Raw genomic sequence first — 230,686 nt, 5'->3', positions numbered from 1 at the left:
GAGCGTCTGGCTGCGTAGAGGACGGATGGCTTAGTTATGCCTCCTCGCAAAAAACGAGATACTGTAACCGGTTTTACCAGCCACTAGCCAGCACATCGGCTACGTGCATGGTTTTAATGGGCTTCTGCTGGCGCCGAATGTAGGCATCGAGGTGCATCAGGCAGCTGGTATCGGTGCTGATGAGGTACTCGGCGCCGGTGGCCAGGGCGTGCTCCACCTTCTGCTCGGCCATGGCCACGGAAATAGCTTCAAACTTGACGGCAAACGTGCCCCCGAAACCGCAGCAGGTTTCGGTTTCGGCCATTTCAATGCGCTCCAGGCCCTGCACAGCGTCCAGCAGCTGGCGCGGCGCCTCCCGGATGCCGCATTCGCGCAGGGCCGAGCAGGAATCGTGGTAGGTGTATTTGCCGGGCAGCACGGCCCCGGGGATTTCCGTGATGCCGAGCACATCTACCAGAAACTCCGTCATTTCAAATATGCGCCGCTGCAAGCCGAAATAGCGGGCCTGGTCGGGGGTGCCTTCGAACAGCTCGGCGTAGGCGTTGCGTACCATGCCCACGCAGGAGGCGGAGGGGCTCACGATATAGCGCTCAGTAGCATCTGCGGAGGGCGGAAAATCATTGAGAAACTTGCGGGCCACGGTGCAGCTTTCGGCTTTGTAGCCCGCGTTGTAGGCCGGCTGGCCGCAGCAAGTCTGGTTGGCATTATAGTGCACCTCACACCCCACGGCTTCCAGCACCTTCACCATATTCATGGCGGTTTGGGGGAAGATCTGGTCCACAAAGCACGGAATAAACAGGTCGACGGCAGTAGGCATAGTGGCGAAGTTGAAGGGGCAGAAACAGGGTACCAAGATACTCATCCGGCAAGGAAGGCCGGCACTCGCCTCCGGCCGCAAATTTATAATCGTCTGACTATCTCCTGAATTCCCGCTTACCGCATCGGGCAAATAATTTTCAGGGCTTAACATATGCTCGGCTCCGGCGTAAAATCAGCTATTGGCTTCGGGCCATTATTTAATCCACCTGGATACTTCCCCATGGCTACAAAATCCAAAGCGCCCCCCGCGCCGCACACGTTGGCCGCCTCCCGCTCCTGCCCTGCTCCGAAGGGCAAGCTGCTGCTCATTGGCGGGCATGAAAGCAAGGGAGATGAGAAATCAGAGGAGGAGAAAGAAGAAGCCGAAAACCGAAACTTCACTTCCATGGCGGTGCTGCAGCGGCTGGTGGATGAAACCGGCTCCCGCGGGCCAATTGTGGTAATTCCTACTGCTTCAAGCGAGCCTAAAAGTTCGGCGCAGGCCTACGTAAGAGCCTTTGGCCGTCTGGATGCGCCCAAAGTGGAAATTCTGGACGTACGAAGCCGCGAGGAAGCTAATAATCCTAAAATTATTGCGGTGCTGGAAAATGCCGGTTCCGTCCTCTTTACCGGCGGAGACCAGCTCCGCCTTACGGCGCTGCTCGGCGGCACGGCTTTGCAGAAGTGTCTGAAAAAGCGCTACGCCCACGATGGCCTGTTAGTAGCTGGCACCAGCGCCGGCGCTACGGCCATGTCGACGCCCATGATTTACCAGGGCCGCGACGATGCCGGCATGTTGAAAGGCGAAATACACATCACCACCGGGCTAGAGCTGCTGCACGATGTAGCCGTAGATACTCATTTTGTGGCCCGGGGCCGCATTGTGCGTATGGCCCAGATTCTGGCTACCAACCCCGCCTGCGTTGGGCTGGGCATTGAAGAAGATACTGCCGTGCTGGTCACCAATGGCCGCGACCTGGAAATTGTGGGCAGTGGTCTGGTAATGATCCTGGATGCCAAGGACTGCTCGTCCACCAACATTCATGAAATAGCCCCTAACACACCCTTTACGCTGCGGGGCCTGCGCCTGCACATGCTCAGTGGCGGCGAGCAGTTTACGCTACCCATTGAGCCGCGCATGTACGCATAAAGGCCGCGCCACTTTCTATTAGCTAATTCATAAGCCCTGAGCAGCAAAAATAGCTAATCAATAGCTTTTACATGACTGCCATTTATCAGGAACAATCTGTTAATTATTTGATTTATAGTAGTAGTAGCTTAGATGATTTATAGGGATTAACAACAGCTTTATACATTAGGCATCTAAATTACATATCGATTGAAAAATTGGACAGAAATTTAGTAAACGGAATCTGTAATGAAGAACAATCCCTATAACCAATTTTTTGCCTACCTATAGAAATTAGTTTATTTACAGTGTTTCTATGAAGTGTTTTCATGTAATACACATCCCCATTTTTTAAATACACTTCAGCCCCCCAAGTACACACCTCTTGTTCAAAATTTGTTATTGGATATTTTTTCTCAAATATTATCTTATTTATATCTCCTAAGTCACTATTACCCTGTGGATGATCAATAAAAATATCATCTCCACTAACAAACATCACAGAATGCTTTTTAGGAAAAAATAAACTTATAACACTAATAAATAAAAACACTGTCATATTGACCAAAAACAATGCAGCTATTATCATTCGATAAACATCGCGCAGATTAAATAAACAAAATAACCAAAATAATATAAATGCCGATGAAAAGAAAATATTTATCCATTTATAAAAAAATTTTGGCGATAAAAGATACAGATTAACGCGGATCATATATTATTTTTTTTATTGAAAGCCATGTATAAATAAGCTTGGCCACTTTTCATACTAAACTATTAAGTGTAGATAGACAAAACTGGGAACACTCTACTAATGCCCGCCAAATATTTCCTGATTAATGGACTGGGCTTCCTGCAAGGCATCCATGTGCAGGCGCAAATCCTCGCCGTGTGCGGCGGCAAAGCCAATCAGCTGTTCGGTGGGCATATTGCCGGTCAGCTTGTCGGTGGCCATGGGGCAGCCCCCGTAGCCGCCCAGGGCCCCATCGAAGCGGCGGCAGCCGGCGTGGTAGGCCGCGTGCACTTTCTCCTGCCAGGTATCCGGGGTGGTGTGCAGATGGGCGCCAAATTCAATGTGCGGAAATGCCGCCGTCAGCTCCTGGAAAGGCGGGGCAATGGTGGCGGGCACTGAGGCCCCAATGGTATCAGATAGTGCCACAATGCCCACCTTCAGCGCATCCAGCTTCTGGGTGAACTCGCCCAGCACCGCCGGGCTCCAGGGGTCACCGTAGGGGTTGCCAAAACCCATACTCAGGTACACTACCTGCTCCTGGCCGGTGCGGGCGCATACTTCCTGAATGGCGGCCACCTCAGCCAGCGCCTGCTGAATACTTTTGTTGGTGTTGCGCTGCTGAAAAGTTTCCGAAACCGAGAGCGGAAAGCCGATATAACGAATCTGGGGGTGATGGGCAGCAGCCTCAGCCCCGCGCAGGTTAGCCACAATAGCCAGCAGCCGCGTGCCCGACTGGCTTAGATCCAACCCGTCCAGCACCTCTGCGGTATCGGCCAGCTGCGGAATGGCCTTGGGCGAGACAAACGAGCCGAAATCCAGGGTATCAAAGCCCACGCGCAGCAAGGCGTTGAGGTATTCGGTTTTGCGGGCGGTAGGAATAAACTCTGACCAGCCCTGCATAGCGTCACGGGGGCATTCAACAAGCTTCATCGGGTGCAGATAAATAGGGTGGAAAGCAAAGGTAGAAAAGCCCGCCAAAGGCCCGGTAGCTTCCGGTCCGGAAAACCGAACCTATGATGACCGGCCGGGGTTTTTCTAGTTGCCATTATACGCGAATATCTTGCTACCAACCTTTCTCCGCCGAATTACCTACGTTTTGCTGGCTGCGCTGCTCACCACTTCCTGTGGCAAGCAGCAAACCCTACAGGGCATTTTTAATCAGCCCACCTCCCCACATCAGGCATATGCCCGCCGCCTGCACCAAGCCGGCTTAGACCGAACTGCCCTGGGCCGCGACTGGTTGGCCGCCGCCGACCAGGCCCTGCGCGATTCGCTGGTAGTAACGCTGCCTTTTGAAGAAACCGGCTATTTCCAGGCCGGGCGCGCCACGGCTGCCTCCTACCGCTACGCCGTACGGGCCGGCGAAACCGTGCGCGTGAGCCTGGCGCTGGCCCCCGGCACGCAGGCGCATGTTTTCCTCGATGCCTTTGAGTTGAGTCCAGACCGTACCGAGCCTAGGCTGCTGGCCTCCGCCGATACCGCTTCGCTGGCCTTTAGCTATGTGGCCGAGGACGACCGGCAGCACTTGCTGCGCGTGCAGCCCGAATTGCTCCGCACCGGCCGATATACCCTGCGCATTCAACGGGCGCCTTCCCTGAGCTTCCCGGTGCAGGGTAAAACCGACGCGGCCGTGGGCTCTTTCTGGGGCGCCGACCGGGACCAGGGCGCCCGTCGCCACGAAGGCGTTGATATTTTTGCCCCCCGCGGCACCCCGGCCCTTGCGGCCGCGCCTGGCTACATTACCCGCGTCACCGAAACCCCCATCGGTGGCAAGGTAGTGTGGCTGGCTGATGCCGAGCACGGCCAGCATTTGTACTATGCCCACCTGGACCAGCAGTTGGTGCAAATAGGTCAGAAAGTAATCATCGGCGATACGCTGGGCCTGATTGGCAACACCGGCAATGCCCGGACCACAGTGCCGCATCTGCACTTTGGCATTTACCGCGCGGGCCGGGGCGCCGTGGACCCTTTCCCCTACCTGCGCCGGCCCGATGCCGCCCCGGCTGCCCCCCGAAGCGTCCCCAACCGGCCGGGCCAGTGGGTGCGCGTGCGGGAGAAATCCGTAGCCCTGCGCCGCAGCCCATCCAACAAAGCCCAGGCGCTAACTAAAATCCCCCGGAACACGGCCCTTTTTGTGCTGGGCGCGCAGGCCGAATGGTATCGGGTGGAGTATCCGGGCGGAGGCGTGGGCTACCTGCCGGTGCAAGCCACCACGGCCACGCTGGAGCCTCTGCGCCGCGAAATGCTGCCCGCCGTAGCCGACCTCCTGGCCTACCCCTTTCAGGGCGCCCCCCGCTTGATTCCCTGCCCGCGCGTAGTACGGTTGCCGTGCTGGGCGAGTATGGCTTATATCGGCTGGTGCGTAGCCAAAAAGGGCAACTGGGCTGGCTGCTTTCAACCCCTGATAAATCGAATACTTAACCCTTTACTTCTGGTTAAATGCCATAGGGGCCATATTGCGCTTGTATGAACGAGAAAAAGCGGATTATATCTTTTTCCTCACCCGGCTACCAAAACAAAAGCTCCTGCCAGAAAGGCGGGAGCTTTTGTTTTTAAGGCTTATGGGAGGAGTAAGATTATTCGGCTACAATCACCGCTTTGTTCAGCTTGCGAGCGTAGGAAATACGCCGCTCACGGCCGCCGGACGTTATGTAATCGAAGCCAACGGATTTATTGTCATCCCGCACGGCCTGCCAGGCTTCCTGGTCGGCTACGGGCGCGGTCGTCATGGAGCGCGGAATGGCGGGTGAAGTGAAATGGTCGTCGCGGAAGAAATTGTTCATTCCCTTCAGAATACCAATTTCCTTGTCGCGCACGGTGGCAGCCTGGGGGTCTTCCAGCTCCCGCTCATCCAGCAGGGCCAGGGCAGGAATCACTTCATTCCGAAGCGTATCGCCTTTGCTGCTGGTGATTATAAAGCGGGCCTGGCTGTTGAGGATTTTGGTGCCTTGCAGCAAGAGTACAAAATTGTCCTTGGTTTTGTTATCAGAGAAATGGTGCGTGGTGCGCACACTATTCAGAATGCTCTTGGAGGTCAGGCGGGCACGTTGGCCTTCGGGCGTAGGCGTAAACACCCGGTCGGGGTTTTTGGACGATGCTGATTCGCGCTCCGTTGTGATACAGGAGGACTGCACAAGCAAAGCAGCAAAGACAACAGGGAGAAATAGTTTTTTCATTTTAGAGCGAAAACAACGTCGGGCAAGGTGGAAATACCTGCGCGGGCAAGCCACCTATAAGGGGCACCGGAAACACAAGTAGGCAGAGAAACTCCGCTGAGCGGCTTTTACGGGCTTCTACGCGGGAATGGGCCGGAAGTTAAGCAACCTGCCAACTAAAGCAAACCAACCTCCAGGCCGGCACTATATCGGGGCAGATCAGGCCAGGCATCTGCTTCCCTGCCCATATACAGCGAGGAAAAGCGCCGGCGCACCACTAAAGCATAGCGCGAGGACCCCACACGGGCGCTAAGGCCATACTGCCAGCGCTGGGCGTAGCTCAACCCGTGCTCAGTTACTTTTAGCACTTTGACAGGACCAGCGGCGGGCTCATCCCGGAACGCGTGCGTAGTAGCAAATGCCCAGCCGCCCCAGCCGCCCACATCCAGATACCGCCCTATCACGTTGCCGCGGTGCCCCACATTCAGGCGCACAAACCCGCCCAGCTGTACCTGCTGCCAAGAGAGGCTTTCCCGCTCATGCCGAAGGCTATTGGGCACTACTTTCGCATCGGTCTGGCGCAGGTTGGCGTGCAGGCGTACCGTCTGCAAGTCGGCCCCTACTGCCAGTTGCTGCGAGAAGCGCCATTTCTGCCGCCAGCCCAGGATAATTTCTCCGGTGCTGCCATACTTAATGGGCGCCCCCGCCTGGCTGCTGCCCACCAATGGGCTATAGCCAGCGTAAAAGTGCTGAAAATAGGCGCGGTTGGGGCCAGTACGCTGCACAGCCGTATCTGCACTAACGTCGGTAAAAGCCAGCACCCGCTGAGCCCGGGCACTGATTGCACCACCCGCTACCAATAGCGCTGCCAGGATAAAGCCACGTCCTTTCATCGGGAAACAGTATAGTCCTGGGTGTAGCCTTTGTAGGAAGCCCGCACCATGTCGCCAGGCTGCAGCGTATTCAGGGCCCAGCTGGCTACGTGGCGCTGCGTTACTTCGCGCACCTCGTACTGGCGCAGTACGCCGCGCTTATCCGCCACCTGCAGGTATACATAGCTTGGTGCGGCCAGCGGCAGGTTTGCTTTGGTATTGAGGGCCAGCGCCGGCAATGCAGGCAGCGGGCGGTTAGGCTCCTCGGCCAGCAAAGGGAGCGTTTGGGCCGGCTGCGCGCTGGCTTCGGGGCGAAGGATTAGCTGCAGAAGTCCGTTTTCCTGTCGCACAAAATCGAAGGTGGCCCCGGTGGCTGGGGCAGACGGCTGCAGAAAGTAGGCGGCCTGCGGGCTGCCGTAGCCCTGGGCATAATCAAAATAAGGGTACAGTGTGGCCGACTTCTGGATTTGCTGAAAGAGCTCCATGGCCGTGAGGCCGCGCTGCTGCTGCCAGATGCAGGCGGCAAAGCCGGCCACCAGCGGGCTGGAAAAAGAAGTGCCCTCGTTGCGCTCAAAGCCACCCGCCGGGCGGGCCGTAATAGCAATACCAAAGGCGGCCACGTTGGGCTTGAGGCTCCGTTGGGCCGTGGGGCCACGAGAAGTAAAATCAACAGGAAGCCAGGTTCCGGGGTCGAGGCCGCCAACGGTCAGCACAGAGTCGTTGTCGGCGGGTGTGCCTATCACGCCCCAAGTCTGGTTGTCGCCATCGTTGCCGGCGGAGCACACCACCAGCATACCCTTGCGCACGGCCAGGGCTGCCGCGCGGGCCACCAGGCTGGTGCGTCCATCCATCTGTTCCCGGAAATAACGCCTTTCGGTATAGCCCAGGGAGGAATTGATGATGTCGGCGCCCTGCTTATCGGCCCATTCTACGGCGGCCAGCCAGGCTTCTTCCTCACTATACCGCTCACTGTGCTCCCGCTCGGTGCGAGCCAGTAGAAACTCTGCGGCCGGAGCCAGCCCGAGCGAAGTGCTGTCGTTCAGCTGGCCGGCCAGGCAGGAAAGCACTTCCGTGCCGTGGTCGCCATAGGCATACACTTGCGGTTTCTGCCGGATAAAGTCCCAGGTATCGGTTATCTGATGGCCAGCCAGCAGCTTCTGAAAGGCTGGGTGCGTTTCCACACCCCGAAAACCCACGTCGAAAATGGCGATGCGCAGGCCCTGGCCGGTTAAGCGGGCCTGGCGCAAAGCGGGGCCACCCAGGGCGCTGGTTTGCCGGCGGGCCAGTTGCAGGTCTTCGTCGCTGAGCGGCTCGGCGGCGGTGGCCGCTGTCCGGCGGGCGGGCAGCAGATCAGGCGTAGCATACGCCCGGGCCACTACTTCCCGTACGGCGGCCATGCGGCGCACCTGCGCTATCTGGGCCGGCGTGGCCCAGCAGGCCACGGCATTGAACCACCGACTGATGTAGGTGACGGAATCAACGGTGTGGCGCAGCGCCTGCACATAGTCGGGGCGCACGGGAAAATCGGTGCTGTCGGCGGCGGGCAGGTGCTGGCGTTGGCGGCGGAGCTGGGCGGGAACTGTGAAGTACTGCGCCGGGTCCAGCTGCATAGCCCGCTTATCGCGCAGAAAAACCCAATAAGGTGCTGTTGAGGGTACTTTGAGAGACTGTGCGACTGAAGACCAGGGCAATAAGTATACACTCAGCAGCACTACTGCCCACCCTGAGGCCATTCTCTTACGCATACCCGGTATTCTCATCATAAACCACTGCCCCAGCAAAGCGGGTTGAAGGTACGCGGATGGCCGCTATTTCCGCAAATTTTACGGCAGAAGCCGCTGGTGGCGGCACAGCATCCGGGGCGTGGCGCAACTGTTGGTTGCTTCAATTCGTTTCTTAGGCACGCATACTTTTTCACTTACCTAATTCCTATGTCCTACCGCCTCCCCCACACCGTGCTTGCCTCTTTGCTGGGCGCCAGCCTGTTAATTGGCACCTCTTCCTGCGTATCAACCAAAAAGTATAAAGCCCTGCAACAGCAGAACTCTGACCTGCAGGCTTCGAAAACGGCCCTGGAGCAGGACAAAGCGCGCACCGAAGAAGAGCTGCGCAATAATTTGAGCAACAAGAACCAGCAGGTAAATCAGCTGAATGAAAACCTGAGCGGTGCCCAGCAGGCCAACTCGGCCCTTTCCGCCGACCTGCGCACCAAGGAAGCGCGCATTGCCGAAATGCAGCGCATTCTGGATCAGAAAGATCAGGCCGTGAAAGCCCTGCGCCAGAAAGTAGCCGATGCCCTTTTAGGCTTTAATGCCAATGATTTGCAGGTAAACCTCAAAAACGGCAAAGTATACGTTTCCCTCTCCGAGCAGCTGCTTTTCAAATCGGGCTCAACCAAAGTAGACCCTAAAGGTCAGGAAGCCCTCAAAAAGCTGGCCGCCGCCCTGAAAGGCAATCAGGACGTAAACGTGCTGGTGGAAGGCCATACCGATAATGTGCCCATAGCCCGCGGCACGGCTGGCATGAAGGACAACTGGGACCTGAGCGTGCTGCGCGCCACGGAAATCACCCGCATTCTGACGCAATCCGGCCTCAACTCAACGCAGGTGACGCCCTCCGGCCGCTCGCAGTACGTGCCCGTAGCCGCCAACGACAGCCCCACCAACAAAGCCCTGAACCGGCGCACGGAAATTATTCTGACTCCTAAGCTGGACGAGCTTTTCCAGATTCTGGAGCAGAATTAAATCACTCTACTTCTGACCTGCAGCACAAAAAAAGCCCGGTATGTACCGGGCTTTTTTTGTGCTGCTAAGATACTGCTTCCGCCGCGAAGGGGAACGTGTTAATGGGTTGCCAGTGCTGCCCATCGTGCCGAAAGAGCGTCATGTTCTGGACCGGGAAAGCGGCCTGGTAGTGGCGCTGGGCAAACTGCTCCCGGAGATGGGGCACCAGCTTGGCCGGCAGGTCGCGGGTGGCCAGTGTCATGTGGGGCGTGAACGGGCGCGGATTGGCGGTGGCTTTGGGCAGCCAGGCGGCGCACTGCATTTCCAGGGTTTGGTGCAAAACCGGCCACTGCGGGTGGGGCAGCACCCGCACAAACAGCGTGCGGTGACCAAACCAGGCAAAATCCTGCACCTCGGCAGCAAAAGCGGGCAGCTGTTGCGCTATGCTTTGCAGGCAGCTTATCAGGCCTTCTTCTTTCTCCGGGGGCTGATGCCACGGCGGCAGAAGGGTGATGTGCGGGGGCAGGCGCACGGCATTGCGGCTGCCGGTTTGCGCGTGCACTTCCTGTTTCATGGCCCAAACAGCGCTATATACCGGCTCCGGGGCCAGCACTGCAACTAAGTACATCATAGAAAAAGAGAAAGGCGGAATGGAGCATACGTAAAGTATGGGCTCCATTCCGCCTTTCTCCCCGGAAAAATTACAATCCGTATTTGCTGAGCAGGTAAACCAGCGCGGCCATGCTGGCGTTGCCCAGTTCCAGCTCCCGGCGGTTTACCTTATCAAAGGTATCGGCGGCGGTATGGTGAATATCGAAATAGCGCTGGGAGTCACAGTCGTAGCCGATGAGCACCTGGGCCTGGTCTTTTAGCGGGCCAATGTCGGTGCCGCCGTGGCCGGCAGTAATCTCGCCGCTACCGTAGGGCCGGAACATGGGCTGCCACTGCTGCAGGCGCTGCACCATAGCCGGCGAGCCTTCTACGGAAAAGCCGCGCGGTGTGAACCCGCCCCCATCCGACTCCATAGCCGCCAGGTGCTTTTCGCCGGCTGCCTTGGCCAGCTCAGCATATTTGGTGCCGCCACGGTTGCCGTTTTCCTCGTTCATAAACAGCACCGCCCGAATAGTACGCTCGGGGCGCTGGCCGGTGGCTTTCAGCAGGCGCAGCACTTCCATGCTCTGTACACAGCCGGTACCATCATCGTGAGCACCCTGGCCCAGGTCCCAGGAGTCGAGGTGGCCGCCTACGGCAATGATTTCATTGGGGTATTTAGAGCCTTTGATTTCGCCTACCACGTTGTAGGATTTCACCTCGGGCAGCTGGCGGCAGTTCATTTCCAGCTCAAAGGTGAGCGAGGGATTTTCCTTGAGCATGGCGCTGAGCTGGTCGGCGCCGTTGGTGCTGAGGGCGGCAGCGGGCACTTTGGTCACCTTGTCGTCGTAGCTCATGGTGCCGGTGTGGGGGAAGTCGTCGTGGGCCAGGGAGAGGCTGCGCACCAGCGCCCCTACCGCGCCGCGCTTAGCGGCCTCAATGGCGCCTTTGCGGCGCTGGTCGCCGGCCTCACCATAAGCATGGCCGGTTTCAATGTAGGTAGGATTCATGGGGCGGTTGTAGAACACCAGCTTGCCGCGCACTTTGTCGTCGGGCAGGGCGGCCAGCTCCTCCCAGGTGCGTACTTCCACTACCTGGGCTTTCAGCTTGCCATTGGTACCCACGGAGCCGCCGAGGGCGCATACGTTGAAATCGATGCTTTTGCCTTTGGCGGGTTTGGCTTTGGCCTTTTCCTTAGCGCCTCGCTCCCAGTGCGGCACCATTACTTCCTGCAGATACACGCGGTCCAGGCCCATCTTCTCCATTACCTCTTTGCCCCACTGCACGGCCTTTTCAGCCTGCGGCGAGCCGCTTAACCGGCCGCCAATGGTGCCGGTGAGCGTGCGGAGGTTTTCGTAGCTCTGCCCCCGTAGCAGGGCTTCATCGTAGAGGCGGCGAATGGTAACGGAATCGGTTTTGGAACTAGCTGACTGGGCGGCGGCGGGCAACGTAGCGGCAGCCGCCAACAAACCTGCCAGAACGCCCCGGCACGTGGAAAAACGCATATTCAGGAGAAAGATATGGTGGTAAAACAAATGCGGCCAACCCAAAAATGAGTTGGCCGGCTAAAGTACAAGAAAATGACAGCCGGGCTGCACCAGCACGGCGCAAACGGCTACCGGATAGCTCCAAACCGCCGTGCTATGGCTGAAGGACGGTCTTTTTCCTGTTGAGGCACCTGCACCTCCAGCAAATAGTCATATTGCAAATCACCAACAGCCGGAACGGGCCGCTCCGCGCCCAGCGCTTCTACCGTTTCCAGCATGGTGTTGGAATGACCAACAACCAGTACCGTGCGGCCCGCAAAGTCTTTGCGGATGCGCGCGGCCAAGGCGGACAGCTTCTTGGCATCATATACTTCCGGGGTAAGGTTGCGGGCCGCTGCTAAGGGGGCAGCGGTGGCCCGGGTGCGGGTGGTATTGGTGGTAAAAATGGCTGCCACGTTGCGGTTCAGCAGGGAATCGCGCAGGGCCAGGGCGCGTTGCTCTCCTTGCGGGGTTAGGGGCGGATCAGCTAGCCCGGGAGTAAGGTCTTTTTCTGCGTGCCGCACAATGTATACTGTTGTGGGTGCCAGCTTGGAAGTACAGGCGCTGGTCAGCAAAACGACCAACATTAGAAAAGAGCGAAAAAATGCTTGCATATGCAGAGGGAAAGAAAGTGCCGGCGGAAAGTTAGACCGAAACTGCGGAATCTAGCGGCGGCTCATTACATCAAAACGTGAAAAAGCCTCTTCGTAAGTGCTGCTAAAACTCGTTTGCTTTCTCTAAGAAACAAACATGCTCTGCAACGCTTACGAAGAGGCTTTTTTACAATCGATTATCTGACTGCTTATTCTCTACGCGTGGCGCTTGGCCAGTGTAGCATGATCAGGCGTTAAGTCCCAGCTGGCATTCATTTCCGTGAGGCCATGCAGGGCCGTCAGATCATACTGGCAGGCTACTACGGAAATGTAGTTGTTAGCCAGGGCCCACTCATCGGTGTCCTCGCCCTGGTCCAGATTCACGAAGGAGCCAATCAGCCAGTAATAGGGGCGCTTGTAGGGGTCGTGGCGTAGGTCGAATTTTTCCTGCCACTTGGCGCGGGCCTGGCGGCAAAGCCGGATGCCGGCCAGCGCCTCTTCCGACTTTTTGGGAATGTTTACGTTGAGGGCCGTGCCTACCGGAATACCGTTTTTGAGGGCCTGGCGGGCAATGTGCTCAATCCAAGGCTCGGCGTGGGTAAAGTCGGCATCGTGGCCGTAGTCGCAGAGGGAAAAGCCAATAGCTGGCAGCCCTTCAATGGCCGCCTCAATAGCCGCCGACATAGTACCGGAATACAGCACGTTCACGGAGGAGTTGGAGCCATGGTTGATGCCGGATACCACCAAATCGGCTTGGCGGTCCTTCAATACGTGGTGCTTGGCCAGCTTCACGCAGTCGGCGGGGGTGCCGCTGCACTCGTAGGCTTCCACGCCTTCATCTTCGAAAATGGTGCTGGCATCCAGGCGCAGCGGGTTGCCAATGGTAATGGCGTGGCCCATGCCCGACTGGGGCGAATCAGGAGCAACAACAACTACCTCCCCAATGCGGCGCATTACCCGCACCAGGGTGGCAATGCCGGGAGCCGTAATGCCGTCGTCGTTGGATATCAGAATCAGCGGTTTGCGGGTATGTGCAGTCATAGGAGCAGCAAATCAGGATAAAACAGACCGTAAATGTAGGGAGTTACGGGCAGGCTTGGGCGCCGGGAGCACGCTAACAACTTGCGGGAAGGTGCGTATGTTGCGGCGTGCAAAATACTCTTCCCCGTCTGCTTGGCGGCCTGGTGCTGGCCGGCCTGCTGCCCGCCTGCGAAGGCCCATCTACCCCGACCACCACGCCTGCTTCGGCGCCGCCGGCTGCTTCTGCTCCCACTCCGGTAGCCCCGCCACCTACGCCCCTGGCCGTGCCGGATACGGTAGACCAGCGCTACTATGTATTTGATAAAGGCACCGTAGGGCGTAACTTCATAAGGCTGAACATGACGGAAGCGGCCCTGCTGGACCGGGTGCCGAAGACCTGGCTAAAGAAAACCTCCCGCGAGCTGGAAGGTATTGAGTACCCGGTGTATGAGCTGCGCAACCCAGCCTACCCGGAGGCCGCGCCCACTATTCTGGAGCTGGTTGGTGATGAGGAGGAAGGCTACCGGATATGGCGCATTCAGCTGCACGATGCCCGCTACCGCGCCGCGCAGGGCGGCGTGGGCGTGGGCTCTACGTATGGGCAGGCGCGCCAGGCTTACGGCATTCAGTTTGTGGAGCGCGGCGACATGGGCCTGGTGGCCGTATCAGAAGCCGCCCAGATTTCCTGGCTCCTGGATGCCAGTACCCTGCCCAACCCCAACGCTCCGGTACGGCGCCCCACTGATGTACCCGATGCCACTAAAATTAAAGGGGTATTACTTTTCCGGTAGTGCGTTGGGCCTGGGCGTTGCATTCCGCTATAATTCCTGTACTTTGGCAACCTCACAAGCCCTTTTCTCTTAACCATTACGCCACTTCTTTGGCCATTGCTGCTATGAAAGCCTTGCAGAACTTTTACCGTTTTCACGACTTCGGCCTGTTGCTGCTACGCGTAGGGATTGGGGTGATGTTTACGGTGCATGGGTATCCCAAACTCATTGGCGGCCCCGAAACCTGGGAACAAGTGGGGGGCGCTATGGGCTTGGTGGGCATTCATTTTGCCCCCGCCTTCTGGGGCTTTCTGGCCGCGGTGGCCGAGGCGGTGGGCGGGCAGCTGCTGGCGCTGGGCTTGTTTTTTCGGGTGGCCTGCGTGTTTTTGCTGGGCACCATGATTATGGCAGTCATTACCCACTTAGGGCAGGGCCAGGGCTTTAATGATTACTCCCACGCGCTGGAAGCGGCTTTCCTGTTTGCCGGCTTGCTCTTCGTGGGCCCAGGCCGGTATAGTGTGGATCAGGTGCTGTTCCCCCCGCCCCGCCTGCGCTACTAATTTTTTTCCTGAAGCATTTTACCGGACTCCCTCCGGCGCTTCCTGCTCCGGAGCGGGAAGCGCCGGAGTTTCCATTTCAGAACCACTCTCCTGCCCCGGCTTTTTCATGTTTCTGCTGCTTACCATCACCGCCCTGCTGGGCACCGCAACCGCTGCCCCGGCGCCCGATTGGCGTACGCCCTTCGAGAAAGGCAACGGCAACACCACCACCACTTACCAGGAGTGCATCGATTATTATAAACGCTTGGATGCTGCCTACCCGGAAATTACCATGCGTGAAGCCGGTACTACTGATGTGGGCCGCCCGCTGCACGAGGTAGTAATTTCCCTGGATGGCGACGCCAACCCCACATCCGTGCACCAGAAAAACCGGCGGGTCATTCTTATCCAAAACGGCATTCACCCCGGCGAGCCGGAAGGAATTGATGCCTCCATGATGCTGGCGCGCGACTACGTGCAGAAAAAGGAGCTGCGCCGCCAGCTGGAAAATGTTACGCTGGTCATTATTCCGGTTTATAATGTGGATGGCATGCTGAACCGCGGCCCTTCTTCCCGCGCCAACCAGAACGGGCCGCAGGAGTATGGCTTTCGCGGCAACGCCCGCAACCTCGACCTGAACCGGGACTACATCAAGCAGGACTCGCGCAATGCCCGCTCCTTTGCCCAACTGTACCAGCGCTGGCTCCCCGATGTATTTGTAGATACGCACACCTCTAACGGTGCCGACTACCAGTACACCATGACGCTCATTGCCACCCAAAAAGACAAGCTGCACCCGGCCCTGAGCGCCTACATGGAAAAACAGCTTCTGCCGGCCCTTTACGGGGATATGAACAAGCGCAAGTGGCCCCTCACACCCTACGTAGACTTTGAAGGCCGTACGCCCGACGCCCGCGGGCTGGTGGGTTTTCTGGAAACGCCCCGCTATTCTACCGGTTACACCACCTTGTTCAACACCATTGGGTTTGTGACGGAAACGCACATGTGGAAGGCCTTTGCGCCCCGCGTGCGCGTCACTTATGATTTCCTGGATGTGCTGGTGCGCACCGTGCACCGCGACGCCGCCACCATTCAGCAGGCCCGCCAGGCTGCTGCCCAGCAAACCGCCGCGCAAACCATCTTCCCGCTGGCCTGGAAGCTGGATACCACCCAGGCCACCACGTTTGAGTTCCGGGGCTACGAAGGTAAAACCAAAACCAGCCAGGTCAGCAACCTGCCCCGCCTCTATTATGACCGCAAAGCCCCGTACAAGCGCCCTATTCCCTACTACAACACCTTCCGGCCTACTGTAACGGTAACCCGCCCGCAGGCTTATGTAATTCCGCAAGCCTGGGGCGAAGTGCTGGACCGCCTGCGCCTGAGCCAGGTGCGCCTGCAGCGTCTCACGCGCGACACCACCCTGACGGGCGAAGTGTATTCCATTGCGGACTACAAAACGGCGCCGCGCCCCTACGAAGGCCATTATATCCACTCCCAGGTGCAGGTAAAAGCGCAGCAGCAGGCCCTGGCCTTCCACGCCGGCGACTATGTAGCCTGGCTCGATCAGCCCGCTGCCCGCTATCTGGTTGAAACGTTGGAGCCGCATGCCACCGATTCGTTTTTTGCCTGGGGCTTCTTCGACAGCATCCTGCAGCAGAAAGAGTATTTCTCTGACTATGTTTTTGAAGACCTGGCCGCGGAAATGCTGGCCAAAAACCCCGCTCTCAAAGCGCAGCTGGAAGCCAAGCGCCAGACTGACCCGGCTTTCGCCAAAAGCGCAGCCGTCCAGCTGGACTTTATCTACCGGCAGTCGCCCTACTACGAGCCCTCGCACCTGCGCTACCCCATAATGCGCTGGCAGGGCACTGCGTTAAAGGGCATACTGAAGGAGGAATAAAACGTCCTGCTGCAATTGTCCGTCATGCAGAGACAGCCGCCGAAGCATCTCGCGTGCTGACTCAGTTGGACAAAGTCCGTCATAAAAACCGTGTCATAAAAGAACGGGTCATGCTGAGCGGAGTCGAAGCATCTCGCTAGTGTGGTATACCTTGGCATCGAAGCGGGCAAGATGCTTGGACTCCGCTCAGCAGCACGGTATTTCTATTACCTATTTCTATTTCCAGCTCTCATCCTAAAGAATGGCTGTTCTCGAGTTAAATAACCTATCAAAACACTACGGCCGCACGCAGGCGCTCCGCGGGCTCACGCTGGCCGTGGAGGCGGGCAGCGTGTATGGCTTGCTGGGCCCCAATGGCAGCGGCAAAACCACCACGCTGGGGCTGGCCCTGGGTGTGCTGAACGCCACCGGCGGTACCGTAAGCTGGTTTGGGCAGCCTATTTCCTCCGTCAGCAAGCGGCGCGTGGGTGCCATGCTGGAAACGCCCAACTTCTTTCCTTACCTCACGGCCCGCCAAAACCTGCAGGTAGTAGCCGCCGTGAAGCAGGCCGATGCCCAGGCCATAGACCATGCGCTGGAAACTGTAGGCCTGCTGGCCCGGCAGCATGATGCCTTTTCTACCTATTCCCTGGGCATGAAACAGCGCCTGGCGCTGGCCGCCACCCTGCTCAACCGCCCCGAGGTCCTGGTGCTCGACGAACCCACCAATGGCCTGGACCCGCAGGGTATTGCGGAGGTACGCACCCTGATTCAGCGACTGGCGGCCGAGGGCAAAACCATCATCATCGCCAGTCACCTGCTGGATGAGATTGAGAAAGTCTGCACCCACGTGGCCGTGCTGCACCGGGGCGAGCTGCGGGCCGCCGGCCGCGTACAGGATATTCTGGCCACCGCCGACCGGGTACTGCTGCGGGCGGCGCCCTCTGCCGCGGGTGCGCTGCCGCAGGCCCTAGCACAGATACCGTGGGTCTCTGACGTACAGGCGGAGCCCGATGGCCGCCTGAGCGCCCAGCTGGCCGATGGCTACGACACAGCGGCGCTCAACCAGGCGCTATTTGCGCAGGGCGTGGTGCTGGCTGGCCTGGAAATGCGCCCGCGCAGTCTGGAAACTCAGTTCCTGGCCCTCACCCAGGCCTCTTAACTTACGCTCTATCCCAAGCCTACCGCCGTGCTGTTTCGCGCCGAACTCCGTAAAATACTTCCCTACCGTACCGTCTGGCTTATCCTGCTGCTGTTTGCTTTGCTGCTAACGGGCTTTGTAGCTATGAGCGGCGGCACCGTTATCAATGGCAAGCCCATTGGCAACTCCCTGTATGCCTTTCCCGAACTTTGGAGCCGCCTGAGCTACGTGGCCAGCTACTTCAACCTGCTGCTGGGCATCCTGCTCATCATTCTGATAACCGATGAGTTTCAGTTCCGCACGTTTCGGCAGCAGGTAATTGACGGGCTTTCGCGGGCCGAGCTGGTGCAGGCCAAGCTGGGCGTGGCGGGCGTGCTGGTGCTTTATGCCTCCCTGGTGGTAGTGAGCGTGGGGCTTTATTTCGGCTTAACCCGGGGGCCACAGCCTGCACCGGGCGCTATTACCGCCGACGTGGGAGCCGTGGGCCTGTACGCCGTGCAGGCGCTGGGGTACCTAAGCCTGGCGGCGCTGCTGGCGTTTCTGGTGCGCAAAAGCGGGCCCGCTATTATCTCTTTTCTGGTGTATATGTGGATAGCCGAACCGCTGGTTCGCTGGCAGCTGCCCGATGCGCTGGACCGCTACTTCCCGGCTAAGCTGCTGGGCAGCCTCACGCCCACGCCCGGGCAGGAACTCCTGAATACCGTAACCGGGCCCACCGGCGCACTTACTCCCACGCAGGCTTTGCCCTTTGCCCTGGCTTACATTGCCCTGTTCTGGGGCCTGAGCTACCTGTTGCTGCGTACCCGGGATTTATAATTAATCCCGGCTATGGAGTAGCCGGGGCCGGCTGCAGGGAGTTGGCGTAGTTCACGATATACGCTAGCTGCTGCAGGTTATTGAAGTTGAGCTTGTGCTGCTTGGTATACTGCTCAATCTGGCGGCTGTAGGCCCGGTAGAAGTTCAGAAGGTCTTTCCTGGGGCTGCGCAGGGGCACGATTTCGCCCTGCGCGGTGCCCAGATACAGCAGGTCTTTCACATCAGTATAGTAGCCGTAGCGCGTGCCCGGCGAGCCATACATGCCCCGGTAAGCCCCGCGGTTGTAGGGGTCGTTTATGGCACGCTCTACCAGCTGCTGGCGGCGCAGCAGGTGCGTGGGGCCTGCACTCAGCTGCTCAAAAAAGCCCGGCGACTTAAAGTCAGAATAGTCCTGGTCGTGGTTCCAGCGGTAGGTACGGAACACGCGCACCCGCGTGGTATCGCGCCGGGCCTGCCGCACCATTACCGGCTGGTTATACAGCATGGGCGGCCCCCCAAAGAAGTACCCGTTGCGCGCATCCAGAAAATCATCGTAGCGGTAGTCGGGCAGGTTATTGCCCACTTCCCCTTTCACGGCAAAGGCCTTCACGGCCACCGGCGACAACGTGCTGACGGACTGATTGGGCATCGTAATGCGAATCACATCCTCGCTGCGGTGCAGGATTAAAGGGCCGCGCAGGGTGTCGCCGTTCGTCAGCAACACAGTGGCTCCCGCAAACTGCTGCACAAAGCTGTTCTGGGCCTGGGCAGCCTGACCTAAAAGCATCAACCCAGTCCATACTATCCCAAAAATGCCTGCTCGCTTACTTGTCATAGTCTGAAAATATAAGAATTTTCAGAGTCAGTTACAAGCGGAACACAAGCCCGGGGCCAGGCAAAATTGAAGGGGTATTTACGGGAGTTAATCAGCCTCAGCTGTTATCAGAGAGTTGGCATAGTTTACCAGCAAGGTAAGGTCCCAGGTGTTGTTGAAATCCAGCTTATTTTGCCTGGCATACTGCTCAATCTGCCGGCTTTTAGCATGATAAAAGCTCAGCAGATTTTTTCTGGGGTTAGGCAACGGCACTACCTGGCCTTTTGGGGTGCCCAGGTACAGCATGTCTTTCACTGGTCTGTACGTGCGGGTTACCTGATTGTAGGTACCGGCATTACTATACTCCCGAACTTCGCGCTTCCCCAACTCCTGCCGAAGCAACAGATAGACAGGCCCATGGCTTAGCTGCTCAAAAAATACCGGTGACGTAAAATTGGAATTCGCCTGGCGGGGGTTCCAGCGGTAGGTGCGGAACACCTTTAAGTGCAGCGTATCCAAACGGGTAAGCCACAGCGGCAGGGCCCGTTTGTGGTTTTCCTGGCTAGTGTAGGAATACCCCCTACTCAGGGAGTATCCGATTTGCCGCATGGATAAATCAGTTGGATGGGGCTGGATTTCGTGGTAGGGTTGGTTTTCAGTGAGGTTATTATTTACCTCACCTTGCACTGTGAAATATTCTACCGCCACCGGAGTAAAGGTGCGCACCGTCTGATTGGGCATCGTGAGGCGGATTATATCCTCGTTGTGGTGCAAAACCAATGGCCCCCGCAGAGTGTCGCCGGTAGCCAGCACAACCGTGGCAGCCGCAAACTCCTGCACATAACTGGGCTGCGCCTGCACTTTTGCTATACTAATAGTTGATAGCAGCCCAACTAACAGAAACCTTCTATCCAATTGCCTTAAAATAATCATAGTCCTGAAATATAGGAACTGGGTTCCCGGTATCAAAGGCCTCTTACCAATCACACCCAAACACTGGCTATTCCGGCGCACCGCCCGCCGCCCAGCGCAGGGTGGCCTGGGTCTGGGCATATTTGGCTTGCAGCTCGGCTAGCTTTATGCGCGCCAGCACCAGGCTGGCTTCCCGGGAGTTGAGCAGAAACACGGAGCTTTCCCCGTTTTCAAAACGTATCTGCTCGCCCTCGCGCAGGCGGCTGGCATTGCGCACCACCTGCTCCTGCAGAGCCAGCTGCTCGCGCAGGGCTTCCCAGTCGTTGGCGGCGGTTTGCACCCCGGTCTGGACGTCGCGGGTGTTCTGCTGCAGGTCCAGCTGGGTTTCCTGCAGCTTGAGACGGTTCAGCTGGATTTTGGCCCGCTCCTGGCGCAGCAGCAGCGGATACGCGAAGCTGAGGCCCAGCTTGTAGTTGTTCTCGAGGTAGGTCCCGCTCAGGCTGGCGGGCTTTTCCGGGCTGAACGGCTGCCCGGCCTGCAGCAGGTTATAGTCTACGGAGAGCTTGGGCAGCAGCTTGTTGCTGAGCATGCGGCGCTCTACGCCCAGCTGCACCAGCTTGGCCTGGCTTTTCTGCAGCTCCGGATGCACCTGCCCGGCTACCTGGGCCAGGGCCCGCACAGAATCGGGCGAGAGGGGCCGCCACTCCGCGGGGCCGGGTAGCGGCTGGGGCCGGGCCGAGGTGGGTAGCTCCCGGGGTTGCTGCTGCTCGTCCCAGAGGTAGTTGCTCAGCAGCAGCGTGGCGTTGCGGAACTGCACCCGCGCCTGGCTGAGCGTAGCCTGCCGGTTTTGCAGCTCCGTGAGGGCTTCTACGGAGTCAATGGCGGCCAGGTCGCCGAGCAGCACGCGCTGCCGCACGGCCCGCAGGCGAATAAGGGCCAAGTCGGTATTTTGGGACAGCAGCTGCAGGCGCTGGTAGTTCAGGCTCCAGTCCCAGTAGTCTTTGGTGGCCTGCAGCAGCAGCTTGTTGAGGGCACTGCGCCGTTCGGCCTCGGCCAGGCCCTGCAGCGCCTGGGCCTGCCGCACGGCGGCCCGCCGCTCATCCATGAGCAAGCCCTGCCCCAGCGGCACCGAAATACCGACGTAGCTCAGGCCCGCCGGCGAGGTGCTGTTTTCCGGGTTGATGTAGGGGCCCACGCCCCGGTCGAAGCCCGCTTTCACATCCAGGCCATACCACACCGGAACGCGCAGCTGGGCATCCCAGTCATGAAAATATTCTTTGCCTTTGAAGGTTTTGCCGTAGTATTTGCTGCTGGCGGTGGGGTCAAACTGGCCGCGGGCAAAGCGCACCTCCTGCAGGGCCCGATCCGGCAGCAGCCCGGCTTTGCGGGCCACGGGGTGGCGCAGGGCCACGTAGGTCAGCATATCGGTCAGGCTGAAAACCTGCGCTGAGTCGGCGGTGCGGGAAACAGCGGCGCCGGGCGTCAGGGTCGGGGTCAAACTGCCAACTCCCTGGGCAGAGCCCGGCCGCGAGGTCAGCATACTGCCCAGCAGCAAGGCATACGTCAGCTGTTTCATTTGCCTTCCTCCTCTCCCCCGCTGTCGGCCGCTTTATCCGCCTTGGCCACCTTACCACTACCACTCTTGCCCTTGGCTGCCGGACTGCCCACAAAATTGGGCGGGAAGCCATTCAGCTGCCGCCATAGCTCGTACCAAATCGGCACATCATCCAGCAGGGCCCAGCCATATACGCCGGAGCCCACGCGCAGGGGTTCGGGCCAGGGCTCCAGCGCCGGGTCGGGAGTAACCAGGATGCGGTACTCCCCCTGCGAGCCGATGTTATCAATGACGGCCACGCGGCCCCCAAACGTGCCAAAGCTGGAGCCCGGCCAGCCGGTGAACACCAGGGCCGGCCAGCCATCAAACTGCAGCCGCACTTTGCGCCCCACCGTGAGCAGGGGAATATCCATGGGCTTCACGTAGAGTTCGGCGGCCAGGGCCGGAGATTTAGGCATCACCGTCACAATCGGCTCGCCTTCCTTCACCATCTCCCCCAGGCCCTCCTTTAGCGCCCGCACTACGTAGCCATCCTGCGGGGCCTGAATGTAGTAGTAGCCGGCCCGGATGCTAAGGTTGGCCAGCTCGTTGCGCAGCTTGGCAATCTGGCCTTCACTATCAAACTGATAGGCCACAGCCGAGCGGCGGTCCGATTCGGACTTAGCCAGCTTGTCCTGGTATTCAGCCTGCAGCGAGGACAGCTCCAGCTGGGCATTCTGCAGCTCCTGCTGGCTGGCGCCCACCTTATTCTCGGCCGACTGCTGTTTGGCCGTGCTTTCCTGGAATTTCAGGCAGCGCTGCTCCAGCTCCGTCAGGCTTTTTAAGCCTTGTTGGTAGAGAGCTTCCTGGCGCGTGAGCTGCTGGCGGGCAATTTCCAGGTCATTGTTGGCGGCACGCAGGTCAGCTTGGTCCGAGTTCAGCTTCAGGCGCGTCTGGCTTACTTTGTTGCGGGCTTTGTCCAGGCTGATGCTCAGGCCGCTCCGCAGGGCCTGCTGCTGGGAGCCCAGCGCTACGGTTTTGCCCCGGTTTTCTTCCAAAGCCGCAATTTTGGCCTGCAGCTGCTCGCGGGTGCGCTGCAGCAGCTGGGGGTCGAAATATTTCTCCTTGATTTCGGTAATTTCAACCAGCGTATCGCCTTTTTTTACCAGCTGGCCTTCCCGCACGTGCCAGCGGGCAATACGCCCGGCAATGGTGCTGGGCACGGTTTGCGGCCGGTCCTGGGGGCGCAGGGTGGTCAGCTGGCCGTAGGAGCGGATGTTCTGGGTCCAGGGCAGAAACCCGGCCAGCAGCACCAATACGCCCAGGGCGCCTACCCAACGGGCCAGCGTGCGCCCCATGGTGGGCGTTTGCACCCGGGCAAATGAGCGGAAGCGCGCTACTGCCGGGTTGGTTTCATCCAGAGGATTTTCAGCAAAAGGCATCGGGATAAGTCTAAACTAGGGTGGTACTTGCTCTCCGGAAGCTGGTGGGCCGGTCGTTAAGCCAGCAAGGTTTGAAACTCTGGCCGTTTCGCCATTTCCGCGAAGGGTCCATCAGCCAACAGGGAGCCCTCGCGCATAAAAGCCAGGCGCGGGCACAGGGCCAGCTCGCGCAGCTCGTTGGAGGCCAGCACGGCGGTCCAGCAATGCTCCGGGGCCAGCACCCGCGTCAGGATGCGCAGCCGCTCCACGGGCTCCACGCCGGGCAGAAAACCATCGAGCAGCAGCAGGCGGGGGCGGCGCACCAGCGCCCGGGCCAGCAGCAGCTTCTGGCGAAAGCTATCAGCCAGGGGGCTGCCAATGCCCAGGGGTGCCTGCAGGCCGCCCAGCCGGCTGTACACCTGCTCGCGCAGGCCTACCAGCTCCAGGCTCCAGGCTACATCCTCAGGGGAAATACCCGCCTGACCCAGGGTTATATTCTCGAGCACCGTGCCCTCAAACAGGTTTTGGTGCGAAATATTATCCCCAATGTGCAGGCCCATGGTAGCTGCCGACAGGTCCTGCATAGCCAGCCCATCACACGCCACCACGCCGGAAAAATCCAGGAGCTGCCCGGCCAGTACCCGCAGTAAGGTGCTTTTTCCGCTGCCATCGTGGCCGGCCAGGCCCAGATGCTCGCCGGCGTGCAACGTAAGCGTTACCTCCTGCAGGGTTGCTTTGCGGCTACCCGGGTAGTGGTAGCTCAGGTCCTGGAGTTCCAGCTGCAGCCCACAGCGCCCGGTTGGCAGCGGCATTTCTGCGCCGGCCCGCGGCGGCACCACCGGCAGGTCCAGCACCTGGCCAATTTTATCAATGGAGGTTAGGGCATCATACACTACATCCAGCTTGATCAATACCTTCTCCACCGCCGAGATGATGAGGATTATCACGATTTCGGCGGCCACAAACTGCCCAATGTTCAGCTGCTTGCTAATCAGCAGCCAGCAACCAATGATCAGCAGAGCCGCCGTGATAAGCGTTTTAAAAGCCACAAACCCGAAGTATTGCGTGAGCAGCACCCGGAAATGCTGCTGCCGGGCCGTGAGGTAGCTGCCTACCAGCTCATCGGTGCGGTTGTAAGCCAGCTCCTCCCGGGGCGGGTACCGAAAGGTTTGCGCCGTCCGGGCAATATCTTCCAGCCAGGCCACCACTTTATACTTGTATTTTGATTCCTGCAGGCTCGTGCTGAGTCCTTTGGGGCTGGTGAGGCGCAGGAGCAGCCCCAGCACCAGAACCAGCAGCACGCCAAAGGCAATAAAAATGGGGTGATAAAACGCCAGCAGAATCAGCCCAAACAGAATTTGCAGGGCGGCCGCGGAAAACTCCACCAGCACCGTAGCCAGGCCCTTTTGCAGGGTAGGCGTATCCAGCAGGCGGTTCATCAGCTCGGGCAGGTACTGGCCGTTCAGGGCCTCCGTGCGCACCCGGGGCAGGCGCACGGCAAAGTCGAAGCTTACCCGCGCAAACAGGCGCTGCTGGATAAACTCCACCAGATATAGCTGCATAACCTGCAGCGCCCCCACCAGAAAAGTGCCCACCACAATAAAGCTGATGAGCACCACCAAGGAGGTACTGACATCGCCACTACTCACAAACCCGATAACGGACTGTACCCCCAGCGGCAGGGTGAGGCTGATGAGGCCGGCCAGCGCGGCATAGATATACAGGTAGGTGATGTCCCGGCGTTCTGCGGCCAGCAACCGGAACATGCGTTGGCCGGGCGTCAGGCTCGCTTCAGTTTGATCTGCCATGGTCTCAAAAAACTAAGTGTGGGGAAGCTTCCTCTCTGGCCTGAGGCGGTGGCGCCGGTTGTATAACAACCTTAGGTGAAGCTTGTGCGGGTTGCTTATTTAAGTACGCCAAAAACCAGGGATTCCAGAAACGCATATATTTCGGTTTCCGCTGCCTGCTGCGGATTGGCATCAGTGAGGGAAGGCAGGTGCCAGGCAAAGAACAGCTGCTTGCGGGCCGCTTCCAGCAGCGTGCTTACCAGGGCATGCGGATACGCATAGGCCGGGTTAATCTCTCTTACCACCAGCGTAATGTCCGCTACCAGCTGTTTGTATTCGCGGAACAGGCCCACCTTGTTGTCTTCATCCACGCCATGCGTGAGGTAGGCTTTGGAGGCTTCGTTGATAACCAGGCGGTAGAGTGCGGCTTCATCCAGCTGGGTGGTGGAGGGGTCGTCGTGATGGGCCCGGGTCAGAATGCCCAGGATAAGCCGCATGCGCTCCGGCGCACTGGCCACGTTGTGGGTATGAAACCGAATCTGGAAGCGCAGCCAGGCCCAGTACCACGACATCAGATAAACCAACAGCCGGTGCTTATTCTCAAAGTAGCGGTACAGGGAAGCTTCCGTGGAATCCATCCGCGCGGCCAGCTTTTTGAAGGTAAACTGCTCAAAGCCAATTTCATCAATCAGCAGAATACTTTCCGCTATCAGGCGGCGGCCCAGGTCTGTGTCCTGCGGGTCGCGCAGGTACAGGTTCTTATTTAGTTCGATGCGCAGGGCAGTGCTCATGGTGGGGCAGCTAAGGGCGGATTGCATTTTCCGGGGCCTTCCTACTCAGCAGCCTGATAGAAAGCCTACAGCTGCAAATATAAACGGCTATTGTGTTTAATAGTAATACTATTAAAAAATTTAATCTTACTTCTAATCCTGATAGGCGGCTTTTCTAAAGCAAACAACCCTATCGGGCGGCACACTCCAGAGAGAAGCAGGCCGCCCGATAGGGCTGAAATGCAGGCTATTGGCACCGAGACCGAAAGGCGCAGCAGAGTAGTTAGTCTAACTGCCCGCCTAACCGGACTAGGCCGGCCGCAGCTTGCTTAAAATAGTATGACCCAGCTTATCCCGCTTGGTAGTGAGGTAGCGCTCCTCTGTGTCCTGAGCTATCTGCTGCTGCGCATTGGGATTTGTGAAATAAAAGTATAGCTGAAGGCTGATCAGACGTCTTATTCAGTGGGTTTTTGCGCGCCACTGACAGCCAATGAGTTAGCATAATTCACCAGATACGCCAACTCGTGGGGTTTGGAAAACCCTAGGTTGTAGCGACGGGCAAACTCTTGTATTTGCGGAATGTAATTTTGAAAAGCGGCGTAAAACTCCTTTTCTGGCTCCCGCAGATACCGCAGGCTGCCATCGGAATACGATAGATAAAACCCGTCTTTCTTTGCTATTTGTTTGTATGTACTGCCTGTACTGCCGGGGGCGCCCGCTACATGCTGCGTTTTCAGGAACAGTGCCTGACGGCTGAGCAGTACTACCGGGCCGGCGCTCAGTTGCTCAAAGTAACCTAGCCCTCGGAAGTTGCTGTGATCCTCAGCCCGAGACCAACGATAGGTTTGGAATACCCGGCTCACCTGCGGCGGCATCTCCCACAATTTTTGCGGCTTCGGTTCCGTCGGGAAGCCGGCTTTACCCGGGTAGTAGCCTTGCCTCATCGGCTCGAAATCGTAACGTTTCTTCGTGTCGAAGTCGACAGGCTGCTCCTGCCGCACAGTGAAATGGGTGACATGCACTGAGGGCAATACTTTCTGGCCTTGCTGATTCAGCACTAGCATGTCTTCGCTCCAGTAAAGCGTAACGGGGCCCTTCAAAGTTTCTCCGTTAGTAAGAGCTACTTCGGCCCAGCCAAACTCCTTGGCGAATTTTTGGGCATTATACTTTTCGGTGAATTGCGCCTGGGCTGCCACGTTGGCCCCCAGCAAAGAGCCTAATAGTAGAGTGGTAAAATAGTGGAAGTTCATTAGATAAGAATAATGGAAAGGAGCTATAAAGCTACGGTGAATAAGCCGCTTATGCTGCCTATTCACCGTAGTAAGTATTAAGATAGCGCCTCGCGCTACTTAGTTGCCGTGGGTGTTTACGCGGCTGCTTTATGCCGGCCGCAGCTTACTGAGAATGGTGTGGCCCAGCTTGTCCCGCTTGGTGGTCAGGTACCGCTCGTTGTGCTCGTTTGGAATAATTTCGATGGGCACGGTATCCACTATTTCCAGGCCGTAGCCGATGAGGCCGGTGCGCTTGCGGGGGTTGTTGGTGAGCAGGTGCATTTTGCTGATGCCCAGGTCGCGCAGAATTTGGGCACCCACGCCGTAGTCGCGCTCATCCATGCCAAAGCCCAGCTCAATGTTGGCTTCCACGGTGTCGCGGCCCTGCTCCTGCAGCTTGTAAGCTTTCAGCTTGTTGAGCAGGCCAATACCGCGGCCCTCCTGATTCATATACACCAAAACGCCTTTACCGGCCTTTTCAATCTGCTGCATGGCATGGTGCAGCTGGGGGCCGCAGTCGCAGCGGCAGGAGCCGAAAATGTCGCCGGTAACGCAGCTGGAGTGCACGCGCACCAGCACCGGCTCGCCGGGGGTCAGGTCGCCTTTCACCAGGGCCAGGTGCTGGGCACCGTTGGAGCGCTGGGTGTAGGCATACAGGTCAAAATCGCCCCACTCGGTAGGCAGCTGCACAGAAATTTCGCGGGTAATGAGGCTTTCTTTCTCCAGGCGATACTTGATGAGGTCCTGTACCGAAATCAGCTTCAGGTCCCAGCGCTTGGCTACTTCCCGAAGTTCCGGCAGGCGGGCCATTTCGCCGTCTTCCTTCAGAATTTCCACCAACACGCCGGCGGGCTCAAACCCGGCCAGCCGGGCCAGGTCTACGGCCGCCTCGGTGTGACCGGCGCGGCGTAGCACGCCTTCCTTGCGGGCTTTGAGGGGGAAGATGTGGCCGGGTTTACCCAGCTCCTCGGGCTTGGTATCGGGGTCGATGAGGGCCAGGATGGTTTTGCTGCGGTCGGAAGCAGAAATACCGGTGGTTACGCCGTTCTTCAGCAGGTCAATAGAAACCGTGAAGGGCGTGGCGTGCAGGGCCGTGTTGCGGCCCACCATCAGCTCCAGGCCCAACTGCTCGCAGCGGTCTTCCAGCAACGGGGCACACACCAGGCCGCGGCCATGGGTGGCCATGAAATTCACAATTTCAGGGGTGGCGCAGCGGGCGGCGCAGATAAAGTCGCCTTCGTTTTCGCGGTCCTCATCATCTACTACAATAACCACTTTACCGGCGCGGATGTCGGCAATGGCATCTTCAATCGAATCAAGCATACTGGCTGGGTTGGGCGGGAAAAAGAAAGGCACGCCCGGCATGTAAACCGCAACGGCGGCGCGAAGTTACGCCTCTGGCCGCAGCCTACCCAAGGTGACGGCATTTTCGGTGTTATGAGGGCAGCCCGACGGCTATTCGGCGGCCAGCTCCGTGGCCCGCTGCCGGGCCGCCTGGATGCCGGCTATCAGGGTTTCGGTGAGGTTTCCCTGGGCAAAGCGGCGCAGGGCAGCCTCGGTGGTGCCGCCTTTGGAGGCCACATCCGCAATGAGCTCATCCAGGTTTTTCTCTGAGTTATTGAGCAAATGATAGGACCCCAACATGGTCTGCTTTACCAGCAGGGCTGCCACCGACTCCGAAAAGCCCATTTGCCGGCCCGCTTCAATCATGCCTTTCACCAGGAAATAAAAGTAAGCCGGGCCGCTGCCACTCAGGGCCGTCACGGCATCCAGCAGGCTTTCATCTTCCAGAAAAATAGCGCGCCCGGTAGCGTTCAGAAGGTTTTCTATCTGATGCAGGCGCAGCCGCTCCACCTCCGGCGCCGCCGAGAAACCCGTGATGCCCATGCCCAGCAACGCCGGCGTGTTGGGCATGGCGCGCAGCACTTGGCCATGGCCCAGCTCCCGCTGCAGGCGGGCAATGGGGATACCCGCCATGATGGAGAGCACCACCTGTTCCGGCCGCAATACAGCGGCCAGGTCTCCGGCCATGCGGCCAAAATCCTGGGGCTTGATGGCAATCAGAACTACGTTGCAGGTGCTTACCTGCGCATCGAGCAGGCCGGTGGGCAAGCTGGGATGGGCCTGCCGCAGCCGCTGGCAGTGCTCGGCATGGCGACCAATCAGGAGCAGGTCCTGTGGCTCTACCAGGTTATAATGCAGAAAGGACTTGGCGAAGGCCAGCCCCATATTGCCGCACCCCACAATAGCAATCCGCAGCTGTTTCATAATGGTTTGATGTTGTTGGTATTAAGTGGCTGATTCCGGTTCTCCCATCGTACTGAGTTTACCCCAGCATTGAGAAGAATCGACCAGAAAACAGCCAGGAACAGCCAGCCGAAAATCTTACTTAGCCGCCTGCTGAAAGCGTTGGGTGGGCTGCCAGACGGTGGTTTTAATACCGCGCAGGTAGCGCCAGAGGCCCAGCAGCAACGCCGCATTCATGCTGTAAAAGTGCGTAATGAAGCGCAGCAGCCGGTTATGGATACCCGCCTGCCGCAGCAGCCAGTCGAGGGGCAGTAGTAGCAGCAGCCCCTGCTGGCCCAGCAGCGTAAGCCCGTAAAACCAGCCGGCTCCTTCTGCCACCAGCACGGTATTGGCCAGCAGCAGCAGCAGCAGGAAAAAAGGGGTAAACCAGCGAAGCACTTTGTGCGACCAGAACGCATACGCCCGCCCCGACCACATCGGCCAGAGCAGCCCGCGGAACACGCGCAGGTTCTGGAAGTTGCCGGCCGAGATGCGCGCCTTGCGCCGGAATTCCTCCGGCAGCCGGTCTGATACGTCCTCGTAGCATACTGCCTGCAGTTCATTAATAGCCTGATAGCCCGCCTGCAGCACCGCCAGGGAAATGTAGAAGTCGTCGACGAGGAAGTGGGCCGGGGCCGGTTGGTAGGCAGCGCGGCGCACGGCAAAGCAGCCCCCAAAGGCTCCTATCATAGTTCCCCACACCACGCCCTCCTGGTACTTAATCAGGTTTTCCCGCTCCAGGTACGCTTTTTCCTGGCCGGAAATGCCTTCCTGGCGGTGCTCCGGGTTCAGGATGTTACCGCCCACCAAACCAATAGCCGGGTTGCAGAAATGCTTCACCAGGTGGTAAAGCGTATCGGGCGCAAAAAATACGTTGGCATCCGTGAGAACCAGAACCGGCGCGGCGGCTTCCCGGGAAAGCGCCTCCATAACACCGGGCTTGCCGGTGCGCTGGGAGAAAGGCCGGAACCGGATTTGGGGATATTGCTGCTGCAGGCGCTCTACCAGGGCATGCGTTTGGTCGGCAGAATTATCAGAACCGATGTAGAAAGTGAGCCGGTCCAGCGGGTAGGTGGTGGTAAACGTGGAATGAATTTTTTCCTCGATTACCTGCTCTTCATTGTGCACGGCCAGCAGGATATCCACGGCGGGCAGGTTCTCATCATCAGCCGTATATACCTGCGCATTTTGCCGGCGGCCGCGCGCCTGCCGCGCCAGCAGCCAGGGAAACAGCACGTAGGTATGCGCTACCAGCAGCAGACTCAGCCAGAAAACCACGGCGGCCACGGCGCTGATCATGCCGGCCGAGGGATTAGCGTGCGGTACAGCTCCTCAAATTTCTCAATAATGCGGTGGTTGTCGTAGAGGCTTTGCACCGTGGCAGCGGCCTCCTCTCCCATCTTATCGTGGCATAAATCTCCGTGATAATACCGCTCAATGCGCTCCACCCATTCTTCCGGGTCATCGCAGAGAATAATGTCTTTGTTGTTCTGGCAGTAAATGCCTTCGGAGCCCACACCAGTACTCAGAATACACTTGCCCAGCGCCATGCCTTCAATGATTTTGACGCGCATGCCGCCCCCGGAAAGCAGGGGCACCAGCATCAGCTCATACTGCTGCATAAACTCGGCGGCGGAGTCTACAAAACCGTGCACTACCACCCGGGGCAGGCGCATCTGCTGGTAGCGTTCGGGCATGTCTTTGCCCGCCAGGTGCAGCTCCAGATCGGGCAGGCGGTCCGTGATGCGCGGCCACACCTGCGTTAGAAACCAGTCCAGCCCTTCCTGATTGGGCAGCCAGTTCAGGGAGCTGATCATGAACAGGGTGCGCGGCCGGGCATGAATGGCCTTATTGCGCCGGAAGCGCTGCAGATCAACCCCGGCCGGAATAAACACAATCGGCTCCCGGCAGCCCAACTCCCGCAGGCGGCGCTGGTCGGGCTCCGTAATGGCGGCAATGGCATCAAACCGGGGCAGATACGCCTGCTCAAAACGGCGCAGACCCGCCGCCAGGTGGCCCAAATACCAGCGCTTTGCCGGGTTGGTTTCCCGGCTGGCCAGCATTTGCCAGATGCCATGCTCCAGATTGTGAGCCCGCAGCACCACGGGCACCGTGGGCGCCGCGGCCCGCACCACCTCCACGTACCAGGCCACAAACGTGCCTTCTATCTGAACAACATCAAACCGCTCCGTGCGCAGCAGCTCCCGCAAAGCCGCCGTGAATGCCGGGCTGATAAACCGCTCCACGTTATATGGCACCTGGCCGAAAGCCAGGTTGCGCAGTGCTTTCCAGGGCGAGAGCCGGGTATCTACCGGAACGGTTTGGAGCCGCACGCCGGGCAGGTGCTCCAGCACGTGGGCGGGCTGAAAATGCTTGGGCGTGTTGATGGCCAGCACGGTTACCTCGTGGCCGGCGCGGGCCAGGCCCGCCGCCACATCATACATGGCAATAGCGCCACCATCATGCGGCGGAAACGGAACACGCGGACAGAGTTGCAGAACACGCACAGAGTCAGTCAGCTAGCGAAAACATCTAATCCTAAGCTGCTGCAAAGCTACACTTCCCGCCGCAAGTAGTGCTGGGCTTAAGGCAGAAACTGCTGCTCCAGCAGCTTAATCTGGGTTTCGGTACCCAACAGCAGCAGTACGTCGCCAGGGGCGGGGCGCACATCGGCGCTGGGGCTCACCACAAACTCTCCGGAGCTGAGCTTCAGGCCGATAACGGTAGCCCCGCTGCGGGAGCGAATATCCAGCTCCCGGATGCTTTTGCCCTGAAACTCCCGGCGCACGCCGGCGTAGCGCAACTCCTCCAGACGGAGCTTATCGGGCCCCAGGCCCGATATCATTTCCAAGAACCGGATTACCTCAGGGCGCACCACCAGGTTGGCCATGTGCGAGCCCCCTATTTCATCGGGCATCACCACGGAGTCGGCGCCGGCGCGCAGCAGCTTGGCCTCGCTTGATTTCAGGCTGGCGCGGGCAATAATCTTGATTTTAGGGTTCAGCTCGCGGGCCGTGAGGGCCACAAACACGTTGTCGGAGTCTTTGGGCAGGGCCGTAATGAGGGCGGCGGCGCGCTCAATGCCGGCCGCCAGCAGGGTTTCATCGGAAGTAGCATCGCCAAACACGGCGGGCACCTCCCCCATGCCGGCCTCCAGCCGGTCGCGCATCAGCTTCTGATTTTGCTCTATCACCACCACGCGGGCGCCGTTGCTGCGCAGTTCGTGGTAGGCTTTGCTGCCGTTGCGGCCGAAGCCGCAAACAATTACGTGCCCGCTGAAACGCCGGATTTCCTGGTCAGTTTTGAACATATGGAAGATGTTACGCAGCTCGCCATCAAAAATATAAGTAGTGAGTACCGACACGAGGTAGGCCACCACCAGCAGGTTGAAAAAGATATACAGCGAGACAAACAGGCGCCCGGTCTGGTCCATGGTATGCAGCTCCCCAAAGCCCACCGTAGACACGGTAATCATGGTCATGTAAAAGGCATCGACCACATTGTAGCCGCCAAAATACATGAACCCGCTCACGCCGGTACACAGGCTAAGCGCCGTAACGCCCAGCGCAATTACAAACCGGCTCAGGTTGGCCCGCTTCCAGACGGAGGGCGGCAACGGCGAATACTGAATTTGATTTAAGCGCACGGAGCTAAGTTAGGCGCATGGCGCTGCTATGCAATATTGCGTGGTATAACGGTGCCCAAATGGGCGGCCAGCTCATTATCCAGGCGCTTATACAGCATCAGGTTTTCCAGAATCCGGTCTACGGCGGCGGGGTCCTGGGCCAGGCGCAGCTCCAGCTGCAACTTGTTTAGCTCGCGCTGCACTACTTCTTTCTTCAGGCGCAGAATGGCGTTGTCGCAGGCCTGCTGAATGAGGTCCAGCTCGCGCGGTACGTGAATCTGGTGGGTAGTCCAGTTGGGGCTGAGCTCGTGCTTCTCGGTGGCCAGGTCGCCAATGAGGGCGCGGATATCGGAGCGGCTGTGCTGGATGAGGTTGCGTATCTCGGGCCAGCGGCCCTGCTCCATTTCCTGCTGGCACCAGTGGAGCACATCGGCGTAGAGCGGCGTGCGCAGGGGCGTTTCTTCCAGCTGGGCAATCAGGTACTGGGCCACGGCCACTTCCTCCGTCAGGGGCTGGGGGGCGTAAAGCACCAGCAGGCGCACAATTTCCCGCTCACAGGTTTGCAGCACGTCGCCAATGGGCTCCAGCTCGTCGCGGCCGGGTGTGGCCGCGCCGCCCAGCTCGTCGGGCGTGGCGCCGTACATCAGCGCCTCGGCTTCTTCTTCCGGTGAAAGTGCGCGTGGAGCGGCCGCCGGGGGCTGCTGACCTAACCCGCTGGGCGCGCTGCCCGGCGAAGGCGAGGCTTTCTGGGTGGCATTCTTGACCAGCTTGTTATACTCGGTGATAAGCACCTGCTCATCAATACCGAAGGTGTTGCTGGTTTGCTGCAAAAACACTTGCCGCTTAATGGGGTCCGGCACTTTGGCAATGCTTTGGAGCACTTCCCGAATAGCTTCGGCCTTTTTTACCGGGTCGTGGGCGGCTTCTTTGGCTACCAGCTGGGTTTTGAAGGTGATGAAGTCCTGACTGGCGTTTTCCAGGTGGTCCTTGAAGCGCTGGTCGCCTACTTTGCGGATGTAGCTGTCGGGGTCGTCGCCGTCCGGGAACAGCACCACGCGCACGTTCAGGCCGCCTTCCAGCAGCATATCAATTCCGCGCAGCGAGGCCCTAATGCCGGCCGCGTCGCCGTCATACAGCACCGTTACATTATCAGAATAGCGCTTAATCAGGCGGATTTGGCCTTCGGTGAGCGAGGTACCCGAGGAGGCTACCACGTTTTTGATGCCGCCCTGGTGCAGGCTCAGCACATCCAGGTAGCCCTCCACCAAGTAGCACTGCTCCTCGGTGCGAATAGCCTGCCGGCTCTGGTACAGGCCGTAGAGCACATCGGACTTATGGTAGATTTCCGACTCCGGCGAGTTCAGGTACTTGGCCGTTTTGTCGTTGGCCTTGAGTGTGCGCGCACCAAAGCCCACCACGCGCCCCGATACGTTGTGAATGGGGAACATGACGCGGCCCCGGAACCGGTCGTAGCGGCGGCCGGTGTCTTTGCCCTGCTCGTCTTCCTTAACGATGGTGAGGCCGGTTTTCTCGAGGTATTTCTTGTCGTAGCCGTCCCGCTCGGCGGCTTTCAGCAGGTCGTCCCAGAGGTCGAGGGAGTAGCCCAGCTCGAAGGTTTGAATGGTGTTCTGATTCAGGCCGCGCTGGCGCAGGTAGCTCAGACCAATGCTCTGGCCTTCCTCGTGGTGCAGCAGCAGCTTGTGGTAGTGGTCCTTAGCCCAGTTGGAGACGATGAACTGGGAGTCCTTGTCGTTCTGGGCCAGCTGCTGCTCGGGCGTTTTTTCTTCCTCCTGAACATCAATACCGTACTTTTTGGCCAGGTATTTCAGGGCCTCCACGTAGCTGGTACCCTCAATATCCATAATAAACTGCACCACGCCCCCCGCCTTGCCGCAGCCAAAGCACTTGTACAGGCCCTTGGCTGGCGCTACCGAAAAGCTCGGCGACTTTTCATGGTGGAACGGGCAGCAGGCCCACATATTCTGCCCTTTCCGCTTCAGGGAAACAAAGTCGCCGACGACTTCTACGATATCGGCGTGGTGCAGAATCTGGTCAATGGTTTCTTTGGGGATGCGGGCCATACGGTGCAAAGGTAGCGAGGAAGTACAACGATATGTAGCGCGAAGCTCCGGCTTCGCGCACGAGCTTCGCGAGTTCCTCCGCGTGGTTACACACGGCACCTTTCCGCCTACTCGCTTCGCTCGTCCGCGAAGCCGGAGCTTCGCGCTACATCCATTTCCGGCCACCTGCTTTCCGAACAACCACCGCCCGCTTTTCCGGGTTATCTTTGCGTTTCCTATCCGCCTTTTCCTTTCTGAATATAATGGCTACGATAACCAAAGAAGACGTCCTGAAAGCCCTCAGCTACGTGGAAGAGCCCGATCTGGGCAAAGACCTCGTCACGCTGAACATGATTGAGGACGTGGCAATTGAAGGCAAAACGGTGTCGTTCACTGTCGTGCTCACCACGCCCGCCTGCCCCCTGAAAGAGCTGATTCACAATGCCTGTGTGCGCGCCATTCATACTATGGTGGACAAAGAGGCCGACGTGAAAATCAGCATGACCTCCCGCGTGACCAGCATGCGCCAGAACCGCGACCTGCTGCCCGGCGTGAAGAACATCATTGCCATTGCCTCCGGTAAAGGCGGCGTGGGCAAAAGCACCGTAACGGCCAACCTGGCCATTGCGCTGGCCAAAACCGGCGCCAAAGTGGGCCTGGTAGATGCCGACATTTCCGGCCCCAGCATGCCGCTGATGTTTGGCGTGGAAGATGCCCGCCCCCACGTGTACCAGTCGCCAGAAGGCAAAAACCTGATTCAGCCCATTGAGAAGTTTGGGGTGAAGCTGATGAGCATAGGCTTCCTGGCCCCCGCTGAGTCGGCTATTGTGTGGCGCGGCCCCATGGCTTCGTCGGCGCTGAAGCAGTTTATCACGGAAGTAGACTGGGGCGAGCTGGACTACCTGCTCCTGGACATGCCTCCCGGAACCTCGGATATTCACCTGACCATGGTGCAGACGGTGCCCGTAACCGGCGCGCTCATCGTGACAACCCCGCAGAAAGTGGCCCTGGCCGATGCCGAGAAAGGCATGCAGATGTTCCGCCTCCCGCAGATTAATGTCCCCATTCTGGGCATAGTGGAGAATATGGCCTGGTTTACGCCCGCCGAGCTGCCCGACAACAAGTACTTCATCTTTGGCGAAGGCGGCGGGCAGCGGCTGGCCGAAAAGCACCAGGTGCCGCTGCTGGGCCACATTCCGCTGGTGCAGAGCATCCGCGAGAATGGCGACCAGGGCACGCCGGCTATTCTGGAGCCTGGCACTCCTTCGGCCGAGGTGTTTGCACAGCTGGCTGAAGAGCTGGCCCGGCAGGTATCCATCCGCAATGCCATTGCCCCGCGCACGCAGATAGTGGAAATGAAGGCCTAGCCTGTCGCGCTGCCGCATAAGCAGCGCGGCGGCAACTTTGCTGTCCGCCTGTTTGTTGCTCACTTACTCTGCCCAAAGCCTTACCTTTACGTACGCTTCCGCTGCTTATTCCTCTGTTTTGATTTCTCCCGCAGCGTTACCTTTTTTATCTATGAGCTATTCTCCTGCCGTAGCCGACCACCCTCTCCTGCCGCGCATCGAACAGGCCCTGGATACCATCCGTCCTTACCTGGCAGCCGATGGCGGCAATGTGCGCATCCTCAACATCACCGATGATATGGTGCTGCAGCTGGAGCTGCTGGGCGCCTGTGGCACCTGCCCCATGTCACCTATGACGCTTAAGGCCGGCGTGGAAGAATCGGTGAAGAAGGCCGTGCCGGAAATTCGGGCGGTGGAGGCCATTAATCTGACACCCATGCAGGAGCAGCCCGCCGGACAGGTTCGGTAGATTGATTTTTGCCTTATAAGACAAGCCCCGCTTTTACCATTTGTGGTGAAGGCGGGGCTTGGTGATTTGGGAGGTAAAGCTTTACGTATTAACGAAGGTGGGTCATATGAAAGTGGTCAGTTAAATATTTTTACAAATACGCAATAAAAATACATATATTAAATCTTCAACTACCTTGTTTACAATTAACAATATACTATTAATAAACGGTGTTTTTTTATATTTTTAATTGTTTAATTATTTCACTTGGCAGTTTTACACTTGACAATATTGAATTTTCATAATATCCTTTAGTGGCATCTAGCCCAAAAACTTTAAATATTTCATCTTTTATATATTTATTATTAGGATTACGCAAATCCCATTTCGATGTATACTCTCTTGCATTGTCAAAGCTAAAAACGCCTTTGTTCTCTATTGTTTTCCATACATCGACGCTGTCGTAATGTGGTCGAAATCCGATAGAGTAATAACCATAGGGATTATGGTCGAATGCGTTTTCACCTGCCACATATTTGCAGAATTTCTCTAGCGGCAGTTCTTTGTGTATTAAGCCCCACTGTAGAAATACTACTCCCCTTTGATCAATGCTATGTCCGTAAGAAATGGGAAAGTCAAATTCTTCATCTTTAATTTCTCTATGTCCAATTATTTCAAACTCTCCATATAATAGCAAATTGTCCATCATTACATCTGTTGGTAATTTTGGTTGATTATCAAGAATATTAATTCCAACACTTTTCTCTTTGCATTTACAAGCAAATAACTCAATAATTACTGGCGCACACATTAACAAGTTTAATCCATGAAAATCGTCTATTAATTTCTGATTCCTAATTTTCTTCACATCAAGAAGCACGCGACCAAAACCATAATTTAATCTATCAATTTTAAAACAGAAATAATCTCCTGATTTAAATTTTATGTTTTCTCTTTTTAGTTTTTTAAAATCCTTAACTTCAGCAAGATGATTTTCAGGCGAATTTTCTATAAAGTCATTTATGATTTCCGATACGCTCTTTTTAGATTGTTCTTCGTTGTCCCAACTGCTTGAATAAAAAGTGGTTTGAGAGGTATAATTCCCAATTATCAAGTTACCACAGTTAACACTTAGATATACGCCAGCTGGGTGGCGTGTATCTAAAACAGAAGCCGTTAACTTCTTTCCCTTTCCTTTGTCTGTTTTAGGCAAAAGTATAACTCTGTCTTTTGTCAGTTCATTGTACTGTTTTTCTGAATATTCATTTTCTGTTGAAAGAATGTGCCTTTTGATAGTATTTTTATCAAAATACAATATGCTCTCTGCACGATATTTGTCGCCTTTAAAAGTAACTCTGTCCCAATGGCTCTCAATGGGGTCAAGTCCGAAGTATTTTCGTTGTTCGTTTGTTAGTTCGTATGTCATCATATAATGGCTTCTAACATATCTATTTCCACTACTATACCTACTTGGAGCCATAGCGGCAATCAGCTGTGGTTGGCGCTCAAGGTAGCATCTTCGATTTGCCTGACCTAATCGGGTTCCGTAGCCGGCTTATCCATCATTTGGCAGCTTACCCTACCTTTGTGGCCAACCTATTCTCCCCGCTATGGCCAACCCGAACGACCCTACCCTGCATTCCTGGATTGATATTCCGCCCCACAGCGACTTCCCGATTCAGAACCTGCCGTTTGGCGTGTTTGAAACGGATGAGCGCGGCACCCGCGTGGGCGTGGCCATAGGGGAGTACGTGCTGGACTTGTATGCCGTAGCGCAGTATGGGTTTTTCGATGATCTGGGCCTGGGGGCAGCGCAGCCCAAAGTTTTCCGGCGGCGCACGCTCAATGCCTTTATTCGCCTGGGCCAGACGGCGTGGCGGGCCGTGCGCCAGCGCATCAGCGAGCTGTTGCGGCACGATAACCCCACCCTGCGCGATAATGAGGAGGCCATGCGCAACTGCCTGCTGCGCCAGCGCGAAGTGCGTATGCTGCGCCCCATCAAGCCCCATAACTACACCGATTTTTACAGCAGCATTGAGCATGCCACCAATGTGGGCACCATGTTCCGCGACCCAGCCAACGCCCTGCTGCCCAACTGGCGCCATATTCCTATTGGCTACCACGGCCGCACCAGCAGCATAGTAGTCAGTGGCACACCCATCCGCCGGCCCAACGGCCAGCGCAAAGCCCCCGATGCCGTGGCTCCTACCTTCGGCCCCTCCCAGCAATTGGATTTTGAGCTGGAAGTGGCCTTTGTAGTAGGCGACGGCACTACCATGGGCGAGACCATTCCGGTAGCCGAAGCCGAAGACCACATCTTTGGCCTGCTGCTATTCAACGACTGGAGCGCCCGCGACATTCAGAGCTGGGAATACGTGCCCCTGGGCCCGTTTCTGGGCAAGAACTTCGGCAGCAGCGTTTCGCCGTGGGTGGTAACCATGGATGCCCTGGAGCCATTCCGCGTGAGTGGCCCCGAGCAGGAGCCCCAACCCCTGCCCTACCTGCAGCTCGATGGCGACCATAACTTCGATATTCAGCTGGAAGTGCTGCTGCAGCTCAAAGACGGCCCGGAAACCGTTATCTGCCATTCCAACTTCCGGTACATGTACTGGAACATGGCCCAGCAGCTGGCCCACCACGCCAGCAATGGCTGCCCCATTGAGGTAGGCGACCTGTACGCCTCCGGCACCATCAGCGGCGCCACCCCGGATTCTTATGGCTCTATGCTGGAGCTTTCCTGGCGCGGCACCAAGCCCCTGCACCTTCCCGATGGCTCAGAGCGCAAGTTCCTGCAGGACGGCGACACAGTAATTATGCGTGGCTACGCCGAAAAAGACGGCCTGCGCATCGGCTTCGGTGAAGTGCGCGGCACGGTACTACCAGCCCCGGCATTGTAGGGCCCCAAAGCCCTTCAAGCCAGAGCACTACCCTGTCCATCATGTCATGCAGAGGTGCAGCCGAAGCATCTCGCGTGCTGCCATTGCTGGAAAAAGGCAGTCGTTAAGAAAAAAAAGAACGTCATGCTGAGCGCCGGCGAAGCATCTCGCTAGTGTGGTATACCCTGGCAACATCAGAACGCGAGATGCTTCGACTGTGCTCAGCATGACGGTTCTGATTGTGTTAACCCTAAAAAACCAAACAGTAAAAAGCCCGCTTCCGATACCGGAGGCGGGCTTTTTGCTGTTTGTGCAAGCGCTTATTTCTTACCCTCAATAATTTCATCCACTACCTGCGGGTCCAGCAAGGTAGAGGTGTCGCCCAGGTTGGAGATGTCACCCTCGGCTACTTTGCGCAGGATGCGGCGCATGATTTTGCCGGAGCGGGTTTTGGGCAACCCGGATACAATCTGAATTTTATCGGGCTTGGCAATTTTGCCGATTTCGGCCACGATGGTTTCAATGATGCTGGCCTCGATGTGGTCTTTGCCGGGTTTTTGCCCGGGTACTCCTTCGCGGCAGATAACGTAGGCGTAAATGCCCTGGCCCTTTACATCATGTGGGTAGCCTACAACGGCGCTTTCCACCACGTGCGGGTTTTGGTTGATGGCATTTTCGATTTCAGCCGTGCCGAAGCGGTGGCCCGATACGTTAATCACATCATCTACCCGACCAATAATACGGTACAGGCCGTCGGCGTCGCGGCGGGCACCGTCACCGGTGAAATAGTAGCCGGGGTACGGACCGAAGTAGGTCTGGCGGGCGCGCTCATGGTCGCCGTAGGTGGTGCGGATGATGCCGGGCCAGGACTGCTTGATGGCCAGGTAGCCTTCTTCCTCATTGCCTTCAATTTCCTGGCCTTCCTGCGTGAGCAACACCGGCTGCACACCGGGCAATGGCAGGCCCGCGTGGGTAGGCTTACTGGGCGTGATGCCGGCCAACGCCGAAATCATGATGCCGCCGGTTTCCGTCTGCCACCAGGTATCTACAATGGGGCACCGCTCTTTGCCCACGTGCTGGTAGTACCAGTACCACGCCTCCTCGTTGATGGGCTCGCCCACAGAGCCCAGCACGCGCAGGGAATCCAGCGAGTAGCTGAGCACGTTGTCCAGCGGGGCGGCCATCAGGCTGCGGATGGCCGTGGGCGCCGTGTAGAACACGCTGACGGAGTGCTTGTCAATCACTTCCCAGAAACGGCCGGCATCGGGGTACGTGGGTATGCCTTCGAACATGAGCGAGGTGCTGCCGGAAAGCAGGGGGCCGTAGAGCAGATAGGTGTGGCCGGTTACCCAGCCAATATCGGCGGTGCACCAGTACACGTCGTTTTCTTCCATCTGGAACACGTTCCGGAAGGTGTAGTCGGCCCACACCATGTAGCCGGCAGTGCTGTGTACCACGCCTTTAGGCTTGCCGGTACTGCCGCTGGTATAGAGAATGAACAGCGGGTCTTCGGCGTCCATCTCCTCGGCGGGGCAGGTTTTGGCTACGTCTTTGGCTTCTTCGTGGTACCATACGTCGCGGCCCTCGTGCATGTGCACGGGCCAGCCCAGGTGCTCCACCACAATCACGCGGCGTACGCTGGGGCAATGCTCCAGGGCTTCGTCTACCACGCGCTTCACCGGAATCTGTTTGGCGCCGCGGTTCAGGCCATCAGCCGTAAGCACCACGGTGGCCTGGGCATCGTTTACACGGTCGGCAATGGCGGTGGCGGAAAAGCCGGCAAAGATGACGGAGTGCACAGCGCCGATGCGGGCGCAGGCCAGCACCGCAATGGCCAGCTGCGGAATCATGGGCATGTACAGGCACACCCGGTCCCCCTTCTCCACGCCGTTGTTGTGCAGCACGTTAGCAAATTTGCAGACCTCCTGGTGCAGCTCCCGGTAAGTCAGGCGCAGGTGGCGCGTCTTGGTGTCGTTGGGCTCATATATAATAGCCAGCTTATTGCCGCGGGAAGCCAGGTGACGGTCCAGGCAATTTTCGGTGATGTTGAGGCGGGCCCCGGAAAACCACTCATTATGCCCGCCGGTCATATCGGAGACAAATACTTTATCCCACTTGCGCCGCCAGCTAAACGGCTCGGCTACCCCGGCCCAAAAGGCTTCCGGGTTTTCAACGCTGCGTTGGTAGGCATCGTGGTATTCTTCCAGCGTGCGGATACGGGCATGTTTCGTGGGATTTTCGGGCATGGGAATGGTGGTTTAGGGAGTTATTCGATGTCAAATATTTCTTGCTGTATTCTGAGGTAACCAGCGCCGGGCGTTGCTTAGGATGACAGCCGGGTTTCGGGCTTATCAAAGGCCAGGCCCATTTTGTGGCGACTCATCACCTGCCGGATTTCGTCCAGAATGACAGGGTCGTCGATGGTGGAAGGCACCGTGAAGTCGTCGCCGTCGGCCAGGTGGCGCAGGGTTTTACGCAGGATTTTACCGGAGCGGGTTTTGGGCAGGCGCTTCACTACGGCCGCCTGCCGGAAGCAGGCCACGGCACCAATTTGCTCCCGGATGCGCTGCACCAGCTCCTTTTCCAACAGCTCCTCGCTGATAGTCTGGCCGTCTTTCAGCACCACCAGCCCCACGGGCACCTGCCCGCGCAGCTCGCAGGCAATGCCCAGCACGGCGCACTCAGCCACGGCGGGGTGCGCCGCCAGCAGCTCTTCCATCTCGCCGGTGCTCAGGCGGTGGCCGGCCACGTTAATAACATCATCTACCCGGCCCATAATGTAGAGGTAGCCTTCTTCATCCTGATAGCCCCCGTCACCGGAAAAATAATACCCCGGAAAAGTCGTCAGGTAGCCGTGCTGAAAACGGGCATCATTGCGCCACAGGGTAGGCAGGCAGCCGGGCGGCAGGGGAAGCTTCACGGCTACCAGGCCAGTGGTATCAGCCGGCACGCGCTGGCCGGCTTCGTCCAGAATCTGCACATCGTAGCCGGGCACGGGGTGGCCCGCCGAGCCGGCGCGTGGCGGGGGCACATCCGCCAGGCCCACCATGGTGGCCAGCATGGGCCAGCCCGATTCCGTTTGCCACCAGTGGTCTACCACCGGCACGCCCAGGGTTTGGCCGGCCCAGTCGTAGGTGGCGGGGTCGCACCGCTCGCCGGCCAGGAAAAGGTAGCGCAGGCTGCTCAGGTCGTATTTGCGGGCCAGCGCCCCTTCATGGTCTTCCTTCTTGATGGCCCGGATGGCGGTGGGCGCCGTGAACAGCACCCGCACCTGATGGTCCTGCACCACGCGCCAGAATGTGCCGGCATCGGGCGTACGTACGGGCTTGCCTTCAAACAGCACGGTGGTGCAGCCGTGCAGCAGCGGCCCATATACAATGTAGCTGTGGCCCACGGCCCAGCCAATATCGGAGGCGGCCCAAAACGTCTCGCCGGGCTGCACCCCGTAAATAGCCGACATGCTGTATTTGAGCGCTACGGCGTGGCCCCCATGGTCCCGCACTACGCCTTTGGGCTTGCCAGTGGTGCCGCTGGTATAGAGAATATACAGCAGGTCGGTGGCATCTACGGGCACGGCGTCTACCGGCTCGGCCTGCAGCAGCTGTTGGTAGTCAACGTCGTGGGGAGCATGCAGCTCCGCGGTGGCGCATTCCCGCTGCAGCACTACCACGTGGGCTGGCTGATAGGTGGCCTGCCGGATGGCTTCGTCTACCAGGGGCTTGTAGGGAATCACCTTATCAATTTCAATTCCGGCGGAGGCGCAGATGATGAGGCGGGGCTGGGCGTCATCAATGCGCATGGCCAGCTCATGAGGTGCAAACCCGCCGAATACTACCGAGTGAATGGCTCCCAGCCGGGCGCAGGCCAACATAGCTACAACGGCTTCGGGCATGTTGGGCATGTAGATTATCACCCTGTCTCCTTTCTCAACACCCAGCGCCCGCAGGCCCCCGGCAAAGCGGGCCGTGAGGTTCAGCAGCTCCTCGTAGGTGTAGCGGCGCAGGGTCTGGGTTACCGGCGAGTCATACACCAGCGCTACCTGCCCGGCGCGGCCGTTGGCTACGTGGTAATCCAGGCACAAATAGGCTGTGTTCAGCTGCCCGCCCCGAAACCAGCGGTAAAAGCCCGTATCGGCATCCTGCGAAAGCACAGGCCGGGGTGGCTCCTGAAACCACTGGAGCTGCCGGGCCTGCACGGCCCAGAAAGCATCCGGATCGGCCAGGCTGGCGGCGTGGGCGGCTGCATACGTTGTGGGTTCCATGGTTTGGCAGAAAAAGAGGTGGGCGGAAATCAACTTATTTTTAAAGCAGAACGGGCAGCACTTAGGCGGGAGTTTTCAGCAGCTCCTTTACTTTTTCCATCAGCTGGCGGGTACTAAAGGGCTTGGGGATGTAGAGGTCGGCGCCGGCGTCATAGCCTTTCTGAATATCGGCATCTTTACTCTTTGCCGAAAGGAAAATAACGCGGGTGTTGGCGCGGTCCGGGCGCTGGCGCAGGTGGCGGCATACCTGGTAGCCGTCCACGTCGGGCATCATCACATCCAGCAGCACCACATTAAACGCGGTGTGGTCTACGGCATCCAGGGCCTCGGTGCCATTCCGGGCAATGCTGACCTGGTAGCCGTTTTTGCGCATCAGAAATTCCAGCGACATGACGATGTTGGGCTCGTCGTCGACAATGAGAATATGTGGGGTCGTCGGCATGACGAAGGGAAGCTAGTGATAAGAGAAAGGCGGCAGCAGACCGTTAAACGAAATGGCGGGAAGTTGGCTTAGATAGTCTGGCATGCTTTCAGGCCGGCAGGCTTACTGGTGCCGACCCCTCGCCTACCGGCAGCTCCACGGCAAAGGTGGCACCCTGCCCGGGCTGGCTTTCTACCCAGATGCGGCCGGCGTGCAGCTCCACAATTTTTTTGGTGATGGCCAGGCCCAGGCCCGAGCCCTCGGGCTTGCGCATGGTCTGATGGCGGGCCTGGAAAAACTTATCAAAGATGAGCTGATGAAACTCCGGGTCGATGCCTTTGCCATTGTCGCGCACGCTGATGCGCAGCGCGGCGGCCGGCGCGCTTACCGCTACCTCAACGCGGCCGGCACCATCGGCGCGGCAGGATTTCACGGCATTGGAGAGCAGGTTGACCAGCACCTGAATGAGCCGGTCCCGGTCGCCGAAGAGTGTGGGCAGGCCGGGCGGCACCCGCACATCCAGGTGTATGTGCTTGTCGCGCAGGAGCTGGCCCACCGCATCCAAGGCGTCACTGATGACCTCGGCTACGTTTACCGGCGCTTTGTCCAGCGTGGCCATGCCCGACTCATACTTTTCCAGATCCAGCACCAGCGTAATCAGCCGGCTCAGGCGCTCCGCCTCCCGGGTAATGGTATGCAAAAAGCGGTGGCGTTCTTCCTCCTCCAGGTCGGGATTATCAGACAGAATTTCGGCCAGCGCCCGGATGCTGGTAAGCGGGGTGCGCAGCTCGTGGGTTACGGTGTAGAGGAACTCGTCTTTGTGCTGATCCAGCTCCTGCAGCTGGTCGTAGGCGGCCTGCAGCTCGCCGGTGAGGCGCTGGAGCTGGCGCTGCTGCTTATGCAGCTGGCGGTTAGCTTCCAGCAGCTGCTGACTTTCCTTCAGAATGCCCACCACGTTATCAAAGCTGATATCCTCTACCCCCACGGAGGAACGCAGCAGCATGCGCGCCGAAGCCGGACCAATGGAGCCGGCCAGCAGCTTTTCAGCGTAAGCCAACAGGCGCGGGTCGGCCTGGGGCGGCGCTACTGTATCGGTAGCGTGGGCATCCGGAAAACGGATTTGAAAGGCCCGCAGGGCCTGGTTGGCGCGCTTCTTTCCCAGAAAGCCGGAGAGCAGGGCCCGCACATCCGGCAAGGGGGCCGCGCCCTGCCAGCCGGCTGGCCCCTCAAACAGGGCACCGTTCCGAAAGATGTCCACGAAAATATCGGCCTGCCGCAGCTCCAGGGCGGAGGGCGTGCGCAACAACGACACGCCCACGTAGCACCCAATATTGAAAAACCAGCTCCAAAACAGGCCGTGCGACAAATAATCCAACCCATCCAGCCCGAACAAAGCAAACGGCCGCAGCACCCGCAGCCCAAACAGACCTTCCGTCAACACTGACACGGGTAGCAGGCCGGGGCCTACCATGGTAGGCAGCACCAGCGTAAAAAACCAGACTATAAACCCGGCCAGAATGCCGGCCCGGGCGCCCTGCCGGGTGCCGCCTTTCCAGTACAGCCCGCCCAGCACCACCGGCACAAACTGCGCCACCGCCGCAAACGACACCAGCCCAATATTAACCAGCGGCAGCAGGTGGCCCACCTCGGCATAGTAGCCGTAGGCCAGCAGCAGCACCAGCACCACGGCCAGGCGCCGGCTGTGCAGGGCCACCTGCCCCAGGTAGGCAAACCAGCGCGGCCCCTCCGCGCGCGCCGCCGGAATGCGCACCAGCAGGGGCATGAGCAGGTGGTTGCTCATCATTACGCTGAGGGCAATGGTTTCCACAATAATCATGGAAGAGGCCGCCGATAAGCCGCCCAGGTAAATAAGCAGGGCCAGCCAAGGGTGCCCGGCCTGCAGCGGCAGGGCCAGCACAAAGGTGTCGGCGTCCAGCTTACCGGCGGGGTCCAGCAGGCGGCCGCCAAAGGCCAGGGGCAGCACAAACAGGTTAATAATGATGAGGTAGAGCGGAAACAGCCACATGGCTTTACGCAGGTGGTCCTCGTTTACATTCTCCACCACCGATACCTGAAACTGGCGCGGCAGCAGTAGAATAGCCGCCATGCTCAGCAGCAGCAGCGTGAACCACTGCGCCCCGCTGGTGCCGGCGCCTTCCAGCGTGAACAGGCGGCGCAGATCGGGCACGGCCGCGGCCCGCTCAAATACATCGGCAAAGCCATTAAATAAGCCGTAGGTCACGAACAGGCCCGCGCCCAGAAAGGCCACCAGCTTCACAATACTTTCCACGGCCACGGCCAGCACCATGCCTTCGTGCCGCTCGGTAGCCTCAATGGAGCGCACCCCAAAAATGATGGTAAAGAAGGCCAGCGCCACTGTAGTAAAGAAAGCCGAAGAAGTGGCCAGACCGCCCTCCGCCACCTGGGTTCCGCCCCCTCCAGTAATAATATCAAACGAAGCGGCTATGGCTTTGATTTGCAATGATATATAAGGCACCACTCCCAGCACGCAAACCACCGTTACCAGGGCCCCCAGCCAGGCGCTTTTGCCGTAGCGGGCCGAGATAAAATCGGCAATGGAGGTGAGGCGCTGCTGCCGGCAGATGCGGATGATTTTGCGCAACACCAGCCAAGCCGCGGGGGCCATGAGCGTGGGGCCCAGGTAAATACCCACAAACTCCAGCCCGAAATAGGCAGCCCGCCCCACCGAGCCATAGTACGTCCAGGCGGTGCAGTATACGGCCATGCTCAGGGCATATACATAGGGGTTGCTGACCAGGCTGCGCCGAGCCGCCGACCGGCGCTCCGCCGCATACGCCACCCCAAACAGCAGGGCCAGGTAGCCGAAGGAAAAGCCGATAATGAGCAGAATGGACATAGGAGGCAGCCGGATGAGCAGCGAAGGAAATCAGCAGAAGAAGGAGCTTTGGATGGTAGGGCCAGCTACGCTTTAGACCGTACCAGCCAACCCGTGAGCAGCACCAGCAGGACCCAGACTACCAGCACATAGAGGTACAGCACCGGAATGCCACCCACCCTGCCCTGGTGATTGACCACGGCCAGAAAAGGAAAGTTAAGAAGCACGGCGAAGAGCAGCGACACAAACAGCAGCCGCTGCCCGCGCCGCTGTTCCGGGCGCTCCGGCGGGGAGATGGAGGACATACGCTTACCTGCTTAAGGAGAAAATACCGACGGGCGACCTGCCACCCACAGCCAGCTAAACTAGGGCATTAGAAGTACATTCAAAGTCCCTATTTCCGGGCTGCCCTGGTACGAAAAGTCCGCCGAACCACCGGCCCGACGGACTTGCTTACACCAGCCGGGCAGCCCTGCCTAGCCCATTATCTTAATGTTGCGGGTATCCTTCATGTACAGCGAGCCGATGATGAAGGTGATGAAGGCAATAACCACTGGATAAACCAGGCCAAAATAGATGCTGTGCTCCTGCAGGAAGCCGCTGGGCTGCGCTGCGGCCCAGGCCACCATAGCCGTGGAAATCAAGGGCACCATGCCCCCGAAAATGCCGTTGCCAATGTGGTAAGGCACCGACAGGGACGTATAGCGAACCTTGGTGGGGAATAGCTCTACCAGGTAAGCCGCAATGGGTCCGTACGCCATGGTTACAAACAGCACCAGGCAGAAAATAAGTAGCGTGAGGGCTACCACGTTGGGCTGAGCGGCCACCATAACGGCTGGCACGGCCACGCCCGCAGCATCTACGGTAGCGGCTGTTTTCTCCGTGAGCGGGCCGGCAAAGGCCTTCAGGCCGTAGAAAATGGGAATGGTGAATATGGCCCCGCAGAGCAGCCCCGTCATGATAATGCGCTTGCGGCCGATGCGGTCAGACAGGCTACCGAAGTAGATGAAGAAGGGTGTACCCAGCAGCAGGGCGGCGCAGAGAATAATACTGGCCGGAATCTGCTCAATTTTGAGCACCGTTTGCAGGAAAAAGTAGGCGTAGAACTGCCCTGTATACCACACCACGCCCTGGCCCATGGTTGCACCGAAAAGCGCCAGCAGCACCAGGCGGCGATTCACAGGCTCCACAAACGAGTCGCGCAGGGGCGATTTGCTGGTGGTACCTTCAGACTTGGCCTTGGCAAACAGCGGCGACTCATTCAGGCGGCGACGAATGTAGTAGGAAGCCACCACCAGGAAACCCGACAGCAGGAAGGGAATGCGCCAGCCCCAGGTTTTAAAGGCTTCATCGCCCACGGCCAGGCGCGTGCCAATGAGTACGGCAATACTCACAAACAGGCCAACAGTGGCCGTAGTCTGAATAAAGCTGGTGTAGTAGCCACGGCGGTTATCGGGGGCGTGCTCGGCTACGTAGGTTGCCGCGCCGCCGTACTCCCCGCCCAGGGCCAGGCCCTGCACCACGCGTAGCAGAAACAGAATAACGGGGGCCGCCACGCCAATAGTTGCATAAGTAGGTACCAGACCAATGGCGAAGGTAGAGCCGCCCATCAGCAGCAGCGTAAGCAGGAAGGTATACTTCCGGCCCACTAAATCACCGATGCGGCCAAAAACCACGGCCCCAAACGGCCGCACCACAAAGCCCACCGCAAAGGCCGCCAGCGTGCTCAGCAAAGCCGCAACGGGGTTATCCTTGGGAAAATAAAGGGTGGCGATAATGGTGGCCAGCGAGCCAAAAATATAGAAGTCGTACCACTCAATGACGGTTCCCACCGACGACGATGTGATAACCTGCCATATTTTCTTGGTGGAAACTCTATTGTTATCGTGCTCCTCCGGAGCATCTACCGCCGCGGCATAGCCCGGGCGCATTACATCTTGTTCCATGGGTTGGGAATGAGTTTGATGGTAGTAGAGAAGCGGGCCGCGTGGGTTACAGGAAGACCATGGTTTGCAGCGTTATTTCCGAGCGGTAGTTCACATCCTGGGGGTTGGAATAGTCGGGCCGGGCGCGGTAGTTTAGCGTGAGCTTGGCGTTATGGCCATCCAGATATAGATTGGTACCCAGATCATACACATTCACATCCTTGGCGCCAATGGCTTTCAGCCCGTCAAAGTTGCCGTGCTGCCAGGCAGCATAGGGCTGCAGGCGGGCTTTGGGACCCAGCAGGTTTTTGGGCAGCAGATACCCGGCCTGCCCGTACAGGGCCGAGCCGGTACCCACTACCGGGTAGGCATTGCCGCGCAGCGTGCCCGCTCCCGGAATGGGCGCCGAGCCGCCGGCCGAGCTGGGGTTCAGGATACCGATGTTGCGCACGTAGTTGGGGCCGAAGTTGTAGTTGTAGTACACACCATAGGCAGTAAGTGCCGTGCCGGCGTCTTTATCCAGGGGCGTGTCATAAAACACATCCGCCGACCAGATACCCAGGTTATGCTGGTTGGTGGGCAGCGTAAAGGGGTCCGTAGGCAATACCTCAGGCAGGGCATTGGGCCGCGAAATCATGGCATTCTTATTAAACAGGAAGCCCGCGCCAATATTGAATACCCGCTTGGTGCCCAGGTATGAGCCCACCGCGTAGGGCAGCAGGTTGGCTTCCTGGTCCAGGAACTCATAGGCAAAATAGCCCTGGTAGGTCTTGTGGCTGTTGCGGGGGCTGTAGTCGGCTACACCGGTGGGCAGCGTGGCGGGCGTTACCGATTGGTTGGTAGCAAACGGGTCGTTTACCGACAGGGCGTAGTCCAGCTTTCCTACCCGGCCTTTGGCATAGAGCCCAAACCAGCGCGCAAACTGGTCTATCTTCTCAATGGTGGGCCAGTTTGAAATGGGGGCATCGTAGGCCAGAAAATTAAGCGTGCTGGCCCGCGTCATGCGGGAAATGCCATTCTGGTAGTGCATGCCCGCACCCAGGCTGAGCTCTTTCACCACCTTGTATTCCACCACCGCCTCATGAATGAAGAGCTGAGGCTTTTTGCCTGGGTCGCCCACCCCTGATCCTCCGCTCACCGCGTTCTGGTTGTTGATGCCAAAGTGCGTCAGAATCATGAAGCGCGGGTTCAGCTGGGCATACAACAGCACCCGGGAGCGGCGCAGGCCCACATCAAAGGTGTTGTCCTGCGGGTCGCCGGGTACGTGCTGGGAGCCGGTGTTATTGCGGTTGTAGCGCGTCCAGACCTGGTGCCAGTTGATGATGCGGAAGTACTTGGAGCCATCGGGCGAGATATTCACCTTCAGTCCGGCCCCATAAGGCACCGATTCCGTAGGGGCCGCTGGTGTGGGTGGTGCGGTCTGCTCGGCGGGTGGCGGAGCGGGCTGCCCACCGGCGGGTGGGGGCTGAACCTGGGCCGTGGCTCCCGCTGCCGAAAGCAGGGCGCTTATAGCCAGCACATAACGGGCGTTTTGCATGGACGTGGTGGAGTTTTAGGTTGGGGAAGCTCGAGGGGAAAAGCCAGGGCGCTGCCACGCAGGTAGCGCCGGGCCCTCCCAAATAGAAAAATCCCCACCGGGAAGTCATGCCCAGGCTATACTTCCGCTAAGCCCTATAGCTTCAGCTGGCTTTAAACCGCTCCCACCGTATCATCATGTACTTATCGCCTAGCTCCGTGACTATCAGGCCCGCTCCTTTCAGGTTTTCCGGCTTCAGAAAAAACTCCGCCAGCTCCTTCTGATTCAGAATCTTATACGTGGGATGATACTCCGTCTGCCGGGGCGCTTTCAGGCCGTACTTTTTCACCCAGTTCATGACCGAGACGTGGCTGACCCCCAGCAAACGCTCAATTTCCCGGTAGCTCACGCCTTCTACATACAGCTGCAGGGCCTTAATTACGTAGTAAGGATTGGTCTCCTTGCCGGTTTTGGCTACTGAATAATGGTAGCCGCAGTTTTTGCACTTATACCGCTGCCGGCCACCCACCACGCCACTTTTTGTAGCCTCCACCGATTCACACTTAGGACAACGAAGCTGGGCCATTAGGACGATGGAGCGAAAGGCAGAAAAATAGCTATACTTATTTAGTAAAGATATAATAAATTAGCAAAAACCAGCTCTTTACAAATAACGCTGCGGGAGAAAATGAAGAAAATCAGGGGCGTACGTCGCCATAGCCGCTGGCTGAGGAAATGGAGCCAAATGCCTACCTCCGCTTAACAAGACAACCATTGCCTCGGCTATTGACCAAGCACCACGGCCAGCAAGGCGTCCACTGCCAGACACAGACGGCGCACGTCTAAGCGGTCCGGAGTGTCGGTGGGTTCGTGGTAGTGCTTGTTGCGGTAGAAGGCGGTATCGGTGAGGAGCACAGCCGGGTAGCCAAAGTGCCAGTAGTTGAGGTGGTCGGAAAAGTCGATGCCGGGCAGCCAGGCAGGGGCTGTGAACCGCTTTACCGGCAACCCGGCCGCCGCCTTGTAATGGCGCGCAAACTGACGGGCAAAACGCCCGTCGCCAATTTTCCGGGCTACGGTTACGTAGTTCCCTCTACTGCCATATATCCATTTTAAGGGTGCTACCGGGTAATCCTGGGTTCCTCGCCGGTCGTCGTAATAGCCCAGCATTTCCAGTGCCACCATACCGCGCACGGCCACCCCGGCTTTGTGCAGGCTCTGGGCGTGCACGTAGCTACCCATCTGCGGGGTACGAAAAAATGGGGGTTCTTCCAGCGTATAGGCCACCACATCTACCCGGTAGGGTAAGGCAGGCTGCCGGCCCAGCAGGCGGGCTACTTCCAGCAGGGCTGCTACGCCGGTACCGTTATCATCGGCGCCGGGCTGCTCGCCGCATACATCATAATGCGCCCCAATTATAAGACGCGGCCCCTCCACCGGGCCAAAGCTGCTCAATATGTTGCGGTAGGTGCGTCCGTTTACCTCGTATGGCTGCTCGGTTGGTCGGGCCCCTGCCGCCGCCAGCTCGGCCTTAATATATTCCGCCGCTTGATTTAAGCTGGCCAAGTGTAGATGGTTACGCGGCTCTGGGGTGGTAGTGAGAGCTACTAAATGGCGGTGCAGGAGCGCCGTATCAGCCATTGCACTGGTTTGCTGGGCCGAGGCATAAGTGATACTCCATACCCAGAAACAAACCGTACACCCTAATCGAAGCAGCATATAAATAGAAGCAAAGTAGAAGAAGCCTAATGTAGCAGGCCCAGCCTGAATTCTGACTGATAATGGCAGGGTGCCCCAGGAACGGGGTATTTCACTTAAAAATCAGCCTATACCCTGGCTTCGTCAATATATTCAGGGGAAACCGAGAGGGTGAGCCAGACCCCGTTTTCGGATAAATAAAATGATGCCCCCGCGCGGTGCAGCTTTCCGGCCTGCACGGTTAACACCACGGGCCGGCCATGGCGGCGCCCTACGGCCGTGGCCGTTTCCGGATCTGCGGAAAGGTGCACATGCTGCCGGGAGCCCCGCTGCAGCCCGCTCTCCCGAATAGAAGCCAGAAAACGGGTAGCCGTGCCATGGTACAGCACTTCCGGTGGCACCACCGCTTCCAAAGCTAAATCCACCGCCACCGAATGGCCCTGATTTGCTCGGATTAACTGCTCATCTGCTGAAAAAGCAAAACGCTTTTTCTCGTTTGTGGCCACCACTTCCCGGAGGTGGTCTAGGGTTACTTCGGGGTTCCGGGTCTGCAAAGCGACCAGCAGATCCGCTACGCTCACCCAGCCCTGCGCATCCAACTCCAGGCCCAGCTCCTCGGGTTTGTGCCGCAATACATAGCTCAGGGTCTAACTTAATGCCTGGTTCTGCATAGCAATGGGTATTGTATCATATTTGTGGGCCTGAAAGTACTACGTTGTTCTTTAGGCCCCTCATTGCTGCCTCACCCTCTCCCCGCTATGTCCACTCCCACCCCGTTCCGCACTATCACGCCCGGCACCCTTTCCAAAACCGACTGGCACCAATGGATGCTCAGCGCCATTGCGCCCCGGCCTATTGCCTTTGTGAGCACTATTTCCCAAGATGGCGAGGTGAATCTGAGCCCGTTCAGCTTCTTCAATGTGTTCAGCTCCAATCCGCCCACCCTCATCTTCTCCCCCGCCAACCGCGTGCGCGACAACACGCAGAAGCACACGCTCTACAACGTGCGCGACGAAGTACCGGAGTGCGTGGTCAACATCTGTGACTATGCCCTGGTGGAGCAAATGTCGCTGGCCTCCACCGAGTATGAGCGCGGCGTGAATGAGTTTCATAAGGCCGGCCTCACGGAGCTAAAATCGGATATGGTACGCCCGCCGCGCGTGGCCGAGTGCCCGGTTTCCTTTGAGTGCGTAGTGGAGCAGGTAATTCCCGTGGGCGACTCCAATGGCGGCGGTAACCTGGTTATCTGCCGCGTGGTGCAGGCCCATTACCGTGAGGATATACTACTGGAAAACGGCCCCGGCGTGGACCCCCACAAGTTTGAGGCCGTGGCCCGCCTGGGCGGCGACTGGTACTCGCGCGTGACGCCGGAAAGCCTCTTCGAAGTACCCAAGCCCAACCGCAACAAGGGCATCGGCATTGATCAGTTGCCGGAGCACATCCGCACTAGCCACGCGCTGAGCGGCAACAACCTGGGCCGTCTGGCCAACATCGAGGCCGAAGCATTGCCTACCCCTGAGGCCGTTGCCGCCTTCCGTCAGGAACCATTAGTTAGCTACACCCTTAACAAATATAAAGACAGCCCCCAGCAGCAAGAGCAGCTGGTACTCCTGGGCAAAAAACTCCTGGAGGGCGGGCAGCTGCTGGATGCCTGGAAAGTGCTGTTACTAGCTAAACCGAACGACTAAAGGTTGGGAATAAGACATTATACCCTCTATTCCATACTTCCTTTCTTAATAGCCGATGCGCCTGACATGCCATATCCTGCTCTTATTCCTCGTCTTTGGTAGCGGCTGTGCGTCCGAGTACCGGCCCTGTCCCAATAATCAGACTGACCCTACGAAGCAGCTCTACCAGGATATCGTCACGGAACTAATTGAGCAACGCTTGGGCATCGGCTATCTGCCGGCAGAAAATATAGCGTATATCCAGCAGCATTTCCGCGAACAGAAAAGCTTGGAGATAACCCCCGCGGATTCAGTCTGGGAGCGCACCCACCGCGTGCGTTTTCAGCGCGCCCTGTTTCAGGATACGGCCCGCTTTCAAACCTTCTACCTGAATACGAAGCCTCGCCGAACAAATCCTGAACTAGCGGACCTTCCCGTTCAGTTTAAAACCCTGACTCCAGAGACTGACGTAGTCAAGCTAATCAGGGCCTTTGCGCCGAGTCAACAGCAAGCCTCATTGGATAGCTTGAATCGGGTACAAACGGATATGGGTGCCGCGGACTTCCAGCTGTGTACGGCGAAGCTACTGCCCGTGGGAAGATATATGCCGTGCACCCTGGAAGGGGGCATGGGCATTCTTACGTTGTCGGCCGTGGCGTGGAATGCGGCCGGTGACCAAGGCCTACTCTCTTTCAGCTGGCAGTGTGGCTGCAAATGCGGCTTTGGGGAGGTACTCTGGGTGGAGAAAGTGAACGGCCGTTGGCGCATCAAACAGGCTGTTGACACTTGGATTTCTTAAGCTGAAGCCCTCGGATACACGCTGGTCAAATGCTCTTTCTGGTCAGGTAAATAAGGAGTGTTGTTGGGAAAGAACACAGGATAAATTTCTAAAAAACGTCCTACGGAGCGCAATCAAAGCATGTTGTCTGCTGCCGTTGTTGGGATGCGAGCGATAAGAAAAGCCCGTCTTGCCGAGCTATTTTGGACTTGTCTACCGGGCTGCATCCCTGGCATCTCCAATACTGTTATACAAGCGGGCAGCGCATCTCATAGAGTGCTAGCTCAGCGCGCTGCCAGCCACAGCTTTCCAGCAAAGCTATACCGGACGCTTGCGGAACCAGGGGTGGAAAAACCAAGGGCAGACCACCAAATTCTGCCTCCAAGGCCCGTACCAGGCGGGTGCCCCAGCCCTGCCGGCGGCTGGTGGGGGCAACCAGCAGGCAAAGCACAACTACCTTATCCGCTTCCGGGCGTACCAGCGCGTAGGCTAGTTCCTGCAACCGGAAGGCCCTGCTGGGGCGCGTTACAGCAGCCAGGGTTTCTGGGGCCAGCATCCAGGGCAGGTTGGCGTCGCCGTGTACCTGGACTTGCTGCGCCAGTTGCAGCGGGTCTATTTCAGTAAGCTGATGCGCTGCGTCGTCTCTGGTGCCGGGCTCCTGGCGGAAACCCACCAGTTCCCGCAAATGCACAAAGCCCAGCCGCTCATACAGCCGAATGGCGGGCTCATTCACGGTAAACACCTCCAGCAGCATCGACTGGTCACCGCGGGCGCGGGCTTCCTCCAGGGCCGTTTGCAGCATAATTTTACCCAGCCCTTGGTGGCGAAATTCTTTCACCAAACCCATGGCTGCCACCCGGCTTTGCCAGCCACGGCGGGCAATAAACACTACCCCTACCAGCGCCTCGCCCTGAAACCACAACCGGCTGGACGCGGGGTCCAGATGCTCGCTGCGGAAACGGCGCTCAAAGGATGCCGCATCAAAGTGCATCGGCACAAAATACTCTTCAAAAGAGCGGTTCATGGCCTCCGCCACCTCAGCAGAAGTGAATTCCAGAACGGGGCGGGCAGTGAGTTGGGAAGTGGGTAGGGTCATGCGTTAATTATTTGTCCGCCATTGACTGGTTAGTAGCACATAGGGTTGCCTATGTCGCTTTCAGCGTAAAAACTGCCATCAATAAAAACTGTCGTTACATAGATACTGTCATCCTGAGCCCAAGCAAAGGACCTTCTCATAGCAGAACGTGTCGTTGTTACGCGAGTCGCTCTAGCGTGAGAAGGTCCTTTGCTTGGGCTCAGGATGACAGCTGGGGTAGGATGAAAAAGGACTTACAGTCCATAAAACTCCTGCAAACCAGGCAAATGGAGGTTAATTCCGCACGGCAATCATCAGCCCCAGCTCCTTATAGCGCATGTTAAATTTCTTGGCGATGGTGGAGTTGGTGAGGGAGCCTTTGTAGGCGTACACGCCGGAGCGGAAATGCTCGTTGGTAAACAGCACCTCGTTAATGCCGCCGTGCTCACTGATTTCCTGCAGAATGGGCGTGAAAATGTTGCTTAGCGCATTAGTAGCGGTGCGCGGCACCCGGGAGGCAATATTGGGCACACAATAGTGCACCACGTCGTACTTGCGGAATACGGGCTTGCTGTGCGTGGTAATCTCACTGGTTTCAAAGCAGCCGCCCTGGTCAATGCTCACGTCAATAATCACCGAGCCCGGCGACATGGAGGCCACCACTTCCTCCGAAACCATGAACGGCACGCGGCCTTCCTCGGCGTTCAGGGCCCCAATTACCACATCGGCGCGACGGATCTGCTGGCTGAGCACGAAGGTGTCCAGGGTGCTGGTGTAGAGCTGGGTGCCCAGGTTTTGCTTGAGTCGGCGCAGCTTGTAGAGGTGGTTATCGAACACTTTTACCTCAGCCCCCAGGCCGGTGGCGGCGCGGGCGGCGTATTCGGCCACGGTGCCGGCGCCCAGAATCACTACCTGGGAAGGCGGCACACCCGTAATTCCACCCAGAATAACGCCTTTTCCTTCGCTGGAGCGGGCCAGGTACTCGGCGGCTACCAGCATCACGGTGGAGCCCGCAATTTCGCTCATGGCCCGCACCACCGGCTTGGCGCCGGAGGGGTCCTTGATCAGCTCGAAGCTGATGGCATTAATTTTTTTGCGGAGAATAGAGGTGATATAGTCGGCGGTGAGGGAGCCGAACTGCAGGGCCGACATCAGGGTCTGGCCGGCTTTTAGGTAATCAATTTCTACAGCAGTGGGCGGGGCTACTTTCAGTACTAAATCGGCCTCAAACACCTCTTTAGCCGAGTAAGCAATGGTGGCACCGGCCTCGGAATAGTCGTGGTCGGAGTACTTGCTGGGCTCCCCGGCCCCGCTTTCCATAATAATCTCGTGGCCGGCTTCTACCAGGTGCTTCACGGCTTCCGGCGTGAGGCAGATGCGGTTTTCCTGCAGGGAGGTTTCGCGCGGCAGCCCGATGAACAGCTTGCGCCGCCGCGTTTCCACGGCCAGCATGGATTCCTGGGTGAAGTAAGCGCGGCTGGTAGCCAGCGACTCAAATCCGGGGGGCAATGCGTCGGGCATTCTGTTCAGATTAATAATTAAGAATTACCAGGGAAGAAGCAGCATTTACTTATCGGTTCACCCATCACAACATCCCTCCCGTCCCCGATAATTAACGCATTATTCTACCTCAGTAACTAGTAATTGCCGTGATTCCGCAGCCGTAACCTCAAGGGTTACGAGCAGCCTTTGAAGCGGCAGCAGGGTTTCCACCCGGCTGGGCCACTCTATCAGGCAAAGATAGCCAGAATCGAAGTACTCTAATGCGCCCATTCGCAAGGCATCGGCGGGGTCATCTATCCGGTAGAAATCGAAGTGGTAAATAGGCTGGTTCCGGCCGTTACGGTACTCGTTTACCAGCGAGAAGGTGGGGCTGCTGATATCGTCCTGCACTCCCATACTCTCACAGAGCGCTTTTATGAGCGTGGTTTTGCCGGCGCCCATCTCGCCTTCAAACAGGATAATGGAATGCTGGCCGAGGGCATCGCGCAGTTGGGCGGCAGCGGCCGGCAGCGCGGCCAGGGAAGGAATATCAATTGTAAGCGGCATGGCACACAGGCTGGTTGCAGCCGCAAGTTTACGCAAGCCAGGCCGCCGGGCCCAATTGGCAGCCGTAAAACAATCCGGGCGGGTAGCGGGTCCCGTTTGTAGAATGGTGGCCGGCTGGCGAGGGCCAGTTCCTTTCCTGGCCGGCTGCGCCGTATCTTTCGGTTCTTCCCTCTGTCATGAAATACATTCAGGAAAAGCACCCGCTGGCTATTCGCTGGTTTCACTGGATTAACTTTCCGGTGTTGGCCCTCATGATCTGGAGCGGGCTCTGGATTTACTGGGCCAACGATGTGTACCGCATTGGCTGGGGGCGTACTACCCTACTGAAGTTCTTTCCCCAGTCGTTCTACGAGGCTTTTACCATGGACCACAAGCTGGCCCAGGGTATGAGTTGGCACTTTGTGCTAATGTGGGTGTTTGCCCTGAATGGCCTGCTGTATGTGGCCTACACCCTGTTTTCCGGGGAGTGGCGCTACCTGCTGCCGTCGCGCCACTCCTTCCGGGAGGCCTGGCAGGTAGTATTGCATGATCTGGGCATTAGAAAAGAGCCGCTCCCGGCGCGCAAGTTCAACGGGGCCCAGCAACTGGCCTATACCGGCGTGGTGCTGATGGGGGCCGGCTCCCTGCTGACCGGGCTGGCTATTTTCCGGCCTACGCAGTTTTCCTGGCTTACCACCGCCCTGGGTGGCTACGAGTGGGCCCGCATCGAGCATTTCACCCTCACCATTGGCTACGTGCTGTTTTTTCTGATGCATGTAACCCAGGTAATACGGGCGGGCTGGAATAATTTCCGGGCTATGGTAGCCGGGTTTGAGGTGGTGGAAGCGCCCGCGCCGCCCCCGGTTTCTGCTCCTTCTGATGTTACTTCCCCTCCATCTACATCTGCCGTATGAATACGCCTGAAAATACGCCCCGGCCTGTAGACGACGAAGAAGTGCAGCGCCGTTCCCGCCGCGCCTTTCTCACCGCCGGCATTTCGGCGCTGGCGGCGCTGGGCGGCTGGCGCTGGCTGGCCACGCGCCCCGATGCGGATGGCATTCCGTGGCCGCTGCGCCGGGTGCTGGAAGCCAATCAGCAGCTTTCCGAAGCCTATTTCAGCAACGCCCACCTGGCCCCGGTATTTCCGCGGCACCGGGCCCGCATGCCCCGCGTGAATGGCAAAGCCGGCCTGCGCACCCCGCTGGACACCGCCACCTGGAAGCTGCGCGTTGAAGGCATGGCGCCCAACGGCCAGCCCCAAACCCAGGAATTCTCCCTGGCCGATATCAAAGCCCTGCCCCGCGTGGAAATGACCACCGACCTGAAGTGTATTGAAGGCTGGAGCACTGTGGTGCACTGGGCCGGCGCCCGCTTCGCCGATTTTGTGGCCCGCTACCCGTTGGCCGGCCCTGCAGGGCAGCAGCTGCCCTTTGTGAGCCTGGTCACGCCCGATGAGCAGTATTATGTGGGGTTTGATATGGCCAGCGCCCTGCATCCGCAAACCCTGCTCTGCTACGAAATGGATGGCAAGCCGCTTACCCCGGAGCACGGGGCACCCCTGCGGTTGGTTTCGCCGGTGAAGTACGGCATCAAAAACATCAAGCGCATCGGTACCATCCGGTTTCAGAGCCAGCAGCCCCGGGATTATTGGGCCGTGCGGGGCTACGACTGGTACGCCGGTTTATAGCTTTTGCAGCGGCTGAATTTTGATTCCATCGGGCAACACGGCGCGAAGGGTTCTATATTTGCGCCCGAATTCGTAGCAACCTTCTCGTACTATGCAAGTTTCCCGGATGGCAGGCAGCCTCATTGGCTCCGAAATCATTAAGATTGGTAATGAAGTCAATGAAATGATCAAGAAGGGGGCGCAAATCTGCAACCTCACCATTGGCGACTTCGACCCCAGCATTTTCCCCATCCCGCAGGAACTTGAGGACGAAATAACCCAGGCTTACCAGGCCGGCCACACCAACTACCCCCCGGCCAACGGCATTGCCGAGTTGCGCCAGGCCGCTACGGCTTTCACGCAGGAGCATCTGGGCCTCAGCTACTCCCCTAACGATGTGCTGGTGGCCGGCGGCTCCCGTCCGCTGATTTATGCCACCTACCTGGCCCTCATCGACCCCGGCGACAGAGTGGTATTTCCCATTCCTTCCTGGAACAACAACCACTACTGCCACCTTTCCGGCGCGCAGCCAGTGATGCTGGAAACCAGCCCTGAAAACAACTTCATGCCCACAGCCGAGGAAGTGGCTCCGCACCTGGCCGGCGCCACTTTGCTGGCCCTTTGCTCCCCGCTGAACCCCACGGGCACGGTTTTCTCCCGCGAAAATCTGGAGGCAATCTGCGACCTGGTCATTGCCGAAAACAAGCGCCGCGCCCCCGGCGAAAAACCCCTCTACATCCTGTACGACCAGATCTACTGGATGCTGACCTTCGGGGAAACCAAGCACTACGACCCCGTAAACCTGCGCCCCGATCTGCGCGACTACGTGGTATACATTGATGGCATTTCCAAGTGCTTTGCCGCTACCGGCGTGCGCGTGGGCTATGCCTTTGGCCCCACGTTGGTTATTGATAAAATGAAAGCCATTCTGGGCCACGTAGGCGCCTGGGCCCCCAAAGCCGAGCAGGTGGCTACGGCCCACTATCTGCAAAACGGGGCGGCAGTTTCCGGGTTTATAGCTGGCTTCAAGCAGAAAATTCAGCGCAGCCTGGAAGCCCTGTACCAGGGCCTGCAGCACCTGAAGGCGGAAGGCTACCCCGTTGATGCTATTGTGCCCATGGGCGCCATCTACCTCACGGCCAAGCTGGATGTATTGGGCAAAACCACCCCCGATGGCCGCCTGCTGGCTTCCACCAAAGAACTCACCTCCTACCTGATTGCCGAGGCCGGGCTGGCCCTGGTACCGTTCAGTGCCTTTGGCACCTCGGATGCGGCTCCCTGGTTCCGGATGTCGGTCGGTGGGGCTTCGCTGGAGTCTATTGAAGCCGCCTTGCCCCGCCTGCGCGCCGCCCTGGACGCCCTGCGCTAGCCAAAACTACTCCGGCTGGCGGGGTCTGCTACGGCCCGGCCAGCCGGTTTTATATCCTTATCTTCCATAATCCATTATTCCCGGTACCTGCCAGTGCAGGGCCTGCTATGAGAAAACCGCTCCTGTTTCTTTGCCTGCTTTTGCTGCCGCTGCTGGGTTATTCCCAACAGAAGGCAGATTCCATCCGCATTCCTCCCATGCGCCACGTAGAAATGGCCGATGTGGAGATAGTGCCGGAAGCGGTGAACGGGCGCGGCTGGCTGTTGCTAAACCAGGATATTCAGCTGGAGCTGGATGGGGCCGTGCACAACCTCTACAACTTCAAGTTCGACCGGGCTGAGAAGCAGTTTCGCTCCCTGCGCCGCCGCTACCCCCAGCACCCCATGCCCTACTTTCTCCTGGGCCTGAGCACCTGGTGGAAAATGGTACCCAGCAACGCCCGCGACACGCGCTACGATAAAGTGTTTCTGGCTTACATGGATACCGCCATTGTGTATGGCGAGCGGCAGTTTGATGCTGATGATGCCAACTATGAAGCGGCCTTCTTTCTCTCGGCCGCCTATGGGTTTGATGCCCGCCTGAATGCCGAGCGCCACAACTGGCGCCGGGCCATCCTCAGCAGCAAGCGCGCCCTCAACTACCTCAAAATTAGCCAGGAGGCTAACAGCCTGAGCCCGGAGTTCCTGTTCGGGCAGGCCCTGATGAACTACTACGCCGTTTGGATTAACGAGAAGTACCCGCTTTTGCGCCCGGTGCTGCTGTTTTTTCCGAAGGGCAACCGCAAGCTGGGGTTGGAGCAGCTGCGGCACGTGGCCACCAATGGCTTTTACACCAGCGGGGAGGCCAAGTTTTTTCTGCTGAAGATTCTCTATAACGACGAGGAGGACCTGCCCGGCGCCTGGAAATTAGCCCGCCAGCTTACTACCGAATACCCCGATAACGCCTATTTCCAGCGGTTCTATAATCTGGTATGCTTCCGGACCCAGAAAATGGCCGAGTGCGAGCGGGTAAGCCAGGATATTCTGGATAAGATAAACCGCGGCATGCCCGGTTACGAGGGCATCAGCGGCAAATACGCTGCCTATATGATGGGGGCCATTATGCAGGGCAAATACCGCGACGCCGACAAGGCCAAGGAATACTTTCAGCGCTGTATCGTATTCGCGGAAATGGCCGATGACACCAAAGGCGGCTTCTATGTGTCGGCTAACGCCAACCTGGCTTCCATGGCGCTGCTGGACAAAGATGTACCCGCCGCCCGCCGCTACTACCAGGTAGTACTGGCCAAAGCTGACCCCGATTCCGATGCTTATAAGCAGGCTAAATCCTTCCTGAAATCCAGCAAAAGCTAGGGTTTCAATTCCCTTTACGCCTGCCCCGCGGCTTTTTCCTGTTAGTGGAAAGGCAGCGGGGCTTTTGTTTTATGGTGATAACCAAAACCGGTTAAAGCCTCGCTTATGGCGGTTTATGTGCCGAGGAAAAAAAATATTTACTACCACGGGCAACTTCTATAACATATCATAGGTCTTGTGGGCAACTACCATTTCAGCCATGCTCAGTAACGTCATTTTTTACTCTATTGATAAGGCCATTCGTCAGTATCGCAAGCTGGCACAGGCCAACATTGACCGGGCCGGTATTGCCATTACCGTTGACCAGTGGCTGGTGCTGCAGGTTATCCGGGAGAAAGACGATGTGACGCAGATGGAAATTGCCGAGCGGGTTTTCAAGGACCAGGCTTCCGTGGCGCGCATCATTCGCCTGCTGATCAACCATGGCTTGCTCACGGCCGAAGCCCTGCCCGGCGACGGGCGGCGCAGCCGCCTGCGCGTTACGGCCACCGGCGAACAAACTCTGGCCGCCGTGGAGCCCATTGTGCTAAACAACCGCAAAATAGCTCTACAGGGCATTTCTGAAGACGACCTGACCATTCTACGCCATCTGCTTGACCGCATCTCTGCCAACTGTTCCACTCCCTCCTCTCACTAACATGAAAACAAACTTTGCTCTCATTTCCGGTCGGCGCCTGGCGCTGGCCGGGCTCCTGCTGGGCTGGTCCTGGCAAAGCGCCGCCGCCCAAACACCCGCCGGGGTCAGTGGTTCTCTGCTGGATGCCAAAGGCGCCGCCGTAGAATTTGCCACCGTAACCTTGCACCGCGCCGCCGACTCCGTGGTGGTGAAATCGGAGTTCAGCGACGATAAAGGGGCCTTCCGCCTGGAGGAGCCGGCAGCCGGGCGCTACCTGGTTTCGGTGGCCCAGTTGGGCTTTCAGCGGGCCTGGACCAAGCCTTTTGACGTGGCGGGCAGCCCGGTTGCCCTACCTACTATTACGCTGCAGGTGAGTGGGGCTACCACCCTGAAGGAAGTAGTGGTGGTGGGCCAGAAGCCCTTGTATGAGCGCCAGGCCGACCGCACTGTGGTGAATGTGGAAGGCAGCACGCTGGCGGCCGGCAACACCTCGCTGGATGTACTGCGCCGCTCGCCCGGCGTAACCGTAGATGGCAACGACAACTTGGCCTTGCGCGGCAAACAGGGCTTATTGGTACTTATTGATGGCAAGCGCCAGCCCATGACGGGCTCGGAGCTGGCTGAATACCTGAAGTCGCTGCCCGCCGAGCAGCTGAAAAGCATTGAGCTGATTACCAACCCACCTGCTAAGTACGATGCCCAGGGCGGGGCGGGTATCATCGCCATCAACCTGAAAAAAGACCAGCGCCAGGGCACCAATGGCACCGCTAACCTGAGCATCAGCCGAAGCCAGTACACCAAGTGGAATGGCGGCCTCTCGATGAACTACCGGCAGAAAAAGGTGAACCTGTTCGGGTCTTATAACTACGCCGACCGCCAGGGCATGGCCAAGCTGGACATTCACCGGGACTTCTACGCCAACACGGACGGGCAGCGCACCCTTACCGGCAGCAGCGATCAGACCAACCGCATGCGCCTGGGCACGCAAACCCACAGCTGGAAAGGCGGCCTGGACTTCAACCTGACGGAAAACACGGTGCTGGGCGTGGTGGTGAGCGGGCTGGACAGCCGCAGCCCCAAGCAATACGGCGTCAACCGCACCTCCCTGTATGATGCCACGGGCCATTTGATTACGGCCTATAATGCGGAGAGCCACCGCAACTTTCATTCCCCCAACCAGGCGGCCAACCTTAACTTCAAGCACACCTTTGCCAACGACTCCAGCGGCAGCCGGGAACTGACTGCCGATGTGGACTACGCCCGCTATGACGCCCGCCGTCTGCAGGACCTTTCCACGCAGTTTGATAACGCTGAACGCGGCCTGGATTACCTGCTGCAGGGCAACCAGACCGGGGAGCTTACTATTCAATCGGCGAAGGTGGACTATGTGCACCCGCTCTCCAAGCAGACGCGCCTGGAAGCCGGGGCCAAAGCCAGCCAGGTTTCCTCAGATAATGATGTGCTGTATACTAACACCATAGCCGGCGAAACCACCGTGGACCCCAACCTGACTAACCGGTTTAAGTACGACGAGGACATTCTGGCTGCTTATGTGAATGTAAACCACAGCTTCGCGAAGCTGAATATTCAGGCAGGTTTGCGCGGTGAGCAGACCAACGCCACCGGGCAGCAGGTGGTAGGCAACGACCATTTCGACCGCCACTATTTCCAGCTGTTTCCCAGCGCGGCCCTCAAGCAGACCATCAACGAGAAGAACGAGGTTTCGCTGTCGATGAGCCGGCGCATAGACCGGCCCAATTACAGCCAGTTAAACCCCTTCCGCTACATTATCGACCCCACTACCTCAGGTTCCGGCAACCCCAACCTGCGCCCGCAAACCAGCTACAATGTGGAGCTGACGCACACCTTCCTGCAAAAATTCAGCACCGGCGTGAGCTACAGCATCACGAAAGACCCCATGATTGGGGTGGTGCAGCCGGAAACCGACAGCACCGTGGTGTCCACGCAGGTGAATCTGGGCAAGCAATACTATTATGCTCTCACGCTCACGGCGCCCTTTGAGCCCGTGAAAGGCTGGCAGTTGTATACCAACGCGGTGTTTTACTACAGCCGTTTTGTGGGCAACCTGGCCGGCACCGCGCTGGATAAGGGCCGCCCGGCCTTCAACCTGAGCGCCAACAGCAGCGTGACGCTGGGCAAAGGCTGGAGTGCCGATTTGAATGCCAGCTACCAGTCGCGGGAGCAGTACGGTTTCCTGGATGTGCGGCCCAACGGCCAGCTGGCGGCCGGGGTACAAAAAAGCCTGCTGGACCGGAAAGCAACTATTAAGCTGAATGCTTCCGATATTCTGTTTACCAGCAAAACCCGCGCAACCTCCTCCTACGACAACTATGTGGAGCGTTTCTACCAACGCCTGGACTCCCGTATGGTGACGCTGTCCTTTAACTACCGCTTCGGCAATGAGAAGCTGGCTCCTTCGCGGAAGCGCAGCGGTGGCGCGGAGGATGAGAAGCGCCGGGCTGGCGGGCAGTAAGATACACGCTTAGGCAAAAAGAAAGCACGACCAGAAACTTAGTCGCGCTTTCTTTTTGAACCTGAAACTTATCTTTTCTTACGCATGATCGGAACTCCAAAATCGTTTCTACCTGCCATGCGGTTTCCGTTGTAGAACAAGCTGTTATACTCTACCAGATCGAAGCACTTTCCTTCCTTTATGCGGTAGGTAATATCCAGGGTATCGGTATCCCTGGAAGTAAGCTGTAAATAAGCCCGTACATCATCATGGGAATTAAACGCTTGCCTGTTCGGGGACAAACTAACCCCGTAGCCTCCCTCGTAAATTTCAGCTTGCTCTACCGTGGAATAATTGGCAGTTCCCGCTACCAGCATCCTGACCGAATCCGGATGGTACTGCCCAGGTCCGGTGCCGATTAGGTTGCGACCTTGCTTATCTACTAGTACAAACCGGAGAGAATCATCCATTGGTTCTACGTCGCTGCACCGGTCGCAACCCGACAGTAAAACTAGGCTTAGTGCTAAAAGGGCGGAAGGCCATACAATTCTCATTATGCAATAAAAAAGAACCGACAGCACTTTCGTGCTGTCGGTCATTACTTTTTCGGATTTAATTACCCTTTCGGACTCAGCGTTACATACGGAATAATGCATTCTTCCAGGGAGATGCCGCCGTGCTGGAACGTGTCCTTGTAGTAGTTCACGTAGTAGTTGTAGTTGTTGGGATAGGCGAAGAAAAAGTCGCCGACGGTGAAGACGTAGGCGGTGCTTACGTTTTCGCGGGGCAGGAACACGCGCTCCGGCTTGCGCACCACAAATACGTCGCGGCTTTCATCAAAGCCCAGGTTTTTGCCGTGCTTGTAGCGCAGGTTGGTGTTGGTATTCCGGTCGCCCACAATCTTGTAGGGGCGTTTTACGCGGATGGTGCCGTGGTCGGTGGTGATGATGAGCTTGCCCTTCTTCTCGGCAATCACCTGCAGCATCTCATACAGCGGCGAGTGCAGGAACCACGAGCGGGTAATGCTGCGGTACGCCGACTCATCGGCGGCCAGCTCCCGAATCATAGCCATGTCGGTGCGGGCATGGGAGAGCATGTCCACGAAGTTGTAGACAATGGCGTTCAGCTTATAGTTGTTGTGCAGGTTGGACATCTTGCCCAGCAAATCCTTGCCGGCCTGCAGGTTAGTCACCTTGTGGTAGCTGAACTTGTGCTTCTGGTTGGCCGTCTGGAACATGATTTCCATGAACTCGGCCTCGTTCATGTTTTTGCCTTCGTCATCATCGTCCCACACCCACAGGTTGGGATACTTCTTCTGAATTTCGCCGGGCATCATGCCCGAGAAAATGGCGTTGCGGGCGTAAGCGGTGGTGGTGGGCAGAATGCTGTAGTAGGTTTCCTCGGAGTCTACCGTGAACATCTCGGCAATAATGGGCTCCAACACTTTCCACTGGTCGTAGCGCAAGTTGTCAATCAGCAGGAAGTACACGGGGGTGTCGCCGGTTTCCTTCAGCAGCGGAAACACGCGCTCCTTGAAAAGCTGATGCGACATGAGCGGGGCATCCTTGTCGCCGTTCACCCAGTCTTCGTAGTTCTCCGTGATGAAGCGGCCGAAGTAGGAGTTGGCCTCGTCCTTCTGCATGTTGAAGACCTCAGCCATGCTTTTGCCTTCAGTCTCATTGATTTCCAGCTCCCAGTACACCAGCTTCTTGTACACATCGGCCCATTCCTGCGCTGAGAGGCGGTCGGAGAGCTGCATGCCCAGCTGGCGGAAGTCGCGCTGGTAGCCGGTGTTGGTCTTTTCAGACACCAGGCGCTTGTTGTCCAGCACCTTTTTTACGGCCAGCAGAATCTGGTTAGGATTCACGGGTTTGATAAGGTAATCGGCAATTTTGGAGCCGATGGCCTCTTCCATGATATGCTCTTCCTCGCTCTTGGTAATCATAACCACGGGCACGGTAGGCTTAATGGTCTTGATTTCGGAGAGGGTTTCCAGGCCGGTGAGGCCGGGCATATTCTCGTCCAGAAACACGATATCGTAGTTCTGTTCCTGAATCTGCTCAATGGCATCGGCGCCGCTGTTCACGCCGGTTACGTCGTAGCCTTTGTCCTGTAGAAAGAGAATGTGGGGTTTCAGCAGGTCGATTTCGTCGTCGGCCCAGAGGATGCTGTAACGTTGCATGGATGGAGTTCTAGGGTTAGATGCTATACCGCCAACGGGTAGCTGGCAAAGCGGTTACACGAGCTTCTCATAAAGGCAGCTTACCGCAGGCGCTTTGCTTCGGAAAGAGGCAAATGCACATCGGTAGGTTGCAACTGAAGTTTCGTAAGTAGCTTTACTCCCAATCCTCGACTTTAGGTTTTGAAAAATTCGGATCAACTGCCGGAGCAGTGCCATCTTCGCCGTAAAGAAGCCGAAAATAGTTGAGTCGGACGCCGCAAGCCTGTAGCGCGAAGCTCCGGCTTCGCGTACGAGCGCAGCGAGTGCTGACGTTTGCAGACGCCTGAATACTCGCTTTGCTCGTACCCGAAGCCGGAGCTTCGCGCTACTTTCGCCCAATCATCACCCAATGAACAAAAAGAAAATCTTCAACGACCCGGTGTACGGCTTTGTCACCATCCCCACCGAGTTGTTGTTCGACCTGATTGAGCATTCCTACTTTCAGCGGCTGCGGCGCATTCAGCAGTTGGGGCTTACCATGTTTGTGTATCCGGGCGCGCTGCACACCCGCTTTCACCACGCGCTGGGCGCCATGCACCTGATGTCGCTGGCCCTGCGCACCTTGAAAGACAAAGGCATTCAGATTTCAGCCCAGGAAGGCGAGGCCGCCATGGCCGCTATTCTGCTGCACGACATTGGCCACGGGCCCCTCTCCCACGCCCTGGAGCGCAGTATTTTTCATGAAGTACACCACGAGGAACTCAGCCTGCACCTGATGCGCAAGCTGAACACTGAGTTCAACGGAGCGCTGGATCTGGCCATTGAAATCTTCCGGGGCACCTATCACCGCCCGTTTTTTCACCAGCTGGTGAGCAGCCAGCTGGACATGGACCGCCTCGATTATCTGAACCGCGACTCCTTCTATACCGGCGTGCAGGAAGGCAGACCCGGCGCCGACCGCCTCATCAAAATGCTGACGGTGGTAGACGAGCGGCTGGTACTGGAGGAAAAAGCGGTGTATAGCATTGAGAACTTCCTGGTGAGCCGCCGCCTGATGTACTGGCAGGTATATCTGCACAAAACCGTTACCTCGGCCGAGCAGATGATTATCCGCATCATGCAGCACGCCCGGGACCTGGTGCGCTCCGGCGTAGAGGTGCCGGCCTCGCCCAACCTCCACTTCTTTCTCTCCCGCAACGTCAGCCAAAAGGAGTTTGAGGCCGATGACACCATTCTGCGCCGCTTTACCCGCCTGGACGATACCGACGTATGGAGCGCCATTAAGCTCTGGGCCGACCACCCCGATAAGGTTCTGAACTACCTGGCCCAAAGCATGCTGGACCGCCATCTGTTCAAAATTCAGCTGCAAACTGAGCCGTTTGACGAGGACTTTCAGCTGGGCATTGTGGAGCTTATTGCCGAGCATTTCCAGCTGCCGCCGGCCGCCGCGGCCCAGCTCATGCTCACGGGCCGCATCAGCAACAACGCCTACGATGCCGATGGTCAGGACACCATTGACGTGCTCACCAAGCGCGGCAGCGTGGTAAACGTAGCCGAAGCCTCCGACCTGCCCAATATTAAAGCCCTGGGGCAGCGCGTGGAGAAGCACTATATCTGCTACCCCAAGGAGATTTTGTAAGCTGGCCGTGGCCCATTTGGATTTACCATGGAAACTCAACGGGTAGCTACCCTACACTCACAACGGGCAACTGAATATTTGCCTACTTTTGCTTTCCTATGGAATTCACGGTAGGCCAAGTAGCAGAGGTGCTGCGGGGCGACGTCGAAGGTGACGCCGCACTCCGCATTGACCGGCTGGCAAAAATTGAAGAAGCCCGGGACGGTTCCCTTACCTTCCTGGCAAATCCTAAATACGAACCCCAGCTCTACACCACCGGAGCTTCGGCTGTGATTGTGAGTCGTACGCTGGAGTTGCGGCAGCCCGTGTCCGCCGCGCTCATCCGCGTAGACGACCCCTATACCTGCTTTACTACCTTGCTGGAGTTCTACCAGCAGGCCTCGCGCACCGGCCGCCGGGGCGTGGAGGAGCCCGCCTTTATGGGCCCTAATTCTACCATTGGCGAGAACCATTACCGCGGCGCCTTTTCCTATATCGGGCATGACTGCGAGATTGGGCCGGATGTGGTCATCTTCCCTCACGTCTACATCGGTGACCGGGTGAAGATTGGAGCCGGCACCATTCTCTATGCCGGGGCCAAGATCTACTCTGAAACCGTGATTGGAGCACGCTGCACCGTGCATGCCGGCGCCGTCATCGGCTCCGATGGTTTTGGCTTTGCCCCGCAGCCCGATGGCTCCTACCGCACCATTCCGCAGATTGGCAATGTGGTGCTGGAAGACAACGTCAGCATTGGCGCCAACGCTACCATTGACTGCGCTACCATGGGCTCTACCATCCTTCGGGAAGGCAGCAAGATTGATAACCTGGTACAGATAGCCCACAACGTAGAAATAGGCCGCCACACGGTGGTTGCCTCGCAAACGGGCATTTCGGGCTCCACCAAAATCGGGGATTTCTGCGTGCTGGCCGGGCAGACGGGCCTGGCCGGGCACCTCACTCTGGCCAACCGCACCACGGTTACGGCGCAGTCGGGCGTGGGTAAGTCTATTAAGGAAGAAGGCGTGTTTCTGCAGGGCTCCCCGGCCTTCAATCTGCGCGATAGTCTGCGCGCAAACGCCATTTTCCGCCGGCTGCCTGATCTGGAGCGGCGGCTGGATGTGCTGGAGCGTAAGCAAACAGCACCGGAAAAATCCTAGCTTTGCCGTCTGAGAAGCGGCTGGCTGCTAGCTATTAGCTGCCAGCCTCCAGAATTTTCCTTCTTCTATCTCTCTGACCGGCCAGCGGTTCAGAACGTCAGCTAACAGCCAGCAGCTATTAGCTAACAGCCATAAAATGAACGATAAGCAACACACCATCAAAGCTCCTGTTACGGTAAGCGGCATTGGCCTGCACACCGGCGTAGTAGCTACCATGACCTTTTGCCCGGCCCCCATCAATCACGGGTACAAGTTTCAGCGAATTGATTTGCCCGGCCAGCCCATTGTGGACGCCGACGTAGATAACGTGGTAGACCTTTCCCGGGGCACTACTATTGAGCAGAACGGTGCCCGCGTAAATACCGTGGAGCACACGCTGGCCGCGTTGGTAGGTTTGCAGATTGATAACGTGCTGATTCAGCTGGACGGCCCCGAGCCGCCTATTATGGATGGTTCCAGCTACGAGTTCATTAAGCCCCTGCAGGAAGTAGGCCTGGAAGAGCAGAATGCCCTACGCAACTACTTCGAGATTCCCGACGAAATTCGGTTTGTGGACAATGCCCGCGCCGTAGAAATTGCCGGCCTGCCCCTGAACAATTACCGCGTTACGGTAATGGTAGACTACAATTCGCCGGTTCTGGGCTCGCAACACGCCTCCCTGACGGACATTTCCCAGTTTGCCAGCGAAATTGCTTCCTCCCGCACCTTCTGCTTTCTGCACGAGCTGGAAGCCCTCTACAAGCAAAACCTCATCAAAGGCGGCGACCTCAGCAATGCCATTGTGGTAGTAGACCGGGTAGTGAGCGAAGATGAGCTGAGCGACCTGGCTACCATGCTGGGCAAGCCCAAAGTGGCCGTGAAAAAGGAAGGCATTCTGAACAATGTGGACCTGCGCCACAAAAATGAGCCCGCCCGCCACAAGCTCCTCGACCTGATTGGGGACCTGGCCCTGGTAGGCCGCCCGCTGAAAGGCCAGATCCTGGCTGCCCGCCCCGGGCACGCGGCCAACGTAGCCTTCGCTAAGAAGATCAAGAAGAAAATGCAGGAGGCCGATTCCTCACCGGTACCCAGCTACGACCCCTCGCGGCAGCCGGTGATGGACATCAACAAGATTGCCGCTACCCTGCCTCACCGCTACCCCTTCCTGCTCATCGACAAGATTATTCACCTGGATGCCTCCACGGTTACCAGCGTGAAAAACGTGACGATGAACGAGCCTTTCTTCCAGGGCCACTTCCCCGGCAACCCCGTCATGCCCGGCGTACTGCAGATTGAGGCTATGGCCCAGACCGGCGGCATCCTGGTGCTGCACACCGTGCCTGACCCTGAGAACTACTGGACTTATTTCCTGGGCATCGAAAACTGCCGCTTCCGCAAAAAAGTATTGCCCGGCGATACTATCCTTTTCAAGTGTGAGCTGTTAGCTCCCATCAAGCGCGGCATTGCCAAAATGAAAGGCCAAGCCTTTGTGAATGGTAAAGTGGTGATGGAGGCTGAAATGAGTGCTGCCATCGTCCGCAAAGACGCTTAACTTTTTAATTCTGAATTTTGAATTATGAATTCTGAATGGACGCTGAAGCCAGGCCACCACTGCCCAACTTCTTGTTGTTCATTCCATTCATAATTCAGAATTCATAATTCAGAATTCCCTCTCGAATGAACCAGCCGCTCGCCTATATTCACCCCGAAGCGAAAATTGCCCAAAACGTGGTAGTGGAGCCCTTCACCACCATCGATAAGGACGTTGAAATTGGGGAAGGCACCTGGATTGGGCCCAACGTCACCATTATGGCCGGGGCCCGCATCGGCAAAAACTGCAAGATTTTCCCGGGCGCGGTGATTTCCGCCATTCCTCAGGATCTGAAGTTTGCCGGCGAACGAACCACGGCCCACATCGGCGACAACACCGTAATTCGGGAGTGCGTGACGGTGAACCGCGGCACCACCGACCGGCTGAAAACCGTAGTAGGCGCCAACTGCCTGCTCATGGCCTACGTGCACATTGCCCACGACTGCATCATTGGCGACAACTGCATTCTGGCCAACACGGTGCAGGTGGCCGGGCACGTAGAAATCGGTGAATATGCTATTATTGGCGGCTCCTCGGCAGTGCACCAGTTTGTGCGCGTGGGGCAGCACGCTATGGTATCGGGCGGTTCTTTGGTGCGTAAGGACGTACCGCCGTTTGTGAAAGTAGGCCGTGAGCCGCTCACGTACAGTGGCATTAACTCCATTGGGCTGCGGCGCCGGGGTTTCTCCGATCAGCAGATCAGTGAGATTCAGCAGTTCTACCGCCTGCTGTTCCTGAGCGGGCTGAATAATAACGATGCCCTGGAGAAGATTGAGTTGGAGCTGGCTCCCTCGCCAGAGCGGGATGAGGTGGTAAACTTCATTCGCAACTCAGGCCGCGGGGTTATTAAAGGCTATACGCGCGGCAGCTCCAGTGCAGATTGAGGCCACGGGGCTGGGTAAGCGCTTCCATCGGGAGTGGATTTTCCGGGGCCTGACGCACCGCTTCGCGCCCGGTACGGCTACGGCTATTCTGGGCCCCAACGGTGCTGGCAAAAGTACCCTACTCAACACGCTTTCCGGGCAGCTGCTTTCCTCCGAAGGCACCCTCACCTATTCCTACCTGGGCCGCAACGTACCAGTGGAGGAAATACCGCCCTTGCTGGCGTATTGCGCGCCTTATCTGGAGCTGATTGAGGAGCTGACCCTGACGGAGCTGCTGCACTTTCACACCCGCTTTAAGCCCCTGCGCCCCGGCATCAGCACCGACCAATTAATTGAGTTGATGTACCTGGAAAAATCCCGCCACAAGCTGGTGCGCGACTTTTCCTCCGGCATGAAGCAGCGCCTCAAGCTGGCCCTGGCCCTGTACAGCCACGCCCCGCTCCTGCTGCTGGACGAGCCCACTACTAACCTGGACCGCACCGGCGTGGCTTGGTATCAGGAGCACGTAGCCGCTACCCTGGCCGGCCGGCTGGTGCTGGTAAGCTCCAATGTGCCGGAAGAATATGCCTTCTGCACCGAGCAGCTTCTGATTACGGATTTCGGCGCCCAGGCGGCCCGCTAGTTTCTTCGCGGCTTACAAATAGTTTTGGCACTTTGCATAGCGGCGGGAACCAACCGCAATGCCCAAAAGTTGTAGCCCTGTTTTCGGTTTTCCCGCTAACTGAAATCCGCTTAGTCCGTATCTTCGCAGCAGCACGCGGCTTTTTCACGCCTGCACCATTTCACCCTTTACCGCCCTTACCCGGCCATGAGACAATACGACGACCTCGACGGCGACTTCCTCGACGATGACGACGAGCTGGATACTTTTGCTAAAACCGGCGGCAGCAAAACCCGCGGCTCCTCTGAAGACCGCCTCTCGGCGAAGTACGCCGACTACCTGATGTGGCGCGACACCGGCTCTTCTCACGATGAAGCGCTGGACCTGGCCAACATGACGGAAGATGAGTACACCACCGCCGAGGCCGCCGAGGACCCGGATGGCAGCAGCGGGTTCTCCCGTTTCGGCGACGATGATGACGATGATCTGGGCGACGACCTCGACGATGACGATACCTTCAGCAGCCGCAGCAAAAGCAAAGGCCGCTACGACGATGATGACTACTAGAAATTAACCGGCTGACATCAGCTGGCTGAGCAGCTTCCACAAAAGAGCCCCGCTGATTTGCATCAACGGGGCTCTTTTGTGTCTTGTGGGTAGAACGTCTACTTACGGCCAAATACCCGCTTCAACAGCTCTGTGGTTCGGGCCACGGGGTTTTCCCGAATGTTGGCCTCTTCCTGCGCAATGAGCGTGAACAGGCCATCAATGGCTTTGCCGGTAGCGTATTGGTTCAGGTCGGTGTTTACCGGCTTCACGAAGGGAATCTGGTTGTAGCGCGTGGTGAGGTCGGTGTAGTAGCGGGTGGCGCTTACTTTGTCCAACGACTGCTGAATGATAGGCTGGAAGGCCGTGGTCAGCTGCTCGGAGGTAGTGCGTTTCAGGTATTGCGTTGCGGCGTCTTTCTGGCCCGTCAGAATGCCCCACACGTCTTTAAACGTGAGGCTTTTGATGGCTGAAATAAAGATGGGCTTGGCACTTTTGGCCGCGTCTTCGGCGCCGCGGTTCAGGGACAGCTCAAACTTATCTACCTCCGCCCCCAGGCCAATGCGCCGCATGGTGTTGGCCACGCGCTGGGCATCAGGTGGGAAAGGAATGCGGATCAGGCGGTTAAGGTAGAAGCCATCCGTCTGCGAGGCCTGATCAGCGCCTTTGCTGATGCCCTGCACCAGCGCTTCCTGCAAGCCTTTGGCCGCCTCGGCCTGGGTAACGCTGCCGCTGCTCTGCTGAGTAGTAGTTTTAGTCTTGGTTTTAACTTTCGACGCTGAACCCAGTATACGGCCCAGGTCGGAGAGCCTTATTTGGGCGGATGCCGCCACATTTATCCCTAAAAAAAGGGCCAGCAGCAGTGAATAGTGAATCTTTTTCATAACTCGAACCGGCAAAGAATGGTTAGGTGCCCGGAAGCACTAAAAGGCCTTTTGGCACAAACCGGACCAAATTTCAGAAAAAACCCTCCCTCTTCCCTATGACGCACCAAGTACCTAATGCCGAAATCATTACGATTGGCGACGAACTGCTATATGGTCAGGTTATCGATACCAACTCGGCTTTTCTGGGGCAGGAATTAGGGAAGCTGGGAATACGGGTGCGGCAGATTTCCAGCGTTTCAGACCGCGCCGAGGAGATTGTGCAGGCCTTGGATGCCGCCCGGCAGCGCGCAACGTTGGTTCTCATCACCGGCGGCCTGGGGCCCACCAAAGACGACCTCACCAAGAATATTCTGACGGAGTACTTCGGCACCGAGTTGGTGCTGCACGAGCCTTCCCTGCAAGATGTGGAAGCTATTTTTGCGCGCTATAACCGCTCCATGCTGGAAGTAAACCTCCAGCAGGCCTTTCTCCCCGCCAGCTGCACGCCCATTCGGAATGTGATGGGCACAGCGCCGGGTATGTGGTTTGAGGACCGCGGCGTGGTGTTCGTTTCCATGCCCGGCGTGCCCTTTGAGATGAAGCGCATGATGACAGACATTGTGCTGCCCAAACTCAAAGAACACTTCCACACCCCCGCTATCGAGCACGTGGTTATTCAGACGGTGGGCCTGGGTGAGTCGTTCCTGGCTGAGCGGATTGCCGATTGGGAAGACGCTCTGCCGGCCAATATCCGGCTGGCTTACCTGCCTTATATGGGTGGCGTACGCCTGCGCCTTACCGGCACCGACGACGGCCAGCCCCACCTGCGGGAGCGGATGCGCGCCCTCCTGCCTGCCCTGCGCGAGAAGCTGGGCCAGCACATTTTTGCCGAAGGCGAAGTAAGTCTGGAAGCCGCCGTGGGCGAACTATTGCGCGAGAGAAACCTGACCGTTGGCACCGCCGAAAGCTGCACCGGCGGCTACGTAGCGCATAGGCTTACCAGCGTACCGGGCTGCTCCGCTTATTTTAAAGGAAGCATTGTTGCGTATGATAATACCATTAAAATCAATGATTTGAATGTCACTCCTGAAAGCTTAGCTACACATGGCGCCGTCAGCGAAGCCGTAGTGCGCCAGATGGCGGAAGGCCTGCGCCAGCACCTGCAGGTAGATGTAGCCCTGGCCACCAGCGGCATTGCCGGGCCCGATGGTGGCACTCCCGAAAAACCGGTGGGCACCATCTGGATTGCCTATGCCGATGCCCACCACACCGTGAGCCGGCTGCTGAGCTTTAACCGCGGCCGCCAGCTGAATATTGAATACACTACCACGGTTGTGCTGGATATGCTCCGCATGAATCTGCCGGCAGTAGCGCCGGAGGCAACTGCAGCGCAGTGAGGCCAGGCGCCGGCTTTTCTAAACAGGTTTTAGGCCGTGGGCGAATCTTCGCATCCGGTCCTTCTTCCTGAGCCGGCAAAAAGCCTACCTTTGCCACGATTTTTGGGCACCCACCCTCATACCTGCTCAAGCAATCAACTAGTTTCCCGACCCTCAACACCCAACAACCCAAATTCCCAAAATACGCATGGCACGAGTGGAAATGGTGATGCCCAAGATGGGCGAAAGCATTATGGAAGGCACCGTCCTGAAATGGCTCAAACAGGTAGGCGACACCATTGAGCAGGACGAATCGGTGCTGGAAGTAGCTACGGACAAAGTAGATACCGAAGTACCCGCCATTTATGCCGGTGTTTTGCAGGAAATTCTGGTGCAGGAAGGCCAGGTGGTAGCCGTAGGCGCCCCCATTGCCATTCTGGAAACGGATGCCGCCAGCGCCGGCGCTTCGGCTCCGGCAGCCGTTGCTGCTCCCGCTATCAACGGCGCCTCGGTTGCATCCGCTGAAGTTCCTTACCTCCCGGAGCCCACTGACCCGCAGGCAGATCAGCGCCTGAGCGTGGCCCAGTCCGGCCGCTTCTACTCGCCGCTGGTGCTCAGCATTGCCCGCGAGGAAGGTATTTCCATGGCCGACCTGGAGTACATTCCCGGCACCGGCAAGGAAAACCGGGTAACCAAAAAAGATATTCTGGATTACGTGGCTTCGGGCCAGAAGCCAGCCGCGCCAGCTGCTGCTCCTGCCCAAGCGCCACAGCCGGCCGCTCAGCCTCAGGCAGCACCTCAGACCGCCGCAGCAGCACCTAAAGCGGCTGCTCCCGCCGTGGCTGCGTCCAAGCCCGCCCCTTCCGTAAGCGGTGGCCAGGAGCTGATTGAAATGGACCGCATGCGCAAGATGATTGCCCAGCGCATGGTGGACTCCAAGCGTATTTCGCCCCACGTTACCTCTTTTGTGGAGGCCGACGTGACGGAGCTCGTGAACTGGCGCAATAAGCATAAGGACTCCTATAAGAAGCGCGAGGGCGAGAACCTTACCTTCACGCCTATCTTCATTCAGGCCGTGGCCCGCGCCATTCAGGACTTCCCGCTGATTAATGTTTCCATTGACGGGGACTACATCATCAAGAAGCGCGACATCAACATTGGCGTAGCGGTGGCCCTGCCCTCCGGCAACCTCATTGTACCGGTTATCCATAACGCCGACCAGCTGAACCTGAACGGCCTGAGCAAAAAGGTGAACGACCTGGCCACCCGGGCCCGGGCCAACAAGCTGAAGCCCGAAGACCTGGATGGCGGTACCTACACGCTCAGCAACGTAGGCTCCTTCGGTAATGTAATGGGCACGCCTATTATCATGCAGCCACAAGTGGCTATCATGGCCGTAGGTGCCATCAAGAAGAAGCCAGCGGTTATCGAAACGCCCCAGGGCGACCTAATTGGCGTGCGCCACTTTATGTTCCTCTCGCATAGCTACGATCACCGCGTGGTAGATGGCTCGCTGGGGGGCATGTTTGTGCGCCGCGTGGCTGATTACCTAGAGCAGTTTGATCCTAACACCTCTATTTAAAACAACCCGCGTTTTATGGCGCGTTGCTCCTCAAGAAGCCCGTCATACTGACGGGCTTTTCTTTTTAAATTTCAGCAACTTATGAAAAGATTATTAACGGTTTTTGCCCTGGTTATTTCCCTGGGGCTTATCGTGTTTTTGTATTACCAAACCACCCGACTGGAGCAGGCCCTGCAGCTTTCCGACAAACGCTTTGCCGATTGCCAGCAGGTTAATTTTCAGCTGCAGATGAAAGCCAACGGCGAATCCAAACCCGCGGCAACGCCCGCGGAGGCACCTGCTGAACTAACCAGTGCCGAACCCCGCGACCTGCTCACCACGGCCCAGCTAAGCCGCCTGGTGCGCCGCGGCCTGGGCAACCCGGCCACCATGCTGCGCACCAGCCTGGAGCGCCAGCAGCAGCGCCTGCTGCCCGCCGAAGGCAAGGTGGGTGGCACCATGAAGATCCGGGAAGTGAGCGTGCTGAGCGACCATTATGCCCTGGCTACTTTCGATGATGGTCACAGCGCCGGCCAGATGCTGTTACGCTACGAGGCCAAAGGCCCCCAGCAGATTTCCTGGCAGCGGGTAGATTTCGTACTGGAGTAAACCGGCCTATTCAGCCCAAAACAGAACGGCCCCGCTGCTAAGCAGCGGGGCCGTTCTGTTTTAAGTAGCTGGTTGAATTACGCTTTAATACCGAGCAGCAGGAACATGAAGGCGTACTGCCGGGCTACGTCATGGATAGACTTAAACCGGCCGGAAGCTCCGCCGTGGCCCGCGGCCATATCGGTGTGCAGGAGCAGCAGGTTCTTATCGGTTTTCATGGCGCGCAGCTTGGCTACCCACTTGGCCGGTTCAAAGTACTGCACCTGCGAGTCGTGGAGGCCGGTGGTGACCAGCATGTTGGGGTAGGCCTGCGCTTTCACGTTATCATAAGGCGAGTAGGACAGCATGTAGTCGTAGTACTCCTTCTGGTTGGGGTTGCCCCACTCGTCGTATTCGCTGGTGGTCAGGGGCAGGCTGGCGTCCAGCATGGTGGTCACCACATCCACGAACGGCACCCCGGCCAGTACGCCTTTGTACAGCTCCGGGTGCAGGTTCACTACAGCGCCCATCAGCAGGCCACCGGCACTGCCGCCCTGGGCAAACAGCGTGGCCGGTGAGGTATACTTCTGCTGAATGAGATACTGGGAGCAGTCGGTAAAGTCGGTGAAGGTGTTCTTCTTCCTGAGCAACTTGCCCGCCTCGTACCAATCCCGGCCCATTTCCTGCCCGCCCCGGATATGGCAAATGGCAAAAGCAAAGCCCCGATTCAGCAAACTCAGCCGCGCAGGACTAAAAGTTGCGTTGGTGGAAATACCGTAGGAGCCGTACGCATATTGCAGCATAGGCGCTTTCCCATCCTTCTTAAAGCCTTTCTTATACACCACGGATATCGGAATGCGGGTGCCATCGGCCGCGGTGGCGTAGAGGCGCTCCGTTACGTAATCTTCCTTTTTGAACCCGCCCAGCACCTTCTGCTCTTTCAGCAGGGTTTTCCGGTGGGTATTCATGTCGTAATCGTAGGTGGAAGAAGGCGTGGTGAGTGAGGTGTAGGTGTAGCGCAGCACGGGCGTATCAAACTCCCGGTTCACGCTGATGGCTGCCGTGTAGGCCGGTTCGCCAAAGTTGAGGTAGTGCTGTTTGCCGCTTTTCCAGTCGCGCACGCTTAGCTGCAGCAGCCCTTCCTTCCGCTCGCCCAGCACCAGGTAGTTGCGGAACAGTTCCATGTTTTCCAGGAACACGTCTTTGCGGTGCGGCACCAGCTCTTTCCACGCCGATTTGGCCGTGTTGGTAATGGGCGTTTCCACCAACCGGTAGTTAGGCGACTGCCAGTTGGTGCGCACGTAGAACTTGTCGCCCATGTGCTCCACCTCGTACAAATGGTCTTTCTCGCGGGGCCAGAATACTTTCAGCTCCCCGGTGGGGTTGGCGGCTTCTAGGTAGCGGAACTCCGAGGAAAGCGTGCTGTGCAGCTGCACGCCAATATATTTCCGGGACTTGGAGCGGCCCAGGCCCATGGAATAGGTGTTGTCTTTCTCCTCGTACACCAGCGCGTCCTGCTTGGGGTCGGAGCCCAGCGTGTGCCGGTACACCTGGTAGGGCAGCAGCGTGGTGACATCCTTGCGGGTGTAGAACACGGTTTTGTTGTCGGCGGCCCACACGGCCTCACCGCCCGTATTCGGAATGGCTTCCGGATAGAGCTTGCCTGTTTTTAGATCTTTAAACCGCAGCGTGTACAAGCGCCGGCTTACGGTGTCTTCGCTGAAAGCCAGCAGCTGGTTATTGTCGCTCACCTCCCAGCCGCCAATCTGATAATATGGCTTGCCCTTGCCCAGAAGGTTGGCGTTCAGCAACACCTCCTCCGGGGCTTTTACCGAGCCTTTCTTGCGGCAGTAAATGGGATATTCGGCCCCTTCCTCAAAGCGGGTGTAATAGTAATAGCCATTGTCGCGGTACGGCACCGACTCATCCTTTTCCTGAATGCGGCCCTTGATTTCGGCGTACAGTTTTTCCTCCAGCCCTTTTACCGGCGCCATCACCTGGTCGAAGTAGGCATTTTCAGCCTCCAGGTAGCTGATGACTTCCGGGTTGCTGCGCTCATTCAGCCAGTAGTAATTATCGGTGCGCGTGTTGCCCAGCATGGTGAGCTGCTTGGGCTTGATGGCAGCTACGGGCGGCACCGCAGTTTGCGCCTGGGCAGCGCCCAACGCCATGGCATAAGCACCTACCAATAAGGGGGTTGATTTCTTCATCAGGAGTTAAAGCTAATGGGTATAAAAGTGACGAAGGAAAGGTACGTTACTGCCTGTCAGCCCACAACTTTCCGTTAGACAACCAGCTACTGCTTATACTATCCTGTTCGAGGATTAAGAAATTCAGGCAGCGGTAATAAGCTTACTGGTCCTGCAGAGCGTAGCGAAGCATCTCGCGTGGGGTCGTTTTTTGGAAAAGAAAAGGAAAAAGCCCGTCATGTCGAGCGAAGTCGAGACATCTCGCTAGTGTGGTAATTACTATGGCAACATCAGCACGCGAGATGTCTCGACTGCGCTCGACATGACGTTCTTTCGACTTCCTAATTGGAAAAGGCAGTAGCGCACAAACAAAAAGAGCTGCACCGTGGCGCAGCTCTTTTTGAGTCATTCCAGAAATCTAACCGCTTTACAAAGCAGCCATGCTTTGCTCCAGGGCCGTAATCTTGGCTTCGGCATCGGCCAGCTTCTGCCGCTCCCGCTCCACCAGGTCGGCCTTGGCGTTCTGCACAAACTTATCGTTGCCGAGCTTCTTCAGCACGGAGTCCCGGAAGCCCTGGGCGTACTCCAGCTCTTTGGCCAAACGCTCCTTTTCCGCCCCCAGGTCAATCTGACCTTCCATCGGCACGAAGAACTCCGCCCCACCGGATACAAAGCCTACAGCGGCAGCCGGAGCAGCCTCTACGAAGCTGATATCACTCAGGGCACCCAGCTTCCGGATGATGGCGTCGTAGCTCTGCAGAAGCGCTACGTCGTCGGTTTTGGCCGCCAGGATGAGTGGCTTGTTGGGGCCGAGGCCTTTCTGGTTCCGGATGTTGCGGATACCGGCCACGATGTCCAGGGCCTTTTCCATGCGGGCAATTACCTCCGGGCTGCCGGCCACGGGCTGCTGCTTGGGCCAGGGCGCTACACAGAGGTAGTCCTTGGGGCCGCGCTCGGCCAGCTCGTGCCAGATTTCCTCCGTGATGAAGGGCATGAAGGGGTGCAGCAGCTTCAGCAGGGTTTCCAGGAAGCTGTTGGTATGGCGCAGCGTCTCAGCATCAATGGGCGCCTGGTATGCGGGCTTGATCATCTCCAGGTACACGGAGCAGAAGTCGTCCCACACCAGCTTGTACACCGTCATCAGCGCGTCGCTCATGCGGAACTTCTCGAAGTGCTCGTCCATCTCGGCCAGGGAGGCCTGCAGCTTGGCCGAGAACCACTCCACGGCTTTGGCATTGGGGAAGGGCAGCGCGGCATCTACTTCCCAGCCCTTGGTGAGGCGGAAGGCATTCCAGAGCTTGTTGCTGAAGTTGCGACCCTGCTCTACCAGCTTAATATCGAACAGCAAATCGTTGCCGGCCGGCGAGGAGAACAACATGCCGGTGCGCACGCCATCGGCGCCGTACTGGGCAATAAGGTCCAGCGGATCGGGTGAGTTGCCGAGCTGCTTGCTCATTTTGCGGCCCTGGTCGTCGCGCACAATGCCGGTGAGGTACACGTTGCGGAACGGTACTTCCTTGCGGTATTCCAGCCCGGCCATGATCATGCGCGCCACCCAGAAAAACAGGATTTCGGGGGCAGTTACCAGGTCATCGGTGGGGTAGAAATAGTTGATATCGGCGTTGTCGGGGTCCTTGAAGCCATCGAACACCGAAATGGGCCAGAGCCAGGAGGAGAACCACGTATCCAGCACATCTTCGTCTTGGCGCAGGTCGGCGGCCGTGAGGTCCTGGTTGCCGCTTTGCACGCGGGCCAGCTGCACGGCTTCCTCTTCATTCAGAGCCACTACGAAGGTGCCATCGGGCAGGTAGTAGGCCGGAATGCGCTGGCCCCACCACAACTGGCGGGAAATGCACCAGTCGCGCACGTTCTCCATCCACACCCGGTACATGTTCTTAAACTTGGGCGGGTGCAGCTTGATTTCGTCGTTTTCTACTACCTCCAGGGCCTTTTTGGCCATCTGGTCCATCTTACAGAACCACTGCAGGCTCAGGCGCGGCTCAATTACCGCCCCGGTGCGCTCCGAGGTTTGCAGTACGCTGGCATATTCCTCTACCTTGTCCAGCTGGCCGGCATCTTCCAGGTCTTTTACGATGTTGCGGCGGGCCGCAAAACGGTCCTGACCCACGTACAGCTGCGCTTTTTCGTTCAGCGAGCCATCGTTGTTCAGGATATCGATAACGGGCAGGTTGTGCTTGAGGCCCAGCTCGTAGTCGTTCAAATCGTGCGCGGGCGTCACTTTTAGCGCGCCGGTACCGAAGTCAATAGTTACGTACTCGTCCAGAATCACCGGAATTTCGCGGCGCAGCAGCGGAATGCGCACTTTGGCGCCGTGCAGGTGGGTGTAGCGCGGGTCGTGGGGGTTTACGGCCACGGCCACGTCGGCCATAATGGTTTCCGGGCGCGAGGTAGCTACCGTCAGGAACTGGCCCGGCTGACCTACTACCTCATATTTGAGGTGGTACATCTTGGCCATGGTGTCCTTTGGAATTACTTCCTCGTCGCTCAAAGCGGTGCCGCCCATGGGGTCCCAGTTCACCATGCGGATGCCGCGGTAAATCTGGCCCTTGCGGTACAAATCCACGAATACGCGCAGTACGGCCTCAGTCAGCTCGGGCTCCATGGTGAAGCGCGTCCGGTCCCAGTCGCAGCTGGCGCCCAGCTTTTTCAGCTGTTCCAGAATAATGCCGCCGTACTTTTCTTTCCAGTCCCAGGCGTGGGTCAGGAACTGCTCGCGGGTGAGGTCTTTCTTATCAATACCTTTCTCCTTCAGCAGGGCCACAACCTTGGCCTCGGTAGCAATGGAGGCGTGGTCGGTGCCGGGCACCCAGCACGCTTCCTTGCCCTGCATGCGCGCCCGGCGCACCAGCACATCCTGAATGGTATTGTTCAGCATGTGCCCCATGTGCAGCACGCCCGTTACGTTAGGCGGCGGAATCACTACTGAGTAAGCAGGCTTGCGCGGGTTGGGCTTGGCTTTGAAGAAGCCCTGCTCCTGCCAGCGCTGGTACCATTTGGCTTCAACGTCGGCGGGGGTGTAGGTCTTGGCGATTGACATCAGCGGCGGGAAATCAGGTTTAAGGGGCAAAAGTAGGCATTTCGGGGCGGGGCCGGAAATGCAGGAATTGGGGTTAGCAGTTCTGGACTAGTTCCCCGCCTCAGATGAGGAGGGGCTAGGGGTGGTTGAAGCACTAGGGTTAGAAATCTAGAGTTAGTAATCGTTCTGACACTCCGAGGTCAACCACCCCTAACCCCTCCTCATCTGAGGCGGGGAACTAGCTTTTTTAAATCTAGGATACAAAAAAGCCTGCTCGGGCGGAGCAGGCTTTTTGTTGAAAAATCAAATGGCTTAGCTCACCTCAGCGTGCAGCCATTCTTTCTTTTTCAGCAAAGCATCCTGCGATTCGCGGTAGTCGGGGTCGTCCACGCAGCAGTCTACGGGGCAAACGGCGGCGCACTGGGGCTCCTCGTGGAAGCCCACGCACTCCGTGCACTTGTCTGACACGATATAGTAGTACTCATCGGAAACAGGCGTTTGGGGGGCAGTGCCCGACACCGTTGCGCCACCGTCCACGGTTACTTCTTTCAAAGCAGTGCCATCGGCCCAGCGCCACTGCGCACCGCCTTCGTAAATAGCGTTATTAGGACATTCCGGTTCGCAGGCACCACAGTTGATGCACTCGTCGGTTATCATGATGGCCATAGCCGTAGGTTTTAGCGTTAGGTGGTAGCGTGTATTTCAGCAACATGCGCCCGCCGGCAACAGTTTGGCAGGCAAAAGTAGAAACTAACCGTTACTCTTGCGAGTTTTTTGCTGATTACGCTTTTCTTCCCTTTCCGTCCCGATGACTCATTCCGAACGCCTCGCTGCCTTTGTAGCCCTGGGCCAGCGCCTGCAACAGCTTTCCGAAGATGAAATAACCGGCCTGGCCGCGCGGGCACGCAACCAGAACGCCTGGTTTGACAAACCCAACGTAACTGCCGCTATAAACGGCATTGCGCGCCTTTTGGATGAAGAGCCCCTGCGCCACTGGGCCGCCCGCTACCCGCCGGAGCCCGAAACCCCGCGCCAGATTGGTGTGGTTATGGCCGGAAATATTCCGCTGGTAGGCTTTCATGATTTGCTTTGCGTGCTGCTCAGCGGCCATCGGCTCTTGGCCAAGCCCAGCAAGGAAGACTCCGTGCTAATGCAATGGGTGGGCGATGAGCTGCTCAAAATAGAGCCACGCTTTTCCGACAGCCTGCAGTTTGTGGAGCGCCTAAACGCGGCCGATGCCTTCATTGCCACCGGCTCCGATAACACCGCCCGCTACTTCGATTATTATTTTGGCAAGAAGCCCCATATTATCCGCCGCAACCGCACCAGCCTGGCCGTGCTTACGGGCCGCGAATCGGTGCACGACCTGGGTTTGCTGGGTGCTGATTTGTTCCGTTACTACGGGCTGGGCTGCCGCAACGTGAGCAAGCTGTATGTGCCGGTGGGCTATCAGTTTACGGATCTGCTCGATTCTCTGGAGCCTTGGAACCACGTGCTGAACCACCACAAATACCAGAACAACTACGACTACAACAAGAGCATTCTGCTGGTAAACCGGGTGCCGCACTTCGACTCCGGCTTTCTACTGGTGACGGAAAACCCACAGCTGGTCTCCCCTATTTCCGTGGTGCATTATCAGGCGTACCAGCACGAGGTGGACCTGGCCGATAAGCTCACAGATGTGGCCGCGCAAACACAGTGCATTGTGTCAGCCGGGGGCTTGTACGCCGGCAGCTTCCCTTTCGGGCGCGCGCAGGAACCGTCTGTTTCCGACTATGCGGATGGCGTAGATACCATGGCTTTCCTGGCGGAAATTGTCTGAGTAAACACTTCCTGGAATTCTGCTTTAAATAAGCGTTAACGCCGCAATTAATACCCGGTTTAACACTGCTTTTCTCGCATTTTATCAGCATATTAACAGAGTCACGCTCTAACTCTGCCACACCTATGCTGACGCTTGAACAATCCTCCGAAATCATTGATAAAGAGCAGCTGGATAGCCTGCATTTCTCACCCGTGGATGTGCTTTCCCTGCCCGCCGACCGGCTCTGGCGCCAGCACGAAGCGGAGCGAGCCGCTACTCTGGGCAATGGGTACCACGGGAAAGTAGACATCTACTTCCAGACTGCTGATGGTAGCGTAAAACGGGTTTGCACTACCGTGTGGGCCGCCGATGCTGAATTCCTAACCCTGAAGTCCGGGGCTTCCATTCCTTTGCGCTCGGTGTTGGGTTTTGATTTCTTTTAATTGCTTCTGCCCGATCAATAGATAGGGTACAAAAAAAAGCCTCACCGGAGAACCGGCGAGGCTTCTTTTTAATCTAACAAACATTCGTCAGCAGAATTAAACCGCTAAAGGCTATTCACGGCTTACAGTCGGTTGAGGGTTTGAGTTATCAGGTCGTTGATAACTACCTCTGAGTTGGTAGCAAACTCGCCCGTAGCGCGGTTGGCCACAATGGCGTTCAGCGACACTACCTCGTGGCCCAGCATGCGGCCCAGCGCGTAGTAGCCCGCCGTTTCCATTTCGAAGTTGGTCAGGCGGAACTCGCCCTCGGCGCTGTGGTGGCGGAAGTTCTGGAACTGCTGAATCAAATCCGGCAGGCGCAGATCCAGCCGCAATACGCGGCCCTGCGGGCCGTAGAAACCGGGGCAGGTCAGGGTGTTGCCTACAACCATGCCGGCACCCAGCTGCTCGCGCAGCAGGTCAGAACCACGCACGCAATACGGGCGGTAGCCTAGCTGCAGCGCCTGCTGAATACCGGTGGCCACTTCTACCTCGAGGCCCGTTTCTACCAGGGGATAAAACTGCATCAGGGAGTCCAGCCCAACACCGTGCTCAGAAACCAGGTGCGAGCCCAGCGGTACATCTTCCTGCAGCGCGCCGCTGGTACCGATGCGCACAATGCGCAGGGCAATGCGCTCCTCCAGGGAGCGGGGCTCGCGGGTGACGAAATCAATGTTTACCAAGGCATCCAGCTCATTCAGCAGAATGTCAATGTTATCGGTGCCCATGCCGGTGGAAATGACCGTGATGCGCTTGCCCATGTAGTTGCCCACGTGCGTCACAAACTCGCGCTTGTGAATCTGGGTCTCAATGGAGTCGAAATGCTGACTGACCATGGGTACCCGCTCCGGGTCGCCTACCGTGATAATGGTATCCGACAAATGATCAGGGAGCAGGTTGAGGTGGTAGATGCTGCCGTCACGGTTTAGGATCAGCTCTGAGGCGGGAATGGGCATGGGAGAGAAACTGGGGAAAGAATGGGGAATCAGATGGAAAGCGCAACAGCCCGCCGCGGGAAGCAGCTTCGGCGCTGAGCAAGGATAAGGTACGGTAACAGAAAAACAAATCCTGCGCCGGCCCGGGTTAATACGTCCCGGGCAGGCGCAGGATACCGGAAAACCGGAATATGCTAGCTTAGGGCCGGTGGCCGATATGAAAGCAGGCCTTGTTCCGGGCTGTAATGATTACTGTTTTTGGGATAGGCGCCGGTACCGTCGTAAGGGCGCTTATCAGGGTGTTGCCGGCAGGATTCGGAGCAGGCCCCATCCAGCTGCTGACCGCAGGTTTCGCACATGGCTACGTGCAGGTTGCAATGCGGGTTGGCGCAGTTAATCATCCGCCCGGAGGGCGTGTGGCATTGGTGGCATTCGGAGATGAGCGTGGGGTTCACGCTGTTCACATCCACCGCTACGCGGCCATCAAACACGTAGCATTTGCCGTCGAAATCCTCGCCACCGGCTTCCAATCCATACTTGATGATGCCGCCGTGCAGCTGGTACACGTTTTCGAAACCCTGGTCGAGCAGGAAGGCGCTGGCTTTCTCGCACTTGATGCCGCCGGTGCAGTAGGTCAGGATTTTCTTGCCTTTGTATTGCTCCAGCTCCTGTACTTTCTCCGGGAACTCGCGGAAGTTCTCGATATCCAGCGTCAGGGCATTTTTGAAGCGGCCCAACTGGTGTTCGTAGTCCGAGCGCACATCCAGCACTACTACATCGTCCTGATCTTTCAGGTCGCGGAACTCGGTGGGTGATAAATGCACGCCAGTGCGCTCATAGGGCTTAATGTGCGGCAGACCTACGTTCACAATTTCCGGCTTCACGCGCACGTGCAGCTTTTGGAAAGTATGGGCCGGCGCAGGCTCTACTTTAAACTCCAGCGCGGCAAAGCGGGCATCGGCTTTCACCACCCGCATGTACTCCTCACAATCGGAAATGGTACCGGATACGGTGCCGTTTAGTCCTTCGGCCGCCACAATGATGCGGCCGCGCAGGTTCAGGCTCAGGCACAGGCGGTGATGCTCTTCCCTAAACTGCTCCGGATTCTCGAGGGGCGTGTAGCAGTAATACAGCAGAACGAGGTAGTCCATTTCTTAATTGAATTAATAATTAAGAATTAGTAATTAAACTTTAGCGGCTGGGTTACCGAATACAGTCTGGCCGGCGGGCACATCGGCCACCACTACAGAGCCAGCACCAATGCGGGCTTTGGCCCCAATTTTTACGCCGGCTACCACCACAGCCCCGGCACCAATAAAGGCATTGTCGCCTACTTCCACCTCCGCATTCAGGATAGCGCCGGCACCAATCTGCACGTAGTCACCTACCTGCGCTTTCACATCTACCACGGCATTAGCACCAATAATGCAGCCATCTCCAACCTTGGTACGGCTGGTAATCACGGCATTGGGGCCCACCAGAATGCCGTGGCCTAACCAGGCAAACTCCGATACACTGGCCCGGGCATGAATGGCATTGACGCTGGCTACACTGTACTCTGTTTGCAGCATGCTGGTGAGGCTGCGCCGGCTGGCGGTGTCTTCGGTAGCAACGAATACTTCACACTTTTTGCCCAGCAGCTTCAGCAGCTCAGGGTCCTGGGTGTTGCCCATTACGGGCACGTCGTTAAGCTCGGTGTTCTGCAATTTGGCATCGTCATCGAGCAGGCAATACACCACTACATCGTTGCTGAGAAAGGCCTCGAGGGCGGCAGTACCAACCAATTGGGCACCAAGAATAATGACAGGATTTTCCATGCGGGGCAAGCGGCCGCAAGCAGGCCGCCGATAGGGTATAAACCACAAAGATACGGCCCTTTTGCGCGCCTGCCAAGCTACCGCCGCCAGCGCAGGAGCTGCAGCCAGCGCGCTACGTAGTCGTTTTGTAAGAGCAACAGGACCAGGAAAGGCAGAAACGCTACGCGGTACCGGCTGAGGGTGCCCAGGTTGGGGGTGGTCAGTCCAATCAGAGCCGCCAGCATAAAGCAGTAGAACCCAAAAGCCAGCACCACCGTGAAAGGCAGCTTGCCGGCCCTGCCCCGCACCACGGCCCACACGCTCAGGAGCAGGAGTGCAATATGCGCCAGATTTTCTATTCCACTGACCAAATATTTCAACTCTTTTCCCTCGCCGGGCAAGGGCCGCGTAACTGTGTTCAAGGCAGCCAGCGGCGCATAGCTGGCAATGCTGCTTAGGGTTGGCTTTAGGTTCTGATACTGTAGATGGGGCTTGTCTTTTGATTTTTTTTCCAACTCAGAATAACTGTAGATAAGCTGACTGGTGAATTTATTAGCGCGAAAAACCGGACTGACCATTCCGGCAAACCACGCGCCCCCAGTAAAAAGCATGAACAAAAAGCCTACCTGCGCCCAGTTAGCCAGTGGGAGCTTTATCCCCTGCAGCACCCTGATTAATAATAGATGTGCAAGCGCCAGAAGCAGGAACACGGCAAAGAAAAACCGCATCTTAAACGACAACCAGGTGAGTAAACAAACTCCCACCACCGAATACCACCGCACCAAAACGCCACCATAGCTTTTCTGCAGTACCCACGCAGCCAACCAAGCCAGGCTACCCAAAAGAACCGACTCCTTGGTTATTCCCGCCGACCAGAAAACCACGCTGGGCCAGGCCAGCAAGGCCAGTGGGCCGGCTAATGGTGGAGTATCCGGGAATAAATGCCCCACTGTTTTGGCCAGCTGCCAGCACCCCATAAAACTGAATACGGAGAGGTACAAAGCATTCAGCCAGGCTATGCCGCCCGTCATCAGGTTTAGTACCGACAGCAGCTTTATAAAAAAGAAGGTGTTCGAGAAGCCATGAAATACCAGTTCCTGCCCCTGAAACCGGAAAGTTTCTCCGCCTAGTGTTGCAATCCAGCCCGAAGGATCAGTCAAGGCTTGCTGTAGCATTAATCCCGCCCATTCCTGAAAGTATTCTGCGTCAGCTGATATATAATACACGGATAACAGGGCCACCACTAGCTTAATTGCAAACAATGGCCATAGCAACCAGCCCATGCGGGGCTCCTGCCGCTGTTTTTGAAGCCACCAAAATAGGAGGGTTAGTACGCCCGCATTTAGCAGGATGGCAACGGCTACGCTCACTTCAGAACTGAGTTATGCCGCAGAATACGGCTACCAATGGCGCACTCTACGCAACGCAGCGGCTGGCAATAAGCCGTAGCCAGCATCAAAAGGCCCTGGGAGTCGGCGGCGGTGCGTTGGGTGAAAGGCAGGCCTTCATAGAGCGCCAGGATGTGGTTTTTTTCCGCGGGCAGCTGGGTAAGTAAGTGTAAAGCAGCTTCTACCTGCTCTGCCTGGTCTACTGTGCGGGCGTAGGCTACGCGCAGGGGTACCACCACATTTATAATTAACAGGTGCATACTACTGCGGCCCAATGCCGGTACATTACCGGCACGGCCGGGACGGTAATGAGTATGCCAGTACGCTGAGCTTTTGGCACTGAAGAATTGCTCCAGTGCGGCCACATTTTGGGCGGAAAGCAGTGCATCAAATAACAGAGGGCGGGCATGCAGCAGCGCGGCCAGCTGCGCCAGCCGCACGGTAGGAAAATTAGCCGGACGCATGCGCAGGAAATTCCATTCGTGCTCCTGCAGGCCGGTATTCTCCAGGGCGTATTTATGGCGAAGAAATTCGTATTCCGTCACCAGCTTTTGCACGTATTCATCGGCCAGGTCATCTGTATTATTCTCCGTGGCTGATAAAAAGCCGGCTTGTCCAAACAGCAGAGCTTCTGTTTGCAGTAAATTGTGGCGGTGCCGGCGAAGAACCCGAAGCGGCAGCGCTTTAGCCAGCCGGGCCAGCGGCTCGGTATTTTTGCGAAAGCCAAAGCCGGCCGCCAGCACATGCCAGGCCGTGGCTTCCCAGTCGTTATCCAGCTGCTGATGGAGCAGCTGCACCGTGGCCGCTTTGCGCTCCATGCGCTCCAGCAAGGCCCGGTCTACCATCGAAATACGCGTGATATCCGGTATCCGGGGCAAAAAAGGCGCGCAGGGTAAGGTGGCGGGTGGCGCGGCCTGCAGCTGCTGATAGGTGTGCAGCATGTCCAAGGGTATGCGCCCTGCTAAGGCCACCGTGGGAATGGGCGTACCATCGGTACGAAGCACGGGCTGGTCGTCGGTGAGCACCACGTGCAGAATGACCTGGTCGTAGCGCGCATCGGTCTGGTGCTGGTGGCGGCGCCAGTCAGAAGCGCGCAAATGTATTTCTACCGCGCCATTCCACTCTACCTCGCCCAACTGCAGGCGGGCATTCAGAAAATCGGGGCCGGCATCGGTGTTATGAAAGCCGGGGTGCAGCACCGTTACTTCTTCCCCGGTGTGGGTGCGGAGCGCCTGCTTATCGAAATACTGCTGCTGCCAGACGTAATGGAGAAAATCTTCCCGCATAGAAATTGCCACGCTACCAAGCCACAAAGAATGAAAATATAATTTACTACCGGCTTAAATTTATCGGGAAAAAACCAAAACGGCCCGCCTCCGTGCAAACGGAAACGGGCCGAACGGTGTAATTAAATTCGCTTAGCGCAGATCAATCACCTTCACGCCTTTGTACTTGGCTTTATCGAAGGAGAAAGTAGTGGCATCCATGGGCGGGTTAGGCTGGAATTTCTTGATGGTGAAGGTGTAGCGGTTGCCGTTCTTCTTGAACATCTTCCAGCTTTTTACGGAACGGTCCTTCTTGCTAACATTCAGGCGCACCTTGTACACGGAGTTGTTGCGGTCTTCAGGCGAAAGCTCAATGACATCCACGGCCTCCCCGTTTTCCTTGGCCTCCTGCACGTAGGAATACTTATACCCTTTTTTGTAAAGCGTATAAATCTGCGAGGGCGAGATATCCTGGTCTTCCGGGTCGTAGTCGGATATATTCACCTCGTTTTCCGACTTCATGTACGTCCACATGGTCTGGCCGTTATTGATGACCTCCTGGCCATTCATTTTCAGCCGAAACTTGGTGCCGCTCACGGTTATGTCGCCGCTAAGGTTTTCTTTCACCTTTGCAGTGGGGTTTTCCAGGGTTTGGGTGAAAGCAGCTTTAAAGCCATTGAGGGCCTGGTATTTGGCACTCATCTGGTCGAGAATTTTGCCGGCTTTCGGATCCTGCTGCGCGTAACCAATCTGCACGGCAGTAGCGGACAGGAGCAGCAGAGACAAGAATTTTTTCATTTAGAAGAAAGAAGAAGTGAAATCAGAGCTAAGCAATAAGAACCAAGAACCGGGCCGAGAGTTTCCTTGCGAATCGCTCAACATCCGTAAACAGCCGCGAAGTTCTATTTTCTTTTGCTGTTTCCGAATTCTTACTTAGGCAGGCTATTCAACAACTGTTCCAAACTGTATTCATCGGGAATTAAAACCTCGCGGGCCTTGCTGCCTTCAAACGGCCCCACAATACCGGCGTGCTCCAATTGGTCAATCAGGCGGCCGGCGCGGTTGTAGCCCAGCTTCAGGCGGCGCTGCAGCAGGGAAGTGCTGCCCTGCTGGTGCGTCACAATCACGCGGGCGGCTTCCTCAAACATACTGTCGCGGTTGGTCGGGTCAAAATCCTCGGCATCGCCGCTGCCGCTGCCACTCTCGCCTACCACTTCTGGCAGTAAGTAAGCATCGGGGTAGCCCTGCTGCTCACCGATATAGTCACAGAGACGGTCTACCTCCGGCGTATCGATGAAGGCACACTGCACCCGAATAATATCGGAACCCTGAGAAATCAGCATGTCGCCCTGGCCTACCAGCTGGTCGGCGCCGCCGGCATCCAGAATGGTGCGCGAGTCGATTTTGCTGGTCACCTTAAAGGAAATCCGGCAGGGGAAGTTGGCCTTGATGATACCCGTAATAACGTTTACCGAAGGGCGCTGCGTAGCTACAATCAAGTGAATACCGATGGCACGGGCCAGCTGGGCCAGGCGCGCAATGGGCGTTTCCACTTCCTTGCCTGCCGTCATCATCAGGTCGGCCAGCTCGTCAATCACCAGTACAATGAAGGGCATGAAGCGGTGGCCTTTCTTCGGGTTCAGGCGACGCTCAATGAACTTGCGGTTGTACTCCTTCAGGTTGCGGCAGCCGGCGTCCTTCAGCAGGTCGTAGCGCCGGTCCATTTCCATGCACAGGGAGTTCAGCGTGTTCACCACCTTTTTGGTATCGGTGATGATGGCCTCGTCAGTGTCGGGCAGCTTGGCCAGGAAGTGGCGCTCAATCTTGTTGAAGATACTGAGTTCCACCTTTTTCGGGTCGACGAGCACGAATTTCAGCTGGGCCGGGTGGCGCTTGTACAGCAGCGAGGCCAGAATAACGTTCAGACCCACCGATTTACCCTGGCCCGTGGCACCGGCCATGAGCAAGTGAGGCATTTTGGCCAGATCTACTACAAACACTTCGTTGGTAATGGTGCGGCCAAAGGCAATGGGCAAATCCATTTCCGTGTGCGCAAACTTCTCGGTGCTGAACACCGAACGGATGCTTACCATTTCCTTTTTGGTGTTCGGCACTTCAATACCAATAGTGCCTTTGCCGGGAATAGGGGCAATAATGCGGATACCCAGAGCGGCCAGGCTTAGGGCAATATCATCTTCCAGACTCTTGATTTTGGAGATGCGTACGCCGGCATCGGGCACAATTTCATACAGCGTAACCGTGGGGCCAATGGTGGCCTTAATGCTGGCAATGTTGATGCCGTAGTGGCCCAGGGTTTCCACAATGCGGTCCTTGTTGGCTTCCAGCTCTTCCTTGCTTACCTGGGCCTTGGCCACGCCGTAGTCGTTGAGCAGCTCCAGCGTGGGGTACTGGTAGCGCGAGAGGTCCAGCGTGGGGTCGTAGTTCACGGCGGGCATGGTTTCCATGTCCTCGTCCTCATCGGCAATGGTAGCCATATCGGCGCCGGCAGCGGGGTCCAGCTCTGTGGAGTCCTCTATTTGCAGGGCGGGTTTGGCTACTACTTCGCGGCGGGCGGGCAATTGGGCGTTGTCGTCGGCCAGGTCAGCCATAGACAAGGGAGTGGGCACGCGGGCAGCAATGGGCTCGGGGTCGGCGGGGGCTTCAATGGAGAAGCTGGGGCCAGCAGCCATACCGCCGGCTTTCAGGGCGGCACTGGCTACGGCGCTAGCGGCGGCCGCTGGCGCTACGCTTAGGGGCATGGCGGCCGTGGGGGCTACATTGAATGCCGGGCCGGCTATGGAGCCACTGGTAACCACCGGCTCATCAATTTCCTCTTCTTCCGGCTCCAATTCAGAGGCTCGGGCGGCGGGAGTTACGGGTGAACCTACGCGCTTCAGGGTCATGCCAAGCGGCTCTTCTTCGTCCTCCTCCTCTTCCAGGAGGGCAGCGGCGCCATTGTCGGCCGAACTAAAAGCCGCGCCTGTCCGCTCATATGAGGGCGCATCCACTGGTTTGCTGGTATCATCAGCCTCCTCCCCTTCTGTGCTGCGGCGCAGGTTGAGGGATGTAACATTGAAGAAGAACACCACGAAGGAAATCAGCAGGAAGGCCAGCAGCAGCACTGTGCCCCAGCCAATGAGGCTGTCCAGCCAAAGAGCCACTTCATAGCCAATACCGCCGCTCAGGAAGTCGAGGCTATGTGCCAGGGCGGGGTCGGCATCGGGCGCTTCCAAAGTGAGCACCACGTAGCCCATAAGCACGCTCAGCCAGCCCATGACAAACAGGCAGAGGGCCAGCACGTAGCTGATGGATACATCCTGCCGGCGGAAGACAATTTTGTAGCCCAGGAAGAATACAATGGGAATAACGGCAAAAGCAGCCACGCCAAAACCCTTGTAAATCAACACCTGCGCCACCACGGCACCCAGCAGGCCCAGCCAGTTGCCCGACTCCTGCCCGGCTTCCTTCACGGAGGTGCTATCCACGCTTTGCACCACGCTTTGGTCAGCGTGCCCGGTCAGCAGGAACGAGAGAAACGCAATGGTGAGGTAGATGGAGCTCAGCAGAAAGAAAAAGCCCAGAAATAGCTGAAAGCGCCGGTCGCGCAGGAAGCTGAACACGCCCTGAAAAGAGGGCAGCTTCAGGGGCTGGCGCGGCTCCTTGGGCGCTTTGGCGGCCTTAGGAGATGAGCGTCTTTCCTCACGCGGAGCCTCGGCTACCGGCCGGGGCTGGTTGCGGGCGGCACGCGGTTCATTAGAAGCCCGCGAAACCGGCGCAGCGGGTTGCTTGTATGTATTTTTAGCCATTATTCACACACCGAAAAGTCAAATCTACAGGTTTTCCGGCGGGAATTCGGTGTTTTTTTCCTCTGGGAAGCCATACTTTTTAAGCCCGCCGGCGCGGCTTTTTTGCAATTGCTTAAGGCGCTACTTCATACACGTACAGGTGCCAGTAGGCCTCCTGATTGGTGTATTCGCCCTTGAGGCGAAGGCCGGATTGCCCGGGATGCGCCAGCCCTACCGCCGAGAGTACATAGCGCCCTCCCAGCTGCTGAAAGGTCCGGGCATTGAACGCAAAATGCTGAATGGGCGCGTGCTGTCCGGCCCCCACGCGGAAGTTTTTCCCCAACTCGGCCGCAAACAGGTAGCAGCGGTTGCCCCAGGCATCAAAATAGGCGCGCAGTAGCGGGTCTTTGGCCAGCTCGCCGGCAATAATGCGCCGGAAAGCATGCTTGTAGGGTAGCGGGTAGTTGTTCTGGTAGCTATCCAGGGTATAGAAACCGTTGAGCTGCGCCACGGCCGGCGGCAGGCCCAGGCACGCCACCCGATACTGCGTCGGCGCCTGCCCGGTGTGCTGGCGGATATCCTGCTGCACCCGGGAAAAAAGCGCCGGGGCCACAAAGCGCTGGTAGCTGGGCTCGTGTGGGGCGGGGCGCCCCAGCAGCTCCCGCACGGTCAACGTCCATTCGCGGTTCATAGCCAGCACCAGCACCAGCTGCAGGGCTACCAGGGCAGCCCGGCCACGCCCAACCGGCAGCGCGCGCAGGGCAATTACCCACACGATAAACCAGAGCAGTGGGCTCAGAAAGCTGAAGCGGGTAAGGTTGAAGGTGCGCAACGGGGGCAGCAAAGGCTGCACCAGGGCTAAAAACGACGGATAAAATCCGCAGAAAACGGCCAGCGCGGCAATAACCAAGAGCAGGCTGAGGATAGTCCGTAGCGGAAACAGGTCGGCCATGCGGCGGGCTTGCCAGGCGGCCAGCAATACCGTCATCAGCATAAGGCCCCGAAAAAACAGACTGCTATGGTACTGCCCCAACAGAAACTGCTGCAGGGCACTCCTTATCTGTCCTAGCAGGGTATGCGGCGCTAACTGCGCGAAATCAAACTCCAGGCGGTGCGGTATAAACTGGTGGTGCAGCAAAGCCGACAGCAGCGGATATTCTACCACCGCATAGCTAATGGTCAGAATCCCGATGCCTGCCCACGCCCGCCAGCTAACCCGGTGATGACGCACATCAACGCAAAAAAGCCAGGCACTCAGCCCCGCCAAAATAAACAGCCCGGCCAACACCATCATCGACCATAAAGGAAAAGCCAGCAAAACCAGCCACGGCCAAAAGGTGGTCCGGCGCTGCTGCAGGGTTCGCACGGCCAGCAGCACAGCCGGCTGCCCCAGCACCGATATTCCGTAGATAGAATAAACCGGCAGCAGCGCCCAGGCCAGGGCTACCCCTGCGGCCAACGGGCGCTGCTCGGGTCGGGGCAGCAGCCAAAACCGCAGCAAGGCATACATGCTCAGCAGGCCCGCCAGCCGCACCAAGGCCATATGAATCAGGTAGGCCGGCAACGGGGGCAGCAGCTCAAACATCAGCACCGTAATGCTCAGCCCGGGCCGCAGGGCATTACGCGGCAGCCCGTTCATAACCTGCGGAATGATAGCTGAAGCCTGATAATTCAGGGCCGTACCCGTTCTAGCCAGCAGATAGGGAACTGAAAGCTCGGCATCCAGATTATCATCTATCAACAGATAGCTGTGCGAGCCGGCCAGCAGAAACGGAATCAGCAGCAGAAGCAGGCCCAGAAGTGCCAGTAAAAGCGGCGAAGATGTCAGACGGCGGACCAGCATTTGTATATTCAGAATTATCGCCGCAAAAGTAGGGCCCAGCAATGCCCAAATCTATTGGGGCACCCGTAGAACAGGAAGATTTATGCTGGTGCCGTCCTCACGCCTTTATCTGAAGCGAATGATTATTCAGGAACTCAGCTCGCCCGCCCACTCCCGGTTTTGCACCATCAGCTACGAACCCGCCGCCGACTGCGTGGTGGTAACCTGGGAAGGCTCTATAGGAGCCGATGAAGCCAAGTTGGGTGCCCAGAAAACGCTGGAGGTTTTGCGGGAGCTGCGGCCTTCCTGTGTGCTCAATGATAACAGCCGGGTGATGGTCATGTGGTTTGAAACCCTGCATTGGATTGAGCAGCACTGGGCCCCCATTGCCACCACTTACGGGCTGCGGCATATGGCCCACGTAACGCATCCGGATACTTATGAAATCATTATGGAAATAGCTATGCAGCACGATTTCACCCCCTATTTTGACCTGCAGCTGTTTGATGAGGTAGCGCAGGCCCAGGACTGGCTGCAGCACTGCCGGGAGCTGGATGCCTCTACCCTGCCCCGCCGCTAGCTGCGCGGGTGAAACTCCGTGATAACCTGCTTTAGATAGTCGCGGTCCAGGTGGGTGTAGATTTCCGTGGTGGTGATGCTCTCGTGGCCCAGCATTTCCTGCACGGCGCGTAAATCGGCGCCGCCTTCTATCAGGTGCGTGGCGAAGGAATGGCGGAAGGTGTGCGGGCTGATGGTTTTGCGGATGCCCGCTTTTTCGGCCAGCGTTTTAATGGTGGTGAAGATGGTGACGCGGGAAAGTTTGGTGCCGCGCTTGTTCAGAAACACCATATCCTCGTGACCGGGCTGAATATCCTGGTGGCAGCGCACACCGCTTAGGTAGAAACCCAGGTGCTTCAGGGCATCGCGCCCAATGGGCACCAGGCGCTCCTTGTTGCCCTTGCCGGTTACGCGCAAAAAGCCCTGGTCGGCATACACATTGGAAAGGCGCAGCTCCGTCAGCTCGCTCACCCGCAGGCCGGAGGAGTACAGCACTTCCAGTAGCGCCCGGGTGCGGGTGCCTTCGTTGGTGCTCATATCAATGGCCTCCAGCAGCTGTACTATCTCCTCGTAGCTGAGCGTATCGGGCAGCTTGCGGCCGGTTTTAGGGGCTTCCAGCGTGTCGGTGGGGTCTATGCTGAGCTGGTCTTCCATGATGAGGAAGCTATAGAAGGCCTTCAGGCCCGAGAGGGTGCGGGCCTGGGAGGTGGCGCTCATGCCCAGCTCGCCCAGCCAGGCCAGAAACTGGCGCAGCTGAGGGGTGGTTACCTGCTGGGGCGCGGTAGTGAGCTGCCGGCTTTCCAGGAACTGGCGCAGCTTGGCTGCATCCCGCGCGTAGGCTTCAATGCTGTTGCCGGAAAGGGATTTTTCCAGCCGCAAATAGCCTTCGAATTGTTTTAGGTAGATAGACCAGTTCACGGGATAAACGTGGAGCTTAGGAGTTTAGGAAGAGTATTTTGGGTATTTGCGGCCCCGGCAGGTATAAAAGCTGCGGCCACCCCGTAACTTGGGCCACCTCATGGCAGTTCTGGTGGCTTACAAAGCTACAGTTCTGCCGCTCCAAGTCCCTACGCCTCTCCCATGCAAATTCTCCTTCTCAACGGCCCCAACCTCAACCTGCTCGGCCGGCGCGAGCCGGGCATCTACGGTACCCGCTCTTTCGAAGACTACCTGCCCGAGCTGATTGAGGCCTTCCCCAACCTGACGCTGGAGCATTTTCAAAGCAACCACGAAGGCCAGCTGATTGACAAGCTGCACGAGGTAGGCTTCACCTACCTCGGCGTGGTGCTGAACGCCGGCGGCTACACGCACACCAGCGTAGCCCTGGCCGATGCCGTAGCCGCCATTCACACTCCCGTGGTGGAAGTACACCTGAGCAACCTGCACGCCCGCGAGGAGTTCCGCCAGAAAAGCCTCCTTGGCCGGCATTGCGTGGGCAGCATTAGTGGCTTTAAGCTGGATAGCTACCGCCTGGCCCTGCAGTATTTTGATGGCCTGCGCCCCAAGCGCATGGGGTTTAAAGTATAGTTTCCGGCCGAAATGCTATAACGGGCCGCAGCTCGTTTTACTCGCATAGCCGGGTTGGGCCGCTTACCTTTGCAGCCTCTCTCCTTTCCTCCTGACTCACCTATTTCTATGTATACATTTAACCCTGGCCCTTCGCAGGTTTATCCGCAGGTGCGGCAGTACCTGCAGGATGCCTATGATGAAGGCTGGCTCTCGGTCCCGCACCGGGGCGAGCGGTTCACGGGCCTGATGCGCCAGACCGTAACGGACCTGAAAACCCGCCTGAACGTGCCGCAGGACTACACCGTGTTCTTCATGAGTTCGGCCACCGAGTGCTGGGAGGTCCTCACGCAAAGTCTTACGCCTACCAAAAGCCTGCATTTGTACAGCGGGGCCTTTGGCGAGAAGTGGTACGACTACGCCAAGGCCCTGCGCCCGGCCTCCCAGGGCATAGAGTTTGGCCTGGATGATCTGCCTAACATTGCCAATCTGCCCCTCGACAGCAACACCGACCTGGTGTGCATCACCCAGAATGAAACCAGCAACGCCACCCAGCTGCGCGATGGGTTTATCCTGAACCTGTACAACCGCATTGGCAACTCCCTGCTGGCCGTGGATGCCACGTCGTCGCTGGCTGGTATTCAGATGAAGTACATTAAGGCCGATATCTGGTTTGCCTCAGTGCAGAAGTGCTTCGGGCTGCCGGCGGGTTTGTCGGTGATGCTGCTCTCCCCGCGGGCCCTGGATCGGCTGCGGCATATCAATGAGCGGGCTCACTACAACAGCCTGGCGTCGCAGTATGAGAAGATGCTCAACTTCCAGACCACGCATACGCCCAATGTGCTGGGCATTTATCTGCTGAGCCGCATGCTGCAGGACCGCCCGCCCATTAAGGCCGTGCACCAGCACCTCACCGACCGCGCCACCAAGCTCTACGACTACTTCGACCAGGCCACGCAGCTGCGCCCGCTGGTGCAAAACCCCGAAACCCGCTCCACCACCGTGGTAGCGCTGCAGGGCCCGCCCGCCCTCATTGACGAGGTAAAGCGCCGGGCTCTTACCCAGGGCTTGCAGCTGGGCAACGGCTATGGCAGCTGGAAACCAAACACCCTGCGTATCGCCAACTTCCCCGCCATTCCCGATGCCGCCTTCGAGCAGCTGGTGCAGTTTTTTGCCCGGGACTTTGCTTAAATCGTGAGGTGGTGAAACGGAGTACTGACGCTGGAGCACCAACCTGCTAACCCAGTTGTGCTTGCCCGTAGCTCACCATTTCATCAGCTCACTAGCTCACCGTATGTTCTCACTCAAGGAAATTACTTCCGTCACGCTCACGCTTTTTGCCATCATTGATATTCTGGGCTCCATCCCCATTATCATTCAGATACGGCAGCGCGAAGGTCGTATCAAATCGGAGCTGGCTACTCTGGTGGCGGGTATCCTGATGGTCGTGTTTCTGTTTCTGGGGCAAAGTATTCTGGCCTTGTTTAGTGTTGATTTACAATCCTTTGCACTGGCTGGCTCGGTTATCATTTTCCTCATTGGCATGGAAATGATTCTGGGCGTAGAAATATTTAAACACAACCCCATGGCCAGCGGCACGGGCTCCATTGTGCCCCTGGCGTTTCCGCTTATTGTGGGAGCCGGCACCATGACCACGCTGCTTTCCCTGCGCGCGGTGTATTCCCTGCCCAACGTGCTGGTAGGTATTGTGGCCAACCTGGTGTTTGTGTACCTGGTGCTCAAGAGCAGCCACTGGATTGAGCGCAAGCTGGGCAAAGCCGGCGAGGACATTCTGCGCCGCGTGTTTGGCGTAATTCTGCTGGCCATTGCCATCAAGCTGTTCAAACAGAATTTCTAACCTCTCCTGGCCCGCGCCGGGCTGTGCGCAGCCTGGAGCGGGCTTGTAATTTCATTTTCCTTTTGATTCATTTATTTACCGATGGCTCTTCCCGTGGTAACCCGGGCCCCGGCGGCTACGGCGCCATTTTGCGCTATGGTCACCATGAAAAAGAGTTGAGCCAGGGCTTCCGCCTCACCACCAACAACCGCATGGAATTGCTGGCCATTATTGTGGGCCTGGAGGCCATTACGCGCCCCGATATTCCGGTGCTGGTGGTCACCGACTCGAAGTACGTGGTGGATTCAGTAGAGAAAAAGTGGGTATTCGGTTGGGTGCAAAAACCTGATTTCGGTAAAAAGGCCAACGAAGACCTGTGGCGGCGCTTTTTGAAAGTCTACAAGCAGCGCAACGTGAAATTCCGCTGGGTGCGTGGCCACAATGGCCACGCCGAAAACGAGCGGTGCGACCAGCTGGCCGTGCGCAGTGCCACCCAGGGCCCGCTGCTCATTGATGAAGGCTACGAGTTGATTGAAGCCCGCCGGGCCTCCTAAAGCAACGCCAGCGTCTGTTTCTCATGCAGACGCTTCCGTTTTCAAAACTATTCCATGCCGTGGCTAATTCCTGGTTTCAGTTCAAGCACTTCCGCGTGGAGCAGGGCGCCTGCGCCATGAAAGTGTGTACCGATGCCTGTGTATTAGGCGCCTCCGCCCCACTGGCCACGGCAAAGCGTATTCTGGATATTGGTACGGGCACGGGCCTGCTGGCCCTCATGGCAGCCCAACGGGCCCCCGGGTCTTATATTGAAGCCGTTGAGCTGGACGCCCTGGCGGCCGCTCAGGCAGCCGCAAACGCGGCAGCTTCGCCCTGGGCCGGCCGGCTCCGCGTACACGCGCTTAGCCTGCAGCAATACGTAGCCACCCGCCCGGACCGGTTTGACCATATCATCTGCAACCCGCCCTTCTTCCGTCATTCGCTCCAGTCCCCGGATGCAGCGCGAACTACTGCCCGCCATACTACTGCTGAGACCCTGCCTTTCTCCACGCTGTGCGCCAGCGCGGCCGGGCTACTAACGCCCACCGGACAGCTCACCGTCCTGCTGCCGCCCCCGGAAATGCTGCATCTGGAGCGGGAGGCGGCCGCGGCCGGTTTATACCCCCAACACCGCCTCACCCTGCACCACCGCCCCGGCAGCAAAACGCTGCGCCACATCACCACCTTCAGCCGAAGCGCTGGCCCCGTAACTACGCAGGCTCTGGCTATTCATCAGGGGAATGAGGCGGTTTACTCAGCGGAGTTTCGGGAACTGCTTCAGGAATTTTATCTGGCTTTTTAAGCAGCGGCCCGGTTAGCTGAGCGCGAATTCGTGCTCCTCAAACCGGATGCCGTAATCGGCCGCCAGCTCATCCAGCACGGGCTCATAGATATCAGGGAGGGTAGGAATAACGATACCACGCTGGGGCAGCAATCCTTTCGCCAGGCGGCGCACCACCATGCCCAGCGGCAGGCCCACGGTTTTGGCCATGGCCGTGTGGGTAGCATCATCGCCCAGCACTACCAGAGACGAGGTACGGCGGTGCCGGCGGCCCTGCAGGGTGAAATCGAACAGATGCTGCATCACAATCATATCATGGTCGCCGGGGGCCAGCTGCCATTTCTCAGTAAGCAGGCGCTCCAGCAGTTGCGCGGGCGTGGCATCCGGCAGGTCCAGTGGGCGGTTGGTAAACAGGCCCAGCCACGTAAGCAGGGTCATTTCCTGCCCCTGCGGCGCCAGATTCAGGTAGGCAGCTACCCGCTCCGGCAGGCTGCCAGCGGTGGCGGCTGGCAGGTAGGCTTCTATCAGCTCCTGCCAGGTCATGGCCGCTGCGTTACCCAGGTGCACGGCGTCATCGGTGAGGCCCAGGCGCACCAGCGCATTCCAGGCGGAGCAGTAGCCCGGCCGGCGCAGGGTGCCGCGCAGAATGGTGGGAATATTGTCCAGACCGTAGGGCTGGCGGTAGCTGAGCGAGTCGCGGTTGGCATAGCCTTCAAACTCGCCGAAGCCCGGCACGCTTAGCACTTCGGTGCGGGCAAAGAGCTGCTGGTAGGGAATAAAGCGCGGGTGGCCGTTTTCCAGGTATTTAGCGGTGCTCTGCCCGGCCAATACCACGTTGCGCGGATTCCAGGTGAACTTGTATTTCCACGGGTTAGCGCCCTCAGAGTCCGGGGCCATCAGGCCGCCGCAATAAGATTTAAAGGAGGTGAGCTCCCCGCCCTGCTCCCGTATTTCGGTTAGCGCCCGCATAGCCGACATATGATCCAAGCCGGGGTCCAGGCCACATTCCATCACCAAAGCCACGCCGGCTGCCTGGGCGTCTTCCGCCATCATCCGGATTTCGGGGCTTACATAGCTGGCCGTTACCAAATGCCGATGATACCGCACGCAAGCCTGCGCTACTAAGGGGTGAAACAGCGCCGGTAGCATGGAAATAACAATATCCGCAGTGGGCACCAATACATCCAGCTGCTCCACCTCGGCCACGTCAAAAGATATGGCCTGCGCATAGGCGCTGTGCGCCGCCAGCACCGGGTCCAGATGCGCCGGGTTGACGTCCGCTATGCTTACCTGCCAGTTTTCGACCGGGGCATAGCGTAACAGGTATTGAATGAGCGAAGAAGCGGAGCGGCCAGCCCCCAGAAGCAGAATGCGCGTCATACCAAACAACAGGGTGGGAAATAATGGCCAATGCTACTAAAATCTGCTCAATCCGGCGGGCTTTTCATGCTGGCCCTTCCATACAACTGTCTTAATTGATGCTTTCAGGCATGCTTTAACTCTGTTTAGGCAAGTCATTAATTTAGCTGAAGCGCTTAAGTCAGCAAGAATTGTAGTACATTCACCGCCCCTTACTCAACCGGGGCCACTATCTGGCTTTGGTACGCTTTTTTTTCGCCTGCCCATGGCCCACCCGCTTCATCTGACCATCTCAGTAGAGGTACTTGCCTCTGAAGCCGAACTTTCATCTGCGGAAGCTGCCACTTGGCACGCTGCCCGCACCGCTACCAACGATGCCTACGCGCCGTACTCGCACTTTCATGTGGGCGCTGCGCTATTGCTGGATGATGGCACCCTTTTTCAGGGTACTAATCAGGAAAATGCGGCTTTCCCGTCCGGGCTGTGCGCTGAGCGCACCGCTTTGTTTGGCCTGGCCGCCAGCCAGCCCCAGCGCCGCATTAAGGCCATGGCCGTAGCCGCCCGCCCCGCCACCGGTGATTTTGTGGCCGTCACGTCCTGTGGGGCTTGCCGCCAGGTAATGGCTGAATACGAGCACCGCCAGGGCAATTCCATTCCCTTGCTCCTGCCTGGCCCCGATGGCAGCATCTACCGCTTCCAGAGCATGAGCGACCTGCTCCCCTTCCAGTTTTCGGCCAGCGACCTGCCGCCCCGCGCGTAACCGCCGCCATGCCCACCGCCCAGGAACGCCGGCTTACCGTTACCCGCTCAGCCCGCTATTATCAGGCCGGTGCGCTATCAGAGAATACCCGCCACCTGTGGGTGGTGTGCCACGGCTATGGGCAACTGGGCGCGTACTTCATCCGTCACTTCACCCCGCTTACTGACGCCGACCCTACCTTGGTAGTAGTAGCACCGGAAGGCCTTTCGCGCTTTTATCTGCAGGGCACCAGTGGCCGCATTGGGGCCTCCTGGATGACCCGGGAAGACCGCACCGCGGAAATAGCTGACTACATCAGCTACCTGAACCAGCTGGCCGAAACGATTTTGGTGGAATGCGCAGCTGATGTCCGGATTACGGTGCTGGGGTTTTCGCAGGGCGCTGCTACCGTTAGCCGCTGGTTGGCGCAGGCCACCTTTCGTTCGCAACGGCTGGTACTGTGGGCCGGCGCTTTCCCACCGGATGTAGATTTTACGGTGGCCGCCCATCTAGCCCAGCGCGTCCCTATTTTCCTGGTGTGCGGCACCCGGGATGAGTTTATTTCGGCGGCTGATCTGGAAGCGCAGCAGGCTTTTTTGCAGAAGCTGGGCACCACGCCGCAGGTTATTTCCTTTGATGGCAAGCATGAGCTAAATGCCGCCGTACTGCGCCAGCTGCATGCAAGCGGTTAATTCGCTTGAATCATGAAACAAACAGGCCCCGTTGCTAAGCAGCGGGGCCTGTTTGTTTAGCGCTGTCTTTCTAACTCTAGCTCAGCAGCTCTTTTTTAACCAGCGTGGCCGATGCCTGCGCAGACGGCAGAATGAGTACCTCGGCAATATTTACGTGGGCGGGCCTGGTTACCATAAATTGAATCAGGTCGGCTATATCATCGGCGCGCAGGGGCTCGTAGCCTTGGTACACGGTAGCGGCACGGTCCGTGTCGCCTTTAAAGCGCACTTCCGAAAACTCGGTAGCTACCAGGCCAGGGTTTACCTCGGCCACCCGGATATTGTAGGGCAATAAATCCAGCCGCATGGCTTTGCTCAGGGCAGCTACAGCAGCTTTAGAGGCGCAGTACACATTGCCGTTGGCATACACCTCGTGGCCGGCAATAGAGCCAATGTTGATAATGTGGCCGCGCTTGCGCTCCGTCATGCCCGGCAGCACGGCGTGCGTCACATAGAGCAAGCCTTTCACATTGCCGTCCATCATTCGGTCCCAGTCTCTGGGGTCGCCTTTTTCAATGGGTGCCAGACCGTGGGCATTGCCGGCATTGTTTACCAGCACATCAATGGCCTGAAACTCGGCCGGCAGACTTGCAAATGCCGCTTCTACCGCCTCCTGCTTCCGCACATCAAAAGTGAGAATATGAACGGGGGTGGGTGCCAGCTCGGTAGCCAGCTCTTCCAGCCGCTCCCGGCGCCGCCCGGTAATAACCAGCGAGTAGCCCGCGCGGGCCAGCGCCACGGCCGTAGCCCGCCCAATGCCGGATGAGGCGCCAGTAATCAGTGCAATACCTGCCATAAAGAAGTTATTCAAAGTTCAGATACAGCGTTACGGCGTTGGAGCGTAAACGCTGCAGGTTGCGGCTATAGACGTCTTCGCCGGGCTGCAGCACATTGGGCAGGCCGTGGGAGAAACGCAGTTCGGGCGCAAACTTAAAGAACGGATAAAACATATCCAGCCCCACTCCATACTCCAGGGAGTAGTCCAGATTATCGGTGCGCAGGTAGCTGGTTTCGGGGTCCTGGCGGCGGTTGGTTACGTTATAGCTGCCTTTAGCCCCGGCCACTACGTACATGCGCGTATTGCGCCGCCGCTCTGAGTGAAACTTTAGCAGCAGTGGAAACTCCAGAATGGTGCCCCCTATTTCCTGGTTTTTGATTTCCTCCGGGTCATCCTCGTTTTTAGGCGAATAGTTGAGGGCCTTGTACTCTATGCGCCGCGTAGCAAACGAAACGCCCGGCGTAAAGCGCAGGGTAAAGAAATCAGCTAATCGAGCATCCCCAATGAAGTTGATGCCAAAGCTGGGGGCCACCAGCGCGTTGGAGGAAACTTCCCGGGAGCTTATTCGCGAAGACTGCTCAATGCGGTAGCGCGTGGCGCTGGCATTCAGCTGGAAGCCGCCATGAAACCATTTCTGATCATAGGCGGGCAGGTTATTTACTGTGATGGACTTTACCTGGCCACCCTTGCCGCGCTTGGCGCGGGTAGGGCTTTGGGCCTGGGCCGGGCTGGCCCCGACCAGCAGGCTGGAAGCCGCCAAGGCCCAGCAGGCTATTTGGTGGCGGTATAGATAGAGCTGATGCCGAACGTGAGGGGTTGCCATGCAGTATGAGTAAATCCTACTTGCGTGAGGATATTCAGGAAATCGCGCCCATCCGGAAAGGCCTGCACCGACTCGGGCAGGTAGGTATAGGCAGCGCGGTCTTTGGAAATCAGCTTTCCGAACACGGGCAGAATGTGCCGGAAGTAAAAATTATAGGCCTGCTTCATGGGAAAGGCCGTGGGCTTGGAAAACTCCAGAATGACCATTTTGCCGCCGGGGCGCAATACGCGGTACATTTCGGCCAGTCCTTTCGGCAGGTTCTCAAAGTTGCGCACGCCAAACGAAGCCGTTACCGCATCAAAGGAATTATCCGGAAATGGCAGGTTCTCCGAGTCGCCCAGCTCCAGCTGAATGCGGTTGGCCAGGCCTTTGGCCGCCAGCTTCCGGCGGCCCACTTCCAGCATGCCTTCCGAAATATCGACGCCGGTAATCTGAGCATCTTTGGTGGCGGCCCGGAGCGTTTCAATGGCAAAATCGGCTGTGCCGGTGGCAATATCCAGAATGCGCGCCGGCCGCAGCTGCTTCAGCTCATCCACGGCTTTGCGCCGCCAGTAAATATCCGTGCCGGCACTCAGGAAGTGGTTAAGGAAGTCATATTTGCCAGCAATGCTGTTGAACATGTTTGCTACCTGCGACTTCTTGCCGGCGGCATCATCTTTATAAGGAACTACGGACATACTTCGGGAGCTGAACGAATAAAAGGGGGCCGAATTGCCCAAACATAACGCCACGCCCGCAATTATGTTGAAAAAAAAGGGCCGGGCGATGTGCCCGACCCTTTTTAAGGCAAGTATCTGAGCTACTTACGGCTTTACCGTAGTAGTATCAGTAGGCATTGTATTCATGTTAGCCGGCGCGGTTTGCATAGAATCCGTGGCGGGAGTGGTAGTGGGCGTCAGGTTAGCGGGCGTAGCGCCTTCCACCTGCAGCTTGGTCTTGCCGTCGGCATCCTTCACTTTGGAGTCAATCTCACCGTCTTTGATGACGGTTTTCGACTCTTCGCCGTTCGGGCCTTCGGTTTTCACTTTCACTTTGTCGCTGTCCTCATCCACCTTGGTTTTCACCTTGGTGCCATCGGCCATCTTCACCTTGCTCTTGCCGGGCACCAGCTGATTGCCGGTGCTGGTACCGGTTGAGCCAGTGCCGGTGGTGCGGGTGGTACCCGTGGTAGTAGTGCGCTTAGCACCGGCTGCCGGAGCCGCGGGCTGCGTTACTTTCAGGTTGTCCATCGACTGGCCATCCTTCAGAATCACACGGAACTCTACGCGGCGGTTGAGCTGCATATTCTCGGGCGAATCGTTGGGAGCAGCCGGACGACGCTCACCATAGCTGGTGGTTACCATGCGGGTTTCACCAATACCGTTCCGCTTCAGGTAGTTGTAAGCAGCATCGGCGCGGTTCTGACCCAGTACCATGTTGTACTCATCGGTGTTGCGCGAGTCGCAGTTACCCTCAATGGAGATGTTCAGGCCGGGGTTGGCTTTCAGGACACGGGAGATGTTGTTCAGCTCCGTAACCGACTCCGGACGCAGGTTATACTTGTCCGTATCGAAGTAAATCTTCTTAAAGGCAAACATACCGGCACTGGTGGTGTCCATGTATGGCACATAGAAGTTCTTCTCAATAACTGTGGAGTCCTTGGTGGCAATAGGCACCGCAAATTCTTCGGTAGTAATGTTCTTACCGTCTTTGGAAACCGCTACCTGGTAGGTACGGCCGGACAGCACGTTTACCTCATAGTTACCGGAGTCAGGCTTGGTTACGTCGCGGTAGCTCAGGGCCGTTTTATCGGCCTGGGTGCCGCTAAACACCAGCTCTACGCCTGGAATTACCGTCACACTATCACGCGAGGAAATTACCTTACCGCGGATGATGGCATTCTTGATGTAGTTGATGGTGTAGATATCTTTTTCACCATAGCCGCCAATGCGGTACGACGACAGATAGGCGTAGCTGCCATCCGGGCTCAAACGGTAGTAGCTGTCATCATCGGGGGTGTTGATGGGGTAGCCCATGTTCTCGGCCTGGCCCCAACGACGGCCAATGGAGTCGTACTCCGACTTGAAGATGTCGTAGCCACCCATGGTATTACGACCCCGCGAAGAGAAGTACATGGTTTTGCCATCCTTGCTCAGGAAGGGGCTGTCATCATCATACTTGGTGTTGATGTTGCTGCCCACTGATTTCGCCTCACCCCAGTCGCCGCCGGGCTGGCGGGTGGCGTAGTAGATATCCAGCGTACCGTCCTCCGAATATTTCCCGGTAGAGAAATAAATAGTCAGGCCGTCTGGCGTAATGTAAGCATCCGACTCAAACTGGTTGGAGTTGATGTTACCATTCAGTTTCTTAGGCTCGGTCCAGTCGCCGCCGGCTTTCTCAGAATAGAAAATATCACCGGCTTTATCCTGGCGATACATCAGCATCTTGGTGTCATTGTCGAACACCTGGATGGAGGCATCGTGGCCTTTACCGTTGAGCACGCCGCTCAACGAACGGGGCTTCGACCAGTTCTCGTCGTCAATGCGCTCCGCTTCAAAGATATCCTCATAGTACTCGCCGTCGGAGGCCAGGTTACCCTCGCCTTTCTTAGCGCCTTCTGCGGAGGTATTAGCACCGGTTACGTTCTCACCCCGCGAGGTGAATAACAGGAGCTTATCATCCGAAGAAATTACCGGGCTGTGCTCAGAGAAGGGCGTGTTAATCGTGGGGCCCAGGTTCTTTACAAAGATATCCTTGGGGCTGTTGAATAGCACTTTCGCGTTTTTGCTGTGCTGAATCAATTGGGCCAGCTCGGCTTTACGCGTGTCTTTTTTCTTCAGGGTAGCATTGTAAGCCTGGTAGTGAGCCACGGCCTCATCAAAGTTGTAGTTGAGATGGTCTACCCGGCCCAGCCAATACTCTACGTCTTTGGAAACCTTGGGCTTAAGCCGCTGGGCTTTGTAGATATAGTCGCTGGCCTTCTCCTTATCAAAGGACATATAGGAAATACCGGCCCGGAACAGTGCCAAAGCATTGTTGGGGTCCTTAGCCAGTACCTGTTCATAAAAAGGAATAGCAGCCCGATAGTTTTCTAAGTCGAAAAGCTTGTTTGCAGTCTTTAGCTGCTTGCGGGTGCTTTGGGCCAGCGTGGGCTGGGCCACCGCAGTGGCAAGGGCGAAGGCGCAAGAAACTTTTAATAACCTTCTGACTACGTTGTCCATTTGGGAGGAGATTTTGGGAATAAGACGGAAGTTCTCTGAGGGAAAAATCCTCTGCCGAACGCAGAGGGCATTTTTAAATTGCCCTGTTATACTGAAAAGGCTATTTAAGGTTAGCAACTAGCAGGAGACTGGCTAAAATTGCAGACGGTAAAAAGCTTTTGCAGAGGGTATTTTCGGGGAATTTTTGCCGAAAAAAAAGACCGTTTCGGGCAAAGATAGAAACTTTATTATACGTCCATACTTCTATACTCTTTCTTAAGTATAGAAATAGTCAAATGTCAGGTGAACAAGCAAGAAGCCATGTTTTTTCAGCTTCCGTACTATAATTCGATTCATGGTAAACTGCGCAAATATAAGGGACCTTTGTAAACTCCAATAAAATCCAAGAAAAAATTTACTTCCAACAGCCGTTTTGGTTTGCCGTATCTTTGTGCTTTCAGCGTCTTTTCCAACTATGCTTATTCGAACGGCAAAATTTCTTACCAGCAATACCCGCGTAGATCAGTGCCCCGCTCCTACTTTGCCGGAATACGCCTTTATCGGGCGTTCCAATGTGGGCAAGTCGTCGCTGATTAATATGCTGACGGACCACCGCGGCTTAGCCAAAACGTCTTCGCTGCCAGGCAAAACCCAGCTGATAAATCATTTTATCATAAATGATGCGTGGTACCTGGTAGACCTACCCGGCTACGGCTATGCCAAAGTGAGCAAAGACTCCCGCGCCAAGTGGGAAAAGATGATCAACTTTTATTTACGGGAGCGGGAAAATCTGGCTTGCGTATTTGTGCTAATTGATTCGCGCCACGCTCCTATTGCTTCTGATCTGGAATTTATTGACCGACTGGGCAATATGGGCGTGCCCTTTGTGCTGGCTTTTACGAAAGCTGACAAGCAATCCGGCTCCCGCACTCACCAGAATGTGCTGACGTATGTAGAAAAGCTGCGCGAAACCTGGGACGAGCTGCCGCAGTATTTCGTAACCTCGGCCACCGAGAAAATGGGCCGGGAAGAGATTCTGACCTTTATTGAGGAAGTAAACCTGAACGCTGCTCCTACCAAGGATAATGCGTAAATTGACGCTGAAATGCCCTTTCTGCGTTTCAGCGTTTATTGACTTTCTCTCTCTTTTTTTGCGACATGAAAAAACACTTGCTTGTTCTGGCTCTGGGCATTTGTAGCCTCTCGCCGGCTTTTGCCCAATCAGTGAAGGTGAAAACCAAAGGCCCTGGCCCGGCTACTCCGGCCAGCGTGGAGGCGGCCGTAGCTACGGCGCAGAATCCGGTGCGCGGCGGCAAAGTAATTCCCGTAGCCGAGTACTATGAAGGCGGCCAGGAGGCTATGTATGCCTTCATTGAAAAAGAAATGAAATACCCGCTCATGGCCCGGCGCAACCGCATCCAGGGCACCTGCATTGTAAGCTTTACGCTGAATACCGACGGCACTTTGTCCGGCGTGAAGCTGGTAAAGCAGATTGGCGGAGGTTGCGGCGAAGAAGCGCTGCGCCTGGTGCATCTGCTCAAATTCAAGAAGCCGGACTACGCTATTCTCACCAGCCTGCCCATCTCATTTAAGCTGCCAGCCCCCGGACAAGCCGCCGCTGAGTAACTTTGCCCCGAACTAACTGCTTTTTTATGCCCTACGACCTGAAGGAAATTGCTGCCATTAGCGGCATGCCAGGCCTCTACCGCCTGGTACGCCCCACCCGTGCCGGTGTTATTGTGGAAACGCTGGATGAGCGTGCCACGCGTTCCGTCGCCTCGGCCCGCAACAAGGTGTCGCTGCTTCACGAAATTTCCATTTATACCGAAGACCTGGACCAGACTGTGCCCCTGACGGAGGTATTTGACCGGATCCAGCAGCACTACGGCGCCGATTTCCCTCTGACGAACAAGTCAGACGACCGGGACCTGACCCAGTTCATGGAAAACATTATTCCGGATTACGACCGGGAGCGGGTGTACATGTCTGACATCAAGAAGCTCGTTACCTGGTATCGTTTGGTAAGCACTACTTTGCCGTACTCGGCAGAAGAAGCCACTGAGGAAGCCCCTGCAGAAGAGCAGGCGGCCAAACCGGAGAAAAATGCCAGCGGCAAGGCCAGTAAGCCTACTGCAAAAGATGAGCTAAGCACTGCCGGCGTAATTTCATCGGCTACCGAAACCGATGAGCCTACCAACCCGGAGGCCGCTACGGAAGCTCCTGCCAAAGGCCGTGGCAAAAAGAAGTCGGAATAGATTTTCATTTCCAAACTCCTAAAAAAGGCCGCCCTGTCAGCAGGGCGGCCTTTTTCTTATGTCGAAAAATCAGCTAAGCTATTTTACAGCCTCGGCATCGGCGTTGGCATACTGGGCCATATATTCTTCGGCTTTTTCCACCAGCTCGGTAGATCCAATGAACAAGGGGCACCGGTCGTGCATGCCGATGGGCTGTATTTCCATGGTGCGCATAAAGCCGTTGCTGGCTTTACCCCCGGCCTGCTCCACAATAAAGGCCAGTGGGTTGCACTCATAGGCCAGGCGCAGCTTACCGTTCTGCACTTTGCGGGTGGCGGGGTACATATAAATACCGCCCTTCAGCAGGTTGCGGTGAAAATCAGCCACCAAAGAGCCAATGTAACGGGCCGAGAAGTGCTGGTCCTTGCAGTGGGCTACAAAGGCCTTCACGCCTTCCGGGAAATCTTCGGAGATGCCCTCGTTAATAGAGTACACCGTGCCGGTTTTGGGCGAAGTGATGTGCGGGTGCGACAGGAAGAACTCACCCAGGGAAGGCTCGTAGGTGAAGCCGTTTACCCCGTTGCCGGTGGTATACACCATCATGGTGCTGGAGCCATAAATAACGTAGCCGGCGGCCACCTGATGCGTACCCGCCTGCAGGCAGTCCTGGTCGGTGCCCTCGGCGCCGGTGGGCGATACGCGCCGGTAAATGCTGAAAATAGTGCCGATGCTGACGTTTACATCAATGTTGGAGGAGCCATCCAGCGGGTCAATGGCCACCACGTATTTGCCCTGCACGTTGCCGGTCTGGATCTTCTCGTCGTCCTCTTCGGAAATAATGGTGCAAACCTCGCCGCCGTTGCGCAGCGCCCGGATAAAGCGAATATTGGCAATAACGTCGAGCTTCTGCTGGTCTTCGCCCTGCACGTTGCGGTTGCCATAGGCCCCGGCAATATCAATGAGGCCGGAGCGGTTGATTTCGCGGTTTACAATTTTAGCGGCCAGGGCAATATCACGCAGCAGCTGGGAAAGCTCCCCGGTGGCATACGGGAAGTCCTCCTGTTTGCGCATGATAAAGCGGTCCAGGGTAGTACCGACGGGTAGCGCGAGTTTGTTATGATCCATTGGGTGGGAAAGTGGGTGGGGTATTCGGGTGGACAAATTTATCGTTTTTCGCCACATCTGGCGGGCACTTCCTACTTTTGGCCTCTTCTCTCCCGTTTGGCAGGGTGGGACTGATGCCAGCTTTTATATCATTGTATATGCAGGAACAGCACGCGCTTAAGGTTTATAAGTTTGGGGGCGCCTCCGTGCGCAATGCTGCCGCTATTCGCAATCTGGTAGAAATAGTGCGCCAGTTTGGTACCGATGAGCACTTGCTGATTGTGGTTTCGGCCATGGGCAAAACCACCAATGCGCTGGAGGATATCTTTCACCGGGCGTATTCGGCCCTGGACTACCAGGAGCAGTTACTAGCCCTGCGCGACTTTCATTTTACCGTGGCCGATGAACTGTTTGGCGCCACCTGGCAGGAGGAGGAAGCAGCGGCGGCTACCGTGCCCGGCACAGTTACCCTGCCCGGCCTGCTGGAGCAGCTGAGCGGCCAGCTGGCCACCCTGGTGCGCGGGGAGTATGACCGGCAGTACGACCAGATTGTGAGCTTTGGCGAGCTGCTGGCCACCCTTATTGTAGCGCGGGCCCTGGAAGCCGAATGGCTGGACTGCCGCCCCCTGGTGCGCACCGATTTTATGTGGCGCGAAGGCCGCCTGGACTGGCCCACCACCGAGCGCAACATCCGCGCCCTGGTGCCGGATCTGCTGCGGCGGGGCCCCGTAGTTACCCAGGGTTTTCTGGGCGGTACCGCCAGCGGCCAGACCACCACACTGGGCCGCGAAGGCTCCGACTTCTCGGCCGCCATTTTCGCGCATTGCCTGCAGGCCGAGTCCGTTACTATCTGGAAAGACGTGGCTGGTTTGCTGAACGCCGACCCCAAGATTTTTGCCAACACCGTGCGTTTTCCGGAAATCAGTTACCAGGAAACCATTGAAATGGCCTACTATGGGGCATCCGTTATTCACCCCAAAACCATTAAGCCGCTGGCCGTGCGCCGCATCCCGCTGTATGTAAAGTCGTTTCTGGATCCCACGGCGGAGGGCACCAAAATCCATGACTGCCGGCATGAGTCGTTGGCGCCGGCCTTTATCCGCAAAACGGGGCAGTGCCTGGTTTCTTTTGAGTCGAAGGACCTCACTTTTATTTCGGAAGAAAACCTGGAAGTGATTTTTGGGGCCTTGGCGCAGGTGCGGCTCAAAATTCATCTGATGCAGAATTCGGCCATCAGCTTCTCCGTGTGCACCGATTTTTCCGCCTACCGGCTAGAGCAGCTGCTGGATATGCTCTACGAGCAGTTCACCATTCATTATAATACGGGGCTGGAACTGTATACCATCAAGAATTACGATGCCGCCAGCATTCAGCAGCTCACGGAAGGCCGGGAGCTGCTACTGGAGCAGCGCACCCGTCAGACCTTCCAGTTTGTGTGCCGCAGCACCGTAAAGGAGTAGGTGGAATAAGCGGCCGCTACCATGATAACCACTCCTCGCCTGCAACTGCTTCCCTGCCGACCGGAGCATTTTGCGGCCATGCTGCAGCCGGATCTGCCAGCATTAGCTCAGCTGCTCCACGTGGAGCCAGATATAGACTGGCTGCAGCAGGACCTGGTGTGGGAGGTGGTGTCTCAAGCCGCGCAGTTTCTGACAGAGCATCCGGAAGCAGCCCATTGGTGGCTGTATTTTTTTATTCATGCAGAATATCAGCAGGTGGTGGGCGTGGGCGGCTTCAAAGGCCCTCCCACCCAAGGCACCGTAGAGCTGGGCTACAGTATAGCGCCGCATTTTCGGCAGCAGGGTTATGCCACTGAAGCCACACGAGGTATGCTTCAGTTTGCTTTTGACCACCCGGAAATTTTGCAGGTGCTGGCCCACACGCTTCCCGGCATCAATTATTCTACTCAGGTGCTGGCTAAAACGGGTTTCACTTTTCAGCAAGTAATAGAGGACCCTGAGGATGGTTTGGTGTGGCAATGGCGCCTTTTAAAGCCCGACTATTCCGTGTAATTCTTCGTTTTTGTCTCCCCGATTTTTAAATCCCCTCTCCCCATGGAATTTATAACCGTAACCCCCGAGGCCCGGCCGCACGTGGCTCTTATTCAGCTAAACCGCCCCAAGGAGTTGAATGCTCTGAATCTGCAGCTGATGCAGGAAGTAGCCGCCGCCCTGAAGGACTTGTGCGCCAATGATGCCGTCCGCGTGATTGTGCTCACCGGCAATGAGCGGGCCTTTGCCGCCGGCGCCGACATCAAGCAGATGGCGGGCCGCACCGCCATTGATATGCTGACCATTGACCAGTTCAGCACCTGGGACCAGATCCGCAAAACGCATAAGCCGCTGATTGCCGCCGTGTCGGGTTTTGCGCTGGGCGGGGGCTGTGAGCTGGCCATGACCTGCGACATGATTGTGGCTTCCGAAACCGCGCAGTTTGGGCAGCCCGAAATCCGGATTGGCACCATGCCGGGCGCGGGCGGTACCCAGCGCCTCACACGCGCCCTGGGCAAGACCCGGGCCATGGAAATGGTGCTTACCGGCAAACCTATTTCGGCACAGGAGGCGGAAAAGCACGGGCTGGTAAACCGGGTGGTGCCCGTGGGCCAGTATCTGGAAGAGGCCTTCCGGCTGGCCGCCAGCATTGCGGAAATGTCGCCGGTGGCGGCGCGGCTGGCCAAGGAATCCGTAAACCGGGCGTTTGAAACCCACCTGGATGAAGGCCTGCACTTCGAGCGCAAAAACTTTTACATGACGTTTGCTTCCGAAGACCAGAAGGAAGGTATGGCGGCCTTCGTGGAAAAACGCAAAGCCGATTTTAAAGGTCGCTAAGCCTGGCAATCAGCCTGATTACCAGATAGTGTAGACGTGCTGAGAGGCAGCCATTCCGGTGGCTGCCTTTTGCATATTCCATAGAGGGATGAAACAATTTTGCGGCCGTGCGGCTTATAGACGTACCTTTGCGGAGAATCATTCTTATCTGGTGAGCCACTTAACTGACAACGCGCCTTTGCACTCTACCCCGCCCAGCCGGCCGCGCCTGCGTGAGCTGTTGGGGCAGGCCGGCCTGCGCGCCACGCAGCAGCGCATCCTGATTCTAGAGAGTTTAACCCAATTCAGTGGCCACCCGACCGCCGAGCAGGTGCACCGCTCCGTGGTGGGGGTTTCGCCCACTATTTCTCTGGGTACGGTATACAAGGCCTTGGATAGCTTTGTGGCGGCCGGCCTGACCAAGCGGGTAGCGGCGGCCGATGGCACCTCGCGCCGCTATGATGCCGACTGCTCCGCCCACCATCATCTGTTTTGCACCGATACGCAGGAAATCATTGATTACTGCGACCCGCAGCTGGATGCCCTCATCCGGGACTTCTTCGCTACCCGCGGGCTCAAAAATTTTCAGCCTACTTCCTTTTCGCTGCACATTACCGGCTCCCGCCTGGATGCGCAGCAGAATGACTAAGGCTTTCTTCTCCCTTCTGTTTTCAACTTTCTTTTTTCACTCCAAATAACTCAAGCACCACTATGGCAGTTCTTGTTGGCAAGCGCGCTCCTTCGTTTAAAGCTACCGCCGTTATCGATGGCGAATTTGAAGAAGATTTCTCCCTGGACCGTTACCTGGGCAAAAAGCACGTTATCTTCTATTTCTATCCCGCTGACTTCACCTTTGTTTGCCCTACTGAAATCATTGCATTCCAGGACCGTCTGGCTGATTTTGAAGCAAAAGGCGTGGCCATTGTAGGCTGTTCTACCGATACCCACTTCTCGCACTTTGCCTGGCTGCAAACCCCGCGCGACAACGGCGGCATTTCCGGCGTAACCTACCCGCTGGTGGCCGATGCTACCAAGACCATTGCCTCGAACTACGATGTACTGGGCGGCCACTTTGACTACACTGAAGCCGGCGAAATGACCTTCGTAGGCTCGCCGCTGGCGTACCGCGGCCTGTTCCTGATTGATAAGGACGGCATTGTGCGCCACCAGGTGGTAAACGACGGTCCGCTGGGCCGCAGCATTGACGAAGCCATGCGTATGGTTGACGCGCTGCAGTACTTTGAGAAGAATGGTGAAGTGTGCCCCGCTAACTGGGAAGAAGGCAAAGAGGCTATGGAAGCTACCCGTGAGGGCGTAGCTAACTACCTCGGCAAGCACGCTGCTCATTAATTTTTGGGCTTTGGGCCTCAGCGCTCCAGCCTTACTTTACAAAAGCCCCGCCCAATTGGTCGGGGCTTTTTCGTTTCCGGGGCGGGAAACGCCTACTTTTGCAGGCCCCAAGGTTTTTTGCAAAACAAAACCCTGGTTTAGACTTTAGAAGCACCTTCCAAGCTCCGCCCATTGCGTTTCCTGTATTCTCTGGCCCTGCAACTCTACGCGCTGCTGCTGCAGCTGGTAGCGCCCTTTGTGCCCAAAGCGGCGCAATGGGTGGAGGGCCGGCGTGGGCTGTTACCGCGCATTCAGGAAGCGCTGCGCCAGGAAACGGCGCCTCTGGCCTGGTTTCACTGCGCCTCTTTGGGCGAGTTTGAGCAGGGCCGCCCCCTGATGGAAGCCTACAAGGCCCGCCACCCGGACCATAAAATTGTTCTCACGTTCTTCTCGCCCTCCGGCTACACGGTGCGCCACACCTGGCCCGGGGCTGCCTACGTTTTCTATCTGCCGCTTGATACCGCCCACAATGCCCAGGCTTTTCTGGATGCGGTGCAGCCCCGGCTGGCGGTTTTTGTGAAGTACGAGTTCTGGTACCACTTTCTCACGGAGCTGCAGCGGCGGCAGGTGCCGTCCATCTGCGTATCGGCTATTTTCCGGCCGGAGCAGGTGTTTTTCAAGCCCTGGGGTGGTTTCTTCCGCCAGGTGCTAGGCCGCTTCACGCACATTTTCACTCAAAACCAGGCCTCTACGGAACTGCTGCGCACCATTGGCCTCACCCGGAGCAGCGTAGCCGGCGACACCCGCTTTGATACCGTGGTGCAAACGGCCTCGGCTGCGCCCCGCCAGCTGCCGATGGTTGATGCATTCGTGGACGACTGGGCGCCAGTCTTTATCATCGGTAGCAGCTGGCCGGAAGATATGCCTGTGCTTACGCCCCTGCTGCGCCAGTATTCCCAGGACCTGCGCTTCATTGTGGCCCCGCACGAAATCAGCGAAACCAATTTGCGGCTGGTGGAAGAAGCCCTGCCGGGCAGCGTGGTGCGCTACTCCCAGGCCCGCCCGGAAACGGTGGCCGAGGCCCGCGTGCTGCTGATGGATAACGTGGGGCTGCTGAGTCAGCTGTATCGGTTTGGGCATTTTGCCTACATCGGTGGGGCCTTTGGCAAGGGTTTGCACAACACGCTGGAAGCGGCTGCCTTCGGCTTGCCGCTGTTCTTTGGACCTACGTACCAGAAGTTTCAGGAAGCAAAGGATCTGGTGGCCATGGGGTGTGCTTTCCCGGTGAACTCAGCCGAGGAGTTGCTGAACACATTTGGCCCCCTTTTTCACAATGAAGACCGCCGCCTGAAGGTGCAGGACGTGAGCCTGGATTACGTGCACGACCATAGCGGGGCCACGCGCAAAATCATGACCTGGCTGGAAAGCAGCGTAAAAGAAAAGTCAGCCTGAGTTGACTGTTATTAGCCGCTTCCCATCCGCTTCACTTCTTCCCAACTCTCACTTCCTTCCCATGACCGGAACCATCGTCAAATCAACGGGCTCGTGGTATATAGTGCGGGAGGCCGGCACCCGTAAGCTGCACCGCTGCCGCCTACGGGGCAAGTTTAAAAACCAGGGCCTGAAGGTGAGCAACCCCCTGGCCGTGGGCGACCAGGTAGATTTCACAGTAGAAGAGCAAACCGAAGGCGCCGGCGTGATTCACCACATTGAGCCGCGCCGCAACTACATTATCCGGCGCTCGGTGCACAAAAGTGAGCACTCCCACATTGTAGCCGCCAACCTGGACCAGGCGCTGCTGGTGGTTACGCTGGTTTCGCCGGCTACTTCGTTTGGATTTATTGACCGGTTTCTGGTAACGGCCGAAGCCTACCACATTCCCGTTACGCTCATCTTCAACAAAACCGACTTATACGACGAGGAGCTGGCCCACTATCAGGAGCAGATTCTAAATATGTACCAGCGCACCGGCTACCCGGGTTTGCGCTGCTCGGCGCACACCGGCGAGGGCGTGGCGGAGATTGAAGCGTTGCTGGAAGGCAAGGTGACGCTGCTTTCGGGCCACTCGGGTGTGGGCAAGAGCACGCTGATTAATGCCCTAGTGCCCGATTTGGCGCTGAAAACCGCCGAAATCAGCCAGTTTTCTGATAAAGGCGTGCACACCACCACCTTTGCCGAGATGCTGGAGGTGCGCCCCGGCACCTACTTAATTGATACGCCCGGCATTAAAGAGCTGGGCCTGGTAGACATGAAACCCGGCGAGCTGGCGCACTATTTTCCGGAGATGCGCGCCCTGCTGGGCCAGTGCCGCTACCACAACTGCCAGCACCAGCACGAGCCCGGCTGCGCCGTGCGCGAAGCCGTGGAGAAAGGCCGCATTGCCCTGCCCCGCTACGACAGCTACCTGAGTATGCTGGCCGGCGAGGACAACCGGAAGTAACCGCTGAACAGGTAGTTACGGCCGCTACTACGCATTCCTCAGCTAGAGCAACAGGCAGCACTACAGCCGAGCTGCTAAATTCTATATGGCCGGGAAATGCCCTTAGCCCGGCAGATTTACGTTTCCTTCTGAAACACGAATCTTATGGCACAACTTGCGCTTTTGGGCCTGGGCCACATGGGTCAGGCCATGGCCGCCAACCTGCTGAAGGCCGGTCATCAGCTGACGGTATATAATCGCACCCAGGAAAAAGCCGAGCCCTTGGTGGCTATGGGCGCCACGGTGGCAGCCAGCCCGGCCGAAGCCGTAAAGCAGGCCGAAGTGGTATTTACCATGGTGACGGGTGACGCTGCGCTGCAGAGCCTGGCCCTGGGCATAGATGGTTTTTTGCCGGCTATGGTACCGGGCTCCATCCACGCCTCCTGCAGCACGGTGGCCCCTGCCACCAATCAAATGCTGGCCCGCCTGCACGAGGAGCACAGCACCACGCTGGTAAGTGCCCCGGTGTTTGGCAAGCCCGATGCCGTGCAGGCCGCTAACTTGTGGGTATGTTTGTCCGGGCCAGAGGCAGCCAAAAGCCGTTTAGCGCCGTTATGGCCCGCCATCAGTCAGGGTCAATATGATGTGGGCGAAGACCCGGGCGCGGCCAGTACCGTGAAGCTGTGCGGTAATTTTATGCTGGGCGCCGCCATTGAAGCCATGGCCGAAGCCTTTACGCTGGCGGAAAAAAGCGGCGTAAGCCGGCAGCAGATTTATGAAGTTATGACGGGCACCATCTTCAACAGCCCTATTTATAAAAGCTACGGCCATATGGTAGCTACCGAGGACTACAAGCCCTTGGGCGCGGCGCCCCACATCCTGCGCAAAGACCTGGACCTGGTGATGCACGAAGCTCAGGACCACGGCGTGCCCATGCCCATTGCCAACATCGTGTTCAATCACCTCACCACCACCGTGGCCCGCACCGCCGGCGACGAAGACTGGACGTCCTTTGCCAGGCGGGTATCGGAAGAAGCCGGCCTGCGGCTCCCGGCCCTGACTTAAGTAAAAATGCCCGCCCTTTGCAGGGCGGGCATTTTTGCAGGCAGATTTAGCAACTGCTTAATTGGCAGCCGGCGGCAGCAGCACCTGGTTTATCACGTGCGTTACACCGTTGCTGGATACTACATCCGGAATGGTAACGGCGGCATTGTTAATCATTACCTGGCCGTTGTTCACGGTTACTTTCACCTTTTCCCCGTTCACGGTGGTCAGCTCCTGTCCGTCATGCAGGTCGGAGGCCATAATTCGGCCGGCGATAACGTGGTATTTCAGCACGCCGGCCAGCTTCTCTTTGCTTTCCGGCTTCATCAGGCCCGCCACCGCGCCGTTTGGCAATTCATTAAAAGCGGCATTGGTGGGCGCAAAAACGGTGAACGGGCCGCTGCCCTTCAGGGTCTCTACCAGCCCGGCGGCTTTCACGGCGGCTACCAGCGTGGTGAGGTCTTTAGAGTTCACGGCATTGTCTACAATGTCTTTATCGGGCGTCATCATGGCACCGCCTACTTCTACGCCTGCGGGCTTGCCCATGCGCGCAGAGTCCGTCATCAAAGCCGCCGAGTCTACGGTTGGGTTGGGGTTGATGGTCGTTTCCGTGGTTTCGGTGGTTTTCTGGTCGCCGCAGCTGGCCAGGCCCAGGGAGAAGGCGGCCGCGAACAGGGCCAGAGAGGTGGTACGCAGGGTCTTTTTCATGAAACGCGTGAAAGATTTTTGGTGGATGGTAGAGTAGCCGCGCGTGGTTTTCTGGCGGCGGTGAAGTCCTTACGAAACCAAAGGAGGCCTCGGATGTTCACCGTAGCAAATTGGCTACCTTTGCCTCTTGCTGGCTATTTGGCCATATTCTCTGTTCATACACTTACCCCATCCGCATGAAAACCGCCGAAATCCACACCAATAAGGGTGTTATGAAAGTGGAGTTCTACGAAAAGGACGCTCCCAACACGGTTAAAAACTTCACCGATCTGGCCAAGAAAGGCTTCTACGACGGGCTGAAGTTTCACCGCGTGATTCCCAACTTCGTAATTCAGGGCGGCTGCCCCAACTCCCGCGACGGTGCCAAAGGCGCGCCCGGCACCGGCGGCCCCGGCTACAAAATTGACTGCGAGCTGACCGGCGACCATCAGTACCATGAGCGCGGCGCCCTGAGCATGGCCCACGCCGGCCGCAACACCGGTGGCTCGCAGTTCTTCATTGTGCACGACCGGCAGAACACCGCCCACCTCGACCGCAACCACACCGTGTTCGGTAAAGTGGTAGAAGGCATTGACATCATCGACCAGATTAAAGCCAACGACACGATTGAGAAAATTGTGGTAAGCGAAGAGGCATAATTCACTATCTGATTTGAAAGCAAGAAAGCCTCTGACTATATGGTCAGAGGCTTTTTTCATGCATGTTGGTTTACTACCCTAAGGCACCGAAAGCCCGGCGTTTTAGCAAGCTGAAAAATTATTTCAGAAATATTTCCTATTCCCTGTAACAAACCGGCAGGCGCGGTATCAGAAGGACAAAACCAACTAACCTTTCTGTGCTATGAAACGTTACCTGCTCTCCTTCATCCTCGTGTTTGTTTTGTTGCCGGGCTTCCGCGCTCAGGCCTCTTCTTCCGCTGATGCCATTAAGGTGGAAGTGGTAGGGAAGAAAAATGGCCGGCCGCTGTTGCTGGTGCCTGGCTACGTGGCCCCCGGTGAGCTGTGGCGCGAAACCGCCGCCGCGCTGGGCCGCCGCTATCAGTGCCACGTGGTTACGCTGGCCGGCACCGGCGGCGTGGCCCCCATGCAGGTGGCCCCTACTGATTCCTACTACACCACTTATGCCCGCGCCCTGGCCGACTATGTGCGGGAGCACAAACTGCGCCGGCCGGTGTTGGTAGCGCACCAAACCGGTGGCATGATGGCCATGCGGGCCGCCACCGACTTCCCCGAATTATTCGGCGGCCTGGTACTGCTGGAAGCCCTACCCGCTCCCTTTGCCGTTGCTAACCCCCACCTGACTACCGATTCTCTAAAGCTCCCCGCCCGCGACAAAATGATGCCCATGCTGCTGAACATGCCGCAGCCTACCTTCCTGCAGCAGCAGAAAATGTTCATCAGCACCTGGGCTACTGATACCGCGCAGCAGCGCCGCATTCTGGGCTGGGCAGCGCAGGCCGACCGCGCCACCTGGGCCAACATTGTATACGAGAGCATGACCACTGACCTGCGCCCCGCCCTGCCCCGCCTGCAGGTGCCCGTACTGCTCCTGGGCATTTGGGTGGCCGGCAAAGCCGTGCAGCCCGACCTCACCGCAGCCAAAGTAAAGCCCATGTTTGAGCGGCAGCTGGCCACAGCCGGCAAAGGCGTAGAAGTACGCCTCAACGATACGGCCCGCGAGTTTATGATGCTGGATGACCCCAAGTGGACGCTGACAAACATTGAGCAATACCTGGCGGCGCATCCGGCCAAACCCTAACTTCCGGCCGTCTCACCTAAGCCGCGCCCTGCATGCCTGCTGCCAATGCTTTGCTGTTTGATGAGTTGTACCGAACCCACCACCGCCGGGTGCAGCGCCTGTGCCTGGGCTACTGCGGCGGCGACACGGACACCGCCAACGACCTGCAGCAGGAAGTATTCCTGCGGGTGTGGTTGAACCTGGACAAATTTCGGCAGGAGGCGGCACTCAGCACCTGGCTCTACCGCATCTGCATGAATACCTGCCTGCTGTGGGTGCGCCAGACCAAGCGCCGCCCGGAAGCCGCCGGTAGCACCCTTCCCGATGTGCCCACGCCACCCCCGGACCCGCAGGCAGGCCAACTGGCCCGCCTGCACCGCGCCCTGGGCCAGCTGCCCGAAGCCGACCGCCTGCTGATGATGCTGGTGCTGGATGAGCTACCCTACCCGCGCATCGCCGAAATCTGTGACCAGACCGAGGGCAATGTGCGCGTACGCCTGCACCGCATCCGCCAGCGCCTGGCCCAACTTCTCCAATACGTACCCGAAGAAGACGATGCTTTCTGATTCCACCTCCCCCGACTTCGATGAGGACGAGTTGCGCCGCTTGTGGCAGGCTACGCCTGAGCCTGCCGTACGCACCCATGCGGCGGAAGTGCGCCACCAGCTGGCAACCCGCCGGCGCCAGATTTTGCTGCAGAAAACTGGCAGCCTGGCCGTTATTCTGCTCGTGCCGCCCGTTATGGTGTGGGTGTATCTGATGCGGCCCGTAGGTGGGCTGGGGCTGGCGGGGCTGCTGTTGGCCGGCGTAGCTTTGCTGGGTGCCATCTGGCGGAAATTTCAGAGTCTGCAACTCTTTTACACCTTCTCTGCTCAGGATGCGCCGGCGGCCTACGTTGCCCGTTTGCGCCGCTACTATCAGTGGCAGCAGGACTATGGCCTGCGGTTCTACCAGGGGTATATCATTCTGTTGAACACTGGGTTGGCGCTGTATTTTATAGATGGTTACCAAGGCCGGCCGGCCTGGCAGATAGGCCTGCCGGTGGCGCTGGCGGTTTTCACGGGGCTGGTGCTGCGCAACTATAGCAAGCGCTACGCCCTGCAGGAGCAGCAGGAAACCGAACAGCTGCTACAGGGACTGCAGGGCTTTGAAACTGAGGTCGCGAATTAGCGTTTTAGCCCTGAAGCTACTTGGCTTCGTTTGTCATGAGAGCACAGCGAAGCATCTCGCTAGTGTAGTATACCACTAAAACGTCAGCACGCGAGATGCTTCGCTGTGCTCTGCATGACGTTGGGGTTAATTAATAAACAACTCCCATGGCACCCTATAAAAAAAGCCAGCCCATTCGGGCTGGCTTTTTTTATGCTTCGGATATCCGGACTTGCTACCGGCGACGGCCGCGCTGGGGGCGCTCATCCTCGTCTTCCTCGTCATCATCTTCGCCAAAGCTGGGCATGGTGAACATGGAGGAAAGCAGGTCTTTAAACTGCGCCCCGGCCGTGAGGCGGTTGCGGGAAATGAGGCTGTACTCGGAAAGGCCGTGCAGCAGGAATTCCATCAGGAAATAGGTGGTTTCCTTATCCTCCTTGGGGTGCAGCTCCGTCACGATGTCTCGCAAGCCGGGCACCTGGTCCAGGGCGGCGCGGTAGTCTTTGGTGGAGGCATCGTGCAGAATATCCACGGTGTGGCCGCTGCCAAACCAGTCCTGCACCGTTTTGTAGGGCGAAGGGCGGCCTTTTAGCTTCTTGGCCTTATCAGGGTCGGGGAAGTAGCTCAGGAACAGCGTGCGGATGGCTTTACCCATCAGCTTTTCGGCCACAATGCCGGCTCCCTCCTGCTCGCCTTCATACACCAGCTCCACCTTACCGGTAATGGCGGGCACCGCCGAAATAAAGTCGGCTACGCGCACGTAGGTGTTCTTTTCGCCATTGATGAGCGCCCGACGCTCGGCCCCGGCCACTACCTGCTCGTAAGCGGAAATGGTAAGACGCGCCGAAACGCCCGATTTAGCATCCACAAACTCGGAGCCACGGGCTTCCACGGCCACTTGCTCCACCAAATCGTGCATGATTTCGTTGCTCGTCACCATGCCTTTCTGATCCTCTTTAATGCGGGCTTCCTGCTTGGTGATGCGCTTGCCGATTTCGATGCTCTTGGGATAGTGCGTGATAATCTGAGCGTCAATCCGGTCTTTGAGCGGCGTAACAATGGAGCCCCTGTTGGTGTAGTCCTCGGGGTTGGCCGTGAACACAAACTGGATATCCAGCGGCAGGCGCACCTTGAAACCCCGAATCTGGATGTCGCCTTCCTGCAGAATATTGAACAGGGACACTTGAATGCGGGCCTGCAAATCGGGCAGCTCGTTAATCACGAAAATGCCGCGGTGCGCCCGGGGAATCAGGCCAAAGTGAATTACCCGCTCATCGGAGTAGGGCAGCTTCAGGGTAGCCGCTTTAATAGGGTCGGCGTCGCCGATAAGGTCTGCCACGGATACATCGGGCGTAGCCAGCTTTTCGGTGTAGCGCTCGTCGCGGTGCAGCCAGGTTACGGGCGTGTCGTCCCCTTTTTCAGCAATAAGATTTTTGGCGAATACCGATAAAGGCTGCAATGGGTCATCGTTCAGCTCGGAGCCGGCCACTACGGGCACGTACTCATCCAGCAGGTTTACCAGCAAGCGGGCAATGCGGGTTTTAGCCTGGCCCCGCAAACCCAGCAGGTTAATGTGGTGGCCGGCCAAGATAGCGCGCTGCAGGTCTGGAATTACGGTTTCCTCGTAGCCATAAATGCCGGGAAACACTTCTTCTTTGTTGCGCAGCTTCTGAATGAGGTTAGCGCGCAGTTCTTCTTTAACGGAGCGGGGCTGATAGCCGGATTTCTTCAGGGCACCGAGGGTGCTTATGGTAGATGGGATCATACGGAGAGTAAAGAGAAGCCCGGTAGATGGATATATACGGGCAACGGAGCTAATACAACTATTGAACAGGGTGGTTGGTTCGGCGGGATTAGGGTACCGGCTCAAAAAATCTGCTTCCTATCACATCATTATGTGATGCGCCAGAATTCTAGTTAGTTAGCCTAAGAATATCGAAAGGCATATACTTGTAGCCATATACCTATCCTTTCATTTTATGAAAAAAATATTCAAAATTCTGGGCGGGGTGCTGGCAATTGGCGTGCTGGCAGTCCTGGGGTTTGTGGTATGGGTTCAGGCCCGGGGCATCCCCACGTATGATACTCCCAAACTACCCGTGCAGCCAGTAGCAATTACACCGGCCCGGGTGCTGCAGGGCCAAAAGATAGTAACAGCCATGTGCGCCGACTGCCACCTGGACCGCCAAACCAATGCCCTGACCGGCAAGTTTATAAACGACCTGCCCCCGGAATTCGGGAAGCTCTACTCCGCCAATATCACGCAGGACAAAGCCCACGGCATTGGCGCCTGGACCGATGCCGAGCTGGTAGGCCTGTTCCGCACCGGCATTGGCCGTGATGGCCGCTTCCGGATGGTGATGCCCAATTTCGTGCATATGTCTGATGAGGATGTGAACAGCGTTATTGCGTTTCTGCGCTCCAATAATGCCCTGGTGCAGGCCAAGCCCATTCCCTCGCACGAGCAGGAGCCATCTTTCCTGGGTAAGATGCTGGTGAATACCGTGATGAAACCCACGCCCGTGCCCACCAAACCCGTGCTGACTCCCGATACCACGGATGGGGTGGCCTACGGCCGCTACCTGGTAGTGGGCCGCTACAAGTGCTACGACTGCCACTCCAAGGATTTCAAAACCAACAATGCCCTGGTGCCTGAGCAGTCAGAAGGCTACCTGGCCGGCGGCACCAGGCTGCTGACGCCCACGGGCGAGGAGATTATGAGCCGCAACATTACCTGTGATGAGGAAACCGGCATCGGCGACTGGACCGAAGCGCAGTTTGTGCAGGCCGTGCGCTACGGGAAGGCCCCCAATGGCCTCCTGAAACTGCCCATGCCCAAATTCTCGCTGATGTCGGAGCAGGAAGCCCAGGCTATTTACGCTTATCTGCATACGGTGCCCAAACTCAAGAATGCAACCGCCGAAGATGGCGCAGTGGCAGCACGCTAAGCACAACCCACACACCTATCCAAAACGGCGGCCCTTGTCAGGGCCGCCGTTTTTGGTTTAGCCAGGATAAAGCCCTCTATGGCTTTTCTGCCAGGGCTTTTTCCAGCGCCGCCACTACCTCCGACCCTGATGAAGGCCGGGGGGCAGAGTTTTGCCAGATACGCCCGTTGCGGCCAATAATCCAGTAATTGGGAAAGCTTCCTACCTGAAAAGCTTTGGCTGCCTTGTCGCCTTTCGCATCCAGCAAATGCACGCTATTGGCCCCAGTGAGCGGGTATTTTTTCAGCGTACGCCGCCAGGTTTCAGGGTTTTGGTCTACGGATATATACAGGAACACCACCTCCCGTCCCAGAAAGCGTTTTTTAAGCGGCACGGCGGCGGGCGCTTCAGCCAGACATGGTTTGCAGGCGCTATACCAGAAATCGAGGTACACTACTTTGCCCCGGAAGTCCTGCAGGGCCACGGTCTTGCCACTGGCATCGCGCAAGCTAAATTCCGGTGCAAGATTGCCCCGCTGCAGAGTTGCCGTAGCCTGCAAGGCCTGGCGGAGGTTTCGGGCCGTAGTAGAATCCCGATTATGAGCCAAAAATACTGGCAGCGCCGCTAATACGGCCGGGCGCCCGGTGTCCCGAAAATCGTAGAGCTGATTAGTAAGCAGGCCGCCTACTACATAGTCACGCGCCGGGGTGTCGCCAAAATCAGCCGTAGCCTGGGTGTAAATCTGCTCTGCAGAACCGGCTTTGCCAGGCAGCTGCCCGTTGGGTGGCAATAAGCGCACGTAATGGTAGGCTTCAATCAGCCAGCCCAGAGACTCTACCAAGGATATTTCTGCCGTCTGCATGGGCTTTTCCCGCAGCGGTAAGGTGGCCAGGAAATCAAAGTAATGGGCCGGTAACTCTGGCTCTTTCTGCGTCCGGCGCTTCAGCATACTGGCATAACGCAGCAACGAGCGGCCATGCTGCATATCCAGCACCAGCCGGCGCGAAGCCAGCAGGCCCGCTGGCAGCGACTCCCGGGCCTGATAGGCGACCAGCGTGTCCAGCTGCTGCTGACGGTAAGTATCAACCAGCAGCCGGAACTCAGTGGGGGTAGCCGTAGCGGCGGAAGGCCGGCTTTCGGGCCAGCTGTCGTAGTTGGCATCGAACTGCCGCTGGGCCTGCGTGAGGTAGTTATTGGCAGCCGCCCCACGCCCAGAGAAGCGCAAGGTACCCAGCAAGTCCTTCTTGTCAGCGGTTAGCTGCAGGGAGTCGCCGGGGCTGATGTAGATGGTTTCAAACGCGCCAAAAATAAGCTGGGCATTGAGCGGGGCCGTGAGGTTAGTGAGGCGCAGCGTGAACTCCCCTGCTTCATTAACAGCGGCTTTGGCACCGCTAAATTTCTCTCCCAGCCGATAACCGACGCGCACCGTGTCCTGGACAGTGGCATTCCGAATAACACCCTTAATAACGGCCATTGTGGGCTGAGGGACCAGAGGTGCGGCCGTAAACGACGGAGCAACCGATGCACAGCCACATAGTGATAGAAAAACTGAGTATAAATACTTCATATGCACAGGATACCGAAAAAGCCGCCGACGTTACAAACCCACGGTGGCTTTTAAAAATTACTTTCATAACAGCAGCTAAAACGTTGCCTAGCAAAGCTCTCGGCTACACCGACTTGCGCCTGTTGCGCTTAGAGTCTTCAAAAATCAATTGACCCAAGCCTTTCAGGGAGCTGTAATAGGCCTTGCGTGCAGAGTGTCTCCAAACTCCTGTAATATCTCAAACTCGACTATTCATTTATTAATATTTATTATGCTTTTTTATATAAAACTCGCTACTAATTCCCCCACTTATTCCGCGAGAACATGAAAAAGCCCCTGCATATCCTCGGTCTGGTACTTGGCATGCTGTTGCTGGCAGTGGCTGGCTTCGCCGCATTAATAAAGGAACGAGGCAGCCCTACCCAACAAGCGCCGACAGCAGTGCGGCCCAGCACCCCGAAACGCGTGCTGCAAGGCGAGAAAATAGTCGCGCTGATGTGCGTGCACTGCCACCAAAACCCGTCCACTAAGACGTTATCGGGCCGGCCCATGCCCGACCTGGGCACCGACCTGGGCAATTTGCATTCGGCTAACATTACGAAACACCCTCAATTCGGCATCGGGCAGTGGACCGACCAGCAAGTGGTGACCCTGTTGCGCACCGGGGCTGGCCCCGATGGCCGCCCGCGCTTGGGCATGCCGCGCTTTGCCTACCTCTCCGACGAAGACGCCGCCAGCATTGTGGCCTTTCTGCGAGCCGACAACCCACTGACCCGGGCCACCGCCCAGGCCAGCCAGCCCCAGAAACTGTCCCCGCTGGCCAAGTCGCTTATGACCACCGCGCTAAAGCCAATTCCGCCGGTCAAGCACCTCGCCGATGCGCCCCCCGCATCCAAGCCTGTGGCCTTGGGCCGGTATCTGGTCATTGCCCGCTACCAGTGCTACTTCTGCCATTCGAAAAGCATAAACACCAACAACGAATCCAACCCCGAACTATCAAAAGGCTATTTGGGTGGCGGCGACAAATTGCTCGACGATGACCTCCAGGTTCGCATCAGCCGCAACATCACCATGGACCCCAATACCGGCCTCGGCAAATGGAGCGAAGAACAATTCAGCAAAGCGGTGAAATTTGGGATGGCACCCTCCGGCATCCTGCACGGCCCAATGCCCAAATTCTCCACCCTCACCGACGAGGAAGTGCACGCCTTGTGGGCTTACCTGAAAACCGTTCCCAAAATCAAGAATGCCACGCCGGAAGATGGCGTCGTACCAAACAAGTAAGGCAGATTGAGGAAGCCAAACCGAAGCCCGTCATGCTTCGGCCGCTGGCTTAATGCGCCATATGTTCAGTATGACGGGCATTTTTGGCTTCTATTACACCGATTTTCGGCGGTTGCGCTTGTAGTCTTCAAATATCAAATGACCCAAACCTTTCAGGGAGCTATAGTACGCTTTGCCCTGGTTTACCTGCGTGAACTCCTCCACAAACTGCTGCAGATACGGATCAGAGGCAATCATGAAGGTGGTGATGGGCACTTTCAGGCGGCGGGCGGCGGCGGCCAGGTTCAGGGTTTTGTTCACCACTTTCCGATCCAGCCCGAACGAGTTTTTGTAGTAGCTGGTGCCTTCCTTCAGGCAGGTGGGCTTGCCGTCGGTAATCATGAAAATCTGCTTGTTGGGCGTTTTGCGCTTGCGCAGCAGATCCAGGGCCAGCTCCAGGCCGGCCACCGTGTTGGTGTGGTAAGGCCCCACCTGCAGGTAGGGTAAATCCTTCACCTCAATCTGCCAGGCATCGTTGCCGAACACCAACACATCCAGAAAATCTTTGGGATATTTCTGCTTCACCAGCTCGGCCAGGGCCATGGCTACTTTTTTGGCGGGCGTAATCCGGTCCTCGCCGTAGAGAATCATGGAGTGCGAGATATCAATCATGAGCACCGTGCTGGTCTGGCTCTTGTGCTCGTTCTCGCGCACTTCCAGGTCGCCTTCGGTCAGCATAAAATCCTCGCCGCTCAGGCCGTGGTTGAGCTGGGCGTTGCGGATGCTCTCCGTCATGGAAATCTGGTCCAGAGAGTCGCCGAAGCGGAACTCGCGCATGTCGGTGCTTTGCTCGTCGCCCTGGCCGGTGTGGGGCGTGCGGTGGTTGCCCTGCCCCGATTTCTTGAGCTTGCCAAAGATTTCCTCCAGCGCCGATTTGCGGATTTTCTGCTCGCTTTTGGTCGTGATGTTGAACGCCCCCTGCTTTTGCGGGTCATCATCAATGTAGCCCTTCTTTTTCAGGTCTTCAATGAAGTCGCCAATGCCATAGCCATCTTCCGTCAGCCCGTATTGCTTGTCCAGCTCCGAAAGCCAGGATAAGGCCTCGCCCACATCACCGCTGGTGATGGTGATGAGTTGCATAAATATCTTGAGGAGTGACTCAAACCCTTTATCGGGTAAGTCCTCGGGCACGAAATCCCGGAAACGAAAACCTGCAGCCATAACAAAGTCAATGAGCCCTGAGAACAACTAATCGGAGAAGTTAGTTTTTAGTTGCCGATGATTGATACTCTTCCTACCGGCAGAGCACTTCGCGGCAGCAGCCCAACCACCTAAAACCTAATACCAAGCTATGAAAGCCATCTGGAACAATACCGTAGTAGCTGAGAGCGACGACACCGTAGTGGTGGAAAACAACCATTATTTCCCGGCCGAGGCGCTGAAAAGGGAATATTTCGAGGATAGCATTGCTGGCACTTCCTGTCCCTGGAAGGGCCGGGCCAGCTATTATTCCCTGCGCATTGAGGGGGAGCTGAACAAGGATGCCGCCTGGTACTACCCCACTCCTTCTGAGGCCGCGCAGCATATTAAAGGGCGCGTGGCATTCTGGAAAGGCGTGCAGATAGTGCCGTAATTCCGGCAACCTCCGGGGCATTTTCCGGGTACTACTTAGCTGTGGAGCCGGCTTTTTCGCGGGCTCCTTAGCCTGTTTGCTATGAAAAAGCTCGTCTTACCCCTGCTGGTAGCGCTGGCGGCCTGCGACTCTTCCCGTACCACTACTGAATCGGCTGATCCGGCGCAGCTGCGGGCCACCACCACGCCGGCTGCCCCGGCCGCTGCGGTTACCTTTCGGAAAGAACTCCGGCACAGCGACTTCCGCTTTCTGGTGCAAACCACCGGGGAGGGCGCGCAGCAGCAGCTGAGTCTGCACACGGAAAAAAAGGGCCGTACGCTGGCCACTACCACCCAGGAGCTGGAAGGCAGGGTATCCGACGTAGTCGTTACCAACCTCAACCAAAACGACTTTCCTGAGCTATTGATCTTTGTGAGCGACGCCGGCAGCGGCTCCTACGGGCAGCTGCTGGGCTTTGAATACCAGAACCAGGGTCGCCGGGCCGTTACGCTCCCCGGCCTGGGCGGCCCCGCCGCCAAAGGCTACCAGGGCCACGATACTTTTGAGGTGGTAGGCCAGCAGGTGCTTCGTCATTTTCCGGTATACCAGGAAGAAGACGCCAACTGCTGCCCCAGCGGCGGCACGCGCACCATCCGTTACCAACTGCCCAGAATGGGGCTGGTTTTCCAGCAGGTAGCTTTTGAGAACAGCATCAATCCTTAAGCGCAGGCGGCTTAGCTGATATATCCAGCATCAAAAAGCCCCGCTTTCTTCCAATGGAAGAAGGCGGGGCTTTTTGATGCTGGAGACTAAGCTTGCTTAGTCAATCCACTTAAAGCGGTATTCCAGCTTGGGCACCGGCATGCGCTCTGATACGCGGCGCAGGCGGGCGGGCAGGGCCATGATATAGTCCCGGGCTTTTTCGGCCTGGCCGTTCAGGCCAGTGATTTGGCTTACGTTCCAGGTAGTAATGAGGCTTTCCAGAATATCGGTGTAATCCTGGCTGGTGTATACGCCCAGGCGCTGGGCAGCATCGGTGAAGTGCCCGAAGGTTTTGCCCATTTCCACGCCCATCTCGCGCATGTAGTGCGCGGGCATCACAATCTTCTTGCGCATCATATCCTCAAAGGCCAGCATCATTTCGGATGGGTCTACTTCAAAGATTTTCTCCACAAACGTCTGGTACACGCGGGCGTGGCGGGATTCGTCGCCGGCAATCATGCCGCAGAGCTTGGAAAGCGCGTGGTCGCCGGCTTTGCGGGCCAGCGTACCTACCCGGCGGTGCGAGAGGTTGGTGGCCGCTTCCTGGTAGCTGGTGTAAATGAAGGCGCGGTAAGGGTCGTGGGCGGTGCCCAGGTCAAAACCGTCGGCAATCAGGTACTGGGTGCTTACCTCAAACTCGCGCATGTTTACGCGGCCGGAAAGGTACAGGTAGCGGTTGAGCAGGTCGCCGTGGCGGTTTTCCTCGGCCGTCCAGCCCCGGATCCACTGGGCCCAGCCGTTGTTGGGGTCGCGCCCCAGGTCATCGAGCTGATGAAACCAGGCCTCGTAGTTGGGCAGGGCCTCTTCCGTGATGGTATCGCCAATGAGTACGGCCATCAAATCGTAGCTCAGCTCCTTGGCCCGCTCACGCAGCTCCTTTACTTCATCAAAAAATGTATCGAGGCGGGGGTCGGGCAGGAAGTCGGAAGGCTGCCAGCTCTCATCTACCTTTTTCAGGAAAGAACCCATGTTCTCCCGCAAAAAAGGTTCGAGGTGCTGAAGTACTTCCCCGCGGGAAGTGAGGGTCGCAATCATGGGGCGTGGTGGGAAAAGAGGTTCGAAATCAAGCGCCAAATGTAAAGATTCGCTTTTCAGCACTTACGTGCGGCACCTGTAAGTGCGGCTATAAAATTTTGGCATTTTTCCTTGTTTTCGCCAATAAGGCTATTCAAACACGGGAATATACAGCCGGGGCAGGTCATTATTTCCCGACACGGGCTGCCGGGTGCGTAAACTCAGCCGGGGCTGCCCTTTTTGCTGCCGCCAGGCCAGGTGCTGATTGAGCAGCCGGGCAGTAGCTGGAGTAAGATACCACTTTACGGCTGCCCGGCGCCGGGCCAGCACCCGCAGGCTTTCGGTAAAGTCGCGGGTGCCGGTAAGGCGCTGCCGCAGGCGGGGCTGCGAGGGGTCCAGCGTGGGCCAGCCCGTGAGGTTGAGGCACGTTTTCAGATACACGCTGCCAATGGTATGCACCCGCAGCGGGTTCTGCGACTTATAGGCAGCATTTACGGCATCGGTTACGACCACCGGGGCCGGGTACGTCTGCCGCCGAAACAGGGCCAGTGCCCGGCGGCCGCGCAGCTGCTCCGCCTCCAGCGTAGTGTGGCGGTGCCAAAGTTTGTAGCCATAGGGCGCGGCGGCCAGCAGCAGCACCAGTAACAAGCTCAGGATTTCGTGGTTGACGGGCCGGCGCGAATCGCGCAGCAAAAACACCAGGTTAGTGAGCAGCCACAGGTTCAGCACCGGCAGGGCCAGCCGGGAGGGCAGTTTCAGCATACTGCCCAATACCAGTAGCAGCCCCAGGAAAGCCACTTGTACCAGCCAGAAACGGCCGCGCCCGGCCATGCGGGCACTGGTGGCTACCCATATTTGCAGCACCAAAATGAGCAGCAGCAGGGGAAAATAGTTGAGCGCCAGCTGCCCAGCCGTAAGCAGGAGCTTCTGGGGCAGTACTTCCTGGGTAAAATGCCGGGCATCGGGCACGTAAGCCCGGGCAAAAAAGGCTTCGTTTATTAATACCGAATCCCCCAATAGCCACTGCTCTACCTCCTGCACGCCCAGGCTGTCAGAAGGAGTGCGGGGTATGGGTCGGTATAGCTGATAGTCGTTGACGTTGGACTTGAGGACATCCAGGGTCCGGAAGGTGCTGGCTTCGTTGCCGCGCAGCAGGCCGGCTGCCAGCCCCCCTATCAGCGCCCAGGCTACGGCCACCCCCAGCAGCGGCATAGCGCGCCGCCCGGCCAGCCACAACACGCCGGGCACCACCAGCAGCAAGGCCAGATCGGCCGCGCTGGGCCGTATCAGCCAGCTCAGCCCAAATGCCACCATCCCGATGACACGGGCGCTGAACTGCTCCGGGCGTTGGGCGGCATACAGCAGGCCGGCCCCAGCCAGCAGTAAGGGCACCCGCATATAATTAAACCACATGGCGTGCTCTACCCAGGCCATGCTGTAGAAGAGTACCAACAGCACCGTGACCAGTTCAGGAGCTACCCGGTGCCGCACCAGCTTATCCAGCACGGCAAACGTTAGCGCGGTGGCCGCATACAGCAGCGTGTAAAGTAGCACACCATACCAGGGCACGGCGGGCAGCAGCCGAAACAGCCCGGCCAGCACCCAGGCCAGGCCATGAAAATAAAGGTGCAGGTTGGTTACCGGGGCCGCCGCTGTATTGCCACGCAGTAATTGGATGATGGCCAGATCATCATTGGTCTCATAGTAGAACCCCAGCACCACTCCGGTAAGTACCAGCAGTAAGGCGGGCAATACCAGGCAGTGCCAGATGCGAGGCCACCTCTTGACCATGTAACTTAAAAAAAGGATTTTTTGAATACGGCAGCGGCATGCTGCTTAGGATGATGCGGCGAAGTTGCAGGTTTTTTTGGCTTTTTCAGTGATACCAACAAAAGTAACCCGGTGCCTACCAGATAAACCCCTTGTTTTGTACTATGAAGGACACCTCCCCGCGCCTGGCCGATTGGACGCTGCTTAGCCTGGTGGTTTTCATAGTAGCGTATTTCTTCTTCACCCACGAAGGCCTCTACGACTACGATGACTACCACTATGCCCGTCTGGCGCATGAGCTGGCTTCGGGCACTTTCCAGGTAAACCCCGATGCCCGACACCTGCTGGCCGAGCCGTTTCGGGAAAGGCTGCTGGTTTTTGCACCGGTAGCGCTGCTGTACCGCCTGTTTGGAGTAGGGATTTATACTACCACGCTGTGGCCGCTACTCTGCACGTTGGGCACGCTGGCTATTTGCTGGGCCTTATACCGCCGCCGAGCGCCACTGGTAGCCACCGGGGCCATGGTGCTACTGGGGCTGCATTATTTCATGCTCACGCTGTCTAACTATCTGTATCCCGATAATATTCTCATGTTCGCGGCCCTGGCCAGCGCCGCGGCCCTACTGTGGGGCCGGCGCCCTGAGCAAGGACACCCGGCCCTTTGGGGAGCTGGCTTTGCCACGCTAACGCTGACCGCCTTTCTGGCCAAGGAAACCATTGTGTTTTATCTGCCTTTTTACCTGAGCCTACTAGTGGTGGATTTGCTGCGCCGGCAGCACCAGCGGTTCTGGCTGGGCGCCGTGAGTATGGGTTTGGTTTTGCTGATAGGCTACCTGAGCTTTTACTACGCCCACACCGGCGACGCCCTCTACCGCTTGCACCGCATTGAGCAGGCCAACGTTTATTTCCAGCCGAAGAACTATCTGGGCAGCCAGCGCGGCCAGCTGCTGGCGCGGCTAACCTGGCAGCCCCTGGCCAGCTTTATAGCGGCAGGCGTGGGCGTGGCGCTGCTGCTGGCCTTGGCAGCCGCTTTCAGCCATGCCCTCCTACACCCGGAAGCCCGTTTCTGGCTGTGGCTGGCGCTCAGCTCCATGGCCTGCTTTTGGTGGGGCAGCACTTCCCTGGCGCACTACAACCCCATTACCCTCACGCCCCGCATGATGGCCCCGCTCCTGCCCCCGCTGTGCCTGGCAGCAGGCTTTGGGCTGCGGGAGGCACTGCGCAACTACCGGGCTGCGGGGTGGCTGGCGCTGGGGCTGCTGCTTTGTGCCCTGTGGCTGCACAATAGCAGCGCAGTGATATATGCCGGCACCGGCTTTTGCTTCGCTGGCCTGTTTTTACTGGATTGGACGGGGAGGGTTTCGGGGTGGCTTCTCTCCCACCTGCCAGCACTGTTCATTGTAGCACTGGCAACAGTGCTGGCCATTCGGCCCTTGTATTTCATGGCCAAACCCAGCGCGTTTTCCTTCTTTGAGCAGCAGGCCATAATCAGGCAATATCTGCCGGCTACGGCCAAGGGGGTGGTTTTTGTGGATGAGCACCTGCTGGAAAAGGCCGATTTTTACTATGACTTTACGCCCCCTCCGGCCCTGGCTTACCGGCGCTATGAAAGTGCCCGCGCCCTACCGCCTGCGCCCGGCCAGCCTGCCTGGCTGCTGGTAAACGGCAGTACGCTTACCAACCCCGAGCTTACCCGGCAGCTGATTCAATACACGGAGCCGGAGGTTCTGGCGTGGTTTCCGCACCGGCAGCTGGTAGCCCAAAAAGGAAAGGTTCGCCTTTACCAGGTTTTCCCCTGAAAGCGGCTTAGCAGGCGTGCCGCCCGACCAACCAGTTGGTCCAGCATAGTGGCGCGGCCGGTTTGCTGCAGGAGTGCGAAGTAGGCCGCGGCTGCCCCGTAGCTACCCCAGCGGGCAGCCTGCCGCATTTCCCAGCGCACCCGAATGGCCAGGGCATCCCGCTCTTCTCCGGTCTGGCATAGTGCCCAGGCTTTATGGCAGATGGCCAGCGTAGAGCGCAGGTGCGGGTCGCCGGGACGGTAGGCGCCGCGCGACATAGCCCGACCGTGCTGCCGCTTGCGGGTGGTTACGGCATCCAGAAAGTAGAATTGCCAGTGGCGGGAGGCCCGCACCCAGAAATCAAAATCCTCATAGTACAGCGTTTCATCGTAGCCATGCAGCTCGTCCAGGGTAGCACGGCGCATCATTATGGTGGGCGTGCTGATGAAGTAGCGGCGCAGCACCTCGGCAAAAACCCACCCCGAGGCCGGCGCGGGAAAAGGCTTACCCTGGCGCTGCCGGATGTGGTAGCGCAGGTGGCAGCCCTGCTCGTCAATCAGCTCGGCGTTAGAATACACCATGCCTGCTGTAGATGGTAGCTGCTGAAAAAATGCCACCTGCCGGGCAAGACGGTCTGGCAGCAGCACATCATCCGTGGCAAAGTCAATCAGGAATTCTCCCCGGGAGCTGCGGTAGGCTTCGTTAAAAGCCCGGCACAGCCCTAGGTTTTGAGGATGCAGCTGCAGTTGCCACGCGGGGTTGCGGGCCGCGTACTCCTGCAGAATACCTACGCTGCCATCGGTACTGGCATTATCTACCAGCAGCACCTCCACCTGCGGGTAGGTCTGGGCCAGGATAGAGTCCAGGGCTTCGCGAAGAAAGGGTGCGTGGTTGTGGCAAATAGCCACAATGGTTACCAACGGCAGCGCGGGAGTAGCAGCGGGCATCATGCAGCGGAAGCAACAGGCAGCCAGTACTTCCGAAAACCAATGCCCGTACCCACCAGCAGTAGGCCAAACCGCACGGCGTGGGCCAGCGGCGCGCCCAGCAGCCCAAACCGGGGCAGCAACACCGCCAGCAGCACGGCATATAATACCGCTGAGCCGGCCTGCACCGCCACGTACCGCCCCACCTGCGCCCGTGCCGAGAGCAGAAACAGCAGCGTCCAGGTCAGGAACTTGGCCCAGTCGCCGAGCAGCTGCGGGCCCATGAGCGGCGCCGCGGCCGCAAAGTGCTGCTCAAACAACAGCGGCAACAGCCAGTTACGCAGCAGAAATAAGGCCCCCAGCCCCAGGCCCAGCACCGGAGCCAGCAGCAGCAGCACTGTGCGCATATAAGTGCGCAGGGCCGCGGGCTGATGAATAAGCGCCGCCAGCCGGGGGTAAAAAACACTGCCCATCACCGCCGAAAAAACCATGGTGTAGTTGTCCGAGAGCTTGGCCACGGCCTGCCATAAATCTGTCTGCGCCAGGGAGAAGTACCGGATCAGCACGGCGCGCATCACAAAATCAACGGCTTTGCTGAACAGCAGCAGGCTGAGGGCCATAAGCAGGAAATGACTGAGGGCGCGGAGGGCCGCCGGGCTGATGCGCCCGGGGAGCTTAGGCAGCAGACCGGCGCGCACCGCAACTACCAGCGTTACCAGCACGGTGCCGCCCTGCGCCAGCAGGTAGGCCAGCAACGCCCAGCGCACCGGCCAGTGTGCTGCCAGCGCCCCACCTACGGCCAGCACCCCCAGCCCGCTCAGAAGCACCGTGAGCCACACATACGCCCGCAGGCGCCCGGCCGCCAGCAGCACCGATACCAGAAACGCATGGCCCGTGAGCAAGCCAATACCCAAGGTAAACAGCAGCACCCAGCCTATGGACGGCTGAAACACGCCCGCTAACGGCCCGCGCCCCAGCAGCAGCAGCGCGGCACCCAGCCCCAGTACGGCGGCATTCACCACCAAGCCTGCGCCCAGCCACAGCCGAAAGCGGGCCGAGCCTGCCCGCAGCGGCGCCAGATATTTCACCATGCCCACATGTACCCCATCATTCGGCAGGGTGGTGAACATGGCCATCAGGTTCTGGAAATGGGCCAGCAGGGTAAGCCCACCAGCGCCGCCATACAGGGCCAGCAGCTTATTGAGCAGCAGCGCCCCGCCCGCCCGGGCCAGCACCGCCACCCCTGAGCCCAACGAGCCGCGTAGAAAACGCCCCAGAACCGCATTGCGGGTTTCGGGCTGAGAAGCTGGCGGAGAAGTGGTGGCGGAGTTCAAGGGGCAGAAAGCTGGCTAGGGCTGCGGGGCCGCTGCCTCAAACGTAAATTTCTGGCTCATGACGCCCCCCAGGTGCTCTTTAAACCGCAGCAGCGGAAAATTGGGGCTCCCTGCGGGGAGCATAGACGTGCCCAGATCCAGCAAACGCATGCCATTGGCCCGGCCAAAAGCATGCAGGCCGGCATTCAGCAGCACCACCGGGCTAAAGGCATTGTAAGCCAGCGGACTGGCCGGGTAAAAGTTATAGAGCACCTGCTCGTTTAGGCGAATGGCTACCGTGAGGGCGGCCCAGTTTCCCTCGGCGTCGCGCACGGAAAACAGGAAAAAGTCTCTCGGGAATTGTTTGAACAGCTCCTGCAGTCGCTCCAGCGGCAGAGAAAGGGCCTGCCCTTTCTCCTGCCGGCAGCGCGCCAGAAATTCATAGGCCAGCGGCAGCAGTAAGGGGGGCTCCTGCTCAAACTGCATACCCGCCCGCTGGCACTTGCGCAGGCGCCGCTGCTCCGAGGGGTGCAGCCGGGCTTCAAACGCTTCGGCCAGCAGTAAATGATGATTGACCTCCGCCTCTACTGCCCGAAAGCCCAGGCTGGTGAGGGCCTGCGCCAGCAAGGGCACGGCGGCCGGGGCATAAGCGCCGGGGTAGCACTTCAGGCGTAGGAGCGGCATTTTACGGGTTTGCAGCTCACCTAATACTACCGCCAGAAACGCCTGCAAAACCTCCGCCCCAACCGACTCAGCCAGTTGAATACCCCCAAAAGGGGCCTGGTAAGGCGAGATACTGTGCTCTGACTTCTCATTTCCAAATACCGGGAACAAGGCTACCGTCTGCTGGCTGCGTTGGTCTTCCAGCCAGAACAGTAGCCGCTCGGATGGGGCCGGCTGCAAAGCCAGGTGCGCCGGCCGCAGAAACAGCAAGGGGTCGAAAGCCAGGGGCAGGCCGGGCGCGGCCCCGCTGCCTGCCTGCCACCGCACCGTATAGCGCCCGCCTGCTAACGGCAACATCAGAAAATCATCAGAAACGGCAGGTGCAGGCAAGGCAGTAGGCATGGATGGAGGGCGAAAGTAAAAAAAACGCCGCGCCCGGGAGCTACCCCTTAGCTTTGCGGCCCCACTTTCCCGTTTCTATCAGCGGCGCGAAAAATCCTGGCTTTGGGCCGGGCATGGCTGCTGATGCTTATTCCCTACCGGTCTTTATGCTGGCGCTTCTGATTTACGTGCTCTTTTCGAGCGCAATTGTTTTCACGTTTAAGTATTTCGGGCAGTTCCGTATCCCCACGTTTCAGGCGTTGGTAGTCAATTATCTGACCTGCACGCTGGTAGGCTGGCTGATGAGCGGTTCTCCTTCCCTGGCGCCGCTGAAAACCGGTGGAGCCTGGCTGGTAGCGGCGGTGGTGTTGGGCGCGCTTTTCATTGCCACGTTTTATCTGGTGGCCCTCACCACCCAGCGGGTAAGCGTGAGTGCGGCGGCCGTGGCTACCAAGATGTCATTAGTAATACCAGTAGCGTTTAATCTGGTGGTGCTGCGGCAGGCCCAGCGGCCCTATACCGCCCTCAACTATGTGGGCATGGTGCTGGCCGTAGTGGCTATTATTCTTACCGTCTGGAAACCCGTGCCGGCTCCGGCGGGCAGCCGGGGCGCGCAGGCCGCTCGCTCCGCCTGGCTACTGCCGGTGCTGGCATTTCTGGCCAGCGGCTCCGGCGATACGCTCCTCAACTACGCCAGCTCCCGGTTGCTGCCCATGCCGGCGCATCAGGCGCTGTTTCCCATTTTGCTGTTTGGCACGGCGGCTGTAGTAGGGCTTTTCGTGCTGGCGGGCCGCCTGTTCGCGCACGTAGAAACCATGCAATGGCGCAGCCTGCCCGCGGGCATTGTACTGGGTATCCTGAATTTTTACTCCGTTTATTTTCTGATTCGGGCCCTGGGGGCCTTTGGCAACGATGGGGCCTTTGTATATCCGCTGGCCAACATCGGCACCATTCTGCTGGGGGCGCTGGGCGGCTACGTGCTCTTCCGCGAGCGGCTGGGGCGCACCGGGCAGCTGGGTCTGATGGCGGCCCTGGTGGCCCTGCTGCTGCTCTCCTACCAGGAGGTGCTGGCGGCGGCCGGGGCCTGAGGCGTTACTTTTTATAGTAGCTTCCGTAGCATATCCGGTTTTGCGCCGCTCTTGTCCTTTCCTCCCGCCTGCTCCCTAGCGCTATGTCTTCTATTCCGCCCCTCGGCGAAGCTACTCTCCCCCTGCCGGCTGCGGAGTCGGCGGCCGATACCAACCCCAGCAGCATTTCCGACCGGGAAGCAACCAAGCAGGCGCGGCGCCAGGTAGTAGGCCAGCGGCCGGGCAGCCTCATTATTCATGAGAATTCCTACAAGCCCCGGCTGTTCATGATTTCTTATGATGCTGATGTTTTTGAGGAGCGGGAATATGCCAGCTATGATGAGCTGATAGACTACTTTCAGCGCAACGCCCACCTGCGCCACTGGATAGACGTGCGCGGCTACGACGACCTGCCCCTGATGGAGCGCATTATGGACGACTTTGAGCTGCACCCCCTGCAGATGGAAGACGTGCTGGGCGACTACCAACGGGCCAAAGTAGAGGAGTTTGATGAGGGGCGCCTGTTTATGGTTTCCCGCATGACGGAGTTTACCTCCAATCTGGAAATCGACGATGACCAGCTCAGCCTGTTCACCGGCCCCAACTATGTGCTGTCGTTTCAGGATGATTACGATGACTGCCTGGACTCCGTGCGCCAGCGCATCCGCTCCGGGCGCAGTCAGATTATGCGCCGCCCCCCCATGTATCTGGCCTACAGCCTGACGGATGTGGTGCTGGACCACTACTTCCCCACCATGGCCGCCATCGGCGACTATATTGAGCATCTGGAGGAGCTTATCTTCCGCTCCAAGCGCGCCGACCGCCGACTGCTGGGCCGCATCCTGCAGATCAAGAAAGACATTGTGCGCTTCCGCCGGCTGGTGTACCCGGAGCGCGACAAAATCATGGAAGTTCTGCGCCTGCCCGATGACGTGATGCCGGAGGAAATGAAGGTATTTTTCCGCGACTGCTACGACCACTCCGTGCAGGCCCTGGACCTGGCCGAGAGCTACAAAGAGTCAGTAAACAGCCTGGTAGAGCTGTACCTCTCCGACCAGAGCAACCGCATGAACGAAGTAATGAAAGTGCTGACCATCATCAGCAGCATTTTCATCCCCCTCAGCTTTGTGGTGGGCCTCTACGGCATGAACTTCCAGCGCGAAAACCCGCACGGCGGCATCAATTACCTCAACATGCCCGAGCTCTACCACCCGCTGGGCTACCCCATTCTGCTGGGCATCCTGCTGCTGGTAGTGGTGGTGCAGCTGGTATACTTCTACCGCAAAGGCTGGCTGTCGTAATACGGAATACCGATATGTCATTGCGAGGCACGAAGCAATCCGTCCTCTGAAAGGTGGCTAGCCCTAAGAAGTGAAAAGCCCTTGACGCGTGGTACGTCAAGGGCTTTCTGGTAGAAGGAAGGGCCGTACTCCGGAGAAGACGGATTGCTTCGTGCCTCGCAATGACACTCACTCACTCACTCACACCCTTACCGCCCATTACTCGGCCGTTACGCTGGTGCGGCGCAGGGCGCGGCCTTCCGTGCGGTACAGAATCCAGCTGTTGGTGCCGGTATCAAACCGGGCTCCTATGGTAGGGGCGGTACTGGGGAAGGTACGGCCACCCAGCTGCTTGCCCTTGGAATTGTAGAGATATACCTGGTTGGGGCCGGGCTCCGTGATGGCAAAAAGCCGGCGTCCCGTGCCAAAATCAAAGAACTGAACGGGTTTTTCGTCGGAGGTAGTGAAGCGGCGCTCCAGGATGCGGCGGCCGGCGGCATCAAACAAGGTAAGCAGGCCGTTGGCCTCCTGCCGCACTATCACATAACTGCGTTTCACCTGATCCGGGATGATGCGGAAGGTGCAGCCCCGGCTCCAGGTGCTGATGCGGCTGCGGGTAAGCACATATCCGCTCAGGTTAAACTGTACCCGCTCCCCTTGCTGGGTTACCACCGTAAGGCGGGTGCGCTGCAGCGTGGGCCCGCTTTCCACAAAAGCCGCCGTATGCAGCCGTGCCCCCACACTAATGGGAAAGCCTGGGTAAGTGCTGCCCTGCTTATCAAAAGCGAAGATGTAGCCGTTTTCCAGCAGCACCACAATCACATCGGAGCCCGCTACGCTGAGGTAGTGCGGCGGCGCGGCCGGGGAAAACTCCAGGCGCTTGGGCTGCCAGTTGGGTAAGGCGTTGCCGTTGGTATCGAAGAGAAAGAAGTTACCGCCCCCGCCACCTACCAGCAGCCGCGTGGCTCCGCCCCGGCTCTGGGGCGAAGGCGTGAGTGAGCTTACCTCCACCGAATCGGGTAGGTTGAGGGGGAAATGCGGCGCCAGGCGGCCCTGGGGATCAAACAGGTACAGCTGGTTGGTGGTAGCCAGCAAAAAGCCTGAGGCATCGGCTACGGGCAGGCGGTGTACGGGGCCCACCACGGGGCCACTGAGGGTATCAACCCAGGTAGCCACGTTTTCCGGGGTAATGTAGTGCAGTACCCGCAGGCTGTCCTGCACCAGCGTGCCGGGCGTGCGGGCGTTGGCAATGTTAACCAGCAGGGGCGGCGTCATCAGGCCGCTTTTGAACGTGAGGGATCCGCCATCCTCGGCGGCCAGCGCGCCCTGAGCCACGTTGTTTACGGCCGGGTGCCGGAGCAGCAGCTGGGTAAAATACTGGGCGCCTTTCTCCTGCTCACTATCGGCGGGGGGCACCAACTGCAGGGCCAGCTGCGGAAAGCGTTTGAACAGGCTTTCATTGCGCAGCAGGCCGGCCCGGCGGTCCTCCTTCAGGGCGCGCAGCAGCACGTTCCAGCTGTTCTGGGCATCCATAATCACGCTGAGGCGAGCCAGTGGCTGCATTTCTTCCAGAAAAGCCACCTGTGTGGGCGATTTAGCCCACACCTTACCCGCTACCACATCCTGCAGCCAGGGGCGCAGCTCGGCCGAAGTCTGGGCAAAGGCCACAAAGCTGCCGGCCTGCACCACCACCCCGGCGCCAAAGCCCCGGAACAGCGGCCCCAGCAGGCGGGCCGGCACTTCCTCTATGCCTACCTGGTATATCTGGTAGGGCCCTACCCGCTCAAAAGAAGGGCTGCCCCCGGTGGCCCGGCGCAGGCGGCCCAGCGCCACGGCCATCCGGCGGGCATCGGCGGTGTGGGCCAGGGCAATGCGTGCGGGGGCCTGCCGGGCCGAGGCCGAGGCCAGGTAGCACAGGGCTACTTCCCCATCCAGCAGGGCCGCCACGGAATCCAGCGCGGTGCTAACGGTGGAATCGGGCAGGGCGGGCATGGGTTGGCGCAGCGTGGCGGGCTTTTGGGTGCCCAGATGCAGCAGCACAGCCGTGCGCAGGGAAAGAATATCGGCCATGCGCAGGCGCTGGGGCATCTGGCCCCGCAGGCGCTGATGCAGTGCGTCGCGGGCGGTTTCGGGGTTGGTGAAGCCGTTGAACACTACTTTGTTGCCGGCCAGCTGCATTTCTAGGAGACCATTTTTGCCCAGACCCGTGAGCATTTCCAGGCTGGGGCGCAGCTCGGGCCGGAAAAACAGGTTCAGGAAAGGGGGCAGCTGCCGGTAGTTTACCAGCAGGGTAGCATCTACACCCTTCAGCTTTTGGTAATCGATGTTATGAAAATCGGCGGCTACGGAGGGCTGGCCTTCGTGCTCGATGCGGGCAATTACCTTCTCAATGAGCAGAGGGCTGGCGCTGGCAATGAGGTGGTTGCGGTAGTTGAAATAGGTAACGCCCGCCCCAGTGCCCTTCTCCCGGATATCGGTAATAACCTGATTATGAAACTCGCGGGTTTGCACCATAAAGCGCGGCAGGCGCCCCAGGGCTTCGGCCGCGCCCCGCACCTGCCGGAACTCACGCACGCTGTTCAGCGGCACCTGATACAGCAAATCAAAGGAACCGGGGCCCGTTACATGCACGGAGGCCAGCACGGTTTTGCGCCCCAGAAAACGCAGCAGGTTATTGCGGCTGTTAGTAAGGCTGTCCAGCAGCACGGCGTTTTCCTCAAACTGCTGGAAATAAGGCAGGGCCGTGAGGTTGTCCCACAGCTGGGTTTCCTTGAGGTGGCGCACCAGCGTAGGATGGTCGCGGGTGGCAATGACGAATACAGCATCATCAGGCACCAGGGCCCAGGCATCAACGGGCACGCGGGCCACCGTGCGCCGGTAGTATACGTAGGAGCCCAGCGCCGAAATCAGCAGCAGCCCGGCCAGAAACACCAGTAACTTATTGGACATGCAACACAGCCAGGGTGGAAAGCGGAAGGCGGCAAAGGTAGCTATTCGGCGGGAGCAGCCGGAAGGTTTTGCGCCAGGGCCCGGGCGGTGAAATACGGGCGCTGTTTCAGCCTGTTTTTATATAGACGGGAAGGCAATAGAATGTGCTGCTGACGTTGCCCGGCTATGGTCCTGCATCCCCTATCTGTCATCCTGAGGCAGCAGCCGAAGGACCTTCTCACCGCAGAACGATAATCGTAACAACGACTCGTTCGAACGGGATAAGGTCCTTCGCAAGCTCAGGACGACAGATGATTTTGGGCGTGATGTTTCGCCTAATCATTCGATTCGACACCGCTTAGCAGCACAGTTAATGAAGGTTAAATACCCCGAAAGCCTACTGCTCATAAAGCCTGGCTTACCCGGCTCCTAAAATCCGTTACCACACTGCCACCGCACCCAAAACCGGTATAAAAGCTTGTCATCCGCTAAAATTCTGCGTGTTTTTTAACCGTAATCCTCCCCGGCCACCAGCCGCTTGACCTTACGGCGCGGGAACAGATTACCCCTGGTTTTACGTGTGCAGCAAGTGTGCACAGCGGCTGAGTTGCCGCGTCAGCCTGCCGCTATGGGCCTATCCAAAACTTGATTCTTTGCCTTAAGGGCCAGTAAATTAGGTTTCGGCAGAGGCCTATTTCCCTTACCGGCGCCTGCTATTTTCTGCTTAGCACCACTACCACGGCCCTGACACAGCCGGCTACCGCTACCAGTGCCGCCAAGGTGGCACCCGCTTCCCTGGCCGCCGAGCTGTACCCCAACCCACAGGCCGCCGGCCAGCCCGTGCTGCTGCGCCTGAGCCGGCGCACGGCCGCGGCCCCTACCGTGAGCATCCGCGTGCTGGATATGCAGGGCCGCGTGGTGTGGCGCAAAACCACCTCCGCCGAGAGCTTGAATGTGCAGCAGGAAGCCGCCCTGCAGGCCGGCGTATACCAGCTGCAGGTAACCGATGGGACCACCAAAATCAGCAAAAAACTGGTGGTACTGTAGTTCATCTGTTTCCCTCTTCTCAAAACCAAAACAGCGTTACCCGACCGGGTAACGCTGTTTTGGTTTTAAAGGCCAACTGTCAAGGCCTGCTCTGCCTCGCTACAGGAAAAAGCAAAGCGCTAGTCCTGGTGGGAAGGCATGTGGTCCTCGGCCGGGGCAGTGTTGCGGTGGGCCAGCTTATACACCACCGAGAACACCAGGTTATGCTTGGCCGAAGTATTCGGGGGCACAAACTGGCCCTGCTTAAACGTAGGCACGTTGTAATTAGCCTGATTTATCCAACCGCCCTGCACCGTGAGATGGTCATTAAACTGGTAGCCCACGCCGGCATATAGCCGGTTGCGCTCAAACACCGGCCCCTTGGGGTTCAGGAATATCTCATCATACACCGATAAAAACACGGTATTGGCCGTGATGGTGCTGTTATTGAGCGGCAGGAAGGTATTGAGGCGGTAGCGCAGGCGGTTGCGGGTAGAGGTACTGTCGTCGCGGTAGTTAAACCAGCGCTGCTCCAGGCGGTAGCGGTGCTCCACTTTCAGGCGGCTCATGTACTGGTTGAGCACCAGCTGCAGCCAGAGGCGGGCTTCTTTATTGTTGGGGCCGGCCTCCAGGTTTTTGGGCGTGTAGGTGGCGTAGCGCCCGCCGGCCACCATCACGGTAAAGTTCTTGTCCAGGTCGTAGCTCAGGCCACCTTTCAGCTCGTTGTAGAAGTACTGGCTGAACATGCCGTTGGTGCGGGCCTGTAACTCGGCAAAGCCGCCCCACTTCTTCTCGGGCGTGCCCGGGAGCTGCACGGTGCCAATAAACCAGGTGCCCCAGGAGCCGGGCGTCTGGGCATGGGCAGCGGGCGCGCCGGCGCCGAGCAGTGCAAGAAGGCCACCGGCCAGGCAGAATGCTTTGTTCATTGGAGTAGGGCGGATTGGAGCGCCGAAGGTAAAAAAACTTACCGCCCCTCCCACCCTTTCTTTCAGGCCGATGAAAGGGTGGCACTAGTCACCGGAACCACCTGTGGATGATGTTGGAAAAAGGCTGTCATGCCGATTCACTGTGTGGGGTAGAGGCGCACTATTTTGCGCCTCGTCGTTGAACGACCAGCACCGCGCCGCCTAAACAACCTCAGCACCGACGAGACGCAAAATAGTGCGTCTCTACCGCAACCACCCCACGCCAGGTGCTTCAACAAGCTCGATTGGCCAAAACAGAAAACCTACTCCGCCAGCGGCACGGGCGGCTGGCCTGCCCGGGCATAGCCAAAGCGGGTGGGCTCCGTTGCGGCGTGGTAGGCATCCAGGCCGGAGATGCAGGCGCTGCCCAGCGCCACCAGGTCCAGGGTACCATCGGGGCGCAGGCCGGCCTGCGGCAGGTAAACGTGCTCTACGGTGCCCACCAGCAGCACGGTGCCGTTGGAAATGGGCAGCTCCTCGCGCAGGCGCAGCCCCATGCTCAGGGCGCTTTCGGCCACATACGGGGCCGGGAAGTTGTGGCGGTACAGGGGCGTAAAGCCGCAGGCCGCAAACTCCGATACCTCTTCGGCAAAGTTGGCGGAGGTATAGTGGGCCTGGGCGGCCAGCGCCACCGGCACGTGGTTGAGGGTGTAGCAGCCGTTGCTGAGAATGTTCTGGTACGTGTGCCGGGGCACGGTGGCCGGCCGCGTTACCAGGCCCAGCAGGGGTGGGTCGGAGCCCAGGTGCAGGGCCGAGCTGAACACGGCCAGGTTGGTAATGCCCGTAGCGCCCACCGTGCCAATGAGGTTGGCGGGTTTAAAGCCGGGCAGCCCATTCACCAGGTTGAGGCGGTAGATTTTTTCCAGGGCCTGAATGTCGGCGGCAGTGAAGTGAAGCATAGCGGGCAAAACAAGAAGAACCGCTATGCAGACCGGCTGGCCGCCGCTTTGTTTCAGACCACCCCCGGCAAGCCCCCGGCCCGGGGTTTAGGGGTGATGTTGCAGGGAAAGAACGTGCCCTGGTAAGGTTGTGGTTAAGGTTCTATCAGAACGTCCTGTCGAGCAGGTGGCGCACCCAGCCACGGACCGTGCCATCCCACGCGAGATACTTCGGCTGCGCTCAGCATGACGGACTCTACTGGAATGACGCTCTTTTTTAATCGTTTGTTTCCCAACAACAACCCCAGCCCGCGGGATGGCTCGATCCGCGGCTGGATGCGCAGAATGCTCTACATGCCCCGTTCTGATGGAATGACGTTCCTTTAGAACCTAACTAAAAACTCCCCCTGCCCCTTTAAAAAGAAGCCTACCCAAACGCTCCCCTGCCCCGCCCCGCGGCCTTGCCTGCCCGTCAATTCCCCCTATCTTCCCGGCCCATTTTACTCTCTGCTACTATCCCGCGTGAATTACCCTGATTTTGAAGCCCGCTGGCGCCCGGCCGGCGGCGCTGAGCGCGCCAATTATGGCCTCTTCCTGCAGGACCTCTGCGACCTACTCCAGGTGCCCCGCCCCGAGCCCACCACCGACCTGCCCACCCAGGACCAGTACGTGCTGGAGCGCGCCGTGGAATTCCGCGACGGCCCCAAAAAAAGCACCGGCCGCATCGACCTCTACAAGCGCGGCTGCTTTATCCTGGAAACCAAGCAGGGCACCGATACCCCCGACCAGCAGCAAAAGGCCGAGCGCGCCGAGCTGGGCCTCAGCCCCGAAAAGCGCCGCAAAGGCCACGCCCTGCGCGGCTCCCTGAAGTGGGAGCAAATGATGCAGGCCGCCCGCCAGCAGGCCCTGGGCTACGTGCGCGCCCTCCCGCCCGAGGAGCCCCGCCCCCTGTTTGTGCTGGTGGTAGATGTGGGCTACTGCATTGATGTGTATGCCAACTTTGCCGGCGTGGGCGACTCCTTCGTGCCCTTCCCCGACCAGACGCGCTTCCGCCTGCCCCTCGCGGCCCTGCAGGAAGAGGCCACCCGCCTGCTGCTGCGCGGCATCTGGCTAACCCCCCGCGAGCTGGACCCCTCCCGCCGCGCCGCCCGCGTTACGCGCGAGCTGGCCGGCTACCTGGCCGGCGTATCGGCGCAGCTGGAGCGGGCCGGGCACGCGCCCGAGGTGGTGGCCCAGTTTCTCATGCGCTGCCTGTTCACCATGTTCTCCGAGGACGTGGGGCTGATTCCTAAAAACAGCTTCACGGGTATGCTGCGCACCTACTCCACCCCGGAAATGCGCGAGTTTCTGCCCGATGCCCTCGCCGCCCTCTGGCGCACCATGGATACCGGCGGCTTCTCCCCCGACCTCAAAGCCCGCGTGCGGCGCTTCAACGGCAAGCTCTTTCACGATGCCACTGCCCTGCCCCTCACCCCCGACCAGATGGCCCTGCTGCTGAAAGCCGCCGAAGCCGACTGGACGGCCGTGGAGCCCGCCATCTTCGGCACCCTGCTGGAGCGCGCCCTCGACCCCAAGGAGCGCCACAGTCTGGGCGCCCACTACACCCCGCGCCGCTACGTAGAGCGCCTGGTGCTGCCCACCGTGCTGGAGCCCCTGCGCCGGGAGTGGACGGCCGCCCAGGCCGCCAGCGCCCGCCGCCTCGAGGAAGACCAGCCCCGCGAAGCCCGCCAGGAGCTGGTGCGCTTCCTGCAGCGCCTCACCAGCCTGCGCATTCTGGACCCTGCCTGCGGCTCCGGCAACTTCCTCTACGTTACCCTGGAGCACCTCAAGCGCCTGGAGGGCGAGGTGCTGGCCGCCATCAACGCCTTTGGGCACAGCGGCCTGCTCGATTTGGGCGGCGGCACCACCGTCTCGCCCCGGCAGCTGCTGGGCCTGGAGCTGAACCCGCGCGCCGCCGCCATTGCCGATGTGGTGCTGCGCATCGGCTACCTGCAGTGGCACCTGCGCACCCACGGCGACACCCAGCTGCGCGAGCCTCTGCTGGATGAGTACCAGAACATCCGCCAGCAGGACGCCGCCCTGCGCCACGACGCGCCCACGCCCCGCCTCGACGCCCACGGCCAGCCCGTGACCCGCTGGGACGGCACCACCCGCCTGCACCCCGCCACCGGCCAGCCTGTGCCCGACGAAACCGCCCGCACGCCCGTGCTGGACTACCCCAACCCCCAGCCCGCCGAGTGGCCCGAAGCTGATTTTATCGTGGGCAACCCGCCGTTTGTGGGGCCGGCCCGCATGCGCGACGCCCTCGGCGACGGCTACACCGAAGCCCTGCGCAAAGCCTACAAAGGCCGCGTGCCCGATTCCGCCGATTTGGTGATGTACTGGTGGTACAACGCCGCCGCGGCCGTGCAGCGCGGCCCCGCCGAGCGGTTCGGCTTCATCACCACCAACAGCCTCAAGCAAACCTTCAACCGCCGCGTGATGCAGCCCTTCCTGGAAGGCGACACACCCCCGCTCACCCTCACCTTCGCCATTCCCGACCACCCCTGGGTAGATGCCGCCGAAGGAGCTGCCGTGCGCATCGCCATGACGGTAGCCGAACGGACCACCGCCGCGTCCTCGGGCCAGCTGCTGGTGCTAAAAACGGAAGCCGCTGTCGAAGGCGACGAAGCGGCTGAAGTGACTTTTGATGCAGAAGAAGGCAGGATTTTGCCAGATTTAACAATTGGGGCTGAACTGGACAGCGCTCAATCCCTGAAGTCAAACAAAGACATTAGTAACCCTGGTGTTAAGCTTCACGGAGCTGGTTTCGTGGTGACTCCTGATAGAGCCCACAGTCTAGGCTTAGGCCGGATTGAAGGGTTGGAAAATCATATCCGTGTATATAGAAACGGCCTTGACTTGACTGGCAAACTTCGAGGTGTAATGGTAATTGACCTCTATGGACTGACTACTTCGCAGGTTCTCGAAAGATTCCCAGAGGTTTATCAGCACGTAGTCGAAACTGTTAAGCCGGAGCGTGATGAAAATAAGCGCGCTTCACGCAGAGACAATTGGTGGCTTTTCGGAGAAACGAATCCAAAGCTGCGGTCAATGCTTAAAGGCTTGCCACGCTACATTGCCACTGTAGAAACTGCTAAGCATCGGCTGTTCCAATTTCTTGATGCAGAAGTATTGCCGGACAATATGCTAATTGCTATTGCCCTTGATGACGCGTATCACCTTGGTGTTTTATCAAGTAGAATACATCGAGTTTGGGCATTAGCCGCAGGTGGCACTTTGGAAGACAGGCCGCGCTACAATAAAACCCGCTGCTTCGACCCATTCCCCCTCCCCGCCGCCACGCCCGCGCAGCAGGCCCGCATCCGCGAGCTGGCCGAACAGCTCGACGCCCACCGCAAGCGCCAGCAGGCCCAGCACCCCACCCTCACCCTCACCGACCTCTACAACGTGGTGGAGAAGCTGCGCGCCAACCAGCCCCTCTCCCCCAAAGACCAGCAGGTAAACCAGCAGGGCCTCGCCTCCGTGGTGCTCAGCCTGCACCAGCAGCTGGATGCCGCCGTAGCCGACGCCTACAATTGGCCCGCCACCCTGCCCGAGGCCGAGCTGCTCACGCGCCTGGTGCGTCTCAACCACGAGCGCGCCCGCGAGGAGCAGCAGGGCCACATCCGCTACCTGCGCCCCGCCTACCAGGCTCCCGGCCAGCAGCAAGCCGCCCTCGCCCTGCCCACCCAGGCCGCCGCCACCACCGCCACGCCCGCCACCACCTCCCTGCAGCCCTGGCCCACCGAGCTGGCCCCGCAAATGCAGGCCCTCCGCGACGCCCTCCAGCAAGCCGCCCAGCCCCTCAGCGCCGCCCAGGTAGCCACCCGCTTCAAGCGCCTCAAACCCGAAAAAGCCCAGCCCCTGCTGGATACCCTGGTGGCCCTCAGCCTCATCCGCCAGACGGAAGAAGGCTACATGGCGTAAGGAAAAACAGAAGCCAGAAGCTGAGAGGCAGGGACTAAAAAACTAGAAAGCTAGTTCCCCTCCTCAGATGAGGAGGGGTTAGGGGTGGTTGATAATCGTTGTTTGCCAGGAGCGTTATGCTGAGCTTGCCGAACGGAAGGTCGCCGTAGGCAAGCATCTCTCCCTCTTCGCCTGTCATCCTGAGCCAAGCGAAGGACCTTCTCACGCTGGAACGAGTCGTTGTTATGATGGCCGTTCTGCCGTGAGAAGGTCCTTCGCTTGGCTCAGGATGACAGATGGTTTGGTAACATCAGCACGCGGGATGCTTGCCTACGGCGACCTTCCGTTCGGCAAGCTCAGCATGACGGCCTAAGAAAGAACGTTCTGGCGTTCGTCAACCACCCCTAGCCCCTCCTCATCTGAGGAGGGGAACTAGCCTGCTAGCTTCTAGCTCGTTTCTTTAAGCTTCCGACTTCCGCCCCACCTGTTTGCAACGCCAGGCCCCGGTATCGGCTCCTGTAGCCGGACGTATCTTTGCTGTTCATTTGTACCCTATGCTCTTATCTCTTTCTGCCTTCCTTCTTAGTGCTGTATTGCCCCTGCTGCCAGGCCCGGCCACGCCACCTCAGGCGCCGCGCATAACCGTGGTGCAGGGCCACCTAGACCATGCCCCCGCCACCGCCGACACGGTGCGCGTGTGGTACGGGCAGTTCAAAAAAGCCAAGGCCGCGCTGAGCCCCTCCGGCGACTTCCGGGTGGAAATACCGGATTTAGCCGCTCCCACGGGGGCCCAGCTGGAAGTAGGCCGCCAGCATACCAGCCTCTACCTCAGCCCCGGCGACAAACTGCAGCTCACGCTGGATTTTGCGCGCTTTGATGAGACGCTACGCTACACCGGCCGGGGCGCCGATGCCAACAACTACCTGGCGCAGTCGCTCTACACATTTGAGTTTGGCCAGAAAAGCCCCGTGCCCAGCCCCAACATGCTCCTCACGGCCACCACCACGCCGGAGCAGATGCGCCAGCGCGCCGACGCCTTCCGGCAGGCCCGGCTGGATTTTCTGGCGGCCTACGCCCAAAAGCACAAACTCTCCCCGGAGTTCCTGCAGGAAGCCACCCGGCGCATTACCATCCGGTGGGCTAATAGCCTGATGGACTACCCGGCCTACTACCTGGGCGTGAACCGCAAACCGGCCGCGCTGCCCGCCAACTACTACGATTTTCTGCAGGGCCTGCCGCTTTCCACCCTCTACGAGCAGATGAGCGGCGACCTGGATGAAAACTCGGCGGCCATGATGCTGCTGGTAAACTACCGCCTGCGCCTGGTCCCCACCGACTCGCTCACCGCCGACCCGGCCCAGGCCCGGCAGCTCTACGCCCTGGCCACCCGGGAGCTGGGCCGCACCGCCACCCGCGACCAGGCCATGTATCTGCTGCTGAGCTACCAGCTGGAGAAAACCCTGCCGGGCGTACTGGCCGCCTACCCCACCTTCCGCGCCGAAAACCGCGACTCGGCGGCCAGTCAGCAGCTGCGCCGCCAGATAGAGAAGCGCCGCAACGTGCAGCCCGGCATGCCCGCCCCCGATTTTACCCTGCAGGATAATACCGGCAAAACCGTATCCCTCCACAGCCTGCGCGGCAAAGTAGTGTACCTCGATTTTTGGGGTACCTGGTGCCCGCCCTGCCTGCAGGAAATGCCCGCCAGCCTGCGCCTGCGCCAGCAGTTTGCCGGCCGCGAGGTAGTGTTTGTGTACATAGCCGTGGGCGATAAGGAGGAAAAGTGGCAGCGCGTGCTAACGGAAAGGCAGCTCACCGGCCCCGGTAGCGTGCACCTCCGCGCCACGGGCTCCCTTGACGCGGAAAACTATCAGGTGTTCAGCTTCCCGGCCTACTATATCATTGGGCGCGATGGGCAGCTGCTGCAGGCCGGCGCCCCCGCCCTTCCGCCGGCCAGCCCGCCGTAGCCGCCCTGGAAGCCGCGCTGCGCCAGCCCTAATCAACCTAAACCGCCACGCGGAAGAGTTGAAGCATCAGGTAGGGAGGTTGTTAGAAAAAAGGTGGTCATGTCTCGACTTCGCTCGACATGACCACCTTTTTTCTAACAACCCCACGCCCGATGCATCTGCGGCACCCCTTCTGACGGACACCACGTATTTACCATAGCCTATCCTCCTTTCATCAGCCTCGCTACTATGAACTACTCTGCTATTGCTTTTGCCTTGCTGCGCATTGTGGCGGGCTTGTTGTTTGCTATGCATGGCAGCCAGAAACTGCTGGGCTTCCCCGGCGACGGACAAACCGTGCCCCTGGGCTCCCTGATGGGCGTAGCGGGTATAATTGAGTTGGTAGGCGGCACACTGGTGATGCTGGGCCTGTTTACCCGCGTAGCCGCCTTTATAGCCAGCGGCGAAATGGCGGTGGCTTACTTCATGGCGCACTTTCCCAAGCACCCGCTGCCCTTGCTTAACCAGGGCGAGCCGGCCGTGCTGTTTTGCTTTATCTTCCTGTTTATAGCCGCTTTTGGGGCGGGCATCTGGAGTCTGGATAGCCTGCGCCACCATCGGCAGCCAGACGTGCTGCCGCCCACCGGCAGCCGATGATGCTTCCCTGGCAGTAGCGCCCACCAGAGCTTTGCAATAAGTAGCTACTTACTCCGTGTGGGCTTTGGCGGGTGATACTTCCGGCCGCACGTCGTACTTTTGAGGGTGCTTATGCTTTATTCCGCTTCCCCTATATTCCAGCTTACCCCACCCTGAGGACTGGCCTATTTACCCCCTGCCGCCGCTTCCCGCCGGAAGCGTGCGGCTTTTCTTTTGCCGTTTTCTCAGCTGCTTATGCTTTCTGTTCTGCCTTACTTCGCGCAGTATAAAATCAACGTTAAAAACGAAATTCTGGCCGGGCTTACCACGGCGCTGGCCCTGGTGCCGGAGGTGGTGGCCTTTGCGCTGCTGGCCCATATCAGCCCGCTGGTGGGCATTGGCTCGGCCTTTATCATTTGTCTTATCACCAGCGTGCTGGGTGGCCGGCCGGGTATGATTTCCGGTGCGGCGGGCTCCGTGGCGGTGGTTATTGTGGCTCTGGTGGCGCAGCACGGCGTGGAGTACCTGTTTGCCGCGGTGCTGCTGATGGGCCTGATTCAGGTGGCCGTGGGGCTGCTGCGGTTTGGCAAGTTTATTCGGCTGGTGCCGCAGCCGGTGGTGTATGGCTTCGTAAATGGTCTGGCGGTTATCATCTTCATGGCCCAGCTGGAGCAGTTTAAGGTGCATGACACCGCCACCGGCCAGGAGCATTGGCTCACGGGCGTGGGGCTGTGGCTGATGCTGGGGCTGGTGCTGCTCACTATGGCCATTGTGTACCTGCTGCCCCGGCTTACCAAGGCGGTGCCGGCCTCGCTCACGGCCATTGTGGTGGTGTCGGCGCTGGTTATCGGGCTGGGGCTGGAAACCAAGTCGGTGGGTGATATTGCTTCCATTGCGGGCGGACTGCCTACGTTCCACCTGCCACAGGTGCCGCTGGCCTGGCATACGCTGGTGGTGGTATTTCCTTATGCCGTTATCATGGCGCTGGTAGGCCTCACGGAAAGCCTGCTCACGCTCACGGTGGTAGATGAAATGACGGATACCCGCGGCCGCGGCAACCAGGACTGCGTGGCCCAGGGCCTGGCCAACGTGGCCTCCGGGCTGTGCGGCGGCATGGGCGGCTGCGCCATGATTGGGCAGACCATGGTAAACCTGGAAAGCCGGGGGCGCGGGCGCCTTTCGGGCGTGGTGGCTGCCCTGGCGCTGGCCCTGTTTGTGGTAGCGGGCTCTTCCCTGATAGAGCGCCTCCCGCTGGCCGCGCTGGTAGGCGTTATGTTTATGGTGGTGATAGGCACCTTTGAGTGGGCCAGCCTGCGCATTCTGCGCAAAATGCCCCTCACCGATGTACTGGTAATGCTGCTGGTCACGCTGGTAACGGCCATTTCCCAAAATCTGGCGCTGGCCGTGCTGCTGGGTGTAGTGGTATCGGCGCTGGCTTTTGCCTGGGAAAACGCCAAGCGCATCCGGGCCCGCAAGTACCTGGATGAGGCTGGCACCAAGCACTATGAAATCTACGGCCCGCTTTTCTTCGGCTCGGTGCAGGCCTTCACCGAGAAGTTCGACGTGCCCCAGGACCCCGCCAAAGTCATCATCGACTTCCGGGAAAGCCGCGTGGCCGATATGTCCGGCATTGAGGCCCTGAACAAGCTCACGGAGCGCTACCAGCGCCTGAGCAAAACCCTGCACCTGCGCCACCTCAGCCCCGACTGCCGCCAGCTCCTGCACAACGCCGGCGCCCTGATAGAAGTGAATATCCTGGAAGACCCCGAATACCGCGTGCTGACGAAGGAAGGATAGTAAGCCTAACCCCATTAAGAGTTAACTCTCCTTTTTAGAGAAGTGTCTTTCAAAACATTTGTCTATCAATATGTACAAGATTTTGCTTTACTAATATTTGTTGTCACTAATATCCCATGAAATAGGTCTTTATCAATGGATTTTGATAACGCTGTTTCTGCCTTATGCACAATTAAATTAGAGATGTTATATAAAAAACACAAATCAGAATAGTCACCATTCCCTTGCTATCTTCCTTTTATCAACCCCCGGAATGAATGTGGTTTGCAACATCTCCTCCTGACCGAGAGACTTGTGTTTCATTTTTATTACCCACTCATTCTTATGAAAAAGGTATTTCGCTTTCTTTCTCTTGCCGCATTATTAGTAGTTGGCGGAGCTAACTTAACTGCTCAGGCAGGTGTAAATACAATGGTTAAGCAGGTGTTGACTTTGTTTCAACAAGGCATGAATGATGGTAAAGCATGGGCGGAGTCGCTTGATCGGGAGTCCTCAACTTACTGGGAATCGTTTGCCATGAAAGAGGACCAATGCCGGGAAAACTCAGACGCAAATGCTTATCCAGGCTCAGCTTATTGGGATGGATTTCTCGCAGGCATGCAACATGCTAATCGATAACACCAAGTAGAATAGCAGGCACTGGAAATCGAAAACAGATCCTTAATGCTGACTATTGCAAAGAGCCCCGTCATAGCATGGCGGGGCTCTTTTCTGTATTTGACTTTAATGCCTTGCTTCGTTTCATCTCAAAGCATACTACCCCGGTACTTGTTGGGCTAACCTTTACCCAGTGGAGGATGAAGCAACATATTATTGCGGGCAAACACTCTTTATGTTCTGCGCCTAAGTAGAAAAAACAGCATTTCACCTATCTCCTCGCTTTCTTTCTATCTTCCGGCAAAACTTCTACCCTCCTCCTGTATGCCCGAAGAACAACAAGGACAGTTTCAGCGCGCCATCACGCTTTTTGATGCCATTATGATAGTAACCGGCAGCATGATTGGCTCCGGTATCTTTATTGTTTCCGCTGATATTGCCCGGCAGGTGGGCTCGGCGGGTTGGCTTTTGGTGGTGTGGCTGCTTACCGGCGTTATTACCCTGGCCGGGGCCGTGAGCTACGGCGAGCTGGCCTCTATGTTTCCCAAGGTAGGCGGGCAGTACGTGTACCTGCGGGAAGCCTTCGGGCGCCTCACGGCCTTCCTGTACGGCTGGACGCTGTTTCTCGTAATTCAGACCGGCGTAATTGCCGCCGTGGCCGTGGCCTTTGCCAAGTTTACCGGCGTGCTGGTGCCCTGGTTCAGCGTGAAGAACGTGCTGTTCAACATCGGGCCGTTTGCGTTCAGCACCGTGCAGCTGCTGGCCATTGTACTTATTGTAGCCATTACGGCGCTTAATGCCCAGGGCGTGCGCACCGGCAAGCTCATTCAGAACGTGTTGGGCTCTACCAAGCTCATTGCCCTGGCGCTGCTCATCATCGGCGGCATCACTTTGGGCCTCAATGCCGAAGCCGTGCAGGCCAACTTTGCCGACATGTGGACGGCCGTGCGCTACCCCGCCCCCGGCGTGGCAGCCGCACCCCTGCCCCTGGACATGACCGGCCTGGTTATCGCCATTGGCATGGCCATGACCGGCTCCCTGTTTTCCTCCGACTCCTGGAACAACATTGGTTTCGCGGGCGAGGAAATTGTGAACCCCGAACGCACCCTGGTGCGCAGCATGGCCATTGGTACGGCCATTGTTACGGCTCTCTATATTCTGGTGAACGTGGTGTATCTGCTGGCTCTGCCGCTGGTAGGCTCGCCGGAGGCCACTACGCTGGCCGGCCGCGGCATTCAGTATGCTACCGATGACCGGGTAGCCACCGCCGTAGCCGAGCACGTGCTGGGCCCCGCCGGGGCCGTGGTAATGGCCGTGCTGATTATGCTGAGCACCTTTGGCGCCAATAACGGCATTATTCTCAGCGGTGCCCGTGCCTACTATGCCATGGCCAAGGATGGGCTGTTTTTCTCCGGGCTGGCCCGCCTGAATGCGGCCGGCGTGCCGGCCCGCGCCCTGTGGGTACAGTGCCTGTGGGCCTGCCTGCTTTGCCTGAGCGGCTCTTACGGGCAGCTGCTGAACTACGTCATGTTCTCGGTTATCCTGTTCTACGTCATCACCATCATCGGCATTTTTGTGCTGCGCCGCACCCGCCCCGAGGCCCCGCGCCCCTACCGTGCCTGGGGCTACCCGGTAGTGCCGGGCATTTACGTGCTGCTGGCCTCAGCCTTCTGCATTATCCTGCTGCTGGCCCCCGATACGGCGGAGTACTCGCGCTACGGCCTGCTGCTGGTGGCACTGGGTATCCCGGTTTACTTCCTGGTTGGCCGCCGCTTTGCCAGATCGGCCTAATGCCTTTACAGGCGTACTATAAGCGCATAAAAAAGGGCTGCAGATTCTCTGCAGCCCTTTTTTATATTCCAGTGTAGTGTTCTCGCATAGACTAGTGCTTGCGGCGGCGGGTACCTTCCTTGGGCAGCAGCGTTACATTGCCGGACTGGCCGGTGCGCACGCGCATCACCTGGTCCTGGTAGCCACCGTAGCCGTAGGTGAGCGTGTTTTCGCCCACGGGCACTTCAATGGTGTAGTTGCCATTGGCATCGGCGCTGGCAATTTTACGGGAGCCTTTCAGGAAGATGGTAGCGCCGGCCAGTGGTTGCCCATCCTCGTCCAGCACGCGGCCGGTGAGGTTGGTCGTAGCGGGGGCTTCTGCTACCACGGCGGGTGCCGGGGCCGGGGCGGCCTCTACCGGAGCCGTAACGGAGGTGGCGGCAATGGGCTCAATAGTGTTGTTTGCGTTGGCGGCCGGAGTGGCACGCTTAGCGGCTGCGGCTGCGGCGGCAATGGCGGCCGGGGTAGTGGTAGCGGTGGTCTTGGCAGCGGCAGCGGCTGCTTCGGCTTTGGCCGTTTCTTCTTCTGTGGCAGGAGCAGCTTCTGGTTTAGCGGCGGCACCGGTCACGGTAGCTTCTCCATCCAGCATTACGGAGCTCATCATGGCAGAGGCACTGTTGCTGGTTTTTCCGCCTGGCATCATGGCATAACCAAATCCGCCCAAAAGCACTATAGCTCCTACAATAATGGCCAAACGGGTATTTCCCGCCGACAATGATTTTTCTTCTGCTTCCCAGGAGGATTCCGCGTTATCAGCGTCGTATGCGTTTGGGTCTGTGCTCATAAGAAAAGTAGCAAGAGGTTAGGTGGTAAGAATGTAAAGCAGAGAAGGCGAGCCGCCAATGCTACCGGGTGTAGCGGGGGAAACGACTCCCTAAATATATTCGCTTATACAGGTAAAATCCAAGCACTCTCCTCTTAAAACCCTGATATCACTTCTTTTGAGCGGAAACAGTGCCATTTTATGCATTGCGAAAATTCACTGAATGTTCGTACGCCCGTTAGTTGCCCGTCTGCCTAGTGGCTTCTATCATTTTGCGAGCTTACATAGTACTTACCCTAGTCATGGCTGAGTGGATAACCATGGGCAGCAGACCAAACAAAAACGTCCGGCTCGTGAGGGAGCCGGACGTTTTTGTTTGGTACTTAACCGGATTAATCGTGCGCCGGGCGGGCGGGGCCACTGGGGGCGTCTTCGCCAAAGTCCTGATCCTGCGTGCGGATGGCGTTGCCCATATCTACGCTGCCTTCTTTCTGAAAACCGGGCCCAGCAGCATTTTCGCCTTCTTTGACGTGCTCGTTAGCGCCGCCGGGGTGGGTATCGTCGCCGCCAATGTGCAGGTTTTCCAGCTGGTCTTTCTGGTCGGAGCGTTGGGTGTAGCCCCGGGCGCCCACATGGCGGCGGGCAGAAGGGTCGCCAACTACTTTGCCGTTGCTTTGGTCGGCTTTAAAGTCCCGCTCGTTCTCCAGCTGTTCGTTTTTGCGGATGTTGTTTTCTTGGTTTTTATCTTCAGTAGCCATACTGCTGCGCGGTTGAGAATGAATGCTTCTTTGTTTCCTACGCATTCTGTCTCCCTGAGTTGAGGCCCAGCCCACGGGGCCTGCTACCTTTGAGCCGCGTGCACAGCCCAAGCCAGGCTGCCGCCCGCTCCGAACTTCGGGGGCGCCTCCTTACGTTACCCACCCAACCACTTATTTCCCGCTCCGTGGATTTCTCCAAGCTCTACCGCCCCAGCGCCCTCAACAGCTACCAGTTTATTGCCGTAACCGGTCTGCTCATGACCCTGGGGGCGCACCTGATTCTGCATTTTTTCGTGCACCGCACCCTGGAGGGCTTCAACTGGCTGTATATCTGCTGGCTGGTGCTGTATGTAGCCGGCTCCCTGCTCAACCTGTTCGGCAAGCCGGATTCCGGCCATCATCACCATTAAGGCATCCTGCCCGCCCCCGCCTGGGGTCGTTGTTGGAAAAGAACTTAGAAAAAGCCCATCATGTCGAGCGGAGTCGAGACATGACGGGCTAATAGAAAGGTGGAAAGGCAGAAAGCCGCATTGCCCCTTGCCTGTAGCCCTGGCTGAGCGGCATTTTCATCCCTCCTCCCTATTCATGGAAAAGGCCGGCTACATAGCCGGCCTTTTTCAATTCTTAAGACGCTGCGGGCGTCGGATTTTCTATTTCCTGCACCAGCTCCGCGTACCAATCCTCGCCATACTTGCGGATGAGCGGGTCTTTCAGAAACTGATACACGCGCACGCCCAAATTGGCGCCGAACGAGCAGGCCGGGTTACAGATGCCCCACCGGTCGTAGTTAAGGGCCTCAAAACCATCATATTTACTGATGCGGATGGGGTACAGATGGCAGCTGATGGGCTTTTTGAACGAGGTGGCGCCGGCCAGGTAGGCCTGCTCAATGCCGCACTTCAGAATGCCGCGCTCATCATATAGCGCGTAGGCGCACTCCCGGTCGTTGATGGTGGTGGTGCTGTAGTCGCCTTCCCAGTCTTTAATGTAGAGGCCCTGCTGCTCAATGGCAGCGCGGCCAGCCTCGGTCAGGAAAGGCTTAATGGCTTCGTATTCGGTTTCGAGAATCTTTAATTCCGCTTCTTCCAGGGGCGCGCCCAGGTCGCCCTCCACGCAGCAGGCGCCTTTGCAGGCCTCCAGGTTGCAGACGAAGAAATTGTCGCGCACGTCATCGGAAATGACGGTATTCTGAATGATAATCATGGCTGTTGGCTCCCAATGGCTCCCAGTGCCTTGCTGGTAGAACAGCAGGGCAACCACCGTGCACCACCCTCCGCCAAACCACTGTGAGAAAAACTGACTGCAAAGATAACGGGTTTCCTAGCCCCAACCGAAAGCCGTACCTTTGCTAATAAGCCAACACGCTTAGTTTATTCGCATGGCACTAGATTATCACAAACTTCTGAATCCATCGCAGGCGGCGGCGGTATTGCACACCGAAGGCCCCTGCATGATTATAGCCGGCGCGGGCTCCGGCAAAACGCGCGTGCTCACGTACCGCATTGCCCACTTGCTGGAAAAAGGCGTTGATCCGTTCAATATTCTGGCCCTTACCTTCACCAACAAGGCCGCCAAAGAAATGCGCGCCCGGATTGAGAAGGTGGTAGGCCCGGAGGCGAAAAACGTATGGATGGGCACCTTCCACAGCATTTTTGCCCGCATTCTGCGCTCCGAGGCCGATAAAATTGGTTTTCCCCGCTCCTTCACCATCTACGACACGCAGGACTCCAAAACCCTGATTGGGCAGATTGTGAAAGAGCTGGAGCTGGACGACAAGCTCTATAAGCCCGCTATGGTGCTGGGACGCATATCGGCGGCCAAAAACAAACTGATTTCCGTGCATCAGTACGTGAATGACCCCGTTATCCGGCAGGACGACGAAGCAGCGCTGCGGCCCAAAATCGGGGCTATTTACCAGCAGTATTTCAACCGCTGTTTCAAGGCCGGCGCCATGGACTTCGATGATCTGCTGTTCAACACCAACGTACTGTTCAAGGACCATCCGGACGTGCTCAACAAGTACCAGCACATCTTTAAGTATGTGATGGTGGACGAGTACCAGGACACCAACTACTCCCAGTACCTGATTACGCGCAAGCTGGCCGCCAAGGACCGGAACATTTGCGTGGTGGGCGATGATGCCCAGAGCATTTATGCCTTCCGGGGCGCCGATATTCAGAACATCCTCAACTTCGAGAAAGACTATCCGGAGCTGCAGGTGTTCAAACTGGAGCAGAACTACCGCTCTACCAAGAACATTGTGAAGGCGGCCAATTCCGTCATCAAAAACAACCAGGCTCAGCTGCGCAAAGACGTTTTCTCTGACAACGAGGAAGGCCCGCTGATTGAGGTACTGAAAGCTGCTTCTGATAACGAGGAAGGCAAGCTGGTTTCCCAGAGCATCTACGAGGACAAGATGAACCAGCATCTTTCCTATGATGACTTTGCCATTCTGTACCGCACCAATGCCCAGAGCCGGGCTATGGAAGAAGCCCTGCGCAAACTCAATATCCGCTACAAAATCATTGGGGGCCTGAGCTTTTACCAGCGCAAGGAAATCAAGGACCTGGTGGCTTACCTGCGCCTCACCGTAAACCCGAACGACGAGCAGGCCCTGCGCCGGGTGATTAACTACCCCAAGCGCGGCATCGGCGACACCACCATCAGCAAGCTGATTAACGCGGCCGAGGAATCTAACCACACCATTTGGGAAGTGGTAGCCAACGCCGACCAGTTCCTGCCCACCCGCGTGTCTAACCCAGTGGTGGACTTCGCTGAGAAAATAAAGAGCTATACGGCCGTGGCGGCTAAGGAAGATGCCTTTGAGGCAGCCAAATTCATTGCCAAGAACTCGGGCATGATTGAGGAGCTGTATGCCGATAAGAGCATTGAAGGCCTCTCCCGCTACGAGAACATTCAGGAGCTACTGAACGGTATCAAGGCCTACACCGAGGATGCCGAGCGCGAGGATAAGTCCCTGGGCGCCTTCCTGCAGGACATTGCCCTGGTCACGGATTCCGACCTGAAAGATGCCAAGGACGAAGGCGAATCCGTGACGCTGATGACGATTCACTCGGCCAAGGGCCTGGAGTTTCGCAACGTATACATAGTGGGTATGGAGGAAAACCTGTTCCCCAGCCAGATGATGATTACCTCGCGGGCCGACCTGGAGGAAGAGCGCCGCCTGTTCTACGTAGCCATCACGCGGGCCGAGAAAAAGCTCACCCTCAGCTACGCCACCTCCCGCTACCAGTGGGGCAACCTGCGCAGCTGCGAAAAAAGCCGCTTTCTGGATGAAATCGACCCACAGTACGTGGACTTCAAGTTCTCCGCCGGTCCGGCAGGCTCGGGCTCGGGCGATTCGCCCTTCGGCCACGTTTTCGAGCGCCGCAGCAACCTGATTCCGCCGGCCCCGCGCAAAACAGTGGCCACCAAATACGTAGCGCCTTTTGATTTTCAGCCTTCTGACACCAGCAATCTGCAAACCGGGCAGCGCGTGGAGCATCCCAAGTTTGGCTTTGGCAAGGTAACCCAGCTGGAAACGCAGGCCGGCTCTACCAAAGCCATTATCCACTTTGAGGAAGTAGGCGAGAAAACGTTATTGCTGAGTTTTGCGAAATTGCGGGTGTTAGGCTGATCAGATGTAGCCCTTCGTCGCTGGAAAGCGTAAGTTGCATCTCTTTGTAAATGACCAAAGCGCTTGTATAGAATCTGTCATTCCGAGCAGCGCGAGGAATCTGGCGCTTGATTCTTACCACAGTAATACAGATTCCTCGCGCTGCTCGGAATGAAAACTCGTTTTTGTTGTAAAAACCGGGTGATTCTGCGGCGTCATTTACCCTGCATTCTTCAATAATCAGATCAGCCATTGTAATTTTGGCTTCGCATTACCCCCTATGGCATTACCTTCTCTTCATAAACACGAGCTGCTGCAGCGCGAATACGGCCAGAATACCTTTCAACTGGTGCAGGGCCTGCGCGACATTGCCGACCGGGACGAGCGCACCAAGCGCGCCCAGCAGATTGTGCAGCTCATTTTCCGCCTGCAGCCCGCCCTCCGCGACCAGCCCGACGCCCAGCAAAAGGTGTGGAACCACCTCTACGAAATGGCCGATGAGGATCTGGACATTGATGCGCCCTTCCCGCTGCATGGCCTGAGCCAGCTGATGAAGGAGCCCAAGCCCCTGCCCTACCCCCGGCAGGCCCCCAAGCTGAAAGCCTACGGCCGCGCCGTGGAGCAGATGATTGAAAAGGCTGTGTCGTTGGAAGATGCTACTGAGCGGGAACAGGCCGCCATTACTATTGGCCGGACCATGAAGTTCCTGTATCGCACGCACAACAAGGAAAACGCCAAGGATATTACTATTCTCAAGCACCTGAAAGACCTTTCGGGTGGCAAGCTGGAGCTGGATGCCGCGCAGGTAGAATCTCAGAATCTGTTTGAAATGGCCACCAGTGGCCGCCCGGCACCTTTCATTGTACCGCAGCCCCGTCAGGAGCGGCAGGAGCGCGAAATGCGCCGGGGTTCCGGCGGTGGCGGCAACAATAACCGCCGCGACAAGCAGCGCCGGGGCGGCAAGAAAAACCGCCAGGAGCCCCAGCAACCACCGCAATAAGCACTGTGAGCGACAAGCCGTAAGCGACAAGCGACAAGTTTTGTGCTCATCTTTTCTCAACCTACAGACCTCTTAGCTTGCAGCTTGTAACTTATGGCTTGCAGCTCAAAAACTTATGGCCTCTTTTGAAGTAATTGGCGGGAAACCGCTGAAGGGTGAAATTGTACCGCAGGGCGCGAAAAACGAAGCACTGCAGATTCTGTGTGCTGTGCTGCTCACGGCCGAGCCCGTTACCATTTCCAATATTCCCAACATCCGCGACGTGAACAAGCTCATTGAGCTGCTGCGCGACATGGGTGTGAAAGTGGAACAGCTGGCGCCCGATACCTACCGTTTCCAGGCAGACGCGGTAAACATTGATTACCTGGACTCAGCTGAGTTTGTGGCCCAGGGCCGGGCATTGCGCGGCTCCGTCATGATCCTTGGTCCCATGCTGGCCCGGTTTGGCAAGTGCCAGCTGCCCAAGCCCGGTGGTGACAAAATTGGCCGCCGGCCCATGGATACGCACTTCCTGGGCCTGGAGAAGCTGGGGGGCAAGCTTACCATGGATGGCCACGACTTCTACCGCATTACGGCCGAAAACGGCCTACGCGGCACCCATATGCTGCTGGATGAAGCCTCCGTAACGGGCACTGCCAACATTGTGATGGCCGCCGTACTGGCCGAAGGCATTACCACCATCTACAATGCCGCCTGCGAGCCATATCTGCAGCAGCTTTGCAAAATGCTGGTGCGCATGGGCGCTAAAATCAACGGTATCGGGTCTAACCTGCTGACCGTGGAAGGCGTGGAAAGCCTGGGTGGCACCGAGCACCGCATGCTCCCTGACATGATTGAAATTGGTTCTTTCATCGGCTTGGCGGCCATGACGGGCTCCGAAATCACTATTAAAGACTGTCAGATTGCGGAGTTGGGCCTTATCCCGGACACCTTCCGCAAGCTGGGCATTCAGATGGAATTCCGCGGCGACGATATTCATATTCCGGCGCAGGCCCACTATGAAATTGCCACTTACCTGGATGGCAGCATTCTAACAGTTTCTGACCATACCTGGCCTGGCTTCACGCCCGATCTACTCAGCATTGTGCTGGTAGTGGCTACGCAGGCCCAGGGCACCGTGCTCATTCACCAGAAGATGTTTGAGTCGCGCCTGTTCTTCGTGGACAAACTTATCGACATGGGTGCTCAGATTATTCTCTGCGACCCGCACCGTGCTACCGTTATCGGGCTGGACCAGCGCACCAAGCTGCGCGGCATCACCATGACCTCGCCGGATATCCGGGCCGGGGTAGCGCTGCTCATTGCCGCCCTCTCCGCCGATGGCCGCAGCGTCATTGAAAACGTGGAGCAGATTGACCGCGGCTACCAGTACATTGATGAGCGCCTGCAGGCGCTGGGCGCACAGATTCGCCGCCTGTAAGCCCAATAGAGAAGATTCAGCTGGTTTTACTCACTAGCAAGAAAAAACACCCGGCTCACCCCGGGTGTTTTTTTGTGCCTATGGGTTACCGTAGCCTTACATCGGCATAAAGGAAAGCGGCTGCGCAGCCAGACTTTCACTTAATCCTTACGGTCATGAAACTTCACCTGAATGTTTTTCTAGGATTGGTCTTGCTATGCGCCAGTTGCAGCAAGCAAAACAGCAAAGAGTCAGAGGCAGCAGAAAATACCCCAGTAACCAGTACATCTGCAGACGGGTTTAGCGCAGAGGAAAATAGTAAGAGCGCAAGCGCTGAGTCCCCTCCTTCACAACCCAAATTGGCCGTTGCCCCAACGGCCCGGCTACTGGTTTACCACGCAGAATTACGCGTAAAAACGAATAACCTGCGTCAAGCTAGTGCACGGCTGGATAGTCTCGTACAGACAGGCGGTTTTGTAAGTGCGGCCACCGAAAACCGCGAGAACGGCCAATGGCGCACCGACATGACGATTCGGGTGGAGCCTGCCCGCTTTCAGGCTCTGCTGGCTACTATTTGTAAGCTGGGTACCGTGGAAGAGAAAAAGTTAAATACGGATGACGTAACAGCCGAACATGCTGATATAGCTGCACGCTTACGAACCAAGCGGGCCGTTGAAGCCCGATATGTTGGATTGTTAGCCACCGCAAAGAGCATCAAGGAGATACTGCAGGTTGAAGTGAAAATGAGCGAGGTACGGGAAGAAATAGAAGCAACGGAAAGTCGCCTGAAAGCACTAAATGATGCCGTAGCATATTCCACCATCACGGTAAGTCTCTATCAACCCATTGCGGAGACTATTCCGGATGCACCGGTGGTTTCCTGGAGCAGCCGGGTGGTGGAAGCTTTTTATAGCGGTTGGCAATTGCTGGCATCCCTCCTGGTGGGCTTGATTACGATTTGGCCGTTATGGGTATTCGGGACTATTGGCTTCTGGCTTTGGCACCGCCACAAGGCGGCGCTGAATGGCTAAAAGTAAAAGCCGAAGTGGCGCCTGACTCCGGTTGAATCAGGCGCCACTTCGGCTTTTATGATGATTCTTTCTCTAGTCAATAACCATATCAATAACGGAGGTTACCAGCGAAAGCACCACGCTGAACAGCAACGCCGACAGGAAACCATCTACCTTAAAGCCGGGCAGAATCCAGTCGGCCAGCAGCACAATAACGGCGTTAATCACCAGCAGAAACAGGCCCAGTGTGAGAATAGTAATGGGGAAGCCCAGAATTTTGAGGATGGGTTTGAGAACCGCATTTAAAACGGCCAGCACCAAAACCAGGAGAATGGCATCCGAGAAACCCGCCAGATGCGTGCCCGGCAGAAACTTGGCCAGCACGTAGGTAATAATGGCGCTCAGCAAAAACTTGAGTATAAAGCCCATATGCGTACAGTTGAAGAAGTGGAGAGAGGTTAGAACACTGGCCCTGGATATAGTGCCGGGCTAATGTACTCTTTCCGCGCCGTTTGGGTTATTGCCGGAGGCAGCAGCTTTACAAAAAAAGACCTGCTCCGGAGCCTGAGCAGGTCTTTTTTTATCATTTAGCAGCAACAAACGTTTGCCTAAGCGGGCATGCCCGTGGCCTTCAGCAAGCCCTGGGAAACCGCCATCCAGTTGCACATTTGGTACAGCAGCCGGGCCCCTACGTTGCCGTTCCAGTCGGTTTCTCCGGGGGCCACTTCGTTCAGGTCGCAGCCAATAATGGTACGGCCCGAGCGAACAATGGTACGGATCAGGTACAGGGCTTCCTCAAACTCCAGGCCGCCGGGCACGGGCGTGCCGGTGCCGGGGCACAGCTTGGGGTCGAGGCCATCAATATCAAAGCTCAGATACACCTTCTGGGGCAGCTGGGCAATGATTTTGCCGCACATCTTCTTCCAGGATTTCTTGGCGTACATCTCGTCGCGCAGGAAGCGGTGGTGGAACATCACCACGCGGCCACCCGATTGCGCAATGAGGTCGGCTTCCTGCTGACACAGGTCGCGGATGCCTACCTGCACCAGCTTTTTCACCTGGGGAACGTTCAGGGCATTGTACATAATAGAGGCGTGCGAGTACTCGAAGCCTTCATAGGAAGGGCGTAGGTCGCAGTGCGCGTCAATCTGCAGAATACCGAACTCCTCGTGGCGCTCGGCCAGCGCGTGCATGTAGCCCAGCGGCGTGCTGTGGTCGCCGCCCAGTACTACCACAGCTTTGCCGGCATCCAGATAAGCGCCGGTTTTCTGTTTCAGCCACTCCAGCAGCTCTTTGCCTTTGGCCGTAACGGCCGCCGGTACGCCCGCAAATTTCTTAGCGCCGGTAGCCGGCTGTCCTTCTTCCAGCCAATTGATATAGTCGGCGGCCTGGGTGCGCAGCTCGTTGCTTTGTTGGGCCCAGGCAGCGTCCTGATCCTCCATGGCAATGCCCAGACGCCAGGCGTCCGTCACGTCCGGATCATACAGATCCACCTGCATGGAGGCGTCGTGAATGGCGGCCGGGCCCTGCGCCGTACCCGCCTGGTACGATACCGTTACTTCCCACGGCACGGGCACTACTACCAGCTGGGCCTCCTCCAGCGTGAAAGGCAAACCAAAAATGCCACCGGAAGCATCACCTACCCCATTGGGGTCGAAGCCGGCCAGTTTGTTATCGAGAGCGGATGTAGACATAGGGAAAAACGTGTGTCCGACGACCCCGGCAGATGTTTACTCCGTCGGGTTGGGGCCGCCCAGGAAATTATAAGTGCGAATGATTTCGAGAATCTTGACGAAAGTGTCGCGGTCAAAAAACAGCATCAGGGGCAGCTCTACCGAGTTGTTCTGATCCGAAAACTGCGTGATAACGGAGAAGATGAGCGGCTTCCAGCCCGGATTGTGAATGATGAGGCCTTGCAGGGAATTAGCAATATCACCGGAAGGCGAAACGGGCGGCGCGCCGTACACATTGGCCTTCAGAATATTAGCCAGCTGCGTTACCAGAGCGCCCGTGATGATGTTGCTCATCTCCAGCAACAACGACTCCTGCATGGCATTCACCTCCACCGATTCCGGCACATCCAGCCGCAGGCAGACTTTGGACAGCCGCTGCACGTGCTGCCCCGAGAAGAGCATGAGCGTGGTGCCGTGAAAGTCCCCCCGAATGTCGGACTGGATGATTTTATGCGTGTTCTCATACTTGCGTACCAGATCCACCATACTCTCCAACGGCATCAAATCAAGGTTGGGCACCTCCAGGAGCACCTTCTCCTGGGCAATAACGGCAAACGAATCTGCCGCCCGAGCCAGGCCGATGTTGAGAATCTCACGGATGATATCTCGCTCCAGTTCCGTCATGTGCAACTCCATACTATCATTCGGTTAACCATTACCCTGATATAAGGGCAGCGGCATCTGCAATACGTAGGTTAAGGTCGTTTAGCTAGAAATACCCGTGTTAGTGCCGGAACATCTAACACCAGGCATACCTGCCCGTTACCCAGCAGCGTAACTCCTCCAAACAAATCAATTGTATCGAGGGGTTGCGTCATGGGTTTAATCACAATGTTTTGCTGGCGCAAAAACCGGTCGACGATAAGGCCCAACCGGCGGTTGTTGTAGTTGACGATGATGATATCCTGCCGCCCGATGAGTTCTTCGGTGTCGGCGGCGGGCAGGTTTTCATCGCCCCCATGCAGTAGCTGGCGCAGGCTCACTACCGGTACATTCTCGCCTTGCACCTCGGCCAGCAGCATCCCACCCACCACATGCAGCTCCTCGGGCCAGAGCGATACTACGGAGTCGATGTGCATGAGCAGCAGCGCGTAGCTGCGTTCTTCCAGTTCGAAGAGCAAAGCCCCTTTCACCGCAATGGAAGTAGGTAGTACCAGAGTAAACGTAGTGCCTTTGCCTAACTCAGAATCGACGCGCAATTGCCCGCCCATAGAGTCGATGGCCAGCTTGACTACATCCAGGCCCACGCCCCGGCCCGATATTTCGGTTACTTCCTCGGCCATGGAGAAGCCAGGCTCGAAGAGCAGAGCGCGCACCGCCGGGGCACTCAGAGAGGCCGCGGTTTGGGCATTCAGCAAGCCGCGGGAAACGGCTTTACTTCTTACTTTTTCTACATCAATGCCGCGGCCGTCGTCGCGCACCTGAATCAGCACGTCGTCGCGCTCAATGGCCGCTTCCAGGGCTACCTCTCCCACCGGGGATTTGCCGGCCTTGGTGCGCTCCTCCGGCGTTTCGATGCCGTGCCCAATGGCGTTGCGCACCAGGTGCAGCAAGGAGTCCGTGATAATCTGCAGGATGTTGCGGTCAATCTGAATATCCTGTCCGCTGATGCTCAGGTTAACTTCCTTATGCTCCGTGGTAGCCACGTCGCGCACCACGCGGGGAAACTTGTTGAAAAGCGAGCCTACGTTTACCAGGCGGGCATCCATCACGCTGTACTGCAACTCATCGGCAATGCGGTACAGGTGGGCCGCCGCTGATTGCAGAGCCGGATTACCAATCTCCTGCCCCAACGTAAAGATTCGGTCCCGGTCAATAATCAGCTCCCCTACCAGGTTCAGCAGGTGGTCAAGCTTTTTGATCTGAATATAGACGAGGTCAGACAGCTCCAGCTTGCGGGCGTCATCAACGGCTACTTCTTCATCGGTGAGGATAGGTTCCTCCCCCCGTACCAGGCGGTCTAGGTTATCCAGCAAGTTCTCAGCATTGGGCTGCTCCTGGTTTTCGCCGATAGCGCGAACCATAGTCCCAATAGTATCGATACCGGAGAACAGTACTTTGGTGATAGAGCCGGAAAACACCCTTTCCTTGCTTCGGATCAACCCAAAGATGGTTTCCATCCGGTGCGCCACTTCCCCCAGATCCATAAAGCCCATGGCGCGGGCATTGGCCTTGAGGTTGTGCATCAGGCGGAACAACTCGTTCAGAGCCTGTTCGCTCTGCGGGTTCTTTTCCAGCTCACTAATGTGGCGGCTCATGGCGTCGTAATACTCGAGCGCCTCGGCCATAAAAATTTCGCGGTACTCCTGCTCCCGTGACCTCATAGATTGGTGGCCTGAGATAAGGAATACCGGCTAGGCCGCGGCGTAACTACCGGCGACAAATAGCGGTTGATAAACTCGGAAATTTCTTGTACCGGCAGCACCTGGGAAGCATGCCCGCCCTGGATTACGGCCTTCGGCATCCCAAAAACGGCGGCCGAAGCTTCATCCTGGGCAATGACCATTCCGCCATGCTGCTGCACTGCCTGTGCCCCCAGAGCTCCGTCGCGCCCCAACCCGCTCAGCACAACGCCTATCACCTTACGGCCCATAGCGCGGGCCGCAGAGGACATGAGCATATCCACGGAAGGAACATCAGAGGGGCTGGCAGAATCGGCGGCAAACTCCGTTTGCCAAGCCAGCCAAGGGCCACCCGTAACCGGCCGCACCACCATATTATGCCCTCCGGGTGCCACCAGAATCCGGCCGGCTTCCAGGCGGGAACCGGCCCCGGCAACTTCCACGGGCAAGGGAGAAATCCGGCGCAGGCGCTCCACAAATGAACTAGTGAACTGCGCGGGCAGATGCACGGCTACCAGCACAGCCTGCCGCAGGTTGGGCGAGAAGCCTCTTACCACCCGCTCTACGGCGCTGGCACCACCGGTGGAACCTCCCAGCACAATAATGCCACGCGGGGGAGCAAAGATGGAGGTGGCCGTCTTGCCGAGTCGGGAAATCAGCTGTCGGGGACGTACCATCTGCACTTTGCGGCGCAGCTCCGTATGCTGTGCGGCGGCCAGCGGATGGCCATCCGGCAGCAAAGGAGTCAGGTAATCATATACTCCCCAGCGAGCCGCCTCCTGCATCATGCCGGGCTGCGGAACAGCGTTAGCATACAGCAGCACCGGTACGGGGCTGTGCGTGGCCAGCTGGTTCAACCCCGGCAGTACGGCTTCGCCGGCAATAACCAGATCCGGCCGCAGGGCGCGGGCTTTACGCACCAGATCCTCGCCACTCAGCGCTGTGCCTACTACCCGCACATGGGGGGTAGCCGCCAGCAGCTTTGCCAACGCCAGCCGGGTAAGGCCAGGAAGTTCGCCGAGCAGAATAGCTAAAGGTTCGGTGATACGAGACACGTAAAAAGAGAGGAGTAAGCGAAAGCTGCGCCACGCTTCAGTTTCAGCGTAGGCAGAGGGAAATCAGTACTAAGCCTGGGGCGTAGTCTCGGACGACGAGTCGGAGGAGGCAGTGTCGGTAGCGTCAGTGGCCGGAGCATCGGAGGCAGTAGCCGCCTCATCACTGGCCTGCTGCAGCATGTTGCCTACTATTTCCAGTACTTTTTCTTCGGAGAAGGGCTTCACGATGTAGGCTGCGGCACCGCTTTCCAGCGCTTCGTTTACAATCACCTCCTGGCCCACGGCGCTGCACATGACAATGCGCACATTAGGCTGCTCCTGCCGGATGCCTTTCAGCACATCCAGACCGGTGTTATCGGGCAGGATAACGTCCAGCGTGATAAGGTCAGGGCGGGTAGCGGCGGCCATTTCCAGAGCCTGCTGCCCGTTGGCTGCCTCGCCTACCACGTCGTAACCGGCGTCGGTAAGCATATTCTTAAGCATCGTGCGCATGTAGAACGAGTCGTCCACGATGAGGATGCGGTTTTTCATATAGTTGGGGTAAATCGGTCAGAAAATGAGATGGGCGGAAAACGTGTAGGCCTAGGTACGGCTGCGTGCGGTAGAAGATTCCGCCCGGGGGTTTAATTGCATGATTTCCGACGGCGTCAGCAGCTTCATCATATCCAGAACAATGATGATGCGGCTGTCGAAGCGGGCAATGCCCTCGATATACTTCTCCTGAATATTGCTGTCCTGCAGGAACTCCGGCGCCCGCTCAATGGCGGATACCGGCAAGGAAAGCGGCTGCGGCACCTCGCGTACTACAATACCAATGGTATAGTCGTGGGCTTCAATGGCCAGCGTATAAGTGATGCCCGTGCTAAGGTCATTTTTGCCCCGGCGCAGGCCAAACCGCTCTTCCAGATCAATAATAGCAATGATGTCGCCGCGCAGGTTGGCAATGCCTTTCACGAAGGCCGGGGTTTTGGGCATGCGGGCAATGTCCGGAGTGATGGTTACCTCCTTCACCTGCTCAATGCGCACACCGTATTCCTCTGTGCCCAGGCGGAAAACAATCAGCTGCACCAGCGCTTCCTGCACAATAGGCTTCCGTTCGCCGCTGCTTTCTGTTTGAACCATAGCTTGAAAACTGGAAAACCTACGCTGCTTCCAGTAGATGAAAGCAGCGTAGGAGTCCGAATTTATTTAGACGTTGATTTTTTGCCTTTACCACTCTGCGCTGGTGCTGCCTTGGCCGGAGCCTTGCCCTTGGTAGCTGAGCCATTGGTGGCCGGCTCAGCCTTAAGCGCCGCCGGCGTTTTAGCCGCTTCCGGACGAGGCTGGGCGGACATACGCTCCCGTTTTACCGTGGTAGGCGCGGCGGCCGGGGCGGTAGTGCGCGACATAGGCCGCGGGCGAACCGGTGCCTCAACTTTGGCCACGGGCTGCTCTACCCGGCGAACCGTGCGGCGCAGTACCGGGGCGGGCTCAGGCTCAACGTACTCAATCAGCTGGAAGGCCGACAAACCTACCTGCAGGTCATCAGCAATGTCAGTCAGCTTCTGGCTGGAAGCCGTGAGCTCCTGCATGGACGACGACAGCTGCTTGGCGGTACCGGCCACCTGCTGCGTGCCGGATGCCGTTTGCTCGGCAATGGCTACTACTTCCTCTACGTACTTTACTACGTCGCCAATGGAGGTTTTCTGAACCTCGGTAGCTGTGAGAATGTCGCGGGAGGTGCGCAGCGTTTCACCGCTGGAAGTGGCAATGTTTTTAAAGGCGCTGGAGGCTTCAAACGTAGCGTTCTTGCCTTTCAGTACCCGCCCTTCCATGGTTGAAATTGCAGTGGCGGCCGAGATGGTGTCTTTCTTCACATCCTCTACCAGCGTGGCAATTTCGTTAGCCGATTTGCGGGAGCCTTCTGCCAGTTTCCGGATTTCTTCGGCTACTACGGCAAAACCACGGCCGGCTTCCCCGGCGCGGGCTGCTTCGATGGCCGCGTTCAGTGCCAGCAGGTTGGTTTGCGAAGCAATGTCCGTGATAACGCCCAGCGACTTGCTGATTTCCCCGGAACGGGTGCTTAGTACTTCAATGGTACGGGCTGTTTGCGCAGCCGCGTTGGAGATTTCCTCCATGTTCTTTACCACCTCGGCCACCGTTTTCAGACCCAGCTGCGAGGTTTGCTCACCCAGGATAGCTGATTTGTTTACCACGTCTGCTTTGCCGGCCGTTTCCTTGGTGGCCTGCATGATTTCTTCAATCAGCTTAAAGGCCTGGTCGGTTTTCAAAGCCTGGTTTTGAGCACCTTCTGCCATCTGCTGCATGGCCAAAGCCACGTCGACGGTTACCCGGCTCATCTCCTGACCTTTGCCGGCCATTTCTTCCGAGGAAGTTCCTACTACCAGCGAGGAGTCATTGATTTCGCCCAGCAGCTCGTTCAGGTTTTCAACGGCAAGGTTAAGCGCATCGGACATGGCCAGGATGTCGCCGGCGGTGGGTACTTCCACACGCTGGGTCAGGTCACCTTCCGAAATGGCCCGTACCACGCGCGATACTTCCAGTACCGGCGAGGCAATGGATTCCAGCAGGGCGTTGAGCGTATCTACCAGTTCTTTCCAGCTGCCAGATACGCCGCCTACCGTGGCACGTTCCGTTAGTTTGCCTTCCACACCGGCCACTTTGGCCACGCGGCTAACTTCTACTGCCAGACGGTTCAGGTCATCCACCATTCGGTTAATGGTGTCGGCCAGCTCAGCCACTTCACCTTTGGCCTCCAGGGTCAGCTTCTGGGTCAGGTCACCTTTAGATACCGCCGTTACTACTTTCACAATGCCTCGTACCTGAGTGGTCAGGTTGGAGGCCATGGTGTTTACGTTGTCGGTGAGGTCTTTCCAAACGCCGCTTACGCTGGGCACATTGGCCTGGCCACCGAGGCGACCTTCCGTACCTACTTCCTGCGCCACCCGGGTTACCTCGCCGGCGAAGATGTTCAGGGAGTCTACCATTCGGTTGATGTTGTCTTTCAGGTCGAGCAGCTCGCCTTTAACATCTACCGATACTTTCTGGCTCAAGTCGCCGCGGGCTACCGCGGTGGTTACGTTGGCAATGTCCCGCACCTGAGAGGTAAGCGAGGCCGCCATGAAGTTTACGTTGTCGGTGAGGTCTTTCCAGGTTCCGCGTACGTTAGGTACTACGGCCTGGCCACCCAGTTTCCCCTCGGTGCCTACTTCGCGGGCCACGCGGGTTACTTCGTCACCGAACGTGTTGAGGGAGTCCACCATCTGGTTGAGGTTTTCCTTCAACTGCAGCAGCTCGCCTTTTACGTCTACTTTGATTTTCTGCGACAAGTCACCGCGGGCTACCGCGGTTGCCACGTTAGCAATGTCCCGCACCTGGCTCGTTAAGTTCGAGGCCATGGTATTTACATTGTCCGTGAGGTCCTTCCAGGTACCCGAAACGTTCGGCACATTGGCCTGACCGCCCAGAATACCCTCGGTACCTACTTCCCTTGCCACGCGGGTTACTTCCCCAGCGAAGATGTTCAGGGAGTCCACCATCTGGTTCAGAATGTTCTTCAGATCCAGCAGTTCGCCTTTTACATCTACCGTGATTTTCTGGGTCAGGTCACCTTTTGCTACCGCGGTAGCTACGTTGGCAATGTCCCGCACCTGAGAAGTCAGGTTGCTGGCCATCGTGTTTACGTTGTCCGTCAGCTCTTTCCAGGTACCACCTACGCGGGGCACGTTGGCCTGGCCGCCCAGCTTCCCTTCCGTACCTACTTCTCTTGCCACCCGGGTTACCTCGCCGGCGAAGATGTTCAGGGAGTCCACCATCTGGTTCAAGATATTCTTGAGCTCCAGGATTTCCCCCTTCACGTTCACCGTCATCTTCTGGCTCAAGTCACCGCGGGCTACGGCGGTTGCTACGTTGGCAATGTCTCGTACCTGGCTCGTTAAGTTCGAGGCCATGTAGTTTACATTGTCCGTCAGCTCCTTCCAAACGCCGGCCACGTTGGGTACCGATGCCTGACCGCCCAGTTTTCCTTCGGCGCCTACTTCCAGTGCCACACGAGTTACCTCGCCGGCAAACAGGTTGAGCGAGTCCACCATCTGGTTCAGGTTCTGCTTCAGTTGCAGCAGCTCCCCTTTTACATCTACCGTAATCTTCTGGCTTAGGTCGCCACGGGCTACCGCAGTAGCTACGTTGGCAATATCTCGCACCTGAGAGGTCAGGTTCGAGGCCATGTTATTTACGTTGTCGGTCAGCTCTTTCCATACGCCGCCTACATTCGGTACCACGGCCTGGCCACCGAGGCGGCCTTCCGTACCTACTTCCTGCGCCACACGAGTTACCTCGCCGGCAAACAGGTTCAGCGAGTCCACCATCTGGTTCAGGTTCTGCTTCAACTGCAGCAGCTCGCCTTTTACGTCAACGGTGATTTTCTGCGACAAGTCGCCTTTTGCTACGGCGGTAGCTACGTTGGCAATGTCCCGCACCTGACTCGTCAGGTTGGAGGCCATGTTGTTTACGTTGTCGGTGAGGTCTTTCCAAACCCCGCCTACGTTAGGCACGCTGGCCTGACCGCCCAGTTTACCCTCGGTACCTACCTCCTGCGCCACACGGGTTACCTCGCCGGCGAAGAGGTTGAGCGAGTCCACCATCTGGTTCAGGTTCTGCTTCAGCTGGAGAAGCTCGCCCTTTACATCTACCGTAATCTTCTGGGTGAGGTCACCCTTTGCTACGGCGGTGGCTACGTTGGCAATATCTCGTACCTGAGAGGTCAGGTTCGAGGCCATGTTGTTTACGTTGTCGGTCAGCTCTTTCCAGATACCACCCACGTTTGGTACGGAGGCCTGGCCACCCAGCTTTCCTTCCGTACCTACTTCCTGCGCCACGCGGGTTACTTCTCCCGCGAATACGTTCAGGTTGTCGATGGTTTTGTTGATGGTTTCGGCCATCACCTTAAAGTCACCCGACACCGGAATCTGGAAGGACTCGTCCAGATTACCCTTGCTGATGTTCTTCAGTACTTTGCCTACTTCCAATACCGGCACGGCAATGCTATCCACCAGGCCGTTGATATTGTTGATCATGTCGCGCCAGAAACCGGCGGCATTCTCCGCCGAGGCCCGCGCCTTCAGGTTGCCTTCCACCCCGGCCACCTTGGAAATGCGCGACACTTCGCCTCCTACCCCACCAATCATCTCCACCATGGAGTTGTAGGCTTCGGCAATTTCGGCGAAGATGTCGTCGTTCTGCTTGGTCAGGCGTACCGATACGTCCCCTTTCTTAAAGGCATCGAGGGCGTAGAGCACGCGGTTCAGCTGCTCGTTAACGTACTCCGGGTCCTGCTCATCGGTAATGCCGCGGGCAACCCCGCGCTTGCGGGTACTGTTGCTTCCGGGTGTACTAAGCTGAGAAGCAGGTTCAGAGGAAGCAGCAGAGCCACCCCGACGGGTGGTGGTAGCTGTTGCCGCCTGGTCAGCATCGGCAGGCTTTACTGCGCTTGCCGTAGTAGAAGTGGAACGTGAATTCTTGCCGGATGCCATAATAGGAGCGGGTGGTAGCGAGCCAGATAAAATAGGCGATGCAAAGGATACTGTGCGGCTAAAAGCCAAGTGCAGTACTGACAAAGTTAGCAACTAAGAAGGAATACTCTACTGCTGATTTGTAACCACCCCGTGCTTTTTCTTTTCTACGGATCTGTTTTAGGGGCTTCTACCCTATTTATCAGCGTTTAAGAACCGGGTGCGCCCTACCCCACGTATTCCATTCCATACTGTTTATACAGGCCCTAAAAAATAAGACCGGAATATTCCAGCATCTTTGCGGCAAAATTCAACTCCTTTGCGCTGCTTCTCGTTTCTCCACTGAAACCCGCCCTGCAACCCGCCCTGCTTTTAGATCATATGGTTAAGAACCTAGTCATAGTAGAGTCTCCTGCCAAAGCCAAGACCATTGAAGGGTACTTGGGCAAGGACTTTATCGTCAAATCCAGCTTTGGGCACGTCCGCGACCTGCCCAAGGATAATAATGCCATTGATATTGCCAACGGCTTCAAGCCCACCTACGTGGTTTCGGCCGATAAGCGGGAAATCATTTCCCAGCTGAAAAAGCTAGCCAAGGAAGCCGAAATGGTGTGGTTAGCGAGTGACGATGACCGGGAGGGCGAGGCCATTTCCTGGCACCTCTCCGAAACGCTGAACCTGACCGAGGCCAAAACCAAGCGCATCGTATTCCGTGAAATCACGAAAAACGCCATTCTCAACGCCATTGCCAACCCCCGGGAAATCGACCTGAACCTGGTAAATGCCCAGCAGGCCCGCCGCGTGCTGGACCGCCTGGTAGGCTTTGAGCTGAGCCCGGTGCTCTGGAAAAAGGTGAAAGCCGGCCTCTCCGCCGGCCGCGTGCAAAGCGTGGCCGTGCGCCTGGTGGTGGAGCGGGAACGGGAAATCAACCAGTTCAAAACCTCCTCGGCTTACCGCGTAGTAGCCAAATTTGATGCCGGCCAGGGTGCCGTATTGGAGGCCGAACTGCCCACCCGCTACAAAACCCGCGAAGAGGCCGAGGCCTTCCTGGAGCGCTGCGTTGGCGCCGCCTACCGCATCGAGAACCTAGAGAAGAAGCCGGGCAAACGCAGCCCGGCGCCACCCTTTACCACCTCTACCCTGCAGCAGGAAGCCTCGCGCAAGCTGGGCTTCTCGGTAGCGCAGACCATGAGTGTGGCTCAGAAGCTGTATGAAGCTGGTAAAATCAGCTACATGCGTACTGACTCGCTGAACCTCTCGCAGGACGCCATAGCCGCGGCCAAGGAGGAAATTACGCGGGCCTATGGGGCTGAATACGCGCACACCCGCCAGTTCAAGACCAAATCAGCCTCCGCGCAGGAAGCCCACGAAGCCATCCGCCCCACGGACTTTGCGCTGGCCAAGGCCGGCTCCGATTCAGCGGAGCAGCGCCTGTATGATTTGATCCGCAAGCGGGCTATGGCTTCTCAGATGGCCGATGCCACCGTGGAACGCACTGTAGCCACCATAGGCATCAGCACGCAGCCGGGTGTTACGCTCACGGCTACCGGCGAAGTCATTACGTTTGAGGGCTTTCTGAAGGCGTACAGTGAGTCGAAGGACGAGGATGAGCAGGATGGCGAATCGTCGTTTTCCCGCGGTTTACCGCCTATTTCAGTAGGCCAGGTGCTGCCGTTGCAGCAGTTGCGCGCTACGGAGCGCTACGCTTCGCCGGCCGCCCGCTATACGGAAGCCTCGCTGGTGAAAAAGCTGGAGGAAATGGGCATTGGTCGTCCTTCTACCTATGCGCCTACCATCAGTACCATTCAGAAGCGCGGCTACGTGGAAAAAGACACCCGGGAGGGCAAGGAGCGCAAGTTCCATGTGCTAACGCTGGAGGGAGACGCAGTGAAAACCGAGGTGAAAACCGAAACCTACGGGGCCGACAAAGCCAAGCTGTTCCCCACGGATACGGCTATGGTGGTAAATGACTTTTTGGTGGAGCACTTCCCCGTAATTGTAGACTTTAAGTTTACGGCCAAGGTGGAAGACGAATTTGACCAGATAGCTAACGGCCACGAGCAGTGGGAAAAGATGATTGCCGGCTTCTATGGCACCTTCCACGAAACCGTGGAGCGAGGCCAGGATATTGAGCGCAGCACGCTGGGCAGCACCCGCGAAATTGGACTGCACCCGGAAACCGGCCAGAAGCTGACGGCCCGCCTGGGCCGCTTTGGTCCTTATGTGCAGATTGAGCCCAAAGAAGGCGCCCCGGAAGGCGAAAAGGCCGTGTACGCCAGCCTACGCAAAGGCCAGTTTATTGAGAATATTACCCTGGAGGATGCCCTGGAGCTGTTTAAGCTGCCGCGCAACGTGGGTCAGTTTGAGGACAAGGACATGACGGCCGCCCTCGGCCGCTTCGGGCCCTACATCCGCCACGACAGCAAGTTCTACTCCCTCACCAAGGAGCAGGACCCGCATACCATCACCGCCGACGAGGCCGTAGCCCTCATCGAAAACAAGCGCAAAACCGACGCGGAACGCCTGATTAAGGAGTTCCCCGGCCGCGAAGACGTGCAGGTCCTCAATGGCCGCTTCGGCCCCTACATTGTGGTGGGCAAGAAAAACGTAAAAATTCCGAAAGGTGAAGAACCCGCGGACCTGACGCTGGAACGCTGCTTGGAACTGGCCGATGCCACGCCCGATAAGCCCGCCAAAGGTGGCCGCTTTGCTAAGAAAGCCGCTCCGGCCGCCAGCGAGAAGACCGATACGCCAGTGAAAAAGGCAGCCGCCAAGAAACCCGCCGCCAAAAAACCGGCGGCTAAGAAGCCGGCGGCTAAAAAAGCTACTGGTAAGGCGAAGTAAGTTAAGCTTCAAATAGTGTGTCATCCGGAGCTTGCGAAGGATCTTGTCACTCCAGCAAGACTCGCGTAACAACGGCTTGTTTTCCGTTGAGAAGGTCCTTCGCAAGCTCCGAATGACATACTATTTGAAGAAGGCTTTTATAAGAAGCCCCGGCTATAATAGCTGGGGCTTCTTTTTTGCTTTACTGACTAAAATACCCTACTCGAAATACCGTTATTGCTGACTCTATCCTATCCCTAATTAAGGTTTTTAACTACATGAAAACTGCATTCCCGTGCCTTATCCTGCTGCTTTGCTACTCCAGCCCTAAAGCAGAATCCGAAACACCGGGCGCAACTGCTTCGCCACATCCTGACATTACCGAAGGCACCCAAAATACCTATCCGTGGCTGGCGGCCGGCCGCTATAACCCCCGGCAAACCGTAGCGGCCCGCATACTTCCGCCCAGGGGCTACCAGCGGGTGGAGTTGATGCCGGGCTCCTTCGGCCACTGGCTGCGCCACCTGCCTTTGCTACCCGCCGGTAGTCCGGTAAAACTTTACAACGGCCAGCTCAAGGACCGCCAGGATGTGCACGCCGCCGTGCTGGACCTCGACGTAGGCACCCGCGACCTGCAGCAATGCGCCGATGCCGTAATCCGCCTGCGGGCTGAATATCAGTTTAGTCAGGACCCCAACCAGGTGCACTTTCATCTGACCAGCGGCGACGATATCCGGTTTCAGGACTGGTATGCGGGCACGGGATTCCGCATAGCCGGCAATAGCGCCCAAGCCGCGCCGAAGGCCGTGGAGAAACCCACGCACGCCGTTCTGCGCCGCTACCTCGACCAGATTTTTACCTATGCCGGTACTCTCTCCCTTAGCAGGGAGCTACGGCCCATGCCCCTGGCCCAGGTGCAGCCCGGCGACGTGCTAATTCGGGGTGGCTCGCCGGGCCATGCGGTGCTGGTGCTGGATGTGGCCGTGCAGCCCGGCACCGGGCGCAAAGTAGCCCTGCTGGCGCAAAGCTATATGCCCGCGCAACAGATGCACGTGCTGGAAAATGTATGGAACGAAACCGGACTGGGTGCCTGGTTTGAGCTGGACCCACGCGCGCCCCAGGTAAGCACTCCAGAGTGGACGTTCCGGCGGGATGAGCTGGGGCGCTTTGAGTAGCTTGCTGACTAATTTTTACCTTCAGGTTATATCAATAGAATGATTTACTTTTAGTTATCAGGTTAAAGCAATTCGGCTGGTGAAGAAAATCAACCCGCAGCCGGAGCAGGAGGCGCACCGCCAAGCAGTTCAGCAGCGCGTGCGCCAAGCCGGGCAACAGCACAGTAGTGGTGGTGCAATAGGCCGATAAGGGCCTGCCTACCCTTCACTCAAGCTGTTATTTCCAAATTCTCTGTCCCGCGCCTTAAGCACATGCTTCGCTTCTCGTTTTCCCTCAATGAACTTCCCGCCAAACTGGTGGATTCTGAAATTTGTGCTTACTACCGCTTGGATGGGACTCTGCGGTTGCATCAAGGCCCAGAGGTGGTATTTGAGGAGGGTGGAGTCCCGTTAGTGGAGTTTGCAGTATGGCTCTCCAGTTGGTGGAAGTCCAATCAACCGGCCCAGTCATATATGCCGGATGGCTCCGACCCAGACTATGGACCTATGCTTTTGCTAGCCCCGACTGGGGGCACCCACTACCGCTTGACTTACACATGGGGTGATACGCAAGCAAATCGTACGGCCGAGCAAGCCGAATGGGGAAACGCGGTTACGCAGTTCTGTGAGGACTTGCGCCAAATTGTGTTGAAGCGCTACCACTTGTGTTTAGATAATCTTTTGCCTTCCTCCTGAACGCTCCTTGCAGTTGCCTAAATAAAACGCTGCCCTCAGCAAAGTACCAAGCCAGGCGTAGCGGTCAGGCAGGCACGATTCCAAGACCCAGGGTATAACGCACCTTATGTTTAGAGCGAAACCGGATAAATTTCTCTTTTCCTAAACTATGTATTGTTACTAGTTATTTAAAAGCTGAAAATCAAATAAATAACTATGAAAAAGAAATTGGTGGTGCTAACCGGGGCAGGCATTTCGGCGGAAAGTGGGCTGGCTACTTTCCGGGGTTCTGATGGTCTGTGGGAAGGGCACCGCGTAGAAGATGTAGCCTCGCCGGAAGGCTGGGCGCGCAACCCGGCGCTGGTGCTTGATTTTTACAACCAGCGGCGCGCTGCTGCCCGGGCTGCCCAACCCAATGCCGGCCACCAAGCACTAGTCGAGTTAGAGCAGGCCTACGAGGTAGTTATCATTACCCAGAACGTGGACGACCTGCACGAGCGGGCCGGCTCAACGCACGTTATTCACCTGCACGGCAAGCTCTTTGAGTCCCGCAGCTCCCGGCATGAGGAACTGGTTTACCCCATGACTTCGGACCAGATAGAGTTGGGAGAGCTGTGCGAGAAAGGCTCCCAGCTGCGTCCCAACATTGTGTGGTTTGGCGAGGCCGTACCGCTCATGGAGCGCGCCATGGAAGAAGCCGCCACCGCCGACGTTTTTGTGGTCATCGGCACCTCCCTGCAAGTGTATCCGGCGGCCAACCTGATTCACTACGCGCCTACCAACTGCCCGCTCTACGTCATTGACCCGCATCAGCCACCCCTTTCGGCGCGTCGCAACCTGCATTTTATCACCGAGCCGGCCACCACCGGCGTGCCCCGGCTGGCCGCGCAGCTGTTAGCAGAACACTAGCGCCCTGCCCCACCGGCATAAGTCGGCTATAAGGCGCCGAGGCCTCCCTGCGCAGAACCGCCGCCCGATTCTCGCTTAGGGATTCGATAAAAATCAGGCAGCCTAAATAAACTGGATTATGGGGTGAATACTTTTGCACCGAAACTACGTATGTGAGCATTCACTTCCCGCTCTATGCGAAAAATCTCCTCTTTCTGGCTGCTGGCCGGTCTGCTTTTAAGTGCTCCGTTGTATGCCCAAACGCCGGCGCCGGCGCATACAGTTTATCTGCTGGGCAATACGGCTACTACGGCTCCTTCCCCGGCACATCTGCAGGCCCTGCGGCACACGCTGGAGCAGGAAACCGGGCCCTTCACTGTGGTTCATCTGGGTGATATTGTGGGCCCTGACGGCATGGGCAGTAAGCAGGACAGCGCCTCTGACCAAACGGCCCGCGCCGATGCCCTGATTGCGCTGGTGAGTGGCCTGCCCAACGGCAAGCTCTACTTTATACCCGGTGATAAAGACTGGGCCAATTCCGGCCCCGATGGCCTGAAGCGGGTGCGGCGGCTGGAGAAATACATTGAAAGCAAGCTGCCCGGGCAGAATGCCTTTGCACCCACCGGCGGCTGTCCGGGCCCGGAGGTAATTGACGTGGCCCCGCTGGTGCGGCTGGTGGCTATCAACTCACCCTGGTGGACGCACCCCTACGACCGGCCCGAAGCCCCCGACACGGAATGCAAAACCCTCACCCGGGAAGAGTTTCGGGAACAGCTCCAGGATATTCTTTCTGACACCAAGGGCACCAATGTGCTGCTGGTAGGGCACCAGCCCATCATCAGCAATGGTATATATGGGGGCCGCATGCCGCTTTCCCGCCACCTGCTGCCGCCCGTTTTGGGCACGCTTTACGCCGCCTACCGCCAGAATATAGGCACCCCCCGCGACATGGCTTACCCGGCTTACCAGGATTTCCGCCGGGAAATGCTCAGCACGCTGCGCGAAAACCCCGGGGTTATTTACGCATCCTCGCATGAGTATAGCCTGCAGCTAAACCAGGTGCAAAGCAACTACCAGCTTATATCTGGCAGCTTTTCGGAAAGCCAGTATGTGGGCGCCAATGCCCAGGCCCTTTTCAACAAAGCCGAACAAGGATTTTCCAAGCTACAGTACTTTGCCGATGGCACGGTGAAAACGGTGTTTTACACCTTTGGCCCTACCCCGGAAACCGCCCGTGAAGCCTATTCTACCACGGTTTTTCAGTCGGTGTGCACGGAGCCGCGCTTGCCTAAGGTGCCGGTTAATACCTTTATTTCGCCGTGCCCCAATGCCCAGCAGAGTGTGGCGGCAGTGAAACCCGATGCCCCTTTTCAGCCCACCGTAACGGTAGCGGCCGGGCCGGAATATAAGGATGGTGCCGGTCGGCAGTTTTTCCTGGGGCCACTGTACCGTACTACCTGGGCCCAGCCGGTGCAGGTGCCTATGCTGGATCTGGCAACGGAAAAAGGCGGCCTGGTTCCGTATGGCCGGGGCGGCGGCCGCCAAACCACTTCCCTCAAGCTGATAGCCGCCGATAGCACGGAGTATGTGTTCCGGTCCGTGGACAAAGACGTAACCAAGATTCTGCCGCCGGAACTGCGCAAATCCATTGCCGGTGATGTGCTCCGGGACATCACCCCCACGGCCCACCCCTACTCGGCGCTGGCCATCAGCTCCCTGCTCGACCAGACGGATATTCTCCATGCGCGGCCCCGCCTGTTTGTGCTGCCCGATAACCAGCAACTGGGACCCTACCGCGAAGATTACGCCGGCCTGCTGGGTACGCTGGAGGACGACCCCTGGGATCCAAAGCCTAATACGCCGGGCTTTGGCGGGGCCGACGATATCCGACGGTCTTTCAGCTTCATTCGCCAGCTTTATAAGGACCATGACAGCCGCGTAGATGCCCAGGCCCTGGGCCGCGCCCGCGCCTTCGATATGCTGGTGGCCGACTTTGGCAAGCACGAAGACAACTGGAAATGGGCGGGCTATAAGCAGGATGGCATAACAATTTACAAGCCTATTCCGCGGGACCGGGACCAAGCCTTTACTCTCTGGAATGGCCTGCTGACGTGGACGGCCAACCGCGAGTGGGCCGTGCCCAGCATTGAGGATTTCCAGGGCAAGTTTCATGATATGGAAAGCCTGAACTGGCCGGCCCGCCACCTCGACCGTTTCCTGCTGCAGTCGCTCACGCGTGAGCAGTGGCAGGATATTGGCCACTATCTGCAGGAGAAAATTACCCCGGCAGCCATTGACCAGGCCACGGCTCAGTTTCCCGCTGAAACTCAGGCGCTTTCCGGCCAGGAAATTAACCGCAAGCTGAAATCCCGCATTCAGGAACTGCCGAAGGCTTTAGATGAATATTACCTGATGCTGGCCAAGCGCGTGGACGTGGTAGGCTCCAACAAGAGCGAGGTATTTCAGGTGGACCGCCTGCCCGACGGCAACGTGCGGGTGCGCATGTTTGACAAAGCCAAAGGCACCGATACTCCCGAAGGGGAACCGCTGTTTGACCGCACTTTCAAGCGCCACGAAACCGAGGAAATTGACCTGTACGGGCTCGATGACAAAGATATTTTTACCGTAACCGGCGAGGCGCCCAAAAGCATTCTGGTACGCATTATTGGTGGCGACGGCAAAGACCAGATTACCGATACCTCACATGCACAGGGCCTGCGCACCCTCACCAAGGTGTATGATGTGCCCGAAACTCAGTTGCAGGCCAGCACCGAAACCGATAACCGTACCTCCAGCAAGCAGAGCATCAACCGCTACGACCGGGAAGCTTTTGAGTATGATGGCTACAATCCCCGGGCTACGCTCATCTTCAACCAGAGCGACGGTTTTGGCATTGGGGTTGGGTTTGATGTAGTGCACCAGGGTTTCCGCAAGCCCGGGTTCAAGAACCTGTACGGCATTGATATTCAAGGCTCCACCAACGGCAACTTTCAGGTGGCCCTTAACTCCCGCTACCGCTACGCCATTAAGAAGTGGGATATTGGCCTGCGCACGGAGTACGGCAACTACTTCCAGTTCTATAACTTCTTCGGGCTGGGCAACAACACGATGAAGAACGACGGGCTGTACAACGACAATTTCTACAAAGCCCGCTACAAAGGCTTCACGGCTAATGCCTTCACTGAGCATACCTTCCTGCATCGGAGTCTGGTCCGCTTTGGCCCTACCTATGAGCAGTACACCACCAATTTTGCCGGCAACAGCTACCTGGGCCAGCTGCAGCAGGAACCCACTTCCGATACGCCTACTCCCAATACTGCCTTCCAGCGTTTGGTGGGGCTGAATGCCTTGGTTGACCTTGATTTCCGGGACCGGAAAAGCTATGCCCGGCATGGCGTGCGGCTGCTGGCCCGGCACGACAGCTACCGGCAGCTAAACCGGAGCAAGTCGTATTTCGGGCTCACGCAGGCTTTCGGCGAGTTCTATACCACCGCCCGCATTGCCATTCCGGTGACGCTGGTAGTGAAAGGCGGCGGCGCCAAAAACTATGGCAGCCAGGACGATATACCCTTCTACAAATATGCCCTGCTGGGCCAGCGTGAGAACCTGCGCGGCTACGTGCGCAACCGCTTCACCGGCGACGCCAGCCTGTATTTGAATACGGAATTGCGCCTGGCCCTGGGCCGCAGCCGCAACTCCATTCTGCCTTTCTACTATGGCCTTTTTGGGTTGTATGACCGGGGCCGCGTGTACTACAAAGGCAGCTCGCCGGGCGGCTGGCACACGGGCTACGGAGTGGGCTTTTACGTAGCACCCGTTTCCGAGCAGCTGGCGCTGTCGGTGTCCTATCAGGTTTCGAAGGAGGAAAGCGCCCTGCTGCAGTTTGGCCTCGGCTTCAATATTGATCAGTAGGCCCCGCCACCCTTACTATTCTTGTCAGAAAGTCGCGGCCGGTTATATCGGCCGCGGCTTTTTGCTTTTCCCGGCGGCTGGTAAGCAGAAATGCTGCTAGCGGAGAAAACACAAACAACTATCTTTGATTTTCCCTATTCATTCTACTGCTTCTACATGCAATACCCGCTCCTGAAACTGGCCGCTATTGATATTGGATCCAATGCCGTACGGTGTCAGATTTCGGCGGTGCTGCATTACGGCGACCGGTACCGGCTGAAGCGGGTGGAATATGTGCGCTATCCGTTGCGCCTGGGCGAGGATGTTTTTGCTTCCGGCAATATCTCCCAGCCCCGGCAGGATAAGTTTGTGAAGCTGCTGCACGCGCTTAAACTGTTGATGGAGGTGCACGATGTGGCCCCCAATCATTACCTGGTGTGCGCCACCTCTGCCATGCGCACTGCCAAAAACGGCCAGGAAGTAGCCGACCGGATTCAGCGCGAGCTGGGCATGACGGTGCAGGTAATTGACGGGCAGGCCGAAGCCGCTTTCATCAACCGCGTAATTGAGCAGCTGCTGGAAGACAAAAAGCACTACCTGCACATTGATGTGGGCGGCGGCAGCACCGAGTTCAATATCTACCACGACCGGCGCAAAGTTGCCTCGCAGTCGTTTGAGGTGGGCTCCATCCGGCGCATGCAGCAGGAAGAGTCGGGTATGGATACTGATGCCCTGAACGGTACCTGGAAGCGCATGGAAGACTGGGTAACGGAAAACGCCCGCCGTTTCCACGTAACGCGCGCCATTGGCACCGGCGGTAACATCAACAAGCTCTATAGCATGGCCCAGCCCCAGCTGGATAAGCCCGTTACCCGCGCCCGTATTGCCACCGTGCTCGACCACCTCACCAGCATGAGCATGGACGAGCGGGTGAACGTGGCCATGCTAAACCCCGACCGCGCCGACGTGATTGTGCCCGCCGGCCACATTTACCTGGCGGCTATGGAATGGGCCAACATCCACACCATGCTGGTCCCGGATATCGGCCTGAAAGATGGCATGCTCCAGTCCCTGTTCGAAGAGCACTTCGATGAGATTGAGCCCTCGGCCCTGCTCCGCAAAGGTCCCAAGCCCAAGCTCACCGTCCAAAGCCGCGACAACGACGAAGCCAGCTAAACGCCGCTCCCCTTGCATAAAATGTGAAGCCCCGCCCGGATGGTATCCGGGCGGGGCTTCACGCTCATAAAGCACTTGGCAGCTAGGCGCAGTTTGGCGTAGTGCCTGTAGTTTCTACGGCTTCGGCATCTTCACCTTCGCCCGTATCAATGGGGGTCAGGCATTCCACTACTACGTCTTCGGAGTCATCATCGGCGGGCGTCACGGGCGGGGTGGCCTCCTCAACCACGGAGTTAGTTAACGCTTTGGGCGTGAGGTAGTCATTATACAGCCCCCCTTCTTCCACCAGGCTGTAGTTTTTCAGGTAGAACTCCTTGTGCACGTTAAACACAGGCTCATCCAGGCCGGGCTGCCGGCGCACGTAGGCCCCATCTTCCCGCATGAGGTAAGTGTTCTGGTTGTCGCGCAGGTTGAAGTAAAGAATATTAATGGCTTCGCGCTTCAGCTGCGGATTTACAATGCTGAACAGCGCCTCAATGCGCCGGTCAAAAGAGCGTACCATCACATCCGCGGAGCCGGCATATATCAGCGGGTTGCCGGCGTGGTGGAAGTAGAACAGGCGGGCGTGCTCCAGGTACTCGCCTACAATGCTGCGCACCTCAATATTGTCGCTCAGGCCCGGGCGGCCCGGGCGCAGGCAGCAGATGCCGCGCACCACCAGCCGGATAGGCACTCCCGCTTTGGAGGCCTTGTACAGCTCGTCAATGACCTCCTTGTCTTCCAGGGAGTTCATCTTCATGACGATGCCGCTGGGTATGCCTTTTTTGGCATTTTTGCCTTCTTCCCGAATCAGGTGAATCAGCTGCTGGCGCATGTCCTTGGGCGCCGTAATCAGGTACTCGTAGTTATCCGGCTGCGAGTGGCCGGTAATTACGTTGAAGAACTCTGATACATCGTGGCCATACACCTCGTTGGTGGTCAGCAGGCTGACGTCGGTGTAAATCTTGCTGGTTTGCTCGTTGTAGTTGCCGGAGCCGATGTGCACATAGCGCGTCACCTTGTCGCCTTCCTTCCGGATGATCATCAGCATCTTGGTGTGCGTCTTGTATTTTGACACGCCATAAATGACGAAGCAGCCGGCCTTTTCCAGGCGCCCGCCTTCCCGGATGTTGCGCTCCTCATCAAAGCGCGCCTTCACCTCAAACAGCACCGACACGTGCTTGCCATTCTCCGCGGCTTTCAGCAGCGCCGCCGTCACGCGGGAGTCATCGGCGAGACGGTAAATGGTTTGCTTGATGCCCAGTACGTGCGGGTCTTCAGCGGCCTGCTCCAGCAAACGCACCACCGGCTCAATACTGTTGTAGGGGTGGTTCAGCAGCACGTCGTGGTGCTTCAGGTATTCGAAGAGGTTGTCTTCGGCGCCTTCCGGCAGGCTGATGGGCGTAACCGGTGAAGGCTGCTTGCTGCTCTTGCCGCGCAGGTTAGGGTGCTTCAGAATCTGCAGGAAACCCCGCATATCCATGAGAGCACTGATAACGAAGACGTTGCCGTTATCAATCTTCCAGCGCTCCTTCAGCACGTTCATCAGGATGGGCGAGGCATCCCGCTCTACTTCCAGGCGCACCACGCGGCCCTTCTTGCGGGTTTTCAGGCCCACCTGAATTTCCTTGATGAAGTCAACATCAATGTCTTCTGATTCCTCCAGCGTGAAGTCGCCGTTACGGGTGATGCGGAACAGATTGGCCGAGACAATATCAATGTTGCGGAACAGCTTGGGCAGGTTTTCCCGCACAATTTCCTCAATGGGCACAAAGATGACTTTGTCTTTGCGCGTGAGCTCAAAGAAGCGCGAGAGGTTTTGCGGAATCTGCACAAACGTGAGGCGCTCCTGCCCTTTCTCGGCATCCGTATCCGGTCCCGTGCGCGTGACTACCCCAAAGATGAGCATCTGGTTCATCATCAGCGGAAAACCATGGTAGGAGTCGTACACCATGGGCGTGAGCAGCGGGTAGAGTGTGTGCTTGAAGTAGCCCTCGGCCTTCTTCAGCTCCAGCTCCGTGAGCTCATCCATGCGCAGAATGTTGAAGCCGTTCTTCTCAAACAAAGGCTTCAGCTCGTGCAGATAGGTTAGCGACTGGTCATTGACGAAACGGTGCGCAAAGTCCAGCAGCTTGCGCCGGAAGGGCAGCTCCCGCAGGCCGGAGTAGTCTACCCGCTCCTTGCCGTAGTCGATATAATTATACAGCGAGCCCACCCGAATCATGAAGAACTCATCGAGGTTGCTGCTGGTGATGCTCAGGAACCGCAGCCGGTCGAACACCGACTTACTGGTGTCCTTGGCCTGATCCAGCACGCGGTAGTTAAACCGCAGCCAGCTCAGGTCGCGGCTGATGTATTTACTTTTCCGAATGAGGTCGGCGGATTTGAAGATTTTCATAGCGGAGTAAAAAACCGGGGTAAGATACGTACGTGCTGGCCTCCCCGGCGCATATTCAGGTCAGGAAATAATAGCGGTGACCTCTATTTCGACCAACAAGCGGGAATCAATCAGGGCACGTACCTCCACCATGCTGGTAGCTGGACGGATCTGACCAAAAACCTCGGCGTGGGCCCGCCCCACGGCTTCCCACTCGGAAATATCCGTGACGTAGATTCGGGTGCGCACTACATCCTGCAACGTAGCGCCGGCCTGGGTTAGTGCCGCCGCAATTTTTTCGAGTATACGCACGGTTTGCCGGTAAGCGTCGCCGCCTGCCACGGAGTCGTCATCCTGCGCCGTGGTGCCCGATACTTCTACCACGTTACCCACGCGCACGGCCCGGGAGTAGCCTACTATGGCCTCCCACGGAGCACCGGAAGAAATGAGTTGTCTCGCTGAAGTCATAATAAAAAAGTCCTCGGCATACCGACAAAAAAAGCTCGCCGGGGCGAGCTTTTTTTGTTAGATCCAATACAGGATGGAAAGCCGCTTATACATCCAGCTTGGCGTATTTGGCGTTTTTCTCGATGAACTCGCGGCGGGGCGGCACTTCGTCGCCCATCAGCATGGAGAACAGGTGGTCAGCTTCCACGCCAGACTCCACGTCCACACGCTTCAACGAGCGGGTTTCGGGCTGCATGGTCGTTGTCCAGAGCTGCTCGGCGTTCATCTCACCCAAGCCTTTGTAGCGCTGCACGTTCACCGTTTCGGGCTTGCCGCGGCCCAGCTCTTCCTGAGCAGCGACACGCTCCTCTTCCGTCCAGCAGTAGCGCTCCTCTTTGCCCCGCTTTACCAGGTACAGGGGCGGTAGGGCAATGTAGATGTAGCCATTATCAATCAGCTCCCGCATGTAGCGGAAGAAGAACGTCAGAATCAGCGTCCGGATGTGCGAGCCGTCGATGTCGGCGTCGGTCATGATGACGATTTTGTGGTAGCGCAGCTTGTCCAGGTTTAGGCTACGTACGCTGCTACCATCATCCTCATCGGTCTTCTTTTCGAAGCTCACACCGAGGGCCGTAATCATGTTCCGGATTTCCTCGTTTTCGTAGATGCGGTGCTCCTGGGCTTTTTCCACGTTCAGGATTTTACCCCGCAGCGGCAAAATGGCTTGGAAAGCGCGGTTACGGCCCTGCTTGGCAGTGCCACCGGCGGAGTCACCTTCTACCAGATACAGCTCGCAGATAGCGGGGTCGGATTCCGAGCAGTCGGCCAGCTTACCGGGCAGACTGGTAGAGCCCAGCACTGATTTACGCTGCACCATCTCGCGGGCTTTGCGGGCGGCAACACGGGCCTTAGCAGCCAGAATTACCTTCTCCACAATAATGCGGGCCTCTTTGGGGTTTTCCTCCAGATACTGGTTCAGGATTTCGCCCACGGCCTGGTTCACGGCGCCGCTCACATCGGAGTTGCCCAGCTTGGTTTTGGTCTGGCCTTCGAACTGGGGCTCCTGCACCTTCACCGAAATAACGGCGGTGAGGCCTTCACGGAAGTCATCACCCTGTACCTCTACCTTGGCCTTTTCCAGCAAACCGGATTTATCGGCGTAGGCTTTCAGCGTACGGGTAAGGGCCGAGCGGAAACCGGCTACGTGCGTACCACCTTCAATGGTGTTGATGTTGTTTACGTAGCTGAAGATGTGCTCTTGGTAGGAGTCGTTGTACTCCAGGGCTACTTCTACGGGCGTACCGCCTTTCTCGCTTATCACGTGAATGGGTGCCGGCATCAGCACGTTGCGGCTGTTGTCGAGGTACTGCACAAACTCGCTCAGGCCGCCTACGGAGTAAAACTCTTCGTGCAGGAACGTGTCATCATCGTTGGTCTCACGGCGGTCCGTCAGCAGGATGCGGATGCCTTTGTTCAGGTACGACAGCTCCCGCAAACGGTTAGCAATGGTTTCGTACTTGTACACACTCTCGCTGAAGATGGTATCATCGGGCATAAACTCTACCTGGGTACCATGCTCATCGGTGTCACCGATTTGCTTTACCGGGTACTGAGGCACGCCGATTTTATAATCCTGTTCGTAAATGTGGCCGTTACGGCGCACAATTACTTTCAGGTCTTTGCTGAGCGCGTTTACGCAGCTCACGCCTACGCCGTGCAAGCCGCCGGACACCTTGTAAGAGTCCTTATCGAACTTACCACCGGCGTGCAGCACCGTCATTACTACCTCCAGGGCCGAGCGGCCTTCTTTCTGGTGAAAGTCAACGGGAATGCCGCGGCCGTTGTCGCGGACGGTAATGGAGTTGTTTTCGTTGATGGTTACTTCAATCCGGTCACAGTGGCCGGCCAGGGCTTCATCGATGGAGTTATCGACTACTTCCCACACCAGATGGTGCAGGCCCTTGACGCCGGTATCGCCAATGTACATGGACGGCCGTTTCCGTACGGCCTCGAGCCCTTCGAGTACTTGAATGCTATCCGCGGAGTACTCGGCGGGGCCTTTTTTCTCTTTCGTTTCGCTCATGTGGGGCGCTTAGTTCAGCACTATTTATTAGTAAACAAAGATACCGATTTTATCCGGTTTTTGCCAGAAATAACCCCTGCTAATCCTGTTTTACCTGATGTGCCTTCCCGGTAAAGTGCTTGCGCTTTTCCGGGTTGTTTTTGAAGGAAAATTGGAAAACATCCTTCTGGCAGAAGTGCTACTTCTCCCCTATTTGGTTATAGTTAACGGCTCCCGCTCAACTAATTAACTTTTCCTGAAGAAGTGGATAATAAGCCGGAAAATGTGTATCTTAAAGGACACCTTATTCCGGCAGCCATGAAACCTCAGCAATTGCCTGTTTCTCCACAGCCCGGTGTTTGGGCCACACCCGCTACCAGGGGCCAGCGCGTTACACCCACGCCTCCTGCCCAGGCGCCCGCCGCTTACGGCCTGCATCCCGGCACCCGCCCCGCCACCGATGCGGAAGACCCAAACTTCCCGACGGCCTGGGTAAGCGCCTGCGAGGCTATGGGCTCCATTTTTTAGCCACCGGACCGCGGATGGTGCTTTCCGATAGCAGGCCCTGATCTGACCCCAGCTAAATCACCGCTGTAGCAATACAGCCGGGTATTTGTGCTCCACCATTTAAGCTTTTTGCTTCTCAGCAATGAGCCAGAGTTGATTTTCTGCAGCCGGTTTTGAGGCTTGATTACTACCCCCCTTTTTTGAGAAATGTAAAGAAGGCCGGCCGGATTTTTGCCGCAATGTGCGGGCACCCAGGCAAGCGTAAGCTGGTAATTTATCAATACATCTGGCCCACCTTGCTATAGCACCTGCCTTAGTCGCGAAGAATAGCCGCCTGCCCTACCGGCTTACACCCAGGCCTTTCCAGGAAATGTGGCAACCAGTTCGGGGCAGCGGTAATTGGCAGTTCCGGGCGGAAAGCTTGCCTGAGTTCCTTCCTGCTAAGAAAACAGGAACTTTAAGGCTTAGTCCCCTTTTTCTTCTTTTTCGCTGAGACCATGCAGCAGGATGGTAGCTCTTCTAGTTCAGAAACTACAGTAAGCGCACCGGGCCACGGGTTCCCGCCGGATGCCATGGCGCAGCTGTGTAGCACTATGCCCTGGGGAGTGTTTGCTTTGGATGTGGCGGGTGCGTTTACGCTCATCAATTCCAAGGCAGAAGAAGTATGGGGGATTCCGGCGGCTGACTTTCTGGGGCGGCAGCTCTGGCAAAACCCACCTGCCGAATTTCCCGCCGAGCTGCTGCAGGGCCTGCAGCAGGCCATTACGCAGGGCGGCAGCATGGAAGGCCAGTTTCAGCTTCCGCACCGCAAGCTCTGGCTCCAGGTTTCCACGGCTCCGTATGCCGGGGGCCTGCTTGTATATGCCCACGATGTAACGGCCTTCAAGCAGCAGGAAATTCAGTACCGCACCCTCACCAATAATACCCCGGACGTAATTACGCGCTGGGACCAGAATCTGCGCCTGGTATTCGCCAATAAAGCCCTGGTAGAAAAGTCCGGACAATCTCTGCTCTCCCTGCTGGGAAAAACCAACCTGGAAATGGGGCACCCCAGCACCATTGCCGGGCCGTGGATGGCCAGCCTACGCCGCACGTTTGCCAGCCAAGAGCCCCAGGAACATTACAACAGCGTGCCTACCGCTACCGATACCAAGCATTATTTCTCCCGGCTGGTACCCGAGTTTGTAGACGGAAAAGTAGACACGGTACTGGCCATTGCCCGCGAGATTACGGAGCTAAAGCAGGCCGAAACCGAAATTCAGCAAAACCAACAGTTTCTGCAGGCCATTCTGGACAGCTCGCGCAACATGATTCAGGTGTTGCAGGCGGTGCGCGATGCGCAGGGCCACATTATTGATTTCCGCTGGCGGGTGCTAAACTCGCTTAGCCTGCAATCTTTTGGGCCGGTGATTGGGGAAAGGCTTCTGGAGCACCATCCGGCGGTGCTGCCTACCGGCCTGTTTGAGCGCTTTGTTACGGTTACGGAAACCGGTGTGCCCGCCCAGTTTGATATTGAATATCGGCATGAGCAGTTTAATGGCTGGTATAATCTGTCGCTGGTAAAGCTGGAGGACGGCGTGGGAATTACCACCACTGATATTACCGAGCGCAAACAAACCGAGCTGCAGCTGCGCGAAAGCCAGGAGCTGCTGCAAAGTGCCTTCGATGTTTCTACCATGGCGTTTGCGGTGCTGCAGCCCCTGTACGAAGGCTCCGCACTGACTGACTATCAATACGTGGTAGTAAACAAAGCCACCCGCGACCGGCAACCCGATAAAAACCTGGTGGGCATGCGCTACACCGAGCTGTACCCCAGCGTGAGAGAAACCGGAATTTTCGACCACTTTACACGGGTGATGAAAACCGGTGAGCCCCTGGACATGGAGCAGTATTATCCGGGCGAAGGAGCGCCGGGCTGGTATCGGATAACCGCCCGCCGGATTGGGGACCTGCTGGTAACCAGCGCCGAGGATATTACGGCCCGCAAGCAAGCCGAGGCCAGCAAGCTGGCCCAGCAGAAACACCTGGTAAATGCGGTGCTGGAGGCCCAGGAAACTGAGCGCCGCCGCATAGCCGAAGATCTGCATAATGGCCTGGGCCAGCTGCTGTATGCCACCAAGCTGCATCTCAATCAGCTGGAGCAGCCCCTTACGGCTGCCCGCTTCACCGAGCTCAAGCATAAGACCGTGCATTTGCTGTCTTCTGCTATTTCCCAAACCCGCACCCTCTCCCATCAGCTTACCCCCACGGCCCTGAAAGAGCTGGGACTGGAAGCCGTGCTGCGCGACATTTGCCACGACTACAGCACTCGCCAGCTCCGCATGAACTGCCGCGTAGCCGCGCTGCCTGCGGCGCTGCACCTCACCCTGCAGCTGGCCATTTACCGCATGGCGCAGGAGCTAGCCAACAACATTGTGAAACACGCCGATGCTACCGAGGCCTGGATGCACGTACGCCTGCAGCATAATACTGTTATTCTGGAAGTTACGGATAACGGACGCGGCTTTACACCGGAGCAAACCAAAGCCAAGGGCATTGGCCTGCGCACGCTGCAAGACCGGGTAGTACTGCTAAATGGCACCCTGCATATTGATTCCACCCCGGAGCATGGCACCAGTATTTGCATTGAGGTGCCGCTGGCCGGTCCTTTATATCCCCTTGCAGCTACCACTACCCTTTAATACCATTTAGCCGCACTTCCTCCCCGTTATACCGTACATGATTATTCCAGCCGATACTACCGCGACTTTTCCGCTGGCCTTGAGCATAAGCCGCTTATTTTTACCCACTGCCATGATCAGGATTTTTTTGGTTGATGACCACACCATTGTACGGGAAGGGCTACGCGCGGTCTTAAGCACGGAGCCATCGGTAGAGGTAGTAGGTGAAGCCAACAACGGGGAAGAGCTCTTAGCGCAGCTTCCCCATATCCCCACCGACGTGGTACTGCTGGATATGAACATGCCGGTGCTGGATGGCCTGGAAACCACTACCCGCCTGCGGGAGGAGTTTCCCGAGATTCGCATCTTAATTCTCTCCATGATCAGCCATGAGCGGAGCATTGGGCAGCTGCTGGAAGCCGGCGCCCAGGGCTACGTGCTGAAAAATGCTGATCGGGGAGAAATCATTGTGGCCATTCATACCGTGGCCGCCGGCAAGCAGTTTCTGTGCAGTGAGGTAGGCCTGGCCATGCTGCGCAAAGTGCTTACGCTGGAAACCAGCAGCCCGGAAGTAGAGAAAAAGCCCGGCGGCCTGTCTTTTCGGGAGCGGGAAGTGCTGCAACTGATAGCCGAAGGCATGACCACCAATGAAATTGCCGAAAAGCTCTTTACCAGCCGGCGCACCATAGAAACCCACCGGCAAAATCTGATTGAAAAAACGAAAGTCAAGAACACCGCGGCGCTCATTCGGTACGCCATGGAGCAGGGCATCATTCAGCACGAAAAGCCGGAATAGCCCGGTTGCCGGGCTGGCAGTAAGCAGGTTTTAGGCTGGCGCCGGACGCTTGTATAGGCGCTATTTCCACCATAGCCCAAGGTATTTTCCGCAGCCGCGGCTTAGGTCAGTATTTATCCTGATGATGAGCTAAAACCCGCTACTGTGTCTCAGTAAAAGTCGGTATTTTGCTTGTTTTGAGGCATTAAAATGCCTCAATGAGCAACCATACCGGGAAGGAAAGGCGTTAAGGAAGAACAAATTATTCTTCCTTTAATGCTTTTCAATTATGCCAAACTCAAAAGGAAATACGCGTGGCAGCAGCTCAGAGCAGCATGCCGCAGCCGGCCGCAAAGGTGGTATGGCCGGCAATGGTGGTAATGCCCAGAATAACAGCAAAGGCAGCAGCAACCGCGGCTTTGCCGCCATGGATCCTGAAGAACAGCGGCGCATAGCCAGTGAAGGAGGCCGCGCCTCGCACGAAAGTGGCCGGGGCCATGAATGGAACTCATCTGAAGCCCGCGAAGCCGGCCGCAAAGGCGGTATGGCCAGTCATGGCGGCGGCAAGGGCAGCAGTGGCCGCTAACCTAAGCCCCTGGCTCTGATTTTGACGTACGCCGCCGCGCATCTCTGCTAAGTGGATCGGCCTGTGTCAGTACCCCGGAGGAAAGCCCTTGGGCTTCATCCAAGGGCTTTCCTAATACCTTATTCATGCACCATCTCCGTTTTGCCTGGTTTGCCTGCCCTGCTTCCGGCACTTTACTGCACCTCGCCATTTATGCGCGCAAACGTTATGTAGCTCATTGGGAAATTGCCCGCTCTTTGCCCGGTACTCCTGCGGGAAAGCCGGTGAAAGGTATATGGCAGCAAGTGCAGGCAGCAAATGCCCCTGACCTGGTGGATGCCGCCGTTACAGGTCGTTGCAAAATTCCGGGCACCAGCGCGGAAAGCAGCGCTTGTTCACAACTTAAACAGGCCTTACAAACCGGCCGCCTACTCCTGCAATTAACTGATTCGGTTTCCGGAGTTACCAAAACCTATTCTCTGATTCGTGTGCGTATCGGGAGTGATGCCTGGCTGCTGAACGAGGTGTATTATCTGCCGCATGCCTCCGCTGTTCCTTCGCAGTCTGCCTTGCTGACTGTCAGCTAGCCACCCCACTAAGCCCTTAGTGTCTTCCTGACCGTTGCTTTAAATCCCTGCAATATTCTGGAGCTATCCGAGAGGATGCTTCTCCTAATGGGTCTGGTGCCTGTCATTTTTAGCTCCGTTTTTGCAGATGGCCTGTGCCGGAATATGCCTCATAAATGTCCCTGCATTCATCCCTCGACACTTGAATACCTTGGCTTTATCCTGCTTATTACTAGCCATTTACGCGCATAACACTATCCTTATCCCTACCTATAATTATCCGTTTTATATGTTAGATTAATTATAGTAGAGCAGCCTGCATGGCTCGTAGCGGACAGCGCTATGAATCATGCAGGCTGCTCGGTTTTTAAAGGATACGCATGCTCTCAGCGGCTATAGCCCGGATGCGAGGTAAAACCAACTAAGCCAGATACGAAACGCCGATGACGCATCTGCCGATGACCGGCCATGGTGGGGCCTGGGCAAAACCCGCATCTGATACTTTGCGTAGAAGCCAGACTTGTCTTTTGCCCCAGTAAATGGCTTCTCCTGAATTCACTCCCTTTCCACCTGATCTGCCGCCGGCGGAGCTGCAGGCTCGCCTGAAGCGGCAGAGCCACGTTACTTGGGGAGTGGCCATTGCTACCATAGCCGGAGCGGCGCCCAGCCCCCAGGTGCTGGAGGCTTTGCAAAAGTATATTGATGGCGACCAAGGTCTGGAAGACCTCATGGCGCTCTACAATCCGGCTGATGCCGATACGCAGGCCCTGGCCGCTACTGTCCGCCGCGAGAAGTTTACCCGCTGATTCCTACTAAAGGCATTTACCTGCCAACCAGGATTTAAGCACCCATCATACTACACCTGCTTTTCCATTTCTACGAAGTACTAGGAATTAAATGCAGGCACCACCGTGGGCACCACCAACAAAAAAGCCACCCAGCAATCCTGCTAAGTGGCTGATTATAAAGTGGCCCCGTTTGGATTCGAACCAAAGACCGGCTGCTTAGAAGGCAGCTGCTCTATCCAGCTGAGCTACGGGGTCAAAAACAAATAGCCGCCCGCCCCAAAGGTGGGCTGACGGCTATTCGAAGGGTCGGGGTGGCAGGATTCGAACCTGCGGCCTCCTGCTCCCAAAGCAGGCGCGATACCGGGCTACGCTACACCCCGAAAAAAATTCAGAAATCTGGTGTCAGAATCCTGAACTACACATGGTGCGGAGAGAGGGGGATTCGAACCCCCGGTAGCCTTTAGAGCTACGGCAGTTTAGCAAACTACTGGTTTCAGCCACTCACCCATCTCTCCAGATATGAGTCTCTTCCGGTTAAAGAGTGCACAAATATACGACTAGGTAACAGAAACCAATACTTTGGTTGAAAATATCTACCGCAGATATTCCTTCTGCGGCCACAATCAGGCTGTTATATTTGCCGCAATGGTGCAGCTTACCTTAGTACGTATATGAATTGGGCCTATCCTTTAGGATGGCCGGAGGTGGTGGCCATTGGGTTGGTGGTAGTGCTCTACACCGGATTTGTTTTGCGCACCCGTCGGCTGGCCGCACCCTTTGGGCAGCGGGGCTGGCGCCTGGCCTGGAAGCTGCCTTTGCGCCTGGCTTACTTTGCCTTGCTACTGATAGCGCTGCTGGGGCCTGCCTATGGTACTACCAAACAGGCAGTGCGCACCGCCGGCAAGGATGTCTGGCTGCTGGTGGATTTGTCGCGCTCCATGGATGCTTCGGATGTGGCCCCTACCCGCCTGCAAAAAGCCCGCGCCGAGCTTTCCCGCCTGGTCAGCCGCTTCCAGGCCGACCGTATCGGACTCATTGTATTTTCAAACAGCGCCTTTGTGCAGTGCCCCCTCACCTACGACCAGGGCGCTTTGCAGCTGTTTCTCTCAACTCTGCAAACCAACCTAGTACCCGGAGGCAGCACGGATCTGGCCCCGGCGCTACAGCTGGCTCTGCGGCGCTTTACCGCAAATCCGCGTACTCAGGGCACCCCACCCCGCGCGCTAACCCTGGTACTGGTGAGCGACGGCGAGGATTTTGGGGAGAACCTGGAGCCCGTGCTGAGGGAGCTTGCCCGCACCGGTGTGCATCTGTTTACCGTGGGCGTAGGCACGGTAGAAGGCAGCCGTATACCCAGGGAGGGCGGTGGCTTTGTGCGGGATGCCAAAGGCCGGGATGCCGTAACTCAGCTGCAGCCCACCGTGCTCCGCCGGCTGGCTACGCAAGCTGAAGGGCAATACTTTGAGCTGAGCGACCAGCGCAATGAGTTTCCGCAGCTGGTGAATGCGCTGAACCGCGTAGAAGGCAAGGCCGAACAGGTGCGCACGGTTTCAGTAGCCGATAACCGATACCGCTACCCTTTATTGCTGGCATTAGCCCTTATGATGCTGGATGTGATAGTAACGGTGAGAGTGATTCGGCCATGAGAGCACCTCTGCTTTTTCTGCTGGTGCTCCTGGGCAGCTGGCGCAGCCTAATGTGGGTGCACGACCGTAACGAAGCCGTGCGGGTGGGCACGCAGGCCTTTGCCCGCCAAGATTTTGTACGGGCCGCGCAGGAGTTCCGGCGGGCAATTGCGGCGGAAAAAGATTCTCGCTCCACAGAAGCTATTCTTCTGAATCTGGCCCATGCCAGCGCCCGGGCGGGGCAATTGCCGGCCGCCCGCGCCTACTACAGCCGGCTGCTATCCAGCCCGGCTTCTCAGGTGCGCAGCGTGGCGCATCAGCAGTTGGGCGTGCTGAGTGCCCAAAGAGGCGACTATGCTCAGGCCGTGCGCCTGCTGCGGCTGGCGCTGGTAGCCAACCCAAGCAATACCGCGGCCCGCTACGACTATGAGCTAGTGAGCCGGTACCTGAAACGCCAGCCGGACCCCACTATTCCCCCCGCGGATAAGGAGAAGCCGGAGGCTTCGAAACCTAAGCCCCCCGCCGACCAGAAGGCCGACGACAAACAGCCCAGCCAGCAACCCAAGCCAAAGCCCGGACAGGACCGGCGCGGTGAAGTGGATGATACCAATCAGCCAGATAACCCAAAGCAGCCGCCTCAGTCTCGTCCCAACACGCAAGGCCAGCCCAATGCGCAGCAGCCCGGCAACCCGGCTGGGGCCGGGGCAGATGGCAGCGTGAAGCCCGGCACGGGCCCTGAAAAGCAAATGGCGCAGGGACAGCAGCCCGGCGATACCCGCGGGCTAAGCTCCGCTGACGCACCTGGCAAAACGGGTGTCGGGGCCAGCGGCGAAAACGCCTCCGATGACGCCACTCAGATGAAAACCCAGCGGGCGCGGCTACAGCAAATGCAGCTAAATCCGGCGCAGGCCCGGCAGATTCTGGACGCGCTGCGCGCCACCGAGCAGCAATACATTCAGCAGCTGCCCCGCAAAACAGCGCCTAAACCAGCCTCTGATAAGCCGGCCTGGTAGCCGGGACATTGGCATCCGGCCAAAAGCAAAACAATGCCCCGGCACGGGGGCTTGTCAACGGGTGCGTTGGCTAAGCCGGCGCAGAAGCGTACTTTTATCCGCCGGAGCGACTCATTGAAGCCGCGCTAGCATTCCCTCACCCCCACCCAATCCTTATATATGCAAATCAAAGAAGTAGTAATTGTTGCGGCGGTGCGTACGCCCATTGGCTCATTTGGCGGCAGCCTGGCTTCGCTTTCAGCTACTGATCTGGGCGCCATTGCCCTGAAAGGCGCGCTGGAGAAAGCCGGCGTTGATGCGAAAGAAGTGCAGCAGGTTATTATGGGCAACGTTATTTCGGCCAACCTGGGCCAGGCTCCGGCCCGCCAGGCGGCCAAGAAAGCCGGCCTGCCCGATACCGTGGAGTGCACTACCGTGAATAAAGTGTGTGCTTCCGGCAGCAAAGCCATTATGTATGCCTCCCAGGCTATTATGCTGGGGCAGGCCGATGTGATTCTGGCCGGTGGCATGGAAAGCATGTCGAATGTGCCGTATTACCTGGACAAAGCCCGTTTTGGTGCCAAGTACGGTCACGGCCAGATGATTGACGGCCTGGTGCGCGACGGTTTGTGGGACCCTTACCACGACTATGCCATGGGCAACGCGGCCGATAACACGGCCAAGGAAATGAACATCACCCGCGAGGAGCAGGATGCTTTTGCGCAGGAGTCGTACACCCGCAGCGCCAACGCGGCCAAAGCCGGCAAAAAGAAGGATGAGATTGTGCCCGTAACGGTAACCGTGCGCGGTAAATCCACGGTGGTGGAAGACGACGAGGAGTATACCAAGGCCGACTTTGCCAAGTTTGCTACCCTGAAGCCCGCTTTCACCAAAGAAGGCTCGGTAACAGCCGCCAACGCCTCTACCCTGAACGACGGCGCGGCCGCCGTGCTGTTGATGAGCCGTGAAAAAGCCGAGCAGCTGGGCATTAAGCCCCTGGCTATCATTCGCGGCTTCGCCGATGCGGAGCAGGCCCCGGAGTGGTTCACCACTACGCCTTCCCTGGCTATTCCAAAAGCGCTGAAAAATGCTGGCCTGGATGCTAAAGACGTTGATTTCTACGAAATCAATGAGGCTTTCTCGGTGGTTTCGCTGGCCAACAACAAGCTGTTGAATCTGGAAGGCACCAAGGTGAATGTGTACGGCGGCGCGGTGTCGTTGGGCCACCCGCTGGGTGCTTCCGGCGCGCGCATTGTGACTACCCTGCTGAACGTGCTGCAGAATGAAGGCGGCAAGATTGGCGTAACCGGTATCTGCAACGGCGGCGGTGGCGCCAGCAGCATTGTACTGGAGAAAATCTAACTCTGCCTTTTACTGCCTGAACGGATAGCACGACGTATCGTGTTACTTTCTCAAGAGTTAAAAAGCCCTGCGGCATTTTTGCGGCAGGGCTTTTGTTTTGCTTCGAAATCTGACTGGTGCTATGGCTTAACCGGGCCAGCGGCCGTCAGAAAATACTTTTCTTTTTCCTCCGTTCTTGCGGCTATGAAACTACTCGCCTTTGCTTTCCTGCTGATGCTCTCTACCACGGCAGTGCAGGCCCAGAAGCTCCGCCGAATTATCACCTATCAGGACTCGAGCCGCCAGCGCATCCGGGAGGTATACTCGGCGGCCGTAGGGGCCGATACCGTTATGGAAGGCCCATACAAGCGTTTTTACCGCTCGGGCAAGCTGGAGGCACAAACCCGCTTCACGGCCGGCAAGCGCGACAGTGCCTACGTGGAGTTCTTTGAAACCGGCAAGCCCCGGCTGGAGGTCACCTACCAGCAAGGCCAGCGGCAGGGACCTTTCAAAACCTATTACAAAACCGGGCAGCTGGCACAGGAAGGCACTTATGAGAACGACCAGCCCTCCGGCACGCTAACCTACTATCACCCCAACGGCGAGGTAAAGCTGAAAACTACGCTCGCCAAGGGCCAGCCCAGCGGCGTGGTGCAGGAGCTGTACCCCTCCGGCAAGCCCCGTTCGGAAATTACCTACGTCAATGGTCAAGCCAGCGGGCCGGTGAAAACCTACCACCCCAACGGCCAGCTGCAAAGTGAAGCTACTTACCGCGGGGGCCTGCTCACCGGCTCCTACAAAACTTATTATGACAATGGCCAGGTAGAAACGGAAGTGCTGACGGACAAAACGGGCCGGGGCTCTTATAAGAGCTACTACCCTTCCGGTAAACTGCGCACCGAGGGCACTTACGTAGCGGCCGCGCAGGCCAATCGGGCCGTGAAAAACCCGCTGGGCGATGATATGACCAAAAACACCGCGGCCCTCTCCACCCCTACCTCCAATCTGGATGGCCCGGCCAAGGCCTACTACGAAAGCGGGGCGGTGAAAAGCAAGATGAACTACCGCAACGGGGTGCTCACCGGCATTACCCAGAACTTCTACCCCTCCGGCAAGCTGGAGCAGGAAATAGATTACGCCAACCAGGCCCGCGACCGAAAGCTGACTATGTACCAGGAAGACGGCACAGTGCGCGAGGAGCAACAGTACAAGAACGGGCAGCCGGCCGGTACCTGGCGTACTTTCTACCCCGGCACCAAACAAGTAAAAACCCAGGTCAGCTATGTAAACGGGCGCCTGAGTGGTGAGCAGCTTTCTTATTACCCCACAGGTATCGTGGAAAGCCGGGTAACCAATGAAAACGGCCACCCCACGGGCCTGAAGCAGGAATACTATGCCTCAGGGAAGCTGAAAGCGGAATCCACCTACGTGAAAGGACTGCGCTTGGGCGCTTACAAACAGCTGCGCGAAGATGGCACCTTAGAAGTAACCGGCTCCTTCCGCAACGACCGGGAAACCGGGATTTGGAGTTATTTCGGACCGGATGGAAAAACAGTGAAGGAGAAGAAAACCTACCGCAACGGGCAGGTAGTAACTCCGGGCACCAAGTAAGTAGCTGCTGCTTCCCTCTGCTTAAAGAGCGGGCCTCCCAACGAGGCCCGCTTTTTTTATGAACTCAGACAACCCTTTTGCGAATGGAAGCATCTGTACTAAGCTTGGCAAGGCGTGTGCATCCTGGGCTGTCACTTGGGTTCTCCGGCTACGTCTGTTCTTTCCCTTCCTAAGTGTAGGTCTCGGTAGGATAAGTTGGGTTCTTCGGAATTCTCAAGCAGCATACCAAATACAATTTATTGCTAATCAACATTTTAAATAAAAGTCATATCAATTAGCAAAATTTTTCAATACAGTACCTTGCGTCACAAAGTACTGTATTATATATTTGTTCCATCAACTTCACTATAGCCTTGAGGCAGACCAGTTTCCAAACGGGAAACCTGACACGGGGTAACAACAGCGGCCGCAGGCTGCAGCCCGGCTAACTGCCCGGGCTCCTATTTCCATCTGAGTTTTAGAACCCCTGTACGGGGCTCCAGCGGTACCGCGGCCGACTGGGACAGCCCCTTATTGCCTGTTTCTACCCTCCACTCACCTTCTTTTTTTATGAAAACACAACTTCTCCCTGGCCGGGCACTTTGGTGCCTGGGGCTCCTGCTTATGCTCTTTCCGCTAGGGCTGCACGCTCAGAATACCGGCTCGATATCGGGCAAACTGATGGATCAGGCTACTAAGCAGTCATTGCCTTTTGTGAATGTGGTGCTGCTGCGGGCCCAGGATTCTACGCTGGTAACCGGGGCGCAAACCACCGAAGAGGGTGCCTTTGTGCTGGAGAAGGTTGCCCTGGGGCGCTATATGCTGCGCGCTACGGTTATCGGCTATCAGCCAATTAAGCGCACCATTGTGCTGGCCGCTGAGGCTCCGGCCCTGCAGCTGGGCACGCTGGCGCTCAACCCAACCGTAACTCAGCTGAAAGGCGTGACAGTAACGGGCCAGAAGGAAACCGTGCAGAACGATCTGGGCAAGCGCGTCATCAACGTGGAAAAAGACCTGAGCAGCGTGGGCGGCACCGCCGTAAATGTACTGCAAAACGTGCCTTCGGTGGCAGTAGATGCCAACGGCACCATCAGCCTGCGCGGCTCTTCCAACCTCACTATTCTCATTGATGGCAAACCCAGCGGCACCAGCAATGGCGGCACCGGCTCCAAGCTGGATCAGATACCGGCCTCACGCATTTCGCAGGTTGAAATCATCACCAACCCCTCGGCCAAGTATGATGCTTCCGGGGCGGGCGTGATTAATATCATCACCAAGAAAGAGCGCAAAAACGGCATCAACGGCCAGGTAGGGCTGGTAGTGGGCAACGGCGAGAAGTACACGCCCACTTTTAGCCTGAACCGCCGGCAGGGAGCGGCCAACTGGAACTTCAGCTACAACGGCCGCGACCAGCGCTACACAGATAAGTCGCGGGGCACGCAAACGGCTTTGCTGCCCACGGGCGAAACAGTGCGTACCACGCAGGAAGGCAGCGGTACGGAGCGGCGCATCAACCACTCCCTCAGCCTGGGCGTGGAGTATGATCTGAATGAGGAGCAGAACCTGAGCTTCAGCCTGTCGCCCTCCATGGAAGGCGAGCGAAACCTGAACAAGCAAACGTTGACCACGGCCATCAACAGCGAGCAGCAGCCTAATCAGCTGGGACAGCAGCAGGTAAATGTGGACGTGCAGGTATGGAATGCTGATGCCTCTTACCGCCGCACCTGGAAAGCGCACAAGGGCCGCGAGCTTTCCTCTAATGCCGGCTGGGTGAAGATTACGGCAGATGTTCCGTTCACGCAGCGCCTGAGCGACGCGCCTTCGCAGCGTCAGGAATTTGATGTGAATGCTACCATTGCCTACGGCACCTTGGACTACGTGCTGCCCCTGGCTGATGAGAAAAGCCGTCTGGAAACCGGTCTGAAGATGCAAACCACCTGGAACGATGGCGGCGCCGACCAGCTGACCGCCCCCACCGACCGCCCCAACGACTTCGTGCTAAACCCGGCCCGCGCCATTCAGTATGACTTCCGGGAAGTGCTGCCGGCCGCTTATGTCACTTACCAGCGCCCCCTGGGCAAAAACTATAACGTGCAGGGTGGCCTGCGGGCCGAGTACACCAATCTGACGGGTGCCGTGCAGGGCGGCCAGGGCCAGGTGAAGCTGGATTATCTCAGCTTTTTCCCCTCCGCCACGCTCAGCCGGGAGCTGGGCAAGGAGCCCGGCCAGAACCGCCTGCAGCTCAGCTACGCCCGCCGCATCAATCGGCCCAACTTTATGCAGCAGCTGCCCTTCCAGCTTTTCCAGGATGCCCGCAACTACCGCCTCGGTAACCCGGCGCTGCGCGCTGAGTTCAGCCATAACGTAGAGCTGGGCCAGCAGCTGAACCTAAGCAACGGCACAGCCATTACAGCCACTTTATTCGGCCGCTTCACGGATGATGTGATTCAGCGCATCCGCAGCATTGATACCACGGCCACACGCCTGAACCAGGCTGGCATTGTAACCGCGGAAACCTACCGCAACGTGGGCCGCACCACCAACCTGGGCGCCGAAATGACCTGGAACCAACCCTTGGCCAAATGGTGGCGCGTGGGCCTGACGGGCTCCATCTACCGCAGCCAGATTGCCAGCAATGCCTCCGTTGACAAGCAGCGCAATACCCTGGCGGGCACCCTGCGCCTGAACAACAGCTTTACCGTTCGTCCTACCCTGGATGTGCAGCTCACCGGCTCCTGGCGCTCGGCCACGCTCACGGCACAGGGTCGGCAGCTGGCGTATGGCGGCTTGGATCTGGCCGTGCGCCAGCGCCTGTTCCAGGACCGCGCCGCGCTGACGCTGCGCGTATCCGATTTGTTTGACACGCAGGTAAGCCGCTCGGAGATTGACACGGAAACGCTGCAAACCACGGCGCGCTATAAAAACGAAACCCGCGTGGGCTGGCTGGGCTTCACCTGGTACATAGGCGCTACTAAGCCCCCCAAGAAGATAGAGCAAATTCAGAGCGGTGGCGGCGGCTTTGGCGGCTAAGCTTTGCTGCTGATTTACTCTACCAAGCACCCCGGCCGGTTTTAACCAGTCGGGGTGCTTTGTTTTGGGGGCAATGAGTACTTAGAGGAAGGCCGGTATGGATGGATAAATACCTGTATCACATCAATATGCGGTTGACGCGCCTACAAGCAGGCTTTACTTTTGTACAACTACTTCTCAATAAAGGTCCAGCGATGCGCGTTTTACCATTAGTGGCCAGCTCATGAGGCCCGGGAACCCAATCCTCCCGCTGGACAGAAAGATTCGAAGAAATATTTTTCTGATTTCAGGCAACCCTCCGGTTAAGTCGCTCATCTAGTACAGTAGAAAGCCAATCGGCCCTGACAGACTAAAACCCTGTTCCCTCCCTCCTTTCCCGGATTTCTCTTCATTGTTCCTCCACTTCACCCCCTCTGGAACAGATAAAAAATAGAATCATAAAAAAAATATCAAAGGTACCTTGCAACACATAGTACTAAATAGTATCTTTGATCTGTACTTCAAGCCCACCCTCGCTGCTGACACCCGTCACGGCGGGAACCGGGCACCGGCCCCCGGGCTGGGAAAGTTCGGTAGGTAAGCCAAGGCTTCTGCCCCACGCCAACCGGCAACATCTGACACTAACAGGGCTGCGGAGCCCGCCCAGCGGAACCGCGGCTGCTTCGGCACTCTTCAGCCCTATTCCGCACTTCCATTCTTTGTCCTTTCTGAGCTATGAAAACCTCCTTTTTGAACCGCATTTCTTTGGGCGTCATCCTCGCACTTACCGGCCTTCAGGTATCGGCCGTTACATTTTACAATGGCAAAGTGACGGGTGTCATCCGGGATGCCGAGACCAACGAGCCTATTCCCAGTGCTACCGTAGCCATTCTGCGCGCCGAGGATAACGCCCTCATCCGTACGGTTACCACTCATGCCGATGGCTCTTTTGCCGTAGACAAGGTTCCGTTCGGCAAATACAAAGTCACCACTACGGTACTGGGCTTTCGCCAGCACAACCCCGCCTTTGTGGTGAATGGCATTACTACCCGAATTGCCATGGGTAACGTAGCCCTGCAGCCCGTGTATGCCAGCCAGTTCCGGAAAGATGCCCACGTGAAAGCCGCGGCAGTAGCTGCCAAAGCTCCGGTGCTGACCCGTCAGGGTTCTTAAGCTTCTCTTCCGGCGCTCCGCCACTCAGGCAACTCTGCCGCCCGCCTTGGTGTTTCCTCTGCGAAATGCCACGGCGGGCGGCCTGCGTTTGGGCCTCTCTTTCTCCAGCTTTTCAGGCTGGGTCTGGGTGTTATCGGTGGAAGTATAGTAGGTTTATATATGACGGCGGCCCTGGCTTTCCTGCTTTATCTGCTGACGGGCACCGCAGTACCGCGCAACCACCAGTTCCGGGAAACGCCCACGGGCATCCCGGTTTATGTGGTATCCAATGGCTTTCATACCGAGATTATTGTACCGCTGCGCGAGCCCCGTACCCAACAGGACTGGCTGCAGACTTTGCAGGATACCAGTTTAAGTCAGCAGTTTGGCCACTACCAGTATATCAGCTTTGGCTGGGGAAACGAAGGCTTTTACCGCGCCTCCTACGGTGGCCGCTTTCCCGGACCGGGAATTATCCTGCGCGCCCTGCTGCCAGCCCCCACGCTGACCCATGTCACTTTCTATTCTGGTGCGCCGCAAACTGCCCGGCGGGTGATAGGTCTGCGCATTTCGGAGGCAGAATACCGCCGGTTGTGCGCCCGGCTGCGGATGGCCTTTGCCGCAGCTGCTACCGCCCCGCCCGTGCGCAGCACCGCGCCGGGTTATACCGGCCAGGATGTTTTCTTTCAGGGCAGCGGCCGCTACCATGCTTTCCATACCTGTAACGACTGGACCAACCGCACCCTCAGCCAGGCCGGAGTACGGGCGGCCTGGAAAGCACCCTTCGCCTTTTCAGTGCTGTATCAGCTGCGGCGGGCAAAGCACCGGGCACCTTAGGAGCCGAGCAGCAGAGCTTTACTTATCTAAAATCATTAGTTGGTTTTAACATAAATTAAATATAATTTTTTTATTATGATTTATATTCTGCTATAATTCCCATCACCTTCATTTTCACTCCATAATTTATCCACAATCAACTGATAGCAAACATTATTGAAATAAATATTAATCAATTTATATGTACATATATCATATTGAAATCACAAACCTAACTGTCACTTTTCTTATGCCTCTTACGTTAGAGGCTCTATGCTTGATGTACAGCGCGAATTACTCCCGGATAGCTACTTACTTATTGTAGCTCCGGAAACCACCGATGCTCCCGAACATAAGCTGGCGCGTGGCTTACACCGGGCCAGCCGGAGTGGGCGGCGCCTCATTTGGGTTGACTGTAGCCTGCTAAAAGAGATACCCACCGAAGCCATTGACCTGCTCCTGGCTTATGATTACCACTTGCGCCAACAGGGCCGTGAGCTGGTACTTTGCCACCTGCCGGAATCGGCCCTGGCGTACTTTAGTGGCCTGGCACCTCATGAGCGGCCCGCTTTGGCGGCTAACCTGCTGGACGCCCACGGAATTTATTTCAACGGCGCTATACGTTAAAGCCTCCCCTTAAAAACGAGTCAGACCAAACGCCTGGGTATTCATACTCCCGGGCTTTTTTGTGCCCCTTCGCAGCAGGCAGCCTCCCGGCTCCTTAGTTGGATGCGAGGCGGGCCGCCCCCGCAATACCCGGGGCCGCGCTACCAGATTGCGGCAATTAGCGAGTACCTTCGCGGGCAAATTTTTCGCATCCTGCCCCGAGACGATGAGCGTTCAGAAACCCAGCATTCCTAAAGGCACCCGTGATTTTGGCCCGGCCGTGGTGGCCCGCCGCAACTATATTTTTGGCGTTATCCGGCGCGTGTTCGAGAAGTTCGGCTACGCTCCGCTCGAAACGCCCACCATGGAAAACCTATCCGTGCTCACGGGTAAATACGGCGACGAGGGCGACCAGCTGCTGTTTAAGATTCTGAACTCCGGCGACTTCGCCAAAGACGTGACGGCCGATGACCTGGCGGCCGGCTCCAAAAAAATCCTGCCCAAAATTGCCGAAAAAGGCCTGCGCTACGACCTCACCGTGCCCTTTGCGCGCTATGTAGTCATGAACCGGGGCACGCTCACCTTCCCCTTCAAGCGTTACCAGATTCAGCCCGTGTGGCGCGCCGACCGCCCCCAGCGCGGCCGCTACCGCGAGTTTTACCAGTGTGATGCCGACGTGGTGGGCACTGATTCCCTGCTCTGCGAGGCAGAAATTGTGCTGATGATGAGCGAGGTGCTGAACACGCTGGGCCTTACGGAGCACACCATAAAAATAAACCACCGGCGCGTGCTGGGCGCCTTTTACCAGGCCCTGGGCGGCGAAGGCACCGAAACCGACCTGTTTGTTGCCATTGATAAGCTGGACAAAATTGGTCGGGAAGGTGTAAGCAATGAGCTGTTGGAGCGCGGTTTCTCGGCCGGCGCCATAGATACTCTGTTTCAGCTGCTAACAGTGGAAGGCGGTTTTGGCGAAAAGCTGGAGCGCCTGCAGGCAGCCTTTGCCCAGGCCGGCGTACCCACCGAGGCCGATGGCCAGTACAAAGGCCTGCAAGAGCTGCGGCAGGTGCAGGAAATGCTCCAGGGCTTCGGTTTCTCGCAGTTCGACCATGTCGAATTTGACCCCACGCTAGCCCGCGGCCTGAGCTACTACACGGGCTGCATCTTCGAAATCAAGATTAATAACGTGAACATGGGCAGCGTGAGCGGCGGCGGCCGCTACGATAACCTCACGGGCTCTTTTGGCCTGCCGGGCGTGTCCGGGGTGGGCTTCTCCTTCGGCGTAGACCGCCTCTACGACTGCCTGGATGAGCTAAATCTGTTCCCGGAAGGCGCGGCCGCTATTACCCGCTGCCTGGTAGCCAATTTTGATGCGGATTCTATGACCGGCATGCTGCCCGTGCTGCGCCAGCTGCGCGAGGCAAACGTGCCCAGCGAGCTGTACCCGGAAAGCACCAAGCTGGCCAAGCAGTTTAAGTACGCCGATGCCAAAGGCATTCCTTTTGTGCTGCTGCAGGGCTCGGAGGAGCGCGCCGCCCGGCAGTTTAAGCTGAAAGACCTGCGCACCGGGCAGGAGCAGCAACTCGCCCTGGAAGATGTCATCCAACTCCTGACGGCGGGTAGCTAGCCCGGCGCTGAAAACTCCGCCTGAATTACCCAACTTTGAAACCGGCGGGCTTCCTCCCCACCCAGGCTCGCCGGCTTTTCTGCGCTTCTTTGCTCTCCCCCACCCATGTCTGCTGATTTTTCGCTTACTCCCTCCCATCATTTCACCCTTCAGGAGCTGGGCCAGCTGGTGGCCAGCGGCCGCCGCGTGGTGCTCAGCGAAGAAGCCCGCCAGCGCATTGAAAGCTGCCACACCTACCTGCAGGAGCGGCTGGCGCATTCCGATGCTCCCATTTATGGCATCAATACCGGCTTTGGGGCCCTCTGCGACAAAAGCATTCCGCCCGCCGACCGCGAGCAACTGCAGGTGAACCTGATGATGTCGCACGCCTGCGGCACCGGCGAGGAAGTGCCCGGTGAGCTGGTGAAGCTGATGCTGCTGTTGAAGGCCCAAAGCCTCAGCTACGGGCACAGCGGCGTACAGGTGGCCACGGTGCAGCGCCTGCTCGATTTTTACAACCGCGACATTCTGCCGGTGGTCTACCAGCAGGGCTCCCTGGGTGCCAGCGGCGACCTGGCCCCACTGGCACATTTGTGCCTGCCGCTGCTGGGTTTGGGCGAAGTAAACTACCAGGGCTACCGCCTGAAAGCGGCCGATGCCATGCATTTGTTCAGCTGGGAACCAGTACGCCTGGGCGCCAAAGAAGGCCTAGCCCTGCTGAACGGCACCCAGTTTATGCTGGCCTACGGTGTACACAGCCTGATGCGCGCCCAGCGCCTGGCGCAGGCGGCAGATGTTATTGGGGCCCTTTCTTTGGAGGCGTTTGATGGGCGGCCCGAGCCATTTGATGTGCGCCTGCACCAGATTCGGCCGCATGTCGGGCAGCTGGCGGTGGCGGCGCGCATCCGGGAGCTGCTGGCGGGCAGTGAGCTGCAACAGCAGCCAAAAAAGGCCGTGCAGGACCCCTACTCCTTCCGGTGCCAGCCCCAGGTGCACGGCGCCTCCCGCGACGCCTTGGCGTACGTGGCCCAGGTGCTGGAAACGGAGTGCAACGCCGTAACCGACAACCCCAACATCTTCCCCGAGGACGACGCCATTCTTTCCGGCGGCAACTTTCACGGGCAGCCGCTGGCTTTGGCGCTTGATTTCATGGCTATTGCCGTAGCCGAGCTGGGCAGTATCTCGGAGCGCCGCACCTATCAGCTGATTTCGGGGCAGCGCGGCCTGCCGCCGTTCCTGGTGGCCGAGCCCGGCCTCAACTCCGGTTTCATGATTCCGCAGTACACGGCTGCCAGCATTGTAAGCCAAAGCAAGCAGCTGTGCACCCCGGCTTCCATTGACAGCATTGTGAGCAGCAACGGGCAGGAAGACCACGTGAGCATGGGCGCCAACGCCGCTACCAAAGGCCTGCGCGTCATTCAGAACACGGAGCAGGTTTTGGGCATTGAGCTGCTGAATGCGGCCCAGGCGCTGGCCTTCCGCCGCCCGGCCCGTACCTCTCCGCAGCTGGAGCAGGTAGTAGAGGCTTTCCGCCAAAAAGTACCTTTCAACGGCCACGACCGGGTACTCTACCCCGACCTGCACGCGGCCGCGGCCTTCGTGCGCACCCACGAGTGGCGCTAGAATTTGCCTGGCGTCGCTTACCTTCCGCTTTTGCGGCCGATGCTATACTGCCTCCGCGCCGGCCGCGTTATGCCCATGGTGAAGTTCTGTACCCGATTCTTTGTGCTGTTCTGGTCCCTGCTGCTCCTGGCTCAGCGGCCCGCCTACGCCCAGGCGCCCTGTACCGATACGCCTAATTCCGGCGCCTGCTTTCAAGTATATGATGCTGCTACCCGGTTGCCGATTACGGCTCTTTGTGCGGGCCAGCGCATCCGCCTGCGCGACTGCAGCGGCCGCCCCCTCGACCCAAAGAAAACCTACTACCGCCTTTCCACGGCCACCGTCTGCACCTTTGCCGAGGGGGATACGGTGACTACGCTAACGGTCCCTGCTACCCCGGGCAATATCGTCATCACCCAGAACACTCCTAACCTGTTGGTACCGGGCACGGGCATTATATTCTCACGCACCCTGCGGGTTTATGCGGCTCCGGAGCCGGTTTTTGCAGTGGCTACCTGTGCCCCCGGTTTTGTGCAGGTTTCTATTACCGACCGTAGCTATGATCAGTTTACGGTGCAGTTGGGCAATGGCACACCGCAGCCTGCTACTGTAGGCACTACAACCTATGCCGTAACCAGCGGCACTACGACAGTTACCGTGCAGGGCAGCTACACGGCCGCTTCTTTGTGCAGCGCTGCCCGCACCATCAGCTTCACGCCTGCCTCCACCCCTCAGGTGCCCCAACTGAAGCAACTAACCGTAAGCGGAAACTCTATTGAATTTCAATGGAACAGCCTGCAAACAGAGTATAAATACCTGCTGGAAGTAGCGGATGCCGCCAGCCCGGGCGGATTCCGGCAGGTGGCAAACGTGCCGGCTGCCAGCACCAGCTTCACCCTGCCCGCCGCTACCTTGCCCGGTTGCTACCGCCTGCGGCTTACGGATGCCTGCCAATCTACCGGTACCCGGTATGTTTCTGCTACGGGCTGCACTGTGCAGCTGTCCGCTACCTCCGCCGATGGCCGCAATGAGCTGCGCTGGACCACCGGGGCGGCCGCTACAGGCTTTGAGATTACGCGCAATGGCACGCTGCTAACCCGCACAGGAGCTGGCACCAGCGGTACTTACCTGGATAAAGATGTGATTTGCGGGGTGGAATACACTTACCGAGTAGCCGCCATCGGCAGCGGCGTTACCTCGGTTTCTGACTCCCGGATACTTAAAACCGCTTCCACCCAAATTCCTCCGGCGCCGGTTATTATGGCATCGTTTGATTTGCGCAACCGGGTAGAGCTAACGACCACCGCCCCCGCCTCTCCGGGCAGTGCTATGGTTTACACGCGCCGGCAGGATGGCACCAGTACGGTGGTGGGCACTACCTCCGGAAGTAAGCTCCTGGATTCATTAGCGCTGGTATCCGTCGATACCCCTCCCTGCTACACGGCCCAATTTCGGGACCCTTGCGGTAATACTTCCACCGCTAGTGCTACGGTATGCCCGGTTATTCTGGAAGCTACTTCTGCAAAAGACAATACCGATGCCGTGCAACTGCGGTGGTCGGCATTGAATGAGGCCACCACTGCCACTTACCAGCTGCAGCTGCTGGGGCCGGCCGGGCAGGTTTTGCGTGCGCAAACTGTTTCTGGCCTCACCTATAATGATCTGACGCCGCCTCCGGACCGGCAGGTGCTGCGCTACCGTTTGGAAGCCACCTTGCCTGATGGTGGTGGGCGCAGCTATTCCAATGTGGCCACGGTAACGCGGCCTTTGCGGGTGGTCCTGCCCACGGCCTTTACGCCCAACGGGGACGGCCTGAATGATGTACTGGAAATAAAAGGCCGCTTTATTACCACCTATCGGCTCGTTATCCAGGACCGAAACGGCCAGGAAGTCTTCACTTCCACTAGTCCGGCGCAGCGCTGGGATGGGCGCATCAAGGGCGCTACCCCGGTGCCGGGCGTATACGTATATCGGTTTGAAGCCGCCGATGAGCTGGGGCAGCCCTTTGTGCAAACCGGCTCGGTTACTATTCTGCGCTGATAGCTAATTATCAGTAGGAATAAGCGGCTACCGCGTCCCATTTAGCGCACTCAGGTACCATAAACTACCTTTACGCGTTAAAGCAGGCAACCGGCCAGCCTTGTCCGGTATCTAGGAAAACACACAACCACGCAACTAAAAGAGACGCATATGTTTGATATGATGGGCATGATGGGGAAGGTAAAAGAGCTCCCCTTTTCCAGCTAATAGACACATATTTTACGGGCATTCAAAAGCTCTGTATCAATTTTAGCAAGACAATTTGATACATGAAGTCTGGTGCCACCACAACTACGGATATCTCAAGGGCGAAGTCATATTGCACTATTCCGTTTTAGGCTATTTGATGTCAGTCACTCGATTGCTACCTTGGAAAGCTAATTCCTGCTTATCCATCGTTTGTGTCCAATTCTACCAGTAACTTCTACTTCCTTCGGGAAGACTTTCCAGCCCTCTATACCCTCGGCAAGGAAGCAGAATTTCTCCTTTACCAAGACCCAGTCGCCGCTTTGTTTAAGCTGCGCTTATATGGGGAAAAGCTAGTTGACCGACTGTTCTCTGAGCACCAGTTGGCTCCGCTGGTGGAAAACACCCAACATCGGCGGCTTGAGGAATTGAAACGGCAGGGCATTCTTCCCCGACAGGTGGAGGATATTCTCCACTTAATAAAGCGTAAGGGAAATGTAGCAGCACACCAGAACACGGGTACCGCTGAAGACGCTGCTCTGCTGCTGGAATCTGCCTACCATCTTGGTAAGTGGTTACTGGATGCCTACGGAGAGAACTTGCTTCCTGAGGGCATTTTGCCGTTTACGTTACCCCAGCTCCGGGATACGCAGCAGGAATTGGCTCAATTAGAAGCCGAAAAACAGGCATTGCAAGCCCGGGTACTGGAATTACAGGCGAGTCTGGATGCTCGGCCCGTATTATCCGCTCCTGAGCTGGCTCAATTACAGGAGAAAGCACAAAAGGCCGCAGACAACCTGAACTTAAGTGAGGCGGAAACACGAGCCATTATCGATGAGCAACTTCGTAGTGTTGGCTGGGAAGCAGATACTCCCACCCTTCGCTATAACAAAGGTACCCGCCCCGAAAAAGGCCGCAATCTGGCCATTGCTGAATGGCAGACTACTTCAGGACCGGCCGATTACGCTTTGTTTGTTGGGATGACCTTGGTGGGCGTTGTGGAAGCCAAACGTATTAACAAGGATGTATCAGCAGCTCTGCAACAGGCTAAGCGGTATGCGAAAGATATTAACCTGACTACCGGCGTTGAACTCTTAAAGTCAGCTCCATGGGGAGTTTACCAAGCCCCATTTCTCTTTGCTACCAACGGTAGGCCCTATCATTATCAATTACCTGAAAAGTCAGGAATTTGGTTTTTGGATGGAAGGCAGTCTATTAACCACTCCCGAGCATTGAAGGGTTGGTATTCTCCACAGGCGCTGATTGAGCTGCATAAGCAGGACATTGCGGCTGCCGAGGAGGCATTAAAAAACGACAGCTTTGATTATTTGCGCTCTGCCCACGGATTGGGCCTAAGAGACTATCAGGTTACGGCTATTCAGCGGGTAGAAGCAGTAATAGAAGCGAACGAACCCGAGCGCCGAGCCCTACTAGCCATGGCAACGGGCACTGGGAAGACGCGCACGATACTCGGACTGGTTTACCGCCTGTTGAAGAGTAAGCGCTACCGCCGTATTCTATTTCTGGTTGACCGCAAATTGCTGGGTATACAAGCCACCGATTCCTTCAACGAAGTGAAGATGGAAGGCAACCTCACGCTGGGCGAAATTTACGACTTGAAAGAGTTGAAGGATAAGCTACCTGAAGCTGAAACCCGCCTTCATGTAGCCACAGTGCAATCCTTAGTAAAGCGGATTTATTCACCAGAAGCGGATACCCCAGCACTTCCGATAGATGCCTACGACTGTATCATCATCGATGAAGCTCACCGGGGCTACACCCTTGACCGGGAAATGTCCGAACCACAAATTACGTACAAGGACCAATTAGACTTCTTAAGTACTTATAAGCTTGTACTGGACTATTTCGATGCCTTCCGGATAGGCTTAACAGCCACTCCGGCCCTGCATACCGTGAAGATATTTGGCTCCCCGGTATTTCGTTATACCTATCGCCAAGCGGTTATCGATGGTTACCTCATCGACCACGAGCCCCCTATTCTCCTGAAGACGAAGCTCAATCAGGAAGGCATTGTCTGGGAAGCCGGTAGCACTCCGCAGGCATACAACCCGGAAACGCAGAACATTGAAGAATTAGACCGGCTGGAGGATGAGCTCAAGATTGAAGTAGATGGCTTCAATAAACTGGTGCTTACGGAGAGCTTCAACCGAACCATAGCCAAAATGCTGGTGAAGGAGTTGCTGCCTGAGGGACCAGAAAAGACGTTGATTTTTGCGGCCAGCGACCAGCATGCCGATTTACTGGTGCTCATTTTGAAAGAAGAATTCAAGAACGCCGACATTGACGTTGACGAAGATGCCATTATCAAAATTACGGGCACTGCCGACCAGCCGCAGCAACTGGTTAAAAAATTCAAGAACGAGCAATACCCTACCATCGTCGTAACGGTGGACCTGTTGACCACGGGTGTAGATATTCCTCGTATCTGTAATCTGGTCTTCATGCGCCGGGTTCGTTCCCGAATCCTCTACGAACAGATGTTGGGGCGGGCAACACGCTTAGCGGATGATATAGGCAAGGAAACCTTCCGTATTTATGATGCGGTGCGTCTCTATGAGGCGTTAGAGCCGGTTACCACGATGAAACCGGTCGTGGTTGACCCAAGTCAGACTATTACAGAGCTGATTGAGGAACTGGATAAGATTGAACAGGAAGAAGCTCGGCAGCAGCAGGTAGAACAAATCCTTGCCAAGCTGCAACGGAAGCGAAATAAGCTGACCCCAACTCAGATTGAGAAATTTGCCCACGGCACGAATGGGCAGACACTAACGCAGTTTATCAACCATCTGCGTACGTTGCCTTCTGTAGAAGCAGCAGCATTATTAAAGCACTATCAGCCTACTCTAGGCTGGCTTTCAGAGGCAAAAGCCGCGCTGAAGCCCCTTCTCTACAGTACGCATCAAGATGTGGCCTTAGAGCCGGAACGCGGCTACGGTGGAGATTCCGCCAGCCCTATTCAGCGCCCGGAAGATTACCTACAGTCCTTTGCAGAGTTCGTGCAGAACAATCAAAACACTATTGCGGCGCTGAACATAGTCTGCACCAATCCCAAAGACCTCACCCGCCCCATGCTACGTGAATTGAAGCTGCATCTTGACCAGCAAGGCTTTACTGATACGCAGCTCCGGGTAGCATGGAAAGCCGTGAAAAAACAGGAATTGGGAGCCGACATCATTGCCTATATTCGTAGCCTAGCCCTTGGTGAAGCAACGCGCCCACTGACTGTACGGGTGCAGGAAGCGGTGGATTTTGTCCGGAATTCTAATAGCTGGAATGCCCACCAACGGAAATTTCTCGACCGGGTACAAACCCAGCTTATCAAGGAAACAGTGCTAACCCGGGACGACCTCAACCAAGAGCCCTTCAAAGGCGATGGGGGCTATAACCGCTTCAACAAACTCTTCGACAACCAACTGGACAACGTGCTGCAAACTATACAGGAACGCTTGTACGTCGCCTAACCCTTTCCTTTTCCGATTTGCTTACCGGAGCAAGGTTCCTGCCTTGCTTCGTCTTTTATCAATAGTATGAACAACCAAGAAATCGTCTCGAAACTGTGGAGTCTGTGTAATGTGCTGCGCGACGATGGCATTACCTATCACCAGTACGTAACCGAGCTGACATATCTGCTTTTCCTTAAAATGCTGAAGGAAACGGGCAACGAGGAATCGATTCCGGCGGAATATCGGTGGGACGAGCTAACCAGCAAGGAAGGCTTAGCGCTGAAAAACTTTTACCGCACGCTGCTGCTGCATTTGGGCACGGAAGTATCAGGAAACGTAGCGCAGATTTACCACAATGCCCAAACGCATATTGACGAGCCCAAGAACCTACGCAAAATCATCAAGAGCATTGATGAACTGGACTGGTATTCGGCGCGGGAAGAAGGCTTAGGCAACCTCTACGAGGGCTTGTTGGAGAAGAACGCCAACGAGAAGAAGTCGGGTGCCGGACAGTATTTTACCCCGCGTCCGCTGATTGATGCCATGGTGGAGCTGATGAATCCGCAGCCCGGTGAGCGGTGCAATGACCCCGCGTGTGGAACCTTCGGCTTCATGATTGCAGCGGATGCTCACGTAAAAGCGCAGACCGATAATTACTATACCCTGACGGAAAAGCAGGCGGAATTCCAGCGCAAGCAGGCATTTTCGGGCTGTGAGCTGGTAGCCGATACGCACCGGCTCGCCATGATGAATGCCCTGCTGCACGGCATGGACAGCGAAATTCTGCTGGGTGATACGCTCACGCAGATTGGGGAAAAACTGAAAGGCTACGACGTAGTATTAGCTAACCCTCCGTTTGGCACCAAGAAAGGTGGTGAGCGTCCTACACGGTCTGACTTCACCTACCCCACCAGCAACAAGCAGCTCAACTTTCTACAACATATCTACCGCTCGCTCAAACCGGGCGGACGGGCAGCGGTGGTGCTACCGGATAACGTTTTGTTTCAGGATGGCGACGGACAAAAAGTACGAGCTGACCTGATGGACAAGTGCAACCTGCACACCATCCTGCGCCTGCCCACCGGTATTTTCTACGCTGCAGGGGTAAAAACCAACGTGCTATTTTTCGAGCGCGGCTCGACCGATAAGGGGAACACGAAGCAGGTTTGGTACTATGACCTGCGCACCAACATGGAGAATTTCGGGAAGCGCACACCCTTCACCCGCGCCCATTTCAATGATTTCGTGCGGGCATATCACGCCGATGACCGTACTGCTCACACCGATGAGCGGTGGATGTGCTTCACCCGCGCCGAAATTCAGCAACGGGGTGATACGCTGGACTTGGGTCTAATTGCTGATGCTAGCCTTTCTAACGCGGCTGACCTGCTTGACCCAAAGGAGCTAGCAATAGAGGCTATTGACGAGCTGGAAGTAGTGGTAGATGAATTGAAAGAACTGTTGCGCCTGCTCGAAATCAATGAAAAGTAAATTACCAGAAGGCTGGGTTCCCGCTCACTTAGGTGATATTCTCACCTTAGAGTACGGGAGTGCACTACCCGCTAAAACACGCAGCAATGCAGGCTTTCCTGTTTATGGCTCTAATGGGGTTGTAGGATACCACAAGGATATGCAGGTTAAAGGTCCTGCGATTATTGTAGGAAGAAAAGGGTCATTTGGAGAGGTTACTTGGTCTAATGAAGATTGCTGGGCAATTGACACTACCTACTATGTCAGAGTTAAAGGCGAGCACAATCTGAGGTTTGTATACTACCTCCTTTTAAACAGTGGGTTAAAGAGACTTAATAGGTCTACGGCGATACCCGGCTTAAATCGTGAGGATGCTTACCAAGTAAAATTTTTATTACCTCCACTAGCAGAACAGCAGCGTATCGTCGCACAACTCGAAGCCGTTATGCAAAAGTTCGAAGCCAGCCAAGAGCGGCTAGAGAAGCTGCCGGTGCTGCTGAAAAAATTTCGGAAGGCGGTAGTGGCGGCGGCGGTATCGGGGAAGCTTACCGAAGTATGGCGGGCAGAACAGCCCCAATATGAAACGGCAACTGATTTGCTAAAAGCTATTCAAGCTGAGCGTATTTTTAGCTACGCTGAGGCGGTGAAAGCAGTAAAGAAGGGCGGTTCTAAACCCCGCTTACCTCAAGATCTGTATTACACGCCTAAAATCGAAATTTCAGATGATATTCCTGAAGGCTGGGCTATAACAGAGGTCAAGGACGTTGCTGATTGTCTCGACTATATTCGACGCCCAATAAACAAGGAAGAACGGCAAACTAGAGTAGGTACTATTCCCTACTATGGTGCTAATGGTAGAACTGGATGGATTGATGATTACCTCTTCGATGAAGATTTAGTAATTATTGTCGAGGATGAAACCTTCACAGGTCGTGAGCTTCCATTCTCCTATATCATTAGAGGCAAAGCGTGGGTTAATAATCATGCTCACGTTATGCGTCCAGTTGGTGGCATAACCGCTGACTATCTAAACATCTGTTGGAGTTATTATGACTTTATTCCACTTACTTCCGGCTCAACTGGAAGAAAGAAATTAACACAAGGAGGTTTATTACAAGCGCCCTTCGCAATTGCTCCGCTTGCTGAACAGGAAGAAATCGTACGCCAAGTAAACCACTACTTTGAGTTAGCTAACCAACTGGAAGCACGCTTTGAGCAGGCAGCAGCACTAGTGGAGCAATTGCCGCAGGCGTTGCTTGCCAAAGCATTCACCGGGCAGCTCGTATCGCAAGACCCCAACGATGAGCCTGCCAGTGCCCTTTTGGAACGGTTAGCAGCGGAAATGTCGGCACCAGTACAGAAAAAGACAGGGCGCAAAGCAAAGCCCATGTCTGACGCCCCGCTATTTAATTAGTCATTGAAATCTTCCGGATGTCAACTCCTTTATACTTAGCCAATAACCCCATCTATAAATTATCGATGGGTAATTTGAATACTAAAAAGTCTAAGGAGCTTCTTAGCCTACTGAAAGAGCGAAGCTGGCTGGTACTGGATGGCAAAGCCAAGAATAATCAAGGCAACCTGTTTAAGACGGAATTGCAGCAGGGCGATTTTGTATACGTCTGCATTGGCTCTAAACAACTGTGGGGCATATACCGCATAACCGGTGAGTGGAATACTCTGCCGGCTGAATTAGCCCCTCTCCTGCCCTCTGAAAGTGAATGGGGTTACCGGGCTGCCGAATTGGTGGTATCCCCCGTTCGTAATGATATATGGAACCTGAAAAAGGTTACGAAACACTGGGCACCAAGCGGATTTAGCACTTTTTACCGGGTAGCTGATTTAGAAGAAGCCAATAAGCTATTCTTCGAGCCTTTCTACGACCGCACGTTGATTCCCAATGCACCAGAACATCTTGTGAAAATTTCACAAGCTACTCCTATACCTCGCAACCAAATTCTTTACGGACCGCCCGGTACAGGAAAAACCTTTCACACGGTAATACGCGCTGTGGCCATTTTGGAAGGTGTTAGCGACGAGGCCATAAAGAAAGAATATCCGCCTGCGAAGCGGGCCGAGCTCCGGAAAAAATTCGAAAAGTATCAGCAAGCTGAACGGATTGGCTTTGTGACATTTCATCAGGCTTTCACCTACGAAGATTTTGTAGAGGGTATTAAACCGCTACCACCCACTACACCGAAGCATTCTAAAAGTGAAGGTGCTGAAGAGGGCGAAGAAAATAGACCAACAGTAGGTGCTGGGAGCGTTCAATACGCTGTCCGGAAGGGGATTTTCCGGCAGATGTGCGAAACGGCTGCCAATGCTTTACCTACGGAAGAGGAATTCGTCTTAAAGCACATTCCCTTCAATGAGTTGTATGCTGGCTTCATAAGCCACCTCGGAAAGCTTATTGAAAGCACGAATGGTCCTGTGATATTTCGCACGAAGGAGGGATATGGTGTGCAGCTTACTGCTGTCAACCAACAAACCGGGCGCCTCACCTTTCAGTATGGAAAAGGGAGAGTACTTGATTTTGACTCACCGTTTAATATGGACGGCTCCTACAGCCATGTTGATAAATCCCGCCCGGAGAAGCTGTATGCGCTCTACTCTTCGATAGACCAGATTAAAAATCTTAAGTCAGACATTATCAACAAAGTTGGTGGCAATGCCAAAACCTTACAATGGGTGGCATTTAATGAGCTGAAAAAGTATGAGGCTTCTCAGCTCTCCTCTCAACGAGAAAATAAACAGATAAAGCCCAGCCCTTCTTACGTCCTCATTATAGACGAGATAAACAGGGGAAATGTCGCCAATATTTTTGGCGAGCTAATTACTCTTCTCGAAGATGATAAGCGAGCTGGCAAGGGGCAAACAGAAGCGTTAACCGTAACCCTTCCCTACTCCCAGAGTAAATTTTCAGTACCCGAAAACCTATACCTGCTGGGTACGATGAACACCGCTGACCGGAGCGTAGAAGCCCTTGATACGGCCCTACGTCGCCGCTTTAGCTTTACGGAAATGCTACCAGACCCTTCGCTCCTTTCCAAGGATGTTGAGGGTATTAATATGCAGGAAATGCTGCTTGCTATTAATGACCGGTTAGAACAGCTACTGGACCACGACCATGTTATTGGCCATGCCCTGCTTATGCAGGTAAGCAATCTGAATGAGTTAAAAGCAGCGTTCCGGCGCAGCATTCTCCCGCTACTGCAAGAATATTTCTTTGGTGATTGGGGGAAAATTGGCTTGGTACTGGGCAGTGCGTTTATTCAGCAAATGAATAAGAAGAAGGAGGGTAAACTGAAATATAAAATTTTATCCTTCGACCCTTATAATAAAGGAGACTATAGCGAAAAGCCTGTTTTTAGATTGACAGATGTGGATTCGTTAGAAGCCAAAGCTTTTAAAGACATCTACGAAATTTCGTAAGCCGCTCATCCTATGGCTAAAATTATGCGGGTGCTGGAACACAGCACCCTTAGCATTGGTGATGAGCAGTCAGGAGTAAAATTTGAGGTGAAACACTGGCACCAGCTCTTTCGCTACCGGGACGAAAAGTCTGCTAATCGTTTCTACGATATGCGTCACGACGGTGTACGCTTCCGCAGCTACGTGGGCGTTATTCAGACCGGGGACCTTACCATCGAAATTTTACCTAAGGTCGATGATGTCAATGTTGCCTCAGACCAAACCATGGCGAAGTGGCGGGACATCCTGCTACGCATGCTCCATGAGTCGGGCACACTAAATCTTGACTCTCTCACCAACGCCTTTCTACACGAGAAGGAGAACAGCCTACTGGATATCTACCTCGAACTCTTCCTCAACGAGGTAGAGAAATTATTACATAGAGGGCTTGTAAAACGCTACCGCCATACGGAAGGACAACAGTCCGCATTACGCGGGGCTATCCAGTTCAGTAAGCACATTTCGCAAAATTTAACCCACCAAGAGCGTTTCTATACCCGTCACCAGACGTACGACCAGCAGCATCTACATAACCAGCTCATTCGCCAAGCCCTCCTCCTGCTGCCCCGATTGACAAATTCTTTCACACTACGCGGACGTACGGCCCGGGCACTTCTTCAATGGGCAGAGGCCCCAGTTCTCAAAGTAACGGCCGCTACGTTCGCAAGATTGAGCTACGACCGCAAAACAGAAGCTTACCGCCCGGCAATCGTCATTGCTCGATTGCTACTGCTGCATCATCGCCCAGACATACGCGGCGGTAATAATGATTTGATAGCCCTGCTGTTTAACATGAATCAGCTCTGGGAAAAATATCTACTCCGCACCCTACGCCGCCTGTCTTCTTCTTACGATTGTACTGTAGTTAAACCATCCTATAGCACGCTTTGGAAAGCAGAAAACGGCACTATCAGTAAAATGCAGCCTGATATACTCATAACTGCACCGGGCAAGAGGAATATAGTGCTGGACGCTAAGTGGAAGCGACCGAAAGGACTTCCATCCGAAGTGGATTTAAGGCAATTATATACGTATGCACACTACTACGATGCTACACATGCTGTATTGCTGTACCCTCACACAGACTATGTATCCGCTGTATCTGGCAAATTTCAACAACCTGAGCATCTTCCAGCATGCAAGCCCGACGACCTCATTGTGTGTAGCACAGTCTTCGTACAAATTGGGAAAGGAAATTCATTAGGGACTGATGGGGATTACGACTCCCTTGGGTATCTGCACTGCACACTCGAATCCGAGTTTAAGAACTGGCTGGGCAGCGGCAGCACCATATCAATTCTCTGATTTTCCGAAAAATGTTTAACATATAATTGATATCGAATTACTTAACACCACCCTTTAAAGACATATTAAATCTTTAATGATGGTTAATCCCGTTACACAGGGACTGTTCATATCGATATAAAAGTCTGTGAAAATTTCACAGAAATTTACCGCGTATCAAAACTGTGAAATTTTCACAGAAATATTTTGAAGGATTCATACCGCTATATGAAACTGGTTTTATAAAAATTTATAAAATTCCAGTTGGCAAGCCCTGCGATGGACAAAATTTTTAAACAGGGTGCCTACATTGTTTTGCCCCTCCCCGGTGGAGGGGAGACAGGGGGATATTGAATATTTATCTTCCAAATGCTGCTAAATCAGTACGCATCCTTTTGCATGGATACATTTCCCCGTCCTATTGCGCTGAATAGGCGTTTGAGTATCTACAAATGGCTCTTTATTCACTAATAAATGAAGCTCAAGGCTAATAACGGTGTCATTTAACCCTGATACGGGCAGTGAAAATTTCACACCGGTCATGGAGTATGCAACTCGTACTGACTGTTATCTTAGGCTAATGAATAATTAAGATATTTTGAAATTTTCACTACCCGTATCATTGTGACACCTATCGCGCTGCATAATAATATTCAAGAATAGAAGAATCCGAAATTTCTCTTGGGCCTTTCCCATGGGTGGGTCGAATAGAATAATCCCAGCCTACATCAATTAGCTATAGAAAGATATCGAGGAGCGCTATTACAATAGAGTATCCTTGCGTTGAAACTGTACACAAACCTGACCGGTGTTCTGGTCAGGTTTTTTTGTGTCCGTTAGTAGAGTAACGCGCTACGAATACACAACGAATCCTACTGCCTTCATCACTCTCGCTACGCTTCGTTCTTCAGTTGTGCCTATGGCACGGATTCTACCAATAACAGAGATTTGTTTCTAATTAATGATAATTGTTTGGGCAATAAAGAAGAACGTAACAACGACAAAAGAGAGCAAGAATAACAACGAAACGGCCATTACCATTATTGCCCAAACAATTCATAAATCAACCACAACTCAATGATAATCATCAAAAAGCATAATTGAATTTTCATTCGATAGAAACTGTAAAACGAGCGAATGAATGCAACGGAGCGAAAGCAATTCGAAAGTAGATTTCGCTGTATGGCTTAACATTTCATGTTTCTATCGGTGCTATGTTCCTATGGTTGGTTGTCTCTATAATAAAAATATTCTACATCCGCACTCTACGGACCAGAAATTTCGCCACGCAGTTTTGCTATATCGGGAATGATGCAAAACAAAGCTCTATTAACGACGAAATTTCCCGGACATCGGGATTATTTATAGATGGTGGTTTTCCATCCGGGGTGAAAGGAAGTTTCGTGTAATTCTCCCTTTCACATTCCAACCCGTTCAATTACACGCCCGGGACTGGAATACCGGTAATACATAACCTAAAGCTTCAATAACAGATGAAGACAAAAATTACACCCATTGACAACACCAAGCACAACCCTCAAAACCCCAAAGAAGAAATCCGTTAATCAGGAGAAGCAATTCTTATTCCCATCGAACCTCAGCCCGAATGAATTAAATAGGGTACTGACTGGTGTCTCGGGCAGTAGCAGTATTTTAAGGGGAGTGATGTTTTTATACCATAATATCCTTGTCGATACCTACTGCGTGAAACCGCAAAAAGAAGACCAAGAACCCGAATTTCTGAAAGGATATTCACAGATTCATTCCGAAACCCTTCGCACCTACTTCAGCAATAATTACGCGAAGGTGATTGACCGTCTGATAAAGACAGGGTACTTGGAACCACTCCGATTCAATCATAACGGTAAATTCTTTGAGAATGGGTACTACTATTTCGGCGTTACGGGCCAAGGAAGGTGTAAAAGCTTTCGTATACCGGCACATCTATTCGCAGATGGCAAGAAGTATCAGATTATCAAACAGAAGCTCACACAGCGCGAAATTAAGAAGTTTGAAACCATCCAAAACAGACAGATACATCACCGGGAAGAATTCCGATTAACCGTAATCGAAAATATGAAAGACGTTATCCTTTTGGAAACACCCGAATCCGTGAAGACCGTTGACGAACTGTTTGCATCAAACAAGGTTCGAGCTACGGCAGAGACCTTCTTTGATGTTTTCAATCTGAATGCTGTTCCGAAAACCCCAGTATGTAATTTCGGTCATCGGGTTCACTCGCAGGTCGTGTACTCCCCAAAGGTGCTACGGCCTTGGATGCGCTTCCGGAATGAACCTGATGTGCCACTGGTGGAAATTGACCTGAAGAATTCACAACCAGCCATTCTTGCCAACATTACCCCCAAGCTAATTCGTCTATTAGCTCCGGAATGTGAAGCGGCTATCCCCTTCCTCGAAGAAGCCATGAAGGAACAGGATTTCCAAGTCTACAAAGCGAAGTGCGATGAAGGGGTTATCTATGAATTCCTACGCGACGAATTCAACCGGGAATACGCTGTCACCCTTTGGAAACCCATCATCCGGGATGATGCCAAGGAATCCTATTTCATAGCAGGGTTCAGCGATTACCAATACTACGAATCTACTACAGTACGGAAATTCGAACGGAAGCTGAATCAGGCAGTATTGGAAGGCAACCTCGAAAGGATAGAGAAAGCCCGGAAGAAACTCTTCAAAGTCCGCAGCTACCATCTTTTTAAGAAGCTCTTTCCATCAGTACACCGTCTGTTCATGCAGATTAAAGGGTTGGACTGGTCCGGTTTTAACCCCGGAGAGCAACATTCAAACAACTGCCTATTGGCTCAGCGTATTGAGTCGGGTATCATCTTCACCCGAGTGGTAAAGGCATTGATTGAAGGAGGTATCCCCAAGGAAAAAATTGTCACGATTCACGATAGCATCATGGTTCGGGAGAAGGATGAAGAAAAAGCCCGGAAAGTCATACGGAGGGAACTGGATAAGCTTCACCTGAACATTCAATTGAAAGCGAAATTCTGAGTTTCTATCATATTTGAATTTTGAATGAAATGATTATCATTGGTCTGAACCCAATCATCCACTTAACCTACAAACATAATGGCGCGTCAAACCCTCGAAGAACAAATGCTGGCTCTCCTGAATAAAGCGAAAGCTTCGAACTCAGCACCAGCACCAAACCGAGTTAAAGCGAGGGATATTAGCAAGGCACTCGCCATGTTTAAGAAATCTCAAAACTTTTTGACGCAAGCAATTTCGCTGTTGGAAGGTGATGATGTCGCGAATAACTCTCCGAAGCATCAGGAGAACGTAGCTAAATACCCAACCGCACCCTACGGACGCAAAGCAGATGGCACCCCCAAAATGGCATCTGGTAAGCAAGCGCAGACAGTAGAGGCCAATTCCTTCCGCAAGGAGTACCCAGAGTTATTTGGCACCACAGGTGAACGTGTTGGCAACGGAAAGAATCGTGGAGCAACTGGTAGCAAGAAATAATCATTAATCATGGACAAAGCATTTAAACCGTTACTCTTGCTATTGTTGGCTGGATTAATAGTGGTATTGTACTTGCATTCGCAGACCGGCAGATTCCAGACTGGAAAAAATAGTACTGGGGAAATTGTTCTGTTGGATACCCAAACAGGTTCAATTTATGCCTCAGAATCTGGTAAGTGGGTTATCGGAATGGAACGATAGCAATTTGATATCTGCATGATAAAATTTAACATAAGCCCTGACTCACACCAGTCAGGGTTTCATGTTTCAGGATAGTGCCTAAATTCCACTTACATCACTCTGTATTGTTTATATACTAGCGAAGTTCCTAAACAATGGACTCACACCTTTCGCATGACAAATTCTTACCTGCCCAAGAACAACAGGTAATAGCAGACCGGTACATGAATAGGAAGAACTTATGGAGCTTGTTGAACAACTAGCTACCTTGCCTACACATAACCACCTCTCCATCGCTTACCCATTAGTAATTGCACTATAAAATAGACCATGCGAAAGCTTCAAATTCTTCTACTGGTAGCCGTCATCGGCTGCACCAACAAAAAGGCTCAGAGTGACACAGAGCTAGGCGAAATTGCTATGCAAAAAGCTATGCGAACAGTAATAAACGATAGCACTGCTTACATAGCCCTGCGTTTCAACTACGATACAGTAGAAACCATCGGAGATATTCGCAGCACCTACCGAGTGACGCATATTTACAGCAACAAATACAATCGAAATCAGACTAAAGAAATTCAACTGGAACTAGTTAAGTTTCATCGAAATGAGGACAGGGAACCCAAGTTCTTTATCACGGATATCAAACCGTTATAATAAAATCTACCATATCTATACTGGCGTATCTTCTTCCGTAAAAATTTGACAAAAAAATGTCTCGAAAAACGACCGTTTTCACGGACACTGGGCGCTGTCTTAAATCCGTAGAAAAAGGCGCAAATAAGTGTATCATATATTCGTCTCATTATTCTATGTTTCATTATCTTTGAAGCAGTAGACTTTATGATACTAGCAAATGATTTACGGATACGCCCGCGTTAGCACAGCTGACCAGAATCTCCATATGCAAGTAGATGCGCTCAGAGCATATGGTTGTACAAGTATTGCACAGGAAAAAGCATCGTCCGTAAAGGAGCGCCCTACCTTAAGAAAACTGCTGACCGAATTACGTACTGGGGACACTCTCGTCGTTTGGAAGCTCGACCGGCTGGGTCGTTCTCTGAAAGACTTGGTGACGTTGGTTATGGGCTTTCAGGAGCAAGGAATCCAGTTCATCAGCCTGCAGGACAATTTGGACACGACGACCGCTCAAGGTCGACTCATGTTTAACCTCTTTGCCTCATTGGCAGAATTTGAACGGGACCTGATACGCGAAAGAACGAATGCGGGCCTGTCGGCTGCGCGGGCGCGTGGGCGCCAAGGGGGCAGACCCAAAGGATTGTCGAAGGAAGCTCAATCCAAGGCCGAAGCTGCGAAAACCCTGTATTTGAAGCAGGATAAGACTGTAGGAGAAATCGGAAAGCTGCTTGGGGTAGGAAGAGCTACCATCTACCGCTATTTGACCTACCTTGGAGTGCAAACAGGTCATTCTGCTACGTAAGCTATGAGGCAGTTCAACAGGCATAAAGCTTTGTAACTCTACCTTAATATGTA

General features: G+C 57.0%; 188 protein-coding genes and 3 tRNA genes. 104 read left to right on the top strand and 87 right to left on the bottom strand.

What is annotated here, in order from left to right; translation table 11 throughout:
* Positions 1–73 precede the first annotated feature (73 nt).
* Complete coding sequence (locus PK28_RS09505) at positions 74–817, bottom strand: (Fe-S)-binding protein (RefSeq protein WP_044513514.1); 744 nt, start codon at positions 815–817, stop codon at positions 74–76.
* Between the two features lie 222 nt (positions 818–1,039).
* On the opposite strand from PK28_RS09505, the gene PK28_RS09500 reads away from it, so the two are divergent.
* Positions 1,040–1,948, top strand: coding sequence for a cyanophycinase (locus PK28_RS09500; protein ID WP_048825821.1), 909 nt, complete (start codon positions 1,040–1,042; stop codon positions 1,946–1,948).
* Positions 1,949–2,126: 178 nt separating this feature from the next.
* Here the strand turns inward: PK28_RS09500 and PK28_RS20430 are convergent, their stop codons facing one another.
* Together PK28_RS20430 and PK28_RS09495 are read right to left on the bottom strand one after the other, a co-directional pair.
* Positions 2,127–2,642, bottom strand: coding sequence for a hypothetical protein (locus PK28_RS20430; protein WP_156126326.1), 516 nt, complete (start codon positions 2,640–2,642; stop codon positions 2,127–2,129).
* A gap of 96 nt (positions 2,643–2,738) precedes the next feature.
* Positions 2,739–3,590, bottom strand: coding sequence for a hydroxymethylglutaryl-CoA lyase (locus tag PK28_RS09495; RefSeq protein ID WP_044516744.1), 852 nt, complete (start codon positions 3,588–3,590; stop codon positions 2,739–2,741).
* A gap of 130 nt (positions 3,591–3,720) precedes the next feature.
* Between PK28_RS09495 and PK28_RS09490 the strand changes: the two genes are divergently transcribed.
* Positions 3,721–5,130: a M23 family metallopeptidase gene (locus tag PK28_RS09490; RefSeq protein WP_197070396.1), complete on the top strand. Its 1,410-nt coding sequence runs from the start codon at positions 3,721–3,723 to the stop codon at positions 5,128–5,130.
* 106 nt (positions 5,131–5,236) lie between these two features.
* On the opposite strand, the gene PK28_RS09485 is transcribed toward PK28_RS09490, so the two are convergent.
* From PK28_RS09485 to PK28_RS09475, 3 genes are all read right to left on the bottom strand, one after another.
* Positions 5,237–5,836: a hypothetical protein gene (locus tag PK28_RS09485; protein ID WP_156126325.1), complete on the bottom strand. Its 600-nt coding sequence runs from the start codon at positions 5,834–5,836 to the stop codon at positions 5,237–5,239.
* A gap of 155 nt (positions 5,837–5,991) precedes the next feature.
* A complete protein-coding gene (locus PK28_RS09480; protein WP_044513512.1) occupies positions 5,992–6,708 on the bottom strand; it encodes a hypothetical protein in 717 nt (238 codons plus the stop codon).
* Positions 6,705–8,297: a S8 family serine peptidase gene (locus PK28_RS09475; protein WP_044513511.1), complete on the bottom strand. Its 1,593-nt coding sequence runs from the start codon at positions 8,295–8,297 to the stop codon at positions 6,705–6,707. Before PK28_RS09475 ends, PK28_RS09480 begins: the two co-directional genes overlap by 4 nt.
* 321 nt (positions 8,298–8,618) lie before the next feature.
* Between PK28_RS09475 and PK28_RS09470 the strand changes: the two genes are divergently transcribed.
* Positions 8,619–9,431 carry an OmpA/MotB family protein gene (locus PK28_RS09470; RefSeq protein WP_044513510.1) on the top strand — a complete coding sequence of 271 codons (813 nt, stop codon included), beginning with the start codon at positions 8,619–8,621 and terminating at the stop codon, positions 9,429–9,431.
* A 64-nt stretch (positions 9,432–9,495) separates the two neighbouring features.
* On the opposite strand, the gene PK28_RS18990 is transcribed toward PK28_RS09470, so the two are convergent.
* The 4 genes from PK28_RS18990 to surE form a co-directional block, all read right to left on the bottom strand.
* The gene (locus PK28_RS18990; RefSeq protein ID WP_197070395.1) at positions 9,496–10,041 is read right to left on the bottom strand and encodes a 2'-5' RNA ligase family protein; all 546 of its coding nucleotides are present in this window, start codon (positions 10,039–10,041) and stop codon (positions 9,496–9,498) included.
* Positions 10,042–10,111: 70 nt separating this feature from the next.
* A complete protein-coding gene (locus PK28_RS09460) occupies positions 10,112–11,506 on the bottom strand; it encodes a M20/M25/M40 family metallo-hydrolase (protein ID WP_052430599.1) in 1,395 nt (464 codons plus the stop codon).
* Between the two features lie 110 nt (positions 11,507–11,616).
* On the bottom strand, positions 11,617–12,114 hold the full coding sequence (locus tag PK28_RS09455; RefSeq protein WP_197070394.1) for a histidine phosphatase family protein: 498 nt from the start codon (positions 12,112–12,114) through the stop codon (positions 11,617–11,619).
* Positions 12,115–12,336: 222 nt separating this feature from the next.
* Complete coding sequence (gene surE / locus PK28_RS09450) at positions 12,337–13,161, bottom strand: 5'/3'-nucleotidase SurE (protein WP_044513508.1); 825 nt, start codon at positions 13,159–13,161, stop codon at positions 12,337–12,339.
* Between the two features lie 107 nt (positions 13,162–13,268).
* Here surE and PK28_RS09445 point away from each other — a divergent pair, with 107 nt between their 5' ends.
* The 5 genes from PK28_RS09445 (at position 13,269) to PK28_RS09425 (ending at position 18,282) form a co-directional block, all read left to right on the top strand.
* Positions 13,269–13,931 (top strand): hypothetical protein, encoded by a 663-nt coding sequence (locus PK28_RS09445; protein ID WP_044513507.1) that lies wholly within the window; start codon positions 13,269–13,271, stop codon positions 13,929–13,931.
* Positions 13,932–14,020: 89 nt separating this feature from the next.
* Positions 14,021–14,470, top strand: a complete 450-nt coding sequence (locus PK28_RS09440) for a DoxX family protein (RefSeq protein WP_231576126.1) — start codon at positions 14,021–14,023, stop codon at positions 14,468–14,470.
* A gap of 106 nt (positions 14,471–14,576) precedes the next feature.
* Positions 14,577–16,346, top strand: coding sequence for a M14 family metallopeptidase (locus PK28_RS09435; RefSeq protein WP_044513505.1), 1,770 nt, complete (start codon positions 14,577–14,579; stop codon positions 16,344–16,346).
* A gap of 241 nt (positions 16,347–16,587) precedes the next feature.
* On the top strand, positions 16,588–17,487 hold the full coding sequence (locus tag PK28_RS09430) for an ABC transporter ATP-binding protein (protein WP_044513504.1): 900 nt from the start codon (positions 16,588–16,590) through the stop codon (positions 17,485–17,487).
* Between the two features lie 27 nt (positions 17,488–17,514).
* On the top strand, positions 17,515–18,282 hold the full coding sequence (locus PK28_RS09425; RefSeq protein ID WP_044513503.1) for a DUF2705 family protein: 768 nt from the start codon (positions 17,515–17,517) through the stop codon (positions 18,280–18,282).
* Positions 18,283–18,292: 10 nt separating this feature from the next.
* Here the strand turns inward: PK28_RS09425 and PK28_RS09420 are convergent, their stop codons facing one another.
* The 13 genes from PK28_RS09420 to dnaG form a co-directional block, all read right to left on the bottom strand.
* Positions 18,293–19,096, bottom strand: coding sequence for a hypothetical protein (locus PK28_RS09420; RefSeq protein WP_156126323.1), 804 nt, complete (start codon positions 19,094–19,096; stop codon positions 18,293–18,295).
* 87 nt (positions 19,097–19,183) lie between these two features.
* On the bottom strand, positions 19,184–19,936 hold the full coding sequence (locus PK28_RS09415) for a hypothetical protein (RefSeq protein WP_044513501.1): 753 nt from the start codon (positions 19,934–19,936) through the stop codon (positions 19,184–19,186).
* A 139-nt stretch (positions 19,937–20,075) separates the two neighbouring features.
* On the bottom strand, positions 20,076–21,563 hold the full coding sequence (locus tag PK28_RS09410) for a TolC family protein (protein WP_044513500.1): 1,488 nt from the start codon (positions 21,561–21,563) through the stop codon (positions 20,076–20,078).
* Entirely contained in the window at positions 21,560–22,963 is a 1,404-nt protein-coding gene (locus PK28_RS09405; protein WP_048825815.1) for an HlyD family secretion protein, read from the bottom strand. The genes PK28_RS09410 and PK28_RS09405 overlap by 4 nt, the downstream gene beginning before the upstream one ends.
* 56 nt (positions 22,964–23,019) lie before the next feature.
* Positions 23,020–24,750: a peptidase domain-containing ABC transporter gene (locus tag PK28_RS09400; RefSeq protein WP_044513499.1), complete on the bottom strand. Its 1,731-nt coding sequence runs from the start codon at positions 24,748–24,750 to the stop codon at positions 23,020–23,022.
* Between the two features lie 95 nt (positions 24,751–24,845).
* Entirely contained in the window at positions 24,846–25,520 is a 675-nt protein-coding gene (locus tag PK28_RS09395; protein WP_044513498.1) for a TetR/AcrR family transcriptional regulator, read from the bottom strand.
* A 434-nt stretch (positions 25,521–25,954) separates the two neighbouring features.
* A complete protein-coding gene (locus tag PK28_RS09390) occupies positions 25,955–26,749 on the bottom strand; it encodes a hypothetical protein (RefSeq protein ID WP_044513497.1) in 795 nt (264 codons plus the stop codon).
* Between the two features lie 129 nt (positions 26,750–26,878).
* The gene (locus PK28_RS09385; protein ID WP_044516736.1) at positions 26,879–28,093 is read right to left on the bottom strand and encodes a bifunctional 3,4-dihydroxy-2-butanone-4-phosphate synthase/GTP cyclohydrolase II; all 1,215 of its coding nucleotides are present in this window, start codon (positions 28,091–28,093) and stop codon (positions 26,879–26,881) included.
* Positions 28,094–28,225: 132 nt separating this feature from the next.
* On the bottom strand, positions 28,226–29,029 hold the full coding sequence (gene proC, locus PK28_RS09380) for a pyrroline-5-carboxylate reductase (RefSeq protein WP_044516734.1): 804 nt from the start codon (positions 29,027–29,029) through the stop codon (positions 28,226–28,228).
* Between the two features lie 126 nt (positions 29,030–29,155).
* Positions 29,156–30,355 carry a glycosyltransferase gene (locus tag PK28_RS09375; RefSeq protein WP_044513496.1) on the bottom strand — a complete coding sequence of 400 codons (1,200 nt, stop codon included), beginning with the start codon at positions 30,353–30,355 and terminating at the stop codon, positions 29,156–29,158.
* Positions 30,352–31,563, bottom strand: a complete 1,212-nt coding sequence (locus tag PK28_RS09370) for a glycosyltransferase family 4 protein (RefSeq protein ID WP_156126322.1) — start codon at positions 31,561–31,563, stop codon at positions 30,352–30,354. Before PK28_RS09370 ends, PK28_RS09375 begins: the two co-directional genes overlap by 4 nt.
* Before the next feature lie 77 nt (positions 31,564–31,640).
* Positions 31,641–32,702 (bottom strand): potassium channel family protein, encoded by a 1,062-nt coding sequence (locus PK28_RS09365; RefSeq protein ID WP_044513495.1) that lies wholly within the window; start codon positions 32,700–32,702, stop codon positions 31,641–31,643.
* A 26-nt stretch (positions 32,703–32,728) separates the two neighbouring features.
* The gene (dnaG, locus tag PK28_RS09360; RefSeq protein ID WP_044513494.1) at positions 32,729–34,762 is read right to left on the bottom strand and encodes a DNA primase; all 2,034 of its coding nucleotides are present in this window, start codon (positions 34,760–34,762) and stop codon (positions 32,729–32,731) included.
* Positions 34,763–35,004: 242 nt separating this feature from the next.
* Here dnaG and PK28_RS09355 point away from each other — a divergent pair, with 242 nt between their 5' ends.
* Both PK28_RS09355 and PK28_RS09350 read left to right on the top strand, forming a co-directional pair.
* A complete protein-coding gene (locus PK28_RS09355; protein WP_044513493.1) occupies positions 35,005–36,108 on the top strand; it encodes an Mrp/NBP35 family ATP-binding protein in 1,104 nt (367 codons plus the stop codon).
* A 151-nt stretch (positions 36,109–36,259) separates the two neighbouring features.
* Positions 36,260–36,556 (top strand): NifU family protein, encoded by a 297-nt coding sequence (locus tag PK28_RS09350; protein ID WP_044513492.1) that lies wholly within the window; start codon positions 36,260–36,262, stop codon positions 36,554–36,556.
* A 217-nt stretch (positions 36,557–36,773) separates the two neighbouring features.
* Here the strand turns inward: PK28_RS09350 and PK28_RS09345 are convergent, their stop codons facing one another.
* Entirely contained in the window at positions 36,774–37,964 is a 1,191-nt protein-coding gene (locus PK28_RS09345) for an immunity 26/phosphotriesterase HocA family protein (RefSeq protein WP_048825810.1), read from the bottom strand.
* 181 nt (positions 37,965–38,145) lie between these two features.
* On the opposite strand from PK28_RS09345, the gene fahA reads away from it, so the two are divergent.
* Positions 38,146–39,432, top strand: a complete 1,287-nt coding sequence (fahA, locus tag PK28_RS09340; protein ID WP_044513491.1) for a fumarylacetoacetase — start codon at positions 38,146–38,148, stop codon at positions 39,430–39,432.
* Positions 39,433–39,731: 299 nt separating this feature from the next.
* Here the strand turns inward: fahA and acs are convergent, their stop codons facing one another.
* The 10 genes from acs to PK28_RS09290 form a co-directional block, all read right to left on the bottom strand.
* Complete coding sequence (gene acs / locus PK28_RS09335) at positions 39,732–41,657, bottom strand: acetate--CoA ligase (protein ID WP_044513490.1); 1,926 nt, start codon at positions 41,655–41,657, stop codon at positions 39,732–39,734.
* Between the two features lie 77 nt (positions 41,658–41,734).
* Positions 41,735–43,672 (bottom strand): propionyl-CoA synthetase, encoded by a 1,938-nt coding sequence (locus tag PK28_RS09330; RefSeq protein WP_044516728.1) that lies wholly within the window; start codon positions 43,670–43,672, stop codon positions 41,735–41,737.
* A 61-nt stretch (positions 43,673–43,733) separates the two neighbouring features.
* Positions 43,734–44,114 (bottom strand): response regulator transcription factor, encoded by a 381-nt coding sequence (locus tag PK28_RS09325; protein ID WP_044513489.1) that lies wholly within the window; start codon positions 44,112–44,114, stop codon positions 43,734–43,736.
* Between the two features lie 88 nt (positions 44,115–44,202).
* A complete protein-coding gene (locus PK28_RS09320) occupies positions 44,203–46,971 on the bottom strand; it encodes a sensor histidine kinase (RefSeq protein ID WP_044513488.1) in 2,769 nt (922 codons plus the stop codon).
* A 65-nt stretch (positions 46,972–47,036) separates the two neighbouring features.
* The gene (locus PK28_RS09315) at positions 47,037–47,255 is read right to left on the bottom strand and encodes a hypothetical protein (protein ID WP_044513487.1); all 219 of its coding nucleotides are present in this window, start codon (positions 47,253–47,255) and stop codon (positions 47,037–47,039) included.
* Between the two features lie 171 nt (positions 47,256–47,426).
* Complete coding sequence (locus PK28_RS09310) at positions 47,427–48,896, bottom strand: MFS transporter (protein WP_197070392.1); 1,470 nt, start codon at positions 48,894–48,896, stop codon at positions 47,427–47,429.
* 46 nt (positions 48,897–48,942) lie between these two features.
* Entirely contained in the window at positions 48,943–50,412 is a 1,470-nt protein-coding gene (locus PK28_RS09305) for a hypothetical protein (RefSeq protein ID WP_231576125.1), read from the bottom strand.
* A gap of 142 nt (positions 50,413–50,554) precedes the next feature.
* Positions 50,555–50,977, bottom strand: a complete 423-nt coding sequence (locus tag PK28_RS09300) for an IS1/IS1595 family N-terminal zinc-binding domain-containing protein (RefSeq protein WP_044513486.1) — start codon at positions 50,975–50,977, stop codon at positions 50,555–50,557.
* Positions 50,978–51,174: 197 nt separating this feature from the next.
* Positions 51,175–51,954: a M28 family peptidase gene (locus PK28_RS09295; protein ID WP_231576124.1), complete on the bottom strand. Its 780-nt coding sequence runs from the start codon at positions 51,952–51,954 to the stop codon at positions 51,175–51,177.
* 260 nt (positions 51,955–52,214) lie between these two features.
* The gene (locus PK28_RS09290) at positions 52,215–52,718 is read right to left on the bottom strand and encodes an RNA 2'-phosphotransferase (RefSeq protein ID WP_231576123.1); all 504 of its coding nucleotides are present in this window, start codon (positions 52,716–52,718) and stop codon (positions 52,215–52,217) included.
* Between the two features lie 126 nt (positions 52,719–52,844).
* On the opposite strand from PK28_RS09290, the gene PK28_RS09285 reads away from it, so the two are divergent.
* The gene (locus tag PK28_RS09285; protein WP_044513485.1) at positions 52,845–53,774 is read left to right on the top strand and encodes a flavin reductase family protein; all 930 of its coding nucleotides are present in this window, start codon (positions 52,845–52,847) and stop codon (positions 53,772–53,774) included.
* Positions 53,775–53,829: 55 nt separating this feature from the next.
* Complete coding sequence (locus tag PK28_RS09280; protein WP_044513484.1) at positions 53,830–54,552, top strand: hypothetical protein; 723 nt, start codon at positions 53,830–53,832, stop codon at positions 54,550–54,552.
* Positions 54,553–54,778: 226 nt separating this feature from the next.
* On the opposite strand, the gene PK28_RS09275 is transcribed toward PK28_RS09280, so the two are convergent.
* From PK28_RS09275 to tsaE, 3 genes are all read right to left on the bottom strand, one after another.
* Positions 54,779–55,627 (bottom strand): GNAT family N-acetyltransferase, encoded by an 849-nt coding sequence (locus PK28_RS09275; protein ID WP_048825807.1) that lies wholly within the window; start codon positions 55,625–55,627, stop codon positions 54,779–54,781.
* 273 nt (positions 55,628–55,900) lie between these two features.
* Entirely contained in the window at positions 55,901–57,127 is a 1,227-nt protein-coding gene (locus PK28_RS09270; protein ID WP_044513483.1) for an alanine dehydrogenase, read from the bottom strand.
* A 99-nt stretch (positions 57,128–57,226) separates the two neighbouring features.
* On the bottom strand, positions 57,227–57,655 hold the full coding sequence (gene tsaE / locus PK28_RS09265) for a tRNA (adenosine(37)-N6)-threonylcarbamoyltransferase complex ATPase subunit type 1 TsaE (protein ID WP_044513482.1): 429 nt from the start codon (positions 57,653–57,655) through the stop codon (positions 57,227–57,229).
* Between the two features lie 176 nt (positions 57,656–57,831).
* Between tsaE and PK28_RS09260 the strand changes: the two genes are divergently transcribed.
* From PK28_RS09260 to PK28_RS09235, 6 genes are all read left to right on the top strand, one after another.
* Complete coding sequence (locus PK28_RS09260; protein WP_044513481.1) at positions 57,832–58,548, top strand: cytochrome b/b6 domain-containing protein; 717 nt, start codon at positions 57,832–57,834, stop codon at positions 58,546–58,548.
* Complete coding sequence (locus PK28_RS09255; RefSeq protein WP_044513480.1) at positions 58,545–59,321, top strand: molybdopterin-dependent oxidoreductase; 777 nt, start codon at positions 58,545–58,547, stop codon at positions 59,319–59,321. Before PK28_RS09260 ends, PK28_RS09255 begins: the two co-directional genes overlap by 4 nt.
* 91 nt (positions 59,322–59,412) lie before the next feature.
* Positions 59,413–60,669 (top strand): pyridoxal phosphate-dependent aminotransferase, encoded by a 1,257-nt coding sequence (locus PK28_RS09250; protein WP_044513479.1) that lies wholly within the window; start codon positions 59,413–59,415, stop codon positions 60,667–60,669.
* Between the two features lie 107 nt (positions 60,670–60,776).
* Positions 60,777–62,021 carry a Tol-Pal system protein YbgF gene (locus tag PK28_RS09245; RefSeq protein ID WP_044513478.1) on the top strand — a complete coding sequence of 415 codons (1,245 nt, stop codon included), beginning with the start codon at positions 60,777–60,779 and terminating at the stop codon, positions 62,019–62,021.
* A gap of 199 nt (positions 62,022–62,220) precedes the next feature.
* Positions 62,221–62,658, top strand: a complete 438-nt coding sequence (locus tag PK28_RS09240; protein ID WP_044513477.1) for a MarR family winged helix-turn-helix transcriptional regulator — start codon at positions 62,221–62,223, stop codon at positions 62,656–62,658.
* A gap of 1 nt (position 62,659) precedes the next feature.
* Complete coding sequence (locus PK28_RS09235; protein ID WP_082017045.1) at positions 62,660–65,131, top strand: outer membrane beta-barrel protein; 2,472 nt, start codon at positions 62,660–62,662, stop codon at positions 65,129–65,131.
* A 68-nt stretch (positions 65,132–65,199) separates the two neighbouring features.
* Here the strand turns inward: PK28_RS09235 and PK28_RS09230 are convergent, their stop codons facing one another.
* On the bottom strand, positions 65,200–65,580 hold the full coding sequence (locus tag PK28_RS09230) for a hypothetical protein (RefSeq protein WP_044513476.1): 381 nt from the start codon (positions 65,578–65,580) through the stop codon (positions 65,200–65,202).
* A 146-nt stretch (positions 65,581–65,726) separates the two neighbouring features.
* On the bottom strand, positions 65,727–67,292 hold the full coding sequence (porX, locus tag PK28_RS09225; RefSeq protein ID WP_044513475.1) for a T9SS response regulator signal transducer PorX: 1,566 nt from the start codon (positions 67,290–67,292) through the stop codon (positions 65,727–65,729).
* Positions 67,293–67,680: 388 nt separating this feature from the next.
* Between porX and PK28_RS09220 the strand changes: the two genes are divergently transcribed.
* The 6 genes from PK28_RS09220 to PK28_RS09195 all read left to right on the top strand — a co-directional run bounded on the left by PK28_RS09220 (position 67,681) and on the right by PK28_RS09195 (position 73,671).
* The gene (locus PK28_RS09220; RefSeq protein WP_044513474.1) at positions 67,681–68,910 is read left to right on the top strand and encodes an HD domain-containing protein; all 1,230 of its coding nucleotides are present in this window, start codon (positions 67,681–67,683) and stop codon (positions 68,908–68,910) included.
* Positions 68,911–69,008: 98 nt separating this feature from the next.
* Positions 69,009–70,049 (top strand): UDP-3-O-(3-hydroxymyristoyl)glucosamine N-acyltransferase, encoded by a 1,041-nt coding sequence (gene lpxD, locus PK28_RS09215; RefSeq protein ID WP_044513473.1) that lies wholly within the window; start codon positions 69,009–69,011, stop codon positions 70,047–70,049.
* A gap of 136 nt (positions 70,050–70,185) precedes the next feature.
* Positions 70,186–71,580 carry a bifunctional UDP-3-O-[3-hydroxymyristoyl] N-acetylglucosamine deacetylase/3-hydroxyacyl-ACP dehydratase gene (locus tag PK28_RS09210; protein WP_044513472.1) on the top strand — a complete coding sequence of 465 codons (1,395 nt, stop codon included), beginning with the start codon at positions 70,186–70,188 and terminating at the stop codon, positions 71,578–71,580.
* Between the two features lie 125 nt (positions 71,581–71,705).
* Positions 71,706–72,503 (top strand): acyl-ACP--UDP-N-acetylglucosamine O-acyltransferase, encoded by a 798-nt coding sequence (lpxA, locus tag PK28_RS09205; protein WP_044513471.1) that lies wholly within the window; start codon positions 71,706–71,708, stop codon positions 72,501–72,503.
* The gene (locus PK28_RS09200; protein ID WP_044513470.1) at positions 72,493–73,125 is read left to right on the top strand and encodes an ABC transporter ATP-binding protein; all 633 of its coding nucleotides are present in this window, start codon (positions 72,493–72,495) and stop codon (positions 73,123–73,125) included. Before lpxA ends, PK28_RS09200 begins: the two co-directional genes overlap by 11 nt.
* A 186-nt stretch (positions 73,126–73,311) precedes the next feature.
* A complete protein-coding gene (locus PK28_RS09195) occupies positions 73,312–73,671 on the top strand; it encodes a hypothetical protein (protein ID WP_044513469.1) in 360 nt (119 codons plus the stop codon).
* Between the two features lie 98 nt (positions 73,672–73,769).
* Here the strand turns inward: PK28_RS09195 and PK28_RS09190 are convergent, their stop codons facing one another.
* Complete coding sequence (locus PK28_RS09190; protein WP_044513468.1) at positions 73,770–74,534, bottom strand: DUF4197 domain-containing protein; 765 nt, start codon at positions 74,532–74,534, stop codon at positions 73,770–73,772.
* A gap of 98 nt (positions 74,535–74,632) precedes the next feature.
* Here PK28_RS09190 and PK28_RS09185 point away from each other — a divergent pair, with 98 nt between their 5' ends.
* The 3 genes from PK28_RS09185 (at position 74,633) to PK28_RS18985 (ending at position 78,062) form a co-directional block, all read left to right on the top strand.
* Positions 74,633–75,913, top strand: a complete 1,281-nt coding sequence (locus PK28_RS09185; RefSeq protein WP_044513467.1) for a competence/damage-inducible protein A — start codon at positions 74,633–74,635, stop codon at positions 75,911–75,913.
* A 187-nt stretch (positions 75,914–76,100) separates the two neighbouring features.
* The gene (locus tag PK28_RS09180) at positions 76,101–77,474 is read left to right on the top strand and encodes a dihydrolipoamide acetyltransferase family protein (protein WP_044513466.1); all 1,374 of its coding nucleotides are present in this window, start codon (positions 76,101–76,103) and stop codon (positions 77,472–77,474) included.
* Between the two features lie 81 nt (positions 77,475–77,555).
* The gene (locus PK28_RS18985) at positions 77,556–78,062 is read left to right on the top strand and encodes a hypothetical protein (protein WP_048825804.1); all 507 of its coding nucleotides are present in this window, start codon (positions 77,556–77,558) and stop codon (positions 78,060–78,062) included.
* 77 nt (positions 78,063–78,139) lie between these two features.
* Here the strand turns inward: PK28_RS18985 and PK28_RS09170 are convergent, their stop codons facing one another.
* The 3 genes from PK28_RS09170 to PK28_RS09160 all read right to left on the bottom strand — a co-directional run bounded on the left by PK28_RS09170 (position 78,140) and on the right by PK28_RS09160 (position 83,933).
* A complete protein-coding gene (locus PK28_RS09170; RefSeq protein WP_071885138.1) occupies positions 78,140–80,251 on the bottom strand; it encodes a S9 family peptidase in 2,112 nt (703 codons plus the stop codon).
* A 406-nt stretch (positions 80,252–80,657) separates the two neighbouring features.
* On the bottom strand, positions 80,658–83,288 hold the full coding sequence (locus PK28_RS09165; protein WP_044513465.1) for a valine--tRNA ligase: 2,631 nt from the start codon (positions 83,286–83,288) through the stop codon (positions 80,658–80,660).
* A gap of 291 nt (positions 83,289–83,579) precedes the next feature.
* Positions 83,580–83,933, bottom strand: coding sequence for a 4Fe-4S dicluster domain-containing protein (locus tag PK28_RS09160; RefSeq protein WP_044513464.1), 354 nt, complete (start codon positions 83,931–83,933; stop codon positions 83,580–83,582).
* A 142-nt stretch (positions 83,934–84,075) separates the two neighbouring features.
* Between PK28_RS09160 and PK28_RS09155 the strand changes: the two genes are divergently transcribed.
* Positions 84,076–85,089 (top strand): aldehyde dehydrogenase family protein, encoded by a 1,014-nt coding sequence (locus PK28_RS09155; RefSeq protein ID WP_044513463.1) that lies wholly within the window; start codon positions 84,076–84,078, stop codon positions 85,087–85,089.
* Between the two features lie 125 nt (positions 85,090–85,214).
* Positions 85,215–85,514 carry a hypothetical protein gene (locus tag PK28_RS09150; protein ID WP_044513462.1) on the top strand — a complete coding sequence of 100 codons (300 nt, stop codon included), beginning with the start codon at positions 85,215–85,217 and terminating at the stop codon, positions 85,512–85,514.
* Positions 85,515–85,636: 122 nt separating this feature from the next.
* On the opposite strand, the gene PK28_RS09145 is transcribed toward PK28_RS09150, so the two are convergent.
* The 8 genes from PK28_RS09145 to PK28_RS18980 all read right to left on the bottom strand — a co-directional run bounded on the left by PK28_RS09145 (position 85,637) and on the right by PK28_RS18980 (position 96,565).
* Positions 85,637–86,509: a nucleoside phosphorylase gene (locus PK28_RS09145; protein ID WP_044513461.1), complete on the bottom strand. Its 873-nt coding sequence runs from the start codon at positions 86,507–86,509 to the stop codon at positions 85,637–85,639.
* A 173-nt stretch (positions 86,510–86,682) separates the two neighbouring features.
* Positions 86,683–87,639 carry an oxygen-dependent tRNA uridine(34) hydroxylase TrhO gene (gene trhO / locus PK28_RS09140; RefSeq protein WP_044513460.1) on the bottom strand — a complete coding sequence of 319 codons (957 nt, stop codon included), beginning with the start codon at positions 87,637–87,639 and terminating at the stop codon, positions 86,683–86,685.
* A gap of 33 nt (positions 87,640–87,672) precedes the next feature.
* Complete coding sequence (locus tag PK28_RS09135; protein WP_044513459.1) at positions 87,673–88,305, bottom strand: NeuD/PglB/VioB family sugar acetyltransferase; 633 nt, start codon at positions 88,303–88,305, stop codon at positions 87,673–87,675.
* A 77-nt stretch (positions 88,306–88,382) separates the two neighbouring features.
* Positions 88,383–89,444, bottom strand: a complete 1,062-nt coding sequence (locus tag PK28_RS09130; protein ID WP_156126321.1) for a hypothetical protein — start codon at positions 89,442–89,444, stop codon at positions 88,383–88,385.
* 206 nt (positions 89,445–89,650) lie between these two features.
* Positions 89,651–90,958: a DUF2851 family protein gene (locus PK28_RS09125; protein ID WP_044513457.1), complete on the bottom strand. Its 1,308-nt coding sequence runs from the start codon at positions 90,956–90,958 to the stop codon at positions 89,651–89,653.
* A gap of 132 nt (positions 90,959–91,090) precedes the next feature.
* Positions 91,091–91,735, bottom strand: a complete 645-nt coding sequence (lolA1, locus tag PK28_RS09120; RefSeq protein ID WP_044513456.1) for an outer membrane lipoprotein periplasmic chaperone LolA1 — start codon at positions 91,733–91,735, stop codon at positions 91,091–91,093.
* A 131-nt stretch (positions 91,736–91,866) separates the two neighbouring features.
* On the bottom strand, positions 91,867–94,743 hold the full coding sequence (locus PK28_RS20125) for an FtsK/SpoIIIE family DNA translocase (protein WP_044513455.1): 2,877 nt from the start codon (positions 94,741–94,743) through the stop codon (positions 91,867–91,869).
* A 112-nt stretch (positions 94,744–94,855) separates the two neighbouring features.
* Entirely contained in the window at positions 94,856–96,565 is a 1,710-nt protein-coding gene (locus tag PK28_RS18980) for a DUF6044 family protein (protein ID WP_048825801.1), read from the bottom strand.
* 118 nt (positions 96,566–96,683) lie between these two features.
* On the opposite strand from PK28_RS18980, the gene PK28_RS18975 reads away from it, so the two are divergent.
* Positions 96,684–97,124, top strand: coding sequence for a hypothetical protein (locus PK28_RS18975; RefSeq protein ID WP_048825799.1), 441 nt, complete (start codon positions 96,684–96,686; stop codon positions 97,122–97,124).
* Here the strand turns inward: PK28_RS18975 and xerD are convergent.
* Positions 97,121–98,020 carry a site-specific tyrosine recombinase XerD gene (gene xerD / locus PK28_RS09100; RefSeq protein WP_044513454.1) on the bottom strand — a complete coding sequence of 300 codons (900 nt, stop codon included), beginning with the start codon at positions 98,018–98,020 and terminating at the stop codon, positions 97,121–97,123. The genes PK28_RS18975 and xerD overlap by 4 nt on opposite strands.
* Before the next feature lie 162 nt (positions 98,021–98,182).
* On the opposite strand from xerD, the gene PK28_RS09095 reads away from it, so the two are divergent.
* The 5 genes from PK28_RS09095 to PK28_RS09075 all read left to right on the top strand — a co-directional run bounded on the left by PK28_RS09095 (position 98,183) and on the right by PK28_RS09075 (position 101,781).
* Positions 98,183–98,629, top strand: coding sequence for a type II 3-dehydroquinate dehydratase (locus tag PK28_RS09095; protein WP_044513453.1), 447 nt, complete (start codon positions 98,183–98,185; stop codon positions 98,627–98,629).
* Between the two features lie 108 nt (positions 98,630–98,737).
* The gene (locus PK28_RS09090; protein WP_044513452.1) at positions 98,738–99,799 is read left to right on the top strand and encodes an aminotransferase class V-fold PLP-dependent enzyme; all 1,062 of its coding nucleotides are present in this window, start codon (positions 98,738–98,740) and stop codon (positions 99,797–99,799) included.
* Between the two features lie 103 nt (positions 99,800–99,902).
* Positions 99,903–100,466, top strand: coding sequence for a MarC family protein (locus PK28_RS09085; RefSeq protein ID WP_044513451.1), 564 nt, complete (start codon positions 99,903–99,905; stop codon positions 100,464–100,466).
* Between the two features lie 62 nt (positions 100,467–100,528).
* A complete protein-coding gene (rnhA, locus tag PK28_RS09080; RefSeq protein WP_044513450.1) occupies positions 100,529–100,999 on the top strand; it encodes a ribonuclease HI in 471 nt (156 codons plus the stop codon).
* Positions 101,000–101,058: 59 nt separating this feature from the next.
* Positions 101,059–101,781 carry a tRNA1(Val) (adenine(37)-N6)-methyltransferase gene (locus tag PK28_RS09075; protein WP_231576122.1) on the top strand — a complete coding sequence of 241 codons (723 nt, stop codon included), beginning with the start codon at positions 101,059–101,061 and terminating at the stop codon, positions 101,779–101,781.
* Positions 101,782–101,793: 12 nt separating this feature from the next.
* Here PK28_RS09075 and PK28_RS09070 read toward each other — a convergent pair whose 3' ends face one another.
* On the bottom strand, positions 101,794–103,140 hold the full coding sequence (locus PK28_RS09070; protein ID WP_044513449.1) for a saccharopine dehydrogenase family protein: 1,347 nt from the start codon (positions 103,138–103,140) through the stop codon (positions 101,794–101,796).
* Positions 103,141–103,384: 244 nt separating this feature from the next.
* Between PK28_RS09070 and cdd the strand changes: the two genes are divergently transcribed.
* Together cdd and PK28_RS09060 are read left to right on the top strand one after the other, a co-directional pair.
* A complete protein-coding gene (cdd, locus tag PK28_RS09065; protein WP_044513448.1) occupies positions 103,385–103,879 on the top strand; it encodes a cytidine deaminase in 495 nt (164 codons plus the stop codon).
* An 8-nt stretch (positions 103,880–103,887) separates the two neighbouring features.
* Complete coding sequence (locus PK28_RS09060) at positions 103,888–104,550, top strand: alpha/beta hydrolase (RefSeq protein ID WP_044513447.1); 663 nt, start codon at positions 103,888–103,890, stop codon at positions 104,548–104,550.
* 76 nt (positions 104,551–104,626) lie between these two features.
* On the opposite strand, the gene PK28_RS09055 is transcribed toward PK28_RS09060, so the two are convergent.
* The 4 genes from PK28_RS09055 to PK28_RS09040 form a co-directional block, all read right to left on the bottom strand.
* Positions 104,627–105,385: an SDR family NAD(P)-dependent oxidoreductase gene (locus PK28_RS09055; RefSeq protein WP_044516700.1), complete on the bottom strand. Its 759-nt coding sequence runs from the start codon at positions 105,383–105,385 to the stop codon at positions 104,627–104,629.
* 7 nt (positions 105,386–105,392) lie between these two features.
* Positions 105,393–106,190: a type IX secretion/gliding motility protein PorT/SprT gene (gene porT / locus PK28_RS09050; RefSeq protein ID WP_082017044.1), complete on the bottom strand. Its 798-nt coding sequence runs from the start codon at positions 106,188–106,190 to the stop codon at positions 105,393–105,395.
* Entirely contained in the window at positions 106,139–106,867 is a 729-nt protein-coding gene (gene ubiE / locus PK28_RS09045) for a bifunctional demethylmenaquinone methyltransferase/2-methoxy-6-polyprenyl-1,4-benzoquinol methylase UbiE (protein WP_044513446.1), read from the bottom strand. The genes porT and ubiE overlap by 52 nt, the downstream gene beginning before the upstream one ends.
* 126 nt (positions 106,868–106,993) lie before the next feature.
* On the bottom strand, positions 106,994–109,330 hold the full coding sequence (locus PK28_RS09040) for an OmpA family protein (protein WP_082017043.1): 2,337 nt from the start codon (positions 109,328–109,330) through the stop codon (positions 106,994–106,996).
* Positions 109,331–109,844: 514 nt separating this feature from the next.
* On the opposite strand from PK28_RS09040, the gene yihA reads away from it, so the two are divergent.
* The 3 genes from yihA to PK28_RS09025 all read left to right on the top strand — a co-directional run bounded on the left by yihA (position 109,845) and on the right by PK28_RS09025 (position 111,624).
* On the top strand, positions 109,845–110,462 hold the full coding sequence (gene yihA, locus PK28_RS09035; RefSeq protein WP_044513445.1) for a ribosome biogenesis GTP-binding protein YihA/YsxC: 618 nt from the start codon (positions 109,845–109,847) through the stop codon (positions 110,460–110,462).
* Between the two features lie 65 nt (positions 110,463–110,527).
* Positions 110,528–110,995, top strand: a complete 468-nt coding sequence (locus tag PK28_RS09030) for an energy transducer TonB (RefSeq protein WP_082017042.1) — start codon at positions 110,528–110,530, stop codon at positions 110,993–110,995.
* Between the two features lie 26 nt (positions 110,996–111,021).
* Positions 111,022–111,624, top strand: a complete 603-nt coding sequence (locus PK28_RS09025; RefSeq protein ID WP_044516693.1) for a DUF5606 family protein — start codon at positions 111,022–111,024, stop codon at positions 111,622–111,624.
* A 78-nt stretch (positions 111,625–111,702) separates the two neighbouring features.
* Here PK28_RS09025 and fbp read toward each other — a convergent pair whose 3' ends face one another.
* Positions 111,703–112,728 (bottom strand): class 1 fructose-bisphosphatase, encoded by a 1,026-nt coding sequence (fbp, locus tag PK28_RS09020; protein ID WP_044513444.1) that lies wholly within the window; start codon positions 112,726–112,728, stop codon positions 111,703–111,705.
* A 137-nt stretch (positions 112,729–112,865) separates the two neighbouring features.
* Here fbp and PK28_RS09015 point away from each other — a divergent pair, with 137 nt between their 5' ends.
* The 8 genes from PK28_RS09015 to PK28_RS08980 all read left to right on the top strand — a co-directional run bounded on the left by PK28_RS09015 (position 112,866) and on the right by PK28_RS08980 (position 120,327).
* On the top strand, positions 112,866–114,167 hold the full coding sequence (locus PK28_RS09015; protein WP_044513443.1) for an aspartate kinase: 1,302 nt from the start codon (positions 112,866–112,868) through the stop codon (positions 114,165–114,167).
* A 21-nt stretch (positions 114,168–114,188) separates the two neighbouring features.
* Entirely contained in the window at positions 114,189–114,719 is a 531-nt protein-coding gene (locus tag PK28_RS09010) for a GNAT family N-acetyltransferase (RefSeq protein ID WP_082017041.1), read from the top strand.
* Between the two features lie 42 nt (positions 114,720–114,761).
* Entirely contained in the window at positions 114,762–115,535 is a 774-nt protein-coding gene (locus tag PK28_RS09005) for an enoyl-CoA hydratase-related protein (RefSeq protein ID WP_044513442.1), read from the top strand.
* Positions 115,536–115,686: 151 nt separating this feature from the next.
* Entirely contained in the window at positions 115,687–116,163 is a 477-nt protein-coding gene (locus tag PK28_RS09000) for a Fur family transcriptional regulator (protein ID WP_197070390.1), read from the top strand.
* Between the two features lie 62 nt (positions 116,164–116,225).
* Positions 116,226–116,864 (top strand): peroxiredoxin, encoded by a 639-nt coding sequence (locus PK28_RS08995; RefSeq protein WP_044513440.1) that lies wholly within the window; start codon positions 116,226–116,228, stop codon positions 116,862–116,864.
* 171 nt (positions 116,865–117,035) lie between these two features.
* Positions 117,036–118,295, top strand: a complete 1,260-nt coding sequence (locus PK28_RS08990; RefSeq protein ID WP_044513439.1) for a 3-deoxy-D-manno-octulosonic acid transferase — start codon at positions 117,036–117,038, stop codon at positions 118,293–118,295.
* Between the two features lie 61 nt (positions 118,296–118,356).
* The gene (gene rsgA, locus PK28_RS08985) at positions 118,357–119,283 is read left to right on the top strand and encodes a ribosome small subunit-dependent GTPase A (protein ID WP_044513438.1); all 927 of its coding nucleotides are present in this window, start codon (positions 118,357–118,359) and stop codon (positions 119,281–119,283) included.
* Between the two features lie 144 nt (positions 119,284–119,427).
* Entirely contained in the window at positions 119,428–120,327 is a 900-nt protein-coding gene (locus tag PK28_RS08980) for an NAD(P)-dependent oxidoreductase (protein WP_044513437.1), read from the top strand.
* 57 nt (positions 120,328–120,384) lie between these two features.
* Here PK28_RS08980 and PK28_RS08975 read toward each other — a convergent pair whose 3' ends face one another.
* Positions 120,385–121,014, bottom strand: a complete 630-nt coding sequence (locus PK28_RS08975) for a fasciclin domain-containing protein (protein WP_052430546.1) — start codon at positions 121,012–121,014, stop codon at positions 120,385–120,387.
* A gap of 176 nt (positions 121,015–121,190) precedes the next feature.
* Between PK28_RS08975 and PK28_RS08970 the strand changes: the two genes are divergently transcribed.
* The 4 genes from PK28_RS08970 to PK28_RS08955 all read left to right on the top strand — a co-directional run bounded on the left by PK28_RS08970 (position 121,191) and on the right by PK28_RS08955 (position 123,921).
* Entirely contained in the window at positions 121,191–121,652 is a 462-nt protein-coding gene (locus PK28_RS08970) for a peptidylprolyl isomerase (protein WP_044513436.1), read from the top strand.
* 202 nt (positions 121,653–121,854) lie between these two features.
* Positions 121,855–122,772: an alpha/beta fold hydrolase gene (locus tag PK28_RS08965; RefSeq protein WP_044513435.1), complete on the top strand. Its 918-nt coding sequence runs from the start codon at positions 121,855–121,857 to the stop codon at positions 122,770–122,772.
* 32 nt (positions 122,773–122,804) lie between these two features.
* Positions 122,805–123,317, top strand: coding sequence for an RNA polymerase sigma factor (locus PK28_RS08960; RefSeq protein ID WP_044513434.1), 513 nt, complete (start codon positions 122,805–122,807; stop codon positions 123,315–123,317).
* Positions 123,307–123,921 (top strand): hypothetical protein, encoded by a 615-nt coding sequence (locus PK28_RS08955; RefSeq protein ID WP_044513433.1) that lies wholly within the window; start codon positions 123,307–123,309, stop codon positions 123,919–123,921. Before PK28_RS08960 ends, PK28_RS08955 begins: the two co-directional genes overlap by 11 nt.
* A gap of 214 nt (positions 123,922–124,135) precedes the next feature.
* Here the strand turns inward: PK28_RS08955 and PK28_RS08950 are convergent, their stop codons facing one another.
* Positions 124,136–125,665 (bottom strand): sigma 54-interacting transcriptional regulator, encoded by a 1,530-nt coding sequence (locus PK28_RS08950; RefSeq protein WP_044513432.1) that lies wholly within the window; start codon positions 125,663–125,665, stop codon positions 124,136–124,138.
* Between the two features lie 214 nt (positions 125,666–125,879).
* Here PK28_RS08950 and PK28_RS08945 point away from each other — a divergent pair, with 214 nt between their 5' ends.
* Positions 125,880–126,848 (top strand): c-type cytochrome, encoded by a 969-nt coding sequence (locus PK28_RS08945; protein WP_044513431.1) that lies wholly within the window; start codon positions 125,880–125,882, stop codon positions 126,846–126,848.
* A 76-nt stretch (positions 126,849–126,924) separates the two neighbouring features.
* On the opposite strand, the gene PK28_RS08940 is transcribed toward PK28_RS08945, so the two are convergent.
* On the bottom strand, positions 126,925–128,301 hold the full coding sequence (locus tag PK28_RS08940; RefSeq protein WP_044513430.1) for a TlpA family protein disulfide reductase: 1,377 nt from the start codon (positions 128,299–128,301) through the stop codon (positions 126,925–126,927).
* A 396-nt stretch (positions 128,302–128,697) separates the two neighbouring features.
* On the opposite strand from PK28_RS08940, the gene PK28_RS08935 reads away from it, so the two are divergent.
* Positions 128,698–129,657: a cytochrome c gene (locus PK28_RS08935; protein WP_044513429.1), complete on the top strand. Its 960-nt coding sequence runs from the start codon at positions 128,698–128,700 to the stop codon at positions 129,655–129,657.
* Between the two features lie 93 nt (positions 129,658–129,750).
* On the opposite strand, the gene PK28_RS08930 is transcribed toward PK28_RS08935, so the two are convergent.
* Positions 129,751–130,857, bottom strand: a complete 1,107-nt coding sequence (locus PK28_RS08930) for a vWA domain-containing protein (protein ID WP_044516685.1) — start codon at positions 130,855–130,857, stop codon at positions 129,751–129,753.
* Between the two features lie 130 nt (positions 130,858–130,987).
* Here PK28_RS08930 and PK28_RS08925 point away from each other — a divergent pair, with 130 nt between their 5' ends.
* Positions 130,988–131,269, top strand: coding sequence for a DUF427 domain-containing protein (locus tag PK28_RS08925; RefSeq protein WP_044513428.1), 282 nt, complete (start codon positions 130,988–130,990; stop codon positions 131,267–131,269).
* A gap of 81 nt (positions 131,270–131,350) precedes the next feature.
* A complete protein-coding gene (locus PK28_RS08920) occupies positions 131,351–131,971 on the top strand; it encodes a hypothetical protein (RefSeq protein WP_044513427.1) in 621 nt (206 codons plus the stop codon).
* A 96-nt stretch (positions 131,972–132,067) separates the two neighbouring features.
* On the opposite strand, the gene PK28_RS08915 is transcribed toward PK28_RS08920, so the two are convergent.
* Both PK28_RS08915 and PK28_RS08910 read right to left on the bottom strand, forming a co-directional pair.
* Complete coding sequence (locus tag PK28_RS08915) at positions 132,068–133,045, bottom strand: acyl-ACP desaturase (protein WP_044513426.1); 978 nt, start codon at positions 133,043–133,045, stop codon at positions 132,068–132,070.
* Positions 133,046–133,174: 129 nt separating this feature from the next.
* Entirely contained in the window at positions 133,175–134,815 is a 1,641-nt protein-coding gene (locus PK28_RS08910) for a hypothetical protein (protein ID WP_156126320.1), read from the bottom strand.
* A 143-nt stretch (positions 134,816–134,958) separates the two neighbouring features.
* On the opposite strand from PK28_RS08910, the gene PK28_RS08905 reads away from it, so the two are divergent.
* Positions 134,959–136,593, top strand: a complete 1,635-nt coding sequence (locus PK28_RS08905; protein WP_044513424.1) for an ArnT family glycosyltransferase — start codon at positions 134,959–134,961, stop codon at positions 136,591–136,593.
* Here PK28_RS08905 and PK28_RS08900 read toward each other — a convergent pair.
* The 3 genes from PK28_RS08900 to PK28_RS08890 are packed head-to-tail and all read right to left on the bottom strand — an operon-like array spanning position 136,575 to position 139,876.
* The gene (locus PK28_RS08900; protein WP_052430545.1) at positions 136,575–137,522 is read right to left on the bottom strand and encodes a glycosyltransferase; all 948 of its coding nucleotides are present in this window, start codon (positions 137,520–137,522) and stop codon (positions 136,575–136,577) included. The genes PK28_RS08905 and PK28_RS08900 overlap by 19 nt on opposite strands.
* Positions 137,519–138,832 (bottom strand): MATE family efflux transporter, encoded by a 1,314-nt coding sequence (locus PK28_RS08895; RefSeq protein WP_044513423.1) that lies wholly within the window; start codon positions 138,830–138,832, stop codon positions 137,519–137,521. Before PK28_RS08895 ends, PK28_RS08900 begins: the two co-directional genes overlap by 4 nt.
* Before the next feature lie 15 nt (positions 138,833–138,847).
* Positions 138,848–139,876, bottom strand: a complete 1,029-nt coding sequence (locus PK28_RS08890) for a hypothetical protein (RefSeq protein WP_156126319.1) — start codon at positions 139,874–139,876, stop codon at positions 138,848–138,850.
* A 146-nt stretch (positions 139,877–140,022) separates the two neighbouring features.
* Between PK28_RS08890 and PK28_RS08885 the strand changes: the two genes are divergently transcribed.
* Together PK28_RS08885 and corA are read left to right on the top strand one after the other, a co-directional pair.
* Entirely contained in the window at positions 140,023–140,943 is a 921-nt protein-coding gene (locus PK28_RS08885; protein WP_044516676.1) for a DMT family transporter, read from the top strand.
* An 83-nt stretch (positions 140,944–141,026) separates the two neighbouring features.
* Complete coding sequence (gene corA, locus PK28_RS08880) at positions 141,027–142,223, top strand: magnesium/cobalt transporter CorA (protein WP_082017038.1); 1,197 nt, start codon at positions 141,027–141,029, stop codon at positions 142,221–142,223.
* A 198-nt stretch (positions 142,224–142,421) separates the two neighbouring features.
* On the opposite strand, the gene PK28_RS08875 is transcribed toward corA, so the two are convergent.
* A complete protein-coding gene (locus PK28_RS08875) occupies positions 142,422–145,151 on the bottom strand; it encodes a hypothetical protein (RefSeq protein WP_044513422.1) in 2,730 nt (909 codons plus the stop codon).
* Between the two features lie 759 nt (positions 145,152–145,910).
* On the opposite strand from PK28_RS08875, the gene PK28_RS08870 reads away from it, so the two are divergent.
* The gene (locus tag PK28_RS08870; protein ID WP_044513421.1) at positions 145,911–146,177 is read left to right on the top strand and encodes a T9SS type A sorting domain-containing protein; all 267 of its coding nucleotides are present in this window, start codon (positions 145,911–145,913) and stop codon (positions 146,175–146,177) included.
* 119 nt (positions 146,178–146,296) lie between these two features.
* On the opposite strand, the gene PK28_RS08865 is transcribed toward PK28_RS08870, so the two are convergent.
* Together PK28_RS08865 and PK28_RS08860 are read right to left on the bottom strand one after the other, a co-directional pair.
* The gene (locus PK28_RS08865) at positions 146,297–147,082 is read right to left on the bottom strand and encodes a DUF2490 domain-containing protein (protein WP_044513420.1); all 786 of its coding nucleotides are present in this window, start codon (positions 147,080–147,082) and stop codon (positions 146,297–146,299) included.
* Positions 147,083–147,384: 302 nt separating this feature from the next.
* Complete coding sequence (locus tag PK28_RS08860; RefSeq protein WP_044513419.1) at positions 147,385–148,020, bottom strand: flavin reductase family protein; 636 nt, start codon at positions 148,018–148,020, stop codon at positions 147,385–147,387.
* Between the two features lie 501 nt (positions 148,021–148,521).
* Between PK28_RS08860 and PK28_RS08855 the strand changes: the two genes are divergently transcribed.
* The 6 genes from PK28_RS08855 to PK28_RS08830 all read left to right on the top strand — a co-directional run bounded on the left by PK28_RS08855 (position 148,522) and on the right by PK28_RS08830 (position 158,711).
* The gene (locus tag PK28_RS08855) at positions 148,522–151,968 is read left to right on the top strand and encodes a class I SAM-dependent DNA methyltransferase (protein ID WP_082017036.1); all 3,447 of its coding nucleotides are present in this window, start codon (positions 148,522–148,524) and stop codon (positions 151,966–151,968) included.
* 533 nt (positions 151,969–152,501) lie between these two features.
* Positions 152,502–153,911, top strand: a complete 1,410-nt coding sequence (locus tag PK28_RS08850) for a TlpA family protein disulfide reductase (RefSeq protein WP_156126318.1) — start codon at positions 152,502–152,504, stop codon at positions 153,909–153,911.
* Between the two features lie 228 nt (positions 153,912–154,139).
* Entirely contained in the window at positions 154,140–154,547 is a 408-nt protein-coding gene (locus PK28_RS08845) for a DoxX family protein (protein WP_044513416.1), read from the top strand.
* A 234-nt stretch (positions 154,548–154,781) separates the two neighbouring features.
* Complete coding sequence (locus PK28_RS08840; RefSeq protein ID WP_044513415.1) at positions 154,782–156,323, top strand: SulP family inorganic anion transporter; 1,542 nt, start codon at positions 154,782–154,784, stop codon at positions 156,321–156,323.
* Positions 156,324–156,647: 324 nt separating this feature from the next.
* Positions 156,648–156,941, top strand: a complete 294-nt coding sequence (locus PK28_RS08835; RefSeq protein WP_156126317.1) for a hypothetical protein — start codon at positions 156,648–156,650, stop codon at positions 156,939–156,941.
* Between the two features lie 303 nt (positions 156,942–157,244).
* Positions 157,245–158,711, top strand: a complete 1,467-nt coding sequence (locus tag PK28_RS08830; RefSeq protein WP_044513413.1) for an APC family permease — start codon at positions 157,245–157,247, stop codon at positions 158,709–158,711.
* Between the two features lie 91 nt (positions 158,712–158,802).
* Here PK28_RS08830 and PK28_RS08825 read toward each other — a convergent pair whose 3' ends face one another.
* Both PK28_RS08825 and PK28_RS08820 read right to left on the bottom strand, forming a co-directional pair.
* The gene (locus tag PK28_RS08825) at positions 158,803–159,534 is read right to left on the bottom strand and encodes a carboxypeptidase-like regulatory domain-containing protein (protein WP_082017035.1); all 732 of its coding nucleotides are present in this window, start codon (positions 159,532–159,534) and stop codon (positions 158,803–158,805) included.
* A 371-nt stretch (positions 159,535–159,905) separates the two neighbouring features.
* Entirely contained in the window at positions 159,906–160,271 is a 366-nt protein-coding gene (locus tag PK28_RS08820; RefSeq protein WP_044513411.1) for a hypothetical protein, read from the bottom strand.
* A gap of 98 nt (positions 160,272–160,369) precedes the next feature.
* On the opposite strand from PK28_RS08820, the gene PK28_RS08815 reads away from it, so the two are divergent.
* Positions 160,370–160,681 (top strand): hypothetical protein, encoded by a 312-nt coding sequence (locus PK28_RS08815; RefSeq protein WP_231576121.1) that lies wholly within the window; start codon positions 160,370–160,372, stop codon positions 160,679–160,681.
* A gap of 214 nt (positions 160,682–160,895) precedes the next feature.
* Here PK28_RS08815 and PK28_RS08810 read toward each other — a convergent pair whose 3' ends face one another.
* Positions 160,896–161,474: a DUF3109 family protein gene (locus PK28_RS08810; protein WP_044513409.1), complete on the bottom strand. Its 579-nt coding sequence runs from the start codon at positions 161,472–161,474 to the stop codon at positions 160,896–160,898.
* A gap of 175 nt (positions 161,475–161,649) precedes the next feature.
* Between PK28_RS08810 and PK28_RS08805 the strand changes: the two genes are divergently transcribed.
* The 4 genes from PK28_RS08805 (at position 161,650) to PK28_RS19915 (ending at position 167,317) form a co-directional block, all read left to right on the top strand.
* Positions 161,650–163,908, top strand: a complete 2,259-nt coding sequence (locus tag PK28_RS08805; protein ID WP_044513408.1) for an ATP-dependent helicase — start codon at positions 161,650–161,652, stop codon at positions 163,906–163,908.
* A 259-nt stretch (positions 163,909–164,167) separates the two neighbouring features.
* The gene (locus PK28_RS08800) at positions 164,168–164,887 is read left to right on the top strand and encodes a DUF4290 domain-containing protein (RefSeq protein WP_048825784.1); all 720 of its coding nucleotides are present in this window, start codon (positions 164,168–164,170) and stop codon (positions 164,885–164,887) included.
* A 115-nt stretch (positions 164,888–165,002) separates the two neighbouring features.
* Entirely contained in the window at positions 165,003–166,307 is a 1,305-nt protein-coding gene (murA, locus tag PK28_RS08795; RefSeq protein ID WP_044513407.1) for a UDP-N-acetylglucosamine 1-carboxyvinyltransferase, read from the top strand.
* 155 nt (positions 166,308–166,462) lie between these two features.
* Positions 166,463–167,317, top strand: a complete 855-nt coding sequence (locus PK28_RS19915) for a DUF4349 domain-containing protein (protein WP_071885137.1) — start codon at positions 166,463–166,465, stop codon at positions 167,315–167,317.
* Positions 167,318–167,389: 72 nt separating this feature from the next.
* Here the strand turns inward: PK28_RS19915 and PK28_RS08785 are convergent, their stop codons facing one another.
* The 8 genes from PK28_RS08785 to PK28_RS08750 all read right to left on the bottom strand — a co-directional run bounded on the left by PK28_RS08785 (position 167,390) and on the right by PK28_RS08750 (position 177,957).
* On the bottom strand, positions 167,390–167,725 hold the full coding sequence (locus tag PK28_RS08785) for a phage holin family protein (RefSeq protein ID WP_044513405.1): 336 nt from the start codon (positions 167,723–167,725) through the stop codon (positions 167,390–167,392).
* Positions 167,726–167,904: 179 nt separating this feature from the next.
* Positions 167,905–168,990, bottom strand: coding sequence for an agmatinase family protein (locus tag PK28_RS08780; protein ID WP_044513404.1), 1,086 nt, complete (start codon positions 168,988–168,990; stop codon positions 167,905–167,907).
* A 36-nt stretch (positions 168,991–169,026) separates the two neighbouring features.
* A complete protein-coding gene (locus tag PK28_RS08775; RefSeq protein ID WP_231576120.1) occupies positions 169,027–169,665 on the bottom strand; it encodes a chemotaxis protein CheC in 639 nt (212 codons plus the stop codon).
* A 59-nt stretch (positions 169,666–169,724) separates the two neighbouring features.
* A complete protein-coding gene (locus PK28_RS08770; protein ID WP_044513403.1) occupies positions 169,725–171,353 on the bottom strand; it encodes a chemotaxis protein CheA in 1,629 nt (542 codons plus the stop codon).
* Positions 171,350–172,426, bottom strand: a complete 1,077-nt coding sequence (locus tag PK28_RS18970; protein WP_156126316.1) for a chemotaxis protein CheB — start codon at positions 172,424–172,426, stop codon at positions 171,350–171,352. The genes PK28_RS08770 and PK28_RS18970 overlap by 4 nt, the downstream gene beginning before the upstream one ends.
* Before the next feature lie 69 nt (positions 172,427–172,495).
* On the bottom strand, positions 172,496–172,957 hold the full coding sequence (locus PK28_RS08760) for a response regulator (RefSeq protein WP_231576119.1): 462 nt from the start codon (positions 172,955–172,957) through the stop codon (positions 172,496–172,498).
* A 51-nt stretch (positions 172,958–173,008) separates the two neighbouring features.
* Entirely contained in the window at positions 173,009–173,548 is a 540-nt protein-coding gene (locus tag PK28_RS08755) for a chemotaxis protein CheW (protein ID WP_044513402.1), read from the bottom strand.
* A gap of 62 nt (positions 173,549–173,610) precedes the next feature.
* Positions 173,611–177,957 (bottom strand): methyl-accepting chemotaxis protein, encoded by a 4,347-nt coding sequence (locus PK28_RS08750; RefSeq protein WP_197070389.1) that lies wholly within the window; start codon positions 177,955–177,957, stop codon positions 173,611–173,613.
* A 360-nt stretch (positions 177,958–178,317) separates the two neighbouring features.
* On the opposite strand from PK28_RS08750, the gene topA reads away from it, so the two are divergent.
* The 6 genes from topA to PK28_RS08720 all read left to right on the top strand — a co-directional run bounded on the left by topA (position 178,318) and on the right by PK28_RS08720 (position 188,543).
* Positions 178,318–180,780 (top strand): type I DNA topoisomerase, encoded by a 2,463-nt coding sequence (gene topA, locus PK28_RS08745; protein ID WP_044513401.1) that lies wholly within the window; start codon positions 178,318–178,320, stop codon positions 180,778–180,780.
* 257 nt (positions 180,781–181,037) lie between these two features.
* On the top strand, positions 181,038–181,934 hold the full coding sequence (locus PK28_RS08740; protein ID WP_082017034.1) for a DUF4846 domain-containing protein: 897 nt from the start codon (positions 181,038–181,040) through the stop codon (positions 181,932–181,934).
* 252 nt (positions 181,935–182,186) lie between these two features.
* Entirely contained in the window at positions 182,187–182,609 is a 423-nt protein-coding gene (locus PK28_RS21370; RefSeq protein ID WP_044513400.1) for a DUF7878 domain-containing protein, read from the top strand.
* A gap of 195 nt (positions 182,610–182,804) precedes the next feature.
* Positions 182,805–183,497 (top strand): SIR2 family NAD-dependent protein deacylase, encoded by a 693-nt coding sequence (locus PK28_RS08730; protein WP_044513399.1) that lies wholly within the window; start codon positions 182,805–182,807, stop codon positions 183,495–183,497.
* Between the two features lie 174 nt (positions 183,498–183,671).
* Positions 183,672–187,388 (top strand): metallophosphoesterase family protein, encoded by a 3,717-nt coding sequence (locus PK28_RS08725; protein WP_044513398.1) that lies wholly within the window; start codon positions 183,672–183,674, stop codon positions 187,386–187,388.
* A gap of 156 nt (positions 187,389–187,544) precedes the next feature.
* Positions 187,545–188,543, top strand: coding sequence for a Ppx/GppA phosphatase family protein (locus tag PK28_RS08720; RefSeq protein WP_048826349.1), 999 nt, complete (start codon positions 187,545–187,547; stop codon positions 188,541–188,543).
* Positions 188,544–188,625: 82 nt separating this feature from the next.
* On the opposite strand, the gene ppk1 is transcribed toward PK28_RS08720, so the two are convergent.
* The 3 genes from ppk1 to gyrB all read right to left on the bottom strand — a co-directional run bounded on the left by ppk1 (position 188,626) and on the right by gyrB (position 193,429).
* Entirely contained in the window at positions 188,626–190,920 is a 2,295-nt protein-coding gene (gene ppk1 / locus PK28_RS08715) for a polyphosphate kinase 1 (RefSeq protein ID WP_082017033.1), read from the bottom strand.
* Positions 190,921–190,980: 60 nt separating this feature from the next.
* A complete protein-coding gene (locus PK28_RS08710) occupies positions 190,981–191,367 on the bottom strand; it encodes a RidA family protein (protein WP_044513397.1) in 387 nt (128 codons plus the stop codon).
* An 85-nt stretch (positions 191,368–191,452) separates the two neighbouring features.
* Positions 191,453–193,429 carry a DNA topoisomerase (ATP-hydrolyzing) subunit B gene (gyrB, locus tag PK28_RS08705; RefSeq protein ID WP_044513396.1) on the bottom strand — a complete coding sequence of 659 codons (1,977 nt, stop codon included), beginning with the start codon at positions 193,427–193,429 and terminating at the stop codon, positions 191,453–191,455.
* 297 nt (positions 193,430–193,726) lie between these two features.
* Between gyrB and PK28_RS20425 the strand changes: the two genes are divergently transcribed.
* The 6 genes from PK28_RS20425 to PK28_RS08685 all read left to right on the top strand — a co-directional run bounded on the left by PK28_RS20425 (position 193,727) and on the right by PK28_RS08685 (position 199,287).
* Positions 193,727–193,936, top strand: coding sequence for a hypothetical protein (locus PK28_RS20425; protein ID WP_156126315.1), 210 nt, complete (start codon positions 193,727–193,729; stop codon positions 193,934–193,936).
* A gap of 572 nt (positions 193,937–194,508) precedes the next feature.
* Positions 194,509–196,596 (top strand): PAS domain-containing sensor histidine kinase, encoded by a 2,088-nt coding sequence (locus PK28_RS08700; RefSeq protein WP_044513395.1) that lies wholly within the window; start codon positions 194,509–194,511, stop codon positions 196,594–196,596.
* Between the two features lie 112 nt (positions 196,597–196,708).
* Positions 196,709–197,371 (top strand): response regulator, encoded by a 663-nt coding sequence (locus PK28_RS08695; protein WP_044516649.1) that lies wholly within the window; start codon positions 196,709–196,711, stop codon positions 197,369–197,371.
* 268 nt (positions 197,372–197,639) lie between these two features.
* Entirely contained in the window at positions 197,640–197,936 is a 297-nt protein-coding gene (locus PK28_RS08690; protein WP_197070388.1) for a KGG domain-containing protein, read from the top strand.
* A 125-nt stretch (positions 197,937–198,061) separates the two neighbouring features.
* Complete coding sequence (locus PK28_RS20420) at positions 198,062–198,502, top strand: hypothetical protein (protein WP_156126314.1); 441 nt, start codon at positions 198,062–198,064, stop codon at positions 198,500–198,502.
* 518 nt (positions 198,503–199,020) lie between these two features.
* Entirely contained in the window at positions 199,021–199,287 is a 267-nt protein-coding gene (locus PK28_RS08685; protein ID WP_044513393.1) for a hypothetical protein, read from the top strand.
* Between the two features lie 163 nt (positions 199,288–199,450).
* Here PK28_RS08685 and PK28_RS08680 read toward each other — a convergent pair.
* The 3 genes from PK28_RS08680 to PK28_RS08670 form a co-directional block, all read right to left on the bottom strand.
* A tRNA-Arg gene (locus PK28_RS08680) sits at positions 199,451–199,524 on the bottom strand.
* A gap of 51 nt (positions 199,525–199,575) precedes the next feature.
* Positions 199,576–199,649, bottom strand: a tRNA-Pro gene (locus PK28_RS08675).
* Positions 199,650–199,696: 47 nt separating this feature from the next.
* A tRNA-Ser gene (locus tag PK28_RS08670) sits at positions 199,697–199,784 on the bottom strand.
* Positions 199,785–199,940: 156 nt separating this feature from the next.
* On the opposite strand from PK28_RS08670, the gene PK28_RS08665 reads away from it, so the two are divergent.
* The 20 genes from PK28_RS08665 (at position 199,941) to PK28_RS08570 (ending at position 230,633) form a co-directional block, all read left to right on the top strand.
* Positions 199,941–200,915 (top strand): vWA domain-containing protein, encoded by a 975-nt coding sequence (locus tag PK28_RS08665; protein WP_044513392.1) that lies wholly within the window; start codon positions 199,941–199,943, stop codon positions 200,913–200,915.
* Positions 200,912–201,907, top strand: a complete 996-nt coding sequence (locus PK28_RS08660; protein ID WP_044513391.1) for a tetratricopeptide repeat protein — start codon at positions 200,912–200,914, stop codon at positions 201,905–201,907. The genes PK28_RS08665 and PK28_RS08660 overlap by 4 nt, the downstream gene beginning before the upstream one ends.
* Before the next feature lie 159 nt (positions 201,908–202,066).
* On the top strand, positions 202,067–203,248 hold the full coding sequence (locus tag PK28_RS08655; protein WP_316931928.1) for an acetyl-CoA C-acyltransferase: 1,182 nt from the start codon (positions 202,067–202,069) through the stop codon (positions 203,246–203,248).
* A gap of 183 nt (positions 203,249–203,431) precedes the next feature.
* A complete protein-coding gene (locus PK28_RS08650) occupies positions 203,432–204,838 on the top strand; it encodes a toxin-antitoxin system YwqK family antitoxin (RefSeq protein ID WP_044513390.1) in 1,407 nt (468 codons plus the stop codon).
* Between the two features lie 549 nt (positions 204,839–205,387).
* A complete protein-coding gene (locus tag PK28_RS08645) occupies positions 205,388–207,847 on the top strand; it encodes a TonB-dependent receptor (RefSeq protein ID WP_082017031.1) in 2,460 nt (819 codons plus the stop codon).
* Positions 207,848–208,561: 714 nt separating this feature from the next.
* Complete coding sequence (locus PK28_RS08640; RefSeq protein ID WP_044513388.1) at positions 208,562–208,999, top strand: carboxypeptidase-like regulatory domain-containing protein; 438 nt, start codon at positions 208,562–208,564, stop codon at positions 208,997–208,999.
* A 159-nt stretch (positions 209,000–209,158) separates the two neighbouring features.
* Positions 209,159–209,815 (top strand): DUF2459 domain-containing protein, encoded by a 657-nt coding sequence (locus PK28_RS08635; RefSeq protein WP_044513387.1) that lies wholly within the window; start codon positions 209,159–209,161, stop codon positions 209,813–209,815.
* 252 nt (positions 209,816–210,067) lie between these two features.
* Complete coding sequence (locus PK28_RS08630; RefSeq protein WP_044513386.1) at positions 210,068–210,421, top strand: hypothetical protein; 354 nt, start codon at positions 210,068–210,070, stop codon at positions 210,419–210,421.
* A 205-nt stretch (positions 210,422–210,626) separates the two neighbouring features.
* Complete coding sequence (gene hisS, locus PK28_RS08625) at positions 210,627–212,024, top strand: histidine--tRNA ligase (protein ID WP_044513385.1); 1,398 nt, start codon at positions 210,627–210,629, stop codon at positions 212,022–212,024.
* A gap of 105 nt (positions 212,025–212,129) precedes the next feature.
* Positions 212,130–213,626: a histidine ammonia-lyase gene (gene hutH, locus PK28_RS08620; protein WP_044513384.1), complete on the top strand. Its 1,497-nt coding sequence runs from the start codon at positions 212,130–212,132 to the stop codon at positions 213,624–213,626.
* Between the two features lie 39 nt (positions 213,627–213,665).
* Positions 213,666–215,645, top strand: a complete 1,980-nt coding sequence (locus PK28_RS08615; RefSeq protein ID WP_044513383.1) for a T9SS C-terminal target domain-containing protein — start codon at positions 213,666–213,668, stop codon at positions 215,643–215,645.
* 401 nt (positions 215,646–216,046) lie between these two features.
* Positions 216,047–219,313 (top strand): type I restriction-modification system endonuclease, encoded by a 3,267-nt coding sequence (hsdR, locus tag PK28_RS08610; protein ID WP_044513382.1) that lies wholly within the window; start codon positions 216,047–216,049, stop codon positions 219,311–219,313.
* 66 nt (positions 219,314–219,379) lie between these two features.
* A complete protein-coding gene (locus PK28_RS08605) occupies positions 219,380–220,786 on the top strand; it encodes a class I SAM-dependent DNA methyltransferase (protein WP_044513381.1) in 1,407 nt (468 codons plus the stop codon).
* Positions 220,776–222,179 (top strand): restriction endonuclease subunit S, encoded by a 1,404-nt coding sequence (locus tag PK28_RS08600; protein ID WP_071885135.1) that lies wholly within the window; start codon positions 220,776–220,778, stop codon positions 222,177–222,179. The genes PK28_RS08605 and PK28_RS08600 overlap by 11 nt, the downstream gene beginning before the upstream one ends.
* Before the next feature lie 17 nt (positions 222,180–222,196).
* A complete protein-coding gene (locus PK28_RS20735; RefSeq protein ID WP_082017030.1) occupies positions 222,197–224,197 on the top strand; it encodes an McrB family protein in 2,001 nt (666 codons plus the stop codon).
* 12 nt (positions 224,198–224,209) lie between these two features.
* Entirely contained in the window at positions 224,210–225,541 is a 1,332-nt protein-coding gene (locus tag PK28_RS08590) for an McrC family protein (protein WP_048825776.1), read from the top strand.
* Between the two features lie 1,494 nt (positions 225,542–227,035).
* Complete coding sequence (locus PK28_RS08585; RefSeq protein WP_156126313.1) at positions 227,036–228,538, top strand: hypothetical protein; 1,503 nt, start codon at positions 227,036–227,038, stop codon at positions 228,536–228,538.
* A gap of 78 nt (positions 228,539–228,616) precedes the next feature.
* Positions 228,617–229,012, top strand: coding sequence for a hypothetical protein (locus PK28_RS08580; RefSeq protein ID WP_044513379.1), 396 nt, complete (start codon positions 228,617–228,619; stop codon positions 229,010–229,012).
* Positions 229,013–229,522: 510 nt separating this feature from the next.
* Entirely contained in the window at positions 229,523–229,849 is a 327-nt protein-coding gene (locus PK28_RS08575) for a hypothetical protein (protein ID WP_044513378.1), read from the top strand.
* A gap of 247 nt (positions 229,850–230,096) precedes the next feature.
* Complete coding sequence (locus PK28_RS08570; RefSeq protein WP_316931927.1) at positions 230,097–230,633, top strand: recombinase family protein; 537 nt, start codon at positions 230,097–230,099, stop codon at positions 230,631–230,633.
* The last annotated feature ends 53 nt before the right edge of the window (positions 230,634–230,686 follow it).

The organism is Hymenobacter sp. DG25B, assembly GCF_000801315.1.
Classification (GTDB): domain Bacteria; phylum Bacteroidota; class Bacteroidia; order Cytophagales; family Hymenobacteraceae; genus Hymenobacter.
The sequence above is the reverse complement of the archived record's forward strand: the minus strand, read 5'-3'. Positions and strand labels throughout refer to the sequence as shown.

What these genes read in the sequence shown, in the direction of transcription:
- PK28_RS09190 (WP_044513468.1), bottom strand. Translation starts at nt 74,534, where the DNA reads ATGAAAAAGATTCACTATTCACTGCTGCTGGCCCTTTTTTTAGGGATA.
- PK28_RS18990 (WP_197070395.1), bottom strand. Translation starts at nt 10,041, where the DNA reads ATGATGTACTTAGTTGCAGTGCTGGCCCCGGAGCCGGTATATAGCGCT.
- PK28_RS08580 (WP_044513379.1), top strand. Translation starts at nt 228,617, where the DNA reads ATGGCGCGTCAAACCCTCGAAGAACAAATGCTGGCTCTCCTGAATAAA.
- PK28_RS08860 (WP_044513419.1), bottom strand. Translation starts at nt 148,020, where the DNA reads ATGCTTCACTTCACTGCCGCCGACATTCAGGCCCTGGAAAAAATCTAC.
- PK28_RS08690 (WP_197070388.1), top strand. Translation starts at nt 197,640, where the DNA reads ATGCCAAACTCAAAAGGAAATACGCGTGGCAGCAGCTCAGAGCAGCAT.
- PK28_RS09350 (WP_044513492.1), top strand. Translation starts at nt 36,260, where the DNA reads ATGAGCTATTCTCCTGCCGTAGCCGACCACCCTCTCCTGCCGCGCATC.
- PK28_RS09400 (WP_044513499.1), bottom strand. Translation starts at nt 24,750, where the DNA reads ATGGCAGATCAAACTGAAGCGAGCCTGACGCCCGGCCAACGCATGTTC.
- PK28_RS08975 (WP_052430546.1), bottom strand. Translation starts at nt 121,014, where the DNA reads ATGAAAAAGACCCTGCGTACCACCTCTCTGGCCCTGTTCGCGGCCGCC.
- PK28_RS09330 (WP_044516728.1), bottom strand. Translation starts at nt 43,672, where the DNA reads ATGGAACCCACAACGTATGCAGCCGCCCACGCCGCCAGCCTGGCCGAT.
- PK28_RS09420 (WP_156126323.1), bottom strand. Translation starts at nt 19,096, where the DNA reads ATGACAAGTAAGCGAGCAGGCATTTTTGGGATAGTATGGACTGGGTTG.
- PK28_RS08980 (WP_044513437.1), top strand. Translation starts at nt 119,428, where the DNA reads ATGGCACAACTTGCGCTTTTGGGCCTGGGCCACATGGGTCAGGCCATG.
- PK28_RS09320 (WP_044513488.1), bottom strand. Translation starts at nt 46,971, where the DNA reads ATGTCCATTCTGCTCATTATCGGCTTTTCCTTCGGCTACCTGGCCCTG.
- PK28_RS08730 (WP_044513399.1), top strand. Translation starts at nt 182,805, where the DNA reads ATGAAAAAGAAATTGGTGGTGCTAACCGGGGCAGGCATTTCGGCGGAA.
- PK28_RS09430 (WP_044513504.1), top strand. Translation starts at nt 16,588, where the DNA reads ATGGCTGTTCTCGAGTTAAATAACCTATCAAAACACTACGGCCGCACG.
- PK28_RS09005 (WP_044513442.1), top strand. Translation starts at nt 114,762, where the DNA reads ATGGAATTTATAACCGTAACCCCCGAGGCCCGGCCGCACGTGGCTCTT.
- PK28_RS09300 (WP_044513486.1), bottom strand. Translation starts at nt 50,977, where the DNA reads ATGGCCCAGCTTCGTTGTCCTAAGTGTGAATCGGTGGAGGCTACAAAA.
- PK28_RS09095 (WP_044513453.1), top strand. Translation starts at nt 98,183, where the DNA reads ATGCAAATTCTCCTTCTCAACGGCCCCAACCTCAACCTGCTCGGCCGG.
- PK28_RS08820 (WP_044513411.1), bottom strand. Translation starts at nt 160,271, where the DNA reads ATGGCTACTGAAGATAAAAACCAAGAAAACAACATCCGCAAAAACGAA.
- PK28_RS08740 (WP_082017034.1), top strand. Translation starts at nt 181,038, where the DNA reads ATGAAAACTGCATTCCCGTGCCTTATCCTGCTGCTTTGCTACTCCAGC.
- PK28_RS09390 (WP_044513497.1), bottom strand. Translation starts at nt 26,749, where the DNA reads ATGAACTTCCACTATTTTACCACTCTACTATTAGGCTCTTTGCTGGGG.
- PK28_RS08935 (WP_044513429.1), top strand. Translation starts at nt 128,698, where the DNA reads ATGAAAAAGCCCCTGCATATCCTCGGTCTGGTACTTGGCATGCTGTTG.
- PK28_RS08825 (WP_082017035.1), bottom strand. Translation starts at nt 159,534, where the DNA reads ATGAGCACAGACCCAAACGCATACGACGCTGATAACGCGGAATCCTCC.
- PK28_RS08780 (WP_044513404.1), bottom strand. Translation starts at nt 168,990, where the DNA reads ATGTCTACATCCGCTCTCGATAACAAACTGGCCGGCTTCGACCCCAAT.
- yihA (WP_044513445.1), top strand. Translation starts at nt 109,845, where the DNA reads ATGCTTATTCGAACGGCAAAATTTCTTACCAGCAATACCCGCGTAGAT.
- PK28_RS08570 (WP_316931927.1), top strand. Translation starts at nt 230,097, where the DNA reads ATGCAAGTAGATGCGCTCAGAGCATATGGTTGTACAAGTATTGCACAG.
- PK28_RS09495 (WP_044516744.1), bottom strand. Translation starts at nt 3,590, where the DNA reads ATGAAGCTTGTTGAATGCCCCCGTGACGCTATGCAGGGCTGGTCAGAG.
- PK28_RS18980 (WP_048825801.1), bottom strand. Translation starts at nt 96,565, where the DNA reads ATGCTGGTCCGCCGTCTGACATCTTCGCCGCTTTTACTGGCACTTCTG.
- PK28_RS08865 (WP_044513420.1), bottom strand. Translation starts at nt 147,082, where the DNA reads ATGAACAAAGCATTCTGCCTGGCCGGTGGCCTTCTTGCACTGCTCGGC.
- PK28_RS09500 (WP_048825821.1), top strand. Translation starts at nt 1,040, where the DNA reads ATGGCTACAAAATCCAAAGCGCCCCCCGCGCCGCACACGTTGGCCGCC.
- PK28_RS09255 (WP_044513480.1), top strand. Translation starts at nt 58,545, where the DNA reads ATGAATACGCCTGAAAATACGCCCCGGCCTGTAGACGACGAAGAAGTG.
- PK28_RS09010 (WP_082017041.1), top strand. Translation starts at nt 114,189, where the DNA reads ATGATAACCACTCCTCGCCTGCAACTGCTTCCCTGCCGACCGGAGCAT.
- gyrB (WP_044513396.1), bottom strand. Translation starts at nt 193,429, where the DNA reads ATGAGCGAAACGAAAGAGAAAAAAGGCCCCGCCGAGTACTCCGCGGAT.
- PK28_RS08955 (WP_044513433.1), top strand. Translation starts at nt 123,307, where the DNA reads ATGCTTTCTGATTCCACCTCCCCCGACTTCGATGAGGACGAGTTGCGC.
- PK28_RS09375 (WP_044513496.1), bottom strand. Translation starts at nt 30,355, where the DNA reads ATGATCAGCGCCGTGGCCGCCGTGGTTTTCTGGCTGAGTCTGCTGCTG.
- PK28_RS09155 (WP_044513463.1), top strand. Translation starts at nt 84,076, where the DNA reads ATGACTCATTCCGAACGCCTCGCTGCCTTTGTAGCCCTGGGCCAGCGC.
- PK28_RS08635 (WP_044513387.1), top strand. Translation starts at nt 209,159, where the DNA reads ATGACGGCGGCCCTGGCTTTCCTGCTTTATCTGCTGACGGGCACCGCA.
- PK28_RS08605 (WP_044513381.1), top strand. Translation starts at nt 219,380, where the DNA reads ATGAACAACCAAGAAATCGTCTCGAAACTGTGGAGTCTGTGTAATGTG.
- PK28_RS09470 (WP_044513510.1), top strand. Translation starts at nt 8,619, where the DNA reads ATGTCCTACCGCCTCCCCCACACCGTGCTTGCCTCTTTGCTGGGCGCC.
- PK28_RS20735 (WP_082017030.1), top strand. Translation starts at nt 222,197, where the DNA reads ATGTCAACTCCTTTATACTTAGCCAATAACCCCATCTATAAATTATCG.
- PK28_RS20125 (WP_044513455.1), bottom strand. Translation starts at nt 94,743, where the DNA reads ATGGCTAAAAATACATACAAGCAACCCGCTGCGCCGGTTTCGCGGGCT.
- PK28_RS09385 (WP_044516736.1), bottom strand. Translation starts at nt 28,093, where the DNA reads ATGCTTGATTCGATTGAAGATGCCATTGCCGACATCCGCGCCGGTAAA.
- PK28_RS09305 (WP_231576125.1), bottom strand. Translation starts at nt 50,412, where the DNA reads ATGCAAAACGCCCGTTATGTGCTGGCTATAAGCGCCCTGCTTTCGGCA.
- PK28_RS08720 (WP_048826349.1), top strand. Translation starts at nt 187,545, where the DNA reads ATGCAATACCCGCTCCTGAAACTGGCCGCTATTGATATTGGATCCAAT.
- PK28_RS09260 (WP_044513481.1), top strand. Translation starts at nt 57,832, where the DNA reads ATGAAATACATTCAGGAAAAGCACCCGCTGGCTATTCGCTGGTTTCAC.
- PK28_RS08750 (WP_197070389.1), bottom strand. Translation starts at nt 177,957, where the DNA reads ATGGCATCCGGCAAGAATTCACGTTCCACTTCTACTACGGCAAGCGCA.
- PK28_RS09090 (WP_044513452.1), top strand. Translation starts at nt 98,738, where the DNA reads ATGTATACATTTAACCCTGGCCCTTCGCAGGTTTATCCGCAGGTGCGG.
- lolA1 (WP_044513456.1), bottom strand. Translation starts at nt 91,735, where the DNA reads ATGAAAAAATTCTTGTCTCTGCTGCTCCTGTCCGCTACTGCCGTGCAG.
- PK28_RS08785 (WP_044513405.1), bottom strand. Translation starts at nt 167,725, where the DNA reads ATGGGCTTTATACTCAAGTTTTTGCTGAGCGCCATTATTACCTACGTG.
- PK28_RS08695 (WP_044516649.1), top strand. Translation starts at nt 196,709, where the DNA reads ATGATCAGGATTTTTTTGGTTGATGACCACACCATTGTACGGGAAGGG.
- PK28_RS09180 (WP_044513466.1), top strand. Translation starts at nt 76,101, where the DNA reads ATGGCACGAGTGGAAATGGTGATGCCCAAGATGGGCGAAAGCATTATG.
- PK28_RS08755 (WP_044513402.1), bottom strand. Translation starts at nt 173,548, where the DNA reads ATGGTTCAAACAGAAAGCAGCGGCGAACGGAAGCCTATTGTGCAGGAA.
- PK28_RS09150 (WP_044513462.1), top strand. Translation starts at nt 85,215, where the DNA reads ATGCTGACGCTTGAACAATCCTCCGAAATCATTGATAAAGAGCAGCTG.
- PK28_RS09285 (WP_044513485.1), top strand. Translation starts at nt 52,845, where the DNA reads ATGTCCACTCCCACCCCGTTCCGCACTATCACGCCCGGCACCCTTTCC.
- PK28_RS09310 (WP_197070392.1), bottom strand. Translation starts at nt 48,896, where the DNA reads ATGGAACAAGATGTAATGCGCCCGGGCTATGCCGCGGCGGTAGATGCT.
- PK28_RS08830 (WP_044513413.1), top strand. Translation starts at nt 157,245, where the DNA reads ATGCCCGAAGAACAACAAGGACAGTTTCAGCGCGCCATCACGCTTTTT.
- PK28_RS08840 (WP_044513415.1), top strand. Translation starts at nt 154,782, where the DNA reads ATGCTTTCTGTTCTGCCTTACTTCGCGCAGTATAAAATCAACGTTAAA.
- PK28_RS08665 (WP_044513392.1), top strand. Translation starts at nt 199,941, where the DNA reads ATGAATTGGGCCTATCCTTTAGGATGGCCGGAGGTGGTGGCCATTGGG.
- lpxA (WP_044513471.1), top strand. Translation starts at nt 71,706, where the DNA reads ATGAACCAGCCGCTCGCCTATATTCACCCCGAAGCGAAAATTGCCCAA.
- PK28_RS09195 (WP_044513469.1), top strand. Translation starts at nt 73,312, where the DNA reads ATGAGACAATACGACGACCTCGACGGCGACTTCCTCGACGATGACGAC.
- PK28_RS08885 (WP_044516676.1), top strand. Translation starts at nt 140,023, where the DNA reads ATGCTGGCGCTTCTGATTTACGTGCTCTTTTCGAGCGCAATTGTTTTC.
- PK28_RS08800 (WP_048825784.1), top strand. Translation starts at nt 164,168, where the DNA reads ATGGCATTACCTTCTCTTCATAAACACGAGCTGCTGCAGCGCGAATAC.
- PK28_RS09410 (WP_044513500.1), bottom strand. Translation starts at nt 21,563, where the DNA reads ATGAAACAGCTGACGTATGCCTTGCTGCTGGGCAGTATGCTGACCTCG.
- PK28_RS08640 (WP_044513388.1), top strand. Translation starts at nt 208,562, where the DNA reads ATGAAAACCTCCTTTTTGAACCGCATTTCTTTGGGCGTCATCCTCGCA.
- PK28_RS09170 (WP_071885138.1), bottom strand. Translation starts at nt 80,251, where the DNA reads ATGAAGAAATCAACCCCCTTATTGGTAGGTGCTTATGCCATGGCGTTG.
- PK28_RS08775 (WP_231576120.1), bottom strand. Translation starts at nt 169,665, where the DNA reads ATGGAGTTGCACATGACGGAACTGGAGCGAGATATCATCCGTGAGATT.
- PK28_RS20425 (WP_156126315.1), top strand. Translation starts at nt 193,727, where the DNA reads ATGAAACCTCAGCAATTGCCTGTTTCTCCACAGCCCGGTGTTTGGGCC.
- PK28_RS09030 (WP_082017042.1), top strand. Translation starts at nt 110,528, where the DNA reads ATGAAAAAACACTTGCTTGTTCTGGCTCTGGGCATTTGTAGCCTCTCG.
- PK28_RS08685 (WP_044513393.1), top strand. Translation starts at nt 199,021, where the DNA reads ATGGCTTCTCCTGAATTCACTCCCTTTCCACCTGATCTGCCGCCGGCG.
- PK28_RS08645 (WP_082017031.1), top strand. Translation starts at nt 205,388, where the DNA reads ATGAAAACACAACTTCTCCCTGGCCGGGCACTTTGGTGCCTGGGGCTC.
- PK28_RS08655 (WP_316931928.1), top strand. Translation starts at nt 202,067, where the DNA reads ATGCAAATCAAAGAAGTAGTAATTGTTGCGGCGGTGCGTACGCCCATT.
- PK28_RS08615 (WP_044513383.1), top strand. Translation starts at nt 213,666, where the DNA reads ATGCTATACTGCCTCCGCGCCGGCCGCGTTATGCCCATGGTGAAGTTC.
- PK28_RS09135 (WP_044513459.1), bottom strand. Translation starts at nt 88,305, where the DNA reads ATGGAAAATCCTGTCATTATTCTTGGTGCCCAATTGGTTGGTACTGCC.
- porT (WP_082017044.1), bottom strand. Translation starts at nt 106,190, where the DNA reads ATGGCAACCCCTCACGTTCGGCATCAGCTCTATCTATACCGCCACCAA.
- hutH (WP_044513384.1), top strand. Translation starts at nt 212,130, where the DNA reads ATGTCTGCTGATTTTTCGCTTACTCCCTCCCATCATTTCACCCTTCAG.
- PK28_RS09015 (WP_044513443.1), top strand. Translation starts at nt 112,866, where the DNA reads ATGCAGGAACAGCACGCGCTTAAGGTTTATAAGTTTGGGGGCGCCTCC.
- PK28_RS09505 (WP_044513514.1), bottom strand. Translation starts at nt 817, where the DNA reads ATGCCTACTGCCGTCGACCTGTTTATTCCGTGCTTTGTGGACCAGATC.
- PK28_RS08650 (WP_044513390.1), top strand. Translation starts at nt 203,432, where the DNA reads ATGAAACTACTCGCCTTTGCTTTCCTGCTGATGCTCTCTACCACGGCA.
- PK28_RS09315 (WP_044513487.1), bottom strand. Translation starts at nt 47,255, where the DNA reads ATGTCCTCCATCTCCCCGCCGGAGCGCCCGGAACAGCGGCGCGGGCAG.
- PK28_RS09230 (WP_044513476.1), bottom strand. Translation starts at nt 65,580, where the DNA reads ATGGATGATTCTCTCCGGTTTGTACTAGTAGATAAGCAAGGTCGCAAC.
- PK28_RS09460 (WP_052430599.1), bottom strand. Translation starts at nt 11,506, where the DNA reads ATGCGTTTTTCCACGTGCCGGGGCGTTCTGGCAGGTTTGTTGGCGGCT.
- PK28_RS08930 (WP_044516685.1), bottom strand. Translation starts at nt 130,857, where the DNA reads ATGGCTGCAGGTTTTCGTTTCCGGGATTTCGTGCCCGAGGACTTACCC.
- PK28_RS08660 (WP_044513391.1), top strand. Translation starts at nt 200,912, where the DNA reads ATGAGAGCACCTCTGCTTTTTCTGCTGGTGCTCCTGGGCAGCTGGCGC.
- PK28_RS09220 (WP_044513474.1), top strand. Translation starts at nt 67,681, where the DNA reads ATGAACAAAAAGAAAATCTTCAACGACCCGGTGTACGGCTTTGTCACC.
- PK28_RS08770 (WP_044513403.1), bottom strand. Translation starts at nt 171,353, where the DNA reads ATGAGGTCACGGGAGCAGGAGTACCGCGAAATTTTTATGGCCGAGGCG.
- PK28_RS09085 (WP_044513451.1), top strand. Translation starts at nt 99,903, where the DNA reads ATGTTCTCACTCAAGGAAATTACTTCCGTCACGCTCACGCTTTTTGCC.
- PK28_RS08970 (WP_044513436.1), top strand. Translation starts at nt 121,191, where the DNA reads ATGAAAACCGCCGAAATCCACACCAATAAGGGTGTTATGAAAGTGGAG.
- fahA (WP_044513491.1), top strand. Translation starts at nt 38,146, where the DNA reads ATGGCCAACCCGAACGACCCTACCCTGCATTCCTGGATTGATATTCCG.
- surE (WP_044513508.1), bottom strand. Translation starts at nt 13,161, where the DNA reads ATGACTGCACATACCCGCAAACCGCTGATTCTGATATCCAACGACGAC.
- PK28_RS08905 (WP_044513424.1), top strand. Translation starts at nt 134,959, where the DNA reads ATGAAGGACACCTCCCCGCGCCTGGCCGATTGGACGCTGCTTAGCCTG.
- PK28_RS09210 (WP_044513472.1), top strand. Translation starts at nt 70,186, where the DNA reads ATGAACGATAAGCAACACACCATCAAAGCTCCTGTTACGGTAAGCGGC.
- PK28_RS08630 (WP_044513386.1), top strand. Translation starts at nt 210,068, where the DNA reads ATGCTTGATGTACAGCGCGAATTACTCCCGGATAGCTACTTACTTATT.
- PK28_RS08950 (WP_044513432.1), bottom strand. Translation starts at nt 125,665, where the DNA reads ATGATCCCATCTACCATAAGCACCCTCGGTGCCCTGAAGAAATCCGGC.
- PK28_RS09185 (WP_044513467.1), top strand. Translation starts at nt 74,633, where the DNA reads ATGACGCACCAAGTACCTAATGCCGAAATCATTACGATTGGCGACGAA.
- PK28_RS08900 (WP_052430545.1), bottom strand. Translation starts at nt 137,522, where the DNA reads ATGATGCCCGCTGCTACTCCCGCGCTGCCGTTGGTAACCATTGTGGCT.
- PK28_RS18985 (WP_048825804.1), top strand. Translation starts at nt 77,556, where the DNA reads ATGAAAAGATTATTAACGGTTTTTGCCCTGGTTATTTCCCTGGGGCTT.
- PK28_RS09055 (WP_044516700.1), bottom strand. Translation starts at nt 105,385, where the DNA reads ATGGCAGGTATTGCACTGATTACTGGCGCCTCATCCGGCATTGGGCGG.
- PK28_RS08965 (WP_044513435.1), top strand. Translation starts at nt 121,855, where the DNA reads ATGAAACGTTACCTGCTCTCCTTCATCCTCGTGTTTGTTTTGTTGCCG.
- fbp (WP_044513444.1), bottom strand. Translation starts at nt 112,728, where the DNA reads ATGGATCATAACAAACTCGCGCTACCCGTCGGTACTACCCTGGACCGC.
- hisS (WP_044513385.1), top strand. Translation starts at nt 210,627, where the DNA reads ATGAGCGTTCAGAAACCCAGCATTCCTAAAGGCACCCGTGATTTTGGC.
- PK28_RS09250 (WP_044513479.1), top strand. Translation starts at nt 59,413, where the DNA reads ATGCAAGTTTCCCGGATGGCAGGCAGCCTCATTGGCTCCGAAATCATT.
- PK28_RS08575 (WP_044513378.1), top strand. Translation starts at nt 229,523, where the DNA reads ATGCGAAAGCTTCAAATTCTTCTACTGGTAGCCGTCATCGGCTGCACC.
- PK28_RS09325 (WP_044513489.1), bottom strand. Translation starts at nt 44,114, where the DNA reads ATGCCGACGACCCCACATATTCTCATTGTCGACGACGAGCCCAACATC.
- acs (WP_044513490.1), bottom strand. Translation starts at nt 41,657, where the DNA reads ATGCCCGAAAATCCCACGAAACATGCCCGTATCCGCACGCTGGAAGAA.
- PK28_RS09235 (WP_082017045.1), top strand. Translation starts at nt 62,660, where the DNA reads ATGAAAACAAACTTTGCTCTCATTTCCGGTCGGCGCCTGGCGCTGGCC.
- PK28_RS08995 (WP_044513440.1), top strand. Translation starts at nt 116,226, where the DNA reads ATGGCAGTTCTTGTTGGCAAGCGCGCTCCTTCGTTTAAAGCTACCGCC.
- PK28_RS21370 (WP_044513400.1), top strand. Translation starts at nt 182,187, where the DNA reads ATGCTTCGCTTCTCGTTTTCCCTCAATGAACTTCCCGCCAAACTGGTG.
- PK28_RS09145 (WP_044513461.1), bottom strand. Translation starts at nt 86,509, where the DNA reads ATGCCCATTCCCGCCTCAGAGCTGATCCTAAACCGTGACGGCAGCATC.
- PK28_RS09355 (WP_044513493.1), top strand. Translation starts at nt 35,005, where the DNA reads ATGGCTACGATAACCAAAGAAGACGTCCTGAAAGCCCTCAGCTACGTG.
- PK28_RS09435 (WP_044513505.1), top strand. Translation starts at nt 14,577, where the DNA reads ATGTTTCTGCTGCTTACCATCACCGCCCTGCTGGGCACCGCAACCGCT.
- PK28_RS08760 (WP_231576119.1), bottom strand. Translation starts at nt 172,957, where the DNA reads ATGAAAAACCGCATCCTCATCGTGGACGACTCGTTCTACATGCGCACG.
- dnaG (WP_044513494.1), bottom strand. Translation starts at nt 34,762, where the DNA reads ATGGCCCGCATCCCCAAAGAAACCATTGACCAGATTCTGCACCACGCC.
- porX (WP_044513475.1), bottom strand. Translation starts at nt 67,292, where the DNA reads ATGCAACGTTACAGCATCCTCTGGGCCGACGACGAAATCGACCTGCTG.
- ppk1 (WP_082017033.1), bottom strand. Translation starts at nt 190,920, where the DNA reads ATGAAAATCTTCAAATCCGCCGACCTCATTCGGAAAAGTAAATACATC.
- PK28_RS09405 (WP_048825815.1), bottom strand. Translation starts at nt 22,963, where the DNA reads ATGCCTTTTGCTGAAAATCCTCTGGATGAAACCAACCCGGCAGTAGCG.
- PK28_RS09480 (WP_044513512.1), bottom strand. Translation starts at nt 6,708, where the DNA reads ATGAAAGGACGTGGCTTTATCCTGGCAGCGCTATTGGTAGCGGGTGGT.
- PK28_RS09275 (WP_048825807.1), bottom strand. Translation starts at nt 55,627, where the DNA reads ATGACCCTACCCACTTCCCAACTCACTGCCCGCCCCGTTCTGGAATTC.
- PK28_RS18975 (WP_048825799.1), top strand. Translation starts at nt 96,684, where the DNA reads ATGATTATTCAGGAACTCAGCTCGCCCGCCCACTCCCGGTTTTGCACC.
- lpxD (WP_044513473.1), top strand. Translation starts at nt 69,009, where the DNA reads ATGGAATTCACGGTAGGCCAAGTAGCAGAGGTGCTGCGGGGCGACGTC.
- PK28_RS09455 (WP_197070394.1), bottom strand. Translation starts at nt 12,114, where the DNA reads ATGTTGGTCGTTTTGCTGACCAGCGCCTGTACTTCCAAGCTGGCACCC.
- topA (WP_044513401.1), top strand. Translation starts at nt 178,318, where the DNA reads ATGGTTAAGAACCTAGTCATAGTAGAGTCTCCTGCCAAAGCCAAGACC.
- PK28_RS08925 (WP_044513428.1), top strand. Translation starts at nt 130,988, where the DNA reads ATGAAAGCCATCTGGAACAATACCGTAGTAGCTGAGAGCGACGACACC.
- PK28_RS09475 (WP_044513511.1), bottom strand. Translation starts at nt 8,297, where the DNA reads ATGCAGCTGGACCCGGCGCAGTACTTCACAGTTCCCGCCCAGCTCCGC.
- PK28_RS09395 (WP_044513498.1), bottom strand. Translation starts at nt 25,520, where the DNA reads ATGAGCACTGCCCTGCGCATCGAACTAAATAAGAACCTGTACCTGCGC.
- PK28_RS08960 (WP_044513434.1), top strand. Translation starts at nt 122,805, where the DNA reads ATGCCTGCTGCCAATGCTTTGCTGTTTGATGAGTTGTACCGAACCCAC.
- PK28_RS09060 (WP_044513447.1), top strand. Translation starts at nt 103,888, where the DNA reads ATGCCCACCGCCCAGGAACGCCGGCTTACCGTTACCCGCTCAGCCCGC.
- PK28_RS09280 (WP_044513484.1), top strand. Translation starts at nt 53,830, where the DNA reads ATGCGCCTGACATGCCATATCCTGCTCTTATTCCTCGTCTTTGGTAGC.
- PK28_RS08890 (WP_156126319.1), bottom strand. Translation starts at nt 139,876, where the DNA reads ATGCCTACTGCCTTGCCTGCACCTGCCGTTTCTGATGATTTTCTGATG.
- PK28_RS09125 (WP_044513457.1), bottom strand. Translation starts at nt 90,958, where the DNA reads ATGCGGGAAGATTTTCTCCATTACGTCTGGCAGCAGCAGTATTTCGAT.
- ubiE (WP_044513446.1), bottom strand. Translation starts at nt 106,867, where the DNA reads ATGTCCGTAGTTCCTTATAAAGATGATGCCGCCGGCAAGAAGTCGCAG.
- PK28_RS09485 (WP_156126325.1), bottom strand. Translation starts at nt 5,836, where the DNA reads ATGAAAAAACTATTTCTCCCTGTTGTCTTTGCTGCTTTGCTTGTGCAG.
- PK28_RS08845 (WP_044513416.1), top strand. Translation starts at nt 154,140, where the DNA reads ATGAACTACTCTGCTATTGCTTTTGCCTTGCTGCGCATTGTGGCGGGC.
- cdd (WP_044513448.1), top strand. Translation starts at nt 103,385, where the DNA reads ATGGCCCACCCGCTTCATCTGACCATCTCAGTAGAGGTACTTGCCTCT.
- PK28_RS08940 (WP_044513430.1), bottom strand. Translation starts at nt 128,301, where the DNA reads ATGGCCGTTATTAAGGGTGTTATTCGGAATGCCACTGTCCAGGACACG.
- PK28_RS20420 (WP_156126314.1), top strand. Translation starts at nt 198,062, where the DNA reads ATGCACCATCTCCGTTTTGCCTGGTTTGCCTGCCCTGCTTCCGGCACT.
- PK28_RS08590 (WP_048825776.1), top strand. Translation starts at nt 224,210, where the DNA reads ATGGCTAAAATTATGCGGGTGCTGGAACACAGCACCCTTAGCATTGGT.
- PK28_RS08875 (WP_044513422.1), bottom strand. Translation starts at nt 145,151, where the DNA reads ATGTCCAATAAGTTACTGGTGTTTCTGGCCGGGCTGCTGCTGATTTCG.
- PK28_RS09025 (WP_044516693.1), top strand. Translation starts at nt 111,022, where the DNA reads ATGCCCTACGACCTGAAGGAAATTGCTGCCATTAGCGGCATGCCAGGC.
- PK28_RS09345 (WP_048825810.1), bottom strand. Translation starts at nt 37,964, where the DNA reads ATGATGACATACGAACTAACAAACGAACAACGAAAATACTTCGGACTT.
- PK28_RS08945 (WP_044513431.1), top strand. Translation starts at nt 125,880, where the DNA reads ATGAAAAAAATATTCAAAATTCTGGGCGGGGTGCTGGCAATTGGCGTG.
- trhO (WP_044513460.1), bottom strand. Translation starts at nt 87,639, where the DNA reads ATGGACTACCTCGTTCTGCTGTATTACTGCTACACGCCCCTCGAGAAT.
- PK28_RS20430 (WP_156126326.1), bottom strand. Translation starts at nt 2,642, where the DNA reads ATGATCCGCGTTAATCTGTATCTTTTATCGCCAAAATTTTTTTATAAA.
- PK28_RS08600 (WP_071885135.1), top strand. Translation starts at nt 220,776, where the DNA reads ATGAAAAGTAAATTACCAGAAGGCTGGGTTCCCGCTCACTTAGGTGAT.
- tsaE (WP_044513482.1), bottom strand. Translation starts at nt 57,655, where the DNA reads ATGCCGCTTACAATTGATATTCCTTCCCTGGCCGCGCTGCCGGCCGCT.
- PK28_RS09245 (WP_044513478.1), top strand. Translation starts at nt 60,777, where the DNA reads ATGAGAAAACCGCTCCTGTTTCTTTGCCTGCTTTTGCTGCCGCTGCTG.
- PK28_RS08850 (WP_156126318.1), top strand. Translation starts at nt 152,502, where the DNA reads ATGCTCTTATCTCTTTCTGCCTTCCTTCTTAGTGCTGTATTGCCCCTG.
- PK28_RS08700 (WP_044513395.1), top strand. Translation starts at nt 194,509, where the DNA reads ATGCCCTGGGGAGTGTTTGCTTTGGATGTGGCGGGTGCGTTTACGCTC.
- PK28_RS09165 (WP_044513465.1), bottom strand. Translation starts at nt 83,288, where the DNA reads ATGTCAATCGCCAAGACCTACACCCCCGCCGACGTTGAAGCCAAATGG.
- PK28_RS09270 (WP_044513483.1), bottom strand. Translation starts at nt 57,127, where the DNA reads ATGCCCGACGCATTGCCCCCCGGATTTGAGTCGCTGGCTACCAGCCGC.
- PK28_RS08835 (WP_156126317.1), top strand. Translation starts at nt 156,648, where the DNA reads ATGAAAAAGGTATTTCGCTTTCTTTCTCTTGCCGCATTATTAGTAGTT.
- PK28_RS09160 (WP_044513464.1), bottom strand. Translation starts at nt 83,933, where the DNA reads ATGGCCATCATGATAACCGACGAGTGCATCAACTGTGGTGCCTGCGAA.
- PK28_RS08710 (WP_044513397.1), bottom strand. Translation starts at nt 191,367, where the DNA reads ATGACTTCAGCGAGACAACTCATTTCTTCCGGTGCTCCGTGGGAGGCC.
- PK28_RS08920 (WP_044513427.1), top strand. Translation starts at nt 131,351, where the DNA reads ATGAAAAAGCTCGTCTTACCCCTGCTGGTAGCGCTGGCGGCCTGCGAC.
- corA (WP_082017038.1), top strand. Translation starts at nt 141,027, where the DNA reads ATGTCTTCTATTCCGCCCCTCGGCGAAGCTACTCTCCCCCTGCCGGCT.
- PK28_RS19915 (WP_071885137.1), top strand. Translation starts at nt 166,463, where the DNA reads ATGAAACTTCACCTGAATGTTTTTCTAGGATTGGTCTTGCTATGCGCC.
- PK28_RS08725 (WP_044513398.1), top strand. Translation starts at nt 183,672, where the DNA reads ATGCGAAAAATCTCCTCTTTCTGGCTGCTGGCCGGTCTGCTTTTAAGT.
- PK28_RS08915 (WP_044513426.1), bottom strand. Translation starts at nt 133,045, where the DNA reads ATGATTGCGACCCTCACTTCCCGCGGGGAAGTACTTCAGCACCTCGAA.
- PK28_RS08810 (WP_044513409.1), bottom strand. Translation starts at nt 161,474, where the DNA reads ATGATTATCATTCAGAATACCGTCATTTCCGATGACGTGCGCGACAAT.
- rsgA (WP_044513438.1), top strand. Translation starts at nt 118,357, where the DNA reads ATGACCGGAACCATCGTCAAATCAACGGGCTCGTGGTATATAGTGCGG.
- murA (WP_044513407.1), top strand. Translation starts at nt 165,003, where the DNA reads ATGGCCTCTTTTGAAGTAATTGGCGGGAAACCGCTGAAGGGTGAAATT.
- PK28_RS09240 (WP_044513477.1), top strand. Translation starts at nt 62,221, where the DNA reads ATGCTCAGTAACGTCATTTTTTACTCTATTGATAAGGCCATTCGTCAG.
- PK28_RS09070 (WP_044513449.1), bottom strand. Translation starts at nt 103,140, where the DNA reads ATGACGCGCATTCTGCTTCTGGGGGCTGGCCGCTCCGCTTCTTCGCTC.
- PK28_RS08910 (WP_156126320.1), bottom strand. Translation starts at nt 134,815, where the DNA reads ATGGTCAAGAGGTGGCCTCGCATCTGGCACTGCCTGGTATTGCCCGCC.
- PK28_RS08805 (WP_044513408.1), top strand. Translation starts at nt 161,650, where the DNA reads ATGGCACTAGATTATCACAAACTTCTGAATCCATCGCAGGCGGCGGCG.